238 protein-coding genes, 1 other RNA gene, 1 pseudogene and 2 riboswitches (2 of these 242 running past the window's edge) are annotated in these 230,686 nt (G+C 50.6%); of the genes and pseudogenes, 129 read left to right on the top strand and 111 right to left on the bottom strand.

All coding sequences use genetic code 11. The features are described 5' to 3' along the window. On the bottom strand, nt 1–113 hold the start of the coding sequence (locus BLV22_RS03380) for an inorganic diphosphatase (RefSeq protein ID WP_091611277.1). 379 nt of this gene lie to the left of the window's left edge; the window shows 113 of its 492 coding nt (coding positions 1–113); its start codon is at nt 111–113; its stop codon lies beyond the left edge, outside the window. A gap of 122 nt (nt 114–235) precedes the next feature. Beyond that, nucleotides 236–484, bottom strand: coding sequence for a ferredoxin (locus BLV22_RS03375; protein WP_022792296.1), 249 nt, complete (start codon nt 482–484; stop codon nt 236–238). A gap of 172 nt (nt 485–656) precedes the next feature. Here BLV22_RS03375 and BLV22_RS03370 point away from each other — a divergent pair, with 172 nt between their 5' ends. Genes BLV22_RS03370 through BLV22_RS03360 form a run of 3 tightly spaced genes read left to right on the top strand, consistent with a single transcriptional unit; the run spans nt 657 to nt 3,460 of the window. Then, nucleotides 657–1,712, top strand: coding sequence for a YpbB family protein (locus BLV22_RS03370; protein ID WP_176967632.1), 1,056 nt, complete (start codon nt 657–659; stop codon nt 1,710–1,712). Further along, nucleotides 1,684–3,177, top strand: a complete 1,494-nt coding sequence (locus BLV22_RS03365) for a RecQ family ATP-dependent DNA helicase (protein WP_143030950.1) — start codon at nt 1,684–1,686, stop codon at nt 3,175–3,177. Before BLV22_RS03370 ends, BLV22_RS03365 begins: the two co-directional genes overlap by 29 nt. Continuing rightward, the gene (locus BLV22_RS03360; RefSeq protein ID WP_091611267.1) at nt 3,170–3,460 is read left to right on the top strand and encodes a hypothetical protein; all 291 of its coding nucleotides are present in this window, start codon (nt 3,170–3,172) and stop codon (nt 3,458–3,460) included. The genes BLV22_RS03365 and BLV22_RS03360 overlap by 8 nt, the downstream gene beginning before the upstream one ends. On the opposite strand, the gene BLV22_RS14965 is transcribed toward BLV22_RS03360, so the two are convergent. Then, nucleotides 3,441–3,593: a hypothetical protein gene (locus BLV22_RS14965; protein WP_176967631.1), complete on the bottom strand. Its 153-nt coding sequence runs from the start codon at nt 3,591–3,593 to the stop codon at nt 3,441–3,443. The genes BLV22_RS03360 and BLV22_RS14965 overlap by 20 nt on opposite strands. 184 nt (nt 3,594–3,777) lie before the next feature. On the opposite strand from BLV22_RS14965, the gene BLV22_RS03350 reads away from it, so the two are divergent. Together BLV22_RS03350 and BLV22_RS03345 are read left to right on the top strand one after the other, a co-directional pair. After that, nucleotides 3,778–4,542 carry a metallophosphoesterase gene (locus BLV22_RS03350; protein ID WP_091611262.1) on the top strand — a complete coding sequence of 255 codons (765 nt, stop codon included), beginning with the start codon at nt 3,778–3,780 and terminating at the stop codon, nt 4,540–4,542. Between the two features lie 12 nt (nt 4,543–4,554). Further along, a complete protein-coding gene (locus BLV22_RS03345) occupies nt 4,555–5,544 on the top strand; it encodes a YpdA family putative bacillithiol disulfide reductase (protein WP_091611259.1) in 990 nt (329 codons plus the stop codon). A 30-nt stretch (nt 5,545–5,574) separates the two neighbouring features. On the opposite strand, the gene BLV22_RS03340 is transcribed toward BLV22_RS03345, so the two are convergent. Then, nucleotides 5,575–6,549 (bottom strand): asparaginase, encoded by a 975-nt coding sequence (locus tag BLV22_RS03340; RefSeq protein ID WP_091611256.1) that lies wholly within the window; start codon nt 6,547–6,549, stop codon nt 5,575–5,577. A 103-nt stretch (nt 6,550–6,652) separates the two neighbouring features. Here BLV22_RS03340 and prsW point away from each other — a divergent pair, with 103 nt between their 5' ends. From prsW to BLV22_RS03170, 35 genes are all read left to right on the top strand, one after another. After that, the gene (gene prsW, locus BLV22_RS03335) at nt 6,653–7,300 is read left to right on the top strand and encodes a glutamic-type intramembrane protease PrsW (RefSeq protein WP_091611253.1); all 648 of its coding nucleotides are present in this window, start codon (nt 6,653–6,655) and stop codon (nt 7,298–7,300) included. A gap of 23 nt (nt 7,301–7,323) precedes the next feature. Continuing rightward, entirely contained in the window at nt 7,324–7,488 is a 165-nt protein-coding gene (locus tag BLV22_RS14960) for a hypothetical protein (protein ID WP_176967630.1), read from the top strand. Between the two features lie 58 nt (nt 7,489–7,546). Beyond that, a riboswitch (SAM riboswitch) is annotated at nt 7,547–7,653 on the top strand. Nucleotides 7,654–7,745: 92 nt separating this feature from the next. After that, entirely contained in the window at nt 7,746–8,849 is a 1,104-nt protein-coding gene (locus BLV22_RS03330) for a methionine biosynthesis PLP-dependent protein (RefSeq protein WP_091611250.1), read from the top strand. A gap of 26 nt (nt 8,850–8,875) precedes the next feature. Beyond that, nucleotides 8,876–10,717: a bifunctional homocysteine S-methyltransferase/methylenetetrahydrofolate reductase gene (locus BLV22_RS03325; protein WP_091611247.1), complete on the top strand. Its 1,842-nt coding sequence runs from the start codon at nt 8,876–8,878 to the stop codon at nt 10,715–10,717. A gap of 327 nt (nt 10,718–11,044) precedes the next feature. Then, nucleotides 11,045–11,731, top strand: a complete 687-nt coding sequence (cmk, locus tag BLV22_RS03320) for a (d)CMP kinase (protein WP_091611245.1) — start codon at nt 11,045–11,047, stop codon at nt 11,729–11,731. After that, nucleotides 11,721–12,326 carry a lysophospholipid acyltransferase family protein gene (locus BLV22_RS03315; protein ID WP_091611242.1) on the top strand — a complete coding sequence of 202 codons (606 nt, stop codon included), beginning with the start codon at nt 11,721–11,723 and terminating at the stop codon, nt 12,324–12,326. The genes cmk and BLV22_RS03315 overlap by 11 nt, the downstream gene beginning before the upstream one ends. Before the next feature lie 63 nt (nt 12,327–12,389). Further along, a complete protein-coding gene (gene rpsA, locus BLV22_RS03310) occupies nt 12,390–13,544 on the top strand; it encodes a 30S ribosomal protein S1 (protein ID WP_091611240.1) in 1,155 nt (384 codons plus the stop codon). Between the two features lie 12 nt (nt 13,545–13,556). Beyond that, nucleotides 13,557–14,612, top strand: coding sequence for a type 2 isopentenyl-diphosphate Delta-isomerase (gene fni / locus BLV22_RS03305; RefSeq protein ID WP_091611237.1), 1,056 nt, complete (start codon nt 13,557–13,559; stop codon nt 14,610–14,612). Between the two features lie 144 nt (nt 14,613–14,756). Continuing rightward, nucleotides 14,757–16,070, top strand: a complete 1,314-nt coding sequence (gene der, locus BLV22_RS03300; protein WP_091611234.1) for a ribosome biogenesis GTPase Der — start codon at nt 14,757–14,759, stop codon at nt 16,068–16,070. Between the two features lie 33 nt (nt 16,071–16,103). Further along, entirely contained in the window at nt 16,104–16,760 is a 657-nt protein-coding gene (gene plsY / locus BLV22_RS03295; protein ID WP_091611232.1) for a glycerol-3-phosphate 1-O-acyltransferase PlsY, read from the top strand. A gap of 14 nt (nt 16,761–16,774) precedes the next feature. Further along, a complete protein-coding gene (locus BLV22_RS03290) occupies nt 16,775–17,812 on the top strand; it encodes an NAD(P)H-dependent glycerol-3-phosphate dehydrogenase (RefSeq protein WP_091611229.1) in 1,038 nt (345 codons plus the stop codon). A 114-nt stretch (nt 17,813–17,926) separates the two neighbouring features. Then, nucleotides 17,927–18,493, top strand: coding sequence for a GTP cyclohydrolase I FolE (gene folE / locus BLV22_RS03285; RefSeq protein WP_091611226.1), 567 nt, complete (start codon nt 17,927–17,929; stop codon nt 18,491–18,493). Nucleotides 18,494–18,574: 81 nt separating this feature from the next. Continuing rightward, entirely contained in the window at nt 18,575–18,802 is a 228-nt protein-coding gene (mtrB, locus tag BLV22_RS03280) for a trp RNA-binding attenuation protein MtrB (RefSeq protein ID WP_091611224.1), read from the top strand. 98 nt (nt 18,803–18,900) lie between these two features. Beyond that, nucleotides 18,901–19,659, top strand: coding sequence for a heptaprenyl diphosphate synthase component 1 (locus BLV22_RS03275; RefSeq protein WP_091611221.1), 759 nt, complete (start codon nt 18,901–18,903; stop codon nt 19,657–19,659). Between the two features lie 15 nt (nt 19,660–19,674). Beyond that, on the top strand, nt 19,675–20,379 hold the full coding sequence (locus BLV22_RS03270) for a demethylmenaquinone methyltransferase (RefSeq protein ID WP_091611218.1): 705 nt from the start codon (nt 19,675–19,677) through the stop codon (nt 20,377–20,379). Between the two features lie 30 nt (nt 20,380–20,409). Next, nucleotides 20,410–21,270, top strand: a complete 861-nt coding sequence (locus tag BLV22_RS03265) for a UbiA-like polyprenyltransferase (RefSeq protein WP_091611215.1) — start codon at nt 20,410–20,412, stop codon at nt 21,268–21,270. A gap of 50 nt (nt 21,271–21,320) precedes the next feature. Further along, nucleotides 21,321–22,181 carry a menaquinone biosynthesis protein gene (locus BLV22_RS03260; RefSeq protein ID WP_176967629.1) on the top strand — a complete coding sequence of 287 codons (861 nt, stop codon included), beginning with the start codon at nt 21,321–21,323 and terminating at the stop codon, nt 22,179–22,181. Between the two features lie 11 nt (nt 22,182–22,192). Beyond that, on the top strand, nt 22,193–23,164 hold the full coding sequence (hepT, locus tag BLV22_RS03255) for a heptaprenyl diphosphate synthase component II (RefSeq protein WP_091611210.1): 972 nt from the start codon (nt 22,193–22,195) through the stop codon (nt 23,162–23,164). 83 nt (nt 23,165–23,247) lie between these two features. Then, the gene (ndk, locus tag BLV22_RS03250; RefSeq protein WP_091611207.1) at nt 23,248–23,697 is read left to right on the top strand and encodes a nucleoside-diphosphate kinase; all 450 of its coding nucleotides are present in this window, start codon (nt 23,248–23,250) and stop codon (nt 23,695–23,697) included. Between the two features lie 69 nt (nt 23,698–23,766). Then, nucleotides 23,767–23,940, top strand: coding sequence for a YqaE/Pmp3 family membrane protein (locus tag BLV22_RS03245; protein ID WP_091611204.1), 174 nt, complete (start codon nt 23,767–23,769; stop codon nt 23,938–23,940). A 171-nt stretch (nt 23,941–24,111) separates the two neighbouring features. Beyond that, complete coding sequence (locus BLV22_RS03240) at nt 24,112–24,927, top strand: CheR family methyltransferase (RefSeq protein WP_091611202.1); 816 nt, start codon at nt 24,112–24,114, stop codon at nt 24,925–24,927. Nucleotides 24,928–25,038: 111 nt separating this feature from the next. Next, nucleotides 25,039–26,211: a chorismate synthase gene (gene aroC / locus BLV22_RS03235; protein ID WP_091611199.1), complete on the top strand. Its 1,173-nt coding sequence runs from the start codon at nt 25,039–25,041 to the stop codon at nt 26,209–26,211. A 3-nt stretch (nt 26,212–26,214) separates the two neighbouring features. Further along, nucleotides 26,215–27,294: a 3-dehydroquinate synthase gene (gene aroB / locus BLV22_RS03230; RefSeq protein WP_091611197.1), complete on the top strand. Its 1,080-nt coding sequence runs from the start codon at nt 26,215–26,217 to the stop codon at nt 27,292–27,294. Nucleotides 27,295–27,307: 13 nt separating this feature from the next. Beyond that, nucleotides 27,308–27,688, top strand: coding sequence for a chorismate mutase (gene aroH, locus BLV22_RS03225; RefSeq protein ID WP_091611194.1), 381 nt, complete (start codon nt 27,308–27,310; stop codon nt 27,686–27,688). A 242-nt stretch (nt 27,689–27,930) separates the two neighbouring features. Then, nucleotides 27,931–29,439, top strand: coding sequence for an anthranilate synthase component I (trpE, locus tag BLV22_RS03220; protein ID WP_342706662.1), 1,509 nt, complete (start codon nt 27,931–27,933; stop codon nt 29,437–29,439). Beyond that, the gene (trpD, locus tag BLV22_RS03215; protein ID WP_091611188.1) at nt 29,432–30,457 is read left to right on the top strand and encodes an anthranilate phosphoribosyltransferase; all 1,026 of its coding nucleotides are present in this window, start codon (nt 29,432–29,434) and stop codon (nt 30,455–30,457) included. The genes trpE and trpD overlap by 8 nt, the downstream gene beginning before the upstream one ends. Further along, entirely contained in the window at nt 30,450–31,232 is a 783-nt protein-coding gene (trpC, locus tag BLV22_RS03210; protein WP_091611185.1) for an indole-3-glycerol phosphate synthase TrpC, read from the top strand. Before trpD ends, trpC begins: the two co-directional genes overlap by 8 nt. Continuing rightward, nucleotides 31,207–31,872, top strand: a complete 666-nt coding sequence (locus BLV22_RS03205) for a phosphoribosylanthranilate isomerase (RefSeq protein ID WP_091611183.1) — start codon at nt 31,207–31,209, stop codon at nt 31,870–31,872. The genes trpC and BLV22_RS03205 overlap by 26 nt, the downstream gene beginning before the upstream one ends. Continuing rightward, nucleotides 31,850–33,052, top strand: a complete 1,203-nt coding sequence (gene trpB, locus BLV22_RS03200; protein ID WP_091611180.1) for a tryptophan synthase subunit beta — start codon at nt 31,850–31,852, stop codon at nt 33,050–33,052. The genes BLV22_RS03205 and trpB overlap by 23 nt, the downstream gene beginning before the upstream one ends. Then, the gene (trpA, locus tag BLV22_RS03195; protein ID WP_091611178.1) at nt 33,045–33,869 is read left to right on the top strand and encodes a tryptophan synthase subunit alpha; all 825 of its coding nucleotides are present in this window, start codon (nt 33,045–33,047) and stop codon (nt 33,867–33,869) included. The genes trpB and trpA overlap by 8 nt, the downstream gene beginning before the upstream one ends. A gap of 35 nt (nt 33,870–33,904) precedes the next feature. Next, a complete protein-coding gene (gene hisC, locus BLV22_RS03190) occupies nt 33,905–35,005 on the top strand; it encodes a histidinol-phosphate transaminase (protein WP_091612266.1) in 1,101 nt (366 codons plus the stop codon). An 81-nt stretch (nt 35,006–35,086) separates the two neighbouring features. After that, nucleotides 35,087–36,187, top strand: a complete 1,101-nt coding sequence (locus tag BLV22_RS03185; protein WP_091611175.1) for a prephenate dehydrogenase — start codon at nt 35,087–35,089, stop codon at nt 36,185–36,187. A 285-nt stretch (nt 36,188–36,472) separates the two neighbouring features. After that, a complete protein-coding gene (locus BLV22_RS03180; protein ID WP_091611173.1) occupies nt 36,473–37,732 on the top strand; it encodes a tetratricopeptide repeat protein in 1,260 nt (419 codons plus the stop codon). A 51-nt stretch (nt 37,733–37,783) separates the two neighbouring features. Continuing rightward, nucleotides 37,784–38,386: a DUF1405 domain-containing protein gene (locus tag BLV22_RS03175; RefSeq protein WP_091611170.1), complete on the top strand. Its 603-nt coding sequence runs from the start codon at nt 37,784–37,786 to the stop codon at nt 38,384–38,386. Nucleotides 38,387–38,457: 71 nt separating this feature from the next. Then, nucleotides 38,458–39,135 (top strand): zinc metallopeptidase, encoded by a 678-nt coding sequence (locus BLV22_RS03170; RefSeq protein ID WP_091611167.1) that lies wholly within the window; start codon nt 38,458–38,460, stop codon nt 39,133–39,135. 77 nt (nt 39,136–39,212) lie between these two features. Here BLV22_RS03170 and BLV22_RS03165 read toward each other — a convergent pair whose 3' ends face one another. Further along, the gene (locus BLV22_RS03165) at nt 39,213–40,082 is read right to left on the bottom strand and encodes a YitT family protein (protein ID WP_281241092.1); all 870 of its coding nucleotides are present in this window, start codon (nt 40,080–40,082) and stop codon (nt 39,213–39,215) included. A gap of 127 nt (nt 40,083–40,209) precedes the next feature. Here BLV22_RS03165 and BLV22_RS03160 point away from each other — a divergent pair, with 127 nt between their 5' ends. The 17 genes from BLV22_RS03160 to BLV22_RS03080 all read left to right on the top strand — a co-directional run bounded on the left by BLV22_RS03160 (nt 40,210) and on the right by BLV22_RS03080 (nt 58,680). Beyond that, nucleotides 40,210–40,551 carry a nucleotide pyrophosphohydrolase gene (locus BLV22_RS03160; protein WP_091611162.1) on the top strand — a complete coding sequence of 114 codons (342 nt, stop codon included), beginning with the start codon at nt 40,210–40,212 and terminating at the stop codon, nt 40,549–40,551. Continuing rightward, nucleotides 40,548–41,351: a 4-hydroxy-tetrahydrodipicolinate reductase gene (dapB, locus tag BLV22_RS03155; protein WP_091611159.1), complete on the top strand. Its 804-nt coding sequence runs from the start codon at nt 40,548–40,550 to the stop codon at nt 41,349–41,351. Before BLV22_RS03160 ends, dapB begins: the two co-directional genes overlap by 4 nt. Before the next feature lie 13 nt (nt 41,352–41,364). Continuing rightward, nucleotides 41,365–41,784 (top strand): methylglyoxal synthase, encoded by a 420-nt coding sequence (mgsA, locus tag BLV22_RS03150; RefSeq protein WP_091611155.1) that lies wholly within the window; start codon nt 41,365–41,367, stop codon nt 41,782–41,784. Then, nucleotides 41,774–42,484, top strand: a complete 711-nt coding sequence (gene bshB1 / locus BLV22_RS03145) for a bacillithiol biosynthesis deacetylase BshB1 (protein ID WP_091611152.1) — start codon at nt 41,774–41,776, stop codon at nt 42,482–42,484. Before mgsA ends, bshB1 begins: the two co-directional genes overlap by 11 nt. A 2-nt stretch (nt 42,485–42,486) precedes the next feature. Beyond that, entirely contained in the window at nt 42,487–43,614 is a 1,128-nt protein-coding gene (gene bshA / locus BLV22_RS03140; RefSeq protein ID WP_091611148.1) for an N-acetyl-alpha-D-glucosaminyl L-malate synthase BshA, read from the top strand. Beyond that, nucleotides 43,614–44,771: a tRNA nucleotidyltransferase/poly(A) polymerase-related protein gene (locus BLV22_RS03135; RefSeq protein ID WP_091611146.1), complete on the top strand. Its 1,158-nt coding sequence runs from the start codon at nt 43,614–43,616 to the stop codon at nt 44,769–44,771. The genes bshA and BLV22_RS03135 overlap by 1 nt, the downstream gene beginning before the upstream one ends. Then, a complete protein-coding gene (locus BLV22_RS03130; RefSeq protein WP_091611143.1) occupies nt 44,764–45,747 on the top strand; it encodes a biotin--[acetyl-CoA-carboxylase] ligase in 984 nt (327 codons plus the stop codon). Before BLV22_RS03135 ends, BLV22_RS03130 begins: the two co-directional genes overlap by 8 nt. A 21-nt stretch (nt 45,748–45,768) precedes the next feature. Then, nucleotides 45,769–48,573, top strand: a complete 2,805-nt coding sequence (dinG, locus tag BLV22_RS03125; protein WP_091611140.1) for an ATP-dependent DNA helicase DinG — start codon at nt 45,769–45,771, stop codon at nt 48,571–48,573. Nucleotides 48,574–48,587: 14 nt separating this feature from the next. Further along, nucleotides 48,588–49,895: an amidohydrolase gene (locus BLV22_RS03120; protein WP_091611138.1), complete on the top strand. Its 1,308-nt coding sequence runs from the start codon at nt 48,588–48,590 to the stop codon at nt 49,893–49,895. Nucleotides 49,896–49,916: 21 nt separating this feature from the next. After that, nucleotides 49,917–50,090 (top strand): YpmA family protein, encoded by a 174-nt coding sequence (locus BLV22_RS03115; protein WP_022792243.1) that lies wholly within the window; start codon nt 49,917–49,919, stop codon nt 50,088–50,090. A gap of 11 nt (nt 50,091–50,101) precedes the next feature. Beyond that, nucleotides 50,102–50,578 carry a PepSY domain-containing protein gene (locus BLV22_RS03110; protein ID WP_176967628.1) on the top strand — a complete coding sequence of 159 codons (477 nt, stop codon included), beginning with the start codon at nt 50,102–50,104 and terminating at the stop codon, nt 50,576–50,578. Nucleotides 50,579–50,668: 90 nt separating this feature from the next. After that, nucleotides 50,669–51,838, top strand: coding sequence for a pyridoxal phosphate-dependent aminotransferase (locus tag BLV22_RS03105; protein ID WP_091611133.1), 1,170 nt, complete (start codon nt 50,669–50,671; stop codon nt 51,836–51,838). Nucleotides 51,839–51,876: 38 nt separating this feature from the next. Next, on the top strand, nt 51,877–53,166 hold the full coding sequence (gene asnS / locus BLV22_RS03100) for an asparagine--tRNA ligase (protein ID WP_091611130.1): 1,290 nt from the start codon (nt 51,877–51,879) through the stop codon (nt 53,164–53,166). Between the two features lie 78 nt (nt 53,167–53,244). Continuing rightward, nucleotides 53,245–53,931: a DnaD domain protein gene (locus tag BLV22_RS03095; protein WP_176967627.1), complete on the top strand. Its 687-nt coding sequence runs from the start codon at nt 53,245–53,247 to the stop codon at nt 53,929–53,931. A gap of 11 nt (nt 53,932–53,942) precedes the next feature. After that, on the top strand, nt 53,943–54,605 hold the full coding sequence (nth, locus tag BLV22_RS03090; protein ID WP_091611125.1) for an endonuclease III: 663 nt from the start codon (nt 53,943–53,945) through the stop codon (nt 54,603–54,605). Continuing rightward, the gene (locus BLV22_RS03085; protein WP_091611122.1) at nt 54,599–55,123 is read left to right on the top strand and encodes a YpoC family protein; all 525 of its coding nucleotides are present in this window, start codon (nt 54,599–54,601) and stop codon (nt 55,121–55,123) included. The genes nth and BLV22_RS03085 overlap by 7 nt, the downstream gene beginning before the upstream one ends. A 14-nt stretch (nt 55,124–55,137) precedes the next feature. Then, entirely contained in the window at nt 55,138–58,680 is a 3,543-nt protein-coding gene (locus BLV22_RS03080; RefSeq protein ID WP_091611120.1) for a dynamin family protein, read from the top strand. Nucleotides 58,681–58,716: 36 nt separating this feature from the next. Here BLV22_RS03080 and BLV22_RS03075 read toward each other — a convergent pair whose 3' ends face one another. After that, nucleotides 58,717–61,257 (bottom strand): PBP1A family penicillin-binding protein, encoded by a 2,541-nt coding sequence (locus BLV22_RS03075; RefSeq protein WP_176967626.1) that lies wholly within the window; start codon nt 61,255–61,257, stop codon nt 58,717–58,719. 87 nt (nt 61,258–61,344) lie between these two features. Then, on the bottom strand, nt 61,345–61,947 hold the full coding sequence (recU, locus tag BLV22_RS03070; protein WP_091611114.1) for a Holliday junction resolvase RecU: 603 nt from the start codon (nt 61,945–61,947) through the stop codon (nt 61,345–61,347). 146 nt (nt 61,948–62,093) lie between these two features. Between recU and BLV22_RS03065 the strand changes: the two genes are divergently transcribed. The 3 genes from BLV22_RS03065 to BLV22_RS03055 are packed head-to-tail and all read left to right on the top strand — an operon-like array spanning nt 62,094 to nt 63,633. After that, nucleotides 62,094–62,360: a DUF370 domain-containing protein gene (locus BLV22_RS03065; RefSeq protein ID WP_022792233.1), complete on the top strand. Its 267-nt coding sequence runs from the start codon at nt 62,094–62,096 to the stop codon at nt 62,358–62,360. Between the two features lie 55 nt (nt 62,361–62,415). After that, the gene (locus BLV22_RS03060) at nt 62,416–62,775 is read left to right on the top strand and encodes a DUF1798 family protein (protein ID WP_022792232.1); all 360 of its coding nucleotides are present in this window, start codon (nt 62,416–62,418) and stop codon (nt 62,773–62,775) included. A 15-nt stretch (nt 62,776–62,790) separates the two neighbouring features. Further along, on the top strand, nt 62,791–63,633 hold the full coding sequence (locus tag BLV22_RS03055; RefSeq protein WP_091611112.1) for a sulfurtransferase: 843 nt from the start codon (nt 62,791–62,793) through the stop codon (nt 63,631–63,633). Between the two features lie 52 nt (nt 63,634–63,685). Here the strand turns inward: BLV22_RS03055 and BLV22_RS03050 are convergent, their stop codons facing one another. Both BLV22_RS03050 and BLV22_RS03045 read right to left on the bottom strand, forming a co-directional pair. Then, complete coding sequence (locus BLV22_RS03050; RefSeq protein WP_091611109.1) at nt 63,686–65,362, bottom strand: ABC1 kinase family protein; 1,677 nt, start codon at nt 65,360–65,362, stop codon at nt 63,686–63,688. A gap of 32 nt (nt 65,363–65,394) precedes the next feature. After that, nucleotides 65,395–65,703 carry a phasin family protein gene (locus tag BLV22_RS03045; RefSeq protein WP_091611106.1) on the bottom strand — a complete coding sequence of 103 codons (309 nt, stop codon included), beginning with the start codon at nt 65,701–65,703 and terminating at the stop codon, nt 65,395–65,397. Nucleotides 65,704–65,990: 287 nt separating this feature from the next. On the opposite strand from BLV22_RS03045, the gene ilvA reads away from it, so the two are divergent. From ilvA to BLV22_RS03020, 5 genes are all read left to right on the top strand, one after another. Continuing rightward, a complete protein-coding gene (ilvA, locus tag BLV22_RS03040; RefSeq protein ID WP_091611104.1) occupies nt 65,991–67,238 on the top strand; it encodes a threonine ammonia-lyase IlvA in 1,248 nt (415 codons plus the stop codon). 38 nt (nt 67,239–67,276) lie between these two features. Further along, a complete protein-coding gene (locus BLV22_RS03035; protein WP_091611101.1) occupies nt 67,277–68,023 on the top strand; it encodes a DUF3891 family protein in 747 nt (248 codons plus the stop codon). Between the two features lie 31 nt (nt 68,024–68,054). Continuing rightward, nucleotides 68,055–68,579, top strand: coding sequence for a type 1 glutamine amidotransferase domain-containing protein (locus BLV22_RS03030; RefSeq protein ID WP_091611098.1), 525 nt, complete (start codon nt 68,055–68,057; stop codon nt 68,577–68,579). Nucleotides 68,580–68,658: 79 nt separating this feature from the next. After that, entirely contained in the window at nt 68,659–69,048 is a 390-nt protein-coding gene (locus tag BLV22_RS03025) for a thioredoxin family protein (protein ID WP_091611094.1), read from the top strand. Further along, on the top strand, nt 69,002–69,427 hold the full coding sequence (locus BLV22_RS03020; protein ID WP_091611092.1) for a TlpA family protein disulfide reductase: 426 nt from the start codon (nt 69,002–69,004) through the stop codon (nt 69,425–69,427). Before BLV22_RS03025 ends, BLV22_RS03020 begins: the two co-directional genes overlap by 47 nt. Before the next feature lie 49 nt (nt 69,428–69,476). Here BLV22_RS03020 and BLV22_RS03015 read toward each other — a convergent pair whose 3' ends face one another. Next, complete coding sequence (locus BLV22_RS03015; protein WP_091611090.1) at nt 69,477–70,202, bottom strand: metallophosphoesterase family protein; 726 nt, start codon at nt 70,200–70,202, stop codon at nt 69,477–69,479. Between the two features lie 166 nt (nt 70,203–70,368). Here BLV22_RS03015 and BLV22_RS03010 point away from each other — a divergent pair, with 166 nt between their 5' ends. The 4 genes from BLV22_RS03010 to BLV22_RS02995 are packed head-to-tail and all read left to right on the top strand — an operon-like array spanning nt 70,369 to nt 73,728. Beyond that, complete coding sequence (locus tag BLV22_RS03010) at nt 70,369–71,508, top strand: conserved virulence factor C family protein (protein ID WP_091611087.1); 1,140 nt, start codon at nt 70,369–70,371, stop codon at nt 71,506–71,508. Nucleotides 71,509–71,532: 24 nt separating this feature from the next. Next, on the top strand, nt 71,533–71,742 hold the full coding sequence (locus BLV22_RS03005; protein WP_091611084.1) for a hypothetical protein: 210 nt from the start codon (nt 71,533–71,535) through the stop codon (nt 71,740–71,742). Continuing rightward, the gene (locus tag BLV22_RS03000; RefSeq protein ID WP_091611081.1) at nt 71,739–72,260 is read left to right on the top strand and encodes a PH domain-containing protein; all 522 of its coding nucleotides are present in this window, start codon (nt 71,739–71,741) and stop codon (nt 72,258–72,260) included. Before BLV22_RS03005 ends, BLV22_RS03000 begins: the two co-directional genes overlap by 4 nt. Next, on the top strand, nt 72,244–73,728 hold the full coding sequence (locus tag BLV22_RS02995) for a PH domain-containing protein (RefSeq protein ID WP_176967625.1): 1,485 nt from the start codon (nt 72,244–72,246) through the stop codon (nt 73,726–73,728). Before BLV22_RS03000 ends, BLV22_RS02995 begins: the two co-directional genes overlap by 17 nt. Before the next feature lie 35 nt (nt 73,729–73,763). On the opposite strand, the gene BLV22_RS02990 is transcribed toward BLV22_RS02995, so the two are convergent. Genes BLV22_RS02990 through BLV22_RS02980 form a run of 3 tightly spaced genes read right to left on the bottom strand, consistent with a single transcriptional unit; the run spans nt 73,764 to nt 76,745 of the window. Then, nucleotides 73,764–74,726, bottom strand: coding sequence for a DUF2777 family protein (locus BLV22_RS02990; protein WP_091611075.1), 963 nt, complete (start codon nt 74,724–74,726; stop codon nt 73,764–73,766). Between the two features lie 21 nt (nt 74,727–74,747). Continuing rightward, nucleotides 74,748–75,659, bottom strand: a complete 912-nt coding sequence (locus BLV22_RS02985) for a hypothetical protein (RefSeq protein ID WP_091611073.1) — start codon at nt 75,657–75,659, stop codon at nt 74,748–74,750. A gap of 30 nt (nt 75,660–75,689) precedes the next feature. Next, nucleotides 75,690–76,745 carry a toxic anion resistance protein gene (locus BLV22_RS02980; RefSeq protein WP_091611070.1) on the bottom strand — a complete coding sequence of 352 codons (1,056 nt, stop codon included), beginning with the start codon at nt 76,743–76,745 and terminating at the stop codon, nt 75,690–75,692. Between the two features lie 390 nt (nt 76,746–77,135). Between BLV22_RS02980 and BLV22_RS02975 the strand changes: the two genes are divergently transcribed. The 5 genes from BLV22_RS02975 (at nt 77,136) to kapB (ending at nt 85,010) form a co-directional block, all read left to right on the top strand. Next, the gene (locus BLV22_RS02975) at nt 77,136–77,888 is read left to right on the top strand and encodes an NRDE family protein (protein WP_091611068.1); all 753 of its coding nucleotides are present in this window, start codon (nt 77,136–77,138) and stop codon (nt 77,886–77,888) included. Nucleotides 77,889–78,079: 191 nt separating this feature from the next. Beyond that, nucleotides 78,080–82,687, top strand: a complete 4,608-nt coding sequence (gene gltB, locus BLV22_RS02970; protein WP_091611065.1) for a glutamate synthase large subunit — start codon at nt 78,080–78,082, stop codon at nt 82,685–82,687. A gap of 93 nt (nt 82,688–82,780) precedes the next feature. Then, a complete protein-coding gene (locus BLV22_RS02965; RefSeq protein ID WP_091611061.1) occupies nt 82,781–84,265 on the top strand; it encodes a glutamate synthase subunit beta in 1,485 nt (494 codons plus the stop codon). 123 nt (nt 84,266–84,388) lie between these two features. Continuing rightward, nucleotides 84,389–84,613 (top strand): hypothetical protein, encoded by a 225-nt coding sequence (locus BLV22_RS02960; RefSeq protein ID WP_091611058.1) that lies wholly within the window; start codon nt 84,389–84,391, stop codon nt 84,611–84,613. Nucleotides 84,614–84,632: 19 nt separating this feature from the next. Further along, nucleotides 84,633–85,010 carry a sporulation phosphorelay system protein KapB gene (gene kapB / locus BLV22_RS02955; RefSeq protein ID WP_091611056.1) on the top strand — a complete coding sequence of 126 codons (378 nt, stop codon included), beginning with the start codon at nt 84,633–84,635 and terminating at the stop codon, nt 85,008–85,010. A gap of 40 nt (nt 85,011–85,050) precedes the next feature. On the opposite strand, the gene BLV22_RS02950 is transcribed toward kapB, so the two are convergent. Beyond that, nucleotides 85,051–86,760 carry a PucR family transcriptional regulator gene (locus BLV22_RS02950; protein ID WP_176967624.1) on the bottom strand — a complete coding sequence of 570 codons (1,710 nt, stop codon included), beginning with the start codon at nt 86,758–86,760 and terminating at the stop codon, nt 85,051–85,053. A 204-nt stretch (nt 86,761–86,964) separates the two neighbouring features. On the opposite strand from BLV22_RS02950, the gene BLV22_RS02945 reads away from it, so the two are divergent. From BLV22_RS02945 to BLV22_RS02910, 7 genes are all read left to right on the top strand, one after another. Beyond that, entirely contained in the window at nt 86,965–88,170 is a 1,206-nt protein-coding gene (locus tag BLV22_RS02945) for a cystathionine gamma-synthase family protein (protein ID WP_091611050.1), read from the top strand. 15 nt (nt 88,171–88,185) lie between these two features. Continuing rightward, nucleotides 88,186–89,400 (top strand): M20 metallopeptidase family protein, encoded by a 1,215-nt coding sequence (locus tag BLV22_RS02940; RefSeq protein ID WP_091611048.1) that lies wholly within the window; start codon nt 88,186–88,188, stop codon nt 89,398–89,400. 16 nt (nt 89,401–89,416) lie between these two features. Next, nucleotides 89,417–90,457, top strand: coding sequence for a homoserine dehydrogenase (locus tag BLV22_RS02935; protein ID WP_091611045.1), 1,041 nt, complete (start codon nt 89,417–89,419; stop codon nt 90,455–90,457). Nucleotides 90,458–90,469: 12 nt separating this feature from the next. Beyond that, a complete protein-coding gene (locus BLV22_RS02930; RefSeq protein WP_091611042.1) occupies nt 90,470–91,909 on the top strand; it encodes an aldehyde dehydrogenase family protein in 1,440 nt (479 codons plus the stop codon). Nucleotides 91,910–91,944: 35 nt separating this feature from the next. Further along, nucleotides 91,945–93,168, top strand: coding sequence for a M24 family metallopeptidase (locus tag BLV22_RS02925; RefSeq protein ID WP_091611040.1), 1,224 nt, complete (start codon nt 91,945–91,947; stop codon nt 93,166–93,168). Nucleotides 93,169–93,637: 469 nt separating this feature from the next. Further along, entirely contained in the window at nt 93,638–94,678 is a 1,041-nt protein-coding gene (locus BLV22_RS02915; RefSeq protein ID WP_176967623.1) for a hypothetical protein, read from the top strand. A 21-nt stretch (nt 94,679–94,699) separates the two neighbouring features. After that, nucleotides 94,700–95,641 carry a DMT family transporter gene (locus tag BLV22_RS02910; protein WP_245723996.1) on the top strand — a complete coding sequence of 314 codons (942 nt, stop codon included), beginning with the start codon at nt 94,700–94,702 and terminating at the stop codon, nt 95,639–95,641. Here the strand turns inward: BLV22_RS02910 and yidD are convergent. Both yidD and dapA read right to left on the bottom strand, forming a co-directional pair. Then, entirely contained in the window at nt 95,625–95,867 is a 243-nt protein-coding gene (gene yidD / locus BLV22_RS02905; protein ID WP_091611032.1) for a membrane protein insertion efficiency factor YidD, read from the bottom strand. The two genes, BLV22_RS02910 and yidD, sit on opposite strands and share 17 nt — an antisense overlap. 106 nt (nt 95,868–95,973) lie before the next feature. Beyond that, nucleotides 95,974–96,861 carry a 4-hydroxy-tetrahydrodipicolinate synthase gene (dapA, locus tag BLV22_RS02900; protein WP_091611029.1) on the bottom strand — a complete coding sequence of 296 codons (888 nt, stop codon included), beginning with the start codon at nt 96,859–96,861 and terminating at the stop codon, nt 95,974–95,976. Between the two features lie 149 nt (nt 96,862–97,010). Then, nucleotides 97,011–97,190: riboswitch (Lysine riboswitch) on the bottom strand. A 281-nt stretch (nt 97,191–97,471) separates the two neighbouring features. Here dapA and BLV22_RS02895 point away from each other — a divergent pair. From BLV22_RS02895 to BLV22_RS02880, 4 genes are all read left to right on the top strand, one after another. Then, entirely contained in the window at nt 97,472–97,738 is a 267-nt protein-coding gene (locus BLV22_RS02895; protein ID WP_091611026.1) for a hypothetical protein, read from the top strand. Between the two features lie 58 nt (nt 97,739–97,796). Beyond that, nucleotides 97,797–98,186 carry a type II toxin-antitoxin system PemK/MazF family toxin gene (locus BLV22_RS02890; RefSeq protein ID WP_022792199.1) on the top strand — a complete coding sequence of 130 codons (390 nt, stop codon included), beginning with the start codon at nt 97,797–97,799 and terminating at the stop codon, nt 98,184–98,186. Between the two features lie 292 nt (nt 98,187–98,478). Then, a complete protein-coding gene (locus BLV22_RS02885) occupies nt 98,479–99,171 on the top strand; it encodes a hypothetical protein (protein ID WP_091611023.1) in 693 nt (230 codons plus the stop codon). A gap of 130 nt (nt 99,172–99,301) precedes the next feature. Further along, nucleotides 99,302–99,622, top strand: a complete 321-nt coding sequence (locus BLV22_RS02880) for a hypothetical protein (RefSeq protein ID WP_091611020.1) — start codon at nt 99,302–99,304, stop codon at nt 99,620–99,622. A gap of 63 nt (nt 99,623–99,685) precedes the next feature. On the opposite strand, the gene BLV22_RS02875 is transcribed toward BLV22_RS02880, so the two are convergent. Next, nucleotides 99,686–101,023 carry a YjiH family protein gene (locus BLV22_RS02875; RefSeq protein WP_091611017.1) on the bottom strand — a complete coding sequence of 446 codons (1,338 nt, stop codon included), beginning with the start codon at nt 101,021–101,023 and terminating at the stop codon, nt 99,686–99,688. Between the two features lie 129 nt (nt 101,024–101,152). On the opposite strand from BLV22_RS02875, the gene BLV22_RS02870 reads away from it, so the two are divergent. Continuing rightward, entirely contained in the window at nt 101,153–101,422 is a 270-nt protein-coding gene (locus tag BLV22_RS02870) for a hypothetical protein (protein WP_091611014.1), read from the top strand. Between the two features lie 22 nt (nt 101,423–101,444). On the opposite strand, the gene BLV22_RS02865 is transcribed toward BLV22_RS02870, so the two are convergent. After that, a complete protein-coding gene (locus tag BLV22_RS02865) occupies nt 101,445–102,224 on the bottom strand; it encodes an HAD family hydrolase (protein WP_091611012.1) in 780 nt (259 codons plus the stop codon). A 463-nt stretch (nt 102,225–102,687) separates the two neighbouring features. On the opposite strand from BLV22_RS02865, the gene BLV22_RS02860 reads away from it, so the two are divergent. The 7 genes from BLV22_RS02860 to BLV22_RS02830 all read left to right on the top strand — a co-directional run bounded on the left by BLV22_RS02860 (nt 102,688) and on the right by BLV22_RS02830 (nt 119,162). After that, nucleotides 102,688–105,534, top strand: coding sequence for a 2-oxoglutarate dehydrogenase E1 component (locus BLV22_RS02860; RefSeq protein WP_091611010.1), 2,847 nt, complete (start codon nt 102,688–102,690; stop codon nt 105,532–105,534). A 13-nt stretch (nt 105,535–105,547) separates the two neighbouring features. Continuing rightward, on the top strand, nt 105,548–106,834 hold the full coding sequence (gene odhB / locus BLV22_RS02855; protein ID WP_091611007.1) for a 2-oxoglutarate dehydrogenase complex dihydrolipoyllysine-residue succinyltransferase: 1,287 nt from the start codon (nt 105,548–105,550) through the stop codon (nt 106,832–106,834). Nucleotides 106,835–107,107: 273 nt separating this feature from the next. Beyond that, complete coding sequence (locus tag BLV22_RS02850) at nt 107,108–107,431, top strand: hypothetical protein (RefSeq protein ID WP_091611005.1); 324 nt, start codon at nt 107,108–107,110, stop codon at nt 107,429–107,431. Nucleotides 107,432–107,576: 145 nt separating this feature from the next. Next, nucleotides 107,577–111,074 carry a helicase-exonuclease AddAB subunit AddB gene (addB, locus tag BLV22_RS02845; protein WP_176967622.1) on the top strand — a complete coding sequence of 1,166 codons (3,498 nt, stop codon included), beginning with the start codon at nt 107,577–107,579 and terminating at the stop codon, nt 111,072–111,074. Beyond that, nucleotides 111,052–114,681, top strand: a complete 3,630-nt coding sequence (gene addA, locus BLV22_RS02840) for a helicase-exonuclease AddAB subunit AddA (RefSeq protein WP_091611001.1) — start codon at nt 111,052–111,054, stop codon at nt 114,679–114,681. The genes addB and addA overlap by 23 nt, the downstream gene beginning before the upstream one ends. 25 nt (nt 114,682–114,706) lie before the next feature. Further along, nucleotides 114,707–115,864 (top strand): exonuclease subunit SbcD, encoded by a 1,158-nt coding sequence (sbcD, locus tag BLV22_RS02835; protein WP_091610998.1) that lies wholly within the window; start codon nt 114,707–114,709, stop codon nt 115,862–115,864. A 1-nt stretch (nt 115,865) separates the two neighbouring features. Continuing rightward, nucleotides 115,866–119,162, top strand: coding sequence for an AAA family ATPase (locus BLV22_RS02830; RefSeq protein WP_091610996.1), 3,297 nt, complete (start codon nt 115,866–115,868; stop codon nt 119,160–119,162). 128 nt (nt 119,163–119,290) lie between these two features. On the opposite strand, the gene BLV22_RS02825 is transcribed toward BLV22_RS02830, so the two are convergent. The 6 genes from BLV22_RS02825 to BLV22_RS02805 all read right to left on the bottom strand — a co-directional run bounded on the left by BLV22_RS02825 (nt 119,291) and on the right by BLV22_RS02805 (nt 124,751). Further along, nucleotides 119,291–120,493: a CapA family protein gene (locus BLV22_RS02825; protein ID WP_091610993.1), complete on the bottom strand. Its 1,203-nt coding sequence runs from the start codon at nt 120,491–120,493 to the stop codon at nt 119,291–119,293. 12 nt (nt 120,494–120,505) lie between these two features. After that, nucleotides 120,506–120,955: a poly-gamma-glutamate biosynthesis protein PgsC gene (gene pgsC, locus BLV22_RS02820; protein WP_022792185.1), complete on the bottom strand. Its 450-nt coding sequence runs from the start codon at nt 120,953–120,955 to the stop codon at nt 120,506–120,508. Nucleotides 120,956–120,957: 2 nt separating this feature from the next. Then, nucleotides 120,958–122,157: a poly-gamma-glutamate synthase PgsB gene (pgsB, locus tag BLV22_RS02815; protein WP_091610990.1), complete on the bottom strand. Its 1,200-nt coding sequence runs from the start codon at nt 122,155–122,157 to the stop codon at nt 120,958–120,960. Between the two features lie 186 nt (nt 122,158–122,343). Beyond that, nucleotides 122,344–122,514 (bottom strand): hypothetical protein, encoded by a 171-nt coding sequence (locus tag BLV22_RS14955; RefSeq protein ID WP_176967621.1) that lies wholly within the window; start codon nt 122,512–122,514, stop codon nt 122,344–122,346. 13 nt (nt 122,515–122,527) lie between these two features. Continuing rightward, a complete protein-coding gene (locus BLV22_RS02810) occupies nt 122,528–124,276 on the bottom strand; it encodes a gamma-glutamyltransferase family protein (protein WP_176967620.1) in 1,749 nt (582 codons plus the stop codon). A 151-nt stretch (nt 124,277–124,427) separates the two neighbouring features. Next, the gene (locus BLV22_RS02805) at nt 124,428–124,751 is read right to left on the bottom strand and encodes a CHY zinc finger protein (protein ID WP_218130594.1); all 324 of its coding nucleotides are present in this window, start codon (nt 124,749–124,751) and stop codon (nt 124,428–124,430) included. Between the two features lie 281 nt (nt 124,752–125,032). On the opposite strand from BLV22_RS02805, the gene BLV22_RS02800 reads away from it, so the two are divergent. The 5 genes from BLV22_RS02800 to BLV22_RS02780 all read left to right on the top strand — a co-directional run bounded on the left by BLV22_RS02800 (nt 125,033) and on the right by BLV22_RS02780 (nt 129,020). Next, the gene (locus tag BLV22_RS02800) at nt 125,033–125,467 is read left to right on the top strand and encodes a hypothetical protein (RefSeq protein ID WP_091610984.1); all 435 of its coding nucleotides are present in this window, start codon (nt 125,033–125,035) and stop codon (nt 125,465–125,467) included. 135 nt (nt 125,468–125,602) lie between these two features. Continuing rightward, nucleotides 125,603–126,655: a C45 family autoproteolytic acyltransferase/hydrolase gene (locus tag BLV22_RS02795; protein ID WP_091610982.1), complete on the top strand. Its 1,053-nt coding sequence runs from the start codon at nt 125,603–125,605 to the stop codon at nt 126,653–126,655. Between the two features lie 170 nt (nt 126,656–126,825). After that, nucleotides 126,826–127,254, top strand: a complete 429-nt coding sequence (locus BLV22_RS02790) for a hypothetical protein (protein WP_091610979.1) — start codon at nt 126,826–126,828, stop codon at nt 127,252–127,254. 237 nt (nt 127,255–127,491) lie between these two features. Then, nucleotides 127,492–128,700, top strand: coding sequence for a NupC/NupG family nucleoside CNT transporter (locus BLV22_RS02785; RefSeq protein WP_091610977.1), 1,209 nt, complete (start codon nt 127,492–127,494; stop codon nt 128,698–128,700). 116 nt (nt 128,701–128,816) lie between these two features. Next, nucleotides 128,817–129,020 carry a DUF6501 family protein gene (locus BLV22_RS02780; RefSeq protein WP_091610974.1) on the top strand — a complete coding sequence of 68 codons (204 nt, stop codon included), beginning with the start codon at nt 128,817–128,819 and terminating at the stop codon, nt 129,018–129,020. Nucleotides 129,021–129,052: 32 nt separating this feature from the next. On the opposite strand, the gene BLV22_RS02775 is transcribed toward BLV22_RS02780, so the two are convergent. Then, complete coding sequence (locus BLV22_RS02775; protein ID WP_176967619.1) at nt 129,053–129,832, bottom strand: alpha/beta hydrolase; 780 nt, start codon at nt 129,830–129,832, stop codon at nt 129,053–129,055. 94 nt (nt 129,833–129,926) lie between these two features. On the opposite strand from BLV22_RS02775, the gene BLV22_RS02770 reads away from it, so the two are divergent. Then, nucleotides 129,927–130,322 (top strand): gamma-glutamylcyclotransferase family protein, encoded by a 396-nt coding sequence (locus tag BLV22_RS02770; RefSeq protein ID WP_091610969.1) that lies wholly within the window; start codon nt 129,927–129,929, stop codon nt 130,320–130,322. A 14-nt stretch (nt 130,323–130,336) separates the two neighbouring features. Here the strand turns inward: BLV22_RS02770 and BLV22_RS02765 are convergent, their stop codons facing one another. Then, entirely contained in the window at nt 130,337–131,143 is an 807-nt protein-coding gene (locus BLV22_RS02765; protein ID WP_176967618.1) for a YihY/virulence factor BrkB family protein, read from the bottom strand. A gap of 86 nt (nt 131,144–131,229) precedes the next feature. Here BLV22_RS02765 and BLV22_RS02760 point away from each other — a divergent pair, with 86 nt between their 5' ends. Further along, nucleotides 131,230–132,000, top strand: coding sequence for a S1C family serine protease (locus tag BLV22_RS02760; RefSeq protein ID WP_091610963.1), 771 nt, complete (start codon nt 131,230–131,232; stop codon nt 131,998–132,000). A gap of 183 nt (nt 132,001–132,183) precedes the next feature. Here the strand turns inward: BLV22_RS02760 and BLV22_RS02755 are convergent, their stop codons facing one another. Continuing rightward, nucleotides 132,184–133,782 carry an ABC-F family ATP-binding cassette domain-containing protein gene (locus BLV22_RS02755; RefSeq protein ID WP_091610960.1) on the bottom strand — a complete coding sequence of 533 codons (1,599 nt, stop codon included), beginning with the start codon at nt 133,780–133,782 and terminating at the stop codon, nt 132,184–132,186. Between the two features lie 175 nt (nt 133,783–133,957). On the opposite strand from BLV22_RS02755, the gene BLV22_RS02750 reads away from it, so the two are divergent. From BLV22_RS02750 to BLV22_RS02725, 5 genes are all read left to right on the top strand, one after another. Then, complete coding sequence (locus BLV22_RS02750; RefSeq protein ID WP_091610958.1) at nt 133,958–134,773, top strand: uroporphyrinogen-III synthase; 816 nt, start codon at nt 133,958–133,960, stop codon at nt 134,771–134,773. Between the two features lie 4 nt (nt 134,774–134,777). Beyond that, nucleotides 134,778–135,647, top strand: coding sequence for a S1 RNA-binding domain-containing protein (locus BLV22_RS02745; protein ID WP_143030949.1), 870 nt, complete (start codon nt 134,778–134,780; stop codon nt 135,645–135,647). Between the two features lie 233 nt (nt 135,648–135,880). Then, on the top strand, nt 135,881–136,489 hold the full coding sequence (locus BLV22_RS02740) for a hypothetical protein (protein WP_091610953.1): 609 nt from the start codon (nt 135,881–135,883) through the stop codon (nt 136,487–136,489). Between the two features lie 33 nt (nt 136,490–136,522). Continuing rightward, nucleotides 136,523–136,864, top strand: a complete 342-nt coding sequence (locus tag BLV22_RS02735) for a YflT domain-containing protein (RefSeq protein WP_091610950.1) — start codon at nt 136,523–136,525, stop codon at nt 136,862–136,864. A 667-nt stretch (nt 136,865–137,531) separates the two neighbouring features. Then, nucleotides 137,532–139,232, top strand: coding sequence for a hypothetical protein (locus BLV22_RS02725; RefSeq protein ID WP_091610944.1), 1,701 nt, complete (start codon nt 137,532–137,534; stop codon nt 139,230–139,232). A gap of 1,004 nt (nt 139,233–140,236) precedes the next feature. Here the strand turns inward: BLV22_RS02725 and BLV22_RS02715 are convergent. From BLV22_RS02715 to BLV22_RS02685, 7 genes are all read right to left on the bottom strand, one after another. Continuing rightward, entirely contained in the window at nt 140,237–140,752 is a 516-nt protein-coding gene (locus tag BLV22_RS02715) for a metal-dependent hydrolase (RefSeq protein ID WP_091610938.1), read from the bottom strand. A 40-nt stretch (nt 140,753–140,792) separates the two neighbouring features. Beyond that, nucleotides 140,793–143,219, bottom strand: a complete 2,427-nt coding sequence (gene parC, locus BLV22_RS02710) for a DNA topoisomerase IV subunit A (RefSeq protein WP_091610935.1) — start codon at nt 143,217–143,219, stop codon at nt 140,793–140,795. Further along, the gene (parE, locus tag BLV22_RS02705) at nt 143,220–145,196 is read right to left on the bottom strand and encodes a DNA topoisomerase IV subunit B (RefSeq protein WP_091610933.1); all 1,977 of its coding nucleotides are present in this window, start codon (nt 145,194–145,196) and stop codon (nt 143,220–143,222) included. Between the two features lie 166 nt (nt 145,197–145,362). After that, nucleotides 145,363–145,767: a CoA-binding protein gene (locus BLV22_RS02700; protein WP_091610930.1), complete on the bottom strand. Its 405-nt coding sequence runs from the start codon at nt 145,765–145,767 to the stop codon at nt 145,363–145,365. Between the two features lie 36 nt (nt 145,768–145,803). Then, nucleotides 145,804–147,342 (bottom strand): ABC transporter permease/substrate-binding protein, encoded by a 1,539-nt coding sequence (locus tag BLV22_RS02695; RefSeq protein ID WP_091610926.1) that lies wholly within the window; start codon nt 147,340–147,342, stop codon nt 145,804–145,806. Next, a complete protein-coding gene (locus BLV22_RS02690) occupies nt 147,339–148,415 on the bottom strand; it encodes an ABC transporter ATP-binding protein (RefSeq protein ID WP_091610923.1) in 1,077 nt (358 codons plus the stop codon). The genes BLV22_RS02695 and BLV22_RS02690 overlap by 4 nt, the downstream gene beginning before the upstream one ends. Before the next feature lie 125 nt (nt 148,416–148,540). Next, nucleotides 148,541–150,058, bottom strand: coding sequence for a carboxypeptidase M32 (locus BLV22_RS02685; protein WP_091610920.1), 1,518 nt, complete (start codon nt 150,056–150,058; stop codon nt 148,541–148,543). 86 nt (nt 150,059–150,144) lie between these two features. Here BLV22_RS02685 and BLV22_RS02680 point away from each other — a divergent pair, with 86 nt between their 5' ends. Beyond that, the gene (locus tag BLV22_RS02680; protein ID WP_091610917.1) at nt 150,145–150,450 is read left to right on the top strand and encodes a HesB/YadR/YfhF family protein; all 306 of its coding nucleotides are present in this window, start codon (nt 150,145–150,147) and stop codon (nt 150,448–150,450) included. Here the strand turns inward: BLV22_RS02680 and BLV22_RS02675 are convergent. The 8 genes from BLV22_RS02675 to BLV22_RS02640 form a co-directional block, all read right to left on the bottom strand. Then, the gene (locus BLV22_RS02675; RefSeq protein WP_091610914.1) at nt 150,447–151,592 is read right to left on the bottom strand and encodes a THUMP domain-containing class I SAM-dependent RNA methyltransferase; all 1,146 of its coding nucleotides are present in this window, start codon (nt 151,590–151,592) and stop codon (nt 150,447–150,449) included. The genes BLV22_RS02680 and BLV22_RS02675 overlap by 4 nt on opposite strands. A gap of 91 nt (nt 151,593–151,683) precedes the next feature. After that, an RNA gene (gene rnpB, locus BLV22_RS02670) (RNase P RNA component class B) lies at nt 151,684–152,066 on the bottom strand. A 72-nt stretch (nt 152,067–152,138) separates the two neighbouring features. Beyond that, nucleotides 152,139–152,546, bottom strand: a complete 408-nt coding sequence (locus tag BLV22_RS02665; protein ID WP_091612258.1) for a ribonuclease HI family protein — start codon at nt 152,544–152,546, stop codon at nt 152,139–152,141. 18 nt (nt 152,547–152,564) lie between these two features. Next, nucleotides 152,565–152,957, bottom strand: a complete 393-nt coding sequence (gpsB, locus tag BLV22_RS02660) for a cell division regulator GpsB (protein ID WP_091610911.1) — start codon at nt 152,955–152,957, stop codon at nt 152,565–152,567. 125 nt (nt 152,958–153,082) lie between these two features. Next, a complete protein-coding gene (locus BLV22_RS02655) occupies nt 153,083–153,640 on the bottom strand; it encodes an SLOG family protein (RefSeq protein WP_091610908.1) in 558 nt (185 codons plus the stop codon). Further along, nucleotides 153,637–154,881, bottom strand: coding sequence for a ribonuclease H-like domain-containing protein (locus BLV22_RS02650; protein ID WP_091610905.1), 1,245 nt, complete (start codon nt 154,879–154,881; stop codon nt 153,637–153,639). The genes BLV22_RS02655 and BLV22_RS02650 overlap by 4 nt, the downstream gene beginning before the upstream one ends. Further along, nucleotides 154,871–157,183, bottom strand: a complete 2,313-nt coding sequence (locus BLV22_RS02645; RefSeq protein ID WP_091610903.1) for a DEAD/DEAH box helicase — start codon at nt 157,181–157,183, stop codon at nt 154,871–154,873. Before BLV22_RS02645 ends, BLV22_RS02650 begins: the two co-directional genes overlap by 11 nt. A 383-nt stretch (nt 157,184–157,566) precedes the next feature. Then, entirely contained in the window at nt 157,567–158,058 is a 492-nt protein-coding gene (locus BLV22_RS02640) for a chemotaxis protein (protein WP_091610899.1), read from the bottom strand. A gap of 139 nt (nt 158,059–158,197) precedes the next feature. Here BLV22_RS02640 and BLV22_RS02635 point away from each other — a divergent pair, with 139 nt between their 5' ends. Then, nucleotides 158,198–159,181: a zinc-binding dehydrogenase gene (locus tag BLV22_RS02635; protein WP_091610896.1), complete on the top strand. Its 984-nt coding sequence runs from the start codon at nt 158,198–158,200 to the stop codon at nt 159,179–159,181. A gap of 143 nt (nt 159,182–159,324) precedes the next feature. Here the strand turns inward: BLV22_RS02635 and BLV22_RS02630 are convergent, their stop codons facing one another. From BLV22_RS02630 to BLV22_RS02535, 20 genes are all read right to left on the bottom strand, one after another. Next, complete coding sequence (locus BLV22_RS02630) at nt 159,325–160,125, bottom strand: ABC transporter ATP-binding protein (protein ID WP_091610893.1); 801 nt, start codon at nt 160,123–160,125, stop codon at nt 159,325–159,327. A 12-nt stretch (nt 160,126–160,137) separates the two neighbouring features. Next, nucleotides 160,138–160,428 carry an iron-sulfur cluster assembly accessory protein gene (locus tag BLV22_RS02625; RefSeq protein ID WP_091610891.1) on the bottom strand — a complete coding sequence of 97 codons (291 nt, stop codon included), beginning with the start codon at nt 160,426–160,428 and terminating at the stop codon, nt 160,138–160,140. A 79-nt stretch (nt 160,429–160,507) separates the two neighbouring features. Then, on the bottom strand, nt 160,508–160,843 hold the full coding sequence (locus tag BLV22_RS02620) for a cyclic-phosphate processing receiver domain-containing protein (RefSeq protein ID WP_079476470.1): 336 nt from the start codon (nt 160,841–160,843) through the stop codon (nt 160,508–160,510). Nucleotides 160,844–160,886: 43 nt separating this feature from the next. Beyond that, nucleotides 160,887–164,588, bottom strand: coding sequence for a dynamin family protein (locus BLV22_RS02615; protein ID WP_091610889.1), 3,702 nt, complete (start codon nt 164,586–164,588; stop codon nt 160,887–160,889). A gap of 63 nt (nt 164,589–164,651) precedes the next feature. After that, the gene (locus BLV22_RS02610) at nt 164,652–165,878 is read right to left on the bottom strand and encodes an EAL domain-containing protein (RefSeq protein WP_091610886.1); all 1,227 of its coding nucleotides are present in this window, start codon (nt 165,876–165,878) and stop codon (nt 164,652–164,654) included. 129 nt (nt 165,879–166,007) lie between these two features. Then, nucleotides 166,008–166,916 (bottom strand): homoserine O-acetyltransferase MetA, encoded by a 909-nt coding sequence (gene metA, locus BLV22_RS02605; RefSeq protein WP_091610883.1) that lies wholly within the window; start codon nt 166,914–166,916, stop codon nt 166,008–166,010. A 141-nt stretch (nt 166,917–167,057) separates the two neighbouring features. Continuing rightward, nucleotides 167,058–167,885, bottom strand: a complete 828-nt coding sequence (gene nadE / locus BLV22_RS02600; RefSeq protein ID WP_091610880.1) for an ammonia-dependent NAD(+) synthetase — start codon at nt 167,883–167,885, stop codon at nt 167,058–167,060. A gap of 21 nt (nt 167,886–167,906) precedes the next feature. Continuing rightward, nucleotides 167,907–168,227 (bottom strand): hypothetical protein, encoded by a 321-nt coding sequence (locus BLV22_RS02595; protein WP_091610878.1) that lies wholly within the window; start codon nt 168,225–168,227, stop codon nt 167,907–167,909. Continuing rightward, nucleotides 168,211–168,678, bottom strand: coding sequence for an acyl-CoA thioesterase (locus BLV22_RS02590; protein ID WP_091610875.1), 468 nt, complete (start codon nt 168,676–168,678; stop codon nt 168,211–168,213). Before BLV22_RS02590 ends, BLV22_RS02595 begins: the two co-directional genes overlap by 17 nt. Further along, nucleotides 168,653–171,016, bottom strand: coding sequence for an AAA family ATPase (locus BLV22_RS02585; RefSeq protein ID WP_091610871.1), 2,364 nt, complete (start codon nt 171,014–171,016; stop codon nt 168,653–168,655). The genes BLV22_RS02590 and BLV22_RS02585 overlap by 26 nt, the downstream gene beginning before the upstream one ends. A gap of 195 nt (nt 171,017–171,211) precedes the next feature. After that, the gene (acnA, locus tag BLV22_RS02580; protein WP_091610868.1) at nt 171,212–173,950 is read right to left on the bottom strand and encodes an aconitate hydratase AcnA; all 2,739 of its coding nucleotides are present in this window, start codon (nt 173,948–173,950) and stop codon (nt 171,212–171,214) included. Nucleotides 173,951–174,164: 214 nt separating this feature from the next. Further along, a complete protein-coding gene (locus tag BLV22_RS02575; RefSeq protein ID WP_091610865.1) occupies nt 174,165–174,602 on the bottom strand; it encodes a YueI family protein in 438 nt (145 codons plus the stop codon). A gap of 18 nt (nt 174,603–174,620) precedes the next feature. Further along, the gene (locus BLV22_RS02570) at nt 174,621–175,133 is read right to left on the bottom strand and encodes a CcdC family protein (protein ID WP_281241091.1); all 513 of its coding nucleotides are present in this window, start codon (nt 175,131–175,133) and stop codon (nt 174,621–174,623) included. Nucleotides 175,134–175,233: 100 nt separating this feature from the next. Beyond that, nucleotides 175,234–177,021: an ABC transporter ATP-binding protein gene (locus BLV22_RS02565; protein ID WP_091610860.1), complete on the bottom strand. Its 1,788-nt coding sequence runs from the start codon at nt 177,019–177,021 to the stop codon at nt 175,234–175,236. Further along, nucleotides 177,021–178,772: an ABC transporter transmembrane domain-containing protein gene (locus BLV22_RS02560; RefSeq protein WP_091610857.1), complete on the bottom strand. Its 1,752-nt coding sequence runs from the start codon at nt 178,770–178,772 to the stop codon at nt 177,021–177,023. Before BLV22_RS02560 ends, BLV22_RS02565 begins: the two co-directional genes overlap by 1 nt. A gap of 62 nt (nt 178,773–178,834) precedes the next feature. Further along, entirely contained in the window at nt 178,835–179,059 is a 225-nt protein-coding gene (locus BLV22_RS02555) for a YneF family protein (protein WP_022792130.1), read from the bottom strand. Between the two features lie 196 nt (nt 179,060–179,255). Then, nucleotides 179,256–181,241 carry a transketolase gene (gene tkt / locus BLV22_RS02550; RefSeq protein WP_176967616.1) on the bottom strand — a complete coding sequence of 662 codons (1,986 nt, stop codon included), beginning with the start codon at nt 181,239–181,241 and terminating at the stop codon, nt 179,256–179,258. A gap of 186 nt (nt 181,242–181,427) precedes the next feature. Next, nucleotides 181,428–181,667, bottom strand: a complete 240-nt coding sequence (locus BLV22_RS02545) for a DUF896 domain-containing protein (protein ID WP_091610854.1) — start codon at nt 181,665–181,667, stop codon at nt 181,428–181,430. A 68-nt stretch (nt 181,668–181,735) separates the two neighbouring features. Then, nucleotides 181,736–182,395: a YneB family resolvase-like protein gene (locus tag BLV22_RS02540; RefSeq protein ID WP_091610852.1), complete on the bottom strand. Its 660-nt coding sequence runs from the start codon at nt 182,393–182,395 to the stop codon at nt 181,736–181,738. Nucleotides 182,396–182,422: 27 nt separating this feature from the next. After that, nucleotides 182,423–182,665 (bottom strand): hypothetical protein, encoded by a 243-nt coding sequence (locus BLV22_RS02535; RefSeq protein ID WP_091610849.1) that lies wholly within the window; start codon nt 182,663–182,665, stop codon nt 182,423–182,425. 158 nt (nt 182,666–182,823) lie between these two features. On the opposite strand from BLV22_RS02535, the gene lexA reads away from it, so the two are divergent. After that, entirely contained in the window at nt 182,824–183,450 is a 627-nt protein-coding gene (gene lexA / locus BLV22_RS02530; RefSeq protein ID WP_079476455.1) for a transcriptional repressor LexA, read from the top strand. Between the two features lie 55 nt (nt 183,451–183,505). On the opposite strand, the gene BLV22_RS02525 is transcribed toward lexA, so the two are convergent. The 16 genes from BLV22_RS02525 to BLV22_RS02450 all read right to left on the bottom strand — a co-directional run bounded on the left by BLV22_RS02525 (nt 183,506) and on the right by BLV22_RS02450 (nt 190,008). Next, complete coding sequence (locus tag BLV22_RS02525) at nt 183,506–183,820, bottom strand: hypothetical protein (protein WP_091610848.1); 315 nt, start codon at nt 183,818–183,820, stop codon at nt 183,506–183,508. Nucleotides 183,821–183,949: 129 nt separating this feature from the next. Then, nucleotides 183,950–184,174: a hypothetical protein gene (locus tag BLV22_RS02520; RefSeq protein ID WP_091610846.1), complete on the bottom strand. Its 225-nt coding sequence runs from the start codon at nt 184,172–184,174 to the stop codon at nt 183,950–183,952. A 95-nt stretch (nt 184,175–184,269) separates the two neighbouring features. Then, nucleotides 184,270–184,563: a hypothetical protein gene (locus BLV22_RS02515; protein ID WP_079476452.1), complete on the bottom strand. Its 294-nt coding sequence runs from the start codon at nt 184,561–184,563 to the stop codon at nt 184,270–184,272. A 179-nt stretch (nt 184,564–184,742) separates the two neighbouring features. After that, on the bottom strand, nt 184,743–185,069 hold the full coding sequence (locus tag BLV22_RS02510) for a hypothetical protein (RefSeq protein WP_091610840.1): 327 nt from the start codon (nt 185,067–185,069) through the stop codon (nt 184,743–184,745). 22 nt (nt 185,070–185,091) lie between these two features. After that, nucleotides 185,092–185,385: a hypothetical protein gene (locus BLV22_RS02505; RefSeq protein WP_091610838.1), complete on the bottom strand. Its 294-nt coding sequence runs from the start codon at nt 185,383–185,385 to the stop codon at nt 185,092–185,094. Nucleotides 185,386–185,472: 87 nt separating this feature from the next. After that, a complete protein-coding gene (locus BLV22_RS02500; protein ID WP_091610835.1) occupies nt 185,473–185,715 on the bottom strand; it encodes a hypothetical protein in 243 nt (80 codons plus the stop codon). Between the two features lie 150 nt (nt 185,716–185,865). Continuing rightward, nucleotides 185,866–186,168 carry a hypothetical protein gene (locus tag BLV22_RS02495; protein WP_091610832.1) on the bottom strand — a complete coding sequence of 101 codons (303 nt, stop codon included), beginning with the start codon at nt 186,166–186,168 and terminating at the stop codon, nt 185,866–185,868. A 128-nt stretch (nt 186,169–186,296) separates the two neighbouring features. Further along, nucleotides 186,297–186,476 carry a sigmaY antisigma factor component gene (locus tag BLV22_RS02490; RefSeq protein WP_245723995.1) on the bottom strand — a complete coding sequence of 60 codons (180 nt, stop codon included), beginning with the start codon at nt 186,474–186,476 and terminating at the stop codon, nt 186,297–186,299. A 173-nt stretch (nt 186,477–186,649) separates the two neighbouring features. After that, nucleotides 186,650–186,892: a hypothetical protein gene (locus tag BLV22_RS02485; protein ID WP_143030947.1), complete on the bottom strand. Its 243-nt coding sequence runs from the start codon at nt 186,890–186,892 to the stop codon at nt 186,650–186,652. 270 nt (nt 186,893–187,162) lie between these two features. Beyond that, nucleotides 187,163–187,384 carry a hypothetical protein gene (locus tag BLV22_RS02480; protein WP_091610824.1) on the bottom strand — a complete coding sequence of 74 codons (222 nt, stop codon included), beginning with the start codon at nt 187,382–187,384 and terminating at the stop codon, nt 187,163–187,165. Nucleotides 187,385–187,655: 271 nt separating this feature from the next. Continuing rightward, complete coding sequence (locus BLV22_RS02475; RefSeq protein WP_091610821.1) at nt 187,656–188,105, bottom strand: hypothetical protein; 450 nt, start codon at nt 188,103–188,105, stop codon at nt 187,656–187,658. A gap of 15 nt (nt 188,106–188,120) precedes the next feature. Then, a complete protein-coding gene (locus tag BLV22_RS02470; RefSeq protein WP_091610819.1) occupies nt 188,121–188,450 on the bottom strand; it encodes a hypothetical protein in 330 nt (109 codons plus the stop codon). Between the two features lie 35 nt (nt 188,451–188,485). Next, nucleotides 188,486–188,803, bottom strand: a complete 318-nt coding sequence (locus BLV22_RS02465) for a hypothetical protein (protein ID WP_091610815.1) — start codon at nt 188,801–188,803, stop codon at nt 188,486–188,488. 60 nt (nt 188,804–188,863) lie between these two features. Continuing rightward, nucleotides 188,864–189,142 carry a hypothetical protein gene (locus BLV22_RS02460; RefSeq protein WP_091610812.1) on the bottom strand — a complete coding sequence of 93 codons (279 nt, stop codon included), beginning with the start codon at nt 189,140–189,142 and terminating at the stop codon, nt 188,864–188,866. Nucleotides 189,143–189,265: 123 nt separating this feature from the next. Then, complete coding sequence (locus BLV22_RS02455; protein ID WP_091610809.1) at nt 189,266–189,493, bottom strand: hypothetical protein; 228 nt, start codon at nt 189,491–189,493, stop codon at nt 189,266–189,268. Between the two features lie 161 nt (nt 189,494–189,654). After that, nucleotides 189,655–190,008 carry a SpoIIAA family protein gene (locus BLV22_RS02450; RefSeq protein ID WP_091610807.1) on the bottom strand — a complete coding sequence of 118 codons (354 nt, stop codon included), beginning with the start codon at nt 190,006–190,008 and terminating at the stop codon, nt 189,655–189,657. Between the two features lie 166 nt (nt 190,009–190,174). Between BLV22_RS02450 and BLV22_RS02445 the strand changes: the two genes are divergently transcribed. After that, nucleotides 190,175–190,609 carry a universal stress protein gene (locus BLV22_RS02445; protein WP_091610804.1) on the top strand — a complete coding sequence of 145 codons (435 nt, stop codon included), beginning with the start codon at nt 190,175–190,177 and terminating at the stop codon, nt 190,607–190,609. 74 nt (nt 190,610–190,683) lie between these two features. Here the strand turns inward: BLV22_RS02445 and BLV22_RS02440 are convergent, their stop codons facing one another. Next, entirely contained in the window at nt 190,684–191,427 is a 744-nt protein-coding gene (locus tag BLV22_RS02440) for a Crp/Fnr family transcriptional regulator (protein ID WP_176967615.1), read from the bottom strand. 182 nt (nt 191,428–191,609) lie between these two features. On the opposite strand from BLV22_RS02440, the gene BLV22_RS02435 reads away from it, so the two are divergent. Next, nucleotides 191,610–192,230 carry a response regulator transcription factor gene (locus BLV22_RS02435; protein WP_091610798.1) on the top strand — a complete coding sequence of 207 codons (621 nt, stop codon included), beginning with the start codon at nt 191,610–191,612 and terminating at the stop codon, nt 192,228–192,230. 5 nt (nt 192,231–192,235) lie between these two features. On the opposite strand, the gene BLV22_RS02430 is transcribed toward BLV22_RS02435, so the two are convergent. The 3 genes from BLV22_RS02430 to BLV22_RS02420 all read right to left on the bottom strand — a co-directional run bounded on the left by BLV22_RS02430 (nt 192,236) and on the right by BLV22_RS02420 (nt 194,013). Then, a complete protein-coding gene (locus tag BLV22_RS02430; protein WP_091610796.1) occupies nt 192,236–193,120 on the bottom strand; it encodes a universal stress protein in 885 nt (294 codons plus the stop codon). Nucleotides 193,121–193,166: 46 nt separating this feature from the next. Continuing rightward, nucleotides 193,167–193,496 carry a hypothetical protein gene (locus BLV22_RS02425; protein ID WP_143030946.1) on the bottom strand — a complete coding sequence of 110 codons (330 nt, stop codon included), beginning with the start codon at nt 193,494–193,496 and terminating at the stop codon, nt 193,167–193,169. A 61-nt stretch (nt 193,497–193,557) separates the two neighbouring features. Further along, complete coding sequence (locus BLV22_RS02420; protein WP_091610790.1) at nt 193,558–194,013, bottom strand: hypothetical protein; 456 nt, start codon at nt 194,011–194,013, stop codon at nt 193,558–193,560. 186 nt (nt 194,014–194,199) lie between these two features. Between BLV22_RS02420 and BLV22_RS02415 the strand changes: the two genes are divergently transcribed. Both BLV22_RS02415 and BLV22_RS02410 read left to right on the top strand, forming a co-directional pair. Next, nucleotides 194,200–195,093, top strand: a complete 894-nt coding sequence (locus tag BLV22_RS02415; protein WP_091610787.1) for a universal stress protein — start codon at nt 194,200–194,202, stop codon at nt 195,091–195,093. Nucleotides 195,094–195,362: 269 nt separating this feature from the next. Next, nucleotides 195,363–196,391, top strand: coding sequence for a thermonuclease family protein (locus BLV22_RS02410; RefSeq protein ID WP_091610784.1), 1,029 nt, complete (start codon nt 195,363–195,365; stop codon nt 196,389–196,391). Between the two features lie 73 nt (nt 196,392–196,464). Here BLV22_RS02410 and BLV22_RS02405 read toward each other — a convergent pair whose 3' ends face one another. The 3 genes from BLV22_RS02405 to BLV22_RS02395 all read right to left on the bottom strand — a co-directional run bounded on the left by BLV22_RS02405 (nt 196,465) and on the right by BLV22_RS02395 (nt 197,775). Further along, nucleotides 196,465–197,109, bottom strand: a complete 645-nt coding sequence (locus BLV22_RS02405; RefSeq protein WP_091610781.1) for a C40 family peptidase — start codon at nt 197,107–197,109, stop codon at nt 196,465–196,467. A gap of 160 nt (nt 197,110–197,269) precedes the next feature. Further along, nucleotides 197,270–197,476, bottom strand: coding sequence for a hypothetical protein (locus tag BLV22_RS02400; protein WP_079476428.1), 207 nt, complete (start codon nt 197,474–197,476; stop codon nt 197,270–197,272). A gap of 92 nt (nt 197,477–197,568) precedes the next feature. Next, the gene (locus BLV22_RS02395) at nt 197,569–197,775 is read right to left on the bottom strand and encodes a hypothetical protein (protein ID WP_091610779.1); all 207 of its coding nucleotides are present in this window, start codon (nt 197,773–197,775) and stop codon (nt 197,569–197,571) included. A 299-nt stretch (nt 197,776–198,074) separates the two neighbouring features. Here BLV22_RS02395 and BLV22_RS02390 point away from each other — a divergent pair, with 299 nt between their 5' ends. After that, on the top strand, nt 198,075–198,386 hold the full coding sequence (locus tag BLV22_RS02390; protein WP_091610776.1) for a hypothetical protein: 312 nt from the start codon (nt 198,075–198,077) through the stop codon (nt 198,384–198,386). 38 nt (nt 198,387–198,424) lie between these two features. Next, on the top strand, nt 198,425–199,354 hold the full coding sequence (locus BLV22_RS02385; protein WP_091610775.1) for a hypothetical protein: 930 nt from the start codon (nt 198,425–198,427) through the stop codon (nt 199,352–199,354). Between the two features lie 379 nt (nt 199,355–199,733). Here the strand turns inward: BLV22_RS02385 and BLV22_RS02380 are convergent, their stop codons facing one another. Beyond that, entirely contained in the window at nt 199,734–200,144 is a 411-nt protein-coding gene (locus BLV22_RS02380; RefSeq protein WP_091610772.1) for a hypothetical protein, read from the bottom strand. Between the two features lie 289 nt (nt 200,145–200,433). Beyond that, nucleotides 200,434–200,607: a hypothetical protein gene (locus BLV22_RS14950; RefSeq protein WP_176967614.1), complete on the bottom strand. Its 174-nt coding sequence runs from the start codon at nt 200,605–200,607 to the stop codon at nt 200,434–200,436. 237 nt (nt 200,608–200,844) lie between these two features. Between BLV22_RS14950 and BLV22_RS02375 the strand changes: the two genes are divergently transcribed. Together BLV22_RS02375 and BLV22_RS02365 are read left to right on the top strand one after the other, a co-directional pair. Continuing rightward, nucleotides 200,845–201,813: an SHOCT domain-containing protein gene (locus tag BLV22_RS02375; protein ID WP_143030945.1), complete on the top strand. Its 969-nt coding sequence runs from the start codon at nt 200,845–200,847 to the stop codon at nt 201,811–201,813. Between the two features lie 278 nt (nt 201,814–202,091). Continuing rightward, nucleotides 202,092–202,655, top strand: coding sequence for a hypothetical protein (locus BLV22_RS02365; RefSeq protein ID WP_091610764.1), 564 nt, complete (start codon nt 202,092–202,094; stop codon nt 202,653–202,655). A 62-nt stretch (nt 202,656–202,717) separates the two neighbouring features. Here the strand turns inward: BLV22_RS02365 and BLV22_RS02360 are convergent, their stop codons facing one another. The 6 genes from BLV22_RS02360 to BLV22_RS14940 all read right to left on the bottom strand — a co-directional run bounded on the left by BLV22_RS02360 (nt 202,718) and on the right by BLV22_RS14940 (nt 205,586). Beyond that, the gene (locus tag BLV22_RS02360; protein ID WP_091610761.1) at nt 202,718–203,128 is read right to left on the bottom strand and encodes a hypothetical protein; all 411 of its coding nucleotides are present in this window, start codon (nt 203,126–203,128) and stop codon (nt 202,718–202,720) included. Between the two features lie 94 nt (nt 203,129–203,222). Further along, on the bottom strand, nt 203,223–203,372 hold the full coding sequence (locus BLV22_RS14945; protein WP_176967613.1) for a hypothetical protein: 150 nt from the start codon (nt 203,370–203,372) through the stop codon (nt 203,223–203,225). Next, nucleotides 203,373–204,242, bottom strand: a complete 870-nt coding sequence (locus BLV22_RS02355) for an AAA family ATPase (RefSeq protein WP_245723994.1) — start codon at nt 204,240–204,242, stop codon at nt 203,373–203,375. It lies immediately after the preceding gene. After that, a complete protein-coding gene (locus tag BLV22_RS02350) occupies nt 204,130–204,975 on the bottom strand; it encodes a DnaD domain-containing protein (protein WP_091610756.1) in 846 nt (281 codons plus the stop codon). Before BLV22_RS02350 ends, BLV22_RS02355 begins: the two co-directional genes overlap by 113 nt. Nucleotides 204,976–205,153: 178 nt before the next feature. Continuing rightward, entirely contained in the window at nt 205,154–205,393 is a 240-nt protein-coding gene (locus BLV22_RS02345) for a hypothetical protein (protein ID WP_091610752.1), read from the bottom strand. A 55-nt stretch (nt 205,394–205,448) separates the two neighbouring features. Further along, nucleotides 205,449–205,586 carry a hypothetical protein gene (locus BLV22_RS14940; protein ID WP_176967612.1) on the bottom strand — a complete coding sequence of 46 codons (138 nt, stop codon included), beginning with the start codon at nt 205,584–205,586 and terminating at the stop codon, nt 205,449–205,451. Between the two features lie 422 nt (nt 205,587–206,008). Between BLV22_RS14940 and BLV22_RS02340 the strand changes: the two genes are divergently transcribed. Together BLV22_RS02340 and BLV22_RS02335 are read left to right on the top strand one after the other, a co-directional pair. Further along, nucleotides 206,009–206,722, top strand: a complete 714-nt coding sequence (locus BLV22_RS02340) for a hypothetical protein (protein ID WP_091610749.1) — start codon at nt 206,009–206,011, stop codon at nt 206,720–206,722. Continuing rightward, entirely contained in the window at nt 206,722–207,078 is a 357-nt protein-coding gene (locus BLV22_RS02335) for a hypothetical protein (protein WP_091610746.1), read from the top strand. The genes BLV22_RS02340 and BLV22_RS02335 overlap by 1 nt, the downstream gene beginning before the upstream one ends. Nucleotides 207,079–207,432: 354 nt before the next feature. Here the strand turns inward: BLV22_RS02335 and BLV22_RS02330 are convergent, their stop codons facing one another. From BLV22_RS02330 to BLV22_RS02315, 4 genes and pseudogenes are all read right to left on the bottom strand, one after another. Further along, a complete protein-coding gene (locus BLV22_RS02330) occupies nt 207,433–207,849 on the bottom strand; it encodes a hypothetical protein (protein WP_091610744.1) in 417 nt (138 codons plus the stop codon). 18 nt (nt 207,850–207,867) lie between these two features. Beyond that, a complete protein-coding gene (locus BLV22_RS02325; RefSeq protein WP_091610741.1) occupies nt 207,868–208,272 on the bottom strand; it encodes a hypothetical protein in 405 nt (134 codons plus the stop codon). A 968-nt stretch (nt 208,273–209,240) separates the two neighbouring features. Continuing rightward, a pseudogene (locus tag BLV22_RS02320) lies at nt 209,241–210,782 on the bottom strand (amidase). 186 nt (nt 210,783–210,968) lie between these two features. After that, nucleotides 210,969–211,106 (bottom strand): terminase small subunit, encoded by a 138-nt coding sequence (locus BLV22_RS02315; protein ID WP_091610738.1) that lies wholly within the window; start codon nt 211,104–211,106, stop codon nt 210,969–210,971. 68 nt (nt 211,107–211,174) lie between these two features. On the opposite strand from BLV22_RS02315, the gene BLV22_RS02310 reads away from it, so the two are divergent. Continuing rightward, nucleotides 211,175–211,414, top strand: a complete 240-nt coding sequence (locus tag BLV22_RS02310) for a hypothetical protein (RefSeq protein WP_091610736.1) — start codon at nt 211,175–211,177, stop codon at nt 211,412–211,414. Nucleotides 211,415–211,542: 128 nt separating this feature from the next. On the opposite strand, the gene BLV22_RS02305 is transcribed toward BLV22_RS02310, so the two are convergent. From BLV22_RS02305 to BLV22_RS02275, 8 genes are all read right to left on the bottom strand, one after another. Next, the gene (locus BLV22_RS02305) at nt 211,543–211,968 is read right to left on the bottom strand and encodes a hypothetical protein (RefSeq protein ID WP_091610733.1); all 426 of its coding nucleotides are present in this window, start codon (nt 211,966–211,968) and stop codon (nt 211,543–211,545) included. Nucleotides 211,969–212,201: 233 nt separating this feature from the next. Beyond that, nucleotides 212,202–212,561, bottom strand: a complete 360-nt coding sequence (locus tag BLV22_RS02300; protein WP_091610731.1) for a hypothetical protein — start codon at nt 212,559–212,561, stop codon at nt 212,202–212,204. A gap of 223 nt (nt 212,562–212,784) precedes the next feature. After that, complete coding sequence (locus tag BLV22_RS02295) at nt 212,785–213,018, bottom strand: hypothetical protein (RefSeq protein WP_091610728.1); 234 nt, start codon at nt 213,016–213,018, stop codon at nt 212,785–212,787. After that, nucleotides 213,011–213,295: a sigma factor-like helix-turn-helix DNA-binding protein gene (locus tag BLV22_RS02290; RefSeq protein WP_091610726.1), complete on the bottom strand. Its 285-nt coding sequence runs from the start codon at nt 213,293–213,295 to the stop codon at nt 213,011–213,013. Before BLV22_RS02290 ends, BLV22_RS02295 begins: the two co-directional genes overlap by 8 nt. A 15-nt stretch (nt 213,296–213,310) precedes the next feature. Further along, nucleotides 213,311–213,472, bottom strand: coding sequence for a hypothetical protein (locus BLV22_RS14935; RefSeq protein ID WP_176967611.1), 162 nt, complete (start codon nt 213,470–213,472; stop codon nt 213,311–213,313). Between the two features lie 297 nt (nt 213,473–213,769). Continuing rightward, nucleotides 213,770–214,744, bottom strand: a complete 975-nt coding sequence (locus BLV22_RS02285; protein WP_091610723.1) for a hypothetical protein — start codon at nt 214,742–214,744, stop codon at nt 213,770–213,772. Continuing rightward, nucleotides 214,737–214,958, bottom strand: a complete 222-nt coding sequence (locus BLV22_RS02280) for a hypothetical protein (RefSeq protein WP_091610720.1) — start codon at nt 214,956–214,958, stop codon at nt 214,737–214,739. The genes BLV22_RS02285 and BLV22_RS02280 overlap by 8 nt, the downstream gene beginning before the upstream one ends. 17 nt (nt 214,959–214,975) lie before the next feature. After that, nucleotides 214,976–215,182, bottom strand: a complete 207-nt coding sequence (locus tag BLV22_RS02275) for an XtrA/YqaO family protein (protein WP_091610717.1) — start codon at nt 215,180–215,182, stop codon at nt 214,976–214,978. Nucleotides 215,183–215,767: 585 nt separating this feature from the next. Between BLV22_RS02275 and BLV22_RS02270 the strand changes: the two genes are divergently transcribed. Both BLV22_RS02270 and BLV22_RS14930 read left to right on the top strand, forming a co-directional pair. Next, nucleotides 215,768–216,589: a DUF4352 domain-containing protein gene (locus BLV22_RS02270; protein ID WP_091610714.1), complete on the top strand. Its 822-nt coding sequence runs from the start codon at nt 215,768–215,770 to the stop codon at nt 216,587–216,589. A 97-nt stretch (nt 216,590–216,686) separates the two neighbouring features. Further along, nucleotides 216,687–216,842: a hypothetical protein gene (locus BLV22_RS14930; RefSeq protein WP_176967610.1), complete on the top strand. Its 156-nt coding sequence runs from the start codon at nt 216,687–216,689 to the stop codon at nt 216,840–216,842. A 154-nt stretch (nt 216,843–216,996) separates the two neighbouring features. Here the strand turns inward: BLV22_RS14930 and glnA are convergent, their stop codons facing one another. The 4 genes from glnA to hflX form a co-directional block, all read right to left on the bottom strand. After that, nucleotides 216,997–218,343: a type I glutamate--ammonia ligase gene (glnA, locus tag BLV22_RS02265; RefSeq protein WP_091610712.1), complete on the bottom strand. Its 1,347-nt coding sequence runs from the start codon at nt 218,341–218,343 to the stop codon at nt 216,997–216,999. Nucleotides 218,344–218,429: 86 nt separating this feature from the next. Then, nucleotides 218,430–218,825: a MerR family transcriptional regulator gene (locus tag BLV22_RS02260; RefSeq protein ID WP_079476415.1), complete on the bottom strand. Its 396-nt coding sequence runs from the start codon at nt 218,823–218,825 to the stop codon at nt 218,430–218,432. 185 nt (nt 218,826–219,010) lie between these two features. Continuing rightward, nucleotides 219,011–220,243 carry a methionine gamma-lyase family protein gene (locus BLV22_RS02255; protein ID WP_091610709.1) on the bottom strand — a complete coding sequence of 411 codons (1,233 nt, stop codon included), beginning with the start codon at nt 220,241–220,243 and terminating at the stop codon, nt 219,011–219,013. Beyond that, nucleotides 220,240–221,529, bottom strand: coding sequence for a GTPase HflX (gene hflX, locus BLV22_RS02250; RefSeq protein WP_091610706.1), 1,290 nt, complete (start codon nt 221,527–221,529; stop codon nt 220,240–220,242). The genes BLV22_RS02255 and hflX overlap by 4 nt, the downstream gene beginning before the upstream one ends. Nucleotides 221,530–221,638: 109 nt before the next feature. Here hflX and BLV22_RS02245 point away from each other — a divergent pair, with 109 nt between their 5' ends. Beyond that, nucleotides 221,639–222,598, top strand: a complete 960-nt coding sequence (locus BLV22_RS02245; protein ID WP_176967609.1) for a tyrosine-type recombinase/integrase — start codon at nt 221,639–221,641, stop codon at nt 222,596–222,598. Nucleotides 222,599–222,721: 123 nt separating this feature from the next. Here the strand turns inward: BLV22_RS02245 and BLV22_RS02240 are convergent, their stop codons facing one another. Further along, the gene (locus BLV22_RS02240) at nt 222,722–223,135 is read right to left on the bottom strand and encodes a hypothetical protein (protein WP_091610701.1); all 414 of its coding nucleotides are present in this window, start codon (nt 223,133–223,135) and stop codon (nt 222,722–222,724) included. 398 nt (nt 223,136–223,533) lie between these two features. Here BLV22_RS02240 and BLV22_RS02235 point away from each other — a divergent pair, with 398 nt between their 5' ends. The 7 genes from BLV22_RS02235 (at nt 223,534) to BLV22_RS02205 (ending at nt 229,617) form a co-directional block, all read left to right on the top strand. Beyond that, nucleotides 223,534–223,857: a hypothetical protein gene (locus tag BLV22_RS02235; RefSeq protein ID WP_091610699.1), complete on the top strand. Its 324-nt coding sequence runs from the start codon at nt 223,534–223,536 to the stop codon at nt 223,855–223,857. 48 nt (nt 223,858–223,905) lie between these two features. Continuing rightward, the gene (locus tag BLV22_RS02230) at nt 223,906–224,133 is read left to right on the top strand and encodes a hypothetical protein (RefSeq protein WP_091610696.1); all 228 of its coding nucleotides are present in this window, start codon (nt 223,906–223,908) and stop codon (nt 224,131–224,133) included. A 53-nt stretch (nt 224,134–224,186) separates the two neighbouring features. After that, a complete protein-coding gene (locus BLV22_RS02225) occupies nt 224,187–225,092 on the top strand; it encodes a universal stress protein (RefSeq protein WP_091610693.1) in 906 nt (301 codons plus the stop codon). Nucleotides 225,093–225,295: 203 nt separating this feature from the next. Then, a complete protein-coding gene (locus BLV22_RS02220; protein ID WP_091610690.1) occupies nt 225,296–226,522 on the top strand; it encodes a GTP-binding protein in 1,227 nt (408 codons plus the stop codon). Beyond that, nucleotides 226,515–227,687: an NAD(P)-binding domain-containing protein gene (locus tag BLV22_RS02215; RefSeq protein ID WP_176967608.1), complete on the top strand. Its 1,173-nt coding sequence runs from the start codon at nt 226,515–226,517 to the stop codon at nt 227,685–227,687. The genes BLV22_RS02220 and BLV22_RS02215 overlap by 8 nt, the downstream gene beginning before the upstream one ends. Nucleotides 227,688–227,747: 60 nt before the next feature. Further along, complete coding sequence (locus BLV22_RS02210) at nt 227,748–228,569, top strand: ZinT family metal-binding protein (protein ID WP_091610685.1); 822 nt, start codon at nt 227,748–227,750, stop codon at nt 228,567–228,569. A 43-nt stretch (nt 228,570–228,612) separates the two neighbouring features. After that, nucleotides 228,613–229,617, top strand: a complete 1,005-nt coding sequence (locus tag BLV22_RS02205; protein WP_176967607.1) for a metal ABC transporter solute-binding protein, Zn/Mn family — start codon at nt 228,613–228,615, stop codon at nt 229,615–229,617. 54 nt (nt 229,618–229,671) lie between these two features. Here BLV22_RS02205 and BLV22_RS02200 read toward each other — a convergent pair whose 3' ends face one another. After that, nucleotides 229,672–230,686: the end of a heavy metal translocating P-type ATPase gene (locus BLV22_RS02200; protein ID WP_245723993.1), read on the bottom strand. 1,433 nt of this gene lie beyond the right edge of the window; 1,015 of the gene's 2,448 nt are visible here — the last part of the coding sequence; its start codon lies off the right edge, out of view; the stop codon is at nt 229,672–229,674.

Here is a 230,686-nt window from a genome sequence, read left to right as displayed (position 1 = left end):
GAGAAAAGCACGCGGTCGAGTTTAAAGACCCCTTTATCTTTATCAAATTCGTATTTGTTCTGGCTGCCTGTCGGAATTTCAATGAGCACTTCCACTTCTTTGTTTTCTGCCAAGGCAATCTCCTCCTTCAATATGTATAGTAAACATCTTCTGCATTATAGCAGGAATGAAACCCGGAAGAAAGGCAGGGAACAGAATCTGTAAAAAAACCCCCAGCGGCCTGGGGGCACGGTACTTATTCGAATTTAAACGGGTCACCGCCGAACGGTTCCTCCGCGACTTTGATGGAATCGGTCGGGCAGCCTTCAAAAGCGTCGATCATATCTTCCTCAAGGTCGTCCGGAATGCTTTCTGTGCCCTGGTTGTCATCGACGATGTTTTCGGCCAGGCCTTCCTCATCGTAATCGAAAATATCGGGAGCTGCTGCTCCGCAGGCACCGCAGGCGATACATGTATCTTTATCAACAATGGTGTATTTCGCCATCTGTGTCCCTCCATGTAATCAAATATCTATAAACTCATGCGCTTGAGCGATGAGCGCCGTAAGGTCTATTCCATATTGTATTTCTTCATGATAAACTTTTCAACAGATATGAAATGCCCCACACAGCCTAACTTGTGGCATTTTGATGAACGAACAGAAAGGAAGAGGCGTATTGCTGTTTCAAGAGGCGATGATCCTGATAGCATTAAAAAGGCTCCGCGGAGAGCGTACAGACGCATCTGCCTATCACCTTTTGTCCGGAAAGCGATCCTCACAGACGATCACAGATGCCAAGTGGTTTCAATCGAAGGACCTGTTCGGTGCCCTTCCTGCGCTCGATAAGCCGCAGTTTGAAAGCATTACCTCCTCTTTTTATCAACGCGGCTGGCTGGAGGCCGGAGGAGTGCCGGGTGCAGAAGCTTCCGCTGCCATCGAGCCGCGGGAGAAGATAGTGGAAGAAGCAGGGTTTGATGGATGGACGTACCGCGACACGGGACGGCAGTTTTGGAGAAGGATTGCTCTGTTGATTCAGACGCTCTCCCACCTGTATCAGCAGAAAAAACAGTTTGTTCCTATTATTCAGGACGTGGCAGCACAGCAGTGGGTAAAACGAAAGCTCGGGGCCTGGGGCCCGGAAAAATATACGGTCATGACCAGGTTATATGAAGAAATGACGGACTGTTTGCATGAACTGAAAGAGGTGCAGGCATTTATATTTGCATACAGGCTGACGGGGGCGGAAACTCTGGGGAAAACGACAGAGCAGATAGCGCGCCTCCAGGGTATGGAAAAGGCCGAAATTGAGTACTTGTTTCAGGGGACGGTGCACGCTTTAATAAAAAAAGCGGAAACCCATCCGGGCACGGTTCTTCATGAATGCCTGGATGCCGGAGGAAATCCCCAGCTTACCGTCACAGCTGAAAAGACGCTTGATTTCATAAACAAAGGACTGTCGCTCGAAGGAATAGCACATGCCCGCCGGTTAAAGGAAAGTACCATTGAAGACCATTTTGTGGAAATCGCCGGTGAGATCGAAGGATTTTCCATTGACGATCTGGTGCCGCCAGAACAGCAGGAAGCAATACGCCGGACAGCTGCCTCTCTTGATACATTTAAACTGAAAGCGCTGAAAGAACAGCTGGACAGTGATGTGACATATTTTGCGATCCGGCTTGCATTGGCAAAAGGAGGGGAGAAAGGTGAGCGGAAAAACAGAAGCGCTGAATAAATACTTTGGCTTTCCTTCTCTGCATGAGTACCAGGAGCCAATCGTGGATGCACTGCTTGCAGACACGGACACCCTGACCGTGCTTCCGACTGGAAGCGGCAAGTCCATCTGTTTTCAGCTGCCCGCTTTAATGAAGAGCGGCCTGACGATTATCGTTTCCCCGCTGCTGTCATTAATGGATAATCAGCTCCAGGAGCTGCGGGCAAGACATATTAAAACAGCTGCCGCCTATAACAGCTTTATGAGCCCGGAGGAAAAATCCCGGGTGCTCAGCCGGCTTTCTTCGTTAAAGCTTTTGTATATTTCTCCGGAAGCTCTCTCGCTGCCGTTTATCGTAGAGCGGCTGAAGACGGTAAAAGTGTCGATGATGGTAGTGGATGAAGCCCACTGTATTTCCCAGTGGGGGCACGAGTTCCGGACGGATTATCTGAAAATCGGGCCGGTGCGGCAGGCGCTGGGACGTCCCTGTATGGCAGCTTTTACAGCAACGGCAACCCCGGAAGTGCAGCTTGACATTAAAAAACAGCTGCAGATGGAAGCGCCGGCGGAGTACATTCATTCGGTGGATCGTGCGAATATCGCTCTGTTTGTTCAACGGTGCACGAGCGAACGGGAAAAGAAAAAAGAAATGATCCAGCTCGTCCAGAAGGCCCCGGGCCCCGGCCTGGTTTACGTATCGAGCCGGAAAAGATGCGAAGAGCTTAAAGCGCTGCTCCAGGAAGAAACATCCCACCGGGTGGAGGCTTACCACGGCGGGCTTGAAAATGAGGCCAGATTAATGATCCAGCAGCAGTTTTTACACGGTGACCTGGACGTCGTAGTATGCACAAATTCCTTTGGCATGGGGCTGAATAAAGCCGACGTCGAATTTGTTCTTCATTATCATTTTCCAAAAGATGCAGAATCGTATATTCAGGAAATCGGGAGAGCGGGAAGGGACGGAAGACAGGCATGGGCGGCGGTGCTTTACATGGAGGAAGACATCATTATTCCGCAGATGCTGATGGAAGCGGAGCTTCCACCTGTGAATGAACTCGGATCCGCATTGGAAACGGCATCCGGAAGCAGGCGGGGAGAAATAACAGATGACCTGATAAACAGTATGGGATGGACAGAAACTGCTGCTCGTTTCCTTGCGTACTATCTTGAAAAATATCCGGAGAAACCAGGGGCAGAGCTTCGTGAAGAACTGGAAAAGCAGGTGCAGCAGCGCTGGTTTGAAAAGCAGAAAAAGCTGAAGGTTATGATACAATGGTTAGAAAATAGCGAAGCCTGCCGGAGACGTTTATTACTGCAGGTTTTTGGGGAAGCATTAAGGAAACGTCCCGAACCCTGCTGCGATATGTGCGGGCACAGGCTTCCTTTTCGTGAGCATCAGGGAGCAGAGAAAGAAAAAGAAACAGCCCCGTGGGAAACACGACTGCAGGAGCTGTTTTTCGGAAGGGAGAGAGCGAAGCATGAATAAAACACGTATGGAAAGGCGAAACGCCGGTGCGGAGGAAAATGCAGAGCATCCGGACACAGACCGGAGCCGCCTTGGCCGCCGCCGGGGCAGTGCAGGCGGGGAGGTTTCGGGTGAAGAGGAGCACGGAGAGACTTTGAGGCGTTCACGCTACTCCGGAAAAGATGAAGAGCCGGAGGAAGAAGAGAGCCCAATGCTGACTCTTCCCCATACGCTGTTGGCTGCGTTTATATTTATTGTCATCACCGCCTTGGCATCCCCGTTCATCATAAGTATGTTTCAGTAGAAATGAAGGCGGCAGACGTTTCTGTCAGCGGTGAAGATAAAAGAAGGCCGACAAAACAGGCAATTACGCCAACGATCATTAATACAAACGGCCAGGTGAGCGGTTTTTTTCTGAATAAAAAATATAAAAGCAAAAAAAAGCCTCCTCCAAATAAAGCGGCTCCTGCTAAAAAGACAATAAGATCCATCGTTTAAATACCTTCTTTCCGGTCAATTTTTCCCTTACATAAGTATAGCGGAGATAAACGGTATACGTATACTCGTTTTTAAATTGTCCGGAAACGTTCAAATTTTATAAAGGAAAAGAGGGGTTCCATCATGAAAAAATGGCTGCTGGCTCCTCTTCTTTTTTCTGTGCTGTATGCCGGCAGAGTCCTGCAGGAAACATGGCAGAATAAAGTGAGAACTCATGAGCTTGAATACAAAAACCTGCCGCCGGAGGTGGAGGGCTGCTCCATTTTTTTCATTACCGACATTCATCGCCGGCGGGTGTCGCCTGCATTATTCCGGCAGTTCGAACAGGAGCCTGACCTGATTATTATTGGCGGCGACCTGGCCGAGCTGGGGGTGCCGGCTGAACGCATCAGACAGAACCTCCGCCTGCTCCGCAGCCATGCACGGGTCGTGTTTGTATGGGGTAACCATGACCTGCAGGTGGGCCGCAGATGGCTGAGGCCGCTTCTGCATCAGGAGGGGATCGAAATTCTCGAAAAAAACGTCTGCACGTTAAACGAAAGTGATTTTACGATCGCTTCCTTTGGAGAAGAACGCTTTTACGAATCCTACCGTAACCCGGCACATGTGCCGGATGCAGACCTGCTAATCGCCCACAATCCGGAAGCGTATTACCGGTACGGCCCTTTTTCAGAACGTGCGGCCTATATGCTTACCGGACATACCCACGGCGGTCAGATCCGGCTGTTCGGCTGGGGACCGAAATTAAAGGGCGGGTGGTATGATGAAAAGCACCAGGATTTGTTTATCAGCAACGGCTACGGCACGACCAGCATACCGATGCGCCACGGCGCCCCGGCGGAAACGCACGTGTTTGTGCTGACAAGCAGTCATTCTGACAGTGAATAAAGGAGTATGAATATGAATGAACAAGTAATTATTATCGGGGGCGGTCCCTGCGGTCTGGCGGCAGCTATCGCTTTAAAGCGCCGGGGAATTGATGCAGCCATTATCGAAAAGAAAAATATCGTCCACAGCATTTATGAGTACCCCGTGCACCAGACGTTTTTCAGCTCTGCGGATAAACTCGAAATCGGCGGCCACCCTTTCCCTGTTGTCGACCGGAAGCCCCGGCGCCAGGAGGCTTTAGTTTATTACCGCAAAGTAGCGGAAGCGGAAAAGCTGCGTATTTATAACTATGAAGAAGTACAGACGATCCTGGAAGCGGAGGACGGTTATCTGGTTCAAACCGAAACGCTTCAGGGCGAGACCCGGGAGTGGAGAGCTCCTCACGTTATCATAGCCACCGGCTATTATGATAATCCCAACCATATGGGCGTGCCTGGAGAAAGCCTGCCGCACGTAAAGCATTACTTTGAAGAAGCCCATCCTCATTTTAATCAGCAGGTTGTTATTATCGGCGGAAGAAATTCAGCTGTGGACGCTGCTCTTGCGCTTGAGCAGGTGAACGCTCAGGTGACGGTTCTCTACCGGGGAGAGGAGTATTCCAAAAGCATTAAGCCATGGATCCTCCCTGATTTTCAGGCAATGGTCCGGCGCGGCGCAGCCCGTATGGAATTTGAAGCGGACGTAGTGCGTATTGATCCCGAGCGGGTCATTTATGAACAGGCGGGCGTCTCCCACTCCGTGCCGGCTGATTTTGTTTTCGCCATGACCGGCTATCATCCCTCGAGGGCTTTTTTCCGCCAGCTCGGTATTGCTGTTGATGAACAGTCGGGCCGTCCCTCCTTTGACGAAGAAACGATGGAAACAAACCGGGAAAACATTTACATTGCCGGTGTCATCGCCGCAGGGGATGAAGCAAATGAGATATTTATCGAAAACGGCCGCTTTCATGGAGAAAAAATAGCGGAAAATATAGCACGAAAAAAAGCCACTTCGTTTGGATAAACTGGTGGCTTTTTTGATATGTGCGGTATGCTATTCAATATTTTCAAAACAGTCGCGGATAGCTTCGAGCGGACGCTTTTCATCCAGGGCAGCGAGCAGTTTCAGGCGCGCTTTCTGGCCGTTCAGCCCGTTCGTAAAGATAACGCCCTTCTGCTTCAGCTGGTAGCCGCCCCCTTCATAGCTGTAGGTAGCCTGGACGACACCGCTGTGGCAGCGGGAGACAAGGACTACAGGAACCTGTTTGGCAATCGAACCCTCAAGCAGCGGCACGATGGTTGGAGGAATATTACCCTGGCCGAATGCTTCGATAATGATGCCGTCAAGGGGCTGGTCGAGCAGCGGGGAAAGCAGAGCAGCATCCATGCCGGCTGCCATTTTTAAAAGGAGCACCTTCTTATTCATATGGACCGGCGAAAAATGCTCGCGGCTTGCCGGGTAGTGATGGATGAATATTTCGTTGTTTGTCACAAAGCCGAGCGGACCGTATTGCGGACTCTGAAATGTGGCAATGTTGGATGAATGGGTTTTGGTCACGTTTTTTGCAGAATGGATCTCGTCATTTAAAACGACGAGGACGCCGATGCCCCGGGCTTTATCGCTTGCGGCAGTACGGACCGCGGCCAGGAAATTCTGCGGGCCGTCAGCGCTGATTTCATTGCTTGAACGCATGGCGCCCGTCACTACCACCGGCAGATCTTTGTCATGAAAAAGATCGAGCGCATAGGCGGTTTCTTCAAGGGTATCGGTGCCGTGCGTAATAACGACGCCGTCATATGTATCCTCGGAAAGCTTTTCAAGCATATGCTCATGCAAAGAAAGCATGTGCTCCGGAGTAATGTGAGGAGAGGGGAGATGCAGGAAATCGCTCGTAACAATTTCAGCAATTTGATTGGCAATGCGGCTCCAGTGGCTTAACGGGTTGTGAAGTCCCGGTTCCACGCCGCTTTCTTCCGTCTGGGTCATGGCGATCGTGCCGCCTGTGTGGATAACTAATATTTTTTTCATTTCAATTCCTCCTCGTCGGCTCGGCTGTGACTGGCGTTATTCTTTTACGAATTTGAACATAGCATGATACGATACGTTTAACAAGAGAGGGTGAGAACGAAAGGTGATCGCACTGATTATGGCGGCTCTGGCGCCGGCTGTTGCTTTACTGATATATTTCACATTAAAACGCCGGGCGGACGTAGAGCGAAGGCTGCCGGTCATCCGTGCGTTTGTCATAGGGGTGCTGATTGTATTCCCGGTGCTTGTGATCGAGCATGCGCTTGAAACGGAAGGGGTAAGCATGCCGCTTTTTGCGGCGCAGTATACCCAGGCCGCCGTACTTGAGGAAGGCATCAAGTTTTTTCTGTTGTATACATTTGTGCTTCGGTTTGCCCCAATTAAAAATACTTACGACGGCGTTATTTACGGGCTTTCCCTGTCGCTTGGCTTCGCTTCGCTTGAAAACATCCTGTACTTAATTGCAAACGGCATTGAAACGGCTTTCACCAGAGCTCTGCTGCCGGTAACGGTGCATGCGCTTCTGGGTGTGATTATGGGATACTATGCGGTATCAGCGAAGCGCGCCTCCCGTCATGGCAGGCGCCTCTTCTCTTTTTTTCTTGCTCTCGCTATTCCGCTTATCTTCCACGGGCTGTACGACTATATATTAAGTGCTTCTTTAGGTAATATTCTGTATTATCTTATCCCGTTCATGCTATTTTTGTGGTGGTTTGCGTTGTCGAAAGCAAATAAAGCCAATGCGAAATAACAACTCGAAAGGACGAAGCTATTATGTCAGAAGACCGCCGTTACCGCGTTGTTATCCGCTGTCCGAAATGCGGGGAAAAGTACATTCTTCGCGGCAGAAAGAATAAAGCCGGGGAAATGGAAACAGGTTTTCGCCGCTGCGTCTGCGGCAATGAAAACCAGCTGCATGTTGATATTGCGCCGGAATAAAAAGGTTACTTGCAATATCGATTCGTTTCATGTACTTTGGAAAGTAATCATATAACGTTTCTTATCAAGAGAGATGGAGGGATCGGCCCTTGGAAGTCTCAGCAACCAGCCGCAGGTGATGCGGTCAGGTGCTAACTCCTGCAAGCAGTGCTTGCGAGATGAGAAGAAGTATTGCATGCCAAGGTCTTCTTCTGTCTAAGGAAGAAGGCCTTTTCGTACATTTAATGCATTAATTTTACAGAAATGAGGGCTGTGACATGTCAAAGCAACTGCAGATAGAAACCATCCTGGCACAACTGGGGAATAATTCCGACCCGCGGACCGGAGCGATCAACCCTCCTGTTTATTTTTCCACAGCGTATAAACATACAGGCATTGGAGAGTCCACAGGTTACGACTATTCCCGTACGGCGAACCCAACGAGAGACCTGCTTGAAAACGGTATCGCCGCGCTTGAAGGAGGTAAACATGGGTTTGCCCTCAGCTCGGGGATGGCTGCGATCCAGACGCTGTTTGCGATATTTGAAACCGGTGATGAAGTGATTGCAACAAGCGATATTTACGGTGGTACGTACCGTCTGTTTGAAGAAGGATGGCGGCACTGGGGCGTGACGGTTACATACGGTGACCCGAGGGATCTCGAAGCCTTTGAACAGCTGATAACAGATAAAACGAAGGCGTTGTTTATTGAGACGCCGACGAACCCGCTGATGCAGGAAGCAGATTTAAAGGAGCTGTCGCTGCTCGCGAAAAAGCACGGGGCCTGGCTTATTGTAGACAATACGTTTTATACGCCAGTGCTTCAGCGCCCGATAGAAGAAGGGGCGGACATTGTGGTGCACTCGGCTTCGAAATATTTAGGCGGGCACAATGACTTGATTGCCGGGCTGATTGTATCCAATGTGGACGAGCTTTCTGAAAAAATTGGAGCGCTGCAAAACGGCATGGGAACAATTTTAAGCCCGTTTGATTCCTGGCTGCTGATGCGCGGGATGAAAACCTTAAAACTCCGCATGAAGCAGCATACAGAAAACGGCAAAGCCATCGCAGAGTATCTCAGCCGTCACGAGAAGGTAACAGATGTGCTTTACTCGGGCCGGGGCGGCATGCTTTCCTTCCGTCTTGAAAACGAAGAGTGGGTGGATTCATTTTTACGAAACATTAAAATCATCACATTTGCAGAGAGTCTGGGTGGGGTTGAAAGCTTTATTACGTATCCGGCAACGCAGACGCATGCAGACATGCCGGAAGCGGTACGGGTCCAAAACGGCGTTGATAACCGTCTTCTCCGCTTCAGCATCGGCATAGAGGATAAGGACGATTTAATTGAAGATCTCGAACAGGCGCTCAGAGCGCTGTAACTCATAAGTTGGAGAGGGGCAAGGCTATGAACGTACTCGAAAAACTCGATTCTTCGATTTTGATCGGCGATGGGGCAATGGGCACGTATCTTTACCAGAAAGGCTATAAGGGCTCGTTTGAAGCTATGAATTTAACGGACCCTGAGGCTGTGGAGCATGCTCACAGGGAATACGCAGAAGCCGGGGCGGATATTCTACAGACAAACACTTACGCGGCGAACCGGGTGAAGCTTGAAGGCTACGGCCTGGAGGATAAAGTACAGGACATTAACCGGGCCGGGGTGCAGCTGGCGGGAAATGCATCCGGCGGATCAGCGTATGTATTTGCCACAGTCGGAGGGATTAAAGGCGTCCAGGTGAGCGAATATTCGGATGACTTTTTAAGAAATGCGCTGGAGGAGCAGGTGGATGTCCTTCTGGCGGAACCGGTGGATGGCCTGCTGCTCGAAACGTTTTATGATCTGCCCGAGCTCCTGCAGATCATTCGCTACATTCGCAGTAAAGATGCAGAGATTCCAGTTATTGCCCAGGTGGCGCTTGGAGACGTCGGTGTCATGCACGGGGGAGTGCAGATCAGTGAAGCCTTCAGCCGGCTCGAGGATGCCGGAGCTTCAGTGGTCGGACTCAACTGCCGGATGGGTCCGTATCATATATTGAAATCACTTGAGCAGGCGGAATTAACCGATCGGGCTTATTATTCCGCCTATCCTAACGCCAGTCTGCCGAACTGGTATGACGGTCGTTACGTGTACCAGTCCAACCCCGAGTACTTTTATAAGCAGGCGTTCCGTTTTAAAGAACAGGGGATTCGTCTGATTGGGGGCTGCTGCGGCACGACGCCTGAGCATGTCCGCATGATAGCGGAAGCCGTTAAACACGACGTTCCGGAAAAGACGAAGCGACCGGTAAAGGTGGAGGCCCCGGCGGCTGAGGCTACAGCCGATAAGGAGGCGTTCGTGCCCCTTCATGAAAAAGTAAAAAACGAAAAAACGGTCATCGTGGAGCTTGACCCGCCGAAAAAGCTGAAAACAGGAAAATTTATACGCGGCTCCCAGGCACTTCATGACGCCGGGGCGGATGCAGTTACGCTTGCCGATAATTCCCTTGCTTCTCCCCGGATTGACAATCTCGCTATGGGAGCGATGCTCAGGCAGCAGACTTCTGCCAGGCCATTGCTGCATATCGCCTGCCGGGACCGGAATCTGATCGGCCTGCAGTCCCATCTGCTAGGGCTTCACACAATTGGTGTGCGGGACCTGCTGGCGATTACCGGCGACCCTTCGAAGGTTGGGGATTTTCCGGGGGCGAAGTCTGTATATGATGCCAACTCCGTATCGCTTATTTCCCTGATCCGGGAAATGAACGAAGGGCGGCTGTTTTCCGGGAAGTCCCTTGGACAAAAAACGAATTTCTCCATCGGGGGAGCGTTTAACCCGAACGTGCTTCATATCGACAAAGCAGTAAAAAGGCTGGAAAAGAAAGTGAATGCAGGTGCGCATTATTTTATGAGCCAGCCGGTGTATGACATTGAACGGATCAAGACGATTCATGAAGCGGTCAAGGAACTGGGTGCCCCCGTGTTTATCGGCATCATGCCCCTTGTGAGCGCCGGGAATGCAGAGTTTCTTCATAACGAAGTACCGGGCATTCAGTTAACCGGGGATACGCGGAAACGGATGGCGGCCTGCGGGAACGATTCCGAAGCAGCCAAACGGGAAGGCATCGCTATCGCAAAAGAACTGATTGATGAAACGCTTCGTTATTTTAACGGCATTTATTTAATCACGCCGTTTCTGCGTTATGAAATCACGGCCGAGCTGACAAAATATGTACGGGAGCAGGCCAGTGCCGGCGTAAAAGAAATTTAACAATTTTCCTTTTTATCCGATATAAATAGTAAAAAGAAGAGCGCCGGCCGAAACGGGCAAGCATGGAGTTTTTGGACCTAGCCGAAAAAGAGCGTCAGGCCCTGATCAGATACTGCTTTGAACGGCAGCGGTCCGCATCAAATCAGGAAAAACGAATAGGAAGCTAGTGCATTAGACCGCCGAAGCGGTCTTTTTCTTTTTTGTAAAGTGCCGGGAAATGAAAAGTTCGGCCGGTGCAATATATGCAAACGGGACGAAATATGTTAGTTTTGAAAATGATGAGCAAATGCTACATGTTCAACAATCTAATGGGCGGGGTGCAGGAGGATGAGGAAAATCAATATTGCGATCGACGGGCCGGCCGGTGCTGGAAAGAGCACTGTATCGAAAGGATGTGCCGTTCAGCTGGATTATACATACATCGATACAGGAGCAATGTACCGGGCGCTGTCGTTAAAGGCGCTGCGGACGGGTACACCCCTGGATGACGGCGGGAAAATGACGGAGCTGTTAAAAGCCGCCAGTATCCGTCTTGTCGGCAATCCGAAGGTGAGCGAAGTCTACCTCGACGGAGAAGACGTTTCTGAAGCTATCCGTACGAGCGAGGTGGACAGCGTCGTATCCCTGACCGCGGCCCACCTTGGTGTACGTGAGGAAATGGCCTTGAAGCAGCGCCGGCTTGCGGCGGAAAAAGGGGCGGTGCTCGATGGCCGGGATATCGGCACTACTATCCTTCCGGATGCAGAATTAAAAATATTCCTGGTTGCTTCTGCAGAAGAGCGTGCACTGCGAAGGTACAAGGAGGTGCAGGAGCGTGGCGCCCCGGCGGATTACGATGAAATTTATGAAGCAATCATTCACCGGGACGAGTTCGATAAAGCCAGGGAGCATTCGCCGTTAAAAAAAGCAGAGGATGCTGTGGAAATTGATACCACTGCTCTTACCGTCCCGGAAGTCATCAGCAGGATCACAGCGCTCGCAGAAGAGAAGGTGAATCAGTCCCATGATGTATAATATCGTAAAGTATTCTTCCTACTTTCTTGCGGTTATTTTTATGCGTGTCCGGGTGACCGGAAGAGAAAACGTGCCGAAGGAAGGTCCGGTTCTGATCTGTTCGAATCATATCAGCAACTTTGATCCGCCTCTGCTTGCCACTCATATTCGCAGAAAAGTGCACTTTATGGCTAAAAGCGAATTGTTTAACAAAAAAATTCTGGGTTTTATTATGTATTTTGTCGGAGCCTTTCCCGTCCGCAGAGGCGTGGTAGACCGAAAGTCATTAAAACAGGGAATTCAATTTTTAAACGAGGGACAGGTTTTATGTCTTTTTCCTGAGGGTACTAGGAGTAAAAGCGGGGAAATAGGAAAAGGATTAACTGGCGCCGGTTTTTTTGCTCTCCGTTCAGACGCAACAGTAGTTCCGGTTGCTATCAGCGGCCGCTACGGTCTGTTCAGGCGTGTGAATGTAGTGATAGGCCGGCCGGTGCCCATGCAGGACCTTCGGACAAATAAGGCGAAAGCTGAAGAAGCGACCGAAGTAATCATGGAAGAAATCAGAGCCGTTCATCAGCAGGCAAAGACAGGCACCAGCCGGCTGCAGTCCGGTTAATACTTCAAAATCCCCAAAAACCCCATAGACAGGATTTAAGGACACTGAAGGAGGCAATGGTCAATGGCAGATGAAATGAACAACGAACTTGAAGGTATGAAAGAGTTTAACGTGGGAGATATCATTACTGCCACAGTAACAAAGGTAGAGGAAAAACAGGCGTATGCGGATGCTGGCTATAAAGTAGATGCGGTTATTCCGATCAGCGAACTTTCAAGCCTGCATGTAGAAAAAGTAGACGATGTGCTCAAGGAAGGAGATCAGCTCGAATTCAAAGTAACAAAAATGGAAGATGATGAGCTGGTTCTCTCCCGCCGGGCAGCACTTGCTGATAAATCCTGGGGGGAGCTTCAGGAAAAGTATGAATCCGGCGATGTTATTGAAGCCCAGGTGGCTGAAATTGTTAAAGGCGGGCTTGTGGTCGATCTAGGCGTGCGTGGCTTTATCCCGGCTTCGCTCGTAGAAAGATATTATGTGGAAGATTTTTCAGATTATCAGGGAAAAACATTAAGACTAAAAATTGCAGAAATAGATCCGGAAGAAAACAAGCTGATTTTATCTCAGCGTGCCGTTCTGGACGAGGAGGCCGAAGTGAAGAAGAAAGAAGTACTTGAAAACTTGAATGTAGGAGATACGGTGAAAGGAACAGTTCAGCGCCTGACCAACTTTGGCGCATTTGTGGATGTCGGCGGTGTCGACGGTCTTGTCCACATTTCGCAGATGGCCCACCACCGTGTAGAATCACCAGGAGAAATCGTCAACGAAGGCGATGAGATCGAAGTGAAAATCTTAGCTGTTGATCCGGACAGCGAAAGAGTATCTCTGTCGATTAAAGATACCCTTCCTGGACCATGGACGACCATTGAAGGACAAATCGAAGCCGGAGATGTTATCGACGGTCAGGTGAAACGGCTGGTCAGCTTCGGCGCATTCGTTGAAGTGGCTCCTGGAGTGGAAGGTCTTGTCCACATTTCCCAAATCGCGAACCGTCACATCGGAACGCCGGGAGAGGTGCTTGAAGAAGGTCAGGCAGTTACAGCAAAAGTGCTTGATATTAACCCTGCGGAGCATCGTATTTCCTTAAGCATCAGAGAACTTGAAAATCCTGAAACCAGTGATTCGAAGGTTCAAAGCGAATACGAAGCACCGGAAGAAGATCACGCTGGCTTCTCCCTTGGAGATATGGTCGGCGATCAGTTGAAAAAATATAAAAAGTAAGGAGATTTGCTTGTGTCGCGGGCTAGGCGGAAACAGGATCACATTGAATATGCTTTATCCACAGGTTTTTCAGCCGAAAGCAGTTTAGATGACATTCAATTTGTCCATCAAAGTCTGCCTGACTCAGCTTCTCTTTATACAGATGCATCAGTAGAAATCGGCGGACTTTCGTTAAGTTCGCCGATTCTTATTAATGCAATGACGGGTGGAGGCGGCAGCGAAACAGCCGCTGTTAACGCGTCACTGGCAGAAGCTGCAGCAGCAACCGGCGTTGCTATGGCAGTCGGATCTCAAACATCGGCCATCAAAAATGAGCAGGAATCCTATACATACAAAGTCGTACGGGAAAAAAATCCTGACGGTGTTATTTTTGCCAATACAGGAAGTGAAGTAAGCGTCGAGCAGGCAGCTCAGGCGGTGGAAATGATTCAGGCTGATGCCCTTCAGATTCATTTAAATGTCATTCAGGAGCTTGTTATGCCTGAAGGTGACAGGGATTTTCAGGGGGCCCTGGACCGGATCGGACGTATTGCAAATGAGCTTTCTGTTCCGGTAATTGTAAAAGAAGTAGGGTTTGGCATTTCTTTTGAAACGGCAGCCAAGCTGCGCAGCTCCGGAGTAGCCGTTATTGACGCGGGCGGCAGCGGGGGCACAAATTTTTCCATGATTGAAAATAAAAGACGGGAGCGTCCGTTTGCTTTTTTCGATCAATGGGGGATCCCGACAGCAGCTGCCATCGCCGAAACCGTGCACGCCTGGCATCCTGGGAGTGTTATCGGTTCAGGAGGCGTAAGGCACGGCCTGGACGTCGCAAGGATTATTGCGCTTGGCGGCAGTGCCAGCGGAATGGCAGGCGCCGTCCTCCGGGAAGCGAAAGACAGCGGAGCGGAGGGCGCTGCTTCTTTTCTCCGGCAGGTGCAGGAGGAGCTGAAAACAGTAATGACAGCGGTCGGGGCTCAAAACATTAATGAGCTGCAAAGGGCTCCAATTGTTCTGCGCGGAGAAACAGCCCACTGGCTGAAAGAACGCGGCATTGATACGTCTGTATACAGCCGGCGTTCGATATAAATTAAGTAAAAGCAACCAGGCGCATTTTGCGTGCCTGGTTTTTTCCTTGTTTTACCCGCCGGATACAAATTTGGGGGAGAGGAACGGATCTGTTTCATGTTATGATAATGAAGATAGATTTAGAGACAGAAAGGAATCAAAATGATGGTAAAACCTACAGTCGCCATTGTCGGCAGGCCAAATGTCGGCAAATCAACAATATTCAACCGTATTATCGGAGAACGAATGGCTATCGTCGAAGACGAGCCGGGTATTACAAGAGACAGGCTTTACGGGGAAGGTGAATGGCTGCATCGCTTCTTTCACGTGATTGACACCGGAGGCATCGAACTGAATGATGAACCGCTGCTCACTCAAATTCGGGAGCAGGCTAAGCTTGCTATCGACGAGGCTGACGTCATTATTTTTATCGTGAACGGGCGGGACGGCATTACGGCTTCAGATGAAGAAGTCGCAGATATTCTGCTTCGATCCAAAAAACCGGTCATTACGGCCGTGAATAAAATAGACAACTATGAAATGCGGGAGCAGATGTATGAGTTCTACTCCCTTGGCCTGGGAGAAGTATTCCCGATTTCCGGCTCGCACGGCCTCGGCCTCGGTGATCTGCTTGATGAAGTGCTCGAACGGTTTCCCGTGGAGGATGAAGAAGAAAAGGACGATGATACGATTCATATGGCAGTCATCGGCCAGCCGAACGTGGGGAAATCCTCTCTCGTGAACGCAGTACTCGGAGAAGAACGCGTTATTGTGAGCGACATTCCCGGTACGACGAGGGATGCGGTGGACACAGAGTTCGAAAAAGACGGACAGAAATACAGCATCATTGATACGGCGGGTATGCGCCGGCGGGGGAAAGTGTATGAAAAAGCAGAAAAATACAGTGTTCTCCGGGCGATGCGTGCCATGGAACGGGCCGATGTAGCTGTCGTCATTCTGGACGGAGAAGCAGGTATCCGGGAGCAGGACAAAAAAGTAGCAGGCTACGCGCACGACTCCGGCCGGGCTATCGTTATTGTAGTTAACAAATGGGATGTGGTGGAAAAAGACGACAAAACGATGCACCGGTTCACCGAAGAAATCCGGGAGGAGTTCCAGTTCCTGGACTATGCACCGATCGTTTTCCTGTCTGCGAAGACGAAGCGGAGAATGCAGAACCTTCTGCCGGTAGTGCGGCAGGTGGCTGAAAATCATCACGTACGGGTGCCTACCAATGTGCTGAATGAAGTTATTATGGATGCGGTGATTATGAATCCGACCCCAACCCACAGTAACAAACGCCTGCGTATTAATTTTGCAACACAGGTGGCCTCAGGCCCTCCGGTTATTGTGTTATTTGTGAACGACCCGGAGCTTCTGCATTTTTCATATCGCAGGTATTTGGAAAACAAATGCCGCGAAGCTTTCTCGTTTGAAGGCACACCGCTTCGAATTGTGGCCAGAAAGAAAAACGAATAGCAGACGGAAATGGTTTGGTAAGGGGAGAGTGCAATGGGAGTAATTCTTGCAGTTGTGATTGGCTATCTAATCGGTTCAGTTAGTTTTAGTTATCTATTTGTACAGCATATAAAAAAGGTGGACGTCCGTTCTGTTGGAAGCGGCAATGCCGGCGCTACCAATACCCGCCGGATTCTCGGAACAAAATGGGCGGTGGTGGTACTGCTTTTGGACGTATTGAAAGGAATGGTGGCGGTCTGGCTCGGCTTCTTTTTCCAATGGACAGCCTCGGCCCTGCTGCCCGGGTTTTTGTCGTTAAGCCAGGTGGATGGCCTGGCTCCCGCTCTTGGCGGTCTTGCCGCTGTACTTGGGCATAACTGGCCGGTCTATTTTGGCTTCCGCGGAGGCAAAGGTGTGGCAACGGCCATCGGAGTTATCAGTGTACTCGTCTTTTTTCCGGCAATTTATGTCGGGATTATAGCGATTGCAGCGATTGCAGTTACCGGTTACGTGTCTCTTGGCTCTCTGTTGTTTGCTGTGTTAACCCCGGTGGCGGTTTTCTATACCCAGTCGACCAACGGACATCCAGAGACCTATTTGTATTTAACCGTTTTTCTCGGCCTTCTTTCGATATGGAAGCACCGTACAAATATCGTCCGCCTGCTGCGTGGCAATGAAAGTTCATTGTATAAAAAGAGCAGTGAAGGATAAAAGGAGTTAAAAACATGAAGAAACAGGCAGCTGTTATTGGAGCAGGGAGCTGGGGAACGGCCCTGGCTTCCGTGTTGGGACAAAATCAGCACACGGTGCGCCTTTGGTGCCGAAGAGAAGCACTGGCTGAAGAGATTAATACCACTCACAGAAATGAAGGCTATTTAAAAGGGATTGTACTGCCGGAAAATATAATGGCTACCACTGACATAAAGGAAGCAGCAGAAGAGGCTTCCTACATTGTTCTTGCGGTCCCGAGCGGAGCAGTCAGAAAAATCGCCCGGGACTTAATGCCGTATCTTCAGCAGGATACTATTATTGTACACGCGGCTAAAGGTATCGAGCCTGAATCGTTTTTAAGGGTGTCGCAAATTCTCGAAGAAGAGTGGGCGGGTCTGTCCTTTCAGGGAATGGCAGTGCTTTCAGGACCAAGCCACGCAGAAGAAGTGGCAGAGCAGCAGCCGACCACTGTCGCGGTGTCAGGCACGTCTGAGCAGGTCCAGACCCGTGTGCAGGAGCTGTTTATGAACCAGGCTTTCCGTGTATACACAAATGATGATTTTCTCGGTGTCGAGCTTGGCGGGGCACTGAAAAATATTATTGCCCTTGGTATCGGTCTTACGTCAGGACTTGGATACGGCGATAACGCAAAAGCTGCCTTAATGACAAGAGGGCTGGCGGAAATCACCCGGCTTGGTACCCATCTTGGCGCATCGCCGCTTACTTTTACCGGCCTTTCGGGTCTTGGGGATTTGATCGTTACATGCACAAGTGAACACAGCCGGAACTGGCGGGCTGGAAATCAAATCGGTTCAGGTAAAAGCCTCGAAGACGTTCTGGAGCAGATGGGGATGGTCGTTGAAGGTGTGCGCACAACTGAAGCTGTATACCACTGGTCCCGCTCTCTTGGAGTGGAGATGCCAATTACGGAAGGGTTGTACAAAGTACTCTTTGAACACGTGCCACCGGAAAAAATGGCGAAATCCCTGATGGAGCGCGGGAAGAAAAATGAAAAAGAGCACTCCATCATGCTGCTTGATGATAATAATTAATGCGCCGGTTACGTTTAAAGGCGCCCCTTTTGCTTTCTAATAGGGCTTGTGCTAAAATTTTTCAAGACAAACAGCAGCGGCTGAAGGCAGCAGAAGTTGATTGGAGGACTTACGGTGGCTAATTTCGATCATGAAAAAATAAAAGAAGGTGTCAGGCTGATTCTTGAGGGCGTTGGCGAAGATGCCGGCCGCGAAGGCCTGCTCGACACCCCGGATAGAGTAGCGCGTTTATACCAGGAGGTTTTTGCCGGGCTGCATGAATCAGCGAACGAGCATTTAAAAACCGTATTTGGGGAAGATCACGAGGAACTGGTTCTGGTAAAAGACATTCCGTTTTTTTCGATGTGCGAGCATCACTTAGTTCCTTTTTTCGGTAAGGCTCACGTAGCCTACATCCCGAAAGGCGGAATGGTGACAGGTCTCAGCAAGCTGGCCCGCACCGTAGAAACAATTGCCAAACGACCGCAGCTTCAGGAGCGTATCACCTATACTGTTGCAAACGAAATTGTTTCGACACTCGAACCTCACGGAGTGATGGTCGTTCTGGAAGCAGAACATATGTGTATGACGATGCGCGGTGTGAAAAAGCCGGGGTCTATGACGGTAACCTCTGCGGTGAGAGGAACATTTGAAGGAGATCAGGCGGCAAGGAGCGAAGTTCTGTCGCTTATTAAGCACTGATCACCAGCAGATAAAAAAGGGGCGCCTGCAGTGAGCAGGCGCTTTACCATGGGCAAAAACCGAAAACAGGGAGGGTCTTAAATGCAGAATGGAGATGATTTTATCGTCATCCGGGCAGAAGAAGACGGTGTCAACGTCATGGGCTTGACCCGCGGCAAGGACACCCGTTTTCACCACTTGGAAAAATTAGATGGCGGAGAAGTACTCATCGCGCAGTTTACCGAACATACATCTGCGATTAAGGTGCGAGGCAACGCGGTTATACAAACAAGCTACGGCGAAATGAAGGCAGGAAGCGGGGAAGATTAACGTAATCTTTCTTGGAAACAAAGAGGCTGTGCTATAATTGAAGAGCATAGGACGTAAGAAATGAAATCACCAGCATTTAAGGGGTTGGGGGAAGCGGCATGAACAACTACTGGACACCATGTGCAGAGGAAATAAAAAAAGAGTTTCAGCGCCTGACCCAGCACTCGTATATTGAGCAGAAAATCGGGCTGCCGGAAGCGCACGAAGAGACGATCCATCTTCTGCTTGAGGCGTTAAGAGAAGCCAAAGTGCCCCGGGAACGGATGGTGGAACAAATTGCAGCTGTACTGCTTGTGCAGTCAGCATTTAAAGCTCATGAACAGATTCAGCTGCATAACGACGGCGATGACAAAAAAATAAGGCAGCTGACGATTTTGAACGGGGATTTGATGAGCAGTCTTTACTACCGTCTGCTCAGTACCGCCTTTCATCAGGAAATCCTTCTTGTTTTTACATCAGCAATCCGAAGCATGAACGAAGCGAAAATGAAACTGCATTTTGGTGAGTGCCGGGACCATACCGATATGCTTCAAACACTTAGAATGAGTGAAGCGGGCATTGTGGAAGCGGTCATCCATTTTTATGGACGCCCGCATCTTGCAGTAGCTTCCTCGTCTATTTTTGCCTTAAAGAGGCTGCTTCATGAATGGGAGTGGTTTGGCTGTACCGAAGAATTTTCAGCTTGTGCCGCCCAGGTACAGTACTGGGAAGGCCAGTCGCAAAGCGCACAGCAAATATTAAAACAATTAATCGATCAAGAACACAGCTTTTTTCATCAGCATGTCGAAAAAGACGAACAGCTCTCTGATAAGCTGCAATCGTTAATGGATGAATGGATAGCTGTAGGTATTGAGTAAAAAGGGGTTTCAATAATGGCTACCCAAAAAGAAAATAAAGTATATCAGGTGTTCCAGTCTATTTCAGGCAACTATGATCATATGAACAGCGTGATCAGCTTCCGGCTGCATAAGCGCTGGCGGAAAAAAACAATGAAGCAGATGAACGTCCGTCGCGGAGCAAAAGCTCTCGATTTATGCTGTGGGACGGCAGACTGGACGATTCAGCTTGGTAAAGCAGTAGGAAAAGGCGGCAGCGCCACCGGCATCGACTTCAGTGAAAAAATGCTTGAAGTCGGCAGGGAGAAAGTGCACCGGGAACAGCTAGCAAACATCGATTTAATACATGGAAATGTAAACAGTCTCCCATTTCCGGATAACTCGTTTGATTACGTAACGATAGGTTTCGGCCTACGGAACGTATCCGATTATCTGCGGGTGCTTAAGGAAATGGAGCGGGTGCTGAAGCCTGGCGGCACCGCTGTGTGCCTGGAAACGTCCTGGCCGGAAAACAGCATCGTGGAAAAATTTTATTCCTTTTATTTTCAATCGGTCATGCCGGTGATAGGAAAAGTATTGATTAACCGGTACGACGAATACCGCTGGCTTCAGGAATCAACTTTGGCCTTTCCTTCGAAAGAAACACTTGGGGTTATGTTCATGGAAGCAGGGTTCAGCCAGGTGCAGATGTCTCCTTATTCTGCCGGAACAGTCTGCGCCCATATCGCCCGCAAAAAATGATAAGATGACAGTGATAAGGAAGTTGAACCAATGAGTAAAATTAAAACTATTTTAGAAATGATAAAATTTGAACATACCGTATTCGCCCTCCCGTTTGCTTTTCTGGGAGCGGCGCTCGGCGGCCTGATGATCAACGGCTCCTGGCCCTCCATTGCTGACTGGATCTGGATTACACTGGCAATGTTTGGTGCCCGAAGCGCTGCAATGACGTTGAACCGCCTGATTGATGCTGAAATAGACGCCCGTAATCCGCGAACGGAAACACGTGCCATTCCTGCAGGAGACGTTTCACGAGGTCAAGCCATTTTGTTTGTGCTTGGATCTTTTTTTATTTTATTTGTCGCTGCGTTTCAGTTAAACATGCTGGCGGTCTACCTTCTGCCAATTCCTGTTTTTTTTATGACGCTTTATTCATACACGAAGCGCTTTACGTGGCTCTGCCACTTGTTTTTAGGAGTAACAATTGGCATCGCTCCGCTTGGCGGTTGGGTAGGAGTGACCGGCACGCTTCAGCCGGAGGCATTTTTGCTGTTTACGGCGGTGGCGATGTGGATTGGCGGATTTGATATTATTTATGCGACACAGGATGCGGAGTATGACAAGCGCGTCGGGCTGAATTCCATCCCGGCCCGCTTCGGTATTGCGAAAGCTCTTTACATCTCCCGGGGGTTCCATCTCGTCAGTCTGGTTTCCCTTCTGGCCCTGTATCTGCTATCGCCGCTCAGCTGGTTTTACCTTGTGGGGGTTGCCGCGGCTGCTGCGATCATGATCTACGAGCATTCTCTGGTGAAGCCTTACGATTTGTCGAAGGTCGGGGTCGCTTTTTTTCCCATGAACGGGATTATCAGTATTGTGATATTAGTATTTACCCTTGGAGATATTTTAATGTAAAAATATGTACACCTGCGTAGGGAAGATGTATACGATTTGGAGAGATGGTTATGTCCATAACAATGGGAGAAATCGCATATACGAATGCAAAACCGTTTTTTTATTATCTTGACCGGCAAAAGCTCGAGCGGGAAGGGGTACGGTTCGAACAGGACGTACCTGCTTCGCTGAACCGAAAGCTCGAAGAACAAAAGCTGAGCGGAAGCGCTGTATCTTCGTTTGCTTTTGGGTCCAGTACGCGTGCTCTTTCGCTTCTGCCGTCTCTTTGTGTAGCTTCTGCCGGCAAAGTACGGTCCATTTTGTTCTACTCCCGGTACCCTCTTGAAGAGCTTGCGGGGAGACGGATTGCTTTGACATCGACAAGTGCGACAAGCGTTCACCTGCTGAAAATTATTCTTCAGGAATTCTATCAGGTGACAGAGGCGGAGTATCGAACACAGGCACCCGACCCGGTGAAAATGAAAGAGCAGAACGATGCTTACCTGTTAATTGGCGATGACGCCATCAAGGCTTCCTGGGAGGAAAGTGACTGGTTCCGTTACGATCTCGGCGAGTTGTGGTATGCTCATACCGGCCTGCCGATGGTTTACGCTGTATTTGCCGTACAAAATGAATCGTTCCAACAGGACGGGAGCACGTGGTCCGCTCTGCATCACGACTTTCTGCAAAGCCGCCGCACTGCGCAGCAGGACGATTTTGCCGGAATGGCCAGTGATTACAGTCACAAGCTCGGAGGCAGCAGGGCGTACTGGCAGGAGTACTTCCGGGGGCTTCATTTCACGCTTGGAGCCAGGGAGCAGGAGGGCCTGCTTTATTATTACCATCTCGCTTATAAGTATGGATATTTAAATGAAGCAGTTGAAAGTTTAGATATTTTGCAGCCGGGAGACGAGGTGCATTATTTATTTTGAAGGTGAATAAGATGAAGCTGATGGATCTGTACAGAGATTTAAAACCGGATATTAAAGTGATCGAAAAAACGCTTGAAGAAGCGGTGGATTCGAAGCACACCGTCCTGACTGAAGCGTCGAATCATTTATTAAAAGCTGGAGGCAAACGCATCCGGCCGGTTTTAGTGCTGCTAAGTGCGAAATTTGGAAATTATGATATTGGGCATATCAAACATGCTGCCGCTTCGCTTGAACTGATACACATGGCCTCCCTTGTTCACGACGACGTGATAGATGACGCCGAGCTGCGCCGGGGCGAGTCTACAGTCAAGGCAGCATGGGATAACAAAGTAGCGATGTATACCGGTGATTATATCTTTGGAAGTGCTGTCGAGTGCGCAGCCTACTACCGGGATCCTGTGATCAACCGAATTATCTCAAAGACGCTGATCGAAATATGCGTCGGCGAGATCGAACAGATCCGGGACCAGTACAACTGGGAGCAGCCGCTGCGGACGTACCTGCGCAGAATACGGAGAAAGACAGCAGTTTTGATTGCGGCCGGCTGTGAACTCGGTGCTGCAAGCGCCGGAGCATCAAAAAAGACGCAGCGCCAGCTTTACCGGTACGGCTATCACCTCGGCATGTCCTATCAGATTATCGATGATATTCTCGATTTTACCGGCAGCGAAAAAGAGCTTGGAAAGCCTGCCGGGGGCGACCTGAGGCAGGGAAATGTAACGCTGCCTGCGCTGTATGCGATGCATCAGAATCCACAGCTGCACGAAAAAATCAGTGCGGCCATTCAGGAAGAGGCTGTCGACGAAGAGCAGGTGTCCCGCATTCTTTCGGAAATCACCAATTCCGGGGGCATCGAATATGCGAAGAAAATGAGTGAGCGGTATCTGGAGAAAGCCTATGAAGCTATCGCCACTTTGCCGGACATAGAGGCAAAGGATTCTTTAAAGGACATTGCTGCGTATATCGGCGGCAGAAAATATTAATTCCCCGTCCAGCGTGTAATTGCTAACGCTTTCAACTTTTGCTATACTAATTTTGGTAAATAGTAATGGATGGGGGAAGAAATATGACAAGTGAACGCACGTTTGTAATGGTAAAGCCGGACGGAGTCCAGCGTGGACTGGTTGGCAGAATTGTTCAGCGTTTTGAAGAAAAAGGCTTGAAAATCGCCGCCGGTAAATTTATGCACATTTCACCTGAATTAGCCCAAAAGCATTACGAAGAACATCAAGAAAAGCCTTTTTTTAATGATCTGGTCGGTTTTATTACGTCGGGTCCCGTGTTTGCCGTAGTACTCGAAGGCCAGGATGCCATACATATTTCCCGGCTGCTGATCGGGAAAACAGATCCAAAAGAAGCACCGGCGGGAACGATCCGCGGTGATTACGGGCATGTGAAGGAGAAAAACGTTATTCACGGCTCAGATTCCCTTGAGAGCGCGGACCGGGAGATCGGTTTATTTTTTAAACCGGAAGAAGTGCTCGAATATGAACGTTCCATCGATGCCTGGCTGTAAAACAAGATTAATCTGCCACGCTTCTGGGAATACACTCTTATAGACAATTCAAGATAAGGGTGATAACTAATGATGTATTTACTGGCAATACTTTTGCCGCCGGTGGCGGTGCTGATCGTCGGCCGGCCGTTTCAGGCATTTATCAATTTTCTGCTGCTCCTGGTCTTCTGGGTGCCGGCATCCATTCACGCCTGCTTCGTCGTAGCGGACTCCAAAGCGGAAAAACGGGCGAAAAGATATTAATCTAAAGCGTGTCCCTGCTGGGGGCCGCTTTTTTTATAATTCACCGGCACCTGCTTTTCAAGTGAACATTCCCCTTTCGCTGGTCGATATAATGAAAAAGATCTTTAGGCGGAACCTGAAGAAACAAGGCCGCCGTGATATAATAACGATACTCAGCAAAGTGGGGATATGATGCCAAGCAGACAAAACGGAGCAGTGGAAAATCAATTGAATGAGGATTACGGTGCATTCGTGCAAAAAATGAAGGGCATGACCGGCCTGGATCTGCACTTATACAAAGAGGCGCAGATGAAGCAGCGGCTGTTTTCCTTTTTACAGAAAAAAGGTTTTCATTCGTTTACAGATTTAATTGAACGGGGGCTTCAAAAAGATGAAGCGCTTCTGAAGGAAATACTTGACCGGATGACTATCAATGTTTCTGAATTTTTTCGTAATCCTTGCCGGTGGGAGGTGCTGCAGACATCGATTCTGCCGGAAATACTTAACAAACGCAGTAATCCGCACATATGGTCTGCAGCGTGTTCTACCGGTGAAGAACCGTACTCGCTTTGGATGATGATGAAAGAAACATTTCCGGGGTTCTCCTTTTCTATTACGGCGACAGACATAGACAGCCGTATTCTGGAACAGGCGCAGATGGGTATCTATTCGAGCCGTGCCGTAGAAAACGTGCCACCGGCATATCTGCAGAAATATTTCGAAGCGGGCCCGCCGGCCTACCAGTTTGACACAAAAGCGGCTGCCCGGGATATTCGCTTTAAAAAGCAGAATCTGCTTGCAGACAATCCGGTAAGGGAGGTAGATGTTATCATTTGCAGAAATGTAATGATCTACTTTAAAGAAGAAGCGAAGGATTATATTTATAAGCAGTTTTACGGCGCACTGCGTCCGGGAGGTGTGCTGTTTGTCGGAAGCACAGAGCAGATGTTTCATCCGGAAAAGTATAAGTTTGAGCCGGCCGGAACTTTTTTTTACCGAAAAAGCTAAGCTTTTCAGGAAGATGAAAGAAGGCAGTTTCGCTAAATAGAGGATTATGTTATCATTTACTGCATAAAAGCACTAAAGAGATACGTATGGAGCAAAGGGGAGAAGGCACATATGAGATTTTTAACCGCAGGAGAATCACACGGACCACAGCAGACAACGATCGTTGAGGGAGTCCCAGCGCAGATGGAGCTTCTTGAAGAAGATATCAACCAGGAACTCGCAAGACGCCAGGGCGGATATGGCCGGGGCCGCAGAATGCAGATTGAAAAAGATAAAGTGAAGTTTTTAAGCGGGGTCCGGCACGGGAAAACGACCGGAGCGCCGATTACGATGGTCGTCGAAAATGACGATTTTGTGCACTGGGAAAAGATTATGGGCACCGAACCGCTCTCCGAAGAGGAAGCGGAAAAAGTGAAGCGGAAAATTACACGCCCCCGTCCCGGGCATGCAGACCTGAACGGGGCTATTAAATACGGGCACCGTGACATGAGAAACGTGCTCGAGCGTTCCTCGGCGAGAGAAACAACTGCGCGGGTAATGGCAGGTGCGCTGGCGAAAAAAATTCTTAAAACCTTCGGAATAGAAATTGGCGGCCAGGTTCTTACGATAGGCGGTATCCATTCAGCACAGACGTCTTATTCCTCTATGCAGGACCTTCAGGAAAAATCAGAAGCTTCGCCGGTCCGCTGTCTGGATCCGGAAGCGGAAAAACAAATGATGGAAGCGATCGACAAGGCGAAGGCTGATGGCGATTCCATTGGCGGCGTCGTACAGACCGTAGTGGAAGGCCTGCCAGTGGGACTGGGCAGTCATGTGCAGTATGATCACAAGCTTGACGGCAAAATCGTCGGTGCGGTTGCAAGCATTAACGCTTTTAAAGGGGCTGAAGTCGGTATCGGCTTTGAAGCGGCAAACCGGCCGGGAAGCCAGGTGCATGATGAAATTGTCTGGGACGAACAGAACGGCTATTACCGGAGCACCAACAACCTTGGCGGGTTTGAAGGCGGGATGACCAACGGTATGCCGGTAGTCATCCAGGGCGTGATGAAGCCGATTCCGACCCTCTATAAGCCACTTCAAAGCGTAGATATTGATTCCAAAGAACCGTTTAAAGCGAGCATTGAGCGCTCGGACAGCTGTGCGGTGCCTGCTGCTTCGGTTGTAATGGAAAATGTCGTGGCGTTTGAAGTAGCCGTCTCCTTTTTGGATATGTTCGGTACAGATAATGTGGACCGTATCCGCCGGAACTTTGAAGAGTACGTGCAGGAAGCGAAGGATTTTTAACTGATGGAAACTGTGCAGATACAGGCGGAGAAAAGAAGCTACCCGGTAATGATCGGGGAAGGGCTCCGCTATCAGCTTGCAGATGTTTTAAAGGAAACCACAGCTGGCAAGAGCCGCTTCCTGCTCGTCGTGGACGAGGCTGTGGACGCTCTTTACCGGGAAGAAACAGAAAGCCAGCTCGCCCGTCTGCTTCCCGTAAGCACCTATGTAATGCCTGGAGGGGAGCAGTCCAAATCGGTGGAGGAGCTTTCCAGGCTGTGGGAATTCGCAGCGGAAAGCGAAATGGACAGAAAGTCAGTCTTTGTGGCGCTCGGCGGCGGAGTGGCCGGAGATTTGACCGGCTTTGCGGCGGCCGGTTACATGCGTGGGGTGGACTATATTCAACTGCCGACTACTCTTCTTGCCCAGGACAGCAGCGTGGGTGGAAAGACGGGGATTAACCTGCACGCAGGCAAAAATCTGGCCGGGGCTTTCCATCCCCCTCTGGCTGTCATATATGATACCGGGACGCTGCATACCCTGCCTGACGCTGAATGGCGCTCCGGCTTTGCCGAAATGATCAAGCACGCCTACCTTGACGGGGAGGCCTTTTTACAGGATTTAAAAGCCCGCGTACAGAGCGTGGAGGACATGAAGTCGCCGGAGGTTGCTTCGTGGATTAAACGGTCGATTGAAGTTAAAGCGCGTATTGTCGAAGAAGACGAACGCGAGCAGGGCGTGCGTGCATTTTTAAATCTGGGGCACACGCTTGGCCATGCCCTGGAAAAAGAAATGGGCTACGGGCGCATCACTCACGGAGAAGGAGTGGCAGCCGGGCTGTGGTTTGCTCTTGCGGTAAGTAATAACGAAGGTGCAGGCCACTGGGATCTGGAAAAAGAAAAAGCGTGGCTCGAATCGCTCGGGTACCCGGTGGACGCACCCGGAAGGCTTTCGGCTGACACGATAGTGGAATCGATGAAAAGAGATAAAAAAGCTTCCCACGGGGAGATCCATTACGTGCTGCTCGAGAAGCCGGGAAAGCCGATGACAGCAAAAGTGGAAGAAAACACGATCAGGCAGCTGCTCGATCGCTATTACAAATAGGCAGGTGACAACAGTGATACGAGGTGTACGGGGAGCAACAACGGTAAAAGAAAACCGCGCAGAAGAGATCTGGGAGGAAACCGGCCGCGTGCTTGAGGAGATGATTGCGGAAAATCACATTACTGCGGACCAGGTCTCGCATATTTGGTTTACGGTCACTTCTGATCTCGATGCTGCTTTTCCGGCAAAAGCAGCGAGGAAAATTCCCGGGTGGGAGTTTGTTCCGGTAATGTGTGCCCAGGAAATTCCGGTGCCCGGGAGCCTGGAGCGGTGCATCCGTGTGATGATGACTGCGGAAGTAAATGTACCTGCAGAAGATGTGCAGCATATCTTCTTAAACGAAGCGGTGGCGCTTCGTCCGGACCTTGGTTTGACAAAGCAGAAGGATTCCTAGTAGGATAAGTATAAGTTTAGAGCAACGACAGTTAAGGTATAGATGAGCGCTGCCATCGGAGGCAGCATAGAGAGTTAGAAGAGCAGAGGCAGAATAGCAGAGAATAGAAGATACCTGACAATACATTTAACCAAAAAATCCTGCGTAGTTATATGCAGGGTTCTCTTCTATCATGCCTCTCTGTCCGCAGAGAGGTTTTTCTCGTGTTCTGGCATGCTTTTCCTATCAAAGGAGGAAAAACCGTGACCAAAACAACGAAGCAGGCATTCACTGACGCGTGTGCGTCCCACCGTACAATTCCCTATATGGAGCATTACTTTTCCGACACCCTCACCCCCATCGATGTGTTTCGCCACTTTCAGGAAGACGCTGTATATCTGCTGGAAAGTAAAGACGAAGCCTCTCCGTGGTCCCGCTACTCGTTTGTCGGGCTTCATCCTTCCTATCGGATTGTAGAACAGGGAGGAGAGTTCCGTCTTGAGAAAACGGACGGCACCCTCATACTTACAGCTTCTAATCTGGAAGCCTGCATGCAGCAGGCGACAGACTATATTGATCCTTCGCTGCCGGAGGTGGATCTCCCATTTAAAGGCGGCGCTGTCGGGGCCCTCTCGTACGATGCTGTGGAATTGTTCGAGCCGAAGCTCGCTCCGGACAGCTCCCCGGAATCACGCATACACTTTGTGTACTGCAGCACGATTATGGCGCTCGATCAGACGAACAAAGAGCTGACGATCATCTATTACGATGAACATACAGATAAAGAGACTGAAAAACGCTTTGAGGAAGCAAAGGCCACGGTCGGAAAGCTTCAAAAAAGTCTTCAGAACGGAAATTCCGGATCCGCAATGTACCCGCCGCTTGAAAAAAATACAGCAGTGGACTTCAGCCGGGTCCAGTCTAATTATTCGAAGGAAGACTTTATGGATGCAGTGGAGAAAATTAAAGAATATATTGTAGCCGGAGACGTATTTCAGACGGTGCTGTCCCAGCGTTTTGAGCTGCCGACAACGGTGAGCGGCTTTGACCTTTACCGGGTGCTCCGCATGATTAATCCGTCGCCCTATTTGTTTTACCTGCGGCTCGGGGAAACAGAAGTGGTGGGAAGTTCTCCGGAACGGCTCGTGCAGGTGCTCGACGGTCACGTGGAAATCCATCCGATTGCCGGGACCCGCAAACGGGGACAGACAGACAGCGAAGATAAAGCACTCGAAGAAGAACTGCTTGCCGATGAAAAAGAGCGGGCGGAACACTTTATGCTCGTTGATCTGGCGCGAAATGACGTTGGCCGGATTGCTTCCTACGGTACGGTGGAAACGCCGGTGCTGCTTGAAACAGTCCGCTTCTCGCACGTAATGCATATTATCTCCAAAGTGACAGGAAGGCTTTCCCCATTCGTTTCTCCGGTCGCGGCTCTTCAGTCCGCTTTTCCAGCCGGAACCGTCTCCGGAGCGCCAAAAATCCGGGCAATGGAAATTTTAAAAGAACTCGAGCCGACCAGGCGCGGAATGTACGCCGGGGCTGTGTGCTATATGGGCTTTGACGGCAACATTGACTCCTGCATTGCCATCCGGACTATGCTTGTGGAAAATCAGACGGCAAAGGTCCAGGCCGGAGCCGGCATCGTTGCTGATTCGGACCCGGCATCGGAATACGAAGAAACGCAGAATAAAGCAGCAGCTCTTCTCCGTACTGTAGCCGCTGCCGAAGCAATGTTCACCGATGAGAAGGGAGAGAATATTCATGCTTAAAGCACTGTTGAATAAATGCATTGAGGGGCATACACTAAAAGAACAGGAAGCGGAACAGGCAATGGACTTTATTATGCAGGGAGAGGCTACACCAAGCCAGATTGCCGGTCTTATTACCATCATGCGGTTCCGGGGCGAAACGGTGGAAGAGCTGACCGGATTTGTCCGCAGTATGCGCCGTCACGCCCTTTCTTTAGAGCATGAGGAGCCTTCTCTTCTCGACACGTGCGGCACCGGCGGCGACGTAAGTTCAACGTACAATATTTCCACTGCTTCTGCGATCGCATTAAGCGGAGCGGGGATTAAGGTCGCCAAGCACGGCAACCGCTCGGTATCATCCAAAAGCGGGAGCGCCGATGTGCTTGAAACACTGCAGGTGCCCGTGCAGTCAGGACCTGAGGAAGCGGTAAAGGCTCTGCAGGAAAAAGGACTGGCCTTCCTGTTTGCCCCGCTCTACCATGTAGCGATGAAGCATGCCGTCACCCCGAGAAAAGAACTGGGTTTTCGTACAATCTTTAACGTGCTCGGTCCGTTAACAAATCCGGCAAACGCTGATATTCAGGTGGTCGGCGTGTTTGACCGGGAATACGGGGAGAAAATGGCCTACGTGCTGAAAAACCTGGGTGCGCGCCGGGCGTTATTTGTTACCGGCAGAGACGGACTTGATGAAATGACGATTTCAGACAGTACGTATATTACAGAGCTTCGCGACGGTGAAATTACGAAATATGAAATTACGCCGGAAGAGGCGGGACTAACGAGAGCTCCCGTTGAAGAAGTGCAGGTGGAAACAGCGGAAGAAAGCGCAGCGCTGATCGAAAATATTTTTAACGGATCAGAAACTGGGGCAGCAAAAGACATTTTACTATTAAACATGGGCGCTGCATTTTATGCTGCCGGCCGGGCAGAAACTATCGCGGACGGTGTACAGCTTGCGGAAGAAGCCATCCGCGGGGGTAAAGCCGAACAGCAGCTGCAGCGCCTGCGGGGAAATGAGGTTAATTCAACGTATGCTTGAAAAAATACTGCAAACCAAACAGGAAGAACTCTCCCGTATTACGATTGGCGAGCGTCCCGATGTACCTTTTTACTCACTGAAAAAAGCACTGCAGCAGGATCCGCCGAACGTACAGATTATTGCGGAAGTCAAAAAAGCTTCGCCCTCCAAAGGGCTGATACGGAGTGATTTCGATCCGGAAGCCATCGCCCTTGGCTATGAACGGGGAGGCGCCGCCGCCCTGTCGGTGCTGACGGATGAAACGTATTTCCAGGGGAGCAGCAGCTATCTGACAGCGGTCAAAAAAATCTCTTCTCTGCCTGTACTGCGCAAGGACTTTATTATCGATGCCAGACAGGTGGAGGAGAGTGCGGCGATGGGGGCAGATGCTATTTTACTGATCGCAGAAGCCCTTGCCCCGGAAAAGCTGCACGAATTATACCAGCAGGCCTACGAGCTCGGGATGGAGGTGCTTGTAGAAGCACATTCGCCCGAAAAGCTGCACGACCTGCTCCATCAGTTTACGCCGGAAATTATCGGTATCAATAACCGTGATCTTCATACGTTCCATACAGAACTCGGGCAGACAGGAAAAGCAGCTTCGTTTATACCGGAAGGCAGTGTGCTCGTGAGTGAAAGCGGCATCCGTACAGACGAAGACCTCGATTATGTGCAGCTGCTCGGGGCAGAGGCGGCACTCGTCGGAGAATCCCTGATGAGACAGCCGGATGTACGAGAAGCTTTACTAAAACTGCGGGGAGTGAGCAACCATGCCTCCACAGACGCCGATGTTTAAAATGTGCGGCCTGCATTCCGAAAATGATGTGCGGCTTGCAGCTTCTTCCTCCGCGTCGTTCGCAGGGTTTGTATTTGCCCCGGGGAAACGGGAAGTTGAGCCGACAGCCGTGCGCGAATGGCTGCAGGCTCATCCGCTGCACGGTAAAAAGGTGACAGCCCTGTTTGTGAATGCGCCGGTGCGAAAAGTGATTGCGACCGTTGAAGAAATACAGGCGGACGTGATTCAGCTGCACGGTGAGGAACCGCCGGAAGAAGCAGCGATCATCCGCCACCGTACAGGGAAGGATGTGTGGAAAGCCCTCCCGCACGGAGAATATACTCATCAGCAGATCGATGCCTATGCGGATTACGTTGATGGTTTCATCATCGACGCCAAAGTTGATGGCCGGTTCGGGGGCTCCGGCGAATCCTTCGCCTGGGAGCACGTGCCCGGCTATATTAAAGCTGGAAAAGCCCACCGTCTTCCGTTATTTATTGCAGGAGGAGTCCGTCCGGAAAATGTTGAAGACCTGCTTGCGTATCATCCGGCGGGTATTGATATTTCCAGCGGGCTCGAAAAAGACGGAGTAAAGGATGCCGGCTTATTAGAACAATTAGAGAAGAGGTTGAATAGCTATGCAGCAGATATATCCCGATGAACACGGACGGTACGGGGATTACGGCGGAAAGTATGTGCCGGAAACACTCATGTATGCACTAGAGGAACTTGAAGAGGCATTTAACGCTGCCTGGGAGGATGAATCCTTTCACGAGGAGTACCAGGACATTCTGCGTGAATATGCCGGCCGGGAAACCCCGCTGACGTTCGCGGGGCACCTGACGGAGCATCTGGGCGGAGCAGAAATTTATTTAAAACGGGAAGATCTGCTTCATACCGGTGCCCATAAATTAAACAATGCCATCGGCCAGGTGCTTCTGGCCAGACGGATGGGGAAATCAAAAATTGTTGCAGAAACAGGCGCCGGCCAGCACGGCGTGGCAACGGCGACCGTCTGTGCTAAGTTTGGGCTGGAGTGCAAGGTGTTTATGGGTGAAGAAGATATGGAGCGGCAGGAACTGAATGTCTTCCGGATGGAGCTGCTTGGAGCGGAAGTGCTGCCTGCATCGTCCGGAAACAAAACTTTAAAGGACGCCACCAATGAAGCGATCCGCTACTGGGTGACAAACGTTGAAGATACGTTTTATCTGATCGGTTCGGTTGTTGGTCCGCATCCATATCCAATGATTGTCCGGAACTATCAGCGGATTATTGGAGATGAGACCAAACGGCAGATGCAGACGCGGTGCGGGTCTCTTCCGGATGCGATTGCAGCATGCGTGGGAGGAGGAAGCAATGCGATCGGCATGTTTTATCCGTTTCTGCAAGACGATGTAAAGCTTTACGGTGCGGAAGCAGCCGGCATGGGCGTTCATACAGCTATGCACGCAGCAACGATTTCGAAAGGCACCCGCGGGGTGATCCACGGGTCACTGACGTATTTAATCCAGGATGAAAATGGACAGATCATTGAGCCGTATTCTATTTCCGCCGGACTGGATTATCCGGGCATTGGACCGGAGCACGCCCATCTGGCTGAAAGCGGCCGCGTGGAATACACGGGTGTGACAGATGAAGAAGCACTGGAAGCACTTTCGCTGTTAACAAAAAAAGAAGGCATCCTTCCGGCGATTGAAACCTCCCATGCCCTTTACCTGGCGTTTGAAAAAGCTAAACAGATGGACAGAAGTGAACGAATCGTCATATGCCTCTCGGGGCGTGGAGATAAAGACGTTGAAACGATCCGCCGCCGGATGGAAGGGGAGAGCAGTGATGAATAAAGCAACAAACGTGCTGACTGTGGAAGAAGCGGCAGCGCAGGCGTCATACCCTTTGTTCGTGCCATTTATTATGGCAGGGGATCCGCATGAAGAAGCGACGATTTCGATTGCTCTTTCGCTTCAGGAGGCAGGCGCCCACATTTTAGAGCTCGGTATTCCGTATTCTGACCCGCTGGCTGACGGTCCGCTGCTTCAGCGCTCAGCCCAGCGCGCACTTAAAGGAGGCATGAGCCTGAAAGGGGCTCTGCGCATGATCCGGACGATGAGAGAACGCGGACTGACGATTCCGGTCGTCGTGTTTTCCTATGTGAATCCGGTCCTCCGTATGGGAGAAGAGACTTTTGTTAAAGAAGCGGCATCTGCCGGGGCTAACGGGGTGCTGATTCCGGATCTTCCAATGGAAGAGAGCAGTTTTATCAGTGAGGTTGCCAGGGAGAAGGGGCTGTCGGTCATTTCACTCGTGGCACCGACGTCTGCCCACCGCATTGAAAAAATTGCCTCTCAGGCCCAGGGCTTTCTGTACTGCGTTTCAAGTCTTGGCGTAACTGGTACAAGGGACGCCTTCCCGGATGAAGCCTACGCGTTTATCCGCAAAGTAAAAGAAGCAAGCACGGTGCCGGTCGCTGTCGGCTTTGGCATATCCAACCGCCGGCAGGTGGAGCTGCTTGACGGCGTGAGCGACGGTATTGTCGTCGGCAGTGCGATTATGAAAATCGTCGAAGAACAGCAGGAGGCACTCGTTTCGGCTGAAAAGACAGAGCGGGAACAGGCGCTGAACGAAATTAAAACCTTTGTCTCCACGCTAATTTCGTCGTAAGATAGTAATCAGCATACAAAGACGAGGTGACAATGTTGTATATCAAAAAACAAATTAAAGGCATGACGCCTTACCAGCCGGGAAAACCAATAGAAGAAGTAAAACGGGAGCTTGGGCTGACTACTGTCCATAAAATGGCATCCAACGAAAATCCATACGGTGCTCCGCTTCAGGCCAAACAGGCAATCGAAGAAGCGGCCGCCGATCCGGAAATTTATCCGGATGGTTATGCAGCTGAACTGCGCCAGGCAGTGGCCGAAGAGCTGAATGTCGGAGAAAAACAGCTGCTGTTTGGAGCTGGTTCCGACGAGGTTATTTTAATGCTCTGCCGGGCCATGCTTGGTCCGGATACAAATACCGTTATGGCGGTACCTTCGTTTTCGCAGTACAAGCATAATGCCGCCATTGAAGGAGCGGAGGTCCGTGAAATTCCGGCAGTGGACGGGGAGCATCAGCTGAATGCCATGCTTGAAGCGATTGACGAACAGACACGTATTGTCTGGGTATGTAATCCAAACAATCCGTCCGGCGCCTATATTAATGATGAAGCGTTTGTGGCGTTCCTCGATCAGGTTCCGGAAAACGTACTGGTTGTTTCGGACGAGGCTTACATTGAGTATGTGACCGCGAAGGATTATCCGGATACGCTGAAGCTGCTGCAGGAATACCCAAACCTTCTTCTTTTGCGTACATTTTCAAAAGCCTATGGCCTGGCATCGCTCCGGGTTGGTTACGGCGTGAGCCATGAAGAACTGATTCAGTCTCTGGATCCGGTCCGGCCTCCGTTCAATGTTACAGCTGTGGCCCAACGGGCAGCAACGGCTGCCTTGAAGGATCGCGGTTTTATTGAAAAGTGCCGGGAGAAAAATAAAACTGAACTCGATAAAATGACGGCTTTCTGTGAAGAGCTGGGACTGGACTATGTGCCTTCGCAGACTAATTTTCTGCTGATTCATACAGGAGTGGCAGGAAGCGTTGTTTTTGACGAAATGCTGAAAAAGGGAATTATCATCCGCTCAGGAGAAGCCCTCGGCTATCCGGAATCGATCCGTGTAACGATAGGGACCGAGGAGCAGAACGAAGCTTTCCGCCAGACGCTGAGTGAAGTGCTTGAACATCAGCAGGCCAGGCTTTAGCGGACAACACCTGGAATCCGGCTCCGCTCGGGGCCGGGTGTTTTTATGTATGGAAACAAAGAGAGGTCTGGAGGGAAACAGATGCAGAAAAAAGCAGCAGTTATCGGACTGGGATTGATCGGAGGGTCAATTGCCCTTGCCATCAAACAGGAACATCCCGGTGTTTATATTGCAGGAACAGATGTAGATGAAGCCCAGACAAAGCTCGCGGTATCCCTGAATGTTATCGACGAGGCTGCCCCGGAGCTGGAGAAGGCTGTAAAAGATGCAGATCTGGTTGTGCTTGCCACTCCGGTGGCCACCACTGAGAAATTGCTCGTGCAGCTGGCCGGCATGGCTTTAAAGCCTGGAGCAATCGTTACCGACGTCGGCAGCACAAAAACATCGATCTGCGAGCAGGCAGACGTTCTTTCGGGAAAAAACGTTCATTTTATCGGCGGCCATCCAATGGCCGGATCGCATAAAAGCGGCGTCCATGCCGCCCGTGTCCGCCTGTTTGAAAATGCGTACTACGTGCTGGTGCCAAACGGTCTGGGCTCTTCTGAAAAGATCGGGGAGATCAAAGATTGGCTTCAGGGCACGCAGGCAAAGTTTATAGAGCTGTCCTACGAGCAGCACGACCTGCTGACAGGAGTAATCAGTCATTTTCCGCATATCGTAGCATCGGCACTCGTGCATCAGGTGAAGGGAATGGAGGACGAACAGGCCTGGGTGACAAAGCTCGCGGCCGGCGGATTCCGGGATATTACGAGAATCGCTTCAGCCAGTCCGGAAATGTGGACCGATATTCTGCTGAAAAATAATGACGTCATGCGTCAGCTGATGGAAGACTGGAAGCAGCAGATGAGTGCCATTGAACAGATGCTTGCCGCGGGGGATAAAGAGCAGATATACCAGTTTTTTGAGCACGCCAAATCCTATCGTGACGGTCTGCCCGCGAAAAAACAGGGAGCCATACCGTCCATTTATGACCTGTTTGTCGACGTGCCGGACCATCCCGGGGTTATTTCGGACGTCACCGGAATTCTTGGACGCACCGGGATCAGTATTATCAATATACGGATCCTTGAAACGAGAGAGGACATTATGGGCGTGCTACAGCTGACGTTCCGTACGGAAGAAGACCGGCGGGCCGGCATGCAGCAGCTCGAAAAGCACGATTATGAATCCTACATCGGTTAAAGGAAAAAAGAATGAAAAAAATAGGAGAGAAACATTGACAACGCTTACAATTACGTTATACTAATATTAGCGTATGGTTTCTCTCCACTCCTATCCATACTCTTTATCTTAAAACTAGCCGATGTGGCGGCACACCTGATGAGTAGACATCAGGTGTTTTTTTTGTTTTTGTAAACGTTATCAGAATCGGTACGGGGAAGGTTTTCTGTTCGTCACAGCGGGCAATGTTTGCTATAATTACACAGTGCTAAACGAGATTTACCTGGAAGAAAGGTTGTTGACGGCGTGAATTTAGAAACGATCCTTGAAACGATAAGAAACGGCGATACGGAAAAAGGGCTCGAAGAGATGGAGAAATACAGCCACTCTGCGAACGATCAGGAAAAATACGATATAGTGGAAATGTACCAGGAACTGGGACGCTCAGATAAGGCACAGCCGCTGATTGAAGATCTGCTCGGGCGCTATCCCGATGAGGGGGCACTGCTGACGACAGCAGCCGAGAATGCGATCGACCTGGACGATGAAGATGAGGCGATTGAATGGCTGCTCGAGGTGAAAGAGTCGGACGAAGAGTATCTGCGGGCGCAGCTGCTGCTTGCTGATTTGTACCAGATGCAGGGGCTCGATGAAGTAGCGGAGCAAAAGCTGCTGGATGCCTTAAAGCAGAGTCCTGAAGAGCCGGTACTGCTTGCCGCCGTTGGGGATTATTATTTATCCCGGGGGGACTACGCTAAAAGTATTCCATATCTGAAACAGGCCGAAGGCGCCGGGTTTAAATTTCCGGACGGCAGTCTGAGCCTTCGTCTCGCTGAAGCATACAGCGTGACTGGTTCGTTTGAGGATGCGCTGAGCTACTACGAGGCCGGACTGAAAGAACACACTGAACTCCATGCCTTGTTCGGGTACGGCTATACGGCGCTGCAGGTCAGCGATTATCAGCTGGCTGCGGAGAAATTCGAAGAGCTCCGGAACATGGATAAAGACTTTGTGGCACTCTATCCATATCTCGTGCGAAGCTACGAAGGGCTCGAAGATCATGAAAAAGCCCTGGAAGCAGCGAAGGCTGGTATTAAAGAAGATGAATACAATGAAAATTTATATACCGAGGCCGGGAAGCTGTATATGGCGCTTGGCAATGAAGAAGAGGGAGAAAAATATCTCCGGGAGGCACTTGCTTTAAATCCGGCACATCTTGAAGCGGCGAATGCGCTGCTCAGCATGTGGATGGAGCAGGAGGAACCGGAGGCGATGATTGATCTTATTGATCATTTATACGAAATGGGCGAGCCGGATGTGCGTTTTCAGTGGTATTATGCCCGGGCTAAAAACCTTCAGGACGAGCCTGTGGAGGCGAAAGAAAAATACGAAGAAGTGTACAGCGTATATCAGGAAAACGAAGTATTTCTTGAAGAATACGGCCGTCTGCTGCTTGAACTCGGCTACCGGGAGAATGCGCTGAAGCACCTGGAACAGGCTTCAGCCATGCAGCCGGACAACACAGAGCTTCAGCTTTTGCTTGAAGACCTTCGCATGAGCGAATAAAGACACGAAATTCGTGTCTTTTCCTACATATCAAACGAGGCGGATGATACAGTGAAACAGCTACTTGGATGGTTTGGGACGCCTTACGTGTTAATCCCGCTTTTTATCATTAACGCGCTCGGCACCATTTACGGCTACATTTGGTACGGCCAGCAGCTGCAGCAGACGCCGGCTGTGTTTCTGCCCTTCGTCCCGGACAGTCCGACGGCAAGCCTGGTTTTTACGATTGTACTCGGGCTGTACATTATCGGCAGGAGGAGCGGACTGGCGGAAGCCTTCGCTTTTATAACGCTTGTAAAGTACGGGCTTTGGGCGGTAGGAATGAACGTGTTTTCCGGCGTGGCCGGAGAGGCGCTCAGCTGGCAGCACTACATGCTTATTGCTTCTCACGCCGGCATGGCGCTGCAGGCTTTTTTGTATCTGCCGTACTACCGGGTGAAGCTTTGGCATATCGGGGCAGCAGCGGTATGGACATTACATAATGATGTGATTGACTACGTTTTTGGAATGTATCCCTGGGTGTCAGCGTCGCTCGAGCCGTATATTTCCCTGATTGGCTATGGGACGTTCTGGCTCAGTATTATTTCTGCAGGAATACTGCTCTGGTGGAGGCTCAGCCCCGGCCGGACAAAACTTCGGCTCATGGAGGAATAGAGCAGAACCTTTGACAATATACCCCCGTCTGCATACAATATAAGTATATATAAATGGAGGGATGAGAAAAAATGGGAATGCTTCTGTTATATTTAGCAGCGCTTATCCTCATTCCGCTTTGGGCGCAGTCCAAAGTGAAAAAAGCATACAAAAAATATTCGAACGTAAGCAATTCATCCGGCATGACAGGAGCCTCTGTGGCAAAAAAAATCCTGGAGGAAAACGGCATCTATAACGTACGAGTAGAGCCGACCAAAGGAAAATTAACGGATCACTATGATCCTTCGAAAAAAGTTGTCCGCTTGTCGGAGGATAACTATTACAATTCGACAGTAGCGGCTCAGGCGATCGCTTCCCACGAAGTGGGGCACGCGATTCAGGATGCGGAAAACTACGCGTTTTTACGGTTCCGTTCTACGCTTGCCCCTGTGGCTTCGACCGGGTCCAACCTTTCCTTCTTTTTAATTCTCGCCGGTATTTTGCTGCAGTCAACCGGCATGTTTCTGGCCGGTATCGTGTTTTTCTCGGCCGCCGTGCTGTTCCAGCTTGTCACCCTTCCGGTGGAATTTAATGCCAGCAGCCGGGCCATGAATCAGATTGTTGCGACCGGTATTATCAGCAACAATGAAGAGCGGGAAACGAAAAAAGTGCTCGATGCCGCTGCATTAACGTACGTTGCAGCTGCTCTGGTAGCCGTGCTTGAACTGGGGCGTTTTATCGCCATGTTCCTGATGACGAGCGAAGAATAGTAAAAAACACCTGCCCGATGCCCGGAGCAGGTGTTTTTTGTGTGTTGCTGCTGATGAAAATGCGGAGCTGAGACGCCTTATTGCAGCGGATTTTTGTTTTCATCGAGGGTGAAGCCCTCGCCGATAACATCCTGGACATCGTTAACCGTAACAAAGGCGTGCGGGTCCACCCGTTCAACAAGGTGTTTCAGGCGCATCAGCTCGTTTTTGCCAACGACGCAGTAAAGAATCTCTTTTTCCTGGCGGGTGAAGCTGCCTTTCCCATTTAGTATAGTCGCTCCGCGGTTCATCTCCTGCAGAATGGCGTCTGCTACTTCCGGAGCCAGGTCGGAAATGATCATAGCGGCTTTGCCGGAGTATGCTCCCTGCTGAATGAAGTCAATGACGCGGGCGGCCACAAAGACAAACACGAGCGTGTACATCGCTTCCCGGTAGTCTAAATACAGGAGGGAAGCGGTTATTACAACAGCATCAAACATAAACAGCGAGCGTCCCATCGTCCAGCCGAACACGTTACTCGCAAGCTTGGCGATAATGTCAGCCCCTCCGGTGGTGCCGCCGTACCGGAAAACAATGCCGAGGCCCGAGCCGACAAAAACGCCGGCAAACAGGGCGACAAGAACAAGATCATCCTGGAGCGGCAGATGGAGAAGCTCAACCTCCTGAAACAGCCATAAAAACAAGCTGACTGCTGCCGTGCTTATTAACGTATAAACGAAGACGTGGCGCCCGAGCAGACGCCAGCCCAGAATCAGGACAGGGATATTCAGCACGAGGTTGCTGAAGGCAGGGTTGATATTGAATAAATTATAAAGAATTAGGGTAATACCAGTAAAGCCGCCGTCCGCTAGCTGGTTTTGCATGTTAAAATAGACAAGTCCAAAACTCATAATAGCAGAGCCGAGCACGACAAAAAAGATATTGCGGGTATGTATCCAAATGTTCACGATGGTTCCTCCTCTCCGGCCGGAAAGCTTGTATCAACCGTTACATTATAGTAAAGCCCGGGGCGTGAGGCAATCTATGTTTGTCAAACTGAATTGATTTTTATACGATTGAAAGGAGGACGCCGGAATGGACCAGGAACAAATGACGATGAAAGAAATGCAGGAAAAAGTGGATGCCTTCATCGGCCAGTTTGAAGAAGGGTATTTCAGTCCGCTCGCCATGCTTGCAAGAATGACAGAAGAAACTGGAGAGCTTGCCAGAGAAATTAATCACTACTACGGGGAAAAGCCGAAAAAAGAAAGCGAAGAGCATAAATCACTGAATAAGGAAATGGGCGATCTGCTGTTTGTGCTCATCTGCTTTGCGAACTCACTTGATATTGATTTGGATGAAGCGTTCCGTATCGTAATGGAAAAGTTTGAAACAAGAGATCAGGATAGATGGACGAAAAAGGAGAATGACAAATGACTGAATTAATCCGCGTTATCGTTGCCGGACCGAGAGGAAACATGGGTAAGGAAGCTGTACATATGATTGAAGCAGCGGAGCACCTGCACCTCGCCGCTGTTGTGGACCATAAATACGAAGGCTCGCTGTTGTCGGAAATCGAAGGTATGCCAAAATCCGGGGCCCGTGTCTATACGGACGTTGACCAGTGCCTCGGCGAAGTCGAAGCAGAAGTTTTTGTAGACCTGACCACACCGGAAATTGGAAAGGTACATACCGAAAAAGCACTCGACTACGGCCTTGCACCGGTCGTCGGTACGACCGGCTTTACCGATGAAGATCTCGACCGCCTGCGTCAGAAAGCAAAAGAGCAGCAACGGGGAGTGCTTATTGTGCCGAATTTTGCTATCGGTGCTGTTCTGATGATGAAAATGTCGCAAATGGCTGCGGCCTACTTCCCGGATGTTGAGATTACTGAACTGCATCATGACCGAAAGCTTGACGCCCCGTCCGGCACCGCTGTGAAAACAGCAAAGCTTATTCAGGAAAACCGCACCAAAAAAGCACAGGGACATCCGGAGGAAAAAGAAACGATGCCGGGAGCGCGCGGAGCAGAGCTCGACGGCATGAGGATTCACAGTACGCGCCTTCCCGGCCTGGTGGCTCATCAGCAGGTGATGTTTGGCGGCGAAGGCCAGACGCTGACGATCCGTCACGATTCAATCAACCGGGCGTCATTTATGCCGGGTGTCAAATTTGCGATTGAACGGGTAGTCACCATGAAGGAACTCGTGTACGGCCTCGAAAACATTCTGGAGTAAAGGGGAAACTTTTATGAATATCGCACTGATTGCCCATGATAAGAAAAAAGATGACCTCATCCGGTTTGCCGAAGCATACAGGCATATTCTCGAGCGCCATACCCTTTCAGCAACCGGAACGACCGGCGGGAGGCTGAAGGAGGAGGTAGGCCTGAATGTTAAACAGTACCAGTCCGGGCCGCTCGGCGGCGATCAGCAGATCGGGGCACAAATTGCAGAACAGCAGGTGGATCTGGTGCTCTTTTTCCGGGACCCTTTGACCGCGCAGCCGCATGAGCCTGATATCACCGCATTGATGAGACTCGCCGACGTACATGGGGTGCCGCTTGCGACGAACATGGCCGCAGCTGAGGTGCTGATCAAAGGGCTCGAACACGGGCTGTTTGCCTTCCGGGATATTTTAAAGGAGTCCACAGATCAATATGACACATAAACGAACGCTGTTAACCGTCGGGGCCCACCCTGATGATATTGAAATCGGGATGGGCGGGACGGTAGCGCTGCACAGTAAAACCGACAATGTCTACATGCTTTCCCTTACAGAAGGAGATCTTTCATCCAACGGTACCGTGGAAACTAGGCAGCAGGAAGCAGAGCGGGCAGCAGAGATCCTCGGTGCCGGACGGCTCCAGCTTACCTGGAGGGACCGGATGCTTACAGCAGTAACCCAGGAAGAGTACACCCAGCTAGTGCAGCTGATCCGCCGCATCCAGCCGGACACGATATTCGCGCCGTACTACATCGATCGGCACCCGGACCACGGTGACGCCGGAAGTATTGTTAAGCGGGCTGTGTTTGATGCAGGGGTCAAGCTGTATCCGGGCGTGGACGAAAACGCCCACAAGGTGCCAAACATGTACTACTACATGATCAACGGCTACCACCGGCCCGCCTTTTATGTGGACATCACCGCGGCCGCCGGCGACAAAGAAGCGGCGTTAAAGGCGTATAAAAGCCAGTTTAATCCGGGAGAAGAGGCCGTAAGCACACCGCTTACGGACGGGTACCTCGAAACGATACAGGCAAGAGACAGACTATTCGGCAAAGAAACGGGAGTGACTTACGCGGAAGGGTTTATCGCCGAAACTCCGATGCTTTTTCAACAGGTGCCCGGCAGACAAGGAAGTGACTAAGCGTGAAAATTGGAATAACGTGCTACCCGACGGTGGGAGGATCAGGAGTGATTGCGACGGAGCTTGGCAAGCTGCTTGCTGAACGAGGCCATGAAATTCATTTCATCACCTCGGCCATCCCTTATCGTTTAACCGAAACCTCACCGAATATTTATTACCATGAAGTTTCAGTAAACCAATACGAAGTTTTCCAGTACCCGCCGTACTCATTAACGCTTGCAAGCAAAATGGCGGAAGTTGTCAACCGGGAGCAGCTCGACGTCCTGCACGTGCATTACGCCGTGCCTCACGCTGTCTGTGCGATTTTGGCCAGGGACATGACCGATCATCCCGTGAAGGTAGTAACAACGCTGCACGGTACAGACATTACTGTGCTTGGCCATGATTCCTCGCTTCGTGATATTATCCGTTATGCCATTCAGCGATCGGACGAAGTGACGGCAGTATCGGACGCTCTGGTGGAGCAGACAAAGCAGATGCTTGAAGTCGGCCGTGATATTCATACGATTTACAATTTCGTGGATGAGCGGGTGTACGGTCCGAAAACGGAAAAGAAGAATTTAAAACAAGCATACAACATCGACGAGGACGAAAAGGTGCTTCTGCACGTCTCTAATTTCCGGCCGGTGAAACGGGTCGTAGACGTCGTTCGGACATTTGCAGCAGTACAGGCAGAGGTTTCTTGTAAGCTGGTTATGCTTGGGGACGGACCGGACCGGGAAAAGGCATGGGCGGAGGCGAAAAAGCTCGGCGTTGACCAGGACGTGCTGTTTTTAGGCAATCAGCGGCAGGTAGCCGACTATCTGCACATTGCCGATCTGATGCTGCTGCTTTCGGAAAAAGAAAGCTTCGGCCTGGCCGCACTTGAAGCGATGGCGTGCGGCGTGCCAGTCATTGGCACAGATATCGGAGGTATTCCTGAGGTGGTATTTCATAATGAAACCGGCTATGTTGTGCCGCTTGGGGCAGTGGAACTGGCTGCCCAGCAGGCGGTCGGACTGCTGACGGATCCAGACAGGATGAAAAGGTTTAAACAGCGCTCGCTCGACGTGGTGGAAGAAAATTTCTCCTCCTCGCGCATCGTAGCCCAATATGAAGAAGTGTACCGCCGGACTGTGGAGGACGGGTAATGAACGGGCAGCAGACGTGGGAAGAGGCGCTGCTTGTTATTAAGACGTTACGAAAAACCGGTATTACTGCCTATATTGTAGGCGGAGCCGTACGTGACCGGCTGATGAACCGGGCGCCGAGCGACATGGACATAGCAGCGGCTGCGACCACTGAAGAGCTTTCGGTTGTTTTTCCGAACGCAGTGAAGCCGTCGGAAAAATTCGGTACGCTGCTTGTGAAGAGCGGAAACAGTATCGTGGAAGTTACCCCGTTCCGGGAAGGGGCAAAAACAATTGAAGAGGACCTGAAGCAGCGGGATTTCACATGCAACGCGATGGCAGCAGATGCACGCGGCGCAGTGATAGACCCATTTAACGGACAGAAAGATATCCGTAAGAAGGTACTGCGCACGCCCGAGTCAGCTGAACGAGCCTTTTTCCTCGATCCACTCCGGGTGATACGGGCGTTCCGTTTTAGTGCGGTTCTCGGTTTTTCGCTGGATCCGGAAGCTGAGCGGGCAGCGGAAGCAGCTGCGGCTGGGCTTTCACATACCGCCGTGGAACGAATACGCGATGAAATAACCAAACTGCTTGAAGGAAAGAAGCGCCTGAGCGCCCTCGAAAACATGAGAGAGCTGCGTTTGTTTTCTTATTTTCCGGAGGCAGTCCGGACGGGCTCCCCCTTTTTTCACCATCCCACGCTTGTACAGTTCCCGGCGGGCGCAAAAGTTTCATGGGCGGCGCTGTTGTACGCCCTGTACGGACGAAAAAGCCTGGACATGCTGAATGGGTGGCGGTTTTCCAATCAGGCAAGAAAGCAGTGCCGCTGGCTGCTCGAGCGAGTCGATGTTTCGGCTTCTCCCGATACGTGGCGGCAGTGGCTGTATTATTTCGGTCCAAAGCAGGTGTCAGATCTGGAGAAGCTCAAACAGTGGAAGTATTTTACTTACCGGGGGCGGACATGCGCAGAATGGAAAAAGACATGGGAGGCTCTTCCGATTCATTCCAGGCAGGAACTCGCCCTTCCGCCGAAGTCAATCGCATCAATGCCGGCTTACGAAGGCACAGCGAAAATCGGGCAGGTGATCGCATTTTTAGAGCAGGCGGTCGTGAATGAAAAGGTAGAAAACAGTGAACACAAGCTGTTAGCCTATTTGGAGGAAATGTACGATGAATAAAAACCGATTGCTGCAGCTGTTGATGGCCCACCGGGATCGTCCGGTGTCCGGGCAGGAGATCAGCGACGAACTGCAGGTGTCCCGTACCGCAGTTTGGAAGCAGATCGAAGAGCTGCGGAAAAATGGATATGAAATCGAAGCAGCATCCCGGCGCGGTTACCGGCTGGTGCGTTTTCCCGACCGGGTCGGCACAGAAGAAATTATGCTTCATCTTACAACTGAGCGTCTTGGCTGTTCGATTATTTATAACGATACCGTAACCTCCACCCAGGAAATTGTACGGGAGCAGGCTGAAAAAGGAGGCGTGGAGGGCCTTATTGCTGTGGCAAATGAACAGGTGGAGGGACGGGGGAGACTCGGGCGCTCGTGGCAGAGCAGCCCGGAACAGGGCATTTGGATGAGTCTGCTGCTCCGCCCGCAGGTGCCTCCCCGCTATGCTCCGCAGCTCACCCTGCTGTCGGCAGTGGCTCTTGCCGAGGCGCTTGACGGCTATCTTCCGGAACCGACTGCGATTAAATGGCCGAACGATATCCGTATTCATAAAAGGAAGTTAGCAGGTATACTGACGGAAATGCAGGCAGACATGGATGAAGTACAGACAGTTATTGTCGGCATGGGTATTAATGTAAACCAGGCTGATGGGGATTTTACCGGAGAGCTTGCGGAAAAAGCGGCTTCCATCCGGCAGTATGCAGGAGTCCGGCAGAGTCGTCCGCAGATTATTGCATCTATCTTAAAAAGCTATGAGTCCTGGTATAATGAATACTTAACGAATGGATTCGGTGCAGTCAAAGCTGCCTGGTCCAATAAAACAGATACGCTGGGAAGCTTTATTCAGGTGGAAACCTCCCGGCAGACAGTGGAGGGAACAGCTCTTTGTATAACGGACGAAGGGGCCCTGCAGGTTCAAAAGACAGACGGCAGTATTCAGACGGTGCACAGCGGCGAAATTCTGGACGGTCCCCCGCCGGAATAGCGGAAGAAAGGAGGCAGGCAGATGGGACAGAAATATGTAGTCATAGATGTAGAAACAACCGGCACGTCTCCGAGAAAAGGAGCAAAAATTATTGAAATCGGCGCAGTGCTGATGGAGGATGAAGAAATACTTGACACTCTTTCCACCTTTGTTCAGCCGCATATGCCGATCCCTCCTTTTATCCAACAGTTTACCGGTATCCGGGACCGGGACGTGGAGCATGCCCCGGAGTTTTTTGAGGTGGCTCCCACGTTAACCGCCTGGCTTGAGGATGCTGCCTTTGTCGGGCATAATGTGCAGTTTGATCTGGCGTTTATCAATGCAGGCATGCAGGAAGCCGGGTTTCCACTGTTTCAGGGACCTGTGGTGGATACAGTAGAGTGTGCGAGACTCGCTTATCCGGAAGCGCCGGGTTTTCGGCTGTCGCAGATCACGTCGTGGCTGGATCTCGACCATGAGCGTCCGCACCGGGCGGACAGCGATGCCCTCGTCACTGCAGAGCTGTGGATATCCATCCGTAAAAAATTAGCTGTGCTTCCAAAGGCCGTGCTTCACCGTCTGGACCGGCTGGCTGCCTTTTTGCACAGTGATCTTCACCAGTATGTTGAGCGCTGCATTGCAAAAGCACCGCAGCAGCTTCCCTATGATTTAGAGGAAAACCACGGCATTGTGTTCCGCAAAGAGCTTCCGGCAGAAAAACCGGAGCAGAGGAATGTATCGCTGCAGGAGACCCTGAGCGGAAGTCATGCTAAAAGCCGGGGCTGGGACCGTTTTGAAGAGCGTCCGGGCCAGCTGGAGATGGCAGAAATGGTCTATGCCTCGTTTGAGGAACGCTCTCACGCTGTTATAGAAGCGGGCACCGGTCTGGGGAAAACACTCGCCTATCTGCTTCCGGCTGTAAAATATCATCGTACATACAATCAAAAAATATTAATTTCCACCCAGACGCTCACCCTGCAGGAGCAGCTGATGAATGAAGATCTTCCGCTGCTTGAGCGATTGATTGACGACCGGGTGTCTGTGGCTGTTTTAAAAGGCCGCGGCAACTACATCTCTTTGCAGCGGTTTGAAAAATGGCTGCAGCACCGCCAGTTTTCGCTCGAAGAAGCGCTCGGGCTCGGCCAAGTGTTGATATGGCTGACGGAAACCCGGCACGGAGATCTTGATGAAATTAATATGGCCGGCGGCCGCAGGAATGCTCTCTGGGAAAGTCTTCGCCAGAATCATTATCAGGATGAGCACGCTCAAAGAGGATGGGAGGCGTATTGTTTTTATGCGCGCGCCCGCCGCAAAGCCGAATATGCTGATATCGTCGTCACCAATCATGCGATGCTTTTGAGCGATATGTACCAGGGGAAAAATTTATTTTCCGCCTATCCGAACGTAATCATTGATGAAGCGCATCACCTGCCGGAAACAGCGGGAAAATATGCAGGCAGGTCCGTTCACTATACAAAAGCAAACCGGCTGCTCCGCAGGTTCGGCCTGGATACAAAGCAGAGCGTTGTACGCCCGCTCATCTGGTTTGGTGAAGAAGCCGGGATTGTGTTTGAGCCCGGCTGGTACCAGGAACGCGAGGATAACCATGCGGTGCTGATGTATGAATGCGACGAGCTCTTTCGCCTGCTCACGCGGTGGTGCCGCACGGCTTCCGGCCGGCGGCGCTCGGAAGTGGGCCGGTACAGCCAGCGCTTCATACCCGGCGGGGAAACCGGCCCCGTGTGGGAGCAGGTGGAGGAAGCTGGGCGCCGTTTCCTCACCCTGCTGGAACAGGAATTTAAGGCGTGGGAAACGTTCGAAAAAGCATGGGAGACGCAGCCGTCTGCCAAAAGCTTTGTAAACGAACTTGCCGAACTGAACGCCTACATGGAGCGGCTGGACGGACTTGGGGACAATCTGTTCCATCTGTTGTTTGAACGGGAATCCGAACAGGTTTACTGGGTGGAAGCGGAGCAGAGCGGAGCCAAAAATGCTGCGTACATCTACGCCCGGCCGGTGGAGGTGGCCTCGGAGCTGAGTGAACAGCTGTTTATGAAAAAAGACAGCGTCGTGCTTACCTCCGGCTCCCTTGCAGTCAACGGCTCATTTGAATACATGAAATCAAAAATGGGGCTGGACGATTTTCTGCCGCAGACAAGCCTGATTGCTTCTCCCTATCATTATGCTTCGCAGACGCAGCTTCTCGTTCCAAAGGACATTTCCGGAGTGAATGATAAACACGCTGACTTTGCGCAGGAAGCGGCCGAATATATTTTTCATGCTGTCAACATTACGGAAGGAAAAACGATGGTGCTGTTTACTTCCTTTAACATGCTCAAGCAGGTGTACCATCAGCTGAAGGAGTGGACCGAAGAATCAATGCTGAGCGTCATTGGTCAGGGGATTACGAGCGGCACCCATGCCAAGCTGACCAAGCTGTTTCAGCAGCAGGACAATGCGCTTTTGCTTGGAACCAATGCGTTCTGGGAGGGCGTCGATATCCCCGGGGAAAAGCTGCAGCACGTGATAATTGTGCGTCTGCCTTTCTCCCCGCCGACAGACCCCGTTTACGAAGCTGTGTCGGATAAAATGCAGCGTCAGGGGAAAAGGTCGTTTTACGCAGAGGCCTTGCCGCACGCCGTCCTTCGGTTCAAACAGGGCTTTGGCCGGCTGATCCGTCATTCCGAGGACCGGGGTGTGGTAACAGTACTCGATAAGCGGATTATGGAAGCTTCCTACGGCTCGTCATTTATTGACTCGATTCCGCGGACGAATACGTATTATGAACCGATGGATGCGGTACTGGACCGTATCGCTGACTTTTTTAAAGAAGTAAAAAAACGTTGAAAAGGAGTGTGGGGATGAAACACTTTGTAATCGAGCACGTTTACCCAATCCCGAATGCACGCGGTGTTCAGGCAGTCAAAAGCCATATTGAAGTCAAGGACGGTAAAATTGTTCAAGTAGAGCCTGGAGACTATCCGGAGAGAGAGAACGGCGTCGATATTCTGGACGGACGGGGCAAGTGGCTCAGCCCGGGCCTGTACAACACCCATGGACATACGCCGATGACGATGATGCGGGGCGTTTCGGACGATGTAGTGCTCCAGGAATGGCTGAACAACCATGTATGGCCGCGCGAGCGTCTGTTTAGCAACGAAACAGCGGAGGCCGGTACGGGTCTTGCTCTTGCGGAAATGATCCGCACCGGAACGACCGGGTTTCTTGATATGTATCACATGGGCATGCAGAACACGTACGAGCTCGTGAAAAGCTCCGGCATCAAATCCATGATTTCCAAAGGGATGATGAGTATTGGAACGCCGGAGGAGCAGAGCGAAAAGCTGGCAGCGGCGGCCCGGGACTTAAATGAATGGGAGCAGGACTCAAGCGGCCGGATAACGGGCATGCTTTTCCCGCACGCACCGTATACGTGCACGCCGAAGTTTTTGGAAAAGACCGTTGATGCCGGGCACCAATACGACCTGCCGCTTGGCATTCACCTGGAGGAAACGGCTAAAGAGGTGGCGGATTATCGGCGTGATTACGGGATGACTCCGGCCAAGAAGCTAAAAGAGATCGGGTTTTACACACGTCCGGCGATGCTTACGCATGTCGTGCACGCGACAGATGAAGACCTTGACGACATGAGCGTGCCGGAAGTGACCATCTCCTACAATCCGATGAGCAATGCCAAACTCGGATCGGGTATCGCTCGCATTCCCGAAATGCTCAAGCGCGGTCTCCGGATCACGATCGGCACAGACAGCGCTGTGTCAAACAACAACCTCGATATGTTTGAGGAGCTCCGACTGGGCGCTTTGATGCAGAAGGTCGCCTTTCAGGACCCGAGCTCGATTGAAACGGAAGCAGTCTGGAAGATGGCAACCGAAAACGGGGCCGCTTCGATGGGATTTAGCGACAGCGGCAAGCTGGAGCCTGGGGCCGCGGCGGACTTTATTCTGATTGACAGTGAATCATTTGCGCTTCAGCCATACGATAATATTTTATCGCATCTGGTGTACGCAGCTTCCGGACGGGATGTGACGGACAGCTTTGTGAACGGCAGACAGCTGATGAAAGACGGCGAACTTCTGACGCTCGATGAAGAAAAAATTAACGCCGAGGCCAACCGCCATTACCGTAAATTAAATGAAGCGTACTTATAGTACGCCGGGTGAGGTGAAACGATGGGAAACGAACAGCTTGAAGTCGTCGCGTCGGTCAAAATCGAAGCGTCGTCCGATCTGTATAAAATTGTTGATACGCTGAATCGCACGTTAAAGCAGGAAGAATTAATGTTCGGCCTTTCTCTTGATAAGGAAAACGAAGAGCAGATGGTGTTTACCATTTACCGCACATAGGGGGATATGTCGTGAAAAATTGGATAACGATCGCGGCTTTTTTAATTGTCTTTCTGGTCGTTCTGGGGCTCTTGGTCGGTTACTTTCAGGCCCGTGCGCCCCTCGCTGACGACAGGGAGCGGGCAGAAGCACTGGCGCTTGAAGAAAACAATGTCGCCGAAGTACAGAATACGTTTATATATAACGGCAAACAGCCGGTAAAAACAGCGCGCGTCGAAACCAATGACGGCAGCAGGGACTGGCTGTTTTTCCACGACGGGGAACTGCTCGAACGCCTGGCGGCGGCTGATACGCTGAGCATCCAGGAGGCTGAGGATCGTATAGTGGAAGAAGAGGGAATTGACGCTGTGCGGATGGTGACGCCCGGCTACGAAGACAACCGTCCGGTATATGAAGGCAAATACCGGACAGAAAACCAGCAGCATTATGTGTACATTGATATGGAAACGGGAGAATTTGTGAAAAGCTTCAGCCTGGACCGCGGTTAAGCGGCGGAAACCACGCTTGAACTCCTTTTCGCTTTTCTTTACACTAACTATGGATAGATTGAGCACGGAAACCATTGAGGAGGAAAGAGTATGGAATTGTCCCAACGAGTGAAAGAAATTACCCCTTCGTCAACCCTGGCGATTACCGCCAAAGCCAATGAACTAAAGGCAGCCGGCGAGGATGTTATCGGCCTTGGCGCCGGCGAGCCGGATTTTAATACTCCGCAGTACGTAATCGATGCAGCTGTTCGTTCCATGCAGGAAGGAAAAACAAAATACACTCCTTCCGGCGGCCTGCCGGAACTGAAGGATGCGGTCATTCAAAAGTTTAAGCAGGACCAGGGGCTGGAATACACCCGCGATCAAATCATCGTCGGTACTGGCGCCAAGCACATTTTGTTCACGCTGTTTCAAACCATTCTCGACCCGGAGGATGAAGTAATTATTCCAACGCCGTACTGGGTCAGCTACCCGGAACAGGTTAAGCTTGCCGGCGGGCGCCCGGTATTTGTGGACGGCAAGGAGGAAAACCAGTTTAAGATTCTTCCAGAGCAGCTGCGCGGGGCGGTAACGAAAAAAACGAAGGCCGTCATTATTAACTCTCCGAGCAATCCAACCGGCACCATGTACAGCCGCGAGGAGCTGCAGGCGCTCGGCGAAGCCGCCAGGGCAGAAGGTCTGCTGATTGTTTCCGACGAAATTTATGAAAAACTGATTTACGGGGACAAGCAGCACACATCCATCGCAGAGCTTTCCCCGGAATTAAAGGAGCAGACCATCGTCGTCAACGGTGTCTCCAAATCCCATTCAATGACCGGGTGGAGAATCGGCTACGCAGCCGGCAACCGTGCCATTGTGAAGGCAATGACGAGCCTTGCGAGCCATTCAACGTCCAACCCGACAACGAATGCCCAGTACGGAGCCATCGCTGCCTATACAAAGGATGACGGCGCTGTAGAAACGATGCGCCAGGCATTCAGTGAACGGCTGAACACCATTTATGACAAGCTCGTTTCGATTCCGGGAATCACCTGCGTGAAACCGGAAGGTGCTTTTTATCTGTTCCCGAACGTCGAGGAGGCAGCTGCTTCGTATAAAGATGTCGACGAATGGGTAAAGGCACTGCTCGAGGAGGAAAACGTGGCGGTCGTTCCGGGCAGCGGATTTGGTTCTCCGCAAAACGTCCGGCTCTCCTACGCTACTTCCCTGGAGCAGCTTGAAGAAGCGGTGGCGAGAATCCGCCGTTTCGTAGAAAAATAATTCGATCAGCATAAACAGGACGAACCGGAGGGACTAACGTGAAAGCAACCATTGAACGTTTGAATCAATATATCGGCCAGGAGGTAAGGTTTGGCGCCTGGCTGGCCAATAAGCGCTCCAGCGGCAAGATTGCCTTTTTGCAGCTGCGGGACGGCACCGGCTTTGTGCAGGGGGTCATTGTGAAAAATGATGTCGGCGAAGAGCTGTTCGCCCAGGCGAAGAACCTTCCGCAGGAAAGCTCGCTGTACGTGGACGGGACAGTAAAGGAAGACGACCGTTCGCCAACCGGAGTGGAGCTTCAGGTGACCGGATTTGAGATTATCCAGGAAGCGGAGGCTTACCCGATCACCCCGAAAGAGCACGGGACTGAATTTTTAATGGACAACCGTCATCTGTGGATGCGCTCGCGTAAGCAGCACGCGCTCTTGCGTATACGCGATGAAATCATTCAGGCAACCTACGCTTTTTTCCGGGAGAATCAGTTTATTAAGGTGGATCCGCCGATTCTGACCGGAAGCTCGGCGGAGGGGACGACATCGCTTTTTCATACGAAATACTTTGATGAAGACGCGTACCTGTCCCAGTCCGGTCAATTGTATATGGAAGCAGCGGCCCTCGCTTTTCAGCGCGTGTTTTCGTTCGGCCCGACATTTCGGGCGGAAAAATCAAAAACCCGCCGGCACTTGATTGAATTTTGGATGATTGAGCCGGAGATGGCTTTCTGCGACCATAATGAAAGTCTCGAAATTCAGGAGCAGTACGTCTCCCATGTCGTGCAGGCGGTGCTTGCCAACTGCCGCCAGGAGCTTACGACGCTGGAGCGCGACACCTCCAAGCTCGAAACCATTCAGGCGCCGTTTCCGCGCATCACGTACGACAAAGCAGTAGAGATGCTGCAGGAGGCGGGCTATGAAGTAAGCTGGGGTGAGGATTTTGGAGCGCCGCACGAAACGTATATAGCGGAGCAGTTTCAAAAGCCGGTATTTATTACTAATTACCCGCTCGAAATCAAAGCTTTCTACATGAAGCCCGACCCGGACTATCCGGAAACCGCGCTCTGTGCCGACCTGATTGCTCCGGAAGGCTACGGGGAGATTATCGGCGGCAGTCAGCGCATCGATGACCCGCAGCTTATGAAGCAGCGGTACGAAGAACACAACTTATCGGAAGAAGCCTACGGCTGGTATCTGGACTTAAGAAAATACGGCACCGTGCCGCACTCCGGATTCGGTCTCGGGCTCGAACGGACGGTCGGCTGGATTGCCGGCACCGAACACGTCCGGGAAACGATACCGTTTCCGCGTTTGTTAAACAGGCTGTATCCATAAGAGAAAAAGCCCCCGTCCCGGGGGTTTTCCTTTATGCACTTTGCCGACAGCCGGCCGGGTGAGAAGGAGGACAAACAGATGAACAAAGATAAAGAAATAGAAGCACTCATGCACGGCCACCTTTCCATTCCAGTAATTATTCTGGACAAATACCAGCAGGTTGGGCTGAATGAGACAGAAGCAATGATGCTTTTGCATATATACCGTTTCGGCCAGATCAGCGTGCCGCTTCCAACACCGAAAGAGCTGGCTGAAAAAATGAGTATGGATGAAAATGAATGTGCAGGCTGCCTGCGCTCGATGATTAAGCGGAACCTGCTGCAGATTGATGAATTTGAACGCGATGAAATCCGGCAGGAATCATACTCCCTCTATCCGTTTTTCCGTCAGGCCCTTACAGCGGAGGTTCCGTCCGGGGAAGGGGATCAGATTGAAGAGCAGCATCTGTTTCAAAACATTGAGCAGGAGTTTTCCCGCCCGCTTTCCCCAATGGAGTGGGAAACGATCAATGTCTGGCTCGACCAGGATCATTACTCGCCGGATATGATCCAGATTGCGCTGAAAGAAGCGGTCATGAATCAAAAATTCAGCCTTCGCTACATGGACCGGATGCTGCACGAATGGAAGCGCAAAGGCATTCAGACCAAAGAAGATGCTAAAGCGCAGACCGAACAGTTTAAACAAAAGGGCGGACGGCGCACGCAGGCGGCCCAGTCGGAAAAACTGCCGGAATATCCCAATATTAACTGGCTGGATGAAGAGTAGAGGAGAAAAAAATGGCATTAACGAATAAAGATTTACAAGTCGTGATTGAACGGATCGAGCATATGTTTCCGGAAGCAGAATGTGAACTGAACCACCGCAACCCCTTTGAACTGCTGGTGGCAGTCGTACTTTCCGCCCAGGCAACTGATGCACTGGTGAACAAAGTAACTCCTGGATTGTTTGAACAGTACAGCTCACCGGAAGACTTTGCTGAGGCACCGCTTGAGGATATTGAACAGGCTATTCGTTCGATTGGACTTTACCGCAATAAAGCGAAAAATTTAAAAAAGCTTTCGGCGTCTCTGCTCGAACGCCATGACGGGCGCGTGCCGGAAACGCAGGAAGAGCTGGTCAAGCTTGCCGGCGTCGGCAGAAAAACGGCGAATGTTGTAGCGTCAGTAGCATTCGGGGTGCCGGCCATTGCGGTGGATACACATGTGGAGCGGGTGTCCAAGCGTTTAGGCATATGCAGATGGAAAGACAATGTCACTCAGGTGGAGCAGACGCTGATGAAGCGGCTGCCAAAAGAAAAATGGTCCCAGATGCATCACCAGCTTATTTTTTTCGGCCGCTATCACTGCAAGTCCCAGGCCCCCCAGTGTCCGTCCTGTCCAGTGCTTGACTACTGCAGGGAAGGACAAAAACGGATGCGGAAAGAAGGTGCAGCATGGTAAACATACAAATTCCATCCTCATTTCAGCACGAAATTTTTTATACGGTAACGCAGATCGAAGTAGATGAAAAAACAGACCGGCAGACGGCGGCTCTGAGCCACCCGTTCTGGTATGAGATCGCCTATGATAACGGCATCGCCGGTACACCTCCGTGGCAGGAAAACATTAATCAGCACATTAAAGCATTTATGCAGTGGTGGGAAGAGCATCTGCCTTTTTTGGATGAATGCTGGGACGAAAGAGACAAGGAAAAGGCAGCTCCATACATGAGACTCGGGCTCGCCCACTGGCTGTGCACGCTGTTTTGGATGAACGAACGGCCGGTGCCTTCGGCAAAGCCGGAGGAACTGATCGCAGAAAGCAGGCAGCTCGCGCATAAGCCGATCAACGTAGAGGAAAGACTCGGCTTTCTGCTTGAGTATCCGAATTATTTTCATTCCTACCTTCAGCTGAAGGAGCTTTATACAGAAGTGAAGAAAAAAGAAGCGCTGGCAAAACGATCCCGAAATCACGAATGATAAAGGAGTAAAATATGGCATATACGAGCGGTTGGGAACAACAATGGCTGCAGACAGACATGCATTTGGATCCGGCAGAAACCGCGATGCTTGAAGACGTGCAGGAAAAAATTGAACACCCTTATTTTGAAGTTGCGTTTTGCGGGCATTTTTCGGCCGGCAAGTCGACCGTATTAAATGGCCTGCTTCAAAACGATCTTCTGCCCGCGAGTCCGATTCCGACAAGCGCCAATATTATATCGATTGAAAACGGGGAGCTTGGGCTCGAAGTTGAAACGAGCGAAGGCCAAACTAAAACCTGGGAAGCTGATATTCCGTGGGGGCAGGTGCAAAAGTGGGGCAGGGACGGGGCGGACATCCGCTCGCTCCGTATGCAGGCCCCGCTTCCGTTTTTAGGGTCTTACAGCCGGATGGTGGACACGCCGGGGGTGGACTCGACGGATCCGCTGCACCAGGCAGTGACGATGGAGAGACTGCTGTCGACCGATGCTGTTATTTACGTAACGGATTACAACCATGCCCAGTCGGAAACAAATATCCGGTTTTTACAGCAGCTGACAGCGGAAGGCAAACCGATTATTTTTGTCGTTAATCAGATGGACAAACACCGGGAAGAAGAAATCACGCTGCGGTCCTACCGCAATCAGATTGCTGCCACGCTTGAACGAAACCAGGTACACGTGCTTGCCACGTATTATATTTCCATGCGCGACGAGCAGCACCCGGACAACGAGCTGAAGACATTCTCCTCGCATGTGCGCAGCCTTTTGTACCACGGCAGCGAACTGCTTGAAAGAAGCGAGGAACGGATGCGCCAGACCGTGCTGTCACGAATCCGTGACAGGCTGCGGGAGGAGCAGCAGACAGCCCTCGAAGACTGGCAGGAGCGGGCGGATCATGCCGGCGTACCTGCACAGCTGATTGACGAAAACGCCCAGCCGGACAGTCAGGAAAGGTGGAACAGCTGGTTCAGGGAATGGAAGCGTACGCTCGACCAGGCTCATTTGTTTCCAGCCTCCACCGTGGATAAAGCCAGGGACTGGCTTGAAAGCTGGCAGCCAGGCTTCAAAGCAGGATCTCTGTTTAATAAAAAACGAAAAACGGAAGAAGCCCGGAGGGAACGGGCGGACGCGCTGCTTGCAGATATAAATGAAAATATTAAAGCGTCTTTGACGTTCCACGTGCGTGAACTGCTGCAGCCGGAAAAGCAGGACGCTTCTTCCCACAGCGCTGATTATGTTGACCAGGTGCAAAACATTGACGTCCAGCTTGAACGCGCGGATCTGGAGGCCTTTATTCCGGAAGGGGAAACCGGCAGGCAGTATGTGTTTCAAGTGACCGACCAGCTGGCCGGCGTGATTACCCGTCGGTTCAAGGACCAGGCGGAGCCGCTGCTTGAAGAAAAAGAGCGTGTGCTTACGTCAGCCGCAGGCCCGGCTTTGACAGAAGCAGAGCAGACGAAATTAAATGAACTTCAGAATGGCTGGAAAGAGGAAAAGGAACGCCTGGAGCAGGAAATCGCCCAGGTGGAGCGCCAGATGGAAAGCGTGTCCGCCCGGCGGGAATGGGAACAGGAAATCCGGCACATGATGAGTGAAGAGGCACCGTCCGATGTTCCGGAGATTTCCATTTCCCGGGAGGACGAAGCGGTAGAAGAGCAGGAGAGTGCCTCTCCCGGGCAAAAGGAGCTTCCTTCGTACAGGGAAGAAATCCAGATGGTGGAAGCCTTCGCTGCCGAATCTTCCGAATCTTCGTTAATCGAAGAGGAAAAAAAGCATCTGCAGCGTTTATGCGAGAATCTGCAGAACCAGGAACTTCACGTTTCGGTCTTTGGCGCTTTCAGTGCCGGAAAGTCGAGCTTTATCAACGCGCTTCTCGGTGCTCCGGCACTTCCTGTGTCGCCGCATCCGACCACAGCAGCCGTGAATATTGTGCGTGCTCCGCAGAAGGACTGCACACACGGTACGGTTATTCTGCAGCTGAAGGATGAAGCTTTTCTGGACGAGGAAATTCAGGCCGTATCGAAAGAGCTCGGAGAAGTGTACACGCTTGCCTCCATTCAAAAATGGAGAAAGCCGAACCACACCCGGGACGCACGGATGGAAACATACAGCCAGTATATGTTCACCCTGCAGGAAAGCGTCAAAAAACACCATTCCTCGCTCGGGGAGACCCGCACGATTGGCATGGAGGACTGGGGCTCCTGGGTGGCGGATGAGCAGAAGGCGTGCCTTGTCAAACAGGTGACGCTATATTACGAGAGCTACTGGACGAGCCGGGGACTGGTGTTAACCGATACGCCGGGCGTGAATTCGATCCACGGACGCCACACGAATGTCGCATTTGATCACCTGCGCCAGTCGGACGCCATTTTTTATGTCACGTACTTTAATCATGCGTTCTCGGATGCCGATGAACGTTTCATCCAGCAGCTTTCCCGGGCAAATGAAGAATTTGAACAAAATAAGCTGTACTTTCTGATCAATGCCGCAGATCTGGCAAGAGATGATAACGAGCGCCGTCAGGTTGTTAACCATGTGCGCGGTCAGCTGCGGCAGAATGGGTTTGAGGAGCCGTTTCTGCTTCCTGTTTCAAGCCAGCGCGGCCTGCAGGAAAAGCAGCAGGGCGGGGAAGACGACATGTTTTCAGCCTTTGAAAGCTATTTATCCGGACAGATCTGGCAGGAGCTTCTTGTCGTGCAGCAGCAATATGTTGTCGAACAGGCGCTAAATTTAAAAGAACAGCTCGGGCGGGCGCTGCAGGTGCAAAAGCATGATGCGAAAAGCGTTGCTGCAGAAGCAGAGCGGCTTAAACAAAAGCTCGGGCAGTATGAAGAAGTGCCGGAACGTTTTCATATGGAACGCTTGCGGAAAGAACTTGTTTCAGACACCGAAGAACGGCTGATTCATGTGCGCAAGCGTCTGTATTTATTCTATCAGGACTACTTTAATAAAGTGGTGAATCCAGTCACTATAGACGGCTCCTCACGAAAAGAACAGCGCAGGCAGCTGACGGGGCGACTGATGGAAATTAAGGAAGAGATACTGGTGCAGGCAGGGCAGGAGAGAGAAACGGCGTTCATCCGTCTGGAGGAATTAATGAAACGGCAGCTGAAGCAGGAGGCCGAAGAACAGTACAGGGAGGTACAGGCGGACTTCCCGATGTTTCAGGTTCCTGATGCCGGCCGCTCCTTTATTCCAAAACCAGAAAAAACGCTTGACTTAGAGGTGGATGCGAAAGCATTTGAAACGTACTTCCGCTCGGCAAAGGACTTCTTTGTTCATCAGGAAATAAAAACCCTGAAAGAGGCGTACGGGGAAAATATCCAAAGCGCTGCTGCGGAAGTAACGAAAGAAGTGGCGCAGGAGCTTGAAGCAAAAATAGAGGACGGTGTTATAGCGGCGTCTGATTATATTTATGCTGAACACAAGCAGGCGCTCGATAAAGAATTCGAACGACTTTCTACGTGGTATGACCAGAGCTATTACTCCGTATTACAGACAGAATGGGAGAAACTTGCTCCATTAACGGGAAAAGAAGACCACGTTCAGGTATAATAAAAACCGCACGCCTTTTCGGCAGTGCGGTTTTTATTATTCGTCTGTTTCGGATTCCTGTTCCGGTGCAGAGGTGCTGTCTTCCGTATCCGCAGGCTCTTCTTCACTTGGGGGATCCGTTTCCGTTTCTGTATCACCGGAGCTTTCGTCTTCGGTATTTTCGCCGGTGTCGCTTTCTCCGCCGGTGTCTGACTCGGATTCTGCAGGCTCCTCTCCGCTGGTATCTGTTTCTTCTTCACGGCCTTCTTCGGAGGAGCCGGAATCTTCATCCGCCGGAGCTTCTTCGGTTCCATCATTTTCTTCCGTGTTTTGTTCTGTGCTTTCTTCCGGTGTTTCTTCTGTATTTTCTTCATTTTCCCCAGTTTCTTCCGCTGGTTCCTCTGCCGGTTCCGACTCATTCTGATTGTCGTTTGTTTCCTCAGAGCCGCTGTCGCCAGCAGGTTCTCCGCTGTCTGATTCCCCGCTGTCATCCGATCCGTTATCAGAGGATGGTTCAGTGACCTGGGCGTCCACTTCGCCTTCTACAAACAGCTCTGTAATTGTGTCAGCGTCGGGGGTGTTTGACGTAGCACGCTCCCCGGTCTCTTCATTGAGCCGTACTGATACTACAGAGTCCGGCTGTTCAAAGTCTGAAGTGTCGATTCCGCTGCTGACCTGCTGCATGATTTCGCGGAAAACATCTTTGGCAGCATCAGTCTGTCCGTCTACAAGATAATTATTTTCCGACCGGGTTTCAAAACCGGCCCAGACAGAAGCCGTATAGTTTGTAGTGTAGCCGTTGAACCACACATCCGGGACACCACCGTCGGGGATATTCAGCGTGCTCATTTCGTCCGCGGTGAAATTGGTGGTTCCGGTTTTGCCTGCGAGCGGAAGCCCGTCAATCTGGGCACCGGTGCCAGTGCCATCAGAAACGACGTCTTTAAGCATATCGGTGATCATATAGGCAGTATAGTCCTCCATTGCCTGCTCCTGCTCTGGTTCAAAGTCAATCGTTCGTCCATCCGGAAACTCGATCCGCCGGATGGAGTGAGGGTCGTTATAAACTCCTTCGTTTCCGAAAGCAGCGTAGGCTCCGGCCATCTGTTCAGAGGAAACCCCCTCCTCAAGGCCGCCGAGAGCTGACCCATAGTAGACGTCTTCAAGGCCGAGGCCGAGTCCGTTTGCAAACGACCTGGCGTTATCAAGGCCGACTTCCTCAAGCGTCTTTACTGCCGGGACGTTCAGGGAATCCGTCAGCGCTTCACGCATGCTCACGCTGCCCCGATAGTCCCGGGTATAGTTTCGCACGTCGGTGTCTGTATCCGGGTACTGATATTCTTCATCTTCGATCTGATGGTACGTGGACCACTGCATGTTTTCAATGGCGGGCCCGTAATCCAGGACGGGCTTAATGGTTGATCCCGGCTGATTAGGGTCGGTGGCGAAATTATAGCTCATTGCCGTATCAGGATTCTGCCGGTTTCCAACAATGGCTTTCACCGCTCCGGTCTGGGTGTCAAGAAGCGTAAACCCGATTTGAAACTCTTCATTGTCTGGAAAACTGTCGAGCGCCTCCTGGTTTTGAATGAGCTCTTCAGCCTGCTCCTGGGCTTCGGTATCAAGCGTCGTGTATACTTTCAGCCCGGCTGTGTATATGTCTGACGCCTCAATGCCGTCAAATTCTTCGAGCTCATTTTGCACGTAGGACATAAACGAATCATAGGCAACTCCGTTTTCCGGCGGCTGGTAGTTAAGCTGCTCGTCCACCGGAGTGCTTGATGCCTCTTCGGCTTCTTCGTCTGTAATGTATTCCTGTTCATTCATCATGGAAATAATCTGATTTCTTCGATCCTCGGCGTTTTCCGGGTTTTGAACCGGATCGTAGTATGAAGGCCGGCGCGGGATGGCTGCGAGTAGAGCGGCGTCTGCGATAGTGAGCTCACCTGGATCCTCTTTTCCAAAATAGGTCTGCCCGGCCTGGGTGATGCCGTAGGCTCCCTGATTGAAATAGATCAGATTAACGTACATTTCGAGAATTTCATCCTTACTGTACTGCTGTTCAAGCTTGATGGCTAAATACTGTTCCTGGACTTTACGTGATATGTTTTTATCGGGTGAAAGAAACGCGTTTTTCACGACCTGCTGGGTGATCGTGCTTGCCCCCTGGGAGCCGAAGCCGTCAGTCACGTTTGCCCATAATGCACCGAAAATCCGCTGGACGTCGATGCCGAAATGGCTGTAAAAACGCTCATCTTCGACAGCGATGAATGCTTCCTTTGCATAGTCGGGCATTTCTTCTATGTCGGCAAGTTCACGGTTGCTGCTGTTTTGCAGCTGGGCAATCTCTTCATCGTTCTGGTCATATACAGTAGCCGCTTCTGATAATACGATCGCCTCCGCATCTAACTCCGGGGCCTGATTGATCATATAAGCGACAATGATGACGCCGGCAGTCATGAAGACAAGCATGAGTGAAAGCGCCCAGATGATGAATGTCTGCCAGAGCGGTCGTTTGCGGTTTTTCTTCTGTTTCTTTTTAGGATTTTTCTGGTCGGCCGTCCGCTTTTCCTGGCGGGACCGGTAATTGTCGCTCATTGACGTTCGTCCTTTCGTTGTACATAACATTTAGTTCTGTGTACCCAGGCATTAGACGACCAATTTTTTGTTTTGTTACACGTGTGTTCAATAAAAATAAACATCCTTCACAGTCTTTAAGTAGTCAAGTCTCGGATGAAGACCGAGCGAAACTGGATGGCCGTGCGCCTGGATCTCCTGATAGGGAATGGATTTCCGCTTTGTCTGGCCGTAATACCAGTGAAGAAAATGGGAAGCGTCATATAAATACGTCTCCCCATGTACGGCAAAACGAAGAAGAACAAATGCGATGCCGTCCTGCTTTTGGACTTTGTGCATATGATCCGCCTGGTGGTCATGAAAATTCTGCAGGGGAAAAGCTGTTTTGTTGCGCGTTTCTTTTGCTTCAAAATCGATGTAGCGTCCGGCAAAAACACCATTGTAGTCCGTGGTGGAAGCCTGCTTAAAGTAAGCTTCGGTAATGCGCGCGGCGCTTCGTTTCGGGTAATGAACATCGACAATCTGTACGGGCGTCGGTTTTTTATGTATGATGCCGATGTCGTGTGCGATGTAATATTCGTTGGATTCATTAATGTCCTCCTCAAGCGTCATGCCGCGGTTGGCAAAGCTTTTTTCCGCAGGAGGGCCCTGGCGGGAGGAAACATTTTTTTTCGGACGGTATACTTTTCCATTTGGGTAGCGGTAAGCCATGAGAATCTTCCTTTGCTAAAATTTACTGCCTGCTGCTATTTTACCATAATTTCCTCCGGATATTACGTATGCCGTGCTTAGAATGATAGACAAAGCCTCGGTTATTCGTGTTAGGATAGAAAAGAACGAGAAAGGAAGGGGATAGCATGAGCGATACACCGATTAATATCGGATTTGGCAATATGGTGATGGCAGAACGGGTAATTTCAATTGTGAGCTCTGATTCTGCCCCGACGAAACGTTTAATCCAGGAGGCACGTGAAAGAAAAATGCTCATCGACGTGACTAATGGACGGAAAACCAGAAGCATTATCCTGTCGGACAGCGATCATGTGCTTTTGTCGGCTATTCAGCCGGAAACAGTAGCCCAGCGGGTGAGCAACCAGCAGGATCAGGAAGAAAGCACATCCTAAAAATATTCGCTTTCCTTTAAAGGGAAGCGTTCTTTGTATCAGAGGGGGTTTTTCGATGCCCGGGCTTTTCGAAAGCTGTGACCAGATGAAACGGCGCATGGATGAAGCAGAGCAGATTTTTTACGAAGTACAGGAACGGGATGACCGCCCCGATTTTTATGAGGAAGTGAAACCGTTTGTCGACAAGGTAAAAGGGGAAGCAGATGTATGGAAAGAGGAAGCTTCTGCCTGGGTGCAGACGACAAGCTATCCGTACCTGCACGAATCCCAGATGGAAGACACATATGATAACATCATGAATGCCTCTCTCCAGGCTTACCAGCGGACAACGAAAGAAAAACAGTTCAAGGAAACGCTGCAGGCCGTAGAGTTTATTTTAAATAGCATTCAAACACAGTTAACACAGGAATCCTAGAAAGGGGAGAGTAAGTTGAGCTTTCTAATTTCTTCTGAATGGCTGGATGAACACCGCCGCGATGAACATGTCCGGGTGGTGGACTGCCGGTTTGAACTGAAAGATGAAGCAGCGGGACATGAAGCGTATGTCAAACATCATATTCCGGGTGCTGTCTTTATCGATGTGGAAAAGCATTTATCCGCTCAGGCAGGAACCCACGGGGGACGTCACCCGCTGCCGGATATGGACTTTTTCGCTCAGGTTCTCTCGGAACGGGGGATAGACATGCAGACTACCGTGGTAGCTTATGATGATCAGGGAGGTATGGGGGCAGCCCGTTTTTGGTGGCTGATGCAGTATGCGGGTCATACGAATACATATGTCCTCGACCGTTCCTATTCCCACTGGGTGGAGGAAGGGTTTCCGACAACAGAGGAGATCCCGACGCCGCTCATGAAGCAGATGATAATCGACCGCGAGCCGAATCAGCTGGTCCACCTTGAAGAAGTAAAGCAGCAGCTGCGCAATGAACATGCAGCGCTGGTGGATGCGAGAAGCTATGAGCGCTACGCCGGGGAAAACGACGAAGTGGACGCCGTTTCCGGTCACATTCCCGGTGCTTATCATTATTTCTGGAAGGATGTGCTCCGGGAAGACGGCACATGGAAGTCGCAGAGTGAATTGCGTGATCACTTTCAGGAGCTTGAGGGATTTGATGAAGTTATTTCCTACTGCGGTTCCGGTATCACGGCCTGCGTCAATGTGCTCGGCATGAGAGAGGCCGGTCTCGAGCAGGTACGTCTTTATAACGGGAGCTGGAGCGACTGGATTTCCTATCCCGACCTTCCGATCGAAAAAGAGCCAAACAGGTTATAAGAGAACACAAAAGCTGCCGGCTTCTGCCGGCAGCTTTGCTTTGTATCGGAGGTCAAAATCGGCCGGAGCGGAAAATGGCATACAGCAGCCAGACGAAGAGAAAAAACGCCACAATAAAACTGATTTCGATGACGGGCAGCTGTACGAGAATCGAATTGTTATCCCCGAATGTGGAGCCGACGATCAAGCCCACCATCACGATGCTGAAGGCAAGCAGAATGACGCTGAAGCTCAGACGGTTGCCAATACGGTCAAGCTTGTTCATCAAAATATTAATGCGGGGCATGCGTATGTCGACGCCGAGTTCATCATCATTGATTTTTTTCAGTGCAGAACGAATTTCTTTCGGCAGCTCGCGGATATAGCCAAACTGCTCTTTGCCTTCACGGAAAACGTCCTCGATCCGGTCCCGCGGGTTCAGGCGTTCTTTCACGAGCATCTTGCCGTATGGCTCGGCAATTTCCACGATGCTTAAGTCCGGATCGAGCTCGGTGGCAATGGATTCAATGGTAATGATGGCTTTAGCAAGCATCGTAAATTCTTTATGGATGCTGATGCCATAGCGGTGCGAGGTGGAAAAAACATCATTGATAGCTGCACCGATTTCAATTTCCTTAAACGGCGTCTCGTAATATTTGGATAAAAGGTATTCCACATCCTCTTCAAAAATTTCCGTTTCCATATCTTCCGGAAAGTCGGCCATTTCATAAATAGCTGCTGCTACGTCCCGGGTATTCCGCCTTGTCATGGCGATAACATAGTTAATGAACTGCCTGCGCATACTTTTGCTTAAGCGGCCGACCTGGCCGAAATCAATGTAGACGACAACGTTTCCTTCTTTAAAAAGCAGGTTCCCGGGGTGGGGATCACTGTGAAAAAAGCCGGTGCGAAGCACTTGGTGTAAAAAGGAATCCACCAGATGGTGAGCAAGCTTCTTTTTATCAAATTCGACGGTGGAGTATTCAAGCTCGGAAAGCTTATGGCCATCGATATATTCGATGGTCAACACGCGGCGTGACGACCAGGTTTCATATACTTCGGGGACCTGGACAGACTCAAAATGCTGAAGGGAACGGGCCATTTTTTCCACATTGCGGGCTTCAGTAAAGTAGTCAAATTCATCCCGTATTGCAGATGCGTATTCCTCTACAATATCCTGAAGCTGGTAAAACTGGGCCCATTGAAACCGCTGGGTGAGAAGCCGGGCCAGATCCCGCAGAATATCGATATCCTGTTCGATAATCTCTTTAATATGCGGCCGGCTGATTTTCACGACAACATCCCGGCCGTCATGAAGGACTGCTTTATGTACCTGGCCGATGGAAGCTGCGGCTATGGGAGTTTCATCAAAGTAGGAATAAATATTGCCGAGAGGTTCATGCAGGTCGTGCTCGATCACTGATTTGGCCGTTTCATATGGAAACGGGGGAACGTGATCCTGCAGCTTTGCAAGTTCATCAACAATAGACGGGGGGAAAATGTCCTTCCGGGTGCTTACAAGCTGCCCGAGTTTAATGAACGCAGGGCCGAGCTCCTCGACGACAAGCCGAAGACGGACCCCGATAGACTGCGTGTTCCAGTCATTGGGATCCGACATAATCCGCTTAGGAAGAGAAAGAATATGAAAAAGTCCCACTTCCTGCAAAATATATCCGAAGCCGTGTTTCGCAAGCGTAGTAGCAATCTTTCTGTATCGATTTGCGTGCCGGATACTTTTTGTTATAGCCATGAAGCGTTCCTTCCTTTATTTAGAATTGGCGGTTATTCGTCGTCCGGTTTGTGCATCGCCTTTTCAATGGCATCGAGCTTTTGTTCGAGACGGTCAATATCACGTTTTGTGGCGATACCCATGCTTTCCGCCCGGTTTTCGAAGGAGTTTTTCGCCTGACTGTTCCAGGAGTCGCTTTGAGCCGATCCCCGCTGAATCATTTCCTCTTTCCATTCGTCCGCTTCCCGAGGTGTAATTTTCCCTTTGGTGACGAGGTCATCGAGATATGTTTGTACTTTTTCCCGTCCGTATGAAGCCGCTCCGAGTCCCAGGAAAAATCCTTTTTTCAGCATGTCGTTCATAAAAAAATCCCCCTTTATAGTTTGTTAAAAATTGTACTGCTAACATTATACCAAAGAATAGGGCGGGTAAAGAACTGCCGGGATTATCATTTATGTACCCTTCGCACAAAGCAGGAAAACGCACGGCTTTTCAGTGTGCATATTCATGTTATAATAGTAAGGGTTTGAACGGGATCAAAAAGCGGCGGAGAACATCTCCGCCGCTTTCGGGCATTTACACTAATCATGTTAACCGGGCATTCACAATTGAAGTGGACGCACGCTAAGTAGAAAGGAACGTTGCTTGTATGGGGAATATACACATTGAAGACATTATCATCGCAAATCAAACGCTGAAAGACGTGGTCACGCATACCCCATTGCAGAAAAACCAGGTGCTTTCTGAGCGTTACGGGGCCAATATTTATTTGAAACGGGAGGACCTCCAGGTAGTGCGCTCATTTAAAATCCGCGGGGCGTATTATATGATGAGCAGCATTCCAAAGGACAAGCTTGAAAACGGCGTGGTATGTGCAAGCGCCGGAAATCACGCCCAGGGCGTGGCGTACTCCTGCCAGGCGCTGAAAGTAAAAGGCCACATTTTTATGCCGAACACGACTCCGCGCCAGAAAATTTCGCAGGTGAAGTTATTTGGGAAGGAATACGTGGAAGTAGTACTTACAGGCGATACGTTTGACGATGCCTATTACGAAGCGAACGCTTACGGCGAAGAGCACGACATGGAATTTGTGCATCCGTTTAACAACGAAAAAGTGATCGCCGGTCAGGGCACGGTCGGAATGGAAATTATGAACGATATTGAAGAGCCGATCGATTATTTATTTTCCTGCGTCGGCGGCGGCGGACTTGTATCCGGTGTTGGCACGTACGTGAACTCCATTTCCCCTTCAACGAAGATTATCGGCTGCGAGCCGGCCGGAGCTCCGGGTATGAAAGCATCCATTGAAAATCAGGGTGTTGTCTCGCTCGACTACATTGACAAGTTTGTTGACGGAGCTGCTGTGAAGCGGGTCGGGGAACTGACGTATGACGTTTGTAAGGATCTGCTTGACAGCATTACGCTCGTGCCTGAGGGCAAGATATGTACGACTATTCTGGAGCTGTACAATGAAAATGCCGTCGTGGCTGAACCGGCGGGAGCCTTATCGATTGCGGCTCTTGATTTTCACAAAGAAGAGATTAAAGGAAAAACGGTCGTTTGTATTGTCAGCGGAGGAAACAATGATATCGGCCGCATGGAAGAAATGAGGGAGAAATCATTGATCTATGAAGGACTGCAGCATTACTTCATTGTGAATTTTCCGCAGCGTGCCGGCGCACTCCGGGAATTTTTACATGATGTGCTCGGACCGGACGATGACATTACCCGCTTTGAATACAACAAGAAAAACAATAAATCCAACGGACCGGCGCTTGTCGGCATTGAAGTAACCTATCCGTCGGACTACGATAAGCTGTTGACGAGAATGAGAGACCGGGGCATCAAATATACAGAAATCAACAAAGAAGAAACGCTGTTTAATTTCCTTATCTAATTGAGACGGTTCACACGGGCAGAAAGGGAGCGGATACAATGATCAGCGAGAATCGCAACGGCTGGGTGGAAGTGATGATGCAGCAGGAGCACGCGGCTCTCTCCGGGGAGTGCATGAAGTACTGGCACCATACGACGTTTAAAGAACAGCCGTCCTGGCCGTCGGCGCTCCAGGCTGCGGCCCGCCACGATGATGCCTGGAAAACACTGGACGAAGAGCCGATGCTTGATGAAAATGGGTGGCCGGTATCTTTTGTACATTATCCGGTCCCGCCGAAGCTCGGCGCCTACCGGAACACCATCAACGCCCTTGAAGAAGAGGATCCGTACCAGGCGTATTTGATCAGCAGCCACTACGGCTCGTTTTTTAAAGACTCCGAGGTGCCGGAGGAAATTGCCTTTATGCAGGAGGAGATCGCCCGCCAGCAGCGGCTGATTGTCGGATACCAGTGGAATTTCCTGATGGCAGCTGAACATTTTCATCTGCTTCAGTTTTTTGATGACCTGTCCCTTTATATTTGCATGAATACGCCGGGAGCGTCCAAAGAGCAGGAAGTGCCCTGGTTCCGGGACGGCTTCCGCCAGACATTCGCCTCCCTTGATCATGAAACGATTTATGCCCATTGGGAAGACGAAGAGACGGTAGCTTTGCAGCCGTTTCCGTTCACGGAATCCTTTACCGTCGAGGTGGAGCGGCGCTGTGTACAGCAGCCGCTTGAGGCGCCGGAGGAGCTGTGGAACGTGGAGCCGGACAGCCGCCGGGTCACATTAAAGCCTGCCGAATAGCTGCTGAAAGCACGATAAAGGAGGAATCACGATGACACTGCAGGGAAAAAGAATTATTGCATTTGTCGAAGACGATTTTGAAGATTTGGAGCTGTGGGTGCCGGTCATGCGCCTGCGCGAAGAAGGCGCTGAAGTACTGCTTACCGGTAAAGAAAACGGCAAATCGTATACAGGAAAACACGGGGTTCCGGCCGTCTCGGAGGCAGCACTTGCCGATGTGGACCCGGCAGACTACGACGGGGTGCTGGTGCCTGGAGGGTGGGCGCCGGATAAACTCCGCCGCTACAGTGAAGTGCTCACCATCGTCCGGCACATGGATGAGCATAAAAAAATCATTGGTGAAATCTGCCATGCCGGCTGGGTTCTTTCCTCAGCAGGCATTCTGCAGGGTGTTCATGTCACGAGCACTCCCGGTATTAAAGACGATATGACCAACGCCGGGGCCGTATGGTCGGACGAGCCAGTCGTCGTAGACGGCCATATCGTTTCGAGTCAGCGTCCGCCGGATATTCCAGCGTATAATCAGGCGCTTGTCGAAGCTTTTCGTACGCAGTAAAAAGAAAAAACCGAAACAGCCGGCTGTGTCTTAAGGATGCAGCCGTTTGCGGTCTTGGATATAAAGCGGGTGAAACAAATTGGAACGAATAACGAACGAACAGCTTGAGCAGATGCTCGAAGCGGGGGAAGGACGCCAGGTGGTTTTGTTTACCTCCCCGACGTGCGGCACGTGCCAACTGGCAAAGCGTATGCTTGCCCCAATAGAAAAATTGTACGCCGGTGCTTCTTTTCTGGAAGTGGATATCAATACTGCTCCTGTACGGGCCCGTCAGCTCGAAATTCAGAGTGTCCCGTGTTTAATCGTATTTGAGAGCGGGGAGGAAAGAGAGCGGCTGTACAAAATGCAGTCGGGTTCGTATTTGCTTGAGCAGCTGCATCCGTATTTGAAAAAAGATTTAACAGAAAAAAAGGAGGATTCCTATGCAGGCCCCTCAGTTTCAACTCAAAGAAATGTCGAGCGGCGTTGAATGGTCGCTTGAACAGCTGAAAGGAAAACCGGTGCTTTTAACGTTCTGGGCATCCTGGTGCCCGGATTCTTCTGCGGACCTGGTACAGAAGAACCGGTTTTATGAACAAATGAATGAAGACAGCCCGCTGCAGTTTGTTACGATTAATGTGACCGGCCGCGAACGGCGGGAAGAAGATCCTAAAACGTATGTGGAAAACAACAACTATCGTTTTCCAGTGCTTCAGGACGAAGGTGTGGATACGTACAGACGCTATAAATGTGAAGGAGTGCCGAGCACGTTTATTATTGATGAGCATGGTGACATTGTGGCGCAGTACGGAGATAAAGCATCGTTTATTGATATTATGCAAAGCCTGCAAAAGGTTAACAGCATATAAAAAGGCCCGCCGCGGACGGCGGGCCTTTTTTGTATTTATTGGACAAACGTTACTTTGGCGGGCGTCCAGAAGAAATAATGCGTTTCACCTGATCACTGTTCGGATAATCGTTCGCATCAAACTGTGCTAAAACTTCATCTGTATCATAAGGCACCCGGCGGATTTCCGGAATGATATCCCCGTCTTCGATGGTCAGAAGAACATATGACGGTGTCGGATCCCCATCAAACGGAAGGCCGATACTTCCTGTGTTGATCACCCATTTAGCCCCAATTTTTCGAATGGAGGGGGTGTGCACGTGCCCGTACACATAAATGTCTGCTTCCTGCTTCTGAAAAAATGATTCTTCAAAAACGGAAGCCTCACTATCGACCGGAACCGGTGGAAACAGGCTGCCGGGTACCGCGTGAAAGGCGAACAAACGGAAGCCATCGTACTCGTCAAGAAATGATTCGGGAAGCTCTTCTAAGTATTTAACGTCATTAGTGGAGAGCCGCTCGATTGCCCAGTCCCGTTCCTGGTTCATGATCGAGCGTTTGGTCTCGGGGACTTCTCCTTCCCGGACGCCGCGGACAATCCATTCGTCTGCGTTCCCCTTCAATACTTTTGCAGGCAGGGATTGAACAGTTTCAATCGAATTTTTTGGTTCCGGGCCGCGGAAAGCAAGGTCTCCGAGCATATACATATGGTCTACCGATAAGGCGTGCAGGTCGTTTAAAACAGCTTTTAATGCACGAGCATTACCGTGTACGTCTGAAAGAAGTGCAATTTGCAACGTAATAACCTCCTCATGAACTTTTGAAACAGTCTTTATTACAGTGTATCAGAACAGCGGGCTGGTTTGGAATGCAAATGCACAAACCGGTTGGCAGGAGGGGCTTCTCCTGTGCTATAATCAGACGTGCAAATCGGGACGTTATTTTAAAGGAGAGAGATTGATCATGCATATTACATCCATTGAGCCAACACCGAGTCCTCATACGATGAAGCTGAATGTTAACGAATCGCTGCCCGCCGGAACGAGCAGCAACTATAAACCGGAAAATAAAGAAGAAGCACCGGCGCCGATCCAGCAGCTGCTGGAGATCGAAGGCATTAAAGGTGTCTATCACGTAGCCGACTTTATGGCCCTCGAGCGCCATCCAAAAGCCGACTGGGAGCAGCTGCTGCCCCAGGTGCGCCAGGCGTTCGGCGAAGAGGTGGAGCAGCCGGCCGAAGAGTCGGAGGAGCCTCAGGAAGCGTTCGGGGAAGTGCAGGCTCAGGTACAGATGTTTAAAAACATACCGATGCAGATAAAGCTTTTGTCCGGCGATGAAGAAAAACGCCAGGGCCTGCCGGAACGTTTTCAGACTGCTGCGTTTGAAGCCCAGCTTGAAGATGATAACATCGTTATGCAGCGCAAATGGGAGGATTACGGAGTCCGTTACGGCCAGGATCTGGCACAGATCGGCAGCGATATGGCAGAGGAAATTGCTGCTGCCTATCCGGAAGAGCGGCTGAAACGACTGGTACGGATCGCAAATACTCCGGAAGCAGAACACACAGAACCAAAGTTTAAAAAAGTAACGATGGAAATGATGGAGGAGCCGGACTGGAAACAGCGCTATGCGGCCTTTGACCAAATGGATCCTTCTATGGAAGATCTGCCGGTGATACAAAAAGGGCTTGCAGATGAAAAACCGGCCATCCGCCGGCTGGCGGTCGTGTATTTAGGAATGCTTGAAGACTCTCAGGTGCTGCCGGACCTTCAAAAAGCGATGCAGGACCCATCTGTCACCGTTCGAAGAACAGCGGCAGATACGTATTCTGATCTGGGGGACCCTGCGGGCATCCCGGACATGATCGAAGCGCTGAGGGACAAAAACAAGCTGGTGCGCTGGCGTGCGGCAATGTTTTTATATGAAGTCGGTGACACTTCGGCCGTGGAGGCGTTAAAAGAAGCCGACGGGGACCCGGAGTTTGAAGTGGATCTGCAAATTAAGCTCGCACTGAAACGAATTGAAGGCGGGAAAGAAGCAAAAGGCTCCATCTGGAAGCAGATGAGTGAGAAAATGGAGCAGGAGCGAAAGCCCCGGTCGTAAACGAGAAGGAAAGGAGCCTGAACGATGACGAAAGCAGAAGTACGACAGCAGCTTGAAAAACGAAACATGGAGGAAGTGCTCGAGCTGATCGAAGACGCAGAAAACGGTGATCTAAAAGAGCTTGAGCTGGCCGCCTCTCTCGGTCTTCTTCGTGATGAAACACTGAACGATGCAGTGCTGAAGGTGCTGCAGGACGAAGGAGTCACGATTATTTACGTGGAGGATGAGGAATGAATGACGGCATCCATGAGGAAGAAAATGTAACGAGGCCGGCGCCGTCGCAGCGCATATCTGAAGATGCGCTGACGGTCTGGCGCTTCAAGGGGATGATTGAAATGGCCGTTGTTTCTTTCATCCCTTTTGCTTTACTTGTACTTGCCTTCTGGTTCGGGTGGCCCGAATGGGTCCGGTGGGCCCTCGGTGCGATCCTGGGATTTTTAGTTTTTTTTTCTGCCTGGTACGCATGGGTGCTGCCGAAATGGCAATGGCAGCGCTGGCGCTACGAGGTGTACGAGACAGAGGTAGAGCTTCAGTACGGTGTAATCATCTCTAAACACGTATTGATCCCGATGGTGCGCATTCAGCACGTTGATACAGCCCAGGGGCCGATATACAAGCGGTATGGGCTTTCCACCGTGACTATTTCCACCGCAGCCGGCATGCATGAGATACCAGCGCTTAAAGAAGAGACGGCGCCGGAGCTGCGCAACCGGATCGCCTTTTTGGCGGGAACGGATGATGACGATGAATGAATGGAGACGGATGCACCCGGCGGCCATTGTCACCGTATTTTTCCGGCAGCTGAAGGATTTTCTTTTTCCGCTTATTATTACGTTCTTTGCTGGCGGTACAGCTTCCGGCCCACTTCCAGTCAACTGGATCTTTTTGCTTTTATTACTGTTCATCGTAGTCAGCAGCATCATGAAATGGATCTTTTTTCGTTACCGTTTGATTGAGCGTGAGCTTCAGATCCATTACGGTATTTTTGTAAAAAAAGAACGGTTCATCCGCAGCCAGCGCGTCCAATCGGTAGATATCACTGCCGGGATCATTCAGCGCATGTTCGGTCTTGTGCGTCTTAATATTGAAACAGCGGGCGGAGGCGCTGAAGCGGAAGCTTCAATTCAGGCGATCCGCCGGGAAGAGGCAGCCATTATTCAGGCGGCTCTGATTCAAAAATCCCCTCATACAGCTGATGAAGAAGCGGAAGATTTTTCCGGGGACGGCATATCCGCGGAGCCGGCAGAACCGTCGTTTTCCTGGAAAGTGCCGATGCGTACCATTTTCACGGCCGGGCTCACCTCCGGCCGGGCGGGGATTATTTTTGCGGCTCTTGCCGGCTTGTATTCCCAGGTGGGAAATTTTCTTCCCGATGCGTGGGTCGAGCAGTCGATTGGGGTTTTGATCGAGCTCAGCTACTGGTTTATTATCGGGGGGCTGTTAGTGACTGCGCTGCTCAGCTGGCTTGCTTCGTCGGCATGGACGCTCGTGCAGCACGGAAATTTCGAAGTGAACCGGACCGGGAATGATCTTGAAATTACATGGGGACTCCTCGAACGAAAACAGATTACGCTTCAAATGCACCGGATAACGTGTATTCGTTTTATCAGTAACCCGGCCAGACAGGCGCTCGGCATGTGGGCGGTTTATATAGACAGCGCCGGCGGAAGCACCGAACGGGGGCAGAATTCGATCATGCTGCTGCCGCTGATTCACCAAAAGCAGCTACATACCTTTATGGATCAGATTGATGATACGGCATTGATTCCGGAAAAGGTAAATAAACTGCCAAAACGGGCTGCAAGAAGATATATGTTCCGGGCATCGGTTTTTTGGTGGCTGGTATTTATTCCGACGGCCATCTGGGTGCCGTACGGATGGGCAGCCGCAGCAGTGCCGCTGTTTTTCACCTGGTGGGGCTGGATATGCTATAAAGGCTCCGGTATGAAAGTGGAAGATAAGCAGCTGATTGTCCGGGAAAGAGCCTGGAGTGTCATTTATAATTTTGTACCAAAACGACGGATTCAATATTTGGAAAACACGCAGTCCTTTTTCCAACGGAGACGGAGACTGTATACGATCTCGGCTTCGGTTATCAGCAGCGTCACCGGACGGACAGTTTATTTACGGGACGTGGATGAAAAGGACGAAGCAGCCTATTTTTCCTGGTATCAGAAAACGTGGGATCATGATGCAAAAACACAAAGAAAAGGCTTTTGAACCTCGGTTCAAAAGCCTTTTTGTATAATAGGGGTTTACTGTCCGCGGGCAAACGAGTTTGTATAGATAAACAGGTTGCGGACGCCCTTATCGGTCGTAATTTCAAAACGGTCGAACACATAGTCCTCGTCCTCTGCGTGCAGGATCCGTTCATAATGGTGCTGCACGATGAGTACGGACTGTTGTTTTCGGAAATAGAGAAAATTCACTCCGGTAAAAGAAGTTTCTTCGGGTTCCTGCATCAATTGATACAGCAGATGATTGTGGCATTCAATCAAATCTTCTTTGCTGAATCCGTTGGAGTGAATATTTTTAACCAGGCTGTAACGGGAAGGATCTTCAAGCTCATTTAAAAAGATGGCAAACGGCCGGAATTGATCACTGTGAATGCGGACATGATCATGCTCCTGCAGCTCAAATATCTGACCGTGATCGTTGCGGAAATACATATCGTAGTAATGGACCGCGCGGCGCCAGGGCAGGCCAGCCGGGGAAATTTCGAGTTCAAACGGGCAGTCTTCGATGTCGAGGGCCTGGCCATCCGGCGCCTCCCGCAGGAATACGTTTCCCCGCGAGCGGTGGATTTCATAATAAATATAAGATTCTTCCTGCGGCTCTTTTGGTTCCGGTGTAAAAGTAACGGAAAGAGAATGCAGCAGGTGCTTCCACTCTTTTTTATCGCTGTAGGGTACGAGCGGAGAAGAGATTTCCTTTTCAAGCAGCTGCACGACGGAATGTTCATAGGAAGCAGGGGTGCGGTCGTCAGCAGCGTAAATTTTAGTTCCCGGGACAGTAATGGTTTCGAGGTTAAAATCATGCACTGCTTCTTTTTTTTCCACGTCCGGAAGGCGGTGGGCCTGTTGAATCCGGACACGCCCTTCCCAAATTTTCCGGGGAGCGGCGGATGTCTGCTCTAAAATACCGTAATAGGCCCCGGATCTGCCGTAATCGACAACCACGGGGCGGCCTTGATGCTCGAATGCTTCTTGTCGTTTCATAATGGACCTCGCTTTATTCCTTTAAAATTTCTTTTCCTGCCGGTATCTTTTTTCGTTTATTTTCAACAGCTGGCGCATTTTCCGGGCGTGCACATCGTTTTGTTCCATGCGCATTGAGCTGATCCGCCCGCGCATCGCTTCAAGCGCCTGCAGCAGAGCACCGTGCTGCTCGTTTCTGTGGTTTGGTTCAAGCAGCCTGTAAGTTTCGATGAGATCCGGTATTTCACGGCCGAGCATACGCTCGACCAAATACTCATCCTCCACATCGAACTGCAGCAAAGGCGAAGAGCGCAGCTCCTCAAGCTCCCTGTCAATCTGCAGCAGTTCCTGATGGATATCCGCCGGGAGACTGTTCTTTTGCTTCACGTAGTGCTGATGAAACCGGTCGAGTGCCTGATGCCATTTTACTGGCTCCTCTTCCGGCACTTCTTCTGCGTGTACCGGTTCGGCTGTCTGCAGCTGAATGTCACGGGGGGGCCGGCCCTGCAGGGTGTAATCGAGCACTTCAAGCTTACGGAAAATGTGCTGAAAGTAGGACGATTTTTCAATGTTCCGGGCATGCATTTTGCCGTTTTTCATATAATGCACCAGTGCTTCCCGCAAAAAAGCCGGGGCGTGTGCGTCAGTACTTCGTACGTAGTCAATAGTCACTGTTTTTTGAATGGCGGCCTGGGACCGTTCTTTTTCAAAGCTTGTAATGCGGATGCGCCGCGCGGTCAGCTTCATGCGGAACAAAAAAAGTTCGTTTTCGCGTTTCAGGCGCCTGGACTGCCGGAGTTCATCCGCCCGGGCAATTACCCGGTCGATTGCTGCTTCCATTTCCTCCACGATAAACAGCCCGTGGCTGTCGGAGAAGATATGATCATCCACCGGGCGCATATGGTCCGGCAGGAAGCGTTCAACCCAGGGATGTTCGAACCATCTGTTAGCCAAGTGATTCACCGTCCTATACGTTGGTATCTATCAGTTTAACAATTTGTGTTTCATCTGGTTGTTTAATTCGTCCATTTCGGAAATAAACTGTTTACTTGAGGCGACAATACGTTCATTGGACTGCTCGGTCATCTGGATGGCTTCGTACACATCCTGATAAGCCTGCCGGAACGTTTCAAGAGCGATAGCCGGCTCTTCGAGTGTCTTCAGGGTGTCGGCCGTGTTTTCTTTCAGCATGCGTGCATTGTTGGTGAGCATGTTTTCGGTAGATTCGTTGACGCTTTGAACCGCATTGATCACTTTCCGCTGATTGCCAAGAGCAAGCTGGATGGAAGCGGTGACGGTAACGATGTTTTTTGTCATGGTAATGGCGTTGAAAATCGCTTCTTCAAGCTTTCCATTATTATCGACAATAAGATCAATCGAAGCAATCGACTGCTGAAGAACCATAACCGCCTGGGTCATATTTTTTACACGGGATATTACTTTTTGCTGCCCTTTTTGAATAGCGGCCGGGTTGTCACGCCATTGTTCTTCAAGCATTTCCTCCTCAAGCATGGAATTCAGCTGCTTGCCGGTTTCAATCTGCATTTCAAGTTCTTCAATGCGCTTAATGGCCGTTTCTTTTAATTCTTCAAGCATGACGTTGTCTTCCTGCAGCTTGTCCCGGCCGGCGAGGAGACCGTGAATAATATTGTCCACCTGGGATTCCACTGTTTCGTACTTTTTCGCGTATTGTTCGACTGGATCGCGGCGTAAAATTTTGTTCATCGTTTTTTGCAGGCGGCCTTCTTTTAAATATTCCGGTTCAAGTTCGCCGACCACCGTTTTTAATTCATGAAGCTTACCGGGGAGTTCATTGTCTTTCTGATCCATCATTTCCCGGACGGGACGCTTCAATGCTTCAAGGGAGTCGCCGGCTTTGCGCTGCTCCGTTTCTCCAAGACCGCCGAGAGTACTTACGAGCTGGTCTGTATCTTTTTCATTTTTGAAACGTTCAATGAATTTTTCAGCTTCCTGCTTGCTTTTCCCTTCGTTTGTGGAGGGAGTTAAATCTTCTTGATTTGTATTGGATTCATCAGTCATATGGATTCCTCCTCATAATTAATTCGGCGGGGTCTTTATATATATATCGTATGATCATTAACAATAGTTTATAAAAAGGAAGTATAATACTTACAGTTTAGCATTAGAGCGGGCAATAGTAAAAAAATGTCCATTAGAAAAGACGTGCCCGGATGAACAGAATAAATCATTTTCCTTTGCAATTTTGAAAATTTTTTGTAACATATTATAGAAGCAGTATATAATTCAGTCGACAAAGGCCAGAGGGCTTTTTCAGGGAGAATTGCCGGGTTCAGCAAATATAATTCAATAGAAGAAGCATTTGCTCTATTACAAAACGAAAGCGGCTAAACGACGAATCAGATCCAGCGTTCGGAGACCATCCGCAGGAATAAGAAAGGAACGAATGGCATGTGTTTAATTGCTTTTGCGTATCAGATGCATCCATGGTTTCCGCTTGTTGTAGTTTCTAACCGGGATGAATTTTTAGAACGGCCGACACAACGTCTTCATAAATGGCAGGGTGAAGGCATCGTGGCGGGGAAAGATTTACAGCAGGGTGGTACATGGATGGGAGGCAGTCTTTCCGGACGGTTTGCAGCTGTGACAAATATCCGCAGGCCGGGCATGGAAGCCGGGGAAAAATCACGCGGGCATCTGCCGCTGCAATTTTTGCGGGGCGAAACGGAGCAGGCGCTTGAATCCGTGGAAAAAGACCGGGACGAGTACAGAGGGTTCAATATGGTTGCGGGCTCAGATAAGGAAATGTTTTATTTACATAATCACAAAGAAGGGCCGCATATAGAGCGTCTTGCACCCGGTGTTCACGCTCTCAGTAATGCGTCTCTTAATACGCCGTGGCCGAAGGTCGAAAAAGCAAAAAAGCTCATGGAAACGCTGCTTGCTTCTTCAGGGAGGACGATCGACCCTGACTCCTTTTTTAAAGCAATGCAAGATGCAGAGCCGGCCGCCGAACGGGATCTTCCTGATACAGGAATAGACAAACAGCTTGAGAAACAGCTCTCGTCGATGTTTATTGATCTCCCGGAATACAAAACGAGATGCCAGACCATGTTTATTGTGCGAAAAGACGGAAAAATTGCGATGCTCGAGCGGATGACAGACGCCCGGACCGGTACAGGCCATTATGAATGGCATGTATAAATATGAATATTTATTCTTTTTGTCGTATGAATATAAAAAGGTGTTAAAGGAATAAAATCGTTCACCCCTGCCTATAAGCGTTCAGATGACTAGTGAAACTCAAATCTTAATTTGTCGAATGTTTAGAAAAATGATATAATATGCAAACCAATTTAAATTTGGACACCATGGAGAGAGGTGGAGAGGGGTATATGTTATTGCCTAGAAAAAATTATAAAGAAGGCTTGTATGACTCCCAGTTTGAGAAGGATAACTGTGGGATAGGCTTTCTTGCGGATATTAAAGGGAAAAAGTCACACGACATTGTTGAAAAAGGATTGCAAATTTTAAGAAACCTGGACCACCGCGGCGGCCAGGGTGATGAAGTAAATACCGGGGACGGCGCGGGAATGCTTCTGCAAATCCCACACCGTTTCTTTAAAAATAAAGAAAATGAGCTCGGTTTTTCACTGCCGGACGAAGGCGATTACGGGGTCGGGATGCTGTTTCTGCCTGTAGATCACACCCGGCGTGCCCAGTGTGAACAGGCTATCGAAAAAATGGTTGAAGAAGAGGGACTGCCGCTGCTTGGATGGCGCGAAGTGCCCTCTGACGATTCGATGCTCGGAAACGCGGCACTCTCAGCCATGCCTGCGATCCGCCAGCTGTTTATTAAACGTCCGGAAAATGTAAAAACGAGAGAAGATTTTGAGCGAAAATTATATATTGTCAGAAAACGGGCCGAACATGAGCACGGGGTTAAGCTTCATGACCAGGACAGCTTCTATTTTGCAAGCCTGTCCTCGAGGACGATTGTGTATAAAGGAATGCTTACGACAGAACAGCTGAACCAGTTCTATAAAGATTTAAACGACCGGCAGTTTGAAACGGCGCTGGCACTTGTGCATTCCCGTTTCTCCACAAATACATTTCCAAGCTGGGAGCGGGCGCACCCGAACCGTTACCTTATTCATAACGGGGAAATTAACACGATTAAAGGAAACGTTAACTGGATGCATGCCAGAGAGCCGAAGTTTGAATCAGATCTCTTTGGCAGCGACATGGAGAAGGTTCATCCGGTGGTGGATGCTGAAGGCAGTGACTCGTCGATGTTTGATAACGCGTTTGAATTTCTGACGCTCTCGGGACATAAAATGCCTCATGCTGCGATGATGATGATTCCTGAACCGTGGCAGAACAACCCGCTCATGAATGAAAAAAGACGTGCGTTTTATCAGTACCACAGCTGCCTAATGGAGCCGTGGGACGGGCCTACAGCCATCGCGTACACTGACGGCAGCCAGATCGGCGCCTGTCTCGACAGAAACGGGCTGCGTCCGGCTCGTTATTACGTTACTAAAGACGACCAGATTGTCATGTCTTCAGAGGTGGGAGTGCTTAATATCGCTCCGGAAGACGTCCTATATAAAGAACGTCTGCATCCCGGTCATATGCTGCTTGTAGATCTTGAAGAAGGACGTATCGTTCCTGACGGGGAGATCAAGGATAAAATTGCCGGCGAGCATCCGTACCAGGAATGGACCGATGAATACCTGACGGATTTAGAGGATGTGCTTGAAAGCCAGGACGTATACAATACTAATTTTGAAAAATTAGAGCAGCGTCAGCTTGCTTTTGGCTACACATATGAGGAATTGGAAAAAGTGGTCAAGCCACTCGCCACTGGTTCAGGAGATCCGGTCAGCTCGATGGGCTACGACTCTCCGCTTGCAGTGCTTTCGAAAAAGCCTCAGCTTTTGTACAACTACTTCAAACAGCTGTTTGCACAGGTGACAAATCCGCCGATAGACGCTATCCGCGAGGAAATAGTCACTGCTGTCGGCACGACTATTGGAAAACAGGGCAACCTGCTCGATCCAAAGCCATCACATGCCCAGCAGCTGTATTTAAAAAAGCCGATTGTCAACAATGAGGATTTAGCCAAGCTCCGCTCCAATAAATTGGAAGGATTTGCAGCTTCTACGCTTTCCATCGTCTTTGAAGCAGCAAAAGGAGCCAATGAAATGGAACTTGCCCTCGAACGTATATTTGAGCAGGCGGACAAGGTCATTGATGAAGGCTCGACTATCCTTATTTTAAGCGATCGTGATGTGAATGGGAGCTATGCTCCGATACCGGCGCTGCTTGCGGTCGGCGGGCTGCACCACCATCTCATCCGTACAGGCCGCCGTACAGACGTGAGTCTGGTGCTTGAAAGTGCGGAGCCCCGGGAAGTACATCATCTTGCAGTGCTGCTCGGATACGGCGCCGAAGTGATCAACCCGTACCTTGTATTTGATTCGGTTGATGACATGATCAAAGAAGGATTAATGGAAGGTTCGTATGTTGAAGCGGTAAGCACTTATATTAAAGGTGCCACAAAAGGCATCATGAAAGTCCTCTCAAAAATAGGCATTTCCACGGTGCAGAGTTACCGGGGCGCGCAGGTTTTTGAAGCCGTTGGTATTAATGACGAAGTAATCAACCGCTATTTCACATGGACGTCCTCGAGAATCGGCGGTGTAAGCACAGAAATTATTGCTGAAGACGTTCTTGAACGCCACTTCCGGGCCTATAATGACCGCGAAGGGCTGGATATGACGCTTGACCCTGGGGATGACCTGCAGTGGAGACGGTACGGTGAACCTCATCAATACAATCCGCATACGATCCATATGCTGCAGCACGCCGCAAAAACCAACGATTTTACGCTGTTTAAAAAGTATTCAGACGCTATCGATAAACAGGAACAGGAGCAGACAACGCTCCGCGGCCTGCTTGAATTTAACAAAGGAGTCCGCGAACCGATCAGTATCGATGAAGTGGAACCGGCAGAAAATATCTTTAAACGCTTCAAAACCGGAGCAATGTCATTCGGGTCTATCTCCGAGGAGGCTCACGAGGCACTTGCCATCGCCATGAACCGTATCGGCGGTAAGTCAAATACGGGCGAAGGCGGGGAAAATCCAGAGCGGTTTACTCCGGATGAAAACGGGGACCTGCGCCGGAGTGCGATCAAACAGGTAGCTTCGGGACGTTTCGGTGTTACGAGTCACTACCTGGTCAACGCCGACGAAATACAAATCAAAATTGCCCAGGGGGCAAAGCCTGGCGAAGGCGGCCAGCTCCCCGGCAAAAAAGTATATCCGTGGATTGCGGAAGTTCGCGGCACGACTGCAGGTGTAGGCCTGATATCGCCGCCTCCGCACCATGATATCTATTCGATTGAAGATTTGGCGGAGTTGATCCATGATTTGAAAAATGCCAACCCGAATGCCCGGGTCAGTGTGAAGCTCGTTTCAGGAACCGGTGTTGGTACAATTGCTGCCGGCGTTGCGAAAGGCCGTGCTGATCATGTAGTCATCAGTGGTTACGACGGGGGCACAGGTGCCGCTGCCCGCACAAGCATTAAGCATGCCGGACTTCCGTGGGAAATCGGACTCGCAGAAACGCATCAGACGCTTGTAATGAATAATTTGCGGAACCGGATTTCGGTGGAAACAGACGGCAAGCTGATGACAGGCCGTGATGTAGCGGTGGCCGCTCTTCTCGGTGCGGAAGAATATGCATTTTCCACGGCGCCGCTCGTTGTACTCGGTTGTGTCATTATGCGTGTGTGTCATCTCGATACATGCCCGGTGGGCGTGGCGACACAAAACCCTGAACTGCGTAAAAAGTTCATGGGCAAACCGGACAATGTTGTAAACTTCATGACCTTTGTGGCCGAAGAGCTTCGTGAAATTATGGCAGAACTCGGTTTCCAAAGCATTGATGATATGGTCGGGCATACCGAAGTGCTGAAGCAGGTGGACTCGGTGAACAATAAAAAGGCGCAGACCGTGAATCTGTCGAATCTGCTTCACCGCCCGAAATCGAAAAACCAATCCAAGCACGTGGCCCATATTAAACAGGACCATGAACTGAATATCTCTCTTGACGAAACGACGTTAAAGCAGGCGGCAAAGGATGCCCTTGAATCACAGACGCCGGTGTTCGGAGAGTTTGACATTCAAAACACCAACCGTGTGGCCGGGACGATGCTCGGAAGCGAAATTACGCAGAAGTACGGTGCCGAAGGCCTGCCGGAGGATACCATCAGGTTTACTTTCTACGGTTCGGCCGGACAGAGCTTCGGGGCGTTTATTCCTAAAGGCATGACGATGAGCCTGGTTGGCGATGCCAATGACTATATCGGCAAAGGACTGTCAGGCGGAAAATTGATCGTCACGCCGCCGGATACTTCTACATTTGATGCGGAAGACAACATTATTATTGGAAACACGACGTTTTACGGAGCTACTTCCGGAGAGGCTTACATCCGCGGGGTAGCCGGCGAACGGTTCTGTGTCAGAAACAGTGGGGCAAGAGTCGTAGTCGAAGGCGTCGGGGACCATGGCTGCGAATATATGACCGGCGGTGTTGTCGTTAATCTTGGTGTTACCGGGAAAAACTTTGCAGCAGGTATGTCAGGCGGCGTAGCGTACGTGTACGACCCTGACCATACGCTTGAAAGTAAATACAACAGCGAAATGGTAGGCCTTGAAGCGATCGAATCTGCCGGAGATGAGCAGGAGATCAGGCAGATGATTGAAACGCACGGAAAACAGACGGGCAGCGAAGCAGCAGAACGCATCCTGGCCGCCTGGGAGACCGAACGCAAACATTTCGTGAAGGTTATTCCATACGACTACCAGGCAATGCTGCAGTCGATCCAGGAAAGAATGGACAACGGCTTGAGCGAAGCGGATGCTGTGCTCGAAGCTTTCCAGGAAGCAACAACGGAAGAGGATAAAGATAAAGAAAAAGTCACTGGAAATTAATAGTCCGGGAAGGCTTTCACAGCCTTCCTGGATTTTCGAATAAAGGCGTTGAATGAACAGCATACAACGATTTTAAAAGTGGGAGTGAGGGAAATGGGGAAACCAACAGGTTTTCTGGAATATAAAAGAGAAGCTCCGAGTAAATTGGACCCGCTCGAACGTGTGAAAAACTGGCAGGAGTTCCAAATCATGATGCCGGAAGACAAGCTTCAGGAACAGGGCGCCCGCTGTATGGACTGCGCGATCCCATTCTGCCAGGCTGGTACTTCCATGGTTGGTTCTGATGAAATCGGCTGCCCCGTATACAATTTGATTCCGGAATGGAATGATCTTGTCTATCGCGGAAAATGGCAGGAAGCATTGACGCGTCTGCATAAAACGAACAACTTCCCGGAATTCACCGGCAGGGTGTGCCCGGCTCCGTGTGAAGGCTCCTGTACAGTAGCCATCAACGATGATCCGGTAACCATCAAATCCATTGAATACCACATTGTGGAAAAAGGATTCAAGGAAGGCTGGATTTCAGCTGAGCCGCCAAAAACAAGAACTGGCAAAAAAGTAGCAGTGATCGGTTCCGGGCCGGCAGGGCTTGCCGCTGCCCAGCAGTTAAACCGGGCCGGCCACACGGTGACGGTATTCGAAAAAGACGACCGCATCGGCGGGCTGCTTGCCTACGGTATTCCGGAAGTGAAGCTTGAAAATGAAACAATTACAAGACGAACAGATATTATGGAAGAAGAGGGCATCGAATTCCGGACGAGTATCGACGTAGGAAAAGATATTACCTCCGAACAGCTCGATGAAGAATACGATTCAGTCATTCTCTGTACCGGTGCCCAGAATCACCGCGATGTGCCGGCAGAAGGACGCGGTTTAAAAGGTATCCACTATGCGATGGACTTTCTGCGTGGAAATACAAAATCCCTGTTGGATTCAAACCTTGAAGACGGCCGGTATATCAGCGCGAAGGATAAGCATGTGATCGTCATCGGCGGCGGGGATACCGGAGTGGACTGCATTACGACCTCACTTCGTCACAACTGCGCCTCCCTGACACAGTTTGATATTAATAAAGAAAAAGGCGACGACCGTCCGGAAGACAACCCGTGGCCGCTGTATCCGCTTGTTTATAAGCAGGAGGACGGGCACAAAGAAGCAGCCGCTCTTCAGGGCGAGGATCCGCGTGCATACAAAGTAATGACAAAGAAATTCGTCGGAAACGAAAAAGGTCAGGTAAAAGAAATTCATACGGTGGAAGTGGAAACGGTCTTTGAAGACGGCAAAAAAGTCCGTCACGAAGTGCCTGGAACCGAACGCGTATGGAAAGCTGACCTCGTACTGCTCGCCGTCGGCTTTACCGGTCCTGAGCAGGAACTGCTGGAACAGATGGAAATCGAACGTACAGAAAGAAGTACGGTAAACGCCGAATACGGAAGCTATGTTACAAACCATGAAAACGTATTTGCAGCAGGCGATAACCGCCGCGGCCAAAGCCTTGTAGTATGGGCTATCCATGAAGGACGCGAAGCAGCCCGCGAGTGTGACCGTTTCTTAATGGGAACGACTAACCTGCAGTAGAATGAAAAAGTCCGGATTGACCGGACTTTTTCAAGAAAAGATTTATAAATTTCACGTACTATAATGAATTTTTATTAATAATCTGATACAATAGATTAAAACTTTGTTGGGGTAGGAGTCACATTGAGAAAAGTTGCAAAAGGGATTTTAACAGCAGTAATTGTTTATGCAGTCATTATCGTACTTATTTTGGCAACGGCGTTATTGTTTGTAATGGTTTCATTTTCCGGGGAGATGGCCCAGGTGCTTTTTGGATGGAACGAATACAATGAATGGACAAACACGCATCTGGTGCCCTGGGCAGAAATGCTGTGGGAATGGTTCGTTGCTATAACGCCGGGAGGCTGACAGGAAAGGTGGAAAAAAGATGGAGCAGTATCGTTTTCCTTATAAATCAGGAGTTTACGTTGGAATCCCTGTAAAAGAAAATCCCGAACAGTGGTTGATGGAAGTACAAATAGTACTTGAGCACCCCCGGCAGGGAGACCTGCACCAGCCGAAGAAGACAAACGTGCCGATTTTCCACGAACGCAGGGCGCTGGCGGAAAAAGAAAAGATCTGGGTGCAGAAAAAAGCGGTGAAGCCGCTTGAAACAGTACCGGACATGACGTATAAGGAGTCTCTGCGACAGGCGTTTGATGCTTACGAGCAGGAGCTCGAAAGTAAAGAGGATGAATTTTCCCAGAAATCGCTGAAAACGCTCCATGCAGTAAAAGCCGATTATGAACGGCAAAAACTATTATAACTCTGCCCGCGGGCAGAGTTATTTTCGTGTTTTTCTCTTTTTATACATGAGGAGTGCGCTCATCGGTGACAAACAGAGCCCCGGCCGTGTGCAGCCGAATGGAAAGCTCAATTAAAAACAGATCATCGGAATTATTCAAATCACAGCTCGTAAGTGATTCGATTTTTTTCAAACGGTACAACAGGGACTGCCGGTGGAGGTTTAACTCCCGGGAGGTCTGACTGACATTGCCCTTGCATTCATTGTAGGTGCGGACCGTTTTCATTAAATCAATGCCCCGTTCGACGGAATAATGATGGAGGGGGGCGACTGTAGCTTCAGCGATCTGACGGATTTCCTCATTTTTGGAGAGAGACATCAGAGCCCGGTCAAAGCGTGTGTCTTCATACGTATGAATGTAGCCGAATCCCCGCTGCCTGCGTCCGGCATCAAGAGCAGAGGAAGCTTCCGAAAAGCTTGTTACAAATTCCCAGGGCGCGGCTGTCTTGCTTACCCCCCAGGAAATGACGAGGTGGGGGATTTTTTGTTCGAGGCGGTACTGCACCGTTTCTGCAAAATAATATACTGTGTCATACATCATGGTTGGATGCATTTCGAGATATACTATCAGTTCAGACTTTTGGAAAGTACTCATGACGCGTGCTTTTAAATAACGGCTCGCGTGGGAAACTTCTTCCTCAAACATATAGCCAATCTGTTCGAGCCAGTGGTCATAGGAAAGCGGTGGGGATTCTGCATGAAAGACCCGTTCGACATTTTCGGGTTTGGCCACAAAGCAGATATAAGGAAGTTCAAGGTTATAGCCTAATGACTTTCCGCGCGAAAGCGCCTGATCCCGGGATTCATAATTATCCTTTGCCAGGCTCCAGACAAAATCATCCTTCAGGCGCATCTCGGTTTCAAGTGCTGTCTGGTCATGCAAAAAGCAGAGAGCGGAAGTAGTGACTGAGTGTTCAAGCAGAAGCAGGGTATATTCTTCAAATACATCGTGCTTTTCTTTGTGAGTGGGCCACTGGAGGATCATATAGCCCTGGATGTCCTGGGTCGTCTGCACGGTTAAACGCAGCAGAGTGCCAGTGTCTGTATCCATCCATTCCATGTTCGCCGGCAGGCTCTTTTCGGGATCTGACTGCTGAAACGGGGGAAAAAGCGGATTCCCTCCCTGGCTTAAATACTGGTTCCACCATTCGGCCAGACCCGACGACTGGTCCGTCTGGGTCTTCAGGCGTCCACGCTTATCCACCACAAGCATTGGTATATGAAGCTGTTCGTATACGTAGGAGGCGATTGCCTCCATGCCCTTGCCTTCAAGAATAATTTCGAGAAGGTCTGTACGGATTTTATTCGAAACGTCGATGGAGCGCAGAGAGCTTTTATGAAGGGCTTCAGAAATTGCTTCTGTGATGTCCGAAAAGCGGATCTCCCACGGGATCTCCACGAGCGGAAACGCTTTTGTTTCACAAAAGTCGATCACGTTGTCAGGAATGGAAGAGATGTAGTGGCCGACAGATAAAATCAAACCGCTCGCTCCTGCTTCCATCAGCTCTTCAACAAATTCAAGCAGATCCCTTTCGTTTTGACAGCCGATCCCCGAGCTTAAAATTAATTCCCTGGGCCGGACGAAATCCTCCACAGGTGTTTCTATAACCGATGCCCAGTAAACGGTAATAGAGTTTGAATCGGCATTCGATGTCAATGGAAGGGCCGTGTTCATAATCGGAAGCTGTAATACTTGTTGCATAGAAATCATCGCCAGACACCCCTTTACAATACCAAAAACGTAAATTAATCTTCTGATTATTATTTTACCATATTTGCATGGAAGATAATGTGTCATGCACATTGTGCAAAAGAAAGTGCGAAACTTCATACAATTGTGTGAATGGAAATTGAACAGATAACCTATACACTGAAGATAGAGAAAAAATAGTAATAGGGAAGGTTGTGTTCAATCATGACAAACACACACATTAATCGTTCGACAAAAGCAGTATGGGCAGGAGAAAAAGAATACCGGGCATTTGGAGCTACCCAGGTTCCGGTAGTCCACAGTGTTGCCTATACGTATGACGATTTAGACCATTGGTATGACGTGGCAACAGGAAAAAAAGAAGGGCATATCTATGGTCGGAATACTAACCCTACCCTGCAATCGTTTGAAGAAAAAATCAGAATTTTGGAAGATGCTGAGGCGGCTACAAGTTTTTCGACCGGCATGGCTGCAATCAGCAACTCCCTGGCTACGTTCCTCCGTCCCGGCGACCGGGTAGTATCCATGAAGGATACGTACGGTGGTACAAATAAAATCTTTACCGAATTTCTGCCACACATGGATATTGATGTCTCGCTCTGTGAAACGGGTAACCATGAAGAGATTGAGGCAGAAGTTCGTAAAGGCTGCGATATTTTATACCTGGAAACACCAACCAATCCGACGGTGAAAATTACTGATATCGAACGAATGACCAAAGTGGCAAAGGAAGTAGGAGCACTTGTGTTTGTTGACAACACATTTGCCACCCCGATCAATCAGAACCCGCTCGAATTTGGTGTGGATCTTGTTATTCACAGTGCCACGAAGTTTCTGGGCGGGCACGCAGATGCCCTCGGCGGAGCGGTATGCGGCCGGAAAGATCTGGTGGAGAGAATCTTCCATTACCGCGAAATCAACGGAGCGACGATGGATCCGATGGCTGCCTACCTGATGATCCGGGGCATGAAGACGCTTCATCTCCGGGTGCGCCAGCAGTGTGAATCCGCGATGAAAATCGCTGAACATCTGCAAAATCATGAGCAGGTCGACCAGGTATTCTATCCGGGGCTCAAAACCCATCCCGGTCATGACATTGCAGCGAAACAGATGAACCAGTTTGGCGGCATGTTCAGCTTCTCGTTAAAAGGAGGAATGGATGCTGTTCGCCAGTTCCTGCCAAAACTCGAGTACGCCAACCGGGCAGCAAACCTGGGATCGGTGGAAACGACGGTAGGGCCGGCAAGAACGACAAGCCACGTGGAAAATACGCCTGAAGAGCGGGCAGCTCTCGGTATTCCGGAAAGCCTTGTGCGCTACTCGGTCGGTATTGAAGATACAGACGATCTCATTAACGATTTGGAACAGGCGCTGGCTTCGCTGCCAAAAACCGCAAGCGTGCAAAACTAAAGGACGGTTTGAACGATGACTATAGCGACACAAACGATTAAAGAAGAAGCAGAAGCGATCAGAGAGCGGCTGGTGGAATGGAGGCGCGGCCTGCACCGCCGCCCGGAGCTGAGCTTTGAGGAGTATGAAACAGCAGCGTTTATTAAAGAGACGCTTGCCGGACTTCAGCATTTAACAGTATACAGCGGGAGAGAGGAAACGGGTCTCGATACGGCCGTGATTGCAGAGCTTGGGGCCGGTGACGGCCCTCTCGTCATTTTGCGCGCAGATATTGACGCCCTACCGATCCAGGAAGAAAACGACTGTGACTATGCTTCCACGCACGAAGGGAAAATGCATGCGTGCGGGCACGACGCCCATACCGCTATGCTGCTCGGTGCCTGCTTTGTGCTTCATAAGCAGCAGGAGCATGTGCACGGAACCATCCGTTTCATTTTCCAGCCCGCAGAAGAAGATACAGATGAATACGGAAGCACCGGCAGCCCGTATTTGATCAGGCGTGGATGGCTCGAGGGAGCCCGGGCAGCCTTTGCCCTGCACATGGACCCTGAGTTCACGCCGGGTCATGTAAGGCTGCAGGAAGGCCCGAGCATGGCAGGCATTGATACGTTTGAAGGAGTCATTCGTGCAAGCGGCGGCCACGGGGCATATCCTCATCTCGCCACCGATCCGGTGTGGATCAGCACGTTTGTGATGCAGGCGATGCAGGGGATTATCTCACGGCGGACGTCCCCGCTTGAACCGGCTGTCGTGAGTATCGGCGAATTAAAGGCTGGAGCTTCGACCAACGTCATACCGGACGAAGTCCGTATCCGGGGCACGATGCGCAGCTATTCGGACGCCACCCGTAGGCGGCTTCGCGAGGAGCTGCAGCAGGCCTTCCGTATAGCAGAAACGATGAATGCATCCCAGGAGGTAACAATCGCCGAGGGAGAGCCGGCGCTCGTCAACAGTCCTGAGGCAGTAAAAATCTACCGGGACGTGCTTGAAGAACTGTACCCGGAAACGATTATTCATGAAGAATCCTACGGCATGGGTGGAGAAGATTTCAGTTACATGGCCCGGCAGGTGCCGTCCTGCATGATGTTTCTCGGCGCAGGCTACCCTGATCGCGCAGACAGCGGGCTTCACATGCCCCAGTTTGATATTGAAGAAACCATTTTACCAATTGGCGCTTCCCTGCTTGCAGGAGCAGCTGTACAATATATGACAAAGCACAAGACAGATTAGACTGGGAGGAAAAAATATGCCGCATAAATTAGATTTTATCGGGTTTGGCGGAGTGGGCCGAGGCCTTGCAGAGATACTGCTGGAACGAGGGGACTGGCTGAAAGAAACGTTTGGTTCCGACTTTTTGGTAGTTTCTGTTTCCGATTTGTATAAGGGATCGCTCCACCATCCGGACGGCCTTGACATGCAGAAGGTGCTCGACTGCCTGAAAAAAGACGGCACGGTCGAAAACTATCCTGATACCCAAGGACTCGTTCGCGGGTGGGACAGCATCGAAACGATTACCCAGTCGAACGCCGATACCGTAATCGAAATTACATTCACCAACGTGGAGACCGGGCAGCCGGCGATTGACCACTGCAAAACGTCGTTCAAGGCTGGGAAAAATGCTGTTCTTACGAATAAAGGCCCTGTGGCCCTTGCGTACAAAGAGCTTCAGGCACTGGCGCAGGAAAACGGTGTACGGTTTTTATTCGAAGGAACGGTCATGAGCGGAACACCGGCGCTCCGGATGCCGCTTACAAGTCTTTCCGGTAACCGGATTACCTCCATTAAGGGAATTATGAATGGAACGACAAATTACATGCTCACCCAGATGGAGCAGGGCATGGAATACAGCGAGGCTTTAAAAGAAGCCCAGTCCCGCGGATACGCGGAAGCAGACCCTACAAGCGATGTTGAAGGCTATGACGTATTGTATAAAGTAGTCATTCTTGCCAATGTCGTCATGGGAGCAGATTTGAAAAAAGAGGATGTAGAACGCCAGGGAATCACATCTCTTTCTGCAGAAGATATGCAGCAGGCAAAAAAAGAAAATAAGCATTGGAAGCTGATCGGGCGCGTTGAAAATGACAACGGTACAATCAAAGGGTCGGTAAAACCGGAGCTGCTCTCCGAAGACGACGCCCTCGCCAACGTGGGAGGCGCGGTAAATGCTGTCACCTATGAATGCGACCTGAGCGGCCCGATCACGCTGATGGGCGCCGGGGCCGGCGTGCCGGAAACAGGATTTGCCTTGCTGATCGATTTGATTAACATGGACCGAAATACTATATAAAGGCGGGATAATATGACAACAAAAATTACAGAGCAAAAGATGCTGCTCGGCGGAGAATGGGTCGGCCGGGAGCAGACGCTGGACGTCGTCAATCCCGAAGATCAGTCTGTTATCAGCACTGTGCCGATGGCAAGCAGTGACGATGCGCGCGAAGCCGTGCGGATCGCTGTTGAAGGAAAGGAAATCGCCGAAGCGCTAAGCGTCCGGGAACGTATGGATATATTAAATAAAGTGGCGGATTATGTGCTCGATCATGCACAGGAGTTTGCGAAAACCATTGCTCTTGAAGGAAGCAAAACGATAGCGGAAGCGTCCGGCGAAGCACGGAGGACCGCTGAAACGATACGTCTTGGGGCGGAAGAAGCACGCCGCCTTTCCGGGGAATCGATTAATTTCGACCAGATGGAAGGCAATACGAACCGGATGGGCTACTACTATCACTTCCCGGTAGGCGTTGTAGCAGCCATCACGCCGTTTAATGATCCGTTAAATCTGGTGGCCCACAAGGTAGCACCGGCGATTGCCGCCGGGAATGCGGTCATTGTGAAGCCGGCGACAGAAACACCGCTCAGCGCATTAAAGCTGGCTGAAGCGTTTATTGCAGCCGGCCTCCCGAAAAAAGTGCTCACAGTGATTACAGGCAGAGGTCGTGACATCGGTGACATTCTGGTTGAAGCAGAAGACGTTCAGATGATCAGCTTTACCGGAGGCTATGAAACAGGAAAAAGCATTGCTCATAAAGCAGGATTGAAAAAGCTGTCCATGGAACTCGGCTCGAATTCCCCGTTTATTATCTGGAAGGATGCAGACATCGAAAAGGCGGCCCAGTCAGGGGTGGACGGAGCGTTTGGAGCGGCCGGCCAGAACTGCCTGAGTGTCCAGCGGGTGTATGCTCATGAAGAAATTTACGATGCGTTTGAAGCATCGTTTGTGGATAAAGCCAAACAGGTGCGCGCCGGCAAAAAGATGGACAAGGATTCGGATATCGGCCCGGTCATCAATGAAAAAGAAGCCAAACGGATTGAAAGCTGGATTGAAGAAGCGGTGGACGCAGGAGCCAAAGTGCTTGCCGGCGGTAAACGGCACGGGGCCTTTATCGAGCCGACCGTCCTGTCGAACGTGCCGGAGAATTTAACGATTGTAAAAGAAGAAGTGTTCGGGCCGGTAGTGATACTAGCTTCTGTGGCAACGTTTGATGAAGCAGTCACACGCTCAAACGGTGTGCCTTTCGGCCTGCAGGCCGGCATTTATACGAATGATATTAATTTGGCGCTGAAGGCTGTACGTAAGCTTCACGTCGGCGGCGTTATGGTAAACGACAGCAGCGATTTCCGGATCGATGCCATGCCGTTTGGCGGCGTCAAGCATTCAGGCATCGGCCGTGAAGGCGTAGCTTTCGCCATTGAAGAAATGTCGGAAAAACGGCTCGTATGCTTTACCATTGATGAATAACTAAACGTAGACGGGATAAAAGGGGGGATCAGCTCATGTTATTTGAAAAAGATGAGTACCTGATGAGAATGAACCAGACGAAAATGAAAATGATGGAATACGGTATTGAAGTGCTATTGGTCTCCAATCCATCCAACATGTACTATTTAACAGGATATAACGCATGGTCGTTTTATGTGCATCAAATGGTGATTGTAATGATTGATGAAGATCAGCCATTATGGATCGGGCGGGAAATGGATGCCCACAGTGCCGTGGTCACCACCTGGCTTGATGACGACCATATCATTCCGTATCCTGATGAATTTGTGCAGTCGACGATCAAGCACCCAATGGATTTTGCAGCAAACATTCTGACCGAAATCGGCCAGGGCAACCGGAAAATCGGATTGGAGATGGATGCATTTTATTTCACCGCCATGTGCTACGAACGAATCCAGGCTGGTCTCCCAAATGCCGAATTCCGTAATTTCAGCACGCTCGTCAACTGGGTCCGGCTGATAAAATCAGAAGCGGAAATTGAATGCATGTACCGCGCCGGCCGGATACTCGAAAATGCCATGCAGGCTGGTTTTGATACGGTAGATGTTGGTGTTCGTGAAAATGAAGTGGCTGCGGCTATCACCAATGCCCAGATTCTCGGGACAAAGGAATTCGGCGGTGACTATACTTCGATTGTGCCGATGATTCCCGCGAACGAAAATACAGCCACGCCGCATTTGACATGGACGGACCGAAAGTATAACTACGGGGACTTTTTAACGATTGAAATTGCGGGAGCGTATATGCGCTATCATACCCCGATGGCGCGGACGATGGCGATTGGCCAGGCTCCCGAAAAAATGTATGATCTGTCGGAAACGGTCGTTGAAGGCATCGAAACGACAATGGATGCAATTAAGCCGGGGATGACGGCAGAAGAGGTGGAAAGTGTGTGGAGCCGGACGATCGCAAGACGCGGGTATTTTAAGGAATCCCGCCTTGGCTACTCCATCGGACTCAGCTATCCCCCGGATTGGGGTGAGCATACGGTCAGCTTCCGGAAGGGCGATCACACTATTTTGCAGCCGAATATGACGTTTCACCTGATGCCTGGCATCTGGCTCGATGACCACGGGGTGGAGATTACTGAATCAATCCGCATCACGGAAAATGGCTGTGAATTGCTCAGCCACGTGCCGCGGGATATGTATATCAAACAACCCGGGGTGCTCGGTGATGGTTTTGCGGAAAACCGTATAAATGCACACTACAGATAAGAGAAACAGGCAGCGGACTCCCGTAAAAAGGAGTCCGCTTTTTTATGAATGGCAGGAAGGTGTTGGCTATTTTTTCCGGATAGTGGTAGCATAAAGGTGTTTGCAATGACGACTTGACTAAAAAGAGGAATGATCATGAACCGGCAGGCCTACATAAAACCAACACTGGGAGCTGCAGCTTTTGCGGCTGTATTTTGCTATTTTTTAGAAGTGCTTTTCAGCGTTCCATTTGTCGAATACGGGTACAGCTTTATCGCCGGTGTGCTGCTTGTGGCATCAATACCTGTGATGCCGCCCTTGAACCGGCGGGTGGTTTACGTGCTGATTGCTGTCGGTATTGCTCTGTTCTGGACTTACGGTGTCTCCTGGCAGACGGTGTGGACAAGCTTCGGGGAAAACCTGCCGCTGCTCGCCCTCTTTTTGACGGTGCCGCTGATTGGGACATACATGTCGGAAGCGGGGCATCTGCATGCTTTTCAGCAGTACCTCGAACGCCGGAACGAAAAAAAAAGGAGTGCCGCCCCACCGGCTTGGCTACGGCGTAACGGCAAGCATCGGTGCCATTCTGAATCTCGGCTCCATGCCGCTTGTGTACGGTATTGCCAAAGAAAGCTTTCCGTCATTTGAACAAAAAAGAATGGCATTAACGGTGCTCAGAGGATTTGGATCGTGTATGCTCTGGTCGCCGTATTTTGTAAATATGGCTCTGATTTTAAGCATCTATGATTTGAACTGGGGAGAAGTCGGACCGTATGGGCTCGTGATGGCTGCTGTATTGACTGGTCTGGTCGTTGTATTTTTCCGTTCGTCGGCATTTGCCGATGACAGCTGGACGGTCCCGGAAAAAGAAAAAGAAACCAATCCGCCGGTGTCTTCGATGCGCACATTTTTACTATTTTTAGGCGTCCTGCTTGCTGCTTCTTTTTTGCTTGAAGCACTGCTTCCCTACAGCATGCTGACGATTGTTTCAGTACTGGCTCTTTTGTATCCGTGGGTGTGGGCTCTTGCGCGAAAACAAGGCGCCTCGTTTGCACAGTCAACGTGGAAACACGTAAGCGGTTCGTTTGAACGCCTGTACAACGAAATTGGTATTTTTGTGACGGCTGGATTTTTCAGTGTTGCGCTTCGGAGCAGCGATGCCGGGGTGTGGCTTTCTGAAGCCATCAGCTTTTTGTCACAGGGCTATATGATTCTGCTGATTGCCTGGGTGGTAGCTATCGTGATGGGGCTCTCTGCGGTGGGCATTCATCCCGTAATAATTGTCACCGGCCTCGGAGGGGCCCTTTCGCCGGAAATTTTCGGGGTGGGGGCACCGTTTATGGCTGTGCTGCTGCTCATGTCCTGGATGCTCGGGGTCCAGGTGTCTCCGTTTACAGGAGCTATACTTATGACGTCTCATTTAATGGGGGCGACTACTATTCAGGTAATCAGGAAAAATACAGCATTTATTCTAAGCGCTGCGGTCGTGTTGAGCCTTGTGTTATTTGTACTGGGAGAAACGGTAATGTAAAAATGAAGGAGAGAATGCAGCATGCGTCCACTCGAAGCGGGAAAATTATACGGATCCGTCATGCTTGTCATGCTGATGTGGGGACTTAATGTCGTGGCGTTGAAGGTGCTGGTGGCTGAAATAAACCCGGTTTATATGCAGGCCGCCCGCATTTTGCTCGCCGGCCTGTCTGTCGCCTTGTTTGTTTTTCTGCGCAAAGAGCATGAGCGGGTACCGCGGACTGCTTTTATGTATATTCTGCTGGCCGCAGCTTTTGGCATGACCGGCCACCATACGTTTTTAGCTATAGGGCTGAGCGAAACCACCGCTGTGAAAAGCTCGCTCATACTCGCGCTTCTTCCTATTACAACAGCGCTCTTGTCCATGCTGTTTTTGGGAGATGCCTTTACAAAGCTTCGCTGGCTCGGGGTATTTGCCGGGTTTGCAGGGGCAGTACTTATTAATGTCACAGGAGAAGGCGGGGAGGCAGTTCAGGGTGCAGCAAGGGGAGATGCGTTTATCTTTGCAGCAATGACGGCCCAGGCGGTGAGCTTTTTGTTTATTAAAAAAGCATCAGAACTGGTGGCACCGAGAGTATTAACGATCTATACGCTGATGCTCGGCTCTGTAGGTTTGTTCGCGGTCAGCTTTGTACTGGCTCCCTCCGGGTGGGAGTCGTATATTACGGCTCCCGGCTGGGTATGGCTCGTGTTTTTACTTTCCGGAGTATTTGCCACCGGCCTCGGCCAGATTTTATATAACGCATCGATTTCAAAAATCGGTCCGGGGAAAACAGCCATATTTAATAACTTTGTACCCTTTTTCGGCCTGTTAAGCTCAGCGCTTATCCTTGGAGAAAACGTATCACCGGCCCAGCTTGGGGGATTCATATTTATTGTGGCCGGAGTGCTGCTTGGCACCGGCTGGGTAGACCAGCTGCTGTTAAAAAAACGAAAACAGGCGCCTGCTAAGTATGATGCTTAGCGGACGCCTGCTTTTTTTTTGGTACTTCATCAAAACCGCCCGGATGGAAGGGATGGCATTTGACAATGCGCCGGACCGTTAAAAAGGCCCCTTTCCAAAAACCGAAACGCTCAAAGGCAGTAATGCTGTACTGGGAACAGGTGGGATAAAACCGGCAGGAAGGAGGTGTGAACCGGGAAATATAACGTTGATACAGCCGGATCAGAGACACCATCAATTTTTTCATACATACGCACTCCTATAGTGTTTTTTGCACTTAAAGCTTAGCACAAATAAGAGCAGAACTGAAAAACCCCGCCTGAACCGGCGGGGTTTACAATCGTAGACCTGTATCAGCCGACGTAGAAGGAGGCTGCTGGTTGAACGACTTGGCGGAGAAGTGCTTCTTCTTCCGCGTTTAAGCGTACCATCGGGAGGCGGACATCGCCGGAAATGATGCCGCGCATCTCAAGAGCTGCTTTGACCGGAGTCGGACTAGGTGCCGCGAACATGGATTTCATCAGCGGCAGCATATCGCGGTGCCGGGAAGCGGCATAGACCGGATGGCCATTAAAGAAGCTTTGGATCATATCCTGCATGCTCTCCCCGGCCACATGGGCGGAAACAGAAACGACGCCGGTAGCTCCAACAGACAGAAGCGGAAGAGTCAGGCTGTCATCGCCGCTGTATAAAGTGAAGTCCTGTGGTGCATGCTGCAGAATATAGGCAGCAGCCTCGAGGTCCCCGCTCGCTTCTTTAATGGAGCAGATGTTTCTGACATGGGACAGCCTTACAATGGTTTCCGGCGTCATGCCGGCCGCGCTTCGCCCCGGAATGTTATAAAGCATAACCGGAGTGTTAATTCCTTCAGCAATTGTACGGAAATGCTGGTACATGCCCTCCTGGGAAGGCTTGTTATAGTACGGAGTAACAAGCATTACGGCATCAATGCCGGTTTTTTCTGCTTCAAGGGACAATGCAAGGGAAGCCCTTGTATCATTGGAGCCTGTGCCTGCAATGACCGGCACCCGGCCGTTTACAGTCTGAACGGTGTGACGGAACAGCGAGATTTTTTCCTCGTGGGAAAGCGTTGGAGATTCGCCGGTTGTCCCTGCCACCACAATGCTTTCTGTTCCTGTGCTGATCAAATGATTAATCAGTCTGGTTAATGCAGTGTAATCTATATCTCCGTGTTCATCGAATGGAGTCACCATCGCTGTACTCAATCTTCCAAAATTCATGTTTACTCACCCTCTTAAAAGTATAGTCTTTCCTAAAAAGAGAGGGCTTGCGGTTTCACGTTTTCGTCTCCGTCCGGACACGAAAAAAGCAACCATGGAAAGAGCCCATCGTTGCAGGAACGCTTCAGCTGTTAAGCAGAACCGCACGTGCGTGAGATAGCCCTCCATACAGAAAACCTGTATGACAGTCCCGCATTTATTCAATACGAGACCAGCGTTGAACGATTGAGTCGTCCGCAGCTTCGGCAAAAACCCCTTTCCGCTTTAATCACCAGAGCTCATTCTCTTCCTAAAGCGTACTAATAGTTTTCGCAGCCTCTAACCTCACTTCTTCAAATAAAGAAGCAGGATATGAAATTAATTAACTACACCATAGCAGATAACGCCCCGAAAGACAATAGTACGGCTGAAAATCAATTGTATTTTCTGTATTGCCTGATTCCGGCGTGAGTAAACATAATTAAATATTGTCTGTTTATCCCACCGCTGCAACTGTTTTGGCGGATTCCGGCTGATGCTGGCAAAAAAAATTTAAAAACACATTTCATTTTAGGGAATCTTTCTTATATAATGAGAGAGGGAAAACAGAACATTAGGGGGCCAATTACGTATGTCGCAGCTTCAGCAGATCGCTCTAGAACTTCCAGAAGAACTCTATACGGAAATCGAACATCTGTCCCAGTCAGAAAAGGATTCTTTTTTTCATCAGGTGTTAAAAGATCAGATTGAAAAACAAAAATCCACAGACATGCAGGAACAATTGAAGAACGGATATGCAGAAATGGCTGCACTAAATGCTGAAATATGCGCTGAATTTGAACATGCCGAAACAGAATCTACACAGACGACAGAACGACGGCTGAACGAACAAGACTAGCTGTTCATCCTGTCCGGCAGCATAAGCGCGCAACCGGAAAAGGAGGTGAATGGGTGGTTTGAGTGATTCGAAACAAAACAATCAGCATCACAAAAAAGTAGTTAAACGGGGGGACGTATTTTTTGCGGATTTGTCTCCAGTAGTTGGATCAGAGCAGGGAGGCGTCCGCCCTGTACTTATCATTCAAAATAATATTGGTAACCGCTTCAGTCCCACGGTGATTGTGGCTGCTATTACGGCACAGATTAAAAAGGCAAAAATGCCGACACATGTAGAAATTGATGCAGCCAAGCATCGGTTTGACCGTGACAGCGTTATCCTGCTCGAGCAGCTTCGCACTATTGATAAGCAGCGGTTAACTGATAAGATTACCCACCTCGATGATGAAACCATGGAGCAGGTGCGTAAAGGTTTGGAAATAAGCCTCGGCCTGCATGAGTTCAATTAAACTATCATACATAACGACTGCGGGCCCCCGCCTGCATATTGATACGTAAAACCTTTCCGGCCCGGAAAGGTTTTTTTGCTGAAAAAAAAGAAGTGAATGCCTTTAAAATGCGATATATACTCCTGTGAGTCTAATAAAAGCTCTCAGTAGCGCAAAGGTGTAAATTCATACGAAAAACTTTTAAATGCTCTATTTTATTTTAAGTTGTGATGTGATACACTGCTCTAGGAAATAAAGAGAGGGTTGGATAAACCAGCCTATAAGAGAGAGGATAAGGAAGGGAGGCTTTCATATGCTTAAAGCAATGAAGCAAAAATGGATGGACAAGCGCGACCAGCTCGCCCGTCAAACAGAAGAACGGATTCAGGGTTATAATATGGATCTGCAGGTACAGATGAGGCAGAGACGTGAAAATGATGATTGGACTGATGAACTTCTCAATAAAGATATTGAAAAATATTTATATACGATCCATCCGTCGTTTCTTTTAAACGACCGTGTGAACCGGGCGCTTTACAACCGGCTGCTTGCCCGTGCGCAGGGAAAGTATTCGCTGACGCTTTCTGTCACAAGTGAAATGAAGCTTGCGCTTGACTTTTACAACACGGATCTTGCGGTATTTCTCCGATTGATTGAAAAGAAAGGCTTTCAGCTTCAGGGAAATGAAGAGCGTTTTCTGCTGACGCTTATGAACCGCCTCAGTGAAAACAATTACCGCATGTATAAAGAACGTTACAGCGAATTAGATGCTCACAACGCTTCCTTATCAGATGCCGTCAGTTCGTACCTGCAGCAGGTACCGCGTGCTTATCAGCTAGAAACCGGACGTCTCGACTTCTTTTACAAGTTTCTGGTCAGTGAAGGCCTTCTGCCGGCAGGAACGACGAAGAAAAAGCTGAAGAAAGTAATTAAATCCTCAAATAAAAAGAGAGCGGGGGACCATCAGCTTGAGCGGATGGAGCGCCGGCTTGACCGGATTGGTTAATAGACGACAAAAACGCTGCAGAGATGCAGTGTTTTTTATTGCTTTGAAAACTCAGCGGGAACATAATTCTTTTCGATCGGGCTTTTCTGTGGCAGAATGTAGGTAAATATACAGAAGGGATGGAGAGCGGATGAGTCAGAACGAACCGAATCTCAGCACGTTTTTTGCCGGCAAATTGCAGGAAGCCAAAACTCAATTTGAGCGCACCATCGACTGTAAACACACAGCTTTTGACGATTTGTACCCTTATATGAATGAGCAGCCGCAGTTTTTCTGGTATAAACGGTATGTAGCCTGGCAGGAGCTGCTCACTACTGTGGAGCTCGCAGAGGAATTAAATATCGACTGGCAGAAAGAGTTCAAAACGAAACAGCAGAAGTTTATTGAAAGCAAAGTGCTCGATGCAAAAGTGCTCGATGACTGGTACGGAAAACAGCGTACGGAAGCATAAAGAAAGCCGGCGGGGCCCCGCCGGCTTTCTTTATGATTTCTTCTATAAATGTCTGTTGTTTTGTTAAAAGATAAAATGAGCGATCAAAACAATGACTGGAAGTGAAATGATGGTTCTTTCCAGAAAGATCAGTACAAGGTCGATAAAACGGACAGGCAGCTTGCTCCCGAGCAGCAACCCGCCGACTTCGGACATGTAAATGAGCTGACTGACCGAAAGGGCCCCGATAATGAAGCGGGTCATTTCGCTTTCAATATCCGTACCGAGAATAGCCGGGAGGAACATATCCGCGAACCCGATGAGCATTGTTTCGCTGGCTGCAACTGCCTCCGGCACCTGCATCAGCTGCAGGAGCGGCACGAACGGAGCACCAAGCCAGGCGAACAACGGCGTGAATTCTGCAATAACAACAGCGATGGTGCCAAGGCCCATAACGATAGGGATGACGCTGATCCACATATCGAGTACGTTTTTTGTACCACTGATCAGGACGGAAGACCAATGGGTACGTGAAGCTTTATCGAGCGCTTTCTCCCACCCGGAGGAAACAGGGTTTTTGCCAGTATGTCCATTGGCGATTTCCTCTGCGGGCTGTTGATTGTAATACTCGTTTTTCTTCCGCGACAGCGGAGGGATCCGGGGCATAATGAGTGCGCATGCCACGCCGGCTGCAACGATGGTGAGATAATACGGCAGTGTGTAGGCAAGCAGGTCAAGTTCCCCGAGAATCGTGATAGTGAACGTGATGCTGACTACAGAGAACGTGGTACTGATAACAGCGGCTTCGCGCTGCGTGTAGTGGCCGCTTTCGTACTGCTGGCTCGTTAAAAGCACCCCGATTGTTCCGTCTCCTAACCATGAAGCGAGACCGTCAATCGAGGAGCGGCCCGGAAGGGTAAATAACGGGCGCATTAAAATCGTCAGGATCGAACCGAAAAATTCGAGCAGACCGAAATTAAGCAGAAACGGCAGAAAATAACCGGCGAAAAAGAAGACGGTAATTAGAAGAAGAATCAGGGAATAGAGCAGCAGACCACCGGTAGCGTCTCCGACAAGCCAGGATGGCCCAATTTGAAAAAGAGTCAAAAAGGCAAAAATGAAACCTAAAATCCGAATGAGCAGCCAGCCGTTGGTTACATGAAACAGTGATACGGCAATACCTGAGGAAAACGGCCGGAACCGGGCAATAACGGCGCCGACTACGGAGATGCCGATAAAAATAACTCCCAAAGCAGGCAGTACGCCGCTCAGCAAACCTTCGAGCCAACCGGCAAGAAGGGCGACCGGAACCGTTAACCCGTCGTCCGTGGAGATGGGGACCATAAATAAAAAGATCCCAATCAATGAAGGAATAATAAATTTAAGGGCGCTTGAGGCCCTGGTGGATGGAGTGGAACTCATTTTCTTCACCTCGATATTCATACAGTTTTATGTATAATTACTACAAACATTGTACTAAATTAACACGAAAGCCGCCATTTGCAAAGAACATTTTTATCCGTCTCAAGGGAAAGGAGATACGATCAGGCTATGCCGCAATATATCTTTGATATTGAATCCGTGTATTTAAAAGAGCCGGAAGACGAACTCCGGACGCATATCGCGGAGGTGAGAACTGAAGTAATTCACCGTGAAAGGGGGGATGTTTTATTTGAAGCTGTCATTCCGGTGGCTTACCATGCTTACGGGGTCTATCCTGATGTGAAAGCAGTCGCTTCCCAGATCCCCCGCCCCGCACTGCAGCGGGAGGTGCTCTTCCGTGTGAAGCGCTACGTCAAAAAACTTCGTCCGTTTTTGTAAGCCGGGCGGTGCGGGCGCTTGCTCAGCGGAGCAGGGGCAGCAGATCCCCCAGGGACGTCAGCTCATGTTCCGCCCGGAATTCATGGGACGGGACGCTCCCATGATGGTTGATCCAGGCGCTGTTGATCCCGGCTTTTTTTGCCCCGGCAATATCGGTGTTCATGTTGTCACCGACCATCAGCGTATCCTCCGGCGCAGTTCCTGCGAGGCGCAGCGCATGAGTAAAGATGGCAGGGTCAGGTTTTCCCGTGCCGAATTCGCCGCTGATAATAATGTGGTCAAAAAAAGGTACGAGCGCCGGGGTCAGTGACAGCTTCAGCCGCTGCAGGCTTGGGGAACCGTTTGTGAGCATCAGCAGCTGGTAGTCATCCTTTAATGTATGAAGGACTTCAAACGTATCAGCATATACGTAAGGAAGGTGACGCCGGTGCATAATAAAGCGGTCTTTAAGCCATTCGCCTGTTTCAGGCTGATGGACGCCATGAGCTGCAAGCGACCGTGTCCATGTTTCTTTTTGATAAGAGGAAATAAGCCGGCTCATCTCCTGAAAGCGCCGGTGTTCAATATCATCAAAGTGTCCCCAGAGACCTTCGAACGCGTTAATGCCTATCGTTTTAGTGAAATCATATACAGAGAGGTTCTTGTACAGTTCGGGGGCAGTCTGCTGCACGGTTTCCATGAGCAGCGGCGCCTGCACCCCGGTGCGTATCTCGGCGTCGAAGGCCGTGGCCCGCAGCGCTTCAGTGATGCTTTTTTTATCCCATAGCAGGGTGTCGTCTAAATCAAAAATAAGTGTTTTCATGAATATCCCCCTGTAAAAGTGAAAATGTATGTATAAATCATAGCACAGCGATTAATGTTTAAGAAAAAGAAATATGCCGTTCCATCCGGAAAAGCAAATAATTCAGTTTAGGGACTGTCAAGTGAAAAGAATTAGTGTACAATGTAGGTGTGTGAGAACGCTTCATAGGAAATGGCGCTTTAAAGATGCCGGAAAACAGAAATCAGACGTATTTTCGGTCTCCTGCAGCGAGGAGCATACATATTTTTCGTATACTTGGCTGTGTAAGGTTTTGAGCACCTGCTTTAAGCATGTTAAAATATGTCTGATTTATGAAAAGGCATGTTCTCGAAGAATTGGTTGAGTCGAAGAAGGGAAGTGATGGTGGAAACTCCATTTCAAATGGTTCACCTTCATAGATATTAAACGACTAATATGATAGTTAAGAAAACTTATTGATCACATAAGCTGGGGGTATCACTCGATGAGTAAGCATCAATCCAGGGCTGAAGAAGCCTGGCAGGAATTTTATGGTCCCAATCTGGGTTATATGTGGGAACAATACGACGTGTACAAAGAAGATCCTGACGCCGTGGAGCCGGAGATTAAAAGCTGGTTTGACCAGTACGGCCCGCCGTCTTCAAATGGGGAAGCCACAGCCGAATATGCTCCTGCTGTGGATGAAAAAGACCAGGCAGTCGGTGCCGGACTCAATATGGAAAAGATCGCGGATGCAGTCAAGCTTGCTGAGAACATCCGCATTCACGGCCATCTGTCTGCAGACATTAACCCGCTTCAGGAACCAAACGGGGAAACCTCATTTCTTCGCATAGAAGAATACGGATTAAGTGAAGAAGATCTTCGTACCATCCCGAAGGAAATCCTATGTCCGGACGCTCCGGAATCAGTTTCAGACGGGCTCGAAGCAATCGAGCATTTAAAGCAGATGTATACAAAAACCATCGCTTTTGAATTCGACCACGTCCATGATGTGGAAGAACACCGCTGGCTCAATCGCAAGGTGGAGTCAGATGAAATTTACAGCGCTGTGTCGGAGGATAAACGTAAAGCTTTGTTGAAAAGCCTTACGGAAGTAGAAGCATTCGAGCAGTTTCTGCAGAAAACGTTTGTCGGGCAGAAACGTTTTTCTATAGAAGGAATTGACATTCTTGCTCCTATCATGGAAGAGCTTACCCACAGCGCGATGCAGGACGGGGCAAGAAACATTATGATCGGCATGGCCCACCGTGGGCGCTTGAGCGTTCTGGCAAAAGTTATCGGGAAGCCTTATGACCTGATCTTCTCCGAGTTTCAGCACTCTCCAAACAAAGACCTCGTACCTTCGGAAGGTTCCGTCGGGATCAACTACGGCTGGACGGGTGATGTAAAGTATCACCTGGGAGCAGATAAAAACATTAATCAGGAATCGTTTGAATCCCGTATTTCCCTGGCCAACAATCCGAGTCACCTGGAATACGTCAATCCGGTCGTGGAAGGCTATACAAGAGCCGCGCAGGATGACTGCAGTGAACCGGGCTTTCCGCAGCAGGACGGTTCTAAGGCCATGGCGATTTTGGTGCACGGCGATGCGGCTTTTCCCGGTGAAGGTGTCGTAACAGAAACCTTGAACATGAGCCGGCTGAAAGGGTATCAGACGGGCGGAACCGTGCATATTATTGCCAATAACCAGCTCGGCTTTACAACCGATACACACGATGCAAGAAGTACCACCTATTCAAGCGACCCGGCCAAAGGTTACGAAATTCCGGTTATTCATGTGAACGCAGACGAACCGGAAGCCTGTCTTGCGGCTGTGCAGCTGGCTTACGAATACAGAAACAAATTCAATAAAGACTTTGTGATCGACCTGATCGGCTACCGCCGTTACGGCCACAATGAAACAGATGAGCCGGCAGCAACGCAGCCTTACTTATACGGATTGATCCGGGAGCATCCGACTGTTCGTGAGCATTACGCGGATCACCTGGATCAAATCGGCTTCTGGAACAAATCCGAAACCGATCAGCTGAAAGAGGATACGCTCAATCATCTGCGGGATCAATACAATAAAGTAGCAGAAGATAAAGAAGCGGAAACCGAGCTTGGACCGGTGCCGGAAGAAGTGGAAAAACGACTTCCTAAAGTCGAAACCGGCTATGACTTAAACGAACTGAAAGAAATTAACCAGGAGCTTATTACCTGGCCGGAAAACTTTAACGTCTTTCCGAAATTAAGAAAAATTCTTGAACGACGCGGTCCGGCTATGGAAGAAGGCGGCAAAGTGGACTGGGGCCATGCTGAAGCGTTAGCTTTTGCAACGATTCTGGCGGACGGTACACCGGTACGTTTAACCGGCCAGGATTCCCAGCGTGGTACATTCGCGCAGAGGCACCTGGTGCTCCATGACCATAAAAACGGTGATATTTATTCCCCAATGCATGCGTTCTCGAAAGCAAATGCAGCCTTTGCACTCTATAACAGTCCGCTTTCCGAAAACGGTATCGTCGGTTTTGAATATGGATATAATGTGCAGGCTCCGGAAACGCTGACACTCTGGGAAGCCCAGTTTGGCGATTTCGGTAACGCTGCGCAGGTAATATTTGACCAGTTTGTATCTGCGGGCCGTGCCAAGTGGGGACAAAAGTCCGGTATGGTCTTTCTGCTCCCGCACGGCTACGAAGGCCAGGGGCCGGAACACTCCAGTGCAAGGCTCGAACGTTTCCTGACGCTCTCAGCGGAAAATAACTGGAATGTCGCGTATCTGTCGAGTTCAGCGCAGTACTTTCACCTGCTCCGGCGCCAGGCGGAATTTCTCGGAAAAGACGAAATGCGTCCGCTTGTGCTCATGACACCAAAAAGCCTGCTGCGTAATCAGACCGTAGCGAGCGAACCGGAGGCTTTCGGAGAAGGTGCTTTTCAATCCGTAGTGGAGGACCCGCTGACGGGCAAAGACAAAAAGAAGGTCAAACGTCTGCTCGTAGGGACAGGAAAGATGACCATCGACCTGCATGAAGCACTGGCCGACGGGGAAGTGCCGAGCGACATCCATATCGTCCGCATTGAAGAGCTCTATCCGTTTCCGGAAGAAGAGATCCGTGACATCCTAGAAACGTATCCAAACGTAAAATCGATCCAATGGGTTCAGGAGGAGCCGAAAAATATGGGCGCATGGTATTATATGTACCCGCTTCTGCATAACCTGGCTCCAAAAGGAGCATCGGTGGATTATATCGGACGCCGCAGAAGGTCAAGCCCGGCAGAAGGCGATCCTACGATCCATAAAAAAGAACAGAACCGCATTATTCAGGAAGCCCTAAAAGGAAACGAATAAGGAGGACGCAGTCATGGCAGAGATCAAAGTACCAGAACTAGGCGAATCCGTAACAGAGGGAACAATCGCAGAATGGTTAAAAAAACCAGGGGACAAAGTCGAACAGGGAGAAAACATCGCTGAACTTGAAACTGACAAAGTGAATGTGGAAATCCCATCGGAGAAAACTGGTGTCCTCCAGGAACTGTTAAAAGAAGAGGGCGACAACGTAGAGGTCGGCGAAGTAATTGCCGTAGTGGACGAAAACGGTGAAGCCGGCGGCGGAAGCTCAGAAGAGAAAAGCTCGGAGGAATCGGCTCCGGAAAAGGAAAGCGAAGAAAAGCAGGAAGCTTCCAAAGAGCCGGCAGCGGATAAATCGGAAGAAGGTACGAAAGAAGAATCGAAAGAAGATTCCCCGGCAGACCGGCCGGTTGCTTCTCCTTCTGTGCGCAAATACGCGCGCGAGCAGGGCATTGACTTGAACGAAGTGTCCGGAAGTGATCCAAAGGGACGCGTCCGCAAAGAAGATGTGGATAATGAAGTAAAAGGAAGCAGTAAAAAGGAAGAAAAACAGCCTGAAAAGCCTGCTGCCAAAAGCGAAAAGGACGAATTCGAAGGCAAGCCGGTTGAACGGGTCAAGATGTCCCGCCGCCGTCAGACGATCGCGAGCCGGCTGAAGGAAGTCCAGCAGGAAACAGCGATGCTGACGACATTTAACGAAGTGGACATGTCGGCAATCATGGACCTGAGAAAGCGCCGGAAGGATACGTTCCAGGAGCAGCACGACGTGCGCCTCGGATTTATGTCTTTCTTTACGAAGGGTGTTATTGCGGCGTTGAAAAAATACCCGCTGCTGAATGCGGAAATTCAGGCTACAGAAGTGATTAAAAAGCAGTTCTATGATATCGGCATGGCTGTTTCCACTGATGATGGCCTCGTTGTACCGGTAGTCCGGGACGCAGACCGCAAAACGTTTGCTGAAATCGAACAGGAAATTATGGATCTTTCCTTAAAAGCCCGCGATAATAAATTAACCCTGAAAGATCTTCAGGGCGGTACCTTTACAATCACGAACGGCGGCGTTTTCGGTTCGCTGCTGTCGACGCCGATTCTGAACGCCCCGCAGGTAGGTATACTCGGGATGCACACGATCCAGTGGCGCCCGGTGGCCATCGACCAGGATACGATGGAGAACCGGCCGATGATGTATACAGCTCTATCCTACGATCACCGCATCGTAGACGGAAAAGAAGCAGTAAGTTTTCTCGTAACGCTGAAACAGCTGCTTGAAGATCCGGAAAACCTTCTGCTTGAAGGATAATACACGATGAAAAAGCCCGCTTCCCGGCGGGCTTTTTTCTTTGCAGAAACGAAGAATATATGACTTCTGCCGGGGCGCGGCCAACGATAAAAAAACACATATTTTTTGATATTTCGCGATAATCTCTGATTTTCAGCCATTTTATCGTAAAAATAGAGGTGAAATGAAAATAAATGATTTTTTCTTCGTTTAACGCTTGCGTTCCGTTTCTATCTATTGATATAATCACATATGTGATCGTTGAGAGAACACGATATACCAAGGAGGGATAGTATGAGCAATATTAAAATGGACCGAAAAACAGCTGCGCGTATTAGAAGAGATGGAGGCGTAGTTACGCTGGACCCATTTTATTTTTGGAATCAGAAAAAAGACAAAGGCCCAGTCGATACAGTAGTACAGGTAGGCACACCTGCTGAAACTGCCATGTATACGCGTTACCAGTTTGAAGATATCTCTGTGTACGTCCATGAACGCCTGCAGCTGAAAAAAGAATTGCGCCTATTCCTCCATGGATTCGGTCCGTTCGAACATCTCAACTGCGCCGGAGTGAAACGATTCAGCAAACCACAAAAAACAGCAAATGCTGTTTCCTAATAAGTTAAAAAACGTCCTGGCATCAGGGCGTTTTTTGTATAGAAATTAATTAATTTCACATACTGTATTAAACAAGAAAATAAAAATCTGATATAATAAAACCAAACATATGATCCGGTTTTTAATCCGGCAGAGGAGAATGTTCATGAGCCTACAATTTTATCTTGGGCGTTCCGGGACGGGCAAGTCCACCGCCATGCATCAAGAGATTAATGAAATGATTACCCGTGATCCCAACGGACCGCCGGTAATCGTTATTACCCCTGACCAGATGACTTTCCAGGTAGAACAGCAGCTTGTCCGCCTGTCGGACAAAGGGATGACCAGAGCCCAGGTCTACAGCTTCCCGAGACTTGCGTGGAAGGTTTTTCAGGAAACAGGAGGAGCGGCCAAAACCGCCCTTCAGAAAACAGGCAAACAGATGCTGATTCGCAAAGTGATCAGTGAACAGCGTAAGCATTTTCGGCTGTATGAAACGTCGAGCTATACGGATGGTTTCATTGACCAGGTGGATGAAGTAATTACAGAATGGAAAACTCATAACGTATCCAAAACGGCTATGCACGGTATGGTGGACGAACTGGAAAGCAGCGGAGCAACCGGGGCTGACCGCATTTTGACAGCAAAGCTGCAGGACCTTCTGCTGATTTGGGAAGAGATGGATAAGGTCATCGGTGACCGCTACATTGGAAGTGAAGAGCAGTTGTTCTGGCTGACTGAAAAAGTGGCCTCGTCTGCTCATCTTGCAGAAGCAGTCGTCTATATTGACGGCTTTCACCGGTTCACCCCGCAGGAGCTGTCGGTAGTCGGGGAGCTGCTTCAGTACTCGCAGGAGGTGCGGGTCGCGTTGACGCTCGATGATTTAACGAACAAGGAAGACGTACATCCGGCTCCGGATATGTTCAGACAGACTGCAAAAACGTATTACCAGCTGAGCGGGCTGGCAGAAGAGCACGCTGTACCGGTGAATAAGCCGTACTGGTTTAATGGCGGCGCGACAAATAAGCACGAAGCGCTGCAGCATTTAGAGAGGTTCATGGAAAACCGTTCCTATAAAACGAGTTCGGGCGGAGATGCCATTACGGTTAAAAATGCGGTCAACCGCCGGACAGAAGTCGAGGAATGCGCACGTGATATCGCAGCGCTTGTCCGTGATCATGATTACAGGTATGAAGACATTGCCGTCGTAGCGAGAAATCCGGGGGACTACAACCATATCATCGAGACTGTATTTCAGGATTACCGGGTCCCGGTGTTTGTGGATGAAACGCGTCCGGTGCTGAATCACCCGGTAGTAGAATTTATCCGATCGGCGCTTGAGACAATTGCAGAACGGTGGAGATACGAGTCGGTGTTCCGGACATTCAAAACAGATATGCTGTTTGATGTGCATGAGTCCTGGACGGAAGCGAGAAAACAGGTGGACTTTCTGGAAAACTATGTGCTCGCGCGAAATGTTAAAGAAAAGGACTGGAAAAGCGAAGAACAGTGGGTATACCGATACCATGCCACAAATGTGGAGGAAGACTGGGAGCATAAAGACAACCATGAGATCGAAAGAGATATTCATCAAACACGAATGCGGTTGAGTGCTCCGCTGTTTTCGCTGCAGGCAAGACTGAAAAAAGCCCGTACTGTACGGGAAAAAGCGGGCGCATTGTTTACGTTTTTAGAAGAGCTTCGGATACCGGAAAAACTCGAAATGATGCGTGATGACTGCCTTAGGCATAACCGTCTGGAAATGGCGCGGGAGCATGAGCAGATCTGGGACATGACTGTGGACCTGCTGGAGCAGATGGTGGAGGTTGCCGGCGATGATAAAGCAGGCATGCAGACCTTTCAACAGATGATGGAAGCAGGCTTTACGAAAGCGACTTTTTCGATTGTGCCTCCTTCCCTGGATCAGGTAACTGCAGCTGATATGGAACGTTCACGGCTCCTAGGTATTAAAGTGGTGTATCTGCTCGGCGTAAATGAAGGCATACTTCCGGCTGCCCTCGAAGAAAGCAGCATGCTGCAGGAGTCAGACCGTGCCTGGCTCGAGCAGCAGGGCATTGAGCTTGAAGAAAGCGGGGAGGCAAAGCTTCTAAATGAAAATTTTCTCATCTACCGCACGATGAGTCTGCCCTCCGACAGACTGATTGTCAGCTACCCGATGGCAGATGAAGAAGGGAAGCGGCTGCAGCCTTCAATCGTCATTCAGCAGCTGCTCGATATGTTCCCGGACCAGGCGCCGGTGCTAGTTCAAAACGAACCAGGTGTCTACAATAAAGAGGGACAGCTGCATTTTGTGAATGCTTCCATGAAAACGATGAGCTTTTTGATTGGGGAACTTGAACGCTGTAAGCAGGGAGAGCATGTGGCTGATCTTTGGTGGAGCGTGTACAATGTTTTTGTCAAAAACAACCGTCTGGAAAAACTGACGAAAAGTCTGTTTTACCGTAATGAAGCCGTAGCTCTGTCGAGAGATACGACCAGGGAACTGTACGGGCGGAAAATGAAAACGAGCGTATCGCGGATGGAGCAGTACGAAGCCTGCGCTTTCCGGCAGTTTGCTTCGTACGGTTTAAAGCTCAAGGAAAGACAGCTGTACAAGCTCGAAGCGCCGGATATCGGGCAGCTGTTTCACGCGGCTCTAAAAGACGTAACAAAAGCGGTGTACCGGGACGGGCGGACGTGGGAGGAGCTTTCCGAACAAAACGCCCGCGATTATGCCGAAGAAGCAGTGCATGAACTGGCTCCGGCTATTCAGCGCCAGATTCTTTTAAGCAATTCCAGGCACCAGTATTTATTGAAAAAGCTCGAAGAAACTGTGCAGCGGGCTTCGATGATTCTGAGCCGGCAGGCGAAGTCCAGCCGTTTTTCGCCTATCGGACTTGAAGTAGGCTTTGGACCGAGCGAGGAAATTCCGCCGCTTCTATTTGAACTGGCTGACGGTACGCAGATGGAAGTAGCGGGAAGAATTGACCGCGTCGACCAGGCGGTGTCAAACAGCGGGGTGCTGCTGCGGGTAATTGATTACAAATCCAGTGATAAAGATCTGCGCCCCGAAGAAGTATTTTTTGGCCTGGCGCTGCAGATGCTCGTCTATTTGGATGTGGTGCTCTCCTTTTCCGAAGAATGGCTCGGCACGAAAGCAGATCCGGCCGGTGTACTGTATTTCAACGTACACAACCCTATTATCCAGGCGGGAAGATCATGGTCTCCGGAGGATATTGAACAGGAGATGATGAAGCAGTTCCGCATGAAAGGCATTCTGCCGGACGATCCCGGTATTGCTCAAATGATGGATGAACGGCTTGAGGCGGGCACCGATTCGTTTATCGTCCCTGCGCGTCTGAATAAGGGCGGAGGGTTTAACAAACAATCACCGGTCGTTTCAAAAGAACAATTTGAACGTCTTCGCGGCCATATCCGTGAAAAAATCCGCCACATCGGCGAACAGCTGAGAGCGGGCGATACGAGCATTCAGCCTTTTCAAATGAAACAAAAGAAAGCATGTGACTACTGTGAATTTCATTCTGTATGCCAATTCGACCGCGGGTTTCCGGGCAACGAATTCCGGAGCTTTCGGAGCGGTGGCATGAAATGGGAAACGCTGTTCCAGGAGGAGGAAAACGATGAGTCTGAGGACCATTCCTGAAAAACCGACAGACGCCCGCTGGACGGACAGCCAGTGGGAAGCAATACAGGCGGAAGGATCAAATATTTTAGTTTCTGCCGCTGCAGGAAGCGGGAAAACCGCTGTGCTCGTGGAGCGGGTCATCCGAAAAATTACGCAGCCAGAAGAGCCTGTGGACGTAGACCGGCTTTTGATCGTCACGTTTACAAACGCAGCCGCAGCAGAAATGAAAACAAGGGTGGGCAAAGCGCTCGAGGAAAAATTAAAAGCAGACCCTGCCAACCTGCACATTCGCAGGCAGCTGGCGCTGTTAAACCGGGCATCGATCTCCACGCTTCACTCGTTCTGTATGAACGTTATCCGGACGTATTATTACCTTGTGGATGTGGACCCGCAGTTTCGGATTATGGACCAGAATGAAGGGGCCATGATTCAGGAGGAGCTGCTTGAGGAACTGCTTGAGGAAAACTATGCGGCCGAAAACAACGACGATTTTGTTCTGCTTGCCGACCGGCTGAATAAAGACCGGAGCGACGACTCGCTGCGTGAAGCAGTACTGCGCCTGTTTCAGTATTCCCGGGCACACGCGGATCCGGCGGCATGGCTGCAGGAGGTGGCAGAGCAGTACCGGACAGACGGAAGCAGGTCGATTGAAGAGCTTCCATGGGGACGTGAAATGATGCAGCAGGCAGAAACTTCTCTTGCCGGCGCTGTGCTCAAATATGAAAACGCGATTGCAGCTGCCGGTCAGCCGGACGGGCCGAAAGCAAACCTTGGGCTTCTGCAGGAGGAGCTTGATACGTGCCGGAGGGCTCTCGAAGCCACTACGTGGAAAGACATGCAGCAGACGCTTGCCGGGTTCACCTTTAAAAAGCTGGGCAGCAAAAAGGAGGCGGACGCAGCACCGGAACGGCGGGAACAGATAAAAAACAACCGGGACGGGGCCAAAAAGGTCATTCAGAAGCTTCAGGAGGAAATGGTGGCGGAAAATCCTGAGGATGCGTTGAGCGATATTGCGGCTCTATATCCGTCGGTCCGGGAGCTGTGCCGGCTTGTGCAGACGTTTAGCGAGCGGTACTACCAGGTGAAGCAAAAGCGGGCAATGATGGACTTTTCCGACTTGGAGCATACATGCCTGCAGATTCTGGATTTTGAAGAAGCTTCCGATCATTACCAGGGATTTTTCCAGGAAGTACTCGTGGACGAGTACCAGGATACCAACTTTGTGCAGGAAAAAATCGTCACTCAGCTCGCTTCCGGTGATAATCTGTTTATGGTCGGAGACGTTAAACAGAGCATTTACCGTTTCCGTCTGGCGGAGCCGGATCTGTTTTTGGAAAAATTCCAGCGGTACGGGGAAAGCGACGACGGCGAACGAATTATGCTCGATAAAAATTTCCGCAGCCGGAGGCAGGTGCTTGATGCCGTCAACTACTTATTCCGCCAGCTGATGGATAACGACCTTGGCGGCATTGCCTATGACAGGGAGGCAGAGCTGAAATGGGGCAATGATCAGTATCCGGACATCGGGGACATGGTAACCGAAGTGGCCGTTATCGATCAGGAGGACGTTGCCGACAACGATCCGCAGGCAGCGGAGCTGACCAACGCCCGGGCAGAGGCCCGGTGGATCGCGCAGGCGGTCAGTCATTCGATGCAGAACGGCTGGGTGACCGATCAGGAGACGGGTGAAAAGCGCCGTCCAGTATACCGGGATCACGTGATTTTAATGCGCTCGATGCCGTGGGTGAATGAAATGATGGAGGAAATGCAGGCGTATGGCATTCCAGTCTACGCAGAAGTGTCCGGCGGATATTTTCAGGCGGTTGAAATTCAAATTATGATTTCCCTTCTGCAGATTATTGATAATCCGCTGCAGGACATTCCGCTCGCCTCAGTACTTCGTTCGCCGATTATCGGCTGGGATGAAGAAATGCTCGCAGCGGTGCGGCTGGAGGACAAAAATGCTTCCTTTTATCAGTGTGTAGAACTGGCTGCCGCCGGCACCTCCGGTATGCAGCCCCGGGCCGAGGCGTTTCTGGAACAGCTGGAAGGCTGGCGCAGCCGGTCCAAGTACGAGCCGCTGTCAGAATTCATATGGGCGCTGCTCGAAGAAACCGGCTACCTGGATTTCTGTTCCGGCCTGCACGGTGGTAAACAGCGACGGGCGAATCTTCTTGCCCTTTACGACCGTGCCCGTGTGTACGAATCAACGTCGTTTCGCGGCGTGTTCCGCTTCCTTCGTTTTATTGAAGGCATGAAAAACCGGAAAGAAGACCTGGGCACCGCGCGGGCGCTTGGGGAGCAGGAAGATGTTGTCCGGTTTATGAGCATTCATAAAAGCAAAGGACTGGAGTTTCCAATTGTTTATGCTGCCGGACTGCAGAAAGGCTTTAACGTGCAGGATCAGCGGCAGCCGCTCCTGTTTCATAAAGAGCTTGGCATCGGCATGAAATATGTGGATCCAAAGCAGCGCGTCAGCTGGCCGACACTGCCGCATGCGGCGATCAAACACCGGATGAAAACGGAAAGCCTTGCTGAAGAACTGCGGGTGCTGTATGTAGCGTTTACAAGAGCAGAAGAACACCTGACCCTAGTAAGCTCGATGCAGAAGGTAGAAAAGAAATTTGAAGAATGGGAGCAGAAAAGTGCCCAGGCCGGTAATACCCTTGAACTGCACGACCGCCTTGAAGCCCAGCACGCATTTGACTGGCTGATGCCCGTCCTGTTGCAGCACGCTGAAGTGGATCCGTTAGAGCAGCAGACGGTCAGAAACCGGTCGGACAATTCCTCCTGGAAGGTTCATATTGTACCGGCATCGACCCTGCAGATCGGCTCAGTGCTGGAGGAGGCGCCAGCGCAGGACTGGCTGCAGGCGGTAAAAGATAAAGAAGAGGTGCCCGCGGGTGAGGAATGGGACACAGAAGTCAGGCGCCGCATGTACTGGCGTTACTCCTACGAGGAAGACACCCGTCATGCGGCCAAAATTTCGGTGAGTGAATGGAAACGACGCTCGGAAGATCCCCAGGCTGAACAGCGGCATGCTACCACCTTTACCTCCTCCTATGCACGAAGACCGTCATTTATGATGGAAGAAGCCGTAAGTCCGGCAGAAAAAGGCACTGTTCTCCATATCGTCATGGAGCAGCTTTCTTTTACCGGCGCCCCGGACGAAGAACGGGTGGATCGGCTGCTGCGCAGATTGACGGACGAAGAATACATTACCGCCGCCCAGGCGGAAAGCGTCGATACCGATGCAGTCACTGCCTTTTTCGAAACTGAATTGGGCCGGCGTGTCCTGGCAGCCGAAACAGTCCAGAAAGAAGTTCCTATTACGGCTGGAGTAACGGGGGACGGACTTGAGAACCGGCAGCTGCTTCAGGGGATTGCCGACCTCGTGATACAGGAAGCAGACGGCCGCTGGGTGCTGATTGATTATAAAACCGACCGGGTGCAGTCCCGGTTTCCGGGAAATCCCAAGCAGCAGCAGGAATTTTTGCGGGAGCGCTACCAGACCCAGCTGGACTTATACCGCTCCTCCCTGGAGAGCATATGGGGAACGGCTATACCGGAAGCATACATTTTTGCCTTTGACGGGATGCAGACCATTCCAATGAATGGCCGATAAGAGAAAGAAGAGGAGGCAATAGTTTATGCGCTTACTGCACACCGCTGACTGGCACTTAGGGCGGACGCTTGAAGGGCGTTCGCGTCTCGAAGAGCAGCAGGCAATACTTGATGAAATCATTCAGATTATCGAAGAAGAAAATATTGATGCGGTCCTGATGGCAGGGGACGTGTTTGATTCTGTCAATCCGCCTGCCGCCGCAGAGGAAATGTTTTATGAGGCAATGGCGAGGATGAGCGATAACGGACGGGTGCCGGTCATCGTTATTGCCGGCAATCATGATCATCCGGAACGGCTGGCGGCCTCGCGGACGCTTTTGCAAAAGCACGGCATCCATTTGCGCGGATACCCGGGGATCGACCCGGTGATTGTCCCGCTTTCGGAAGAACGGCTGTATGTGCAGACGCTTCCGTATCCTTCAGAATCGAGGCTGAAGCAGGCATTTATGCAGGAAGCAACAGAAATAGATCTCCGCGATGCCTACAATCAAAAAGTGCAGGAGATTTTTCAGCGGCTTGCAGCCTCCCGGCAGGCGGGGGATACGCTTGTCGGCATGAGTCATCTGTTTATCGCCGGCAGCGATGCCACTGATTCTGAACGGCCGATCGAGGTGGGCGGAGCTTATACTGTAACCGCCGACAGCCTCCCGGAGCACGCAGTTTATACGGCCCTGGGCCATATGCACCGTCCCCAGGATGTACGCGGAGCAGGCGGCCCGGCGAGGTACTCCGGGTCCCCGCTTGCCTACAGCTTTTCCGAAGCTGGGCAGCAGAAGTCGGTGACAATTGTTGACACAAATGACAATCAAAACGAAGCTCGTATTTCCACGATTCCTTTAACGGCGGGTAAGCCGCTCAGCATATGGAAAGCAAGAAACGGGCTCGCGGAACTGCAGCAGTGGGTGGAGGAGAAGCGGGACTGGAATGCGTGGGTGGAGGTGGATGTGTACGTGGAGAACCAGCTGTCCATTGAAGACATTCATGCCCTGCGGACAGAGCATACCGGCCTGCTGACGATTCGTCCGGTATATTCCCGGCAGGAGCTTGACCCCGTGGAAAGCAAAAAACATATCCCCATCGATCAGCTGTTTGAACGCTTTTATGAAAAGCAGTCCGGCGGAGCAGTCCCTGACCCGTCGGTGACCAATCTCTTTTTAGAACTTATTCAGCAAGAGGACGGATAACATGAAACCATTACAACTGCAGATACAAGGACTGCACAGCTTCCGCCAAAAACAGACGGTGGATTTTAAAACGCTTTGCGAAAACGGGGTATTCGGTATTTTCGGACCGACCGGCAGCGGAAAATCATCGCTGCTCGATGCCATGACGTTAGCCTTATACGGAAATGTAGAGCGGGCGTCCAAAACCGAAGGGATCATGAACCAGTCGGAAAACGAGCTGCGCGTCGCCTTTACGTTTTCGCTCGGCCCGTCGGTGTATCATATCGAACGCCACTATAAGCGCACAGGGGAAGCGACCATGGCAGGAAAGCTGTGCCGGTTAACCGATCAGACCGGGGAGCCGGTAGTGCTCGCAGAAAAAACAAAAGCGGTCAATCAGAAAATTGAAGAACTTCTCGGCCTGACCCTCGAGGATTTTACCCGTGCGGTCGTACTTCCGCAGGGGAAATTTGCGGAATTTCTTCATCTCGGGGGCAGTGACCGAAGCAAAATGCTCGAGCGGCTGTTTCATCTTGAGCGTTACGGTAACCAGCTGATTGCCTCCGTCAAATCTCGGAAAGCATCTGCTGAGCAGGACGTACATAACATCGAAGCGGAGCAGCAGGGGCTCGGGTCGGCTTCCGGGGAGGATCTAAAAAAAGCCGGGGAAGAGCACGCCCGCTGGGTTCAGCTCGTTCAAAAGCAGCAGAAGCATGTGGAAGAGCGAAGAAAACAGTACGAAGAAGCGAAACAGAAATTTCATTGGACCGAAGAGCTTAAGCTTCTGGAAGCGTCCATGCAGGAATGGGAAAAATCTAGACATTCGATTGAACATAAGCGGCATACGTTAAAAGAAAATGAAATGTATGAAGCGCTGTATCCGTATGCGGACAGCTTTCAAAAAGCAAGGCAGGAGTCCGCGGAGCAGGAGCACGACTTAAAAGAAAAACAAAAGGCGCACGAAGAGGCAAAACGCAAAAAACAGAAAGCCGGAAAAAAAGCAGAGCAGAACGAAAAACGATGGGAAGAGGAAGAGCGTCTGCTCCAGCAGTGGCATCGCCGGGTCGAGCAGATCGAAACGCTTGAAGCTGAATATCAGCGGCACCATGAACTGGAGAAACAAAAGCTGCAGGAAGTCGAAAAACAGCGCAGGTTATACGAGGAAGCTTCCGATCAGGTGACCGACTTGCAGAATAAAGAGCAGGAAGCGCGGGAGCTGCTCGAAAAGCTCAAGCAGGAATATGCCGATGCCGAACAAGAAGAAGAGCACCTGCCGGATATGGGGGAGGCTTCGTCGAAAAAGCAATGGCTTGATGCCCTTCACCAGCAGCTGAATGAACAGCGTTCCCAGGAAGCTTCGGCTAAAGAAAAATTGGCGGAGGCAGCTGCAGAAACCAATGAGGCAGAAAAAGAACAACAGGCGCTTCAGAAACGTACGAAGGAGTCGGCGCAGAATATCTATTACTGGTATAGCCGGGCGGCAGCGCATATCCGGCTCATTGAGCAGGAGTTAAGGCGTTTTGAAAAAAAGCAGCAGGCCGAACAGAAACAGCAGCTGCATGCGCTCGCAGAAGAACTAAAAGACGGAGAAGCGTGCCCGGTTTGCGGAGCGGTGGAGCACCCGGCACCGGCTGCCAGACCGGAAGAAGCAGCAGAGGGCCACACCGGGGAAGAAATCGAAGCGCTGCGCCAGTGGAAAACCGCCTGGGAGCATACGAAAGTTGGCCTGCAGCATGTGGCTTCGACGCTCCCTTCCGGAGAAGAGCACAAAGAAGAAGATTCTCCGGAGGAGACTGAGGAAAGCCTCGCGTTTGCCCGCTGGGAAGCAGAGATGGAGACAATAGACCGGCTCAAGGAGCAGACGCAGGCATTGAACCGTTCCTGGGAGGAGTGGAACCGGCGGAAAGACCGTCTTTCTGTGAAAGCAGCCCAGCAGGAAGCGGAAGCCAAAGAGCAGGAAAATAAACTTAAACAGCTTGAACAGCAGTGGCAGGAGCAAAAAAAGCAGTGGGAACAGACATTTTCGCCTCTTCGCCTGGATCAGTTTGACGCGGAATACGAACGGGCGAAAGCGCGCAAAAAAACCATCAAAGGTATCCAGGAGCGCATTGATAACGGCCAGAAGTATCTGGAAGAAAAACGGGACGAACGTGCAGCCCGGGAGCGCCATTTCTATGAAATGAAAAGCCGGGAGGCTGTAGCGGCGTCAGAATGGAAGCAGACTACAGAGGCCAGGCAGGAAGCGGAACACAAGCTAAATGAACAGCTTGGAGGCAGAACCAAACAGGAATGGAAAGACGCGGTCGACAAGCGGGAGGATGCGCTTAAAACGGACAAAGAAGAGCTGCAGGAGCTGCAGAGAGAAGCTGAAAGGGAATACGAGCGCACTAAAGCCTCAAGCAGGGAGAGCGCTGAATCACTGCAAAAATCTGAGGCCAAACGGAAAGCGGCTGAAGCCGAGTGGCTCCGCCAGAAACAGCAGAAAGGTTCAACGGTTTCTCCAGAAGAGGTGCTTGCCTATTCGTTATCGGAAGAACAAAAAACAGAGCTGCAGCGTCAGGTGGAAGAGTTTGACACGAAACAAAAAGAATTGCAGTACGAACAGAACCGGCTGCAGGCAAAGCTTCAAAACGAACGGGTAAACGAAGAGGCATTTAATAAAATAGAACAGCAGTACCACGAAGCTTCGGACGAGTGGGATAATTACAAAGAAACGCTCGGTGGCATCAAAGAAAAGCTTGAAGATATCGAACGGAAAGTAGAACGTTATCAGGAGCTCGAACAAAACCGGATCGAGAGACAGGCGGAAAAAGAGCGGCTGGCAGATCTCGATCAGATTATGAAGGGGAGAAAATTTGTCGAGTTTCTGGCTGAAGAACAGCTGGTACAGGTGACAAGAGAAGCTTCCCAGCGGCTGCATGCCTTAACGAGAGGGCGCTATGCCATTGAAGTAAATGAGCAGAATACCTTCGTTATTCGTGATGATGCCAACGGAGGAGTCTATCGCCCGGTTTCCACCCTATCCGGAGGAGAGACATTTTTAACCTCCCTTGCTCTTGCGCTGTCGCTCTCAACGTCTATTCAGCTGAAAGGGCAGTATCCGCTGGAATTCTTCTTTTTGGATGAAGGGTTCGGGACGCTCGATCAGGACCTGCTTGATACGGTGATGGAAGCTCTGGAAAACCTTCACGGGGAATATTTATCGGTAGGGGTTATCAGCCATGTGCCGGACATGCAGCAGCGGGTGCCAAAACGGCTGATGGTTACTCCGGCAAGCCCTGGAGGCAATGGATCAACTATAATGATGGAAACAATGTAACCCCTGAGAAATCAGGGGTTTTTTATAGAGCTAATAAAAATTTCATTTACTGTAATGTAATTGTTTTAAAATCCAAATAAAAAACACCCGCCAGTTTTAAACCGGCAGGTGCACAAGTGTAATTTTTATTAGTTTTGAGTACTGTTCTGGTTGTTATTTTGATTGCCACTCTGCTCCATACTATCAATTACATTGGAGTGGTCTGCTTCAAACACGAGGTGTTCCCCGTTTTCAACGATGGCATCTTTGTTTTGTGTATCCTTCGTCAACTGACGGAAGATCCGCTCACGGTGGAACGCGCTTTCGACCGGGCGGGGTGATGCTTCAAATACCCGGAATGGCTGCATTTCCAGATGAGCCGTACCGTCAGAGGCAAGAGAGTAGTTCGCGATGACGCTGTCTCTCGTTCTTGTCCAGCCCTGGTCAAATACGAAGTTACCGATGGAGTGCATGATGAATGTATCGTTGTATACTTCTGCAGATTGAAGCACGTGCGGATGAGTACCAATAATAACGTCTGCACCAGCATCCGCGATGGCTTCTGTCATTTGACGCTGGCGTGTAGTCGGCGTACTGTCGTACTCCTGACCGAAGTGGACGTTCACAATAACCAGGTCTGCTTCTTCATCAGCTTGCTGCACAGCATCAATGTAGGCACTCGGATCCTGACTTGTCGAAATTCCCGGGGAACTCGGGCCAGCCTGTTCCATATTCGCGTACGTAATATCGTTCACGCCTAGAGCAGCCACATCCATGCCATTGTGCGTACTCATAGTATACCCATGGGCTTCATCATCATTCGAGCCGGCGCCAACCACGTCGATGCTCGAATTTTCAAATGCCTGCAGGGTTTCATTCAAGCCTTCATATTGATAATCCATCAGGTGATTGTTCGCCAAGTTGACAGCGTCAAAGCCGGCGTCTTCCAAACCGTCAATCGCGCCTGATTTCGAAGAAAGGTTAATAATTTTGTCGGCTTCTTCGGTTTCGTCTGGATTATCTACGACCGGGTTTTCAAAATTACCAATCGTATAATCAGCAGCTTCGAGCGTTGGTTTTGCATATTGGAAGAGAGATTCATATCCTTCCTGCTCGGCTACTTCCTCTACGTGACGGCCGGTCATCATGTCACCGACCATGGCAGAAGTAAAGATGGTATCCTGCTCCTGCTCGTACTCGCTTTCAGCAGCAGAGGGCTCTACAACACGGATCAGGGTCATTGCCACCAAACAAATGATAATGCCGAGTACAGCATGTTTGCCAGCTTTTCGCCGCTGGCGTTTGGTATAGGCTAAATACTTTTCTTTGAAGTTTAATAATCGCTTGGCCATATGTAAGAACCCCTAAATTAAGTAGTATAACGTGATGATTACAAATGTCGCAGCGGTAAGAACCAGTGTACTTGCCACGGTAGGGACGACGCCCTGGCGCTGCATCGCGTTTGCAATCAATCCCGGTACGATAACCCCGAGACCACGAAACTCGTATATTTCAAAAGGAAGAATAGGGTAAAAGTAGTCAAAGATTAACTTTAACACAATCCCTGTAGACAACATGGCTGCAAATTTCCGGCGTCCGTAAAGAATCATAATACGGGACAATCCGTGGGCAACAATCAAATACGTTAGAAAACTGATGAGAAAAATCGTTAACAGAAAAACAGGCTGATCAAAAACAATTGCCAAATAGCCGGGCGCAATCAGCCCGGCCGGCATAATTCCTGTCTTTTCTGCGTATATCAAACTAATAATAACTCCTACGACTAATGCGATATAAAGATCTGTACCAAACAATGTTACATGGCCTCCTCGCCGACTTTACTAATGAGTGTCTCCGGTGAATCATAAAGTTTTTCCATAAATTCTTCAGCAGCACCGTGAATGTTTCCAATTCCGAAAATAAGTGAATGGGAAGCTTCCCGTTTCACCCGGGCCAAAATGGCATCTGCATCTTCGCCTTCCAGATTGATAACGGAATTAAATGGCAGTTCGCCCTGATCAAACGCCTGGGTGATCGGCCGTACATTTCCGCCGATAAGAATTAGTTTCTCTGCCGGTAAATACGGCAGAACATACTTTGTAAATTCTTCGGTCCGGTCTACCCGGTCTTCACGGCAGTTGATAATGATCACCGGGTTGTCGGTCATATAGCTTGACGACCGTACGCGTGACCAGATCTCAAGCGTGGACCGGGCATCGTTTGCTGCAAAGCCGTTCACAAAGTGGGAGCGTTTCCGGCTGCCGTCTTCAAGAGTAACGATCCGAAGAGCACCAGGGTCTGGATTGGCATTGAGCATACCGGAAAGGGCTGTACGCTTATCGATGTCGACCGCGCGGGCTACAGCGAGGGCGGCAGCAATGTTTTCCGGGAAAAGCATGTAATCGAATTTGTCGATAAAACCGTCCGGAATTTCTTCCGGGTTGGCAAGGTACACTTCCGTATTTCTTTTTTCAGCTATTTCACTGAAATAGTGGAAATAAGGACCGTTGGACAAAATAAGTTTGCCATTGTACGGAATAGTGGAGCTGAATGCTTCTGCTACGTATTTTAACGTTGGCCCAAGCGTTTCCATATGGTCTTCAAATACGTTTAAAATGACGCTGACGTTCGCCTGAAGAAATTTTTCCTGCAGCACGCGCTGATAGTCTGGATTAATCGCCATGCACTCACTGACAAATGCATTGGACTCAAGATTTGAAGCATGCTTCAAAATCTCTTTCTGCTCCCGGATATTCGGGCCTTCGAGTGAACGCTCGATTGGCTTTTCCGTTCGGTCCCAGTAAATAGTGCGTGCCTGTGTTCCTGTCGTTTTTCCAACTACTTTGTAATCCGCCTCGCTCAGCATCCCCGTAATCAATCGGGTTACTGTTGATTTACCGCGAACGCCGTTTACATTAACGCGGAGCGGAATCTGCTCGATCCTTTTCTGGTGCCGGCGCAGTTCAAAAATGCCTACTGCCGCGATCGCTATACATGAACCGTATAATAATAACATCCGACGCTTTACCTCCTCGGTACTCTCTAATTATTGTCTCCCTTTGAATGTCAAATAACACCAACAGTATTCCATACCCGCTTCTGTCAAGAGTAATCGTCTCATTGCAAGCGTAGAGTGTCTCTCATGTTCAAGAGACACTCCTGCAAACAATGCCTTTACTAAGACGCTAATTTAAGAAAATAGTTACTGTGTATCTGAACTTTCCTGTGTTTCTGCTTCAGGAGGGGTATTTAATGCGTTATTGATTTCGAGTTCTTCTGTCGTAGACAACTCAGCATCCACCTTAAAGAAATACATAAACAGTACTAAAGCAAACAAAAAGAGGTAAGGGCCGATTTTCTTTAAAATGTTCACATTCACTTCTCCTTTACTGAGTCTGAGCAGAGCCTCCACGGCGCTGGTCTATGATGCCCTGCATTTCTTCATCGTCGTAATCTTTAATCAAAGCCGTGACGTTTCCGAAATAGGAAGGACCTTTGTCCGGGGCGATAAAGTAGCGGTCCCCGTATTTGTTATTGATTTCTTCAATAAGCTCAGCATTCTCCGCCTGGTCTCCATTTTCTACTGCCAGTGTTGCCTGGCCTTCCACGACGTCCACAAAGGAACGGTTCGCTGCGAAAGCTTCTTCATAGCTCTGGTCTAAATATTCCATGCGGAAAATGACTTCTGCCATAGCAGCCGGAATGCGTGACCCGCCCGGGGAACCAACACCCATCACCGTTTCTTCCTCCGGATCCTGAATGATGGTCGGAGCAATAAAGCTTCTCGGACGCTTGCCGACTTCAATATTGTTCGGGGAAGACTCCGTTTCATTATAGTTGTTCAACTGGTTGTTTAAAAACATGCCGCCGGACGTCTGTCCGCTGCCAAAGAAATTACCAAGCGTATTCGTAAGGGCTACTGTGTTTCCGTCTTCGTCCATTACGTTAACGTGGGTGGTGCTGGAGTGGGTGATCGTATTTTGTCCGTCGGAAGACTCGTATCCTACTTCGTTTTCGAGCTCTTCTGTATCAAGCCGGTCTTCACGGACACTTTGTGCTAAATCATCGATGGTACCCTCACTCACATATTCCTCAGTGCTGATTTCATTAAACGCCGGATCTCCCAAGTTTTCAAGACGCTGATAATAAGCTTCCCGTGTAATGGCGCTCATGGTGTGAATATAATCTGCTTCATTTCCCTGCAGCGCTTCACCGATATTCAGGCGCTCGCCCATGCCGAGCATCTGGATTAAAGTTACACCGGACAGAGGAGAAGGGACACTGTATACATTCTGCCCTTCAAATGTGCCCTGAGCGACTTCCGGAGTCTGTACATCATACTGCTGCAGGCTCTCCGTAGTTATGTGAGGATGATCTGTTGTCAGCTGCTGGGCAATGGTCCCGTCTGCGCTGTAAAAGCTCTCCGGCCCCTCTTCCTGAAGCGTGCGGAGCGTCTGGGCATACTCTTCCTGTACAAGCGTTTCGCCCTCGCCTAGAGGATCGCCGTCCTCGCCAAAGAAGTCAGGAGAATTTTGTTGATTCAGCCGCGGCTGAGCAAATGCCATGCGCTGAGCCAGGTAGTTATTGATCTCATACCCTTCTTCTGCATATTCGATGGCAGGATCCATAAGCTCAGCGAGAGTGAATTGTCCGCTGCCTTCTTCTTCAAGCAGGGTTTCCATCCCTCTGACAAAGCCAGGAACCGCTGAGTTTAAATCGCGACTAGTGGTGGAAGCTTCCTCCCGGTAATCGTACGTAGCAGGTTCATCGTTTGGTCCATTCATCACGAGAGCTGCACCACCGCCGCCAATGCCGGAACCGTATGGTTCAGTTACCGTCAGGGCGAAGGAGGTGGCAACTGCGGCATCCGCTGCGTTTCCTCCCTGTTCAAGGATTTCCATGCCTGCATCTGTAGCAAGTTCATTATCTGTACTGACTCCGTATCCTTCATAGTCGGAACCGGAGGCTATGTCGCTAGAAGCACCTGAACTGGAATTCGAGTCATTTTGAGCACTTTCTTCTTCTGAACTGGAACCGCTTTGATCGCTTCCTCCAAAATTTGTTACTCCTACGTAGATGAGCAGTCCTGCAACGACTACCGCAGCAAGTATGTACGTTATCTTTTGAGAATTCACGGGTCGGGTCAAACTCCTTTCTGGGTGGTCTGAGTAGTTTTTGAACGTCATTTGACACCGCCTGTGCTTCATCTATTAACGACTTATCTATAATAAAGGCATTTATGTTGAAAAGAAAGGTCAGGAAGACCTAATGGTTTTCAAAAATTTCTCAGCCCTGTGACATCGAAAAATAGATGGAAGCATGGCGCTGGCATCCTGGGTTGAATGCGGCATGACAATTCGGGCATCGATGATCAGCATGAAGATAAGCGGACACGCTCATAGTGTGCCGGCACTTTCCACACAAAACCGCTTCTTCGGAAAATAAAGAAGAAGGCCAGGGTTCTATAGGGTGGCTCTCGCTTTCTTCATGACAGGTGTGGCAACTGTACCAGCGTCCACAGCAATAAAACTTCATGGCAACAATATCGACAGATGTATGATAATGGGCGCATCTTGTTTCTTCATCTAAAGAAACGCCTCGAACTTTCACTTTTGAACAGCTCAAAAACTCATCTCCTTATATTAACACTCTCTGTCGTATTCTAACAGTAAAAGTACAATTTTTACGAGATGTTTTAAAAGTGTGAAAATAAGGTATAATGAAAAAGCGTTCTCGCGAATGTGGCGATGAACGTTATTTGAATTTTCTTTCATTTTATCGACAACCGCTTTCAATTATGGTATATTTATGTACACACATGGACGAATGTATATCGTGGGGAGTGGTAAGCAAACCAAGCGGTAAAACGAGATTGTTAAGGAGGCTATAAAATGGAAGTACAGGAAAATCAACTGACATTCGTTCAGGAAAAGGCGAAAGAATTGTCAAACGCGATGGAATTAAGAGGGTGGGCCAGCACAAAACTTGTCCCGACTCCTCCATATGGATATACGTTAGTAAGTATGACCGGCTGCCGGGCATGGTTCGGAAAACGCTGGGGCATGATTAATGATGACAGGGAAAACTTCCTGAAAGTGGTACTTGATATTCCGAAAGGAAGAACTTCCATTGAAGATGTAAGTGAACGCCTGGATCTCGATATTGTACATGGTAACGAAGGAAAAACCGGAGTAGAAATGATTGATAACCGGGATCGCCATACCATTGTTATCTATCTGTTCAAAGAAACGCTCGAGCAGACTGCTTTCCGTGACAGCGAAACACTTGAACTCATCAGTGATGTAAGACGCTGGTCCTGCCTGTAAAATTTAAAAAATTTTTTAAACGCCCGGTTTTTGGGCGTTTTTTTATGCTGATATGCATATGGTTCGATAAATAGATTTGTTTTTTCTATACTTAAAAGCGAACAGAAAAGCAGGGCAAAGGGGTCCAAAAGATCGATGAAAAATATTCATGTTGACGTAAAAGCATACAAAGGAACCTATGCAGACATCGGCTATCAGCAGGGCCGATACTTAAAACATACGCCGCTCGTTCGTTACCATTATAATGAACGTTTGAAGCGTTCGCTCGCAAAGTTTGATGTTCCGTTAGAAGACGTAAAAAAACTTTACCAGCTGTACGTGCCTGGTTTGTGGGAAGAAATGAAGGGGCTGGCTGAAGGACTTGAATGGCAGTTTCAGGATGTGCTCCAGGAATTCAGCGGCTATCAGGCATCGAAGGTGCGTTCCGGCTGTAGCGGACTGATGGCAAACGGCATGTACATTCGTAACTATGACTACCTGCCGAGTACGTATGAAGGACGGTTTTTGTTTATTAAGCCAGTCGATGGGCCTGGTACGGCGGGGTTTGCCCAACGGATTATCGGCCGTTCGGATGCGATGAATGAATACGGCCTTTCTCTCGGCTATCATTTCGTCCACCGTATTAAGCCAAAGCCGGGGATTGTCTGCTCCAATCTGCTCCGGATTGTGCTCGAAACGTGCCGGACCACCGCAGAGGCGGTCCGGCTTCTGCAGGAGCTTCCGCACCGGCATTCGTTCAACTATTCCATGATGGACGCCTCCGGAGAGGGTGCAGTGGTGGAAGCGTCACCCCGCGGCACTGCTGTGCGTCCCGCAGGGGAAGTAGCCTGCACCAATCATTTTAATGTGCCGTCTATGCAGCAGGAAAACCGCCATTTGATGGGCAACTCCCGGGAACGCGAATTTCGCATCCGCTCGATTGACTGGAACCGGGAAACGGCCTACAGCGCGTTCGCTCGCTTTAATCATGACACCGACTTCATTTATTCGAATGACTACGAGCATTGGTCCGGCACTATTCATACAGCGCAGTACCTTCCTGCGGAAAAGAAGATATACGTCGGAATCGGCGGGAACCGGTATCCGGTACTTCTGCCGTTTGCGGGCTGGCTGAACGAAGAGCCGCTGCGGATCACAAAAATCCGGGGATCCGTGGATACGGACATGCCTTTTTCCTTTGAGTGGTAAACAAGACACGGACAATCTAAAAAAGTAAGGGAAAATAGTAGGAAACACTGGAGCAAGATGTTATAATATTTTAAAATATGCTCGAAAATAGTAGAAAGACGGGGTGCAGCATGAAAGCGTATCGTCGCAAATTCTTTTATCTGCCTTTACACCAGGAGAAGATGGAACCAATGAGTATGGATCGTGTCCGCCAGGCAGGCTTTGATATCGTTATTACGCGGGACGACCTTCCGTACATGATCAGCTTCTGTCGCGAATGGCGCTCGTATTTTGAAGAAAAAGCAAAAAGTGTTCAATCCGTGTACCGTCCGTACGTAGAGGATGCTGCTGCTTTTTTTGACGACCAGGTAGAGCAGATGACACTGTGCACATCTCCGCACCACGGCACTGATAAATATATTTTACCGCTTACAGAGATGGTCAGTTCATTAATGCTCGCCTACGACGCCTTTGACCGCGTCATGGACGAATATCACCATATGCCTGCACATTTTGAAACAGCATTGAAATATTACCGCCAGTTTAAAATGAAGGTAGACACAAATAAAGCTCAGTTTATCTTAAACCACTTACCGGATCTGCGCTTAAGCGTGGAGTAAATGTTATACTTTGCAGAAAACCCTGGTGCATTTGCCAGGGTTTTCTAATTTTATCGTCTGCGAATTTCGTAACCGCTTTCTTATTAACAACGGGTTAAACTGACTGACAATTGAGAAATTACACAATTTTTAACCATAAGAGGAGATAGTTATTTACTTCATGCCCGCCTTTTGATACATTAACTTTGATCTATTCTTTATGGATTAGATCAATCTTACATACATGGTGGTGGGTATATGAACATATTATGGGGATTGATGGGGATTGTTTTTGTATTGTTTTTAGCTTTTTTACTATCTTCCCGTAAAAAGTCAATTCGTTTTCGTCCCGTACTCGTAGGACTCCTGTTCCAGCTCGTTTTTGCATTTTTAGTGCTGGGATCTACGTGGGGAAGGGCCGCTTTTGAGTGGCTAGTCGTCCGCGTGCAGGACGTTATTGATACGGCTCAGGAAGGGTACATATTCCTATTTGGAGAAGAGATCACAGACACCGGCGCGTTTGCGTTTACCGTACTTCCGGTTATTATCTTTTTCTCCTCGCTGATCGGTATTTTGTACTACATTGGGGTCATGCAGGTAATCATCAAGTTTATCGGTGGTATACTTTCTGCGATGCTCAAAACGAGTAAAGCCGAATCCATGTCCGCGGCAGCAAACGTATTCGTTGGACAGACAGAAGCTCCGCTCGTTGTACGGCCGTTTCTGGCAAATATGACTAAATCCGAGCTGTTTGCTGTTATGACCGGGGGACTCGGGTCGGTTGCCGGTTCGGTGCTGTTTGGTTACGCAGGGCTTGGTATTCCATTAGATTATCTGCTTGCAGCAAGCTTTATGGCTGCGCCGGGCGGCCTGATTATCGCTAAGGTGATTTTCCCGGAGCCGGACCTCAGCCAGACCACGGATGAAATCGAGATAGAAAAAGATACTGAGTCCCACAACGTGATTGATGCGGCAGCCCGCGGAGCTTCTACCGGCCTGCAGCTTGCCTTGAACGTCGGGGCGATGCTTATTGCGTTTGTCGCTCTAATTGCAATGATTAATTTGTTGCTTGGATGGATCACAGGCTGGTTTGGCGCTGATGGCATTACGCTTGAACTGCTTCTTGGTTATGTGTTCGCCCCAGTTGCCTTTATGATTGGTGTTCCATGGAGCGAAGCTCTCCAGGCCGGCGGATTTATCGGCCAGAAGCTAGTACTAAACGAATTTGTCGCATACGCGAACTTTGCACCGGAAATTGATTCCTTCAGCGAAAAATCCCAGGCGATCATTACCTTTGCGCTTTGTGGATTTGCGAACCTTTCGTCCCTGGCTATCATTCTAGGCGGCTTCGCTTCGCTGGCGCCGACGCGCCGCAACGATATCGCCCAAATGGGACTGAAAGCAGTAGCAGCAGGGGCGTTAGTATCGCTTTTGAGTGCATCGATTGCCGGCATGTTTGTACTGTAAATTCAGAACCATCGCAGGCGCTCCTTTTCGAAGGGGCGCTTTTTTGTATCAATTACGGCGTCGCAGCAGGTGATATGCTACAATAAAAAAATACTCAAATGATTAGGAGGTCTACCATGATTCATGAGCAGTGGAAAAATAGTGAAACTTTAAAATATGTGACATGCCGGCATGCTGACGCAGCCAAATACAAGGTCGACAGCGTGCTGACCCCGGGGAAACAGTATCCGGTGAAAAACGAAACAGATGAATTCATTTTTATCATCGACAATACCGGCCGTATCGGCGGATTTTATAAGGACTACTTTGAAGAAGCATAAAAAGGAGCTGCAGCGACTGCAGCTCCTTTGATTTACATAATGTAATTATGAGAAGAGATAGAATCAGCAGCAACGACCGAAGACATCCAGGAGGATAAACGACCGGCGAGAAAATCCCGGTCAGCGTCAAGCGTCGCTACATGATAGGAATGTTCGAGCCATTCAAATGATTTGGAAGAAGAAGAAAGGTTTTCATGTATAGCGACCGCATTTGCAGGCGGCACCACATGATCGACCCGTGAGGCTGCGACAAACGCCGGACATGAAATGGAAGGCACCTGCGGGCGCACGGCGGCGGTTAACTCAAGCAGAGAATATACCGAAGCTGTCGGCACATGCGAATACGTAATTTCTTCTTCCTGGGGAGTCCGGATATCTGGGCGCCCTTCTTTAATGAAGGTATCAGACGTTCGCATAACTGCACGCTTCATTTCCGGAACGTCTATGGCTGGGTTTATTAAAGCAATGCCCGCAGCATTCTGAAAAAAAGCAGCGGTGTGAAGGGCGAGAGTTCCTCCCATGGACTGCCCTGCAATAAAGACACGGCTGTGCTTGGCGCGGAGCGACTGGTACGCGGTATGAATGTCCGTGATCCAATCCTGGTGCGTAAAACGCGCAAGATCTTTATAGGAAGTGCCATGGCCCTGCAGCCTGGGAGCATAAACAGTAAATCCATTTTGAGCCAGCTGGCGGCATACATACTGTACACTCTGCGGGGTGCCTAAAAAACCGTGACAGACGAGTACAGCCGTTTCACCACCAGGAAAATAAAGCGATTCAGCGCCAGGAAGCACCCGGGAAACCTGAGGCATGAACATTCCTCCTTTAAAGTTAACTATTCTGATTAATTTACTAAGGATTATTATAGCTTCAGACATAAAGTTTGTCAATTTAAGGAGGGCCAAAATGCAGACAGTATTTGTATACGGCACGCTGTTGCGAAAATTAAACAATTATCATTACATTGAAAACAGTGTATATAAAACAGAACAAGGGAAAGTAAAGGGATTTTTATACAATACAGGTCCGTATCCTGCGGTTGTTATTGATAGGAACGGAATGAATGTTGTAGGAGAATGGGTACATGTAGATGATGGAGCTATGAGTGTGCTGGATTGGCTCGAACAGTACGAGCAGCCTGGGCAGGTGAATGAATACGAAAGGGTGTGGGTGAAGGATGCTGAGGGAGAAAGAGAAGGGTGGATATACACGTACTCCCTTTTGCAGGCAGAGCGCTATCCACTTATTCCTTCAGGATCCTGGTGTGAACATCTGTTGTCCTCGGGAGAGGGACAAGGCTGAAATTAAAGTTATATTCAAATAGTTTTTTTGTCTCTTTCATGAAGACAGGCATTCCATTCTCCACCTAGAAGAATTGCAAATCCTGTAAGATAAAACCAGAGCATCAGCACGATTAGGTTGCCCAAATTGCCATATATCATGGAATAATCACTGATGCTGACGTAAAACGAAAAACCAAAAGAAGCTGCCTGCCAGGTGAACAGGGCAATTGTAGCTCCGGGAAGAGATTCCCTCCAGGTAGTTCTGCGGTTGGGCACTACTTTGTAAATCATGGCAAGGATCGCACCTATGACCAAAAAGCTGATGACCCAGCGAATCCAGCTCCACAGCTGCAGGAAATAATCATCGAGTCCGATAAAGCGAAAAAGAAAAGCACCGAGCGGTTCACCGTAAATAGGAAGCAGCAGGGATAAAATGATGGCGAGCAGCAGAGACAAAACGATAATGATGCCTTTTCCCACCATGGTTAAAAAAGAAGGGAGCTTCAGGCGGTAGGCGGCGTTAATTGCACGGATAATGGCAAGTGTACCCATAAGGCTCAGCCAGAGTGTAGCGGCTGTACTAAGCGACACCAGGCCTACTGACTGTGAATTTAAAATTGCATTCAGGTTGTTCTGAATAATCGTAAAGGCTCCCCCTGGGACATAGGTGCTTATAAGTGAAAGGATATCGTCCGTATTGATGGAAAAAAAGCCGATAATACTGATCAACAGCATTAACAGAGGGAGCATAGCGAGAAGAAAGTAATAAGCCAGCTGGGCCGCGATGTCATAGATTTTATCTTCAATGCTTTTTTTAAAGAAAGATTGGAGAAAATGCATAAGGTAATCCTCCTTTTTGCGGAAGTCTCTTTTTCTCATTATAATACAGAAGTAGAGAATGAGAAGAGGCGGAAAAGGAGAGGTGTATGAGAAGAGACGAAGAACGGTACGAACGCCTCGAAGGGGAACCGGATCCGGAAGACTTTGAGCCGGGGCCGCCGCGGAAGCCGAAAAAGAAGCGCCGTGGTTTGTTCCGGGTAATAGCAGTGCTGATGGCAGGGATGCTGGTTTTTCAATCCGCTTATTATTTAATTGACACCTTCCGTCTGGATGCGTGGTCTTTTTTAACTGCTTCGTATCAGCTTTCCAAGCAGGAGGATGTACAGCAGTGGCAGGAGGCGGTTACGAAAATACAGGCGGTAGAGAACGGGGAATCGTCTTTTGGGACTGGTTTTTTCGTAGAAGACGCCAGCGTTTTCATTACAAATTATCACGTAGTTGAAGGAGCGGACAGTGTAGCGGTCGAAACCGAGGAGGGGAACCTTGCAGAAGCGGCAGTGGAAGCTGTAGATACGCAGGGGGACCTGGCTGTTGTGACGCTAAAAGAACAGTGGAAAGGGGGCGGCGTTACACTTGCGGATACGAGCGCATCTGCCGATCCGGACGTTATCGTGATCGGAAATCCGCTCGGTTTTTCAGATGTCGCCAATCGGGGAGACATTATCGAGAGGGAGGACGACCGGCTGGTGCTTGATGCTCCTGTGTTCAACGGAAGCAGCGGCAGTCCGGTGCTGACAGAAGCGGGAGAGGTGGCCGGTGTTGTATTTGCGAGCAGCTCGCAGCAGGGGAAGCGCTACGGGCTTGCGGTACCGGTGGAGCGGGTGCACGAGTTAATCGCTCAAAGTGAAAATGATTAAAAGCGGCAAAAATACCGTGGATGGTGCAGATTCGCGGTATTTATTTTAAATAAATAAAAATTTCATTTACCGTATTTATTACAAAAATAAATAATACACTTAAGAAAGAAGTAGAAAATTTTAGAGAAACAAAAAAGCACCGGGGTGCGAACACCCTGGTGCCTGATAGATTACATAAAAATGTTATGCGCGAGCATACTGCTCTTCAATATACTCATCGTAGCTCATTTCTTTGTCGATCATACGATCCGGAGTGAATTCAATAATCCGGTTGGCAATCGTCTGAACAAATTCATGGTCATGGGACGTGAAGAGGACCGAGCCGTTAAACGACTTCAGGCCGTTATTCAACGCCTGGATGGCTTCGAGGTCCAGGTGGTTGGTCGGCTCATCCATAATAAGAACGTTCGCGCCGCTTAACATCATTTTGGAAAGCATGCAGCGGACTTTTTCACCGCCGGAAAGCACATCCGCTTTTTTAAATACTTCTTCGCCGGAAAAGAGCATCCGTCCGAGGAAGCCGCGGATAAATGTTTCGCTCTGATCGTCCGGGGAATACTGGCGCAGCCAATCCACCAGGTTGATGTTCAGGCCTTCAAAGTAAGCAGAGTTGTCTTTCGGAAAGTAGGAGCGGCTCGTGGTTAGCCCCCATTTATAGTCACCGCTGTCCGGCTCCATTTCGCCGGCTAAAATCTGCAGCAGAACGGTTTTTTTCGTTTCCTCTTCGCCGACAAATGCTACTTTGTCTCCGCTGTTAAGAGTGAAATTGACGTTATCAAGTACTTTGACGCCGTCAATGGTTTTCGACAGGTTTTCGACTGTCAGCAGGTCTTTACCAAGCTCCCGGTTCGGCTTAAATTGCACAAACGGATACTTTCTCGAGGACGGCTTGATGTCATCAAGAGAAATTTTATCCAGCGTCTTTTTCCGCGAGGTGGCCTGTTTAGACTTAGAGGCGTTCGCGCTGAAGCGGGCGATAAAGTCTTTCAGTTCCTTAATTTGTTCCTCCTTTTTCTTGTTCTGTTCACGTGCCATCTTCTGGGCGAGCTGGCTGGATTCGTACCAGAAGTCATAGTTGCCGACGTACAGTTCAATTTTGTTAAAGTCAAGGTCCGCAATGTGCGTGCACACCTGGTTCAGGAAGTGACGGTCGTGGGAAACGACAATGACCGTGTTTTCGAAGTTGATCAGAAACTCTTCGAGCCAGTGAACCGCCTGCACGTCCAGGTTGTTGGTCGGCTCGTCCAGGAGCAGAACGTCCGGATCGCCGAACAGTGCCTGCGCGAGCAGGACTTTAACTTTCTGGGAACCGCTCAACGATGACATCGGCTTCTGGTGCAGATCCTCGGTAATCCCGAGACCCTGCAGCAGCTGGGCGGCTTCTGTTTCCGCTTCATACCCGTTCATTTCCGCGAATTCCGCTTCCAGCTCTGCCGCTTTCATGCCGTCTTCATCGGAAAAGTCCGGTTTCATATAAATTTCGTTCTTCTCGTTCATCACTTCATACAGGCGGCTGTGGCCCATAATGACCACATCAATGACCGTATATTCCTCATACGCGAAGTGGTCCTGTTTCAGCACGGCAAGCCGCGAATCTTTATCCATGATTACATTTCCGCTCTGGGAATCAATTTCCCCGGAAAGAATTTTTAAGAACGTGGATTTGCCGGCCCCGTTCGCTCCGATCAAGCCGTAGCAGTTGCCGGGGGTGAACTTTATATTAACGTCTTCAAATAAAATTTGATCCCCGAACCGGAGTCCAACGTTTTGTACATCGATCATGTTCATATCTCCTTTATAAATAACAGTCTGTTTCATACTAACACGCAGCGGTTCAAAATGAACAGGGGAAGGGAAGGTTTTCCGCAGAAAAGTAGACCGGCACTGCTGTCAGTTAGAGAAAAAGCATGATATAGTAAATGCAGAAAACGGATAGAGACCAAAGGAGGCATTTTCGGTGGCCAAAGGATTAAGCGGACGGCAGGTGATTCTTGCCGCATCCCGGAAAACAGAGGAAATGGAAGAGCTGATTCGGAGGCAGGGGGGAGAGCCGCTAAACTATCCGCTCCAGGGAACATCATTTTTAAATGAAGAACAGCTGCGGGCGCCGATGCGGGCCTACCTCGAGCAGCCGGTGGACTGGAGCATATTCATGACGGGCATGGGGCTGAATGCCATGCTTGATATTGCGGAGGAGGAAGGCCTCCGGGAAGAATTTATAAAAAAAATCCAGCAGACAAAAGTAGCGGCCCGCGGCTACAAGACCGCTAATGTCTTAAAAAGCCTGGACTGTGATATTGCGGCCCGTGATGATGACGGTACGACCGAAGGCATGATCCGGGCCCTGGACGGCCACGATTTCCGGCAGAAGCAGGTGATGGTGCAGCTGCACGGCATTGAAAATCCGAGACTCCGCCAGTACCTTGAGGAGCACGGTGCCGAAGTGTATGACATTCTGCCGTATCAGCATACCCCTCCTGAGGAAAGCGTGGCAGCGGCCTGCCTCGAAGACATTTTGAATGCCGGCAGCGACGCTATCTGCTTTACGACCGCCATCCAGGTGCACGCTCTCTTTCAGTACGCCGGACAGACCGAGCGCACTGGGGAGCTGCAGGAGGCACTTCGCCAACAGGTGATGCCGACGGCGGTCGGGAAAGTAACAGCGGAGGCATTAAGGGAAAGAGGCATCGATGACTACGTGGTGCCGGAAAACGAACGGATGGGTGCCATGATTGTCGCTTTATCCAAACATTTTGAACAACGAAAGGACTAATCCATTGAAACAACTATTCTCACGCATGCAGCGATGGAACGTATTGAATGATAAAGGCGAGTACTATGTTCTCGCTTCGGGAGCCCAGATTGCCCGACTGTATAAAGAAGATACTGACGGGGAGCTTTCCTCCGGGGACCAGGTGGAGGCGATCAGCTGGTTTGACGAAGAAGGAAACAAGCGGCTGGATGTGCATATGCCGGAAGTAGAAGAGGAAGGCTTTGCCTGGCGGGCAGTCGTGACAAGCGATGCGGATCACGGCATCGAAGTAGCGGTCGACGAACGGTGGAAGGCACCCGTCGAACGTCACGACTACCTGCAGGATGAAAGTTACTGGCCCGCTCCGGGGGAGTTTCTGTTTGTGCACCTGGAGTACACGGCCAGCGGTCTGAGAGCCTTTCCGGCCAGTGAAGACGACGTGCAGCAGCTGATGGCGCCGGCACCGGCAGAGCTTCACCATACGTGGGTCAGCGCCACGGTTTACAGTTCACCACCGTTTGGTGCCTTTTTATTAACCACCGACCGCTATAAAATCTTTGTTCATGAATCGGACTGGACTCACCGGCCGCGCGTAGGCGAAGAGCTGAAGGTGCGGATTACCCACCGCCAGGAGGACGGGTCATTAAACGCCTCGATGTATCCGCCGAAGGAAATAGCGATTAGCGAAGACGCCCGGCTGCTTCTGGAACGGATCCAGCAGGAGGGGGGCACACTTCCGTTCGGGGACCGGAGCAGTCCGGAAACCATCCGGAAGGAATTCGGTCTCAGCAAGGCGGCGTTCAAGCGGGCGGTTGGTTCGCTATTGAAGGAAAAACGCATCCGTCAGGAAAACAATACCCTGATCCTGGAGTCTTCGGAGGAGCGCACCGATTAATGACTTCAGGCTTTACGTTGACGGGCAGCGTATAAGGATAAAAAAGCGGACCTCACCGGGGCCGCTTTTTTTGTGTCACCAATTCGTTAGCCACCGGGCCTATCTTTAGCTTGAGCGGGAGCATGGCCCCGGTGGTTCTAGACCTAAAGTATGTTTATGATACGAGTTTGGCTTAAGAACAAACAGATACGGGTATGATACATGCAATCATACTTTTGAATGGTGGTGGGACAGTGAGCAGCAAGAAGAAAAGCTCCAAAAGCAATGACAATCTTACCTACGCGTTCATGGCTGCCGGCAGTTTAATCGGCGGGGCGCTGCCATTGCTGCGCAAAGATACCGGCAAAAAAACAGAAAAAAACGTCAACCAGACCGCAAAAAAAGCCCGGAAGCTGAGCCCGGAACCGCTGAGTCAGGCCATTAAATCCGGACAGGGCATGGAGAAAAAAGCCAAAGGCACGGTGAAAACCGTCAAGCGGGCCGCCAAAGTATCAGCGGCTGCGTTTGCGATGGCCAAGGTGCCGAAAAAAATTAAAAAGAAAATCTACACCCTGCGCTATCACGTCGGGGAAGCGGTCATCCATACCGGCGAAAAAATCCAGGGTCCTGCATATGACCCTGACAGAACCGCTGCAGAAAGTGAAAACAGCGGAGAACCGTCTTCGTCTGAAACGGAAGAGAGCGCTGCAGAAACTTCTGAGAGCAGCGGGAGCAGCAGCGGGAGCGAAGACGCCTGGGAACAGGAAGAGGAATACGAAGAAGAAAAATTTGAAGGCACGAAAGCCTCGACGAAAAAACCGGCAAAAAAGATAAAGAAACTAAAAAAAGCATCTAATACCTAAATGAACCTACACTAATTTTATGAGGTGAAGCGAATGGAACCTAAGTTCAAAATTTTCCACAACGACGAAACATTGAGTGAAACGATTGATAAACTTCGTAATGACGGGATCCGGGACGAGGATATGTACATCCTGGCGTACGATAATGACCACGACCGCCGGGCGAGAAAGGAAACGGACGCCAAAAAAGTAGGGGTAAAAGTGGTCGGTTTTGGCACGAGCCTGAAAAACGTCTTCCGGGGAAAATCGAAAACCATTTTAACCAAGCTGCAGAAGCTCGGTTTTGATTCGGAAAAGTCCGAGCGCCTCGAGGAAGAACTGCAAAAAGGCAAGACGCTGCTTGTTGTGACCAATCAGGATCAAGTGGAATTTTAAGCCCTGGCACCAGGGCTTTTTTATTTTACAAAGCAAACCATTTTTTTACAGTAAGATGGCTGATATAATAATGTCTTGTGTCCGTCTCTTCGTCATTTCTCCTTTGCCTGAACGCTGCCCTGCAACGGGGACGATGTCGTTGACGCAGGCAGAGATTTTTTATGCGTAGTATGCGTAGAAAGACACCTTTCCCCTGTAAAGGTTTTTATTTCCATTTTTAGGGGTGTACGAATATCCTATTTCATGGAGAGCAGCAATCGGAAACAAGGGCGCGTCATTCTGCTGCTCACAGAGGCTTTCAGTGTGTATTTCGTAAATTTATCTCAAAGGGGGGGCATATTTCCGGAGAGTGCTCGGGCCCTTCTGCCGTTGAAAAATACGAGCGGCACGGTATACGCATATGCTATGGTGGAGTGGGGAGGTCTTTCATCAACCAGGACGAAGGAGGCGATAATCAAGTCAGGTAAAAACGGGAGTCACCTCATAACACGAGACCCCGGTACTGCTCCAGGCCAGCAGGAGCAGTTAAAAGATATACATATAAACGTTAAACGAAAAGCCCCTGTAAGAAACCCGGCGTGTCCGCTGTTGAGTAATGATCGCTGGCAGCTGATCATGCTTCTCTGATGCTAACCGAACCTAATTCTATGACGCTTGGAGTGTTTTTTTGACAATTTTACTGTCTGCTTTACTTGTGATGATTTTTTCTTTTATTGCCGCTCTGGTTATTGCTATTATCCGCCCGCGGTTATTGGTTAAATCCGTCTTGCCTGCGCTTGGGCTGACGTTTGTGTTAAGTGTCCTGGCCAGCTACTTCTTCCTTCCGGTATGGACGATGCTGTCGCTGGCTGGGCCCAACCTCGTGGCCCTTCTGGTATTCAGCGCCATTTTTTACGCCCTGGCCAGGACTTCAGGAGAAGGGGTGCCGGATAAAAGCATCAGCCTATCCGCTCTTGGCGGCGCGGTGATTCTTGTCTTTCTGCTTGTGCTTCTGGTGCGGAGCCTGTTTGGCTACGAGGAGACTCATGAAGCGATCGACAACAACAGTCAGGTGGCGGACAACCCCCCGTCGTTTTCGGAGGAGGATACGCCTGTGCAGGTGGCTCCTGAATCCGCCCGTAATAAAATGCAAAAAGCGATGTCGGAAGTGGATAATGCACAGTTTTATGACTTTGGAGACATTCAGGCCCAGGTGATCGATGGGGAGCCGATGTATGTCGCCAATGTGGATTACACGAACCTGTTCCGCTGGTTCCGTGGTGATGGAACGCCGGGTTATTTCCAGATTTCTGCGGTCGACCCGAACGACAATCCGACCTTCGTGGAATCCTCCATGCAATACACCAACAGCAGTTTTTTCAACGAGAAACTGAGCCGGGTGATTTATAGCGCCTTTCCGTCCTGGTACCAGAGCGGGAGCACCTATCTGGAGGTGGATGAGGAAGGGAAGCCGTGGTACGTGCAAACCGTCTATCAGAACCGCGCCTGGACGTGGCATACGGATCACACCAACGCGCAGGTGGTGGTCGTTGACCCGGAAACAGGGGAGGCGTCCAAGTACAAAGCGGATAATGCCCCTTCGTTTATTGAAAGTGCGTACAGTCCCGCCATGGCGAGTGACATGAATGACAAGTACGGAAAATACGGGCAGGGCCTTCTTAATTACATGTTCGGGAAAGAAGATGTGCTGATCCCAAATGAAAACGGCACGGAAAATAAGGTCACGCCTGTCTTTGATGCAGACGGGAATATGAGCTATTTTACGGACTTTACGAGTCCAAATGAAGATTCGGACTCCACGCTCGGCGTATCTTTTATTGATGCCCGCACCGGAGAGCTTCGTCTTTACAACGGCGAGGAATACACAGGCGCCATGGATACGCAGGGAGCGCGCGGGATCGTGAACCGCCAGTTCCCCGAGAAAGAATGGACTGGCAGCATGCCGATCATGTACAACATTAACGGCAACGCGACCTGGGTGGTTAATACGCTTGATCCGGCTGGCCTGTTCCGGCAGTACGCCTACATTAAAGCGAACGATGCCGACGTATACGCTTTTGGCGATACCGCGCAGGGAGCATTGGAAAATTACCGCTCCGCACTTGCCTCCACCGATGAAGGCGTGCAAGCGAGTGAAGCTGATCGGGAAGAAGCGGACGGAACGGTCGACCGGGTCGTCATCACATCCGGTGCCGAAGACGCCAGCCTTGTCCAGTTTAAGCTTGAGGACGATGAAACTCTTTACGTCTACAACACGTCGAGTGACGCCGACGCTGTGCTGATGCAGGAAGGCGACGAGATCAGCTTCACGGTCAACCGCAGCGAAGATATTGGCACGGTGCAGGAAATCACTGACCAGCCGTGGTAGGGATTACGCCAGTTTTTCAATCAAACGAAGAGCGGCTGGCAACTTCCTTTATCATATGAGCCGTGCGCTCTCAGGGATTTCACTGCCAGCAGGTACATGTATGTATTGTGCCTTTGAAGCAGCACGGAGCGGGAGCGGCGTCTCCGGGCACTTAAAACAGCTTTTGCTAGCAGGCCACGCAGAGCGGGAACGTTATCCTGCCGGTAGATTTGCCGGAAATAAACTGAAAAGACTCCTTCGGGGGTCTTTTTTTGTTGTATTTGGATACGGAAACGTTTCCCGGCGTCAAATGATCAAGAGGATGAGGGATTGAAACAGGGATCGTCTCATTTGGTTCTGAGACAGAGGCAGAATTGATAAGTAATGCAAAGATAGCGGAGAATTAAATTATAATTATTGAATAGCAAATGATGCAAAAAGCTCTTGGGAAAAGGAATGTATTATAGAGAAAATAAAAATGCGCGGAAAGAAATCGAATAAAAAGCTGCCGGACATTTGCCATGATTTTTTTGAACAACTGATGAAAATATTGTTGTCGCAGCAGACGGATTAAGAAATCACGATTCCAATAATAAGTTTGCTGGCAGTTGCAATAAATAATCGCGCCTTAGGCACGGGCAGCAATTCCTACAGAGTTAGGCAATGAGTACGGCAAAGAAAAACTTAGCATAGCATGAAAGTTATCAATTATCGCAAATTGAAACGAACAGCAGAGAATTTATAAAATCTACTGGAGAACACACAGAAGTGAACAGAAGTGAAATGATGATTAAAAACACCATATAGCAAAGCTGATGATTGAAAGGGAAGGCGGAGATATAACGTTAAAATGAGTCCCTTCGTATGTTATTTATTTCTAGTTAACATAATATATATTATCGGAAGTTAGTGATGTATTGTTTCAATAATAAAGATAACTTCGTGTTTTGAGACAAAACAAATAAGAAACACCAGTATCATTACTGATGCTTCCTCGTTGGCTTTTTGCTTTTTATTGTATTGATTTACAGCGTGAGATCAATCGAAAACAGCTGAAAACTCACGTAAAATAATCCGGCGATGAGCAAGGCGTTAATCAGCCCTTCGCCAAAGGTGGATCCGGTTTTTGTCGTAAATGGGAACCGAAAGGCATAATGCAGCGGAAACAGCAAATGGACGCCTTTGGTGGTCATCATGTCGAGCACGATGTGGCTCACAATACCGAGGCTGATGCCCCACTGCAGCGCAAGGCCCCATCCTTCCTGCCACTGGGCAAGCGACAGAAAGACGAGCAGCACGAGCAGGAGGCTGTGGGTAAAGGTGCGGTGCCCCACCAGCTTCGAAATCAGATGGGAAACGCCCGGCACCCGCCTCCCCATCCACGAATTTGGCTGGCAGATGTCCGGGGCCAGACCCCCGAAAACCAGGCTTGCGACATAAATGCTTGTCTCCCATTCAAAAAAGGCAAACGGCACAGGCGTCAGCCACTGAACGGCCAGGCCGCCTGTAACTGCTCCGATCACATGTGTTCCTGCTTTCATGGTTGTTCAGCGTCCTTTTTGAAAGCAAGCGGAGCGTTGTTTACTGGTACGGAATATCCTTCCATACGGCTTCAATCACTCCGTGCTTTTTCGTATCAATAACATAGGAACCATTGCTGTAACGGTCGACCCGCCGGTATTTGGACGGGTCAATCGTGACCGTCATGTTTTTCGTCCGGGCCTGCAGCACGAATGGCTCACCGGCCATTATATAGCTCGCGAGGATCCGGTGCGGCCTGGATTTGACTTCTTTCCAAAGGACAACGCCCCGCTTGGCCCGGTTCGTTATCGGAATATCATCCAGGCTCATGCGTTTAACGCCGCCGCGCTGGGTGACCATGATCGCATCCTCGGTTTCATAGGCCGAGGTCACATGCGCCCCGGTCACCACATCCCCGTCTTTTAAATCAATGGCTTTGACGCCGGCCGCCCGGACACCGACCGGGGAAACCTCCTGTTCATGGAAGCGGAGCCCATAGTTTTGATGGGTCGTGAGAAACAGCTCCTGCTCCCCATTCGTCTGGTACACAGCTAGCACTTCGTCCCCGTCCTTTACATTCACTCCGATCATGGATCGCCCGTAGCGTGAAGCCTGGTAGGCGTTCATCACAGTTTTTTTGATCATGCCCTGGCGGGTGATAAACACAAAATAATCCTCTTCGGTAAACTCCTGAACCGGCACTACGGCCACCAGTGCGTCTCCCGGATCCAACGGGGAAATGTTGCCGATATGCTGGCCGTTATCCTTCCATCGGATCTCGGATAGCATATGTACCGGCAGGTAGATAAACTGTCCTTTTTTCGTAAACAACAGCAGCATATCTGTCGTATTCATGTCGCTGAAAAACAACAGGGCGTCTTCCTCTTTCATTCCAGGAGGTTCAGTGTTTGAAGCCGCGTAGGACCGCTGGCTCGTACGTTTAATGTAGCCCTCTGCCGTGGCGGTAACAATAACGTCCTCGGACGGAATCATTACTTCGCGGTCGATTTTAAGCTCTTCGATTTCCGCTTCAATCACGGTGCGCCGGGTGTCATCATACTGCTTTTTGACTTCCTGCAGTTCCTTTTTCACGACCTGCTGGAGCTTCTTTTCGCTCGACAGTATGCCGCGGAGCCGCTTGATTTCTTTTTCGAGCTGCCCGGCTTCCTTTTCGAGCTCGGTGACGTCGGTATTGGTTAAGCGGTACAGCTGCAGGTTCACGATGGCCTCGGCCTGGGCATCGGTAAAGGCAAACTGCTCCACAAGGTTTTCCTTCGCGTTTTTCTTGTTTTCCGACTGGCGGATCGTATCAATCACCTGGTCGAGCACGCTGATCGCCTTAATCAGGCCTTCCACGATGTGCTGGCGCTGCTCCGCTTTGTTGAGGTCAAACTGGGAGCGGTTGGTGACAACGCTCCGCCGGTGGATGATGTAGGCATCTAGCAGCTGCTTTAAATTCATCAGCTGCGGAGTCCGGTCATTAATGGCGACCATGTTGAAATTGTACGATACCTGCAGGTCGGTCATTTTGTAATAAAAATTCAGCACGCTCTGGGCATCGGCATCTTTTTTGAGCTCAATAACGACCCGGAGGCCGGTCCGGTCCGTATCGTCGCGCACCTCCGCGACTCCGTCGACTTTGCGGTCAAACCGGAGCTCATCCATCTTCTTTACGAGCGTGGATTTGTTTACTTCATACGGCAGTTCAGTAATCAGAATCTGTTCCCGGCCGCCCCGCACCTGTTCGATGCTCGTTTTGGCACGAACGACGACTTTCCCCCGTCCGGTTTCATACGCCTGGCGGATGCCGTCCTTGCCCTGAATGACCCCGCCGGTCGGAAAGTCGGGTCCCTGCACGTACTGCATCAATTCCTCGGTCGACACCGACGGCTTTTCGAGCTGCGCGACAGCGGCATCAATAATTTCCCCCAGCTGGTGCGGCGGAATATCGGTCGCATAGCCGGAGGAAATACCGGTGGAGCCGTTGATCAGCAGGTTCGGAAATTTCGCCGGCAGGACGGTCGGTTCCTCCTGCGTATCGTCAAAGTTGGTCACGTGCTCCACTGTCTGTTTTTCGATGTCTTTCAGCAGTTCGGACGAGACGCTTGCGAGACGCGCTTCCGTGTAACGCATCGCCGCCGGCGGGTCGCCGTCGACGGAGCCGTTGTTGCCGTGCATTTCGACGAGCGGGGCGCGCACCTTCCAATCCTGGCTCATCCGCACCATTGCCTCATACACGGAGGAGTCCCCGTGCGGGTGATAGTTCCCGATCACATTCCCGACCGTTTTTGCTGCTTTCCGGAACGGTTTGTCCGCGGTGTTGCCGTCCTGAAGCATCGCAAACAGAATGCGGCGCTGGACGGGCTTTAACCCGTCCCGTGCGTCCGGGAGGGCACGTTCCTGAATAATGTATTTGCTGTAGCGCCCAAAGCGTTCGCCGAGAACGTCTTCGAGGCGCAGATCCAAGTATTGTTCTGCGTCAGCCACTTACGGTTCCTCCTTAATAATCTGCAAATCAGTGTTATCCAAAATATTCAAGTCCTCTTCCATGCCGAACGCCACGTTGGATTCAATCCACTTGCGCCGGGGCTCCACTTTATTGCCCATCAGGGTGGATACGCGCCGGTCCGCGCGGGCGCCGTCCTCCACGGTAACCCGGATAAGGGTCCGGCTCTCCGGATTCATCGTCGTCTCCCACAGCTGGGAAGCGTCCATTTCCCCGAGTCCCTTGTAGCGCTGGATGGCGTATCCTTTACCAATACGCTGGATGGCTTCCTGGAGGCCGTTCTCCTCCCAGGCGTATTCGGATTTCTGCTTGGTGCCGCTCCCTTTGCTGATCTTATAGAGCGGCGGCAGGGCAATATAGACTTTCCCTGATTCCACAAGCTCCCGCATGTAGCGATAGAAAAACGTCAGCAGAAGCACCTGAATGTGTGCCCCGTCGGTATCGGCGTCTGTCATAATCACGACTTTGTCGTAATTCCGGTCCTCGAGGGTGAAATCCGTGCCGACCCCGGCTCCGAGGGCATAGATGATGGTGCGGATTTCTTCATTTTTCATAATGTCATCGAGCTTTGCTTTTTCTGTGTTAATGACCTTGCCGCGCAGCGGAAGCACGGCCTGGAATTTGCGGTCGCGCCCCTGCTTGGCCGAGCCGCCGGCCGAATCGCCTTCGACGAGGTACAGCTCATTGCGGTCCGGATTTTTGGACTGGGCCGGGGTGAGCTTCCCGCTCAGCAGCGCGTCTTTTTTCCGGTTCTTTTTGCCATTCCGGGCTTCTTCGCGGGCTTTGCGTGCGGCTTCCCGCACCTGGGCGGCTTTGATGGCTTTTTTGATCAGCATCGTGCTGACCGTCGAGTTTTCCTCAAGAAAGTACGTCAGGCGGTCCGTGATGTACTGGTCCACCGCGGAGCGGGCCTCCGGGGTGCCGAGCTTGCTTTTCGTCTGCCCTTCAAACTGCAGCAGATGCTCCGGAATCCGGATGGAGACCACGGCGGTCAGCCCTTCGCGGATGTCGCTGCCGTCGAGGTTTTTGTCCTTGTCCTTTAGCAGCTGCAGCTTGCGGGCGTGTTCGTTGAGCACCCGGGTGAACGCCGAACGGGCACCGGACTCATGCGTGCCGCCGTCTCGGGTGCGGACATTGTTGACAAACGACAGCATGTTCTCCGTATAGCCGTCGGTAAACTGAAACGCAAAGTCCACCTCGATATCCTGGGCCTGGCCTTCAAACGAGACGACTGAATGAAGCGTTTCCTTGTCTTCGTTTAAATACTCCACAAACGCCTGGATGCCGGTGTCGAACTGAAATTCTTCGGTCACCGGTTCCTTGTCGCGCTTATCATGCAGACGGATGCTTGTGCCCTTCAACAGAAACGCGGCTTCGCGCAGGCGTTCGGCGAGCACATCAAACTGGTAGTGCACCGAATTGAACATGGAAGCGTCCGGCTTGAAGCGGATCGTCGTCCCGGTTTTTTTCGTGTTTCCCTTCTGTTCAAGGGTCGTCACCGGACGTCCACCGTCTTCAAAGCGCTGCTCGAAAATCTGGTTGTCCCGGTAAATGGTGACTTCAAGCCATTCCGACAGGGCGTTGACCACCGAGGCACCGACGCCGTGCAGCCCGCCGCTCGTGGCGTAGCCGCCCTGTCCGAATTTTCCGCCGGCGTGAAGCACGGTCAAAATCACTTCCGGAGTCGGCTTGCCGGAGCTGTGGGTGCCCGTCGGCATGCCGCGGCCGTGGTCGGACACGGATACGCTTCCGTCTTTATGCAGCGTCACTTCGATCACGCTGCCGTAGCCGGCGATCGCTTCATCGACCGAGTTATCAAGAATTTCAAAAATCAAGTGGTGAAGCCCGCGGCTGTCTGTGCTGCCGATATACATGCCCGGCCGTTTCCGTACCGCTTCGAGCCCCTCCAGTACCTGAATGGATTCATCATTGTATTGATAGGATTTATCTGCTGCCACTCCTGTCTCTCCCTTCTTCGTTCTCCGTTCTAGTTATATTTCATACTAACACAGTTTGTCAATGAACGGGAACATATGTTTCGATTTCAGGGCAATCCCTTCTGCAGACAGGAAAACCTTGGCAGGGAAGCCCCGCCAAGGTTGGATGCTGTTCGCTATATCGGTGTCAGGCGATCGCATGCTCCACTTTAATGCAGCGGTCCATGATCACCGTCATGCCTGCATTCGACGCAATATCGTACGCGTCTTCGCTCACGAGGCCAAGCTGGGCCCAGAAGACGTCTGCGTCCACCTGGGCCGCTTCCTCGGCCACGCCTTTGAGAAACTCGCTGCGGCGGAACACGTTTACGATATCAATGTGCCCCTCGATGTCTTTCAGGGAATCAACGGCCGGAATGTCAAAGACTTTTTCCACCGTCGGATTGACCGGAATGATCTCGTAGCCCGCTTCAAGCATGATCTTGCTGATCTGGTACGACGTCCGGTACGGGTTATCCGACAGGCCGACGACCGCGATGCGCTTGCTGCGGTCGAGAATGGCCCGGATTTCTTGTCGTTCAGGGTTTTTCATTGGTTGTCCCTCCTTAAGGTACTATCGGGCTTCTCCTTAGTTGCTGCCGAGCAGGTTGTTTTCTTCGAGGTAGTCCCGGGCAACCTCCCGGTGGTCGGCGCCTTCGTAGTCCACCTCGTAGTTCATCTCCTGCATTTCTTCATCGGTAATCTGGCCGCCCAGGCGGTTTAACGCTTCTTCCAGGCCGGGGTTGTCATCCAGGGTTTCCTGCTTTAAAAGCGGAGCGCCCTGGTACGGCGGAAACACATTTTCGTCATCTTCAAGTACGGTAAGCCCGTACTCTATGATATACGCATCGGTGGAGTAGGCGTCAATCAAATCGATCTGGCCTTCCTGCAGAGCATTGGAACGAAGGCCGGCATCGAGGGTTTCCACTTCGTCAAACTCAAACCCGTACGTGTCGACAATTGCGGGGTAGCCGTCGGTCTGACGGTCGGCGAATTCAAAGGTGAAGCCGGGCACAAGCTCGTCGGTGTGCGGCTCGAGGTCGGAAATGGTTTCAATGCCAAGATTGTCGGCTTCCTCTTCGCGAAGTGCCAGGGCATACGTATTGTTGAATTCCATCGGATCGAGATAGGCCAGGCCGTCATCGGCGAGCAGGCTGCGCGCTTCCTCGTACACTTCTTCGCGGGTGCTTCCGGCCGGTACGCCCTGATCATACAGGTTGGCGGTGACAGTACCGGTGAACTCCGGATAAATATCAATATCATCGGACTCGAGGGCGTTAAAGGCAATGCTTGTACTGCCCAGGCCGGCGTCAACGCTCGTTTCGAGATCGGTGTTTTCCTCAATCAGCAGCGAATACATGTTGGCGAGAATTTCAGGTTCGGCCCCTTCCTTCCCCCCGATCACGAGCTCCTCCTGCTGGTTCGAGGCAAGCGCCGGAGTGATGACGACTAACAGGGCCACCCCGAGAACAATTGCCACCGGGGCAAGCGCTTTGCCCTGGGACGTGCGTTCAGTGATGCGCAGCACCAGGTCAAAAAACAGAGCCAGGAGAGCTGCCGGAATGGCACCGAGCAGAATATAGGCATTGTCCGCCCGGTCGATGCCTGTCATGATGAAATCGCCGAGGCCCCCCGCGCTGATCAGAGCCGCCAGGGTGGCGGTTCCGACAATCAGTACCATGGACGTCCGGATGCCGGCCATGATGACCGGCATGGCCATCGGCAGCTCAATTTTGCGCAGGCGCCGGAAGGAATTCATCCCCATGCCGGTGGCCGCTTCCACGAGGGCCGGGTCCACGCCGGCAATGCCGGTGTACGTGTTACGCAGAATCGGCAGCAGCGCGTAAGCGGTCAGAGCGACCACCGCCGGCACGGTACCGATCTGATTAAGAATGAGAATCATGAACCCGAGCAGGGCCAGACTTGGAATCGTCTGCAGCACAGCGGCGATGCCGATGATCGGCTCGGCAATCGACTGGCGGCGGGTCAGAAGCACGCCGACCGGGACCGCAATAAAGGACGCGCACAGAAGCGAGATCAGACTCATGTTTACGTGCTCCCACACGAGGGTCCAGAACTGCGCCTGCTCATCGGTAAACAGCTGGTACGTATTTTCTAGTAAATTCATGCCCTGGAGTCACCTCCCGCGGATGCGAGCTTCGCTTTTTGCAGAAACTGCATCACGTCCTTGTAGCTGAGCGCGCCGACGAGTCGTCCTTCTTCGAGCACCGGCAGCGCTTCGGCGTCGGTGTCGTTAAACGTCTTAAGGGCGTCGTACAGCACGTGATCCGGGGAAATGACGGTTTTCTGGGACGCAATGGAGTCACCGTCCCGGCGGCCGAGAAACGTGTCGTTCTGGTCGAAGATATACAGCGGCGCCGGGTAGAGAGGCATTTCGGGCATGTCGTGGACGCTTGCGATGTACTGGCTGTCGCGTCCGCTCATGACCGACCGGACCGGGGTGTCCCATTCGTCCCGGCGGTCCCCGATAAAGTCGCGCACAAAATCGTTGGCCGGTTCATTTTTAAGCTCGCGCGGCGTGCCGGTCTGAACGATGTCGCCGTCTTTCATGAGGCAGATCCGGTCACCGAGGGCGAGCGCCTCGTCCATGTCGTGGGTGACGAAGACGATCGTTTTTTGAATGTTCTGCTGCAGGGCGCGGATGTCCTCCTGCAGCTGTTCGCGGCTCAGCGGATCAAGCGCGCTGAACGGCTCGTCCATCAGGATAATGTCCGGATCCGCGGCGAGTGCCCGTATCACCCCAATCCGCTGCTGCTGGCCTCCTGACAGCTCCGACGGCTTCCGGTTGCGGTATGTATCCGGATCGAGGCCGACCATCTGCAGCAGTTCATCGACGCGTTCTTTGATTTCGTTTTTCTTCCAGCGCCGCATTTCCGGAACGACCGCAATGTTTTCGGCAATGGTCATGGTCGGAAACAGCGCAATCTGCTGCAGTACGTACCCGACGTTCCACCGCAGCTCGTGGCGGTCCCAATCGCGGATATCCTTGTCCTGGATACGGATCGTGCCGGTGCTTGGTTCAATCAGCCGGTTGATCATTTTCAGCGTGGTCGTTTTGCCGCACCCGCTCGGGCCGATCAAAACGAAAAATTCCCCCTGCTCGACCGTCGCGTTAAAGTTTTGAACAGCCGGGTCGTCGGTGCCGGGAAACGTCTTTGCAATGTCAGTGAATGTAATCATGCCAATCCCCCTCTAATGGTTCTGGTGCAAGGGACATCTAAATTATTAGAGTCTCTACTTTATTTCACAAAAGCGCATCCTTCAAACGTCCCGGGGCGGAACCCCCGCTGCACAGGGCAGCGGGATCAGGACCAGCGGTACAGGCTCTGGTATTTATGGGACAGGTGGGCAAGCAGCGGCTCCGGGTTGGTCCCTTCCCCGGTGGCGGCTGCAACGATGTCGGCCGGCCGCTTCATCCGGCCGTGCTGGTGCACGTGTTCGGTCAGCCAATGCCGGACCGGCGCGAGGTCGCCGCTTGCGATCAATTCGTCGAACGCCGGCAGATCACGCCTCATGGCCTGCTGGAACTGGGCGGCATAGATGTAGCCGAGTGCATACGACGGAAAGTAGCCAAAAGCGCCGCCGGCCCAGTGGACGTCCTGCAGCACGCCTTCCGAGTGATTCGACGGGACGACACCAAGGTACTGCTTCATTTTTTCGTTCCACGCCTCGGGCAGATCTTTGACCTCGAGACTGCCTTCGATCAGGGCTTTTTCCAGCTCATAGCGGAGAATGATATGCAGCGAATAGGTCATTTCGTCAGCTTCAATCCGGATCAGGGACGGTTCGACGCTGTTGACGGCAAAATAAAAGTCATCGAGCGCGACGTGCTGAAACTGGCCGCCGCTGAGCTCCTGGAGCTTGTCATAGTTGTTTTCCCAGAAGGAACGGGTCCGTGCCACGAAATTTTCCCAGAACAGCGACTGCGATTCGTGAATGCCCATGGACGCGCCGTCCGCGAGAACCGTCCCGGCCAGATCCCGGCCGAGGTTCTGCTCATACAGCGCATGGCCGCCTTCGTGAATGGTGCCGAACACGGCGGTGCGGAAGTCGGATTCGTCGTATTTGGTGGTGACCCGCACGTCGTTCCGGTTCAGGCCGACCGCAAACGGGTGCACAGTTTCATCGAGCCGCCCGGCATCAAAATCGTACGTCATCTGCCGGAGCACGTGCTCACTGAAAGCACGCTGCCGGTCCTTCGGAAAATGGGCATGCAGAAACGACGTGTCGGGCCGCGCCGGGGATCCCTTCACCTGTTCCACGAGCGGCATGAGGCCGTCGCGGAGCCTGGAAAAGGTCGTATCGAGGGTGGAGACGGTCATGCCGGGCTCAAAGTCATGCAGCAGCGCGTCATACGGGTGCCCGTCGTATCCGAGGTAATCGGCGAACCGGCGCTGGTAGGCGACGATTTCTTCGAGGTACGGGCGGAACCCTTCGAAGTCCCCGGCCGCTTTCGCCTCTTCCCAGTACGATTCGGTTTTGGACGTAAGCGTCGTAAACGCCTGATACTCGTCCTGGGGCAGGCGTTCCATCCGTTCCACCTCGGTGAGGGTTTCTTCCGCGGCTCTCCGTGCGACCGCAGACACCTGCGCTGCTGCCTCCGGCTCGAGCAGGTATTGGCTCATTTCCTTCAGGCGTCCGGAGGTTTTCCGGGCAAACAGCTCGGTGGCAAGAGCTCCCACTACTTCGGAGCGTTCCTCCACCCCTTTTTTGGGCGCTCCGGTCCGTGCGTCCCATCCGAGCAGGCTGAGGGCCTGGTCGTAAGCATTCAGGCTGCGCTGCTCGGTCAAAAAATCCCGTTCGATCTGTACATAATCCGGCATAGCGATTCCTCCTTGGTATGAACTGTGTTTGGTCTGACTCCCTCCTTCATGATATAACAAAGAGTGGAAAGGAGCGAAAGATACGTATGCAAATGACGATTACTGAAGAAGCAGGGCGTCACTACAAACAGGAAATGGACCTGGCTGACGGGGCAGCCGTACGCCTGTTTGTCCGCATCGGCGGCGTCGGCTCCGGCGGATTTTCCATCGGGGTGGAACCCGGGGATCCCTCGGGCGCCAGTTACCGGATTGACGCGGGCGGCCTGCGTTTTTTTGTGGAGCCGCAGGACCAGTGGTATCTCGACGGCATGACGATCAGCTATCATCCGGCTATCGACTACCTTCATTTTGACAATCCCCGGCTCGGGGACACCGATCATCCGAACAATTAGGACGGACGGGGCGGTCTCGGCCCCCAGTACTGATAATAATCGGTTTTGATGTTGCCGTTGTAGAGCTTGCGGCGTTTGGTCGCCTGCCGGCCAAACAGGGCTTCAAACCGTTCATGGGACGTCAGCACGTAATAGGACCAGGTCGGCGTAGCCCGGGCGATGCGGCCGAGCGTCTGATACAGCTCCTCCACCTCGTCCTGGTCCCCGATTCTCTCCCCGTACGGCGGATTGCTGATAACGGCGCCGTACTCGACCTTTGGCTTAAAGTCCCGCGCCGCCATCTGCTTGAATGTGATCAGGCCGTACATGCCGGCTTCTTTGGCGTTTTCCTGCGCGACTTCAATCGCTTTCGGATTCAGGTCAGTGCCGGTAATCATGAGCGGCTGGTCGTCGCGGATAAGGTCTTCGGCTTCCTGGCGCGCCGCGTCCCACTGCATGGCTTCGGCCCATGGCCACGTTTCGCTCACAAACGAGCGGTTCACGCCGGGGGCCATGTTCTGGCCAATCATGGCCGCTTCAATGGGAATCGTACCCGAGCCGCAGAATAAATCCACGAGCGGGCGGTCCGGATGCCAGTTGGCAAGGATAATCATGGCCGCCGCCAGCGTTTCCTTGAGCGGCGCCTGGGCGTGCGTCTCCCGGTAGCCGCGCTGGTTCAGCCCGGCGCCGGACGTGTCGAGCGACAGCACGGCTTCGTCCTTATGCAGCGCCACCTCGAGCTTAAAGAGCGGTCCGTTTTCCGGGAACCATTCGCTCTGGTAGGACTGCTTCAGCCGTTCCACGATGGCTTTTTTGACGATCGCCTGGCAGTCCGACACGCTGAACAGCGTGGATTTGACCGATCGTCCGCTGACGGGGAATTCGGCATTTTCGGGCAGAAACTGCTCCCAGGGAAGGGCCTTCGTCTGTTCGAACAGCTCATCAAACGTTTCGGCGGTAAACGAGCCGATTTTGATTTTAACCCGGCCGGCGGTCCGGAGCCACAGGTTGGCCCGGGCAATGCCTTCGGCGGGAGCTTCGAATTCGACCCGGCCGTTTTCGGTCCGCAGGTGCCGGTAGCCGAGCGCTTTGATTTCTTTGGCGACCAGGGCTTCAAGACCCATGGTCGCGGTCGCGATTAAGGTGTATGTTGGTTCGGTCATAGGTTCCTCCTTGGACGTAAAGGTCCGTTCATATCTACTAAAAAAACCCCTGAATTACTCCAGGGGTTTTGCTTCAAGAAGCCGGGACCGTTCGTGTAAGCCATGTTCTGTTCCCTTGTGCTGCCAGCGGCTGTTCACCTTGCACTCGGGTGGTAATCATCTATCTGCAGAAAAAATTCTGCCCTTTCGTTCCGTTGAGTTTCTTCCGAAAGGCGCCCCTACCTAATTTTGGGTTTCTCGCTCGAGGGGTTTACCGCGTTCCACTCCGGCCGTTTCCAGCCGGACTACGTCACTGTGGCACTGTTCAGGGGACTCCAGCCATATCCGGAAGGACACAGGCTGTTTCCCCGCCGTCAGCTCCGAAACGAAGCTGCTCTGACTTATGGTTTCGTCAGACACGAACACTACAGCCGTCTCAGGCTGTGCGAGCATGGACTTTCCTCTGTATGGGTACATACAGCGATTACCTGAACGGGTCCCGGCTCTTTATGGCCAGGTGCTATTATATCGGTTCCGGGCGGAAGAAGCAAGCAAAGAAACTGGGGATCAGCACGGGTCCCTCCTGCCCGAAGCGAGCACGGCCTGTCTGGCCAGACGGTCAGCCGCGCGGTTGTCCCGGGAGGGCACCCATTTGAGAAAACAAAGAGGCAGCTCCTCTTCGGCGCGCAGGATTTTGGTTAAATACGGCTGATAAAGCTTTCGTTTCACAAACCGCTTTTCCACTGACGCATTCACGAGCTGCGAATCGGTCCGGATGGAGGCCGAATGCCAGCCGCGCTCGCGGCAGAGCTCATACGCATGCACGCACGCTTCAAATTCCGCTTCGTTGTTGGTCAGGCACCCGAGCGGGCGGGAAAATTCCTCCACGCTGCCGTCATCGTGTTTTACAAATATGCCGATGCCGGAAGGCCCGGGCTGGCCGGCGCTCGCCCCGTCAATATGAATCGTCCGCATATTCACGCGTCCCCGCCTTTAATCGTATAGTTTTTTGCCGAATACTTCTTTTTCGAGGTTTGAGAGCCGTTTTAAAATATCGTAATTGGTTGTCCCCGCGGCCGGTTCGGCGGCGGTGGTGTTCGAAGCGGTGTCCGTACTGCCGGCGCCGCTTTCGGACCGGGTGGAGGTCGACGACGTCACGGTGCGCTGGTAGCGGGAATCCCCCTCCGGCGACGCGGCTGTCCGCTGTTCCGGTGAGCGGTTCAGCTGGTCTTCGAGCTCGCGCACTTTTTGTTCGAACCGTTCATAGTCCTGAATAATCATGTCTAAAAATTGGTCGACTTCGTCTTTGTTGTAGCCTTTGACACTGTTTTTGAAATCTTTGTCTAAAATGTCTTTGGCAGATAACTGTGTCTGTTCCATCAGCAAGGACCACCTCTGCTTTATTTGTATGATACATTCGCGGCCGCCGGCGCCTGCCAGGCGGACGACCGCGCATTTATCTGCTTATATTCTTTCAGAATACATAAAAAAAGTCAATTTCCTTCCCGCGCCTACCCGTCCCATTCCCGTTCCGCTTCCTCGCGCACGGTTTCCTCGAGGTCCTCCGGAACGATCGTATAGACCGGGTAATGATCGCTCTGCTGCCGCCGCTCGGCGGAGGCGAGCATATACCTGGGCACGCCCTCCTGCTCCTCGTCATACAGAATCAGGAGGGCATCCGTATGGGAGATAATAAAGTCGTTTTTGGCCTTCAACTGCGACGGGTTTACATACGGGCGCTTCGAAATCGCATCCACGTAGTCCGCGCTCTGCTTCAGCTCCGCATAGGCGGTGCGGACGTGCTCCGGCCAGATGGAGTCCTGTTCAAGAAACGGCTCGAGCACGGCGAGCTGGATATGGTCGTACTCCGCCCGCAGCCCGTTCCATGCTTCGGCCGCCCACCATTCCACCCCGGGCTGCCCGGAAATAATCAGCCATTCGCTTCCCTCTTCAATCAGGGCCCGCAGCCGCTTTTCGAGCGTTTTCCGGATATAGGCAATCTCCGGGGCGTCGTCTTTGAAGATCCCGAGTTCTGCCGGCTTGTAGCCGGTCGCGGCCAGGCGCCTCAAGACGTCCGCCCCCGTTTGTTCATCAGGCGCTCGAGCCGTTTGTGCAGGTCCGCCTGCTGCCCGGCCGGAAGCGTGAGTCCTGCCCGTTCGGCCTTGCTCTGGACCCCTGCAGCGTACAGAAGCGCCCGTTCGGGGTTTTTCGCCCGGTGCTCCTCCCACTTGGCGAGCTCGACGCCGGCCTCGAGCGTATACCGCGAATCCTCGTTGCGCTCCCAGACCTTCTCAAACCAGGAAACCGCCTCGGCATGCCGCTGCTGTTTTTTTAAATTGACGCCGTAGCGGTGCATCGTTTCGCCGTCCTCTTCTCCGTTTTCGACCATCGCCGTATAGTGCTGGGCGCTTTTGGTCCACTCCTTCTGCTGGTCAAACCATTTGGCGACGGCAAGCGACTGCTTTTCGCTTGTGCCGTCGGCGAGGATCCGTTTGGAAATATCAATGTAAAGGGTGATCAGCGACAGAATGTCCTGCTCGTTATGCTCCATGATCCCGGTCACAAACTCGGGAAGGCCTTCGTTCACGTAGTCAAAGTAAAGCATCGGAGCGAGGTAGCCCGGGGTGTCGTCCCGGCGGACAAACCCGAGAATATCCCGCTCCACGACGCTAAGCCGGCATGATTCCAGCCGCTCGGCAAACAGGCGGCGGCTCGCGTGCAAAAGATCAAAGTGGCCAAAAGCCGGAAGCTTCGGCACCTGGTTGCGCACGAGGGTATGCCGGGTCTGCACCTGCGGCCAGTCAAACGACTTGCCGTTGTAGGTGACAAGGTTTTCCGCCGAATAGCATTCGGTCAGAAAATAATGATACAGCGCCACTTCATGTTCCGGCCCGGGGAGAAAGTACTGCGACACCTCGACGCGGTCCGCGTATACCCGGGCGCCGCCAAGCAGAAAGATGGTGGTGCCGGTCCCCCCTTTCAGCCCGGTCGTTTCCGTGTCAAAAAACAGCAGGTCCTCCGGCCGCCGGCCCTCCGGATGCAGCGGATGAAACGCGGGCTCCTGCTGCCAGCGTTCAAACACGGTAAACAGCTCACCAAATGAGGCGCTGCCGTGGGTGTAGTCAAGCGGATACGTGACGGTCCGTTTTAAAATCGTTTCCCCGTCGTAGTGTTTCGGCACCGCCCCAAAGGCTTGCCATTCGTCCAGGTGCAGAATGCCTGCCTCCTCCCTCTTCTCTTCGGAAGGAGCGGGAGCGGACGGGGCCTCTTCCTGCAGATGCGTCTTCATTCGTTTGAGTTTATTTTTCATGCTCACGGCTTGAACTCACCTCCTGTTCGGCCTGAAGCCGGTGAATGAATGCGAGCACGGTCGCTTTCGTGTTTCCGCTCAGCATAATATCCGACCCGATGCAGGACGGGCAGCCGTCCTGACACGGACAGGAATCGATCAACGAGGCGCAGTCGCGGAGCACGTCGGGCAGGTCGGTAAAAATGGTGGATGACAGCCCGACGCCGCCCGGATAGCGGTCGTATAAAAAGATGGTCGGCTGCTCCGAATGCGTGGCCTTCATCTGCGGCACAACGTGAATATCGGACGGATCGCACATGACCCGCACCGGCGCCGTGTGCCGGAGGACATTCGCAAGACCCATCATCGCCTGCTCCAGGGTGTCGCGCCCGAATTCCCGCACCGTATCCCCGGGAAAATGGATCCAGCAGGCATTCGTATGCAGCTCCTCCTCGGGGAGGTGCACGGTTCCCGATCCAATATTTTCAAACGTCGTCAGCTTGATTTTTTTAAAGATCGTCACCTTGGCATGCACCATCACATCGCCGAAGCCGGCGTGGTAGGACGGGTAGTCGGCCGTTTTATCCTCTTCGAGCACTTTCAGCTCGACGGCCATGTTGGCATCGGTATAATAGTCGACCCGCACCTCTTCCACGTACGCTTTTTTCTCGTCCCAGTCCAGATAAACCACCTGGTACTGCACGCCCTGGTGAATGTAAATGGCTTCGTCATGCAGCAGGGTCATCGCGCTGAAGCGGTCCATCTGCCCGATCACCTTGGACGCGGACGGCACCGTCTGGTCGATGATGACGACGTTTTCCTGCGAGGCCGAGCGCAGGCTGATGCCGTGCGCCGGAAACGAATCGCTCATCCAGTACCATTTGGAGCCCCGGTGGTGCACGACGTTTTCCTCCGACAGGTACTCAAGCACGTCGCTCACATCGACGCCGCCGAACGTGTCGTCGTCCCGGAACGGCAGTTCAAAGGCGGCGCATTTTACATGGTCCACGAGAATGATCAGGTTATCGGGATGGATGCGCGCCGTTTCCGGGTTTTTCTCCAGAAAATAATCGGAATGCTGGATCATGTACTGGTCGATCGGATTGGAGCTTGCGATCATCACAATCAGCGACTCGGACTGGCGCCGGCCCGCGCGCCCGGCCTGCTGCCAGGCGCTTGCAATCGAGCCCGGGTAGCCGGACATGATGCACACCTGCAGCTGGCCGATGTCCACGCCGAGCTCGAGCGCGTTGGTGGAAATCACGCCCATAATCTCGCCGGAGCGGAGCCCTTCCTCAATGGCCCGCCGCTGGTTGGGCAGGTAGCCGCCGCGGTAGCCGGTCACGAGACTCTGCTGGCCGGTCTGTCTGCTGTTTAAATGCTGCAGGTGGCTTAAAATGACCTCCACCATCACCCGGCTTTTCGTAAACACAATCGTCTGGACGTGCTGCTCGAGAAACGTGTTGGCGAGCCGGTTGACTTCGGAAAGGACGCCCTTACGGATATTCATCGCTTCGTTAATCACCGGCGGGTTGTAAAACACAAAATGTTTTTTTCCCTGCGGCGCCCCGTTGTTGTCCACGAGTTCAAAGGGTTGTTCGGTGAGGGTCTCGGCGAGTTCACGCGGATTGGCGATCGTCGCGGAGGTCGTGATAAATGTCGGCTCTGCCCCGTAGTAGCGGGCAATCCGCAGCAGCCGGCGGAGGACGTTCGCCACGTGGCTCCCGAAAACCCCGCGGTACGTATGAATTTCGTCAATCACGATATAGCGCAGGTGCTCAAACAGCGACACCCATTTGGTATGGTGCGGAAGAATGGCCGAGTGCAGCATGTCCGGATTGGTCATGACAATATGTCCGGCACGCCGGATCGACTGCCGGATGGTTGGCGGCGTATCGCCGTCATACGTGTAGCTGTTGATGGAAGCGCCGATCTCCTCGATAAATTCATTGATTTCGCTTTTCTGATCCTGGGCAAGGGCCTTGGTCGGAAACAGATACAGGGCGCGCGCTTCCGGCTCGTCCATGATCGTCTGCAGCACCGGCAGGTTATAGCACAGAGTTTTCCCGGAAGCAGTCGGCGTAATGGTGACGACATTGGCCTTCCGGCCGTAAGCCTCTTCAAACGCCGAATGCTGATGAGTGTACAGCGAATCGATGCCGCGGGCGGCAAGACCGGCGCGCAGGCGCTCATGCAGCTGTTCCGGGAACGCCGCTGTTCTAGCCGGCCGTTCCTCCACGGTATGCCAGAATTCTATATTGGGCGCAATGGATGCGTCAGTTTTCATCCACTGCATTAACTCCTGTAAGGATTGTTTTTTCATGATTGCTCACCTCAGCATATTCCCATTATAGCGAATGTATGTTTGTTTTTCTATCCCGGCTGTTTTCGGTGTTATAACACAGAAAAGGCCTCCCGCAACGGTATGCGGGAGGCCTTTTCTGGGCGTGAGCGTTATTTAGTGTTGGTGTGATAGTCATTAATCATGTCGAGAATCGTCTGATTTTCCTCTTCCGGGGTATAACGGTCTTCTTTCGATCTTGTGAAATGACGCATCCTAAAATCGCTCCTTTTCGTTAATGTTGTTATAGTGTAATTCAAACTATACACCGTTGTTATAATACAGTCAATGGTTTTTTGTTAATTTTTCCGAATTTTTTATAAAAAAGACCCTCTGCCCTGTGGCAGAGAGGCTCTGTGTACGGCTCAGCGGCCAGATGCGGCACGGAGGCAGCTGTCGATGGTTTTTACCAGTGTATTAATTTCGGGATTGCTCACCTGGGCGTCGGCTCCGACTTTTTCTCCCTTATGAAACAAATCGGCCGTGACCAGCGAAGAAAAAATAATGACAGGAAGGTTGCTGATCCGGTGGATACGGGACACTTCCTCCACGTGAAACGCTGCTTTTACCTGATTCAGCTCTGCGATAATGTATTTGTCGTGCCGGTCGTCATCCGCCCCGTCGTGATGGAGCACTTTTTTTAAATCGATCACCGGAATCACTTTATTGCGGATCCGGATAATTTCTTTTACGTGTTCGTGGCGGTTGGGTACGGGAGTAACCTCCACCTGATGAATGATTTCACGCACCTTCAACACATTGATGCCGAATTGGCTGGTTCCGATGGAAAAAAGAACGATTTCGAGCTCATTCGTTCCGGATTCTAATAAAATATGTTTTTCGCTTGCTAAAGACATGCCGTTTCCCTCCTGGTCTCTTTACTTCATATATCGACCCCGGTCAGCAGGTGTTAAAGGCATCCGGGCAGGAGTTTTTATTTTTTGGATGTTTTTTGCCCGCGGACGGAAGGTATAGGGAGAACAGGAGGCTGATAGAATGAAAGCACTTGTGATAAATGAAGCCGGAGGCCCCGGCCAGTTAGAGGAAGCAGATATCGATATGCCGGATCCGGAAGCTCATGAGCTCCGGATCAAAGTACACGCCGTGGCCTTAAACCCGGTCGATTATAAATTAATGGCGTCCCCTCTCCCGGAATGGTCTTTCCCACATGTTTCGGGACTGGATGTTTCCGGGGTGGTCGATCAAGTCGGCGCGGATGTCACCGATTGGTCGGTCGGCGATGAAGTGTATTATCACGGAAATATGACGGAAGACGGCGGATTTGCTGAATTTACCACGACCCGGGCGGATGTGGTTTCATCTGTGCCGAAAGGACTGACGCATGTGGAAGCGGCGTCGATGCCGACAGCCGGATTCACGGCCTACCAGTCGCTGCATCGGAAGGCTCCGCTTCGTCCCGGACAGACGATTATGATTCAGGCCGGAGCCGGCGGTGTCGGAAGCTTTGCCGTCCAACTCGCCAAACATCTCGGCCTTAAGGTCATTTCTACGTGCTCGGGCGAAAATGCGGACTATGTCAAAAACTTGGGCGCCGATCATGTGGTGGACTACCGCAGCGAGAATGTTGTGGAGGAAGTACACAAATGGACGGATGGCCGCGGCGTTGATGCAGTTCTTGATCTGGTGGGACAACAGACGGCCACTGAAGCGCTGGATTATCTCGCCTTCAACGGGCATTTGATTGCTGTTGTGGAATGGCCGGACCTTTCCCACTACGTAGCGAAAACGCTCGCCCCATCCATTCATGAAGTGGCACTTGGATTTGTGTACCGCTCCGATGACGAAGCACAGATTAAAGATCTCGGGTTTATCGCCCGGGAGCTTGGAGAACTGGCTTCCCAGGGAAAAGTGAAACCTTCCGTCAGCCGGATCGTCAGCTTCAGTGATATTCCGGATGCGTTACAAGATATGCAGGACGGTCATACACGCGGAAAAATCGTGGCATCGCTCGAGGCATAACTATGTTTTTCGGCCCTTTCCTGTCTTAGGAAGGGGCTTATTTTTTGGTGATTTTTTCTATTTTCTTTAATTATGAATTTTAATTTTATAACTAATACGGTAATTGAAATTTTATTTACTAACCGAACAGCTATGTTCGGTCGTCAGCGTATGGGCGCTCCCCCAGTAATAAACCATGGCCGCTGTTCGTGCCATTGGATGCTTCCGCTCACGTCAAATGCGGTGGAAATTTCCTCATCCGTCAGGACATGCTCTTTCTTTCCATCCGCCTGCACCCGTCCGTTTTTCATGATCGTCGCAGCCTCGACGGCTCCCGGCAGTTCTTCAAGGTGATGGGTCACATACAGCACGGTCGGGGCCTCCGGGCTTTTAAGCGACGCTTCAAGCCCTTCGATCAGCTCTTCCCTTCCCTTTACATCAAGCCCGGTGCATGGCTCATCAAGAAGAAGCAGCTTCGCTCCAGTCGTCCACGCCCGCGCAAGCATCACCCGCCGCTTCTCCCCCTGCGAGAGCGCTACATACGGCACGTCCCGGTACTGTGAAACCCCAAACGTGTGCAGCGCGTTTTCTGCACGTGCGGTGATTCTCTCCGGTGCCTGCTCATAAATACCGATACTCGCAAAATAACCGCTTAAGGCTACATTAAAGGCGGTTTCTCCTGCCCGGTGCTGGTACTGATCGTCCAGCGCGTTACTGACGATACCGATTTCCCGGCGGAGATCCTGCATGTTCACCCTGCCGTGACGGCCGAACCAGGTGTGCACCTCCCCCTCCGTTGCCCATACCTGTCCTAAAATCGCCTGCAGCAGCGTGGTTTTGCCGGATCCGTTCAAGCCGAGCAGTGCCCGGTGCTCACCCTGATTGAGCGAAAACGAAACGTTTTCCAGCCTGACCCGTCCGTTGGTCCGCACGCTGACGTTGTTCATATCCACTAAACGCTCCATCGCCTGGCCTCCTTACGCTTCGGTGTGTTCATACAAATGAATATTGTTTGCGATCGTCTGATTTTTGTTTTTCAGCAGCCACTTGAGCGTTGGGTGATAGTCAAGCACCGGCGCCGGCTCGATCAAGTGCAGCGTATCTTCGTCGGCAGCCCGGACTTCCGGCGTTGTACCCGGTGAGGCGTGCAGCTGGAATTCCTGAAGACCCTGGCATCCGCCCGTGAATTCGTAGGCAATCGTCATCGTCTGGTTGTCCCCGAGCCCGCGGATCGCCTCCGCTGCACGGTCCGTTACGTGTATTTGCATAAACTGTGCCTCCTTTTACCTGTCCATTATAGCAAAGCTTTTCCCGGAATATAAAAAAGAAGCCCTGAAAGGCTTCTTTTTAGGCATTCAATGGAAGCGGCCGGTGCAGAATCTTCACCCGTTCGGGAAGTTCCCCGGACTTGCGTGCTTCCATCAGTCTCCGGTACATCCGTTTACCGCCGACTGCATTAGCCGAGTGTATGGTAATTTTTGAAGGTATAATTTGTTTTTCGAGTAAATACAGCACGACGGAAAAACCATTAAAGTACTTCGTTCCCAAATCGTGGTCAAGCGACAGATGGCTGACATCAGCCGTATTTTGCAGTAATCGCATACATTCTTCCGCTGTTTTCACTAATACGTGATTATCCGGAGACTGGCGGACATCGTCTAAAAAAATATTTGTTCCGTTCATGTCCCCATCCTTTATCTTACAGAGTAGTTGTATTATAACACACTTATTCTGTCTGTCCAACCAGCTTCCGGAGGTCTGCTTCAAGCTGGGCCCACTCCCGCTCGGTTTCCTCTGTTCTTTCCTGCTTGAGCCAGTCCGCCTGGCGTCGGGCCGCCGTCTCCCAGTCGGCGGTGCGCTGCTCCCACCGGGCCGATGCGGCTGCCGCTGCCCAGGCATAGACATCTCCTTTCACGGCCTGCAGCTCGTCTTCGACGACGGGGCGCAGCTGTTGTTCGAGCACTTCACGGTACACTTTGTTCTGTTCGTTCATGAAAAAATCATGGTGGGTCAGCGTCTTCCACTCGCCTTCGACTGCTTCTGCGATCGCCGGCACCTCCGGCGGAGAGAATTCGATCGGCGGGAAAGCCGCCGGCTCCCGCGAAAATACATAACGGAAATGGTCGGGAAGCTGAGTCCTCCAGTACTGCTCTTCTTCGTTCATGGTACGGTGCATCCACTGTTCAATCCGGGCGGAGGTGATCCTTGTTTCCTGTAAGAACCGCTGCAGCACCTGCTGGACCGCCTCCGTCGTTTTCCGGCGAAGCTGGGAGCGAAACGACGACTGATCGTGAAAATACGCCCGCGAAAACCAAAACATAAATTCTTCCCGGTAATAATAAAACAGGCGCTGGCGCACGTAAAAAAACAACTCCTCCGTTTCCTCCGTGAGCCGCTTTTCGATCCGTTTCCATGATTCCGTCCGTTTGTTCTGCGCGATGAACTGCTCGAGCTGCGCGATGTCGTTTTGCCTTTCCCGCTCCTGTTCGGCATCCGTCCGTTCCGCCTGCGCCCGTGTCCGTGCCACATAGTCCAGGACCTCCGCTGCTTCCCGGCTGCCCTCTTTCATCACAGTCGTCTCCAGCGTAGAGGAAAGAAACTGCTCAAACACGGCTTCGAATCCTTCCAGGCCGCCGGCTGTCTTGTCCTGGAGCGATACTTTCCCGGAAATGGGCAGAACGAGCGGATCATGGATGCCAATCGCGCCCAGCTCCTGCCGGACGTACCGGAGAACCTCCTCGAGCTCCCGCCGCCCGGCGGCGAGGTCCGCTGCATTGACTAAAAAAATGAGCTTATCATAGGAAAATGTCTGATTCACCGCCGCCAGCTGTTCCAAAAATGCTTTGTCCCCGCGGGAAAACGCATGGTTGTAATACGACAAAAATAAAATAGCGTCCGCCCGCTTCATTTCCTGGAACGAAATGTCTGCATGCCGCTGATACACTGAATGGATGCCCGGGGTATCGACGACTTCCATCCCTCTGCCGGTCCACCTCGTGGAAAGATACACATCCGCCCGCTCGATCATCATGGCAGCTTCTTCAGCTCCCGCGGCCTGCTGAAAAGCTTCCAGGGACACCGTTTTCGGACGTCCGGCACGGCTTTGCTGCTTTTCATAGGAGGATACATACTGATCAAGCATCCTTTTTTCTTCCTCCCGCATGGCGTCGAATGCAAGCGGCTCCAGGTGCTGCTGCTCGAGTTCCGTCCGTTTCTGCTTTTCTGCTTTTTCCGCGCGCTCCTGCACCTCTTCTTCATAGGCGGCGTACCGGCTGTGCCACTCCGTCACATGCGAAAGACGCACCTCGAACGGGGCAAGCAGGTCATTCATGTCCTGCAGGACGTCGGCCTGCTGTTTATAATAAATCACCGCGCTCCGATCCGGGTGCCGGCCGTCCGGCGCTTTGATATGCGTGATGGCCGCTGTGGTCGGGTTCGCCGACACCGGCAGTACTGTTTCTCCGGCCATGGCGTTGGCCACGGTGGATTTCCCGGCGCTGAATCCCCCGAAAAAGGAAACGCGGAACGCCTGCTCCCGAAGCCGTCCGGCCCGGGCCTCAAGCCGCCGGGCAAAGCCTGCAAGCGGCGCGTACGGCTGGACGAGCCGGGCGAGCTTCTGCCATTTATCTGCCGCGGCCTCCGGGTCTTCGCGGGTTTCCCGCTCCCGGCCGGCACTGTCCAGATAGTCCCGGTACCATTCCTGCACCGAATAGACCTCTTCGCCCGTCGAAGGAGCCACGGCCTGCGCGACTGGCTCACGCTCTGCCTGCTGCGCCAGCGGAACCGCCTCGTGGGCCCACCACTGCTGCTGCGCCTCCAGCAGTTCTTTCAACTGATAAAATTCCTTCCGCCACGCTTCATAGGCCTCCCATGCCTGCTGGTGGGCTGCCGCTTTTGTTTCCTGCCGAAGGGCTTCCGTCTCTTTTTGGGCACGGGCCTTCTCCAAAAACAGCGGCATCCATTCGGCAAGCTGGCGGCGGTACGCCGTCTGCATTTTCTCTTCCAGTGTGCGGCAGTAGGTTCTCGCATAGGCCTCCGTGAGACGCGCCCCTTTGTTTTCCGCTTCCTCGAGCATCGCGGTGCCCGCGCGCACCTCCATGGCCTCAATAGCGGCTTCCACCTCCTGGCATCTGCCGGCGTACCGTTCGGCGGTCTGCTTCATGTCACGCTTTAAATGATTTTCGAGCTCGTTTTTAATGTTTTCATTCAATTCTTCGATCACCCGGGCCTCGCGCTCTTTCCGCACTCTGGCTGTTTTCTGGGTGCCCAGCCAGCTTTTCACCCGAAATGTGACAAGACGGGATTCCAGATACGCGTGCACGACTGCCCGGGTGTGATAGGGCATCAGCTTGGCACGGGCAAAAGCATCGAGGATGGTCCGGCGCATCGCCTTTTCCGCCTTCGCTTCCCAGTGCCTGAACTGCCCGGCCGCTTCCTGGTCGGCCTCGAGCGCCTCATAAAGGGCTCCCGGCGTGGAAAACGTGTCCCAGATGTGCTGCGTGTCCCCGCCCGGCTCCGCGGCAGCAAGGCGGCTTCGCAAATGGGAAACCGTGATGTAATACGCCCTCGCGGCGCATGTCTGGCGGATGCGTGCCTCCCGCTCTCCGGTACCCTCGGGCAGCATTTTCTCCCGCAGGGCTTTCCAGGAACCGGCGGTCCGTTCCGGATAAAGGGCGGACACAAAGAAAATGGCTTCGTATTCGATCTGCCGGCGGTCCAGGCTCTGCCGGATCCGGTCCTGGTACGCCTGAAACGAAAGCTCCTCTTCCTCATGCTTATCCACCTGGTTGACGATAAGAGTTGGGCGGACGTACTGCTCGTTCAGCTGCTGCAGAAATAAGAAATTTTCTTCCGACTCCACCTGCTGGTAGTCGGTCACGTAAAACAGTTCATCAGCTACCATCCATTCCGATTCCGCCGCCCGCTGATGAGCAGCTTCGGTGGAATCGATGCCCGGCGTATCAAAAAGCGTCACTCCCGGCGGCAGCGGAAGGGCAGGATGATTCACTTCCACTCGCTCGGTCTCTCCGGCCATCATCCATGCATTCGTCCATTCTTCGGGCGGTATGGCCGTTGTCTCTCCGCCGGTGGTCACCTCATAGGAGGAAGTGCTTCCGGTCGTAAAGGAAACGATATTTGCACTCGTCGGCACCGGGTGGGCCGGCAGCCATTCTCCGCCCAGCAGCCGGTTGATCAGCGTGCTTTTACCGGCGGAAAAATGGCCGCAGACGAGGACATGGTAGGCCGACGCGTTATTTTTCGTCTTCAGCCGCTGAAGGTCCTTCTGCTCCTCTTCGCTCAGCGCCGCCACGGCCTGAAGTTTTTCCAGGCCGTCCGCGACCGCCGCCGGCGAAAACGTATGCCGGGAAAAAAAGGCCCGGACCGTGTCATTGTTCCATTGATATATTTCAAGACTTGGCCGCTGCACCGTTACCCCGCTCCTTTTTATGTAAAAACGCCGCTCCCCCGTTGCAGGAGAAGCCGGCGCTGTTTACAGCAGATAATCTTTTTCGTACAAAAATGCGTAGGGAATGTCCACAAACACGTACAGGTCCTCCGTAATCGGATGGGAATACGTCCGGATCATTTCATCGCTGTGAAAATCCGTATACATATCGGAAAGAATCCCCCGGTGTTCAAAATTCATGCGCACAATGTTTTCGAGGAAATACGGCCGCCAGCTCCAGTTGCGGTTGCGCTCCTCCGTCCGGTATTCCCACGCTTCGCCGTTCTGGCGCGAGGCGTTTCCGGAAAGCTGGTACCCTTCCCCGTCGCACACATACACCCGGAAGCTCATTTCCTCGAGTGACTCTGCGGTTTTCATCGTCCAGCCGTCGATGTCCTCCATCACATCCACGTGCTTAAGCCGGTCGTTCAGCCGCTTGTTCAGCTCAGCGGTGAGCTGGATCTGGGCTTCAATTTTTTTGCGTTCCACGTCAATAAAATGGTGAATATCTTTTTTCATCCGTTCCTGAAACTGATCTTTTTCAATGAACGTCTCTTTCGGTTTGTCGAGATAAAATCCCTGGTAGTACCGGGCACCGTTGCGCCAAGCATAATTCAGCTGATTAAACGACTCGATCTTTTCAAATAAAAGCGAAGCCCCAATTTTCCTCGACAGCGTCGATAACGAATGCAGCACGTCCCGGTAAATGCTCGGAACGGCAAAATTTTCAGAAAACGTCACGTCCACCTTCAGCACGTTGGGCTTTAAGTAGGCAATCTGCTCCAGATGAATCGCTTCCTTGCCGAGGTTGTCAATCGCAATCGACAGACCGGCGCTCTGGGCGTACTGCATAAAATGCTTCAGGCGGGACAGGTCCTGCTGAAAATCCGTTGCCTTCAGCTCCAGGCAGATTGAGGTCGGGGCTATGCCCCTTTCTTCGTACCCGAGCAGAAATTCGACCAGTCCGTCCCCTCCGTCTCCCAGAATGGTGGCCGCATCCACGTTCAAAAAAATCATGTCCGACCGTTCTTCGGCCACAAAGGTTTCCAGCGCAGCCTGGTGCACGGCGCGGTCGATTTCCTGTTTGTACTCCCACGGCACACCCGGGTCCCCAAAGCAGTCCTCAAGCGTTTCGGCAGTCCCGTTATCGTTCCGGAAACGGCCAAGCACTTCATACGCAGAAATTTCCAGCTTATCGGCACTCAGTATCGGCTGAAAGTATACCATGATCTGTTCTTTATTCATCAATACGTCTAGCGCATCCAACTCCATCACCCAATCTTCCGCTCTCAGTTTTCGGCGGCTCTGCCAATTTGTCGTTCCCTGCTGTTCACACACGCGTCTATTATATCATCTTTTCTCCGCCGACTGAAAAAACTGTTTCCAATTTTGGAAACAGTTTTAGGCAAAATCGAACGGCGTTTCCTGATACACATAGTAGTTCAGCCAGTTCGTAAACAACAGCGTTGCGTGGGCGCGCCACATTTTCAGCGGGGAATACAGGTGATTGTCATCCGGAAAGTAATTTTCCGGCACCTCTGTCCCTAGGCCGCGACGCATATCGCGTTCAAATTCATCACGCAGGGTTTCCGCATCGTATTCGCTGTGGCCCGTCACGTAAATCCGCTTGCGGTCCTTCGTTGCTACGATGTACAGCCCGGCTTCGTCGGATTCCGACAGGATGTCAAGGTCCGGACAGGCTTCCACGTCCTCCCGTCTCGTTTCCGTGTACCTCGAATGCGGCACGTAAAACAGATCGTCGAACCCGCTCAACAGCTTTTCGTTACGGCCGTTAATATAGTGCGGATACACGCCGAACTGCTTTTTCGGGAGCGGATGCTTATCGATGCCGTGGTGGTGATACAGGCCGGCCTGGGCGCCCCAGCAGATGTGCAGCGTGTTGGTGACGTTCTGGTCGCTCCACTCCAGAATGCTCTGCAGCTCTTCCCAGTAGTCCACTTCTTCAAATGGAATTTTTTCAAGCGGAGCACCGGTAATAATCATGCCGTCGAATTTTCTGCTCCGCACTTCATCAATCGTTTTGTAGAACGACGACAGGTGCTCGCGCGGCGTATTTTTGGAGCGGTGGGTATCCGGATGCAGAAACGACACGTCCACCTGCAGCGGCGTATTACTGAGCATCCGCAGAATCTGGGTCTCTGTCCGTTCCTTTAAGGGCATCAGGTTCAGAATGACGATTTTCAGCGGGCGGATATCCTGCAGATAGGCCCTGCTTTCGTTCATGATGAAAATATTTTCTTTTTCCAGCGTATCCTTGGCCGGTAAATAGTCAGGCACTTTAATAGGCATGCACTATCGTACTCCTTTAGCGTATTTCGGTGTTCTCTCCTTTTCTTTCTATTATCTGTATATCAAACATCACAGCCGGCGTCCAGTCTTTCCGTATTTGTGAAAAACGGATGGCCGCAAGGGACCATCCGCAGATGCTTGTTATTCTTTCCACCACGTATCGTATAACGTTGCCGGCAGTTCCCGTTTATGCGCCGTTTTGTTATACATATCCACCAGCCGGTCATGGGCTTTGGCATCGATGCTGCGGCCTTCGAGAAAGTCGTCAATCTGATCATACGTCAGCCCGAGCGCTTCCTCGTCCGGAAGGCCCGGACGGTCGCTTTCCAAGTCGGCGGTCGGTACTTTTTCAAACGTCGATGCCGGCGCTTCAAGCTCGCGCAGCAGCATTTTGCCCTGGCGCTTGTTCAGCCCAAACAGCGGTGCCACGTCGCAGGCGCCGTCCCCGTGCTTCGTGTAAAAGCCGGTGACCGCTTCTGCCGCATGGTCGGTGCCTAGCACAAGAAGCCCTTCGGCCCCGGCGACATCGTACTGGGCCTTCATCCGCTCCCGGGCCTTCGTGTTGCCTTTGATAAAGTCGGACATGGTCGTCCCAAGGGCCTGCTCAAACGCCTCCACCGACGCGTCCACGCCCGGCTGCACGTCGATCGTATACGTTTCCTGCGGCCCGATGTAGTCAAGGGCCTTCGATGCATCGTCTTCATCATGCTGTTTGCCGTACGGCAGACGGAGCGCAGCGAATTTAAACGGCACGGCCTGCTCGGTTTCAAGCTCGTCCACAGCCATCTGGGCGAGCTTGCCGGCGAGCGTCGAATCCTGGCCGCCGGAAATGCCGAGTACAAAGCCTTTGGCCCCGGCCTGCTTTACGTATTCCTTTAAAAAGTGCACCCGGCGTTCGATTTCCTGCTTCGGGTCAATCTCCGGCGTTGTCTGCAGTGCTTCAATAATTTCATTCTGTGTTGCATTCATAGTTCGTGCCTCCAGATTAAATTATTTGTTTGAACGAGGAGCCTGGATACCAAACCGCTGCATCTGCGTCCACTGTTTTTCTTCGGACAGAATGTGCGCTTCGTAATCCCCCAGCAGGTCAAAGTGAGGGTAGTCTTCGCGGTAATGGATCCAGCCGGCTTTCAGCCCGTACTGCCTGCCCCAGCGCGCAAGTGTTTCCACGTCCCGGCAGGAGGCTTTTGTGACCGTATCACAGTCGGGAAAGCGCGGATCGTACCAGTAGTGCGTCAGCAGGGCCACTTCACCCGCCGAAGCCTTTCGCTTCCAGGCTCTTAGTTCATGGGCTTTAATGCCAAACGCCATCGTCGCCACCACCTTTGGCAGATCCGGCGGCTGCGGTCCCCGCCAGCCGGTTGTATGCCTCATGCCAGTCCGGCAGCGCCCTTCGGATGGCCACCGGCTTGAACGTTTCCTTGCGGACACACACGTGGCTTGAAAACGCCCGGATGCACGTCTCTCCTTTGGCGTTAGTCACAATATACCCATATTTTACACGCACTCCGTCATAAGAATCAATCCACGTTTCAATTTCCACGTCCTCGCCGTAGACGGCCGGCGTTTCGTAATCGATATTAATACCGAGCACCGGGAACAAATAGCCGGCCTTTTCAATATCCGGGTAGTGAAAGCCCATCTCCTTCATATGGTGCGTGCGCCCAATTTCGCACCAGACCACATAGGAGCCGTGATGGACGATGCCCATCTGGTCCGTTTCAGCATATCGTACTTCAATTGGTGTATGAACGCTCTTCATGTCCTTCTTCTCCTTCGGATTTCACCCGTACTTCAAGCGCATGCTTCACGTCTTCGGCCGTCAGCTCGTGCAGGTCTTCATCGCTCTGCTCCGACTGGAACAGCCGGAAGGCCTGCTGCTGAAAGATTTCTTCGGCCACATCTTCGGCGAGCCTGGCGTTGCCGTCCGTGTTGGAGACGGCGTACCTGCTTTTAAGCAGCTCGCGCGCCTCCGGCTCGAAGTGATAGCCGAAACGCTCGACCGAGCGCTCCGTAATCTCGGCCAGATCCTCCGGCGTGTACGGCGGGAAGTAAAAGGTTTTTTTGAAGCGGGATTCAAGCCCCGGATTCATTTCAAGCAGCTGCTGCATCGGCTCCGGATAGCCGGAAAGCACAACCACCAGGTTTTCGTCATGCTTGGTCATTTCCTCGACGAGCGTATCCAGCGCTTCCCGGCCGAAGTCGCTCCGCGAGCTCGACATCAGGGCGTATGCTTCGTCAATAAACAGCACCCCGCCGAGGGCTTCGCGGACCTTCCGCTTTGTTTTCGCGGCCGTCTGGCCGACATACTCGGCGACCAGGTCGCTGCGGCCGGCTACGATGCAGTGGCCGCGCTTTAAAAACCCGTATTCCTTCAGGATGCCGGCATACACCTGCGCAAGCGTCGTCTTGCCGGTGCCCGGCGGTCCGGAAAACACAGTATGCAGCTGGATCGGTACGGTCGGGGCTCCCTCTTCGCGGCGCTGCTGCTGCACGCGGATAAAGGAGGCAAGCTTTTTCATTTCCTGCTTCACGTGATCGAGGCCGATGAAGTCATCGAGCTGCTGGACGGCGGAGCGTTTGTCCTTCGGCTGTTCGCCTTCAGGCTCCTGAATGTCATCGGCGGTCAAAAGCGAAAAGTCGTCAATGCCGATGTAGTCCTGATTGCCGATCGCCGCCCCTTTCTGGAAAATGCTGTCGAGCACAATGTTTTTCACGGTCCGGCCGTTGCCGAACGTTTCATCCACCTGTTCTTTTTCAATCCGCTCTTCGAGGACCCGTTTGCTTTCCTCGCTCAGGAAAAAGTCGTTTTCAAGCGCGACCTTTTCGCCGATTTCCATCAGCTCATCCATGCTGTAGTCGGGCAGATGGATATGGTTGCTTTCCGGAAACCGGCTGCGCAGCCCCGGATTGGCATGCAGAAACTGCCGCATTTCTTCCGGATAGCCGGCCAGAATAACGGCGAACGTACCGGCATATTCCCCGCTCGTCATAGCCGAGACCAGGGTATCAATCGCCGTCTGTCCAAAGTCGTTTCCGGCCATGCCTTCGCGTTTTAAACTGTAGGCTTCATCAATGAACAGCACGCCGCCGACCGCTTCTTTTATCAGCGCCATCGTTTTTTCCTCGGTCTGGCCGACGTAGGAGCCGACGAGGCGGGAGCGGTCGGTTTCAAGCACTTCATCACGCTGCAGCAGGCCGAGCTGGTGATAAATTTTAGCGAGCAGCCGGGCGAGCATGGTTTTGCCCGTGCCGGGATTGCCCGTCAGAATCATATGAAGGCTTCGTTCATCCTTCCACTGGTATCCCTGCTCTTTGCGCCGCTTTTGATACTGCAGATAATGATACATGTTATGCACGCGGGACTTCACGCCGTGAAGCCCGATCATGTCATTGAGCTCTTCAAGCGGGTCGGCATACTCCTCGCCCACCTTCGTGAGTGAGCTCGACGCTTCGTTCCACTTTTCTTTCAGCTGCTCCACGTGACTGATCGCTTCTTTAATCTCGCGCACGGCTTCGGGCGAATAAAACGAGCCCGACGCTGTATCCATATAGGCCTGCGCGCTCGACGCCAGCCGTTCGCATGCCTGCTTGATGTTTTCAAGCAGAAACGGGAGCTCGCGCAGGTGTTCGTTTTCCACCACATTCAAAAAGTCCACTGTCAATTCTTCCGGATTCCACGTGTCAAGCGTATCATCGAGATACTGAATCATCTGGCGGCACTGCTCCCGCAGCTGTTCAGCCACGCGGTAGCGGGCCGATGCCGGATCCGTTTCGCGGAGCGGCGTCAGCTGGGTATCCAGAATATTTTCCTGTATGCTGTCGATCCGCTCCATTGGCCGCAGCTGCTGCAGAAGCGGCACCGAATCGTCGAGCTCTTCTGCTTTTTGCAGCCAGTTGCGGATCATCGGATCAAACCGGCGCTGGTGCTTCCACCGGTCTCTGGCCATGAGCGCGTACACGCGGGCGCAGCCGGAAGGCTGCTCGTTTTCCTCAAGCGTCCGGATGCACTCGTAGGCCCGTTTGACTGTGATATTATTTTCTTCTTTTTCCCATCTATCGATTATATCGTAAATGTTATTTTGCTCGTTAATTTGCAATAAAGGCACCCCCTATCGGGAAAAGGACGAAAATGAGTAGTCATCTTTATCGTATTCCCTGGTTGAACACGCATTAGTCCTTATTTTTATTATAAGAGGTTGAGGAATGTGTGACAAATTTTATCATTACGGTATGTGAAATTTTAAATGCCTGTCAAACGAAAGCCCCGGCGGACCGGGACCTTCTTTTAACAATTACTGATTGCGTTTTGCTTCTGCCGCTTCAAGGTTGTTACGGAGAACCATCTGCAGAATACCACCGTGACGATAGTAATCCATCTCGACGTCACTGTCGAAACGGGCAACCACCTGGAAGGTAGTCGTTTTGCCGTCCTCGTCAGTGGCGACGACATCTATCATGTCATGCGGCTTAACGGTATTATCAATTTTCACATCGAATTGCTCTTCCCCGGTCAAACCAAGGGAATCAGCGTTTTCCCCTTCCTGGAACTGCAGCGGGAGCACGCCCATCAGCACAAGGTTACTGCGGTGAATACGCTCGAAGCTTTCCGCAATAACGGTCTTAATGCCGAGCAGGTTTGTTCCTTTCGCTGCCCAGTCACGGGAGCTTCCCATGCCGTAATCTTTGCCGGCCATTACAAGCAGGCCAGTGTTTTCCTCTTTATATTTCATCGCTGCATCATAGATGGACAGCACTTCACCGTTTGGCCAGTAGGTCGTATAACCGCCCTCAGTCCCCGGAGCCAGCTGGTTTTTAATCCGGATGTTGGCGAATGTTCCGCGCATCATCACTTCGTGGTTACCGCGGCGGGAACCGTACGAGTTAAACTGTGCCGGCTTCAGGCCTTTTTCCATCAGGTAGCGGCCGGCCGGGCTGTCCTTCGCGATGGACCCTGCCGGAGAAATGTGATCGGTCGTAACCGAGTCGCCGAATTTCGCCACGGCACGCAGAGCAGTCAACGGTTTAATGTCTTCCGGCTCCTTGGACATTTCTTCAAAGAACGGCGGGTTTTGAATGTACGTGGACTCATCGTCAAAATCGTACAGCTGCGCATTTTCATCTGACTGCAGGTCGTTCCAGCGCTCGTTGTTGTCAAAGACATTCTCGTACTCTTCTTTAAAGAGGTTTGGAGACACGTTTTGCGTGATAAAGTCTTTGATTTCGGTCGCAGACGGCCACAGGTCGTTAAAGTATACGTCGTTGCCGTCTTTATCCTTGCCGAACGAATCACGGTACATATCAAAGTCAACCGTACCAGCTAACGCGTACGCTACAACAAGCGGCGGTGATGCCAGATAGTTGGCTTTAACAAGCGGGTGAATCCGTCCTTCAAAGTTACGGTTACCGCTCAGCACGGAGGAAACGAGGAGATCGCTGTCTGTGATCCCTTTTTCGATCTCTTCGAGCAGCGGGCCGCTGTTGCCGATACACGTCGTGCAGCCGTAGCCGACCAGGTTAAACCCGAGATCGTTCAGATATGGCATCAGGCCGGAATCGTCGAGATAGCGGGTAACAACTTTAGAACCCGGAGCGAGCGACGTTTTAACGTATTCCGGTACTTCAAGCCCTTTCTCCACCGCGTTACGGGCAACAAGGCCTGCACCGATCATTACGTATGGATTGGACGTGTTCGTACAGCTTGTGATGGCCGCGATGGCAAGCGCCCCGGTTTTCATCGTCGACGTTTTGCCGTTTGGATGTTCGATAGTCGCTTCGTTGTCGATCTCCTCCGGAGACAGGCCGAATCCCTGGTTGCCGGCTGGAGCCGTCAGCGCCTCATTGAACTGTTTTTTCATGTCGGTTAAAGTAATCAGGTCCTGCGGACGTTTCGGACCGCTCAGGCTTGGTTCGATAGCCGCCAGGTCAATTTCAATCACCTGAGTGAACTGCGGTTCTTTTTCGGAAGGATCAAAGAAGATGTGGTTGTGCTTGCAGTAGTCTTTAACAAGCTGCACATGCTCTTCGTCGCGGCCGGTCAGGCGCAGATAGTTGAGCGCTTCTTCGTCGACCGGGAAGAATCCACAGGTCGCGCCATATTCAGGTGCCATGTTGGAAATCGTCGCACGGTCAGCAAGCGGCATTTCCGCCAGGCCTTCCCCGAAGAATTCCACGAATTTGCCGACAACGTTCGTTTCCCGGAGCCGCTGGGTAACGCGCAGCGCCAGGTCTGTCGCTGTTGAACCATTCGGCAGGGAGTTTACGAGACGAACGCCGACCACTTCCGGTGCCGGGAAGTAGGATGGCTGCTGCAGCATGCCCGCTTCCGCTTCGATACCGCCAACACCCCAGCCAAGGACGCCGAGGCCGTTGATCATGGTCGTGTGGGAGTCCGTACCGACGAGTGTATCCGGATACGTGTCCACTTCGCCGTTTTCTGTTTCTTTCGTGTGTACAACGGAGGCAAGATACTCCAGGTTCACCTGGTGCACAATGCCTGTAGCCGGCGGCACAGCACTGTAGTTGTTAAACGCTTTGGTTGCCCAGCTGAGGAGCTTGTAGCGCTCTTCGTTTCTCGAAAATTCAAAGTTCATGTTCTGGTTCAGCGAGTCCTCAGTACCGTAACGGTCCACCTGTACCGAGTGGTCCACCACAAGATCAACCGGAATCGCCGGGTCGATGACATCCGGGTCTCCCCCGAAATCATTCATTGCTTTTCGCAGCGATGCAAGGTCCACGACTGCCGGCACCCCGGTGAAGTCCTGGAGAATGACACGGGACGGTTTGAATGGAACGTCATACTTGGATCCTTCTTCCGATCCCCATTTTGCTAAGCTTTCTACATGTTCCTGTTTAATTACGTGTCCGTCCAACTGTCTTAGTACAGATTCGAGCAGCACACGAATGGAATATGGCAGCTTCGACACATCGCCGACTCCTGCATCCTGAATAGCTTTAATGTCGTAGTAGTAATACGTTTTGCCATTCGATTCAAAAGCCTTGCGAGCATTGAATACGTCTTGATTTTGAGCCATATGTACCCCTCCTTCTAGATCTATTATACAACAATTCAATAACGTTGTCGAAAAAGTAGATGAGGATAAGCAGAAAGGCCCGCAGCTGTATTCGTTCGCTGCCTGCCTTCCTTGATCTGTTTCTCGACCCACTTTCATAGAATAGCAAAACTTTCCTCAAAGATAAATATTTTCGGGTAAAAATTCGGAAAACGCTTGCTTCTTTTTTCTTTCCTCAGCCGCCAAGCAGCTTTTTCCACCACGGTTTTTTCTCTCCCGCATCCGGGTCTCCGGTGTCTGCTTCCGGTTCATCCTCCGCGAACACGTCCTCGCGGTTAATGGCGGTGTCGGACGTAACGACCAGGCCGTACGTCCCCTCCGGGTCGTCGAGTGTGACACGACGGTAGGGAACGCGGCGGGTTTCGGCTGCTTTCCGGTACGGCCGCAGCGCCTCGAGGCTCAGGTGGCCGTCGACTAGAACTTCTTTGGCCTTGCGGTCGTGCATCGCATTCAGCACTTCCTGGCGTATTCCTTTTTCCATCACCTGTTTTTTCGTCAGTGCAAGGATGACGCGTTCGCGGTACGTATCGAGGTAGAGACGCCGCTCCGCTTCATTGGGCAGCTTCTTGCCGTGTATTTCATTTTGAAGGTGTTCGTTTACATCATTAGACATGGGCACTTCTCCCTTTCGTTAAGATGAATGGCGGGAAGAAACGGAGCTGTCCGGCTCCAGGTCCCGCTGAAGAACCTTTTCGAACTGTTTGTACTTCACGGCCATGTAGACGCGCCACGGCACGAGCATGGCAAATGCCAGCAGAAAGAACATTCCGGCAAGTACTGCCGGTTCAATCGCATCGCCGATAATCAGCTTAATAATCGTCCTTACAATCAAGAGGCCGACCAGAATAAATGAAAAGGCTTTAGACCGGCGTACAAAGATCCGGCGTTCCCGTATTTCAAAAGACGTGGTGGCCATCAGCAGAAAGGAGAAAACAAACCCGACGAGGAGCGCCTCGCCGACTTCGAGCCCGGTTGGACGGGCCGGCGGGTAAACAAACATCAGCGCCCCCGTCGCCATGAAAAACGGCGGCAGCACGATTTTTTTAAATGTTGCCGGCTGCTTGATGGCTTTCATGCGGATAACAATCACGACAGAAGCCATAAGAAAGGCCGTGAGGGTCGTAATAATCAGCAGTGTACTCACTTCGGCCGCCTTCCTTTCTATAAAAATAGGGTGTATCATATGAAGGCTTTCCTGCCTTTATGATACACCCCGCAGCGGCGGCTCGCAATTGTTCCCTCTTTTACAGCACCTCTTCATTTTCATGCTGCAGCCGGTACATTTTTTCATACAGCCCCCCGGAGGCAAGCAGTTCCCGGTGCGTCCCGCGTTCGGCAATTTCTCCCTGATGCAGCACGATAATCTGGTCTGCATGCCGGATCGTCGACAGCCGGTGGGCAATCATGATCGTCGTCCGGTTCTCCACGAGGTTGGCAAGCGCCTGCTGGATCACCGCTTCGCTTTCACTGTCAATGTTGGCCGTCGCTTCGTCGAGCACAAGTACTTTCGGGTCATGGGCGACGGTCCGGGCAAACGTGATCAGCTGTTTTTCACCGTTCGAAAACGAGCTCCCCCGCTCCCCCACCTGTTCGTCGTACTGGTCCGGAAGTGCTTCGATAAACTGGTCTGCGCCGACAAAAGCAGCTGCCTGCCGCACTTCCTCGTCGCTCAGCCCGTGGTTGTGCATCGCAATGTTTTCACGCACTGTGCCGGTAAATAAAAACGGATCCTGAAGCACGAGTCCAACGTGGCGGCGCAGCGCCTCTTCCGGCCAGCGCTGCAGGTCCTTTCCACCGAGAAAGATGGTGCCGGCATCGTGTTCGTAAAACCGGAGCAGCAGGTTAATGATGGAGCTTTTACCGCTGCCGGTATGGCCGACAATCGCAATGGTCTCGCCTTCTTTTACCGACAGGTTAATGTCCCGGAGGACCGGATGCTCGCCGTCATAGCTGAACGTCACGTGATCAAATTCAATCTCCCCACTCTCTGAGGCCTGCCCGGTCTGCCGGCCGCGGACCACTGCTGATTCCTGGCCGGTCACATCCATTAAATGAAACACCCGGCCGGCGGAGACGATCGACTGCTGATACAACGACATCTGCTGCATGATTTCATTCACCGGTTCGAAGAAGCGTTCAAAATAGTTGACGAAGGCATAAATCACCCCGACCTGCACGGCCCCTTCCATGGATAAAATGCCAAAATACGACAGCACGCCGACAAGAGCAAGCACCGACACGAGGTCGATCGCCGGGCGAAGCAGCAGGCCGTCGATTTTCATGCTTTTCAGGCCGGCTTCATAATGGGCATCATTAATCCCGGAAAATTCCTGCTTCATCCGGCTCTCCTGCCGGAACAGCTGTATCACCGACATGCCCTGCAGGCTTTCATTAATTTTCGTGTTCAGCCGGCTCAGCTTGCCGCTCATCTCCCCGTAGTACCTCGCGCTGTACCGGCGGTAGAGCATCATCAGCATAAGCAACAGCGGCATAATCAGTATTGCTGCGGCGGCGAGGCGGACGTCCAGAAAGAACATGGCAATGAGCACCCCGACCAGAAACACCCCGTTCTGGATAAAGGTCGAGAGCACTTCCATGTACAGCTCCCGGATCCGCTCGGTGTCATTGGTTATCCGGCTCACCAGTGCTCCGGACGGCGTTTGATCGTAAAAACGCATCGATGCCCCCTCGACGCTCGAAAACACATCGACACGGATCTGTTGGATGCTTTTCAGCGCGATGCGCTGAAACCAGTACGTGTGAAAATACACCATGACCGCGGAAAGAACAGTGGCCGCTGCAAAAATGGCCGCCAGCCACGTCAGTTCGTCTGCCGGAAACACTCCCGGCGTCACGTAGCTGTCAATAAAGATCTTCACGAGATACGGACTGAGAAGCTCCGCTCCGACGCCGATCACAAGAAACGTACAGGCAAACGCCAGCAGCCGCTTGTGCACACCCGCGTACTTTAAGAGCCGCTTCACGATTGCCCGCTGCTCCTGTTTGGTTAACACTTTATCTTCGTGCAGCATCAGCGGTTCCCCCTTTCCACCTGGGCCTTCAGTTCTTCGCGCTTCACCATTTCTGCATAGATGCCTTTGGCTTCCATCAAGGCGCGGTGGGAGCCGTTTTCAACGATGGTCCCGTGCGCCATCACCCATACCGCATCCGCTTCTTTCACCGTGCTCATGCGGTGGGTGACGATAAAGGTCGTTTTTCCCCTCCGCTCCCGCTTCAGCGCTTCGAGGATCTGCTGCTCGGTGTTCGCATCCACGGCGGAAAGGGCATCATCCAGAATGAGAATTTCCGGGTTTTGGAGAAGCGCCCGCGCAATTGAAATCCGCTGCTTCTGGCCCCCGGAAAGCGTGACGCCGCGCTCACCAACAGCTGTCGCGTACCCGTACGGAAGCGCCACGATATCATCATGAATGGCTGCAAGCCCGGCCGCGCGCTGAATGTCCTGCTGGGTGGCTTCGGGGTTGGAAAAGGCGATATTGTCCGCAAGCGTCATCGAAAACAGGAAATGCTCCTGGGGCACATTCCCGAACGCCAGGCGGTATGTGTCCAGGTAATAGGCCTCCGCCGGGGTTCCGCCGATCGTAATGGCCCCGTCCCCGCTTTTCAGCTCCCGCAGAAGCAGCCGCAAAAGCGTGGTTTTCCCGCTGCCGGTCCGGCCGACGATTCCGATGGTCTGTCCCGGCTGCACGGACGCGTGAATATCGTGCAGCGCCTTCGTTTCCGACCGCGGGTAATAAAATTCGTCTATGTCTATCTGCACCGCCCCGGCCGGCACATCCTCCACTCCAGCTTTCTGGTCGGTAATGTCAGTCCGCTCGGCCATCAGGTCACGAATGCGGTCATACGACGCGTGCCCGCGTTCAATAATGTTAAAAAACCAGCCAAACGCAAGCATCGGCCAGATCAGCATGCCCAAATAGACGCTGAACGTCGTTAACTGCCCGATGGTAATGGACCCGTCGTTCACATACCCGGCACCAAAGCCGATCGCGAGCAGGTAACAGACGCCGATGATAAGCGTAATCGTCGGATCAAACAGGGCGTCAATGCGGGCAACCCGCTCGTTTTTGTTTACGACGTCGCGGGACTGGGCATCAAACGCTTCGATGTCTTCTTGTTCGTACCCGAACGTTTTGGTTACTTTCACACCGGAAATACTTTCCTGCGTCCGGTTGTTCAGCTGCGAAAAAGACTGCTGGGCGGCGCCAAACCGCTGATGAAGCAGGTGGCCGTACCAGCTCGTTAACAGGGCCATCAGCGGCATCGGCAGAAGCGTAATCAGCGTCAGCTGCCAGCTGATGCCGACCGCCATGGCTAAAACGACGAATCCCCCCATCACGAGCGAATCCACTATCGTCAGGACGCCCTGCCCGGCCATCATCTGCACCGCAGTAATATCATTGGTGGCGTGGGCCATTAAATCCCCGGTCCGCTTCCGCCCGAAAAAATCGCTGCTCATCCGTGTGAAGTGCTGATACAGATTGTAGCGGAGCGTGCGGCCGAGATGGAGCGAGGAACCGAAAATCATAATACGCCAGATGTACCGGAGCACGTACATGCATATCCCTGCCGCAATCATCGCTCCCATCCAGCCGGCAAGCATCCCGGTCGTCAGGCGGTTTTGTTCGATCGCATCGACCACCACCCCGACCACATACGGCGGCAGGAGGGAAAGCAGTGCCACAATAATGAGCAGCAGGATCCCGAAGCTGTACTTAAACCGCTCCTGCCAGAAAAACCAGCGTAAATCCCAAAAAGCGCGCATCCGTTTCACCCTCTCTCTATGGATAAAAAAGCACCCTCTAGAAGCTAGAAGGGTGCTGATCGTTATTTCTTATCTTGTTGTCGCTGCATTGCTTTCATCATTTGGTTGATCTTCTTCTGGGACGGGTTCTGCCCCATCTGCATCATCATGACGCGCAGCATCTGTTCATTGATTGGAGGATTCTTTTTCAAATAGTTCATCATCGTTTTTCTTGCGATAAAGAAACCGATGGCTATACCAACTAGTAAAATGACGATGCCGATAATTGTTAACCATAGCCAGCCCATGTGTCTTACCCCTTTCCCGAATACCTAACATATATGTGTGTGTTGTTAGTGTCTCTAAAACAGACCTTGTTTATTATAACGCATTCTTTTATGTAAAGAAAGCACCGATTCGAAAGATTCAGCACCGGTGCCTGTTTTTCTGCCCGGATGAAAATAAGGAAAAGCAGCCTGCGGACTGCTTTTCCCCAACACATGCTTATTTGATCAACTGTCTGGCTGCCTGGGCGACTTTGTCCGGAGTGAAGCCGTACTTTTCAACGACTTCCCCACCCGGCGCGGAAGCACCGAAGCGGTCAATGCCGTACACGGAGCCGTGGGCGCCGACGTACTTGTACCAGCCGAAGGACGATCCCATTTCCACTGCCATGGCCGGTACACCGTCCGGGAGCACCGAGCGGCGGTAGTCCTCGGACTGATGATCGAACGCATGGAAGTTCGGCATGCTGACGATGTTGACCGTCAGGCCGTCCTTCTGCAGCTGGGCTTTCGCATCCACCGCGAGGGACACTTCGGAACCGGCAGCGACGAGAAGGAGATCCGGGTTTTCGGCCTGTTCGCCGATCACGTAGGCCCCTTTGCGTACGCCTTCGACTGCTTTTTCCTTCGTGTCTTCCAGCGTCGGCACGCCCTGACGGGTCAGCACGAGCGCCGTTGGCGTTTTTTCGCTTTCCATCGCCACGCGCCACGCAGCCACCGTTTCATTACCGTCCGCCGGACGGATAACGTTCAGGTTCGGAATCGCCCGGAGCGCCGCCAGCTGTTCGACCGGCTCGTGCGTCGGACCGTCTTCGCCGACAGCGATGCTGTCGTGCGTAAATACCTGCGTGAGCGGAAGCTCCATCAAGGCACTCAGGCGCAGCGCCGGACGCAGATAATCGGAAAAGACGAGGAATGTCGAACCGAACGGTTTCAAGCCGCCGTGCAGTTGAATGCCGTTCACGGCTGCAGCCATCGCAAATTCCCGGACCCCGAACCAGATGTTGCGGCCGGTGTAGTCGTTGCGGCTGAAGTCATTTTCCGCTTTGATCAGCGTCTTGTTGGAGCCGGCCAGATCCGCCGAGCCGCCGAACAGGGACGGCACCGCTGCCGCTACTTCCTGCAGGGCGTCACCGGAAGCGGCGCGGGTAGCGACTTTTTCATCCGTGAAGACCGGCAGTTTCGCATCCCAGCCTTCCGGCAGCCTGCCGGCAATCGCCTGCTCGAGCTCTTCAGCGAGTTCCGGGTTCGCCTGCTTGTAGGCGTCAAACAACTCGTTCCATTCCTGTTCGGCCTTCGCGCCGGCTTTTTTGACTTCGTCAAACAGCTCGGTCACTTCCGGCGGCACGTGAAATGCGTCGTATTCCCACTGGTAGGCCTCTTTCACCAGGTTGTACTCGTCTTCGCCGATCGGCGCGCCGTGGGCCGCATTCGTGCCGCCTTTGTTCGGTGCTCCGTATCCGATAACGGTTTTCACTTCGATCATCGATGGTTTCGGGGACTGCTTCGCTTCTTCGATCGCTGCCTCCAGGGCATCGACGTCGTTGCCGTCCTCGATAAAGACCGTGTGCCAGCCGTAGGCTTCATAACGCTGCAGGACATTTTCCGAAAACGACTGGTGAAGCGCGCCGTCCAGGGAAACGTCGTTGGAGTCATACAGCACGACCAGGTTGCCGAGCTTCAGGTGGCCGGCAAGGGACGCCGATTCCGAAGCCACGCCTTCCATCAGGTCGCCGTCGCCGCAGAGCACGTACGTGAAATGGTCGACCACCGCGTGGTCGTCGGTGTTGTATTTGGCCGCCAGATGGCGTTCGGCCATCGCCATGCCGGTCCCCATGGCCAGGCCCTGACCGAGCGGGCCGGTGGTTGCTTCTACGCCGGCGGTGTGGCCGTACTCCGGGTGGCCCGGCGTCTGGCTTCCCCACTGGCGGAAGTTTTTCAGTTCCTCGAGCGACAGGTCGTAGCCGCTCAGGTGCAGCATGCTGTATAGAAGCATCGATCCGTGTCCGGCGGACAGCACGAAGCGGTCGCGGTTAAACCAGGACGGATTGCCCGGATTGTGGTTCATCGCTTTCGTCCAAAGCGCGTACGCCATCGGCGCGGCGCCCATCGGAAGCCCCGGGTGACCCGACTGGGCTTTTTCAATGCTTTCGATGGACAGCGTCCGGATCGTGTTGATTGCTAACTGTTCTGTGCTAATTGCCATGCATATGTCCCTCCACTGTATGTATTTTTGGGTGGAAACCCGCGCCTGGGAGTTGCCTCCGCGGGGATTTCCGTGTTCTTGTACGCTTTTATGATAAAGGTTTTAAAACGATTACACAAGCGGGTCAGCAGAGAAAAAAGAAATCAAAAGGCCTGCTCTTTGTTAAGACCAGGCCCCTCTTTTATCTTAATGCCGGAAGCTGCGGTTCCGGCGTTTGACACGTTCAAGCTTGTTTGGAGTTACATCCGTGCCTTCTTCATCCACCACTTTGACGTTTTCAAGCTGGTTTTTAAATGAAGAACGGAATTTGCTTAAATATTCTTGACGCAGCGCCTGCTGTTCTTCTTCTTCTTCCGCCGTCAGCCCTGACGATTTTTGGCGTTTGGCCAACTCATTAATCCGGTCAATTTTTTCTTTCGAAAGCATAAGTTGCCTCCCTTAAAATGTGCGTTCCTTTTTTATTATATTAAAAACTGGGCGCTCCCGCAAACAAATCACTTTTGTTCTGTTTCTGCCGCCTGTTTTTCATGTTCTTTATAACGGCGGTGCACCGTCGCTTTGGAAATGTCGTAGCCAAGGCCCCGGAGCGTCAGAGCGATATCTTTAAACGTCAGCTCCCGCTGTTTCAGCTTAACAATTTCCTCAATGGGCACCTCTATTTTTTTCCGCCCCCCGCTTCGGTTTAACCCGAAGTTTTCTTCCGGGTGGTACCCGTTTTCCACCGCCCGCTGCATCCCCCGCTTAATTTTAAAATTATGCAGCCGGCGCTGATGCTCTTCCACAATGGACAAAATCTCCATAATCATATGGTCGGTATCCGCAATCTCGAGTTCCCCGTCATCCTTCACTGTATAGATAAACGTGCCCCTTTTCTGCAGTTCATGGAGCACGGCGATTTTAGCATTTCCACGCCCAAGCCGCGTGTCATCGGTGATCAGCAGTGTATCCGCCCCGGTGTCATCGAGGAGCTCGAACACACGGAGAAGCCCGTCCCGTTCCACGGAATAGCTGCTCTCCTGTTCCGTAACGGTCTGCTGTACCGTCCAGCCATTCGCTGCGGCAAGAGCCTCCAGCTCTTCCTGCTGTCTGGCAAGCGAGGACTGCTGTTCTTCTTTTTCCGTACTTACCCGGGCATAAATGATGCATGTTTTCATTTGTCTGCGATCCTTTCCGTTCGTGTTTTACTCTCCGGGAGCGTCAAACGAAACTGTTCGTTCCCACGGCTGTTCCTGATACCCCGGCCTGTCCTTTAGGACCGGGTGCTCCTGTTCATGGACGATTTCTGCCGAACGGTCTGTTTCCGTGCCGCCCAACGTGTCCGGAGTGATGGAAGCGTCCGCTGAATATACCAAAAATAAAAGTGCAAATGCAAATAAGGCAAGCATGGTCCAGTCCGTTGAAGTGAAAGTTTTGAGTTTATTCATATGCATGTTCCCCCTGAATGAGAATGTATGTTCTTATATTCATTCAGTATACCAGAATACCTGTTCCCGTCAACAGAAATATTAGAACGGGTGTTTGCGTTTTTGTTCCCCTCATGCTATACTTTACTCAGAAAAATTCCTCAAAAGGAGGTGCGGAGATGAAGCTATCCAAGCGCCAGCAGCAAATTCTTGATTATATAAAAGAAGAAGTAAAAGAAAAAGGCTATCCGCCTTCGGTCCGGGAGATCGGAGAAGCCGTGGGGCTCGCTTCGAGTTCAACGGTTCACGGGCACCTCGCCCGCCTTGAAAATAAAAATTTAATCCGCCGCGACCCTACCAAACCGCGGGCGATTGAAGTGCTTGAACTTGAAGAGCAGGGCAGCGAGCCAATTCACGAAAGCAAAGCTGTGTACGTACCGGTGATCGGTAAAGTCACAGCTGGAGAGCCGATCACTGCGGTGGAAAATGTCGAAGAATACATTCCTCTTCCGGAACGCATGGTGACCGATGAAGAACAGGTATACATGCTCACCATCCAGGGGGATAGTATGATTGAAGCCGGGATTTTTGACGGGGACCTTGTCGTCGTTCAAAAACAGCAGACCGCAGACAACGGCGATATTATTGTCGCGATGACGGATGAAATGGAAGCGACGGTTAAACGGTTTTATAAAGAAGAAAACTTTATCCGGCTGCAGCCTGAAAATGCTACCATGGATCCGATCATTTTAGAAAACTGTACGATACTTGGCAGAGTCACCGGCGTTTTCCGCACCATCTTTTAATCACACAAAACAGGCCGCCTGCTTTTATATTCAAAAGCAGGCGGCCTGTTATATATTATGCCCGGTCAGCAAGTGTCCGGTATGCCGTAACAATTTTATTTTCTTCAATATCCCGATCGGTAATCACTATCACTGTGGCTGACGTAATATTTTCCTGTTCAATAAACTCGAGCCCCCGGTGCCAGAGCCATTCATACACCGTTGTCATATCTACGCTCAGTTCATTTTTCTGGAGCGCTTCTGCCGTAATCTGCATCGACAGCAGCAGTTGTTCGCGCTCAAAGATGTGAAGCACCGGTCCATTAAAATGTTCAGACTCTCCCGGGCTGCCTTCGTACGGCCCGTGGTAAAAGTCAAGCAGGCGTGCCATCACGATTCCCCCTTTAACGACTTCGGCGCAGGTACATGCCTGAAGTTCGTTTTTCTATTGGTGAATTGTGATTCCTTTTCCCGGCAGCACCTCTGCTAAACCCGAATTTCTCCGCCACTTCCTGAAAGGTTACTGGTCGAGCCATTCTTTAATCTGCTGCTTGTCGTTATCATCAAGGTTGCCTTCCGCGATCCAGTAGCTCATCAGCTTCATCATGCCCTGCTTGGACAGCCCGACCCGGCTGCTGTCGGATGGATGGCTGCTGATGTCCGTTTTTCCGTATTGGTAAATGGATACATAAGGCGCTTCCGCGTGGTTTAAATTGTGAAGATCCTTCTTTTCAAAATGCAGCATTTGTATGCCCCTTTCTATTATCCGGAATATTTTTTACATCTGCGTCCGTCACAAAAAAGAGCCTCCCGGGAAGGAAAGCTCCGCTTAACGTTTGTTTACATGGATTTAGAATACGGTTTGTGACAGATTGAATGATCAATCGTTTCATCGGATTCACCGCTGTACACACAATCGCAGGTATCCAATACATAAGTATGCTCTTTGGCGTGAATGACCTGACTTCCCTGATGAAATAACAGCTTTTCATCGGCCGGCTGAAAATCACTCATTGAATGAAGCACCACTTCATAACCATCGGCGTATTCAATCACCTTGTAATGAATTTCATGACCGTCACTGCTATACGTCACCTGCGGCTGCGTTCTGCATTTGAATTCCACTAAAGCCACTGTCATCCACCCCCTCCACTTATTTATACCACAGTTTGTCCTGTTCGAGAAGACACCCGGCGGTTTTTTTCAGAAAGAATTTCCTTTTGGAGCCAGTGAAAACCGTTTCTCACGACTCCTGCCCGCAAAGGAGCATTCAGCCTGTTTCTTCTATATAAATAGAAACAAAAAGCACCCTCTCAGCTGAAGGGTGCTTCGAAATCTCTCAATAAATTATCGTACGCTTTGTTTACTTCTCCGTCCGTCACGTCCTGAACGGTGATGACGAGACGCTTTCTTTCCTCCGGCTGTCCCTGTTTCAGATAGTCCATGCCGATACCCCATAACCACTCCGGCACGTTTTCTTCCTTTAAAGTTGCTTCGGCTGCCATCGCCGAGGTAGTCACCTGAACGAGCACCGCCATCTCATCTTCCTGATACACTTCGACGGACTCACCGGCAAAATGGAGCGGGCGTACCCGGTAGCCTTTCAGTCCTTCCTGGGAAAAATCCGGTTCCTGTGCCATCGTCATTCCTCCTTTTATTCAATTAAGACTGTTCCTGAAGCGCACTGCTTCCTTCAAGCTCAATCCCTTCCTGATCTGCCCGGGTGATGTACACCTGCCCGCCAAACTGAAACCCTTCCCGGGTGTAAAAATACAAATCCAGCGCAGGGGAAACACTGTCGAACGCCTGATGGAAAAATCTCTCGTTTTCGCAACCTGTAATGGAAACAGTCCAACGCTCAAGCGGACCATCGCCGGCCAGCAGCTGCCCTTCATTTACGTGAATCACTTCATCTGTGGAGATTGTTTTAACAGCTTCTAGTGCTAATGTCGGCATCGCGCCCTCCTGGGTGTCATTATTTTTTCATTTTCTTCTTTTAAAAAAGGCGGCTTGTATAAAACCGCCCGCGGGATGCGTTAATTTCTATTCGTCTACCTGCCGTTTATATTCTTCATAAAGCTCGCGGCCTTCCGTTGTGATTTTAATGCCGCTGTAAACCGCCTCGTCTTTTTCTCCGGAGGCATCGTCGTACGTAACGTATCCGTGCTCCGCAAGCTCCTGAAAACGATCCTGCTCGATTTCATCTGCCGGCTTCCATTCGGCGCCGATTTCCCCTCGCTCGACTCTTCCGGCCAGCTGGGCCATCGCTTCTTTTCTCGGACTCATGGCTTTCTCTCCTTTCCAGTCATTGAGCATCTTTTCACAGCTATAATCCCCGAATTTACGCGTATTAAACGTTCACCCGGAGGTCCGGCTCCGGCATATATAAAAAAAACAGGCGCCAGCTTTCGCTGCCACCCGTTTTTCATGCCTGTTTTATATCTGCACCAGTTCATCGAGACCGTCAAGGTGGCAATGCTTTTTCTCGCCGCCTTCAATATTTTTAAATTGAACGAGCCCCTGATACTCTGCTTCTTCGGTTTTGAGCCGAATGCTGATGCTGTCCCGATTCGTGAATTCCCCGGAAAATTCCTGTTCTGCATTATAAATGGCTACCGTCCAGGCGCTTTCCCCGATCCGGTCCGGGTCGGACGTTTCAAGATACAAGTACGCAGAATCAAATCGCAGCTCCGATTCGTCCAGTACAATTTCGTTAATTTCCTGGGTTTCCTGTTTCATTTTTGTCGCTCCTTCACTCTAAATAGGTGCTGCACGTACCGGAAGAGTTCCCGGCTTCTTTTTATGCTATTACACCTGGACGCCGGTTTAAAACCTCGGAAGAGCGGCAGCCGGGCAGAAAACCCGGTTCACTCCTTCCATTTGTGAATAACATAAAAAGCCACTGCCGGGGTTGGAAACTGTGTTAATCCCCACAGGCCCCACTTCCATTTGGCTTTTCCCTGCTTTTCGGCTTCCCGGTAAAGCCACCAGGCCTGGAGCAGCAGCAGCGGCATTAGCAGCCAGGCGGTATTTCTTTTCTTGTTCATCATCATCTTCCTCTCTGACAAAGACTGGGAGGTGCTTTGTTCATTATACTACGCCAGCGCTTCTAAAAGTCTCCCACCTAATAAAAAAACCGGACTTTCTGGAAAAAGTCCGGCCCCGTCTCAGTAAAAAATAAAATGTCCGCCTGATCCGGTGCCCCCATAAACGAATCATTCTACATATTGTCTTTGTGTTTCCACTGTTCATTTAAAACCGGCAGATCACTTACCACAGATATGATTCGTTCATTTTCCCGGAAATCGCGTATGCCTCTCAGCAGTTCTTCTTCGGTGTTAAAAATATGCTTTTCCCGGTCCGGAAACTTTTCCTTAATCTCTTCTTCTGTCCCTACGAACACTTCATTTCCTTCTTCATCGATCACGTAAGAAAATTGAGAGATAGCGCATGCTCCTTTCAACTTCTATTCTGCCCAAAGCATAACACTACTCCTCCCTATTGCATAGGAAACAGCCGCCCTCCGCCCCAGTAAGCATACAGAACCCTGTTAAAATTACACAGTTTCCGTTTTTCAGCATGTATGTATATAAAAAAACACAAAGTTCATTCATCATTCATATACACACTACAATACACAGTTTCTATAGTGATAAATATGTATATAAATAAATACAAAGGAACGCCCGGACAATACTGGGCATCCCTTTATTTATTACCAGCCAGGTTATGGTTAATATAGAATATACGTGTTTCCATGAAGCGTCATTGTTTCCTGGTCAAATGGCATATAGATCCGGTCGTACTTCGGGGAAAACGAGCTGTCATCAAGCGCATGTATGTCAAACACAAACCCCTCTTCGGTCTCCCAGGTTAAACAGTGCAACAGACTCCCCTCATCGCTTAACAGTACCTGCACATAGCGGACATGACAGTTGACATACACGGTAGCCATCGTTTATCCCCCTCTCTTTAATAATACTTCAATTTCAAGTAATAAAGTACTATTATTTTTCAAATTAAGGAATTTATTTTCTGATTCCTTTTAATCTGGTTCAGTCTTTTGACACTTGTATATGTTTTGTCGTTATATTTTTAGATGGAATGTATTTTTAATTGTTTCCATAAATCATCACTTGATTAAATCTACACATTTCAAAATCGACACATTTCAAAATCGACACAAAAAAACAACCCAGAGTAACTCCGGGTTGTAGGTGTTGTTTTTATTCTTCGATATAAGGCAGCAGTGCCTGCTTAAATAAAACCGACGCCTGTTCTTCATTAAATACAGCACCAGTTTCCGTTTCCCATCTGCATGTGTTTAAGTCCTTCAGGTAAGCACTGCGTGGCCGGACGTCACTGACGTTGTAGGCAGAGTCATTAATACGGATTTTAAAGCTCATTTCCAAAAAGCCTTTACGGGTGAACACCTCGCCGGTCTCAATAATGAGCTCAGAAACGCCATAAAAATATTTTACATGCTTGTTGCTTTTTACTTTTTCTACTTTTAAATCCGACCGGCCGTTAATGGTGCCCATTAATTCATCGAACATGCCGGTCAGCTCCTCGGAGCAGGCACGTATGCTTTCCATCTGCTTTTCTTCTTCCACGGTGGTCGTTTGTTTTTTATTCTGGCGGGCTGTGCTTGATAATTGATGAATCCAATCGTCCATATAAGACTCCTCCTTTTACCGCAGGAATTTCATTTTGCTGTTAACGTCATCATCTAGCGGCGCGTAGGCACCTTCGATGTAGTGCCACTTGATCAGGAATTTTGACCGGACAAACTTTTTCTCGCGCTGCGTCTGCAGCAGTTTTTCCCCGTCATCATTCTCATCGAGTTCGGCTTCTATTTCGTGTTCTATCCATACGCCCATTTCATCGATGGAATCGATTTTTACGATAATAAACTTTTCCATCGTTTTAGGCGCAAGAATCAATTGCAGTACTTTATCTTCCTTTGCTACATCCGCGAGAGCAATTCTAATATTTTTTCCTATTGAATTTCGAAATGACATATTTGCCTCCTGGGAAAATTTTTTTTCGCTGCTGATCAGTACCCGGAACCGTCGAATTCTTTTAAAAGATTTTCATAGGGAGTACTCAATTTGCCGTTTTCCAAATCTGCTTCTGTAATTACCATCCGCTGGCGCTCATCGGGGTCATTTTTCTCCAAATAATCGACCCCGGTGTTCCACAGCCAGTGCAGCAGACTGGCTTTGTCCGGCCGCTGCGGTGACTCCACTGCCTCATCGGTCATCTGGATAAGCAGGGCGAGCCCGTCGAAATCCATTATTTCTATAGAGTGCGAAGCATTCAGGGCATTCGGGAAAAACGGACGGTATTCAGGATGTTCATAATACGTGTCCACAAAAACCCTCCTCTGCGGCCGGTATGTGCACTGAAAAAGCACCCCGTCCGGGATGCTTTATTAGTACTTGCTAATTTTCCCCTGGCCTTTAATAATAATATTTCCTTCCGCTTCTTCATCGCCTGCTTTTGACGCCCTGCCTTTTCCTTCATACTCCACCAGGCTGTTATCCTTAATACGGAACTCATTGCCCTGGTCCGAAAACAACTCCATACCGCCGGTGAAATTAATTAATTCCGCCTGCCATGTATTGTCGTCTTCGATAGTCAATATACCGTTTTCTACCGGGATTTCTCCCCGTTTATCACACGTTATAAATTGAAATTCCAGTTTTTCCATTCACAGTGTCCTCCTCCGTATGCTGTGCGGCAGCGCAGGTTCTGTCTGCCGTTCTTTCTATTCCCGTCTTTCCCTGTTCCGGCTGGATTAAAAACCAGGATCCCCGTTTTTTTATGAATGAAACTACAGTTTTTTTGCCCAGACCATGGTGTCATGGACAGCCTTGGCCTCATGGCGCAGTTCATTGCTTTTTTTCATTCTGTCGATTCTTACAAGTACTGTAGCAGCATGCAGCTTTCCTTCAAACCGCTCCGACAGATCGTCCGCCACCTTCAGTTCATGGGATTTTCCCCTGTCTCTCAAATAATCGATAATCAAATTGTCCAATTGTTTTTTCTGCTTTTTATTCACCGCGATCCCTCCTTAGAAGTACGTATCATGGTCGTTAGTCACTTTTACCCGCTTTTACTGCCGGAGTAATCCTTTTTCTGCGTCAGCTCAAAGATATTTTGTTATACCGATATTAGTTAACATAATTATATTATATAAAAATTAAGCAGCGACGTAGCTGGTTAGCGTGCCAGCCATGCACGCGCCTGTTCCTTTTCTGTCTGCCCGAAATGCTTTGTTTCGATTCCTGGCAGAAGCTTGCCGAAGGCTTCCGCTGCTTTCAAGCCTTTTTCGTCACTGACAAGCGCCATTTTTTGAAATTCTTTTATGCGCCTCAGCCATTTCAGGTCCTCTATCACCGCACGGGGCGTCATTCCTTTCCAGTCGGTCACCACCGCAAGCAGATTGATTGGGGCGTCGTCCTGCTTCACGGCGTCAAACCATTTTCGGAACGTTTCATAATCTTCTTCTGTCAGCTTGCCGCTGATTTCGATTTCGATCGTATGATCTGTTTCTGCCGAGGTAACAGTCAGCATGTTTAAACACCTCCCGGGAGCGTTTACCGGGATAATTCCCGGCACACTTCTGCCTTAATCGGTCAATATAGAATTTTTAGTCACTGACACAGGAAAATACATATATAAACTAGAAGTAGGGAATTAAGTATAGTAGAAACACAATTATTTCTTTAGGAGGCAGATTATGCATACAATGAACGTTATTTTAGTTGCTGTGGATGGTTCCGAGGAAGCAGATTACGCGTTTGAAACAGCTCTGCCAATCGCTAAATCCCAGGGGTCGCAGCTTATAGTCACCCAGGTAATCAACCGCAACGCCTACCGGCCGCTGAGCAACTATGACTCTTCACTCATCGGCGAAGTGGAAAACAAAGCACGCCTGCTGCTCGATAAATATAAAAAGCAGGCGGAAGAATTCGGTATCACGGATGTGGTGACCGATATCGAATACGGATCGCCAAAAACGGCTATTACACGCGATATTGTCCCAAAATACAACGTCGATTTAATTGTCACAGGCGCAACTGGTTTAAACGCCGTCGAGAAGATTTTTCTTGGCAGCGTTTCCGAGCACATTACAAAAAATGCTGACTGCAGCGTGATGGTCGTACGATTATAATCCGGGCAAACACTAAAAACCCCGGCGCCTGAAGGGGGCACCGGGGTTCCTGTTTTTATGGAATTAGATCGTCGCTACAGGCGGCATATTTCGCTGGAGCAGAGATTGTGAAGCGGGCAGTTGCACAGCCCGCGCAGATAGAGCATGTCATGAATAGCAATGCAGCCGTTCTCATAGGAAATGACACCGGCCTTTTTCCACACGTTCAAGCAGCGGTTCACGCCCTCTCTCGATAAGCCGATGTATTCTCCGAGCTCGGCGTTCGTGAGCTTCAGCTGCAGCACGATGGTTCCGTGCTCACTGCCGATGCCGTGCGTGGTGCTGAGCCGGATCAGCGTGGATGCAAGCGCGCCGTTTTTCCCGTACAGCAGCAGATCCCGGAATTTCGACTGCTCCTTTAACGTGTTGCTTCCCATCCACTGCATCATTTTCAAAGAAAAGGTGCCGGATTCTTTAATCAGCGCTTCGACTTCCGTTTTTTTAATAACACCGGCCATACTGTCGGCAGTAACTTTAGCGGAAAAGTCATGGCTTACTGCCTGAAGGCTTCCGTATTCGCCTGCCAAGTCTCCGCTGCCGAGCAGCGTAATGGTCAGTTCCTTTCCGTCGCTCGTGCTTTTTTGAATTTTCACGGTTCCGCTGTAGAGAAAATAGAAATAATCAGAAGGGTCTCCTTCTGAATACAGGTACGTGCCGGCCCGTTTATACGACAACTGCGTGCGCGCCTGAAAACGGTCAAACTCTTCAGGAGAAAGCATACTTGCAAAAGATCCGCTCGGTTTCTCGTGCGCTGGAAGACTTTGAAGGGGCCTGCTCATTATTTCCATCTCCTTCGATAGTATTACTTTGATACTATCAAAGGCCATTTTTAAAAAATATAAGGGAAAACCCTTAATTATTTTTTCCTGCATTTTTTACACTTCATGGTTAATCCTTTAGGCAGGAGTTCCCGAAGCGTCTTATCCTATGAACTTCTAACCTTGCGTAAGAAGGTGACAGTATGACTTCCATCGTTTTAGTAAGCAGACGTCCGATTTACCGCAAAGCGTTAAGAGCACTGCTGGACGAAGCCCCTGATTGTACCGTCATCAAGGAGGCAGCTGACTGGCCTTCTGCAGAGGCTTTTCCGTCCGGCAGTCCGCGGACTGTCTGTGTCGTCGATGCAGGGACGCTATCACCTGCGCCGGCCATTGCCAGCCGCCCCCTGCTTCCAGCCGTATTTTTAGTCTCCGGGGAGGAAACGCCTGCTTTCCTGCAGCAGGTATATGAACGAGCGTCCACCGGGTGCCTTTTGCACACCGATCCCCTTGACGATTTATACGGAGCTATCCGGGCCGCCGCCCGGCGCACGCACTACGCCTCTGCTTCCTTCCAGGCCTTAATGCAGGCCCAAAGCGTGCCGCCTGCCGTCCGAAACCCGAGGCGGCTCTCCCCACGGGAATGGGAGGTGCTCTACTATATAACGCTTGGCTACGCCAATAAAGAAATTGCCGATACGCTCGTGATCAGCGTTAAAACCGTCGAAGCCCACCGCACCAATCTGATGGAAAAGCTCGCGATGAAAACCCGGAAGGAGCTGGTGGAGTACGCCTATCAAACCGGTCTGATCCATTCCAAATAATAATGCTACTGTTCCCTATGCTCGAGCGGCTGCCGTACCACCAGCACGTCACAGATCGCCCGGTGTGCGATTCCTTCTGCCACACTTCCGAGCAGCAGCCGCTCCGTCCTGTTTGCTCCGGACGCGCCGCTTACGATCAGGTCAATTTCATGCTGCACGGCATATTCCTGCGGAATAATAAGCTTTGGCGCCCCGTACAGCAGAGACGTCGTTACATGAGCGACGCCGAGCCGCTCCGCCTGGGTTTTGTAATCCTCAAGCATTTTTCGGTCATCGTCTTCCATAAACTTCTGCACATCGGTATTAAGTACTGTAGAATACAGCAGATTTGAGTTATATACGTGCACAATAAACAATTCTGCCCCCGTCTGCAGCGCAAGCTGTACGCCTTTTTCAAACGCCAGTCCCGCTTCCTCTGAACCGTCCACGGCTATAAGGATCTTTTTATAGCCGCCTGCGCTTTCCTTCCGGACGATGAGCACGTCCTCCCTGGCTCGGCGGAGAATGCCGCTCGACACGCTCCCCATCACTAATTTTTCCACGGTGCCCATCCCTGAAGCCCCGGTAACGAGCAGGTCAGCCGCAAACTCTGGAGCAAGCTCCTTCGCCACCGTCGACTTGGGGGCGCCGGAGCGAAGCACTGTCTCCACCTTCGTCACTCCCCCGCTTTCGGCTTCGGATGTAAACTGCTGCAGCATCGCCTCGTTCGTTTTTTTCGTTTCCTCCCAGGCGGACGGCACATAATACTGAAAAGCGCTGAAATCCCGTTCGTTCACCACATGCGCAAAAACAAGCGTTGCCTCAAATTTACTGGCAAACAAAATGGCCGTCCGCGCCGCCCGCTTTGCTTCTTCTGACCGGTCCACTGCAGCAAGAATTGTTTTATACATATCGCATCTCCTCTGTATGTTTTATTTTCTGTTGTGTTTTCAGCTTTCAGGATGGCGGCAGACCCGCTTCCGAAAAATAATACGTTACCATGCCGCCCCGGTACGTCCGCTGTACCGTTTCAAACGGAGGCACCCGTTCAATTCCGACAATTTTAAACGTCCGGTCTCCCACCGTGACAGCGTCCGCAAGTTCGAGTTCGATATTTAAAAGATCCACCCGGGCACACTGTCGAACGTTTTCCCTCGTACCGATGTAGAGCACTTCCTCCCGCCGGTCAGGCTCGTCAAAAATGTATACAAACCGTATATACTCTTCTTCTCGCGCTTCTGCCGTGCTTTTCCCGGCATATCCGTAGTGGTGCTTCTGCATATTCAAGCAGTCCCCCTTTATTACTTGTGCGCTTCTTCGCAAACGTTCTCATTTTTGCCGTCAGTGCCTACATGACCCGAAAGGTCCAGGTGCCGGAGCGCCTCTGTTTTACGTTCGCGTCCCCTGCCGGGAGGGCTGCTTTTGTCGTTAAGTAATAGTATTTCCGGAATACATGCAGTGTCCATTCCTCCAGAGTAAACGCCGTCTCTCCTTCTTCCGGTATCCTGCTGATGAAAGAAAGCCCGTAAAAGTACCGTTTCATTTGCGCCGAGGCCTGCAGCGACGGGGTGTCTAGTGCTATAAAGGCAGCGTGGTTCAGCGTCCCCGGAAGCGCATGCTCTGTCATTAACGAGTATTCCTGCCATTCATACGTATGAAAGTAGTACACGTAAAAGGGCATCAGGCAGGCGATTTCCGGATTGTCTTCCGCTTTACTGTTTAATTCCGGCAAGGTTTGCGGAATCGCCTGGCCGCATTCGTTCAACATTTCCTTCCAGACAATCTGCTTTAATCCATCCATCATACCGAAACTCCTTTGTGCTGTATTTTCGCAGCCCCCTTCAGGCTGTAATAGTTTTCACTTTTAACTGCTTATGGAGACAGTATAAATAGAAAAGTCCCAGTTGGATGTGAGGTTCCTCACACGTCCGGAGGAAAAAATACGGTAAACTATAGATACACCACCAAAAGCCAGAAAGGATTGATTGCCATGACGCTGCACTATGAACGCATCCTCGTCGCTCTCGACGGTTCGGATGAAGCCGAATACGCGCTTCAAAAAGGGATTGAAACCGCACTCACTTATGGAAGTGCGCTTGCTTTCTGCTATATTATCGATTATCACAATATCCGCGAGCTCCGCCAGGAGTCTCCGGATCTTTTAAGCGCGTCCGAGCACATTGGTACCGACATTTTGAATCGGGCCAAAAAAAATGCTGAAGACCAGGGCGTAAAAAAAGTGCTGACGTTTATGAAGGAAGGGCCTCCCAAAGCATTAATTCCCGGCGAAATTGCCCATGAATTTGGAGCCGATCTGATCCTGTCCGGGGGCTCCGGGGCCGGTACGTTTGAAAAAAGAATTTTTGGAAGCGTTGCCGCAAGCATCGTCCGCCACGCCTCCTGTGATGTCTGGATTGTCAAAAACGAAGAGCCGCCAAAGCCGTACAGCTCTGTTTTAATCGCTGTCGACGGCTCCGAGGTTTCCACGAGCGCTTTGTATGCCGGCCTTGACATTGCCAAACGGGAGAAAAGCCGGGTACATGTCGTATATGTGCTTAATACACCGTTTATTTCCTCGGCCGAATACCATACCGAGGATATTATCCAGATGTACAGGGAACGCGGAAAGGAACTGCTTGAGGAATACCGGAATTTGAGCGCCGCAGAAGATATATCGGCCATTGATTTTTCCGTCGAATACGGAGCACCGAAAGTAGTGATTCCGACCGAGGCAGCCAAAAAATTCGAAACGGATCTGATTGTGGCCGGCTCCTCCGGTATGGGACGCGCCGAGCGCCTCTTTCTCGGCAGCGTGTCGGAGGGAATTGTACGGCGGGCCGCCTGCGACGTGTTGATTATCCGAAACGACTATCTCCCGAAATAACATTGATGCCGGACCCTGCGCTGCAGAAGCGCAGGGTTCTTTTTGTTTACTTTTGGCCTCACGGAAAAATATCATTAAAATGTATACTTTTTATTGTAGTTATATTCAGTTGCTGACAGACGACGAGAAACACTGCCGGATTGGTTATTTTCTTTTCACATGCTTTCTTGTACACTGTTAATAACTCTAATAACCACTACTTTTTACATAGATTACGTCCATCTATTTCCTATCTATGTGCTAACCAATTATGCATCGGGGTGATTCTATTGAAAAAACCAGTCAGGCTTTTGTCCTCCACCCTGGCACTCACGCTCTTTCTGACTGCATGCAGTGAAGAGCCCGGCCAGGAAAGCGGCGGTGACGCCGCGGAAGAACAGACGAGCGACCAAGCATCAGAAGAAGAAAGCGCCACGGACTCGGAAGAGCAGACAGAAGAACATAACGAAAGCACTGAAGACGAGGAATCTTCCGACAGTGAAAACGACGAAACGAGGGAAGAACAGCAGGAAGACACTTCGAGTGAGGAAGATGCCAGCGACAGCGAAGAAGCGTCTACCGGGAATTCCTCTGACGACAGCGACACTGCGTCAGAGGAAGACAGCGGCAGCACCGGGGAAAAAGCATCGGCAGACACGTCGTCCGATTCTGACTCCGATGCCGACGACACCAACGCGACAGTAACCAACGTTGTCGACGGCGATACAATCGATGTGGACTACGAAGGCGGCGAGGAGCGCATCCGCCTCATTCTCGTCGACACCCCGGAGACCAAGCACCCGCAGATGGGCGTGCAGCCGTTCGGCCCGGAGGCTACAGAATTCACGACAAGTGAGCTGGACGGCGAAGACGTACGGCTCGAACTCGGCGTCGAAGAACGGGACTATTACGACCGGCTGCTTGCCTACGTGTTCGTTGATGGGGAAAACTTCAACCAGCAGCTGATTGAGGAAGGCCTCGCCCGGGTATCCGTCTATCCGCCGAACACAGAGTATCTCGATGAATTTGAAGCCGCGGAGGAAGAAGCCCGGTCGGCCGGCATCGGCATCTGGTCGCTGGAGGATTATGTGACCGACGACGGCTACGTGGAGCAGGACGAGGAACCGGAGGAGTCCTCCGGGGATTCCGGTTCTTCGGAAGACTCTGACTCTTCCGACAGCGAAGACTCCTCTGATGACGTGTATTATGAAAACTGCGACGCTGCCCGCGAAGCCGGAGCTGACCCGGTCCGAGAAGGCGACCCGGGCTACGGCGGCCACCTCGACCGTGACGGGGACGGCGTCGGCTGCGAAACGTAAACAGAATAAAAATAAAAGCAGGCCCTGGCAGTGTACGCCGGGCCTGCTTTCTATTCATGGGAGCGTAATGCCCTTATCCCTGCGGCACCACTTCCACATAATTTTCATGCGTCGTAATATACGTGCCGGAAAGGAGCTCAAACAGATCCGAGCGTTCCTCCATCGGCACGCGGCGCTCAATCGTAAACGCCTGTCCCTCAGTGACTTTACCCGCAACGGCTTCGCTGTCCCAGGAGGGTTCGCTGCGGTAATTCACCTGGCTTGCGATCACCCGGAGCAGATCTCCCTTTCCGCCTATATTAGTGAGCGGATCTGCTGTACTGTCGATGACACGCCGTGCCCCGACGTAGCGGGTCTGCCAGTAGTCGCGCGTCGAATCGGCGAACGCCACCCCGGTGGATGCCTGTGCGCCTAAAAACGTCTCTTTGTCCACGTAGAAGCCGACATGGGTCACTTCGTTATGGTTCAGATCCTCCGAGCGGGTGTCCTTCCAGAACAGCAGATCGCCGGTGCGGAGATCTTCCTCCGCAACCTCTGTCCCTGTTTCCGATTGACTGGCTGCAGTCCGCGGAATAATCTCGCCGGTTACATACTCAATCACGTAGCGGACAAAGCCGCTGCAGTCAAAGGTGTCCGTGCCGTCGCCGCCGAATTCATACGGCGTGCCGAGATGATCCTCCCCGTACGTAATCAGCTGGTGCCCCAATGTTTGTGCCAATGCTCATCATCCTTTCCTGAAGCGAATAGGTGCCGGCTTTTTGCCGTCCTACACAGTAAAGGAACCTGAACGTTCTTTTTTACAACCACCGGCCGAAATTTTTTTAATCAATTGTCAAAAACCATAAAAAAAGCATCCGCCCGCAGGCAGATGCTCGCTGTTAAATGAAGTTGACGCTGACGCTTGTTACTTTTTTGCATTCCACTTCGGTGTTGAACCATTCGCTGAATGCTTCGGACATTTTCAGATCCTGCTTTTTGCCTTTTTTAAGCTTTTCAATAATTTCATCCACGCTCGGGGTCTCGTTGGACTTCGGCACGATCAGCCGGTCCCCGTCTTCGATGAAAAAGATAATAGATGTGTACATAACGATCCCTCCCAAATTTAAAGCACCGCCATCTATTTTACATATAATCGGGGAAAACGACCACCAATTAAGAAAAAATTGTATTGCCGCGGTCAGATCTGTCCGGCCCGGTGCCGGTCCCAGCAGTATGCGAACACCTCCTCCGCCTCCCACAGGTCGCTTTCATGATGCCATCCCGAGCGGACCGGCGTAAATTTAGCGTAGTACCATTCCGGTCCCTTATGATGATTTTGAAGCATTACCACTCCCCACTGCTGCCTCGCTTCGCTGAACACCCGCGTGCCTGGTTCGTAATTCAAAGTAACCGCCCCTTTGCATTCTTATTTTCAGCTGCATGTTCAAAAGGCAGTCTGCAGTCGTATTTGACAACCCCCTCCTCTATTTTCCTGTGGTACAATGGGCTTAACAAAATACGGGAGGCGGGACACGATGGCTTCCATGATTGCCGCTTTGATTGTCATTTACCTCGGCTGGACAGCGTACGCGAAAATGAAAAAGGCCAAGCAGGACTGACCCCGTTGAAGGAAACGGGGTTTTTAGGGACGGCGATTGAAGTGGCATCAATCAGCCGGCCCATTCTTTCCAGGGGGGATGCTTCGTGGGCGTTTTTCTGATTAGTGTCGATTTAATCAACAACACCAAAACCAGCAACTATGACGATCTGCTTGATTTAATTACGCACTTATCCGCACACGACAAAGCAAGACAGGTTACCCGGAACGTCATCGTGTTTGAAAGCTTATGGGAAACAGCAGAAATCAGACAGGCAGCGGATGCTTTTTTAAGGGGCTTAAAAATCAGCGGCGAAATTTCTAAATACCATTTTGTTTTAAGCAAAGTCAGTGAACTCGAATTCAAATCGAAAGAAGCGAATTTCTTAAAAAGGATTAAACAGACAAATCGCGTATAGTTTCATTGGTACAGGCAATGTATCCAGGGGGGAGTTTCATGCAGAAAAAAAGGAAATGGCGGCGTTTGCCCGGGTTCCGGTCAGGCACCAGGTGGAAGCTTGTGACAGCGTCACTTGTTTACACCCTGGTGCTTATCGGCATCATCACTGCCGTATTTAGCGGGGGGCCGTCAAACAATACGGGAGAAAACCTCAGTGAAGAGGATGCTTCTACAGAGACCGAAGCAGCGGATGAAGTGACAGCATTAAAAAACTGCAGTGACTTCGAAGACGATCAACAGCTGTATGACTACTGGACAGAGAATGAATTCAGCTCTGAAAATGATCCGAGCAGTCTTGATGCGAATAATGACGGGGTGCCTTGCGCCGTTTTATCTGAAGGCATGAGCCATGAATTCACTGCTTATGAAAAGGAACAGACCGGCGAGGCTTCTGAAGCAGACATTCCCTCCTACACCCTGCACAAAGGTAAAAACACGACTTACGATAATGGCGTTTATTTAAATTATTATGTGATTCCGGACGTGGAACCCACCTCGATTGACGAAACGGATATTGATACCATCAGTGACGAAGTGATCATGAACGTAAAAGATAAAGAAGAATTTAACCTGCTGACAATCAGCTTTGTCGACGCAGAAGAAGCGATGGAATATGGCGGATACATTTACGGAAAAACGGATTACTTCCCTCACGGGGAAATCAATGCAGCAGAAGATTATGAAACCGGCGATTACAGCGACCACGAGATCAGCACCGTGTACGGATCCATTAACAATGCAGGACTGCCAAAGCAGGAGGAAAACTACCCTACTGAAAAACAGCTGGAGATGTACTTTTACTGGGCAGGTCCGGCGTACGAACAAAGCAGCGATTCGGAAAACAGCCCGGTGGAAACGACTGCTGACAAATTTGATGTCCCTAAAGAAAAGGTCGAACAGGCCATTCAAAAAGCGAGCCATCGTTAACAGCTCCACTTGGCAGCAGGCCTAGGACCTTTTTAAGATTTTTGACATTATTTCTATCCAACGACTCATTAGTGAATACCATTCATCCGTTAAAGTGCATGTGGGATGGATATTTCATCCCGCTCCTGAGACTGGCCCCGTGTTCCCCGCGGGGCTTTTTTTGTACAGCAGAATAGTCTCATTTCATGAAAAGGGACTATTGCCTCGTGATTTTTATATGAAAGCGCTTTAATATAAAGCATATACCACTTTCCCACACTAATCTCCCTGGTGGAAGGAAACGATGTAGTTTGCAAAGGTATATTCCCTCAGCTTGCCCTGTGTGCGCACAGGGTCTTTTTTTATTCCTATACAAAGAAGCACCTCGAACCGGAGTTACTTACTCCAGTAAATAGCTTTGAAAGGTGTAGGCGATGATTTTTTCCAAATCATTCTGCTCCAACTCTTTGCCGTCAGCTGCATTGATGTTCCATGTGCCCGTCTCTGTTAAATATAACGCTTCAAACGGCTTTTCCCCGCCCGCAATTTCCTTGTTATGTCTGTTCGTCTGGAAAACAGCCCTCGCGTTGAATTCATCGGTCTGCTCCCTGTCAAATTTAACGTGAAGATTGGTCTGCTCCTGCGTGGCACTGGTTTTATCCCCGTTCCCATATTCATAAGTTACAGACGCCCCGCCGTCCGCCTTTGTTTTATTCACTGGCACGTCGTGATCGTTTTCCAGCGTATCACTTGAACGATCCAGCCCAATTTCGAGTTCCTCTATTTTTGCAGTTGTTTCTTTCTCATTCATTTAAATCCCTCCCACTGCTATTTGTGGTCCCTATAGCCTTTAATCGTCAGGGGGAAACCTTTTATGTTTTTAATTTTGCTTAAAGGTGTGAAATTCATGTCAAAAGCCTAATTTACTCATTGTTACTGGCCGACCGGGTTCTGGGAAAACGACACTTTCAGGGAGCTTGGCAACTGGATCTTTATGCCAGTAATCAGCCGGGATCAGATTAATGGAGGTGCATTTTTTCTTTGGACACATAAAAAAGCGCTCCTGGTAGAGCGCCAACACGTTGAATTATCATAGTGACTTATATCTTTACAAACCCTGGTAAATGAACCTCTTCGTCTATAACTGGTATCACAGCCAATGACATTTCTTCTTTTGTGAGCAGGACTGAATTACCGTTAAAACTCGTGACCTTATATTCCTTTCCACTGTCCCTATCGCGATACGTGTCTCCTACTTGAATCGTTTTTGTCATTTCAATCCCCCTTGAATAGTAGTATCACTCCATAATCTTCGCCAATTCCAGAGGATTTCCTTCTACTTTCTTACATTAATTCATAAAAAAGGACGAACTTACCTCATTCTCCGGAGTTTCTTATGACTATCTTTTTTCCCTCTAAGATAGTAAAATTTAACCATAGAAGTTGAACATTTCAAATCATTACCGCCCTCCATAAATAAGGAAATATCAAAAAAACCGGGGTGAATAATAGTGGCTCGATACGCAGCGATAGATACGGCCTTGGCACCTTATGGCAGGGTCGCATCAAAAGCATTGGGAAAAGAAGCGAAACTGCTTTCAAAAGAGCTGGACAGGAAGGAAACATTAATTGCTTTATGTACATCTGCTAAAATGACGGATGATTTAAAGCTTCTCGCTTTGACAGACATGAGGTTTATCTATGTAATTTCGTCGGGATTGAAAAAATCCAAAATAATTAATTACTCTTCCTCTAGGGAAATATTTTCAGGCATACGCACAGACTCGAAAAAGATTATATTTGAATTCAACCATGATGCAGAAAGGGTTCAACTATCCTTTCCAAATAATAAGTTAAATTTTCAATCTATTCAGACTATAGCTCAAAAAACGAGAACGGAGATCGAAGAAATTCAACTTCACTCCCCTCCTTCGAGCACTCTCGAAGGAAAAATCTCTAAAAAGGTTTCACTGGAATTCGTAAACGGTCATAAAGAAGTCGGCCTTAAATATAAAACTGCTGAATTGATTCAGCTGGAAAGCGGGGACGTTTATTTTAAAGAAACGGGAAATACCAGTACCCTTTTTGAATTGTACGATTATGACCGCACCCAGAACATCAAAAGAAGCACCTATCACGCGCTGGAAAATGCAAACCTGAGTAAATTTCTAGAAGGAAATCAGAGAGCAATGGCTATGGCCACCGGCTCCACTTCAGGAAAGGATTTGTCTACGGCTGTGCTTTTTCTTATCAGTAAAGAAAATAATACTAAACACGCGGTCATTGCCAAATGTAACCGCAAAAAATTCAGTAAACTGTCCGAATTTCAGACGGGTTCTTACCTGAAATTCGGACATAAAAAATTGGCGGCGCCAGCTTTTGATAAATATGCCGAGGTCGAGCGTCTCCAAAGTTTAAAAGAAAAAGGTATCCTTTCTGAAAAGGAATTCGAGGCCGAGAAAGCAAAATTATTGAAGTAATCCAGGAGGCTCAGTAATAAGCGAAAGGCATGGATGATATCAACAAATCCCGGGGCTCCGTATGCGCCCGGTTATGGATTTATCCTTCTAGCACAGGTTGTGAATAGTCCTCAAATATATCTGAATGTAGAAGCCCTGACAAATTTCTCAGGGCTTTTTTTTGCCCTGCAAGCAGTTGCCCTAAATACAGCAACCCACGCAAAAAGCATGAAAATCTAAACAGTAGTATTATAAATGAAACGAATGCTTTTATATTTAGCACAGGCTGGAGGGGTTCGATGCAAAAGAATACTATCTTACTCGCACTGGGAGTTTCTTTCGGCATTTTTTCAGCGGGCTGTAGCTTGGGGGAGAATGCTTCCCCGGACGATGAGGAAAACAACGAGCAGGCAACCTCTGAACCACAACAAAATAATAACGCTGAAAATACGGAGGAGAGTTCTTCACAGGAGGAATCAGTTGCCCAGCCGTCCGAAGAAATCGATTTTGAGGAGAATTTAAAGAACGCGGCTGAACCATATTATGAAGGTATGCATGAAGGCGCCCCTATCGTTGTAGAGGGAGAGATCACTCATGAATATTCAGCCCATGAGAACCTTAATCCCTATGAAGAACGTGTTTACAGAATACATGCACCTTCAGAGGATAAAGATACTTATTTAGTCACTGCCCCCGAGGATAGTTATTTAAAGGTTGGTTTAACCATAGCTTTGTATGGCGGCTTCGATGGGTTTGCACCAAACACGGAAGTACCGCTCGTTTTAGGAGACATTGCAGAGGATAGCGACATTGAGGTTGAGAACGAGCCGGAAGAGGATGTTCAACTCGAAACTTCAGATTAAACGAATGCGAATTTAAGCGAAAACAAGAACTCCCTGCAGCCGTAATGACTGCAGGGAGTTCTTCATTTTAACGCATGCATGCGGCAATTTCCCCTACCCAAAACGTTCTTCACCCGCCATCGATAAATAAGTTTGATGACTATAGCTATGATTAGAGGAAGCGCAAAGAACGATACAGCTCTCCAATCGATAGAACCGGATATAAAACTTAAGCTGAACATGATTACAAAGATTACCAGAAAAATATATATCATGTTGGTGATAATCCTGTTAATGCGCACCAGCCTTTGTGTCTTCTCCCCGGAATGCTGCTGAAAATGCGGAGCTATGAACAATCCGATCGTAATTCCTGCGATAGTCTGACCCGCCACAAACGTTTCATCCAGCTCCCCGTCGAATATGTAACCCATCATAATACTAATAACGAAAAACGTGCCGCCGTAAATTGCCGTGAGCTTGAGTCTTCTTTTCATGAAACCACCCCATTATTTATTAATCTATCCCCTAATTATTGGATGGTCTAACTCGATTTTATGTTTAATAACTATCATCTCTCGAACCATAATTTCACCCTTCCACCACCAGTTTTTGCTTTTCAAAATTCCGTTCTGCTTCTTTAAAGCGTTCCAAATTCCGCTGCACCCGCTCCTTTCGCAGCTGCTCTTCCACTTCGTTCAGCTTTCTTCCCTGCATCACTATCGCACACGCTGGCACCATTTAATACACTCCTTTGAGTCGGTAGTTTAAGTCATTCTTCGGGCCGGTGATCGTCACCAGGAAGGATTTGCACATCTGCACGATTCGGGACGCCAGCGCGTCATCAACATCAACGAGCTCTTCCATAATCAGCTCCGTGGAAACGAGAATCGGCAGGTGATTCAGATACCGGTGATTAATCACTGCGTACATCTGCTCGATCTGCCAGGCGGTTGCCCGCGGAATGCGCTGGTACCCGTCTTTCGTCCACTGCTTCACCGGCTTGAACAAATCATCGATAAACAGCACATCCGCCTTTTTCATGCGCTTCATTTTTCGCTCCAGGAGAGTAAAGTCGTCCCGCAGGTCGTTGAACCCTTCAACATAAGGGAAATACTGCACGGATACGCTTTGCTGCCCGTTTTCGTCCTGAATCTTTTTGCGCTGCATCAGATTGTTGCTTAGCGCCGTCAGAATATGCGTTTTACCGCAGCCCGGAACGCCCATGATCAGCATGCTGTTTTCCCGCTGCTTCCGGAGATCCTGGTAATTGCTGTAGTAGGCGAGCGCGGCTTTTTTCATACTGGCTACCTGCGGGTCCACGTTGTCGGTCTGAAACTGCCCGAAGGTGACGTTGCGGAAGCTTTCGGTAATTTCACTGAATTGGAGTAACCGCTGCGTCCGGCGCTCGCGAATACATGGGCAGATGACCCATTTCTCCACCCCCTCCACGTTTTCCAGCCAGCCGGTCCGATCTTTACATATGGAGCATTGGTGCTCAGTTTCCCGCCCGGAACCATCCGCGGCCGAGAGTGGAATGCTTTTCATTTCCACTGATTTCTTTTCGAGACTGGCGAGTACTTCCTGAATGCCTCTGGCTGTTCCGTCCATATCGACGTGCCTCCTTCTGCTGTTTTTTCGTTTCTTCGTATTTCTCCACATCGGCAAGCGTGCGACAACTGAACCGATGCCAATCATTCAGGATCCGCTCAGCGTATTTCAGGCTGCGGCCATCCTGAAGAATGGTAATCTCCAAGGCCCGCAGCACAATCTCCGGGGAAAGAGCCTCGCACCAATTCTCCAGCCGTTCCCGGTGATAGGCTGTCATCGTCCCGTCAAAGTTTTCGTCATAAAACTGAACAACGCTTCCGATAGCGCGGGGACTACTGTTTAATTCATCTGTCGAATTCAACTGCAAATCATCTGTTATGGAATCCGACACGTTGTCCGAATCCGGGTTAGTGACAGGTTGTTCGGATGGATTTGCACATTTTGTCATAATGGAAGCGAGCATTTTGTCGTAATCCAGCGCATAGTGAAGCGTCGGCGCTCCGTTCGCTTTTTTCAGCTTGGTGGCCACCAGTTCTTTGTTGATCAGCTTATCGATCGACCCCTTAATTTTCCGCCGGGTTAAGCCTGTTTCCGCCTCCCATTCACCGTAGCTTTTATAAAAGAAGCCATCAGTGCGCTTGGTCTTGTCGGCATAAAACACCAGCTGGTTTAAAACCAGCGCCGTATTCAAGTCTCCGTCCAAAAATTCGATAAAGATACGCGGCACCGTGATTATGTGATCCTGTCCGCTCATTTTCTTAATAATGTCCCGCAGTTCCTGATACTTGCTCATGCTTTTCACCTCGATATAGATTTCAAAAAAAGAAGCCGAATCTATTTTTCGTCTTCCCCATCTTGTACATTGCCCATAATTATCTTTTCGGATGATTAAAATTAATGTATGTAAGGCGAATTTTTTCGCGTTGATGAACTGATTTAACCAAGCCTACAATTGGACACAAAAAAACCCGCTACTCGGTATTGTAGCGGGCACTTCCTTCCTTCTTCCACATCATATCGATGATGGGCAATTCACTTAGGCGGGTAATAATATATTCTTTTTGGCGGTACGTTTGAATGCTGTGAAATAGTTCCTCTTCGGTTTCAAACGAATAAATTTCTTCTCCGTAATACGCATTAATAATTTCCTTGTACGCTCCGATGAGAATTTCATTGGCTTTTCCGCGTTTAGTGTAAGCAAAGTTACTCATTTTATCACCTTCTGCTTACACATTACCATAGTATACTAATTTTTTATAATTATATTTATTTTACAACGTTTGGCTGCTCCAATTGCTCCTGCAATTCCTCAATGCGTTCGGTAAATTCGTCGTGCGGAACCTCGCCCTTATCGTACTCTTCCTCCAGAGCCAGTTTCTCCGTAATCAAGTGTGCTTTATTCATTTTTTATCATCCCTTATTTTTTTATGTCTTCCTCTCTACCTCTTTATACTGGGAAAGCAAACTTCTCAATTCAATTTCGGTATGAAAGTCATATAAAAATTAGAAGCTTCCTTTTTATATGACTTTAAAAAATGATTTAATTTCTTTTGCGAACCGCTGAAATCAATTAACTGCTAACGGAAGGAAAAGAAAAATATACTAAAAACTAGCTAGTATTAGATATTTGCTGCTGAGGCTTTAATAAATAGATATTTTTTCAAGGTACACCTAGCGAAAAATACAATCCGATAAAGATAATAAATTCATCTAAAAATTTGAATTGAAATCAAGGACTTATGACGCAGAAAAAAAGTTGTAGGCACAAATGTTTGGTGTTAAAATGAAATGGATTCAATAAATTACATATATAGGAGGGATATTCCATGAAAAAGTATTTGCTGGCTACGGGGATAGCGTCACTCACACTAGTCGCCACCGCTTGTGGTAGTGAAGAAAGTTCTGACGACGGAGAAGAGAGTAGTTCTTCTGAGGAGTCCAGCGAGGGAGAACCATCTGGAGAAGAATCTTCTGATGAAAGCAACAATGAAGAGTCAGACGACAATAGCGATTCTTCTGATACCGAAGAAGCCTCTGCCGGAGATGTTGAAAATCAAGAAGGTGATACAGTAGAAAATGAAGCAGGCACCTTTGAAGTAGTTAAACGGGTAGATGACGCAGCTAGTGTTGAAACCGGGCCCATTAACCTGGACATTGACGAAGCAAAAGTTATCCAAGGTGAATTAAATAGTGAGTATCAAGAAATTTTAGAACGCGAGAGCGCCGAAATTTCATATATTCAATTTGATTTGACCGCTGAAAATACAGAAGAAGCGCCTGTGGATTTCTACGCCACTGAAGGGACTATTACAACAAATACAGGCGAGCAGTTAGAATCAGATATGTTCTTTGGGGAGCCGATCGATGGAATGTTTTTAGACGCTGTAACCCAAACAGGTAATAGCATTTATATCTTGGAAAATTCTACTGCTGAAGAAATTGAATCCGCTACATTGCGTATTGGAGCTCCCGTCAATGAAGATTTTGAAGATGTCGGCGAGAGTGTTGAAGAAGAAATTGATTTCACTGGAGGTAACTAATGCGTTTAATACTAGGTATTCTATCCATTATTTTGTCGATCATTGTCTTTTTTCAATCGCTAGTCGCTATGCTCGGTGATGCTCTAGAAAACGTCGGCGGCGTTGGTGGTTTTGCTGGTGTATTGGTCTCGATTGCAATGCTTGTTGCCGGTATTGTCGCATTAGCCGGCGGGAAAAGTCGAGGTACTCATATGACAGCCGCTATCTTCTGGTTGTTAGCAGGATTGTTCGGCTTTATGCTTGCTGGCAACTATACCGATTTAAACATTTGGTCTACTATCTGTATTATTTTTGCTGTCCTGCATTATGTTTTCGTCGTTCGCAAGCTCGGCAAAAACAAAGCAGTGACTGCTTAATCGTTTTGTCCTGCACTATGCAGGACTTTCGTTTTAATCAAAAAAGGATTGAATAAACATCCTTGTCTATAACATTGTTGCTAGTTAAAAAGATGCCTTCTATTGTCATAACAATATCAATTACATATTTTTCCTTATAAGCTTTTGCTTCTACTCCCAAAGAAAGGGTAGAAGTTTTTTTGTGGTGTTTGTTTTTATTCTTCTATAATCACTATTTTAGTACTACCGATATTAAACCGTATATCTATCTTTCCTTTATTTTCATTTAAAACTTCTTCATCAATTACATCATAATTAAGGCTTTTTAATCTTAATTTTTTTATTTCAAATCTGCCCTCTTTATTCCCTCCAACGTTAATTACTTTTTTCATCTTCTGAACTAGATAAACTTTCCATATCATAATCTTCTATAGAATTAAATTCTCCACTTAAAGTTTGATTTATTTTTCCCATTTCTTCATACGCAAAAGCTTCTGAAGAATCTTCAAAATAGCTTTTAGTTAGTTTAGATAGTTCTTCAATATTTTCATAGATACTAAAGTTTTTAATTCCTTTCAAAATCAGCTTATTATAAGTTAATTCGCCTATAAGTTCCGCAAAGTCATCATCGTCAAATATTCGATCAGAAAAATTATGATATATATAATACCAATCTAACTCCGGTTCGTAGTAATAAGCTATATCGGTAATAGACAAATTTGCTCTATTTATCACTTTTTCTATAAATACTTTTACTATTGAATCTGTATCTGTAGCAATATGAGTTAGCATGATCATCCCTCCTATATTTTATTTTAAGTTCTTTAAGACAATATTATGTAATTCATTAAATCTAGCCACTTTTTTACGGAGAGAATTAATATCTTTAGCCGAAATATCATCTTCTTCGTAATCAGCAATTTCCCTATACTTTTTTATAGCATTTAATGTTGAAGGTAAATCATTAACCCTTGCTCTCTCTTTAAAATTACTAAAAGCGTAATTATGCATTTTACTTTTATAATAATTTGTTAGCGCTACATGTGAACTTCCTCTTTCTTTATCATAACTGTATCCTAAATACTCTTGGTTCAAATGCAAAAACTTTTGATATACATGATAATAAAACCTATTACAGCTGGCATTGTACAATCCTTCACTTTCTAACAATTCGGCGGCTTTGAGATTTTTTTCCACTTTTTCTTTTAGACTCATTTAATTACCTCAGTATAAATAAATTTTATTATTTAATTATATCTAATAAAAACTTCCCGTACAAATCTAATAAGTCATCTACGATTTAATATTTTTGTTTACTCACCCGGAAGTTTGCCAGTATACGGGTTTCGATATCAAAAGTGTAAGACTTTCATTTACTTCACGCTATTTTCCTGTAGAAACTCTTTTTGCTTTTTACCTTTTCCAAATAAATAGTCGTTTTTGTAAGTTGCATATACTACAAAATCAGAGCCAACCGAGCTAGCAATCGCATCGGTGATGTCTCGCAGAGACTCAACTTGAAAAAGTTTCTACTTTAATTTGACCGCAGCAAAAAAGACCACCATGGCTAGTCGAATGATGTTGGCTTTGTCGATTTCTTTAATTATAATCTTAATCGAACAGCTTTTGGGATTTTGCTCTCGAGATTGAATGCGCTATTTCATTCAATCTGCAGCGTCTTGTTTTCAGTCCGGGATCTGCATGAGGACAATTCGGGGTTCTCTTTTTTTGGTTAGTCTTCTCCACTCGTGGTTTCGATAATACTTATTCAAATTTCATTCAAAATATATCGTACAGAGAAGGCTTAAGAAGCTTTCTCTGTTTTTTTAGCCTTTTATCCTCGCAAAGCTTATGAGTTTATTTCGCCTGAAGGAGCAAAATGCTTCGGCGAAGAGATACTTACAAAAGTCTGCTTGATTATGTACTTTTCAGATGCATAAAAACTCCTAAATCACTTTTGTATTATTTAAGATATTTTCAATCGTATTAATTCCATCTATTCCAAACAAGATCACGTCTGTGAAATTTGTGTTAGAACTGAGCTTTTATAGTACGATAGACGATAAAATAAATGATAACGATTGATTCACTTAGTTTATACGGACGCTGGAAGCCCGTGCACAACGAATCGGCCGGAGGAATCTAAAAAAGCCCTGTGTGAGCTACTTAAAACTCATACAGAGCTATTTCGTAAAATGATTATATACGGGCGTTGATTGTACCGATGTCAGTTTAGATTGAAACGCATAGGCTGCCTGCAGAACTTGCTCGTCCATGCCAGTTTTCCCAACCAGCATCATTCCCACTGGAAGGCTGTTTGATGTCCCACACGGTACGTTCATCGCTGGATGGCCTGTAATATTGAATGGCGCTGTATTCTGTATCATACCTAGCGCTTTGCCGATCACTTCTTCACGAGCAGCGTCTGCGGGAGGAATTTCCGTCGCTTTCATAAGAGTTGTCGGCATAACAAGAATGTCGAAATCTTCAAAAGCTTTGTCATAGGCCGCTTTCAACGTACGAGCGAGATTTTGTGCCTTCGCATAATACTTCCCTTTGTACTGAGTCCGCATGTACTCACCAAGAAGCATAATCATCTTAACCGTTTCATAATACTCATCCGCCCTTGTTTTCTTTGACTTTCCATAGTAATCAAGCAAATACGTACTGTAATGACCCTTCCAGTTTTTAACCATTCCATTTTCATTTATCGTCATGGACGTCAAATCTTCAATACCAATGCCATTCCAGATATAAATTCCATCTAAGTGCATTGGAATAGATACTTCTTCAACAGTTACTCCAAATTCTTTCAGTGATTCGGCCGTCTCTCTCACTTTTCGACTGACATCCTCTTCAGAAATGTCCCATTCAAATCCTTCACTGACTACACCTATTTTTAACGACACTTCATCTTTAAAGACATCGCTGTAATTTTTCTTTTCCAGTCCGGTTTATCTTGGGTCCAGTCCGTCCTCCCCAGCAAGTACATCGAGCAGCAGAGCGACATCTTCAACACTACTAGCCATAGGCCCAGTATGATCTAACGTTTGTTCAATCGGTATAATGCCAGTATACGGTACCAGTCCATGAGTGGGCTTCAATCCATAAATACCACACCAGGAGCTCGGCATTCTAATTGAACCTCCTTGATCTCCACCGATGGCCATATCTACTTCTCCAGAAGCAACAAGCGCAGCGGAACCACTTGAAGATCCACCGGTAGATCGATTCTCATCGTGTGGATTTAATACGGGGCCTGTTGCAGAGGTATGACTGCCACCCGACAGGCAAAAATCTTCGCAGACCGCTTTTCCCGCAATCGTACCCCCGGATTCCAATATTCCGGTTACGATCGTGGCATCTTCATTTGGGACATATCCTTCTAACAATGCGGATCCGTTCATCATCGGGACCCCTGCCAAACTGACATTGTCTTTGAGAACGACTCTCTTTCCTGCAAGCGGTCCTTCTTTTTCGCCCGTTACCTCTGATTTCCAATACCATGCATTATACTTGTTCTCTTCATCGGAAGGTCGGTAGCCAGGTTTTCGTGGATATTTAACTGGGAGAGATGGTTCTGATAATTCATTAAGTCGCTCGTAGGAACCCAATGTGCCTTCTATCAGATCCTGATAAGCTACAATATCTGACTCCTCCAAGTTTAAATGATATTGGTTGGCAATTATTTTTAATTGTTCTGATGTCGGTTTTTTTACTTTCATGTTGTACCTCCCTGTGAATTTTTGATGAAAAGCATTAACTTTCCTTTTATATTCACAATTTTTGACAAGAACAACAATAAAAACGACAGATAATCTACCGTATTTTTTATTACCGTCATTTCCATCAAGCTCTGGTTTCAATACATATTCACCCGATAGATTGACTGCATCTTCCTTCTTCCATTTCTACACCAGTAACAGCACAAAGCTTGTGTTCCCTCTAGCCGAATAACCTGCTTGTCGTGCGCTCTCTTCCGCGTTGCCTGTGATGATGTACTCATCAGCAAACTTCTTCTGTTTGGGAGTCAATTGTCGCTTCGCCACTTTCCATCACCACCTTTCATGTTAAAATGGAATAGTTTTACAATATTATTATTTATAGGTGGTTTTTTATGAGTGATACTAGATTTCAAAACAGTCGGGTTGAAACTGCAATTGTTGATGAAGGCGGAAAACAATATTTGGTCTATAAGAAAGTAGTAGCGCGCAATGCTATTATGCTAATTGAAGATATTCAAAGCCGCGAACGCATAACTCCTTATGAAGTTAGGGATGAATTGTCTAATGATTTAGATATAGACGTGGATGCAAGAATCAAATTCTTGATTCAAAAATTAGAAGAGCGTGGTTAAGTTTATTATTTGTATTCTCTCTACAGGGACGAAGCCGCCGTAGCTGTTCGCTTCGAAGAATCCCTGTAGACAAAACAAAGCACCCGCTTAATGAGCGAGTGCTTTAGTTATTGTACTAGTACATTAAATTATAATTCTGAACTAATTCTTTCTATTGCTTCACGAGCTTTTGGCACATGTGCTTCATTTGTATCTGTGTATGCATCTAAATCTAAAGTAAAATTATCGTAAATCAAACTTCCAGCAAATTTAGAGTCTGTATCTGAGGTAAAAAATGACTCTCTTAATTTTGAATATATACTTCTTGTGTAAAAATTACGTTTGAAATCTTGATTTTCTTCCGACCAACAAACAATTACTTTCTCAGGATAAATAAAGTAAATTTCTGCCTCAGTTGCTTCTCCTGTAAATATATACTTTGGATAGAAAGTATAATCATTTGGAAAGTTCTTTTCTTCTTTAATAACATAATTAATAAATTTCAATTCGTTACTTTGCCCTGCTTTAACGCTTTGTTTTGTTTCAGTAGCAAACTCTTCAAATGTAAACACCATTTATTAATCCTCCTAATATTTTAATGCCTTACTTAATTTCTACACATATTAGAAGGTTTCCTGTTACATTCTTACATTTATTCAATAACTCATCCAATTTTTGCAATAACTCATTCACATCTTCTTCAGTAATCACAAGACACACCAGCCAGTTTATTTATTATATCGGCTGTTTTTCAATATGTTTACTGTTTGCTAAAAAGCACCCACCCGAAGGCAGATGCTTGGTTTGCTTATTGATTGTTCACTCTCTCGTGAATTTTACGATGTTTTTCATCTAACTTATTCTGATAAAGGTCGCTGTGCTCCATGATCGTCCGCTTCGCAGCATGCTTAAATTCTCTAAACTCTTCAAGCAACTCCTCTGTACTTTGTCTCAGCAGATCTTCTCGATTCAATTCATAAAACTTCAGCAACTCAAGATACGTGTTGTTCGCTATTGATAAAAAACTGGCGGCTACTGCATATTTATCATCAAATCGAGGACTCGCTGAAGTACTACCACCTAAAGCATCGTGCACGCTATGTGCGTCTTTACCTAATTCATCAACTAATTCTCTAATGTACTTATCTTGCTGTTCTGCTTCACTCATATAGAATACCTCCCTAAATTATGATGCTCTTCCAACTTCCACATCATTAGGGAGAAACCCTGCAAATTCCTTACATAAATTCATAAAAAAGGACGCTCGCAAGAGCGCCGGAGGGTTTTGTAGGTGTAGCGCACGGTCTAAAGATTGCCCTACCACCGCCAGTGTATCAATGGAATTTTTTCACTGCACGTTCTTCCAGTCTTTCCACTATTTTTGTGGATAACTATTTTCTATCGAAAAAAGAGTCAAAGTCTTTCTGTGCTTTCCGAAATACTACCTGCTGGACAATAGCAATGAGCAATATTGGAGCTGCAAGAACCATTCCCCACCATATGGAAAACTCGGCTTGAGGAATCAAATTAACCAACCACGCAAGCCCGACACCTAAAAACCCATTCATCACCGATATCATTAACGCCATAATTGCAAAGCTCCAATTCATTGTTTTCTCAAACATACATTTCGCCTCCCATTAATGTCATAGCACACTCTTCAATCAACTGATGAACACGCGACTTTCGCACGCCCATCACGACAGCTATCTCTTCATAATCATAAGCCTCCAGGCGAAGCATAAACGCCATGGCCTGACGATCATTCGTGATGCGGTGCCAGCGGTGCTCAATGTATCGTACGCCCCGTTCCATCTTGCTGATCTGGTAGTTGCGAAAATCCTGCTTTTCCACGTAATCGTAAACGGGGTCACTATGTCCGCCGCCCTGTGGTTTAGGCATCACCGCCCCTAATCCTCATTGCGAGATCAATTTTCCTTGCACTGCGTGCTGATATTTCCCCTGAAGGATGGCCACGCTCTTCTTGTTGGCTTTGTAGTATTGGATCCATTCCATCACTTGTGCTACCGATGGTGCTGCTTCTTTGTTTTTCTGTTCTTCGCCCCTAACTGCCGCCATCCAATCGCCCCTTTATTTTGCTCTCAGTGCCCCGCCTTTGATTCGTTTGTATGTTTGCTTGTGTATGCCCATCAACTCTTTGACTTCTCGTTCCATCAGCTGCTGCTTCTTTTCCCGCGGTTTCTTTTTCATAGATGCCTCCTAACAAAAAAAGAGGACACTGAACCACAGCGTTGTGCTGTCGTTCAGTGTCCTCCAGTGGGCTGGTAGAACTTATATATTTAATTTTTTGGATCAAAATCTTTCGGTAGCTCAATTTTTAAATATTTCAGTATTTCCCTTAGTTTTTCTCGTGCGTCATTCATCCTTTCCGCTTAATGGTTTCTTGTCTTCCTCGTACGCCCGCTTGCTCGTTTCGTAATCCAGAGACGGGAAGAACGGATTCGGTTTCTTGGGCGGTTGCATGTTGTTCCACTTGCGAAATTCCTCTTCCAGTTGGTGGGTGATGCCAAAGTGCCGGGGGCATACCACTGCCTGCAGCATCTGATCCGCCACCATTTCTACCCGGGCAATCTGCTTGGGAATGATGTCGCGGGCTTCGAGCCACTGCTTGCCGCCTTCTTCCTCCGGGTTATGCGTGAGCAGCACTTCGCCCAGTTCCGCCTTTTCGTCCGGCACCGTCAACTCCGCCACCACCAGCTTGGGGTCGTCCGCATCCACCAGTTCCAATGCCAGGCGCCGGATGTTCTGTTCGTCTTTCACCAACACGCCGCTCACTCGGACGCGGCTGTCGTTGTAGTCATACACGTCGTCGCTCGTGCCGAGCAGGGCACCGTCCGCCACCTGCACATGCTTCATCGCCGTTTCTACATCCACCAGGCATTCTTCCGGCACCACGTGATCGATGTCATTGATATGCTTGATGTCGTCAATGTCGATGCCAACCGCTTCCGACGCCTGCACCAACAACCGATTGGTCGGCAGGTTTTCATCCCAGACCACCTTCTCCATCTGCGCGTTCCGGGTGTCTTCGTCCTCCAGGGGCATCGGTTCCGTCGGCGGTCCTTCCCACCGCATGATTTCGGTGTTCACCACATCCCGGTACATGTCTTCATCCGGATGTTCAATCGTTTCCAGCCATGTGGCTTTCAATTCATCTTCCGATTGGACAAACGGACATTCCGGGTCGCCGTCTCTTGGCATGCCATACTGGTGCAGCCGTTCACTGAGTTCTTTTGCCCGTTCTTCCGTCTCCGCTTCAATCACCACCGTCACCGGTCGTTTCTCCACGACGTGCATGATTTCTTCCATGACAATACGATGCTTACTCATGTTCCTCACCCTTTCGTTTGTTGTATTCTTCGACGGTTTCGGCATGAATCGGCTCGAGCGGCATGCCGTCCCAATGCTCCAGGTCCCAGTGCATCAATCGTTCGGTAACGGTTTCTTCTTTTTTCGATTGGCTCATCGTTTCGGTCGTCTCCACCGGCAGGATGTTATTTTCGCGCAGGATCGTGTATTTCTCCCCCAAGGACGCTTCGCTCAACTACCCTCTAAATCCATTCAGAACTCTTCCCCCTCATCCCATTTCACCCGCTTCACTTTCCCCTGGTGCGTTACAATCTTGGTCTCCCCATGCGCAGGCAAAGGAGCGCAACGAACGCGCCCCTCCGACACCACCAGGACGACTGGTTCTTCTGTCCTAAGTATATCAAAATTTAGTTGCCCTGTGACTTTATCCCAGTGAATTTCTTTCATGCGTTCGCCCATGAAACCGCCCCTTTGTCTGTGTTTTAGCTCCACGCCCACTGAATCGCGTTCCATCCTAAACCAGCCACAATCGCCAAAAGCACCGTAAAAATTATGGCGATCAGTATTCCGCCGAGTATACTCCCGAATCGTTCCATAGATTCCCCTCCTTAAATCTGCCCTGCCTTGTGCCGATCCCAGCTATACGCAAACAACTCGCCCGGTTCCCATATATCGCTGAAGTGATGCCAGCCAGACCGGAGCGGCGTAAACTTGCAGTATTACATCTCCGGTCCTTTGTGCATCGTCTGAAACATCACCACGCCCCTACTTGCCGCTCTTCGCTAAACACCCTTGTACCTGGTTCGTAATGCATCCACCCAGCCCCTTTACGCTAGAACTTTTGCTTTCAAGTATTTTTACACTTATGCACAAAAGGCTTTCCTAACACCATGCGCCAACCCCACCTGACAAAATAAATACAATATTTCCTATTACTTTAGAACGGAAAATACATAATAAAAATTTTGCACGTAATTGTTTCTAGGACTATGTGTTGGTAAAATGAAAAAGGTTCATTCATTTACATATAAAGGGGGATATTCCATGATAAAGTATTTGCTGGCGACGGGGGTTGCGACAGCTGTTCTTGTTACATCTGCTTGCAGTTCTGACGAATCATCTGGGAATGAAGAAGCGTCTTCCGAAGAAAGTGGTTCGAGCGAAGAAAGCAATGATTCTTCTAATAAAGAAAGTAATGATGACGAACCGACTCAAGAAGAACTCGAACAACAGGAACAGGAATTAGAAGAACGTGAGCAAGCCCTGGAAGAGGAAGAAGCGAGCCAGGAGGAAGCAGAAGCCGAAGAGGAAGGTGCTGACGCCGAAGAAGCGCCGGCCGATGGATCTAGTGATGGGACCAGCACGGAGAATCTGCGGGAAAATATTGGGGAAACCTACACCAATGAATTAGGCGAGACCACGCTCGCCAAAGTAGGAGAGGAAGATGTGGAAACGTCCTCCGGCCCGATTGATATGACCTTATCGGAAGTATCCACCTGGGATACTACCCTGAGCACGGACTATCAGCAAATCTTAGAGATGCCGGCAGACATTACCTACGTGCAGGTCCGTGTGACCGCAGAGAATACATCGGAGGAAGATATTTCTTTTTACCCGGATCAATCCACCATTTCGACGAGCGAAGGGGATCAGGTGGATGCCAATATGTTCATGAGTAATTCGTTTGGCACGGAGTTTTTAGCGGAAACGGAAAAAGAAGGCTATGTGTACTTCCTGCTTCCGGATGCAGAAGCAGACGCCATTGAATCGATCCGATTCACGACCGACGCACCATTCAGCGAAGAAACATTTGAACCTGTAGACGGGGCCGAGGACATTGATGAAGAGATCGAAGTCACGGACTAACAAATGTACCCTGCTTTCCAGCAGGGTTTTCTTACAACCAAAGACAGAACATACGTTCTTATAACAGGGCGAATATAGAGATATAGGGGTGAGCGTGATGTATCAATACTCGGCACTGGAAGAGTTTGTACAAGCGTTATATCGGTATGGGGATTTAACAAGGAAGCCGTCGTATCGGCGGATCATGGAAGCCTTCCAGGTAGATATTCAGTTTAATGCGCCGGTCTCGTGCGTGGATGAAGATATTATATGAAAAAATACGAAGCATCCACCAAACGTATTTTTGATGTAGATTCTCTTTAGTTAGGGGCGAATCAGGGGCGCACCCCTAAAATGAAGCGCACTCAAGTTCTAATATAAAACACAAAAAACCCTCCAGCCATTGTGGCTGAAGGGTTTTCTCCATTTTAGTACGTGGACAAGAACTGTTCGCGTTCCCAAGGGTGTACCTGGCTGCGGAACATGTCCCACTCGATTTCTTTTGCTTCGGCGAAGTGCTCGATGGCGTGCGGGCCAATGGCGTTGACAAGAACTTCGTCGTTCAGCAGGTGCTGAAGCGCTTCGTTCAAGTCTGCTGGAAGGTCCTCGATGCCGAGTTCTTCGCGTTCTGCTTTTTCCATCACGTAGATGTTGCGGTCTGTCGGCTCTGGAGCCTCAAGTTTCCGCTTAACGCCGTCCAGGCCGGAAGCAAGCATTGCTGCGATGGCAAGATACGGGTTCGCGGATGGGTCCGGGCTGCGCGTTTCAATACGCGTGCTCATACCGCGGGAAGACGGAATACGTACGAGCGGGCTGCGGTTACGCAGGGACCATGCTACGTATACTGGTGCTTCGTAGCCTGGCACAAGACGCTTGTAGGAGTTGACGATTGGGTTCGTCAGCGCCGTGAACGCCTTCGCGTGCTCGAGTGTACCTGCTAAGAACTGCATAGCCGTTGTGCTCAGCTGAGAATCGGTCTTCTTGTCGTAGAAGGCGTTCTCTTTGCCTTTGAACAGGGACATGTTGCAGTGCATACCGGAGCCGTTTACACCGAACAATGGCTTCGGCATAAAGGTTGCGTGCAGGCCGTGCTTACGCGCGATTGTTTTAACAACGAGCTTAAACGTCTGGATGTTGTCGCAGGCTGTGATAGCGTCTGCGTATTTGAAGTCGATTTCGTGCTGCCCCGGCGCCACTTCGTGGTGGGAAGCTTCGATTTCAAATCCCATGTCTTCAAGCTCAAGCACGATGTCGCGGCGGCAGTTTTCACCGAGGTCTGTCGGCGCAAGGTCAAAGTAACCGCCTTTGTCGTTCAAGGTTGTGGTCGGCTCGCCTTTTTCATCGTTTTTGAAAAGGAAGAATTCAGGCTCCGGTCCAATATTGAAGGCGGAGAAGCCTAATTTCTCTGCGTCTTTAAGTACACGCTTCAAAATACCGCGAGGGTCACCCTCAAATGGCGTTGGCTCTTCGCCAGGCTTGCCCGGCTCATATATGTCACAAATTAAACGTGCGACTTTGCCTTTTTCCGGCGTCCATGGGAAGACGATCCACGTATCAAGATCCGGATAGAGGTACATATCGGATTCTTCAATACGCACAAATCCTTCGATGGAAGAACCGTCGAACATCATAAGGTTGTCCAGTGCTTTATGAAGCTGGTCCACCGGAATCTCTACGTTTTTAATAATTCCTTGCAAGTCAGTAAACTGAAGACGGATGAACTTAACGTTTTCCTCTTCTGCAAACTTTAAAATGTCTTTTTTCGTGTTTGCCATGTTAATTGTGACTCCTCTCTAAAACTGGAATAGTGAATTATTAGATCTTTCCCCCGGCCGCAGCCGGGAAAAAGTTAATCCTGCTGTTAGTCGAAAAACCGCGACAGCTGTCCCTGAATCATGGACGGACGCGAATATTTGCCTGCCATCATCACTTCCTTGCGGAGGTGCTTGCGCAGTTCACGGTCAGTCATATCATGACTTCTCGGTGCACTTGGCTGCTTCGGTTCCTCTGAATACGTTTTTAACTCATAGATTTCCTTGATGCCTGAAAGGTTTACGCCCCGCTCCATCATCGCTTTGATTTCAAGCAGACGGTCCACGTCGCGGAAGGAAAACAACCGCTGGTTGCCTTCGGTCCGTGTCGGAAACACCAGGCCGTGTTCTTCGTAGTAGCGAATCTGCCTTGGGGTGAGCTCCGTCAGTTTCTGGACGATACCAATCGGAAATAAAGGGGTATTCCGGCGTACATGATCATTCATGCGTTACGCCCCCTTTCATTGAAACTAAGTACATCCTACAATATGTAAGCTTTTCCGTCAAGTTCATGTAAGCTATTTTTACATCAAAATTTTCAGAACTTATTGTTTTTTTCTATTTTCGCCTATTTCCAGCCAATTGTACAGAAAAAACAGGCCCTCTCCCGGAGGACCTGCCTGTCTGTCGGTTATTGTATCGCTTTTAACGCTTCGCTTACGGCAATTTTCACGTGCGCGTACGTTAATCCGCCCTGCACGAAGGCTGTATAAGGCGGACGGATCGGTCCGTCCGCGGAAAGCTCGATGCTTGAGCCCTGGATGAACGCACCGGCAGCCATGATCACTTCATCGCTGTAGCCGGGCATCGCACTCGGCTGCGGCATTACGCCGGAGTCGACCGGAGAATACTGCTGCACCGCCTGGCAGAACCGGATCATCTTGTCCCGGTCGCCAAACTGCACGGACTGGATCAGATCGGTCCGCTCCTCCCCGGAGGCCGGGGATGCCTGCAGGCCGGCGTCCTCCATCAGCGCCGCGGTCAGCACCGCCCCTTTATGGGCTTCCGCCACAACGTGCGGCGCCAGAAACAGCCCCTGAAACATTTCCTGGAGCATGCCAAGCGTCGCGCCGCCTTCAAGACCGATCCCCGGCGCGGCAAAGCTTGCCCCTGCCTTTTCAATCAAGTCGCTTCGGCCGGCAATGTAGCCGCCGGTGCGGGTGATGCCGCCGCCCGGGTTTTTAATGAGCGAGCCCGCCATCAGGTCCGCTCCGATATGACCCGGCTCGGTGGTTTCCACGAATTCCCCGTAGCAGTTGTCCACAAACAGGACGACGTTCGGATACGCCGCTTTGAGCTCCGCCATGTACCCCTTCATTTCTTCGAGGCCGATCGACGGACGATCGTCATAGCCGCGCGAGCGCTGAAACGCAATCACCTGCGTGTCCGGCGTAACCGCCTCGTGCACAGCGTCCATATCCACATGCCCGCCGGCGAGCGGCACCACGTCGCAGCCGATGCCCCATTCATTCATCGTTCCCGCTTCGCTGCCGTCGAGACCGATGACCGTGTTCAGCGTGTCATACGGCGTACCGGTCGCATACAAAAGCCGGCCGCCCGGTCGGAGCGCCGCAAACAGCGCCGTGCTGATCGCGTGCGTCCCGGAAATAAACTGCTGGCGCACGACAGCCGCCTCGGTGCCGAACACATCGGCGTACACCCGGTCCAGCACCTCGCGTCCGGTGTCGTCATAGCCGTAGCCGGTGGAGTGCTGAAAATGAAACGCCGACACGTTGTGCTTCCGGAAAATATCAAGCACCCGCTGCTGGTTCACAAGCTCGCGCTCCGCAATTGCTTCGAGCTGCGGGGCAATCCGGCGCTCGGCCTGCTGCAGCTGCTTTTGTTCCATCATCTCGCGTGTCATTTGGCCCCGGCATCTCCTTTGGCATACTGCTTGATTTCCCGGTGGATCGCCTGGTCGCTCTGCACATATCCGGACAAAATCCAGCTTTCATTTTCTTCATCGAGCGTTTCCTCGCGCACCACGGTTTCATGCTTGAACCGCTGCATCACGTGGCCATCGGCAAGCGGAATTTCAACGTCGTACGGCTCAAGCTGCTCGAGCAGCACGTTCTCCATCGACTCCCGCAACAGCTCCACGTCCTCGTCCTTGCGGGCCGAAATGGAAATCGACGGCTTGTCTGCCGCTACGACCGGCTCGTCTTCAACGGCGTCGCGCTTGTTAACGACCGTAAGCGCCGGAATGTGGCTTGCTTCGAGCTCCTTTAACAGCCGGCGCACCGTGGCGGCCTGCTCGGCAGCCCTCGGGTGCGAGCCGTCAATCACATGAAGCAGCACGTCGGCTTCCTTTACTTCCTCCAGGGTTGCCTGGAACGCCGCAATCAGTGCCGTCGGCAGGTCCTGAATAAACCCGACCGTATCAGTGACGAGCACTTCCAGGCCGGACGGCAGCTCCACCCGGCGCGTCAGCGGGTCAAGCGTGGCAAACAGCGCGTTCTCTTCGAGCGTATCCGCTTCGGTGAGCGCGTTTAAAATCGTCGATTTGCCGGCGTTCGTGTAGCCGACGAGCGCAAACTGCAGCACGTTCTTTTCCTTGCGCCGTTCACGGTACTGCTCGCGGCGGTTTTTCACCTGCTTGAGCTTGCTGCGCACGTCGTCCATCCGCTTCTGGATGTGACGCCGGTCGGTCTCAAGCTTCGTCTCCCCCGGACCACGTGTGCCGATCCCGCCGCCGAGCCGGGAGAGCGATTCGCCCTGCCCGCGGATGCGCGGCAGCATGTAGTTCAGCTGCGCAAGCTCGACCTGCATTTTCCCTTCATTTGAAGCTGCACGGCCGGCGAAAATATCGAGTATCAGCTGCGTGCGGTCAATGATATACAATCCGGTCTGGTTGGTAATCGTGGAAATCTGGCCCGGCGAGAGCTCATCGTTAAAGATCAAAAGATCCGCTTCCTGCTCTTCGGCGGTCGCCACTGCTTCCTCAAGCTTGCCTTTGCCGACGTACGTCTTCGAATCGAGCGAACGCCGGTTCTGCGTCAGGACAGCCGTGACCGTCCCCCCTGCTGTTTCCACCAGCTGTTCGAGCTCGGTGAGGGACGCTTCAAACGTCGCTTCATCGGTATCATCCTTGTGGACGGCAACCAGTACCACCCGTTCTTTATCTACCTGTTGGTTCTCAAAATCCTGCAATAGTTTAGATCCTCCTGTTTTTCCTGTCCTCTACATACTATAATATGGGTTAAGTGCCAAACAAACAAGCCGCGATGCTTAATCGACAGCCAAAGCAGGAGGAATGATGATGAATTTGCAACCCGAGCTCCTTCCGGACGGCATGCAGGCCTTTCTTTCCTTCCTGCAGTCCCGGGGGCGCAAGCCGAGCACCCTGAAGCGCTACGAATACGACCTCGCCGACTTTCACCGGTTTATCGATGTGGTGCTCGACGGCGAGGAGGCGGCCGTCACTCCCGACGACATTACCACCTATTTTCATATTCTGGCCGAGGAGCGCCACTACCAGCTCCGGACGCTGAAGCGCATCCAGACCGTGCTCGTCCGCTACTTCCGTTTTCTTCGCGACACGAAACGGATCGCCTCCAACCCGATGGCGGAGCTTCCGGTCGATGACAGCGTCTGGAACGTGTTAAAGGAAGAAGAGCTGATTGCCCCGAAGGAAATGAAGCGGCTCATGGACACGCTGGAGTCCGATTCCGGACTGTCGGACAAGCAGCAGGCCGTGCGCCCGATGCTCGCCCCGCGAAACATCGTGATCCTAAAGCTGTTTTACGACTACGGGCTCCGCATGCATGAGCTCGCCTCGATCCGGATTGAGCACCTGCACCTGACCCGCGGGGAGCTCGACATTACCGAGGGCAACCCGCGGACGCTCAAGCTGACGAAGGAGCTGCAGAAGCAGCTGTACTATTACCTCGATGTCATCCCGCAGGCGGTACGGCCGTCCTTTGACGGAGAGCCGCTGTTTGTGGCTTTTGACTTTCAGCGCCAGACGTACCGCTGGAGCTATGAAAACGACCAGCCGAAAAATTTAACCGAAGTAGCCATCCAGAAAATGATCCGCGAGGAACGCAAGCGCGCCGGCATCGAACGGGCCATCTCCGCCACCCATTTCCGCAACAGCTACATCGTGCGTGAGCTCGAAAGCGGCGTGTCACCGGAAGAACTGATGGACCGGCTCGGGCTGCAGTCCATGCTGACGCTCACCAAATACATCCGCTACGTCAACGAAGAAGCTGCCGGCTGAGCCGGCAGCTTTTTTTTGCAACTTAACGATAGCCGTTTTCTGATGTTTCATTACCTTTTCGACAGGAAAGTCTCTGCGGGACTGCCGCAGCCGGGCTTTCTTTTTATTTTCTCCGGTAAGTCTTTATACATATTCCAGCGCCAGCATTGTCGCAGTAAGGCCAATGATGGCAACGACCAGCGTCCCGCCCTGCACGAACCATTCATACCGGTAATCATCGGGATTATCGCTTTCCTGCTTCCACATATGCACGCTTATTAGCGTATACACCGCGTAAAACAACAAAAAGACAATAAAGATGGAAGGCTCAAAAAAATCCTGGAAGGCGTTTACCAGAAAGGTTCCTGCTAAAAACAAACCGGAGAAGATGTACCGGATAATAAGGTGCCTCCTGCTGGCGCAGCTTTTCTTTCTCTCGCAGCCGTTGCGCTTGATGTACCATTTCCGGCTCAGCCAGTAAATCGCAGCAATGAAGGCAATCGTTACGACCACGGCCAGGATCAGTATTCTTAAACTGAATGCTGCTTCAGATGGCATCATCTCACCTCTTTCCATTTATTCTTTCGCTTTAAAGCAAGAATACTACTGGTAAATTATTCCTTCAACTATCATCTGTTATTATTTTTACACGGAAATTAAATCATTTGAGCCCCGCCCGGACCGTAACTGCTTGTGATTTTCTTTCGTACGAGTGTTTTTTCGATGAAATGCCCTTCTATATTAAAGCTTAATTCTGGTAAAATAAATATTATTTATATGCATTTAGTCGTGAGTAATTGTTTAATGACTTTTTAACGATGCAATTGCCTATTTTAAGTGTATACTGGTAATTACAGAGGTATTAAGGCCCCGGCTTTTATTACTGTTTATCTTCTACATATTTTCTGAACTGGCTGGTTCAGGCCGCTAATTAACTACCGGAAGGAGTAGGTTAAATGAATGTCTCGGAACAAAAATATCCGGGTGAGCCTTTTCAGGCAGAACGGCACTCTCTCGTCCGGTTTGTCCACCTTGCAGCAAACACGGAGCAGCCGAATAAACTGTGGTTTATCGGCAGCGCCATGGAATTGCAGGAGGAACTTTTTCTCGAGCACTACACAGAGGTCAGCTTCGAATTGGGGGAGGAAATTCGTTTCCGGAAGCTGGTCATGCACGTGGTGGCGATTGAATCCGTCCCACTTTCCTCCTGCCCTTCGTACACGGCAGATGAAAAATTGATTACGTACTATTTAGCCTCAGAGCATTTCCCCCTCATGTAATCTGGCAAGCGCTTTTGTTTCTTACTACATTTAAGATGGAGGATCGTAATGAAACAGTTGATCGAACGTGTACACAAGGCTGCCCGCATGTATTCCGTTGTAGATTTTGGCGTGTTGAAGATCTGCTTATTTTCAATTGGTTTATGGACCGGTGTTAAGTACGCACGTCCTCTCCGCTCAGAGCTTCGGCTGGTGCAGGCCACTGCCCTCACGTCCTACCTTTACATTCTTTACACCACCTTTCGCAAAATGTGTGACGACAGGGACGAAAAATAAGCAGGCCTTTCCATCGATTCACAAATGCTGGATTTAAGAAAGGAAGAAGCCATATGCCCCTCCCTTACCGGCGGATACTCGTCGCGCTCGACGGCTCGGATGAATCGAAAGCTGCCCTCGCCAAAGGCATTGAGACTGCCCTGGCTTATGACAGTACGCTCGCCCTCTGCCATATCGTGGATTACCACGGCATTAAAGAACTGCGGAAGCAGTACCCGGATCTGATGCTTCATGCCCTGAATAAGCAGGGAAGCGCCATCATCACTGAGGGGAAGGAAACAGCCGAAAACGCAGGGATTCAGAATGTACGCATCTTTATTAAGGAAGGCATTCCAAAAACGATCATTGCCGGGGACATTGCAAAGTCGTTTCAGCCGGACCTGGTAATTACCGGCGGCTCCGGTGCCGGCACTTCTGATAAAAAGCGGTTCGGCAGCGTGTCTGCCGGTATCGTCCGGCGCGCCTCCTGCGACGTCTGGGTCGTTAAAAACAGCGATGTCGCAGCCGTCTACCATTCGGTGTTAATCGCCGTCGACGGCTCGGATGTGTCTAAAAGCGCCTTTTATGCCGGGCTGAACATGGCCAAAAAAAACCAGAGCCGGACGCAGATCATCTACGTGCTGAATACCCGGTCCCTCTCATCGCTCGAGCCCTACACCGAAGACCTCGTCAGCGAGTATAAAGAACGGGCCAATGAACTGCTTCAGGAATATCAGACGTTAGGCGGCGCAGAAAACCACGGGCTCCAATCCGTGCACTACTCCGTCGAATACGGCACGCCAAAAACAGTCATCCCGAGCGATGCTTCCGGTAAATATCAGACGGATCTGATTGTCGCCGGGGCTTCGGGAATGGGACGCACGCAGCGGTTCATCCTCGGCAGCGTGTCTGAAAGCATTGTCCGCCGGGCTTCCTGTGATGTTTTGGTGGTGCGGAACCATCATGAGTCCGACCTGTAAATCTCCTTGCATGATAAAAAATTGATTCGTGAACAGCTTCCGAAAATCCCTTTTGTACAGGGATTTTTTCTTTTTGAGCTGATAAGCTTCTGTAAAAAAATACATAAACAGCCGTTGACAGCAGAAAAAATATTTTATAGAGTAAGTGAAGCATACAAATCGTAATAATTACGATTTACATTTTACACAAGGAGGAGTCAACCATGTCTTCAACCATCCCGGTGACTGTACTGAGCGGATATTTGGGCTCAGGCAAAACGACCCTGCTGAATCACCTGCTTCACGAACAGTCCGACTGGAAGGTGGCTGTGATCGTCAACGACATGAGCGAAATCAATATCGATGCCGATCTGATTGAACGCGGCAGCTCTCTTTCCCGCACAGAGGAAAATCTGGTGGAAATGTCGAACGGCTGCATCTGCTGCACACTTCGGGATGACCTGCTTCAGGAAGTCCAGCGGATTGCTGAGCGCGGCGGCGCGGATTACATTTTGATCGAATCCACCGGCATCAGTGAGCCTATTCCGGTTGCCCAGACGTTTACATATCAGGACGAGGCGTCGGGGATCGACCTTACCGGCAGCTGCCGGCTCGACACGATGGTGACGATGGTCGATGCAGCCCGCTTTTGGGCCGATTACACGTCGGGCGAAACGCTGCAGGAGCGCAAGCAAAGTGCGGGAGACGATGATGAGCGCGAAATTGCCGACCTGCTGATTGAGCAGATCGAGTTTTGCGATGTGCTGATTTTAAACAAAACAGACCTGCTTACCCGGGAGCAGATCCAGCATTTAACAAGCATGCTGCGGGCGCTTCAGCCGAAAGCAGACATCATTGAAACGGCGTATGGCCGCGTGGATTCTTCCACGGTGCTCGGAACAGGAAAATTTTCATTTGATGAAGCTCTCCAGGCCCCGGGCTGGCTGCAGGAGCTCGACCAGGTGCATGAGCCGGAAACGGAGGAGTACCATATTTCTTCTTTCATTTTCCGTAGCCGCCTTCCCTTTCATTCGGGTCGGCTGATGGAGTATCTGGAAGCCTTCCCTCAGCAGGTGATCCGGGCAAAGGGCATTATCTGGTGCGTCACCCGCAATGATACAGCGCTTTTGCTTTCGCAGGCCGGCACGTCCATACAGCTTGAGCCGGTGTCGTACTGGGTATCCTCTCTCCCTTCCGGCGAGCAGCAGCGCATGCTCGGCGAACAGCCGGAGTTAAAAGCCAATTGGGACCCGGCAGTCGGTGACAAGTCCACCGAGCTGGTGATTATCGGCCAGCATCTGGATCAGCAGAAGGTAACCCGGGAGCTGACGGCGTGCCTGTTGACTGAAGAGGAACAGCAGTTGGACGAAAGCACCTTTCATGATCCTTTCCCCTGGCTCGTTTCTCCACCCGATCATGTACATGCCGGGGACGAACACCCTCATGCTTGAATGGCTCATTATCGGTGCCGGCATCCACGGATGTACGACGGCCGCCCATCTGGCATATGCCGATCCCTCTTTGACACGCGACAAAAAACTATTGCTGATTGATTCCGAGGCCAAGCCGCTTTCGGCCTGGGACAGGCTGACCGAACGGGTAGGCATGAAATACCTGCGCTCGCCTGGCGTTCATCACCTGCATCCCGATGCCAGGGATTTATTTCGCTTCGCAAAACGTAATGATTATGATTTGAATCATTTTTCCGGTACAAGCAGAAAGCCCTCGGTCCCCCTCTTTCGCCGTCATTGTGCGAAAGTACTGGATGAGATGAACCTTATGCCCTGTTTCGAACAGGCCTCCGCTTTCCACATAGACCGCTGTGCGGATGGGTGGCGAATCGAAACCGATCAGGGAATCTTCTTCACGAGACAAGTGGTGCTTGCGACGGGAACGAAAGAGCACTGCCAGCTACCGTCTTGGCTTCCTTCTAACGGTGATCAACGTGCTTTTCACCTTCATCAAAAGCAGGAGTTCTCATCCGTTGCTCATCCCGCCACCGTTATCGGCGGCGGGATGAGCGGCGTGCAGACTGCTCTGGAGCTTGGGCGCCGTTATCCGTCCCAGGTTACGCTCGCTATCCGCCACCCGCTCCGCGTATGGGAATATGATTCTGCCCCCGAATGGATGGGCGGCAAATACAAACAACTGTGCAGGCGGGTTTCAACATTTTCCGAACGAAGAAACGTCATCAGCCGGGCCCGCCGGACGGGATCGATTACGAAAAACCTTTACCGGCAGGTCCGGCGGGAGCAAAACCTTGGACACCTTGAGGTGAAACAGGAAGCAGTTCAAAGCGTCGCCCCCGGCACGGCGAACTGGCTTATTCACGGAGAAAAAACGACATGGGAAGCCCGTGCCATTCTTTGCGCTACCGGCGACCAGTACCATCCGTCCCGCAGTCCCCTTCTCGCCCGGCTTATCGATTCGTGCCGGCTGCCGCTCACCCCCTGCGGTTACCCGGCGCTTGCTTCGCATTCGCTCGCATGGGCTGAAGGACTGTACGTGAGCGGACCGCTTGCCGACTTTGCGATTGGGCCCACCGCCCGGAACATTTCCGGAGCCCGTACGGCAGCTGCCTGCATTCAGCAGGAAGCCCGGCATGTGTTCATATAGTTTGTATATTTTTAACCAATAAATCGTAATGACTACGATTAACTGCAAGGAGTGGTATTCATGAAAAGATTTCCAATAAAAGGGCTAAGTGCCCTCACGGTCAGCGCAATGATTATTACAGGATGCGGCAACGCCTCTGACGAAGGCTCGGGAAGCGAAAATGGTTCGGAATCCGAGGAGCAGAATCAGGAGCATTCGGACGAAGAATCCCAAAGCAATGAACAGGAACAGAGCGACGATGAGGACGCAGGCAGTGATGGCAGCGAGGAGCATGAGCACAACCACAGCCATGATGAAGAAAGTGACAGCCACGATCACAGCCATGGCCAGGACGCCGAATCCGAGCGCATTTATAACGGCTTTTTCTATAATGATGAAGTAGAAGATCGCCCTCTTTCCGATTGGACCGGTGACTGGCAGTCTGTTTATCCTTATTTGGAAGACGGCACGCTCGATGAAGTGTTCGCCCATAAGGCGGAGGAAGACGAAGAAATGTCGGAAGACGAATATAAGGAATACTACGAGGAAGGCTACCAGACTGACGTAAGTGAAATTTCCATTGAAGAGGATGGCACCGTTACCTTTGTTAAGGACGGGGAAGAAATGAACGGCGAATACGTTTCGGGCGGCCATGAAATTTTAGAATATGAAGCAGGCAACCGCGGGGTCCGCTACATCTTTGAACTTGATGAAGGAGACGGAGGCATGCCGCAGTACATTCAATTCAGCGACCACGATATCAATCCGACCGATGCCGGCCACTATCACCTCTACTGGGGCGATGACAACGGCGAACTGCTCGAGGAAGTGGAAAACTGGCCAACCTACTATCCGTCAGACATGGACGGCGAAGAAATTACTCATGAAATGATTGCGCATTAATCCCGCCTCCAACAGCATGCTTCTTACGAAAGGAACGAATACGATGAAAAAACAAGCTGCTTTAGGCGCCTCGATCGTGGCCGGCGCTCTCATGCTCCAGGCCTGCAGCACAAGTAACAATACTCAGCAAAACGCCTCCGGTGACAGTAATGAAGATCAGCAGAAGCAAAACGAAAAGCTGGACGTCTACACCACACTGTTTGCCTGGGAGGATTTCACGAAACAAATCGGCGGCGATTACGTGAATGTGGAAAACGTCGTTCCGCCCGGCTCCAACGCCCACTCCTTTGACCCGACGCCCCAGACCCTGACCAATATCGCTGAGGGTGACATGTTTATTATGACCGGCAGTGGTATGGAAGGCTTCGCTGATGAAGCGAAAAGTACGGTAGACGGCGAACATGTGGAAGTACTGGAGCTGACAAATAATATGGACCTTCTGGAAACATCGGAGGAGCACGATCCCAGCCACGAGGAAGAAGGCCACGATCACGGCCATGACGAAAAAGGCCACAGCCACGGCGGCGTGGACCCTCACGTATGGCTCGATCCGGTCCGTGCCCAGGAGGCTGCTGAAAGTATTAAAAACGAATTAGTGGAACAAATGCCGGATCAGGAAGAAACATTCGAGGAAAATTACCAGGCACTCGTGTCCGACCTTGAAGAAATTGACCAGGGATTCGCAGATGTTGCCGAAGACAGCGATCAAAACCAATTCATAGTCTCTCATGCAGCTTACGGCTACTGGGAGGAGCGGTACGGCTTTGAACAAATCCCAGTCAGCGGCATTAACGCCCAGGATGAGCCTTCCGTGCAGGAAATCAATGATATTGTGGCCACGGCGGAGGAAAATGATATTCACACGGTGCTCCTCGAGCAAAACATCCCATCGAAAACAGCCGAAACTGTGCGGGAGGAAATTGGCGCGGATGTTGCCTACCTGCATAACCTCTCCACCGTGATGGAAGAAGATATTGAAAATGACGCCACCTACGTCTCTTTAATGGAGGATAACATTGAAAGCCTCGAGCAGGCGTTACATCAGTAAACAGTAAAAGCCAGGCGGGCGCCCGCCTGGCTTTTAAAATTATATTGCTGCCAGCTATCCACGCAGCCGGAACAGCCTCAGGCTGTTTGCGACTACAAGGAGTGCCGCTCCGGTGTCACTCAATACCGCCATCCATAGCGTTAACATGTCCGGCACGATCAGCGCCAGTGCGGCCACTTTTATCAGTACGGCAAACCAGATGTTCTGCTTAATGATGCGCAGCGCCTTGCGGCTGAGCCGGATCGTATACGGCAGCTTTTCGAGATTGTCCGCCATCAGAACGATGTCGGCGGCTTCCATCGACGTGTCTGCCCCGGCTCCTCCCATGGCGATGCCAATATCGGCGGTGGCAAGCGCCGGCGCGTCGTTAATGCCGTCGCCGACCATGCCGACCCGGCGGCCTTCCTGCTGTAGAGTGCGTACTGCTTTTGCCTTGTCCTCCGGAAGCAGCCCGGCCATGTACCGGTCAATGTTCGCCTGACCCGCAATTTTTGCGGCCGTGCCTTCATTGTCTCCGGTGAGGACGGTCAATTCACGGATGCCGTTTTTGTGAAGCGATTGTACCGCTTCCGAAGACACCGGCCGGATTTTGTCGGCGACGCCTACGTAGCCCAAAACGCTCTCTCCGTCTCCGATCAAAACGACGGTCATGCCTTCGTTTTGCAGCTGTTGGATTTCTTCTTCGACGTGTTTCAGCTCGACGCCTTGCTCCTCCAGCCATTCGGGCTTTCCGGCAGCGTACGCTTTGCCCTCGATTGTGCCTGATACGCCTTTGCCGGGCTCCGCATAGAAGTTCACCCCTTCAAAAGACGATACGTTCTGTTCCCCGGCATGCGCCGTAATCGCGCGGGCGATTGGGTGGTTGGAGTACGCCTCCAGGGTCGACGCAATCGAAAGCAGCCGGTCCGCATCGCCGTCTGCCGCGTATACTTTTTCCACGACGGGCTTGCCTTCCGTGAGTGTTCCGGTTTTATCAAAGGCCAGGGCGTTCAGGGTGCCGGCCGCCTCGAGAAAGGCTCCGCCTTTAATCAGTACACCCTGCTTGGCCGCATTGCCGATAGCCGACACG

This window comes from Marinococcus luteus, from assembly GCF_900106595.1.
In the GTDB taxonomy this organism is placed as follows: Bacteria; Bacillota; Bacilli; order Bacillales; family Marinococcaceae; genus Marinococcus; species Marinococcus luteus.
The sequence above is the reverse complement of the archived record's forward strand: the minus strand, read 5'-3'. Positions and strand labels throughout refer to the sequence as shown.

Coding starts and splice junctions, on each gene's coding strand:
- BLV22_RS03375 (WP_022792296.1), bottom strand. CDS start 484: ATGGCGAAATACACCATTGTTGATAAAGATACATGTATCGCCTGCGGT.
- BLV22_RS03360 (WP_091611267.1), top strand. CDS start 3,170: ATGAATAAAACACGTATGGAAAGGCGAAACGCCGGTGCGGAGGAAAAT.
- BLV22_RS03350 (WP_091611262.1), top strand. CDS start 3,778: ATGAAAAAATGGCTGCTGGCTCCTCTTCTTTTTTCTGTGCTGTATGCC.
- BLV22_RS03345 (WP_091611259.1), top strand. CDS start 4,555: ATGAATGAACAAGTAATTATTATCGGGGGCGGTCCCTGCGGTCTGGCG.
- BLV22_RS03340 (WP_091611256.1), bottom strand. CDS start 6,549: ATGAAAAAAATATTAGTTATCCACACAGGCGGCACGATCGCCATGACC.
- BLV22_RS14960 (WP_176967630.1), top strand. CDS start 7,324: ATGTCAGAAGACCGCCGTTACCGCGTTGTTATCCGCTGTCCGAAATGC.
- BLV22_RS03330 (WP_091611250.1), top strand. CDS start 7,746: ATGTCAAAGCAACTGCAGATAGAAACCATCCTGGCACAACTGGGGAAT.
- BLV22_RS03325 (WP_091611247.1), top strand. CDS start 8,876: ATGAACGTACTCGAAAAACTCGATTCTTCGATTTTGATCGGCGATGGG.
- cmk (WP_091611245.1), top strand. CDS start 11,045: ATGAGGAAAATCAATATTGCGATCGACGGGCCGGCCGGTGCTGGAAAG.
- BLV22_RS03315 (WP_091611242.1), top strand. CDS start 11,721: ATGATGTATAATATCGTAAAGTATTCTTCCTACTTTCTTGCGGTTATT.
- rpsA (WP_091611240.1), top strand. CDS start 12,390: ATGGCAGATGAAATGAACAACGAACTTGAAGGTATGAAAGAGTTTAAC.
- der (WP_091611234.1), top strand. CDS start 14,757: ATGGTAAAACCTACAGTCGCCATTGTCGGCAGGCCAAATGTCGGCAAA.
- plsY (WP_091611232.1), top strand. CDS start 16,104: ATGGGAGTAATTCTTGCAGTTGTGATTGGCTATCTAATCGGTTCAGTT.
- BLV22_RS03290 (WP_091611229.1), top strand. CDS start 16,775: ATGAAGAAACAGGCAGCTGTTATTGGAGCAGGGAGCTGGGGAACGGCC.
- mtrB (WP_091611224.1), top strand. CDS start 18,575: ATGCAGAATGGAGATGATTTTATCGTCATCCGGGCAGAAGAAGACGGT.
- BLV22_RS03275 (WP_091611221.1), top strand. CDS start 18,901: ATGAACAACTACTGGACACCATGTGCAGAGGAAATAAAAAAAGAGTTT.
- BLV22_RS03270 (WP_091611218.1), top strand. CDS start 19,675: ATGGCTACCCAAAAAGAAAATAAAGTATATCAGGTGTTCCAGTCTATT.
- BLV22_RS03265 (WP_091611215.1), top strand. CDS start 20,410: ATGAGTAAAATTAAAACTATTTTAGAAATGATAAAATTTGAACATACC.
- BLV22_RS03260 (WP_176967629.1), top strand. CDS start 21,321: ATGTCCATAACAATGGGAGAAATCGCATATACGAATGCAAAACCGTTT.
- hepT (WP_091611210.1), top strand. CDS start 22,193: ATGAAGCTGATGGATCTGTACAGAGATTTAAAACCGGATATTAAAGTG.
- ndk (WP_091611207.1), top strand. CDS start 23,248: ATGACAAGTGAACGCACGTTTGTAATGGTAAAGCCGGACGGAGTCCAG.
- BLV22_RS03245 (WP_091611204.1), top strand. CDS start 23,767: ATGATGTATTTACTGGCAATACTTTTGCCGCCGGTGGCGGTGCTGATC.
- BLV22_RS03240 (WP_091611202.1), top strand. CDS start 24,112: ATGCCAAGCAGACAAAACGGAGCAGTGGAAAATCAATTGAATGAGGAT.
- aroC (WP_091611199.1), top strand. CDS start 25,039: ATGAGATTTTTAACCGCAGGAGAATCACACGGACCACAGCAGACAACG.
- aroB (WP_091611197.1), top strand. CDS start 26,215: ATGGAAACTGTGCAGATACAGGCGGAGAAAAGAAGCTACCCGGTAATG.
- trpD (WP_091611188.1), top strand. CDS start 29,432: ATGCTTAAAGCACTGTTGAATAAATGCATTGAGGGGCATACACTAAAA.
- trpC (WP_091611185.1), top strand. CDS start 30,450: ATGCTTGAAAAAATACTGCAAACCAAACAGGAAGAACTCTCCCGTATT.
- BLV22_RS03205 (WP_091611183.1), top strand. CDS start 31,207: ATGCCTCCACAGACGCCGATGTTTAAAATGTGCGGCCTGCATTCCGAA.
- trpB (WP_091611180.1), top strand. CDS start 31,850: ATGCAGCAGATATATCCCGATGAACACGGACGGTACGGGGATTACGGC.
- trpA (WP_091611178.1), top strand. CDS start 33,045: ATGAATAAAGCAACAAACGTGCTGACTGTGGAAGAAGCGGCAGCGCAG.
- BLV22_RS03185 (WP_091611175.1), top strand. CDS start 35,087: ATGCAGAAAAAAGCAGCAGTTATCGGACTGGGATTGATCGGAGGGTCA.
- BLV22_RS03170 (WP_091611167.1), top strand. CDS start 38,458: ATGGGAATGCTTCTGTTATATTTAGCAGCGCTTATCCTCATTCCGCTT.
- BLV22_RS03160 (WP_091611162.1), top strand. CDS start 40,210: ATGGACCAGGAACAAATGACGATGAAAGAAATGCAGGAAAAAGTGGAT.
- dapB (WP_091611159.1), top strand. CDS start 40,548: ATGACTGAATTAATCCGCGTTATCGTTGCCGGACCGAGAGGAAACATG.
- mgsA (WP_091611155.1), top strand. CDS start 41,365: ATGAATATCGCACTGATTGCCCATGATAAGAAAAAAGATGACCTCATC.
- bshB1 (WP_091611152.1), top strand. CDS start 41,774: ATGACACATAAACGAACGCTGTTAACCGTCGGGGCCCACCCTGATGAT.
- BLV22_RS03135 (WP_091611146.1), top strand. CDS start 43,614: ATGAACGGGCAGCAGACGTGGGAAGAGGCGCTGCTTGTTATTAAGACG.
- BLV22_RS03130 (WP_091611143.1), top strand. CDS start 44,764: ATGAATAAAAACCGATTGCTGCAGCTGTTGATGGCCCACCGGGATCGT.
- dinG (WP_091611140.1), top strand. CDS start 45,769: ATGGGACAGAAATATGTAGTCATAGATGTAGAAACAACCGGCACGTCT.
- BLV22_RS03120 (WP_091611138.1), top strand. CDS start 48,588: ATGAAACACTTTGTAATCGAGCACGTTTACCCAATCCCGAATGCACGC.
- BLV22_RS03115 (WP_022792243.1), top strand. CDS start 49,917: ATGGGAAACGAACAGCTTGAAGTCGTCGCGTCGGTCAAAATCGAAGCG.
- BLV22_RS03105 (WP_091611133.1), top strand. CDS start 50,669: ATGGAATTGTCCCAACGAGTGAAAGAAATTACCCCTTCGTCAACCCTG.
- BLV22_RS03095 (WP_176967627.1), top strand. CDS start 53,245: ATGAACAAAGATAAAGAAATAGAAGCACTCATGCACGGCCACCTTTCC.
- nth (WP_091611125.1), top strand. CDS start 53,943: ATGGCATTAACGAATAAAGATTTACAAGTCGTGATTGAACGGATCGAG.
- BLV22_RS03085 (WP_091611122.1), top strand. CDS start 54,599: ATGGTAAACATACAAATTCCATCCTCATTTCAGCACGAAATTTTTTAT.
- BLV22_RS03080 (WP_091611120.1), top strand. CDS start 55,138: ATGGCATATACGAGCGGTTGGGAACAACAATGGCTGCAGACAGACATG.
- BLV22_RS03075 (WP_176967626.1), bottom strand. CDS start 61,257: ATGAGCGACAATTACCGGTCCCGCCAGGAAAAGCGGACGGCCGACCAG.
- recU (WP_091611114.1), bottom strand. CDS start 61,947: ATGGCTTACCGCTACCCAAATGGAAAAGTATACCGTCCGAAAAAAAAT.
- BLV22_RS03065 (WP_022792233.1), top strand. CDS start 62,094: ATGAGCGATACACCGATTAATATCGGATTTGGCAATATGGTGATGGCA.
- BLV22_RS03060 (WP_022792232.1), top strand. CDS start 62,416: ATGCCCGGGCTTTTCGAAAGCTGTGACCAGATGAAACGGCGCATGGAT.
- BLV22_RS03050 (WP_091611109.1), bottom strand. CDS start 65,362: ATGGCTATAACAAAAAGTATCCGGCACGCAAATCGATACAGAAAGATT.
- BLV22_RS03045 (WP_091611106.1), bottom strand. CDS start 65,703: ATGAACGACATGCTGAAAAAAGGATTTTTCCTGGGACTCGGAGCGGCT.
- ilvA (WP_091611104.1), top strand. CDS start 65,991: ATGGGGAATATACACATTGAAGACATTATCATCGCAAATCAAACGCTG.
- BLV22_RS03035 (WP_091611101.1), top strand. CDS start 67,277: ATGATCAGCGAGAATCGCAACGGCTGGGTGGAAGTGATGATGCAGCAG.
- BLV22_RS03030 (WP_091611098.1), top strand. CDS start 68,055: ATGACACTGCAGGGAAAAAGAATTATTGCATTTGTCGAAGACGATTTT.
- BLV22_RS03020 (WP_091611092.1), top strand. CDS start 69,002: ATGCAGGCCCCTCAGTTTCAACTCAAAGAAATGTCGAGCGGCGTTGAA.
- BLV22_RS03010 (WP_091611087.1), top strand. CDS start 70,369: ATGCATATTACATCCATTGAGCCAACACCGAGTCCTCATACGATGAAG.
- BLV22_RS03005 (WP_091611084.1), top strand. CDS start 71,533: ATGACGAAAGCAGAAGTACGACAGCAGCTTGAAAAACGAAACATGGAG.
- BLV22_RS03000 (WP_091611081.1), top strand. CDS start 71,739: ATGAATGACGGCATCCATGAGGAAGAAAATGTAACGAGGCCGGCGCCG.
- BLV22_RS02995 (WP_176967625.1), top strand. CDS start 72,244: ATGATGACGATGAATGAATGGAGACGGATGCACCCGGCGGCCATTGTC.
- BLV22_RS02990 (WP_091611075.1), bottom strand. CDS start 74,726: ATGAAACGACAAGAAGCATTCGAGCATCAAGGCCGCCCCGTGGTTGTC.
- BLV22_RS02980 (WP_091611070.1), bottom strand. CDS start 76,745: ATGACTGATGAATCCAATACAAATCAAGAAGATTTAACTCCCTCCACA.
- BLV22_RS02975 (WP_091611068.1), top strand. CDS start 77,136: ATGTGTTTAATTGCTTTTGCGTATCAGATGCATCCATGGTTTCCGCTT.
- gltB (WP_091611065.1), top strand. CDS start 78,080: ATGTTATTGCCTAGAAAAAATTATAAAGAAGGCTTGTATGACTCCCAG.
- BLV22_RS02965 (WP_091611061.1), top strand. CDS start 82,781: ATGGGGAAACCAACAGGTTTTCTGGAATATAAAAGAGAAGCTCCGAGT.
- kapB (WP_091611056.1), top strand. CDS start 84,633: ATGGAGCAGTATCGTTTTCCTTATAAATCAGGAGTTTACGTTGGAATC.
- BLV22_RS02950 (WP_176967624.1), bottom strand. CDS start 86,760: ATGATTTCTATGCAACAAGTATTACAGCTTCCGATTATGAACACGGCC.
- BLV22_RS02945 (WP_091611050.1), top strand. CDS start 86,965: ATGACAAACACACACATTAATCGTTCGACAAAAGCAGTATGGGCAGGA.
- BLV22_RS02940 (WP_091611048.1), top strand. CDS start 88,186: ATGACTATAGCGACACAAACGATTAAAGAAGAAGCAGAAGCGATCAGA.
- BLV22_RS02935 (WP_091611045.1), top strand. CDS start 89,417: ATGCCGCATAAATTAGATTTTATCGGGTTTGGCGGAGTGGGCCGAGGC.
- BLV22_RS02930 (WP_091611042.1), top strand. CDS start 90,470: ATGACAACAAAAATTACAGAGCAAAAGATGCTGCTCGGCGGAGAATGG.
- BLV22_RS02925 (WP_091611040.1), top strand. CDS start 91,945: ATGTTATTTGAAAAAGATGAGTACCTGATGAGAATGAACCAGACGAAA.
- BLV22_RS02915 (WP_176967623.1), top strand. CDS start 93,638: ATGCTTTTCAGCAGTACCTCGAACGCCGGAACGAAAAAAAAAGGAGTG.
- BLV22_RS02910 (WP_245723996.1), top strand. CDS start 94,700: ATGCGTCCACTCGAAGCGGGAAAATTATACGGATCCGTCATGCTTGTC.
- yidD (WP_091611032.1), bottom strand. CDS start 95,867: ATGAAAAAATTGATGGTGTCTCTGATCCGGCTGTATCAACGTTATATT.
- dapA (WP_091611029.1), bottom strand. CDS start 96,861: ATGAATTTTGGAAGATTGAGTACAGCGATGGTGACTCCATTCGATGAA.
- BLV22_RS02895 (WP_091611026.1), top strand. CDS start 97,472: ATGTCGCAGCTTCAGCAGATCGCTCTAGAACTTCCAGAAGAACTCTAT.
- BLV22_RS02885 (WP_091611023.1), top strand. CDS start 98,479: ATGCTTAAAGCAATGAAGCAAAAATGGATGGACAAGCGCGACCAGCTC.
- BLV22_RS02880 (WP_091611020.1), top strand. CDS start 99,302: ATGAGTCAGAACGAACCGAATCTCAGCACGTTTTTTGCCGGCAAATTG.
- BLV22_RS02875 (WP_091611017.1), bottom strand. CDS start 101,023: ATGAGTTCCACTCCATCCACCAGGGCCTCAAGCGCCCTTAAATTTATT.
- BLV22_RS02870 (WP_091611014.1), top strand. CDS start 101,153: ATGCCGCAATATATCTTTGATATTGAATCCGTGTATTTAAAAGAGCCG.
- BLV22_RS02865 (WP_091611012.1), bottom strand. CDS start 102,224: ATGAAAACACTTATTTTTGATTTAGACGACACCCTGCTATGGGATAAA.
- BLV22_RS02860 (WP_091611010.1), top strand. CDS start 102,688: ATGAGTAAGCATCAATCCAGGGCTGAAGAAGCCTGGCAGGAATTTTAT.
- odhB (WP_091611007.1), top strand. CDS start 105,548: ATGGCAGAGATCAAAGTACCAGAACTAGGCGAATCCGTAACAGAGGGA.
- BLV22_RS02850 (WP_091611005.1), top strand. CDS start 107,108: ATGAGCAATATTAAAATGGACCGAAAAACAGCTGCGCGTATTAGAAGA.
- addB (WP_176967622.1), top strand. CDS start 107,577: ATGAGCCTACAATTTTATCTTGGGCGTTCCGGGACGGGCAAGTCCACC.
- addA (WP_091611001.1), top strand. CDS start 111,052: ATGAGTCTGAGGACCATTCCTGAAAAACCGACAGACGCCCGCTGGACG.
- sbcD (WP_091610998.1), top strand. CDS start 114,707: ATGCGCTTACTGCACACCGCTGACTGGCACTTAGGGCGGACGCTTGAA.
- BLV22_RS02830 (WP_091610996.1), top strand. CDS start 115,866: ATGAAACCATTACAACTGCAGATACAAGGACTGCACAGCTTCCGCCAA.
- BLV22_RS02825 (WP_091610993.1), bottom strand. CDS start 120,493: ATGGCCAAGCGATTATTAAACTTCAAAGAAAAGTATTTAGCCTATACC.
- pgsB (WP_091610990.1), bottom strand. CDS start 122,157: ATGTTATTATTATACGGTTCATGTATAGCGATCGCGGCAGTAGGCATT.
- BLV22_RS02800 (WP_091610984.1), top strand. CDS start 125,033: ATGGAAGTACAGGAAAATCAACTGACATTCGTTCAGGAAAAGGCGAAA.
- BLV22_RS02795 (WP_091610982.1), top strand. CDS start 125,603: ATGAAAAATATTCATGTTGACGTAAAAGCATACAAAGGAACCTATGCA.
- BLV22_RS02790 (WP_091610979.1), top strand. CDS start 126,826: ATGAGTATGGATCGTGTCCGCCAGGCAGGCTTTGATATCGTTATTACG.
- BLV22_RS02785 (WP_091610977.1), top strand. CDS start 127,492: ATGAACATATTATGGGGATTGATGGGGATTGTTTTTGTATTGTTTTTA.
- BLV22_RS02780 (WP_091610974.1), top strand. CDS start 128,817: ATGATTCATGAGCAGTGGAAAAATAGTGAAACTTTAAAATATGTGACA.
- BLV22_RS02775 (WP_176967619.1), bottom strand. CDS start 129,832: ATGCCTCAGGTTTCCCGGGTGCTTCCTGGCGCTGAATCGCTTTATTTT.
- BLV22_RS02770 (WP_091610969.1), top strand. CDS start 129,927: ATGCAGACAGTATTTGTATACGGCACGCTGTTGCGAAAATTAAACAAT.
- BLV22_RS02765 (WP_176967618.1), bottom strand. CDS start 131,143: ATGCATTTTCTCCAATCTTTCTTTAAAAAAAGCATTGAAGATAAAATC.
- BLV22_RS02760 (WP_091610963.1), top strand. CDS start 131,230: ATGAGAAGAGACGAAGAACGGTACGAACGCCTCGAAGGGGAACCGGAT.
- BLV22_RS02755 (WP_091610960.1), bottom strand. CDS start 133,782: ATGATCGATGTACAAAACGTTGGACTCCGGTTCGGGGATCAAATTTTA.
- BLV22_RS02735 (WP_091610950.1), top strand. CDS start 136,523: ATGGAACCTAAGTTCAAAATTTTCCACAACGACGAAACATTGAGTGAA.
- BLV22_RS02715 (WP_091610938.1), bottom strand. CDS start 140,752: ATGAAAGCAGGAACACATGTGATCGGAGCAGTTACAGGCGGCCTGGCC.
- BLV22_RS02700 (WP_091610930.1), bottom strand. CDS start 145,767: ATGAAAAACCCTGAACGACAAGAAATCCGGGCCATTCTCGACCGCAGC.
- BLV22_RS02695 (WP_091610926.1), bottom strand. CDS start 147,342: ATGAATTTACTAGAAAATACGTACCAGCTGTTTACCGATGAGCAGGCG.
- BLV22_RS02690 (WP_091610923.1), bottom strand. CDS start 148,415: ATGATTACATTCACTGACATTGCAAAGACGTTTCCCGGCACCGACGAC.
- BLV22_RS02685 (WP_091610920.1), bottom strand. CDS start 150,058: ATGCCGGATTATGTACAGATCGAACGGGATTTTTTGACCGAGCAGCGC.
- BLV22_RS02680 (WP_091610917.1), top strand. CDS start 150,145: ATGCAAATGACGATTACTGAAGAAGCAGGGCGTCACTACAAACAGGAA.
- BLV22_RS02675 (WP_091610914.1), bottom strand. CDS start 151,592: ATGACCGAACCAACATACACCTTAATCGCGACCGCGACCATGGGTCTT.
- BLV22_RS02665 (WP_091612258.1), bottom strand. CDS start 152,546: ATGCGGACGATTCATATTGACGGGGCGAGCGCCGGCCAGCCCGGGCCT.
- BLV22_RS02650 (WP_091610905.1), bottom strand. CDS start 154,881: ATGAAAAATAAACTCAAACGAATGAAGACGCATCTGCAGGAAGAGGCC.
- BLV22_RS02645 (WP_091610903.1), bottom strand. CDS start 157,183: ATGAAAAAACAATCCTTACAGGAGTTAATGCAGTGGATGAAAACTGAC.
- BLV22_RS02640 (WP_091610899.1), bottom strand. CDS start 158,058: ATGTCTTTAGCAAGCGAAAAACATATTTTATTAGAATCCGGAACGAAT.
- BLV22_RS02635 (WP_091610896.1), top strand. CDS start 158,198: ATGAAAGCACTTGTGATAAATGAAGCCGGAGGCCCCGGCCAGTTAGAG.
- BLV22_RS02630 (WP_091610893.1), bottom strand. CDS start 160,125: ATGGAGCGTTTAGTGGATATGAACAACGTCAGCGTGCGGACCAACGGA.
- BLV22_RS02625 (WP_091610891.1), bottom strand. CDS start 160,428: ATGCAAATACACGTAACGGACCGTGCAGCGGAGGCGATCCGCGGGCTC.
- BLV22_RS02620 (WP_079476470.1), bottom strand. CDS start 160,843: ATGAACGGAACAAATATTTTTTTAGACGATGTCCGCCAGTCTCCGGAT.
- BLV22_RS02610 (WP_091610886.1), bottom strand. CDS start 165,878: ATGGAGTTGGATGCGCTAGACGTATTGATGAATAAAGAACAGATCATG.
- metA (WP_091610883.1), bottom strand. CDS start 166,916: ATGCCTATTAAAGTGCCTGACTATTTACCGGCCAAGGATACGCTGGAA.
- nadE (WP_091610880.1), bottom strand. CDS start 167,885: ATGAATGCAACACAGAATGAAATTATTGAAGCACTGCAGACAACGCCG.
- BLV22_RS02595 (WP_091610878.1), bottom strand. CDS start 168,227: ATGGCGTTTGGCATTAAAGCCCATGAACTAAGAGCCTGGAAGCGAAAG.
- BLV22_RS02590 (WP_091610875.1), bottom strand. CDS start 168,678: ATGAAGAGCGTTCATACACCAATTGAAGTACGATATGCTGAAACGGAC.
- acnA (WP_091610868.1), bottom strand. CDS start 173,950: ATGGCTCAAAATCAAGACGTATTCAATGCTCGCAAGGCTTTTGAATCG.
- BLV22_RS02575 (WP_091610865.1), bottom strand. CDS start 174,602: ATGTCTAATGATGTAAACGAACACCTTCAAAATGAAATACACGGCAAG.
- BLV22_RS02565 (WP_091610860.1), bottom strand. CDS start 177,021: ATGCTGCACGAAGATAAAGTGTTAACCAAACAGGAGCAGCGGGCAATC.
- BLV22_RS02560 (WP_091610857.1), bottom strand. CDS start 178,772: ATGCGCGCTTTTTGGGATTTACGCTGGTTTTTCTGGCAGGAGCGGTTT.
- BLV22_RS02555 (WP_022792130.1), bottom strand. CDS start 179,059: ATGGGCTGGCTATGGTTAACAATTATCGGCATCGTCATTTTACTAGTT.
- tkt (WP_176967616.1), bottom strand. CDS start 181,241: ATGGCAATTAGCACAGAACAGTTAGCAATCAACACGATCCGGACGCTG.
- BLV22_RS02545 (WP_091610854.1), bottom strand. CDS start 181,667: ATGCTTTCGAAAGAAAAAATTGACCGGATTAATGAGTTGGCCAAACGC.
- BLV22_RS02540 (WP_091610852.1), bottom strand. CDS start 182,395: ATGAAAACATGCATCATTTATGCCCGGGTAAGTACGGAAAAAGAAGAA.
- BLV22_RS02535 (WP_091610849.1), bottom strand. CDS start 182,665: ATGAATAAACTCAAAACTTTCACTTCAACGGACTGGACCATGCTTGCC.
- lexA (WP_079476455.1), top strand. CDS start 182,824: ATGAAGCTATCCAAGCGCCAGCAGCAAATTCTTGATTATATAAAAGAA.
- BLV22_RS02525 (WP_091610848.1), bottom strand. CDS start 183,820: ATGGCACGCCTGCTTGACTTTTACCACGGGCCGTACGAAGGCAGCCCG.
- BLV22_RS02520 (WP_091610846.1), bottom strand. CDS start 184,174: ATGCTGCATTTTGAAAAGAAGGATCTTCACAATTTAAACCACGCGGAA.
- BLV22_RS02510 (WP_091610840.1), bottom strand. CDS start 185,069: ATGGCACAGGAACCGGATTTTTCCCAGGAAGGACTGAAAGGCTACCGG.
- BLV22_RS02505 (WP_091610838.1), bottom strand. CDS start 185,385: ATGCCGACATTAGCACTAGAAGCTGTTAAAACAATCTCCACAGATGAA.
- BLV22_RS02500 (WP_091610835.1), bottom strand. CDS start 185,715: ATGAGTCCGAGAAAAGAAGCGATGGCCCAGCTGGCCGGAAGAGTCGAG.
- BLV22_RS02495 (WP_091610832.1), bottom strand. CDS start 186,168: ATGAAACAGGAAACCCAGGAAATTAACGAAATTGTACTGGACGAATCG.
- BLV22_RS02490 (WP_245723995.1), bottom strand. CDS start 186,476: ATGAACAAGAAAAGAAATACCGCCTGGCTGCTAATGCCGCTGCTGCTG.
- BLV22_RS02480 (WP_091610824.1), bottom strand. CDS start 187,384: ATGGCTACCGTGTATGTCAACTGTCATGTCCGCTATGTGCAGGTACTG.
- BLV22_RS02475 (WP_091610821.1), bottom strand. CDS start 188,105: ATGGACGATTGGATTCATCAATTATCAAGCACAGCCCGCCAGAATAAA.
- BLV22_RS02470 (WP_091610819.1), bottom strand. CDS start 188,450: ATGTCATTTCGAAATTCAATAGGAAAAAATATTAGAATTGCTCTCGCG.
- BLV22_RS02460 (WP_091610812.1), bottom strand. CDS start 189,142: ATGGAAAAACTGGAATTTCAATTTATAACGTGTGATAAACGGGGAGAA.
- BLV22_RS02450 (WP_091610807.1), bottom strand. CDS start 190,008: ATGCTGACTGTTACCTCGGCAGAAACAGATCATACGATCGAAATCGAA.
- BLV22_RS02445 (WP_091610804.1), top strand. CDS start 190,175: ATGCATACAATGAACGTTATTTTAGTTGCTGTGGATGGTTCCGAGGAA.
- BLV22_RS02440 (WP_176967615.1), bottom strand. CDS start 191,427: ATGAGCAGGCCCCTTCAAAGTCTTCCAGCGCACGAGAAACCGAGCGGA.
- BLV22_RS02435 (WP_091610798.1), top strand. CDS start 191,610: ATGACTTCCATCGTTTTAGTAAGCAGACGTCCGATTTACCGCAAAGCG.
- BLV22_RS02430 (WP_091610796.1), bottom strand. CDS start 193,120: ATGTATAAAACAATTCTTGCTGCAGTGGACCGGTCAGAAGAAGCAAAG.
- BLV22_RS02420 (WP_091610790.1), bottom strand. CDS start 194,013: ATGATGGATGGATTAAAGCAGATTGTCTGGAAGGAAATGTTGAACGAA.
- BLV22_RS02415 (WP_091610787.1), top strand. CDS start 194,200: ATGACGCTGCACTATGAACGCATCCTCGTCGCTCTCGACGGTTCGGAT.
- BLV22_RS02400 (WP_079476428.1), bottom strand. CDS start 197,476: ATGTACACATCTATTATCTTTTTCATCGAAGACGGGGACCGGCTGATC.
- BLV22_RS02385 (WP_091610775.1), top strand. CDS start 198,425: ATGCAGAAAAAAAGGAAATGGCGGCGTTTGCCCGGGTTCCGGTCAGGC.
- BLV22_RS02380 (WP_091610772.1), bottom strand. CDS start 200,144: ATGAATGAGAAAGAAACAACTGCAAAAATAGAGGAACTCGAAATTGGG.
- BLV22_RS14950 (WP_176967614.1), bottom strand. CDS start 200,607: ATGACAAAAACGATTCAAGTAGGAGACACGTATCGCGATAGGGACAGT.
- BLV22_RS02365 (WP_091610764.1), top strand. CDS start 202,092: ATGCAAAAGAATACTATCTTACTCGCACTGGGAGTTTCTTTCGGCATT.
- BLV22_RS02360 (WP_091610761.1), bottom strand. CDS start 203,128: ATGAAAAGAAGACTCAAGCTCACGGCAATTTACGGCGGCACGTTTTTC.
- BLV22_RS14945 (WP_176967613.1), bottom strand. CDS start 203,372: ATGGTGCCAGCGTGTGCGATAGTGATGCAGGGAAGAAAGCTGAACGAA.
- BLV22_RS02355 (WP_245723994.1), bottom strand. CDS start 204,242: ATGGACGGAACAGCCAGAGGCATTCAGGAAGTACTCGCCAGTCTCGAA.
- BLV22_RS02350 (WP_091610756.1), bottom strand. CDS start 204,975: ATGAGCAAGTATCAGGAACTGCGGGACATTATTAAGAAAATGAGCGGA.
- BLV22_RS02345 (WP_091610752.1), bottom strand. CDS start 205,393: ATGAGTAACTTTGCTTACACTAAACGCGGAAAAGCCAATGAAATTCTC.
- BLV22_RS14940 (WP_176967612.1), bottom strand. CDS start 205,586: ATGAATAAAGCACACTTGATTACGGAGAAACTGGCTCTGGAGGAAGAG.
- BLV22_RS02340 (WP_091610749.1), top strand. CDS start 206,009: ATGAAAAAGTATTTGCTGGCTACGGGGATAGCGTCACTCACACTAGTC.
- BLV22_RS02335 (WP_091610746.1), top strand. CDS start 206,722: ATGCGTTTAATACTAGGTATTCTATCCATTATTTTGTCGATCATTGTC.
- BLV22_RS02330 (WP_091610744.1), bottom strand. CDS start 207,849: ATGCTAACTCATATTGCTACAGATACAGATTCAATAGTAAAAGTATTT.
- BLV22_RS02325 (WP_091610741.1), bottom strand. CDS start 208,272: ATGAGTCTAAAAGAAAAAGTGGAAAAAAATCTCAAAGCCGCCGAATTG.
- BLV22_RS02310 (WP_091610736.1), top strand. CDS start 211,175: ATGAGTGATACTAGATTTCAAAACAGTCGGGTTGAAACTGCAATTGTT.
- BLV22_RS02305 (WP_091610733.1), bottom strand. CDS start 211,968: ATGGTGTTTACATTTGAAGAGTTTGCTACTGAAACAAAACAAAGCGTT.
- BLV22_RS02300 (WP_091610731.1), bottom strand. CDS start 212,561: ATGAGTGAAGCAGAACAGCAAGATAAGTACATTAGAGAATTAGTTGAT.
- BLV22_RS02295 (WP_091610728.1), bottom strand. CDS start 213,018: ATGTTTGAGAAAACAATGAATTGGAGCTTTGCAATTATGGCGTTAATG.
- BLV22_RS02290 (WP_091610726.1), bottom strand. CDS start 213,295: ATGCCTAAACCACAGGGCGGCGGACATAGTGACCCCGTTTACGATTAC.
- BLV22_RS14935 (WP_176967611.1), bottom strand. CDS start 213,472: ATGGCGGCAGTTAGGGGCGAAGAACAGAAAAACAAAGAAGCAGCACCA.
- BLV22_RS02285 (WP_091610723.1), bottom strand. CDS start 214,744: ATGAGTAAGCATCGTATTGTCATGGAAGAAATCATGCACGTCGTGGAG.
- BLV22_RS02275 (WP_091610717.1), bottom strand. CDS start 215,182: ATGGGCGAACGCATGAAAGAAATTCACTGGGATAAAGTCACAGGGCAA.
- BLV22_RS02270 (WP_091610714.1), top strand. CDS start 215,768: ATGATAAAGTATTTGCTGGCGACGGGGGTTGCGACAGCTGTTCTTGTT.
- BLV22_RS14930 (WP_176967610.1), top strand. CDS start 216,687: ATGTATCAATACTCGGCACTGGAAGAGTTTGTACAAGCGTTATATCGG.
- glnA (WP_091610712.1), bottom strand. CDS start 218,343: ATGGCAAACACGAAAAAAGACATTTTAAAGTTTGCAGAAGAGGAAAAC.
- BLV22_RS02260 (WP_079476415.1), bottom strand. CDS start 218,825: ATGAATGATCATGTACGCCGGAATACCCCTTTATTTCCGATTGGTATC.
- BLV22_RS02255 (WP_091610709.1), bottom strand. CDS start 220,243: ATGACACGCGAGATGATGGAACAAAAGCAGCTGCAGCAGGCCGAGCGC.
- BLV22_RS02245 (WP_176967609.1), top strand. CDS start 221,639: ATGAATTTGCAACCCGAGCTCCTTCCGGACGGCATGCAGGCCTTTCTT.
- BLV22_RS02240 (WP_091610701.1), bottom strand. CDS start 223,135: ATGCCATCTGAAGCAGCATTCAGTTTAAGAATACTGATCCTGGCCGTG.
- BLV22_RS02235 (WP_091610699.1), top strand. CDS start 223,534: ATGAATGTCTCGGAACAAAAATATCCGGGTGAGCCTTTTCAGGCAGAA.
- BLV22_RS02230 (WP_091610696.1), top strand. CDS start 223,906: ATGAAACAGTTGATCGAACGTGTACACAAGGCTGCCCGCATGTATTCC.
- BLV22_RS02225 (WP_091610693.1), top strand. CDS start 224,187: ATGCCCCTCCCTTACCGGCGGATACTCGTCGCGCTCGACGGCTCGGAT.
- BLV22_RS02220 (WP_091610690.1), top strand. CDS start 225,296: ATGTCTTCAACCATCCCGGTGACTGTACTGAGCGGATATTTGGGCTCA.
- BLV22_RS02215 (WP_176967608.1), top strand. CDS start 226,515: ATGCTTGAATGGCTCATTATCGGTGCCGGCATCCACGGATGTACGACG.
- BLV22_RS02210 (WP_091610685.1), top strand. CDS start 227,748: ATGAAAAGATTTCCAATAAAAGGGCTAAGTGCCCTCACGGTCAGCGCA.
- BLV22_RS02205 (WP_176967607.1), top strand. CDS start 228,613: ATGAAAAAACAAGCTGCTTTAGGCGCCTCGATCGTGGCCGGCGCTCTC.